Source organism: Micromonospora sp. NBC_01796 (assembly GCF_035917455.1).
GTDB lineage: Bacteria > Actinomycetota > Actinomycetes > Mycobacteriales > Micromonosporaceae > Micromonospora_G.
Window position 1 is genome coordinate 1,893,114 of the sequence record NZ_CP109078.1, and the last position, 230,686, is coordinate 2,123,799.

The 230,686-nt window shown below is 70.2% G+C and carries 217 protein-coding genes, 4 tRNA genes, 1 pseudogene and 1 riboswitch (2 of these 223 only partly in view); of the genes and pseudogenes, 62 read left to right on the forward strand and 160 right to left on the reverse strand.

Features of this window, described 5'->3' with window-relative positions; translation table 11 throughout:
• On the reverse strand, positions 1–1,379 hold the 5' portion of the coding sequence (gene pcrA, locus OIE47_RS08690) for a DNA helicase PcrA (RefSeq protein WP_326560992.1). The gene continues 1,054 nt to the left of window position 1, outside the view; 1,379 of the gene's 2,433 nt are visible here — the first part of the coding sequence; it begins with the start codon at positions 1,377–1,379; its stop codon lies off the left edge, out of view.
• Positions 1,380–1,540: 161 nt separating this feature from the next.
• On the opposite strand from pcrA, the gene OIE47_RS08695 reads away from it, so the two are divergent.
• Positions 1,541–3,376: a bifunctional metallophosphatase/5'-nucleotidase gene (locus OIE47_RS08695; protein WP_326560993.1), complete on the forward strand. Its 1,836-nt coding sequence runs from the start codon at positions 1,541–1,543 to the stop codon at positions 3,374–3,376.
• 269 nt (positions 3,377–3,645) lie between these two features.
• Complete coding sequence (locus OIE47_RS08700; RefSeq protein ID WP_442792065.1) at positions 3,646–3,960, forward strand: chorismate mutase; 315 nt, start codon at positions 3,646–3,648, stop codon at positions 3,958–3,960.
• Positions 3,961–4,131: 171 nt separating this feature from the next.
• Here the strand turns inward: OIE47_RS08700 and OIE47_RS08705 are convergent, their stop codons facing one another.
• From OIE47_RS08705 to OIE47_RS08735, 7 genes are all read right to left on the reverse strand, one after another.
• A complete protein-coding gene (locus OIE47_RS08705; RefSeq protein WP_326560994.1) occupies positions 4,132–5,142 on the reverse strand; it encodes an ABC transporter ATP-binding protein in 1,011 nt (336 codons plus the stop codon).
• Positions 5,135–6,169 carry an ABC transporter ATP-binding protein gene (locus OIE47_RS08710; RefSeq protein ID WP_326560995.1) on the reverse strand — a complete coding sequence of 345 codons (1,035 nt, stop codon included), beginning with the start codon at positions 6,167–6,169 and terminating at the stop codon, positions 5,135–5,137. The genes OIE47_RS08705 and OIE47_RS08710 overlap by 8 nt, the downstream gene beginning before the upstream one ends.
• 9 nt (positions 6,170–6,178) lie before the next feature.
• On the reverse strand, positions 6,179–7,123 hold the full coding sequence (locus tag OIE47_RS08715) for an ABC transporter permease (RefSeq protein WP_326560996.1): 945 nt from the start codon (positions 7,121–7,123) through the stop codon (positions 6,179–6,181).
• Positions 7,116–8,051 (reverse strand): ABC transporter permease, encoded by a 936-nt coding sequence (locus OIE47_RS08720; RefSeq protein ID WP_326560997.1) that lies wholly within the window; start codon positions 8,049–8,051, stop codon positions 7,116–7,118. The genes OIE47_RS08715 and OIE47_RS08720 overlap by 8 nt, the downstream gene beginning before the upstream one ends.
• Positions 8,052–8,266: 215 nt before the next feature.
• Positions 8,267–9,904, reverse strand: coding sequence for a peptide ABC transporter substrate-binding protein (locus OIE47_RS08725; protein WP_326560998.1), 1,638 nt, complete (start codon positions 9,902–9,904; stop codon positions 8,267–8,269).
• Between the two features lie 330 nt (positions 9,905–10,234).
• Complete coding sequence (locus OIE47_RS08730; protein ID WP_326560999.1) at positions 10,235–10,930, reverse strand: response regulator transcription factor; 696 nt, start codon at positions 10,928–10,930, stop codon at positions 10,235–10,237.
• A gap of 30 nt (positions 10,931–10,960) precedes the next feature.
• A complete protein-coding gene (locus OIE47_RS08735; RefSeq protein WP_326563031.1) occupies positions 10,961–12,205 on the reverse strand; it encodes a PspC domain-containing protein in 1,245 nt (414 codons plus the stop codon).
• A 199-nt stretch (positions 12,206–12,404) separates the two neighbouring features.
• On the opposite strand from OIE47_RS08735, the gene OIE47_RS08740 reads away from it, so the two are divergent.
• From OIE47_RS08740 to OIE47_RS08750, 3 genes and pseudogenes are all read left to right on the forward strand, one after another.
• Positions 12,405–14,102 carry a PspC domain-containing protein gene (locus OIE47_RS08740; protein WP_326561000.1) on the forward strand — a complete coding sequence of 566 codons (1,698 nt, stop codon included), beginning with the start codon at positions 12,405–12,407 and terminating at the stop codon, positions 14,100–14,102.
• Positions 14,099–14,338, forward strand: a pseudogene (locus OIE47_RS08745) (hypothetical protein); the annotation flags it as partial. The gene OIE47_RS08740 and the pseudogene OIE47_RS08745, both read left to right, overlap by 4 nt.
• Before the next feature lie 442 nt (positions 14,339–14,780).
• Positions 14,781–16,034: a phosphatidylserine decarboxylase gene (locus OIE47_RS08750; protein ID WP_326561001.1), complete on the forward strand. Its 1,254-nt coding sequence runs from the start codon at positions 14,781–14,783 to the stop codon at positions 16,032–16,034.
• Between the two features lie 136 nt (positions 16,035–16,170).
• On the opposite strand, the gene OIE47_RS08755 is transcribed toward OIE47_RS08750, so the two are convergent.
• The 3 genes from OIE47_RS08755 to OIE47_RS08765 form a co-directional block, all read right to left on the reverse strand.
• Positions 16,171–17,109: a CDP-alcohol phosphatidyltransferase family protein gene (locus OIE47_RS08755; RefSeq protein ID WP_326563032.1), complete on the reverse strand. Its 939-nt coding sequence runs from the start codon at positions 17,107–17,109 to the stop codon at positions 16,171–16,173.
• Between the two features lie 345 nt (positions 17,110–17,454).
• Positions 17,455–18,363, reverse strand: a complete 909-nt coding sequence (locus tag OIE47_RS08760; protein WP_326561002.1) for an NUDIX hydrolase — start codon at positions 18,361–18,363, stop codon at positions 17,455–17,457.
• A gap of 182 nt (positions 18,364–18,545) precedes the next feature.
• On the reverse strand, positions 18,546–19,493 hold the full coding sequence (locus tag OIE47_RS08765) for an NUDIX hydrolase (RefSeq protein ID WP_326561003.1): 948 nt from the start codon (positions 19,491–19,493) through the stop codon (positions 18,546–18,548).
• Between the two features lie 370 nt (positions 19,494–19,863).
• Here OIE47_RS08765 and OIE47_RS08770 point away from each other — a divergent pair, with 370 nt between their 5' ends.
• Complete coding sequence (locus OIE47_RS08770) at positions 19,864–20,139, forward strand: PspC domain-containing protein (protein ID WP_326563033.1); 276 nt, start codon at positions 19,864–19,866, stop codon at positions 20,137–20,139.
• A gap of 16 nt (positions 20,140–20,155) precedes the next feature.
• Here the strand turns inward: OIE47_RS08770 and guaA are convergent, their stop codons facing one another.
• Positions 20,156–21,709, reverse strand: a complete 1,554-nt coding sequence (guaA, locus tag OIE47_RS08775) for a glutamine-hydrolyzing GMP synthase (RefSeq protein WP_326561004.1) — start codon at positions 21,707–21,709, stop codon at positions 20,156–20,158.
• Positions 21,710–21,929: 220 nt separating this feature from the next.
• Here guaA and OIE47_RS08780 point away from each other — a divergent pair, with 220 nt between their 5' ends.
• Positions 21,930–23,117 carry an LCP family protein gene (locus OIE47_RS08780; protein WP_326561005.1) on the forward strand — a complete coding sequence of 396 codons (1,188 nt, stop codon included), beginning with the start codon at positions 21,930–21,932 and terminating at the stop codon, positions 23,115–23,117.
• A 90-nt stretch (positions 23,118–23,207) separates the two neighbouring features.
• Here OIE47_RS08780 and OIE47_RS08785 read toward each other — a convergent pair whose 3' ends face one another.
• The 3 genes from OIE47_RS08785 to guaB form a co-directional block, all read right to left on the reverse strand.
• Entirely contained in the window at positions 23,208–24,683 is a 1,476-nt protein-coding gene (locus tag OIE47_RS08785; RefSeq protein WP_442792066.1) for a M1 family metallopeptidase, read from the reverse strand.
• Between the two features lie 98 nt (positions 24,684–24,781).
• The gene (locus OIE47_RS08790) at positions 24,782–25,906 is read right to left on the reverse strand and encodes a GuaB3 family IMP dehydrogenase-related protein (protein WP_326561006.1); all 1,125 of its coding nucleotides are present in this window, start codon (positions 25,904–25,906) and stop codon (positions 24,782–24,784) included.
• A gap of 48 nt (positions 25,907–25,954) precedes the next feature.
• Positions 25,955–27,520, reverse strand: coding sequence for an IMP dehydrogenase (gene guaB, locus OIE47_RS08795; protein ID WP_326561007.1), 1,566 nt, complete (start codon positions 27,518–27,520; stop codon positions 25,955–25,957).
• Positions 27,521–27,791: 271 nt separating this feature from the next.
• Between guaB and OIE47_RS08800 the strand changes: the two genes are divergently transcribed.
• Complete coding sequence (locus tag OIE47_RS08800) at positions 27,792–28,205, forward strand: DUF5319 domain-containing protein (protein ID WP_326561008.1); 414 nt, start codon at positions 27,792–27,794, stop codon at positions 28,203–28,205.
• A 53-nt stretch (positions 28,206–28,258) separates the two neighbouring features.
• On the opposite strand, the gene OIE47_RS08805 is transcribed toward OIE47_RS08800, so the two are convergent.
• Positions 28,259–29,296, reverse strand: a complete 1,038-nt coding sequence (locus OIE47_RS08805) for a response regulator transcription factor (protein WP_326561009.1) — start codon at positions 29,294–29,296, stop codon at positions 28,259–28,261.
• A gap of 339 nt (positions 29,297–29,635) precedes the next feature.
• On the opposite strand from OIE47_RS08805, the gene OIE47_RS08810 reads away from it, so the two are divergent.
• Complete coding sequence (locus OIE47_RS08810) at positions 29,636–30,019, forward strand: WhiB family transcriptional regulator (protein ID WP_326561010.1); 384 nt, start codon at positions 29,636–29,638, stop codon at positions 30,017–30,019.
• Between the two features lie 127 nt (positions 30,020–30,146).
• Here OIE47_RS08810 and OIE47_RS08815 read toward each other — a convergent pair whose 3' ends face one another.
• The 3 genes from OIE47_RS08815 to groES form a co-directional block, all read right to left on the reverse strand.
• Positions 30,147–31,838 (reverse strand): molybdopterin-dependent oxidoreductase, encoded by a 1,692-nt coding sequence (locus OIE47_RS08815; protein ID WP_326561011.1) that lies wholly within the window; start codon positions 31,836–31,838, stop codon positions 30,147–30,149.
• Positions 31,839–31,997: 159 nt separating this feature from the next.
• Positions 31,998–33,632 carry a chaperonin GroEL gene (groL, locus tag OIE47_RS08820; protein ID WP_326561012.1) on the reverse strand — a complete coding sequence of 545 codons (1,635 nt, stop codon included), beginning with the start codon at positions 33,630–33,632 and terminating at the stop codon, positions 31,998–32,000.
• An 81-nt stretch (positions 33,633–33,713) separates the two neighbouring features.
• The gene (gene groES, locus OIE47_RS08825; RefSeq protein WP_121158486.1) at positions 33,714–34,028 is read right to left on the reverse strand and encodes a co-chaperone GroES; all 315 of its coding nucleotides are present in this window, start codon (positions 34,026–34,028) and stop codon (positions 33,714–33,716) included.
• A gap of 351 nt (positions 34,029–34,379) precedes the next feature.
• Here groES and OIE47_RS08830 point away from each other — a divergent pair, with 351 nt between their 5' ends.
• From OIE47_RS08830 to OIE47_RS08860, 7 genes are all read left to right on the forward strand, one after another.
• A complete protein-coding gene (locus tag OIE47_RS08830) occupies positions 34,380–35,636 on the forward strand; it encodes a THUMP-like domain-containing protein (protein ID WP_326561013.1) in 1,257 nt (418 codons plus the stop codon).
• Between the two features lie 10 nt (positions 35,637–35,646).
• Positions 35,647–36,129, forward strand: coding sequence for a Cys-tRNA(Pro) deacylase (gene ybaK, locus OIE47_RS08835; protein WP_326561014.1), 483 nt, complete (start codon positions 35,647–35,649; stop codon positions 36,127–36,129).
• 453 nt (positions 36,130–36,582) lie between these two features.
• Positions 36,583–37,677 (forward strand): sugar ABC transporter substrate-binding protein, encoded by a 1,095-nt coding sequence (locus OIE47_RS08840; RefSeq protein ID WP_326561015.1) that lies wholly within the window; start codon positions 36,583–36,585, stop codon positions 37,675–37,677.
• A gap of 179 nt (positions 37,678–37,856) precedes the next feature.
• Complete coding sequence (locus OIE47_RS08845) at positions 37,857–38,675, forward strand: ATP-binding cassette domain-containing protein (RefSeq protein ID WP_326561016.1); 819 nt, start codon at positions 37,857–37,859, stop codon at positions 38,673–38,675.
• A complete protein-coding gene (locus tag OIE47_RS08850) occupies positions 38,672–39,934 on the forward strand; it encodes a sugar ABC transporter permease (protein WP_326561017.1) in 1,263 nt (420 codons plus the stop codon). Before OIE47_RS08845 ends, OIE47_RS08850 begins: the two co-directional genes overlap by 4 nt.
• A gap of 31 nt (positions 39,935–39,965) precedes the next feature.
• Positions 39,966–41,150: an ROK family transcriptional regulator gene (locus tag OIE47_RS08855; RefSeq protein WP_326561018.1), complete on the forward strand. Its 1,185-nt coding sequence runs from the start codon at positions 39,966–39,968 to the stop codon at positions 41,148–41,150.
• 23 nt (positions 41,151–41,173) lie between these two features.
• Positions 41,174–41,461: a DUF1707 SHOCT-like domain-containing protein gene (locus tag OIE47_RS08860; protein ID WP_326561019.1), complete on the forward strand. Its 288-nt coding sequence runs from the start codon at positions 41,174–41,176 to the stop codon at positions 41,459–41,461.
• Here the strand turns inward: OIE47_RS08860 and OIE47_RS08865 are convergent.
• The 4 genes from OIE47_RS08865 to OIE47_RS08880 all read right to left on the reverse strand — a co-directional run bounded on the left by OIE47_RS08865 (position 41,451) and on the right by OIE47_RS08880 (position 43,117).
• A complete protein-coding gene (locus tag OIE47_RS08865) occupies positions 41,451–41,993 on the reverse strand; it encodes a GNAT family N-acetyltransferase (RefSeq protein ID WP_326561020.1) in 543 nt (180 codons plus the stop codon). The genes OIE47_RS08860 and OIE47_RS08865 overlap by 11 nt on opposite strands.
• Positions 41,990–42,565, reverse strand: coding sequence for a helix-turn-helix domain-containing protein (locus OIE47_RS08870; RefSeq protein WP_326561021.1), 576 nt, complete (start codon positions 42,563–42,565; stop codon positions 41,990–41,992). The genes OIE47_RS08865 and OIE47_RS08870 overlap by 4 nt, the downstream gene beginning before the upstream one ends.
• A gap of 112 nt (positions 42,566–42,677) precedes the next feature.
• Positions 42,678–42,869, reverse strand: a complete 192-nt coding sequence (locus tag OIE47_RS08875; protein ID WP_326561022.1) for a DUF397 domain-containing protein — start codon at positions 42,867–42,869, stop codon at positions 42,678–42,680.
• Entirely contained in the window at positions 42,866–43,117 is a 252-nt protein-coding gene (locus tag OIE47_RS08880; RefSeq protein WP_326561023.1) for a Scr1 family TA system antitoxin-like transcriptional regulator, read from the reverse strand. Before OIE47_RS08880 ends, OIE47_RS08875 begins: the two co-directional genes overlap by 4 nt.
• Here OIE47_RS08880 and OIE47_RS08885 point away from each other — a divergent pair.
• On the forward strand, positions 43,080–43,370 hold the full coding sequence (locus tag OIE47_RS08885) for a flavin reductase (protein WP_326563353.1): 291 nt from the start codon (positions 43,080–43,082) through the stop codon (positions 43,368–43,370). The genes OIE47_RS08880 and OIE47_RS08885 overlap by 38 nt on opposite strands.
• A gap of 51 nt (positions 43,371–43,421) precedes the next feature.
• Here the strand turns inward: OIE47_RS08885 and OIE47_RS08890 are convergent, their stop codons facing one another.
• The 17 genes from OIE47_RS08890 to OIE47_RS08970 all read right to left on the reverse strand — a co-directional run bounded on the left by OIE47_RS08890 (position 43,422) and on the right by OIE47_RS08970 (position 60,217).
• Positions 43,422–44,693: an ISL3 family transposase gene (locus OIE47_RS08890; RefSeq protein WP_326562955.1), complete on the reverse strand. Its 1,272-nt coding sequence runs from the start codon at positions 44,691–44,693 to the stop codon at positions 43,422–43,424.
• Positions 44,694–44,957: 264 nt separating this feature from the next.
• On the reverse strand, positions 44,958–46,241 hold the full coding sequence (locus OIE47_RS08895) for an MFS transporter (protein WP_326561024.1): 1,284 nt from the start codon (positions 46,239–46,241) through the stop codon (positions 44,958–44,960).
• The gene (locus tag OIE47_RS08900) at positions 46,241–46,915 is read right to left on the reverse strand and encodes an ArsR/SmtB family transcription factor (protein ID WP_326561025.1); all 675 of its coding nucleotides are present in this window, start codon (positions 46,913–46,915) and stop codon (positions 46,241–46,243) included. Before OIE47_RS08900 ends, OIE47_RS08895 begins: the two co-directional genes overlap by 1 nt.
• Positions 46,916–47,011: 96 nt before the next feature.
• The gene (locus OIE47_RS08905) at positions 47,012–48,430 is read right to left on the reverse strand and encodes a hypothetical protein (RefSeq protein WP_326561026.1); all 1,419 of its coding nucleotides are present in this window, start codon (positions 48,428–48,430) and stop codon (positions 47,012–47,014) included.
• Entirely contained in the window at positions 48,417–48,962 is a 546-nt protein-coding gene (locus OIE47_RS08910; protein ID WP_326561027.1) for a SigE family RNA polymerase sigma factor, read from the reverse strand. The genes OIE47_RS08905 and OIE47_RS08910 overlap by 14 nt, the downstream gene beginning before the upstream one ends.
• Before the next feature lie 186 nt (positions 48,963–49,148).
• Positions 49,149–50,348 (reverse strand): cytochrome P450 family protein, encoded by a 1,200-nt coding sequence (locus OIE47_RS08915; RefSeq protein ID WP_326561028.1) that lies wholly within the window; start codon positions 50,346–50,348, stop codon positions 49,149–49,151.
• Positions 50,349–50,575: 227 nt separating this feature from the next.
• A complete protein-coding gene (locus OIE47_RS08920) occupies positions 50,576–51,580 on the reverse strand; it encodes a TerC family protein (RefSeq protein ID WP_326561029.1) in 1,005 nt (334 codons plus the stop codon).
• A gap of 385 nt (positions 51,581–51,965) precedes the next feature.
• The gene (locus tag OIE47_RS08925; RefSeq protein ID WP_326563035.1) at positions 51,966–52,220 is read right to left on the reverse strand and encodes a hypothetical protein; all 255 of its coding nucleotides are present in this window, start codon (positions 52,218–52,220) and stop codon (positions 51,966–51,968) included.
• A 31-nt stretch (positions 52,221–52,251) separates the two neighbouring features.
• The gene (gene tsaD / locus OIE47_RS08930) at positions 52,252–53,298 is read right to left on the reverse strand and encodes a tRNA (adenosine(37)-N6)-threonylcarbamoyltransferase complex transferase subunit TsaD (RefSeq protein WP_326561030.1); all 1,047 of its coding nucleotides are present in this window, start codon (positions 53,296–53,298) and stop codon (positions 52,252–52,254) included.
• Positions 53,291–53,728, reverse strand: a complete 438-nt coding sequence (gene rimI / locus OIE47_RS08935; RefSeq protein ID WP_326561031.1) for a ribosomal protein S18-alanine N-acetyltransferase — start codon at positions 53,726–53,728, stop codon at positions 53,291–53,293. Before rimI ends, tsaD begins: the two co-directional genes overlap by 8 nt.
• Complete coding sequence (tsaB, locus tag OIE47_RS08940; RefSeq protein WP_326561032.1) at positions 53,725–54,402, reverse strand: tRNA (adenosine(37)-N6)-threonylcarbamoyltransferase complex dimerization subunit type 1 TsaB; 678 nt, start codon at positions 54,400–54,402, stop codon at positions 53,725–53,727. The genes rimI and tsaB overlap by 4 nt, the downstream gene beginning before the upstream one ends.
• Positions 54,403–54,521: 119 nt before the next feature.
• Entirely contained in the window at positions 54,522–55,208 is a 687-nt protein-coding gene (ung, locus tag OIE47_RS08945; protein WP_326561033.1) for a uracil-DNA glycosylase, read from the reverse strand.
• Positions 55,209–55,308: 100 nt separating this feature from the next.
• Positions 55,309–55,905, reverse strand: a complete 597-nt coding sequence (gene tsaE / locus OIE47_RS08950; RefSeq protein WP_326561034.1) for a tRNA (adenosine(37)-N6)-threonylcarbamoyltransferase complex ATPase subunit type 1 TsaE — start codon at positions 55,903–55,905, stop codon at positions 55,309–55,311.
• Positions 55,902–57,017, reverse strand: a complete 1,116-nt coding sequence (locus OIE47_RS08955) for an alpha/beta fold hydrolase (protein WP_326561035.1) — start codon at positions 57,015–57,017, stop codon at positions 55,902–55,904. The genes tsaE and OIE47_RS08955 overlap by 4 nt, the downstream gene beginning before the upstream one ends.
• On the reverse strand, positions 57,014–58,171 hold the full coding sequence (alr, locus tag OIE47_RS08960; RefSeq protein WP_326561036.1) for an alanine racemase: 1,158 nt from the start codon (positions 58,169–58,171) through the stop codon (positions 57,014–57,016). Before alr ends, OIE47_RS08955 begins: the two co-directional genes overlap by 4 nt.
• A 77-nt stretch (positions 58,172–58,248) precedes the next feature.
• Positions 58,249–59,709: an NAD(P)H-hydrate dehydratase gene (locus OIE47_RS08965; RefSeq protein ID WP_326561037.1), complete on the reverse strand. Its 1,461-nt coding sequence runs from the start codon at positions 59,707–59,709 to the stop codon at positions 58,249–58,251.
• Positions 59,710–59,848: 139 nt separating this feature from the next.
• A complete protein-coding gene (locus OIE47_RS08970) occupies positions 59,849–60,217 on the reverse strand; it encodes a holo-ACP synthase (RefSeq protein ID WP_326561038.1) in 369 nt (122 codons plus the stop codon).
• A gap of 169 nt (positions 60,218–60,386) precedes the next feature.
• On the opposite strand from OIE47_RS08970, the gene OIE47_RS08975 reads away from it, so the two are divergent.
• Both OIE47_RS08975 and OIE47_RS08980 read left to right on the forward strand, forming a co-directional pair.
• Positions 60,387–60,695, forward strand: a complete 309-nt coding sequence (locus OIE47_RS08975) for a type VII secretion target (protein WP_326561039.1) — start codon at positions 60,387–60,389, stop codon at positions 60,693–60,695.
• Positions 60,692–62,314, forward strand: a complete 1,623-nt coding sequence (locus OIE47_RS08980; RefSeq protein ID WP_326561040.1) for an alpha/beta hydrolase — start codon at positions 60,692–60,694, stop codon at positions 62,312–62,314. The genes OIE47_RS08975 and OIE47_RS08980 overlap by 4 nt, the downstream gene beginning before the upstream one ends.
• A gap of 179 nt (positions 62,315–62,493) precedes the next feature.
• On the opposite strand, the gene glmS is transcribed toward OIE47_RS08980, so the two are convergent.
• On the reverse strand, positions 62,494–64,407 hold the full coding sequence (gene glmS / locus OIE47_RS08985; protein WP_326561041.1) for a glutamine--fructose-6-phosphate transaminase (isomerizing): 1,914 nt from the start codon (positions 64,405–64,407) through the stop codon (positions 62,494–62,496).
• Positions 64,408–64,881: 474 nt separating this feature from the next.
• Here glmS and OIE47_RS08990 point away from each other — a divergent pair, with 474 nt between their 5' ends.
• Both OIE47_RS08990 and OIE47_RS08995 read left to right on the forward strand, forming a co-directional pair.
• Positions 64,882–65,610 (forward strand): MmpS family transport accessory protein, encoded by a 729-nt coding sequence (locus tag OIE47_RS08990; protein WP_326561042.1) that lies wholly within the window; start codon positions 64,882–64,884, stop codon positions 65,608–65,610.
• Between the two features lie 71 nt (positions 65,611–65,681).
• The gene (locus tag OIE47_RS08995; protein ID WP_326561043.1) at positions 65,682–66,869 is read left to right on the forward strand and encodes a pyridoxal phosphate-dependent aminotransferase; all 1,188 of its coding nucleotides are present in this window, start codon (positions 65,682–65,684) and stop codon (positions 66,867–66,869) included.
• A 12-nt stretch (positions 66,870–66,881) separates the two neighbouring features.
• Here OIE47_RS08995 and glmM read toward each other — a convergent pair whose 3' ends face one another.
• The 5 genes from glmM to OIE47_RS09020 form a co-directional block, all read right to left on the reverse strand.
• Positions 66,882–68,237: a phosphoglucosamine mutase gene (glmM, locus tag OIE47_RS09000; RefSeq protein ID WP_326561044.1), complete on the reverse strand. Its 1,356-nt coding sequence runs from the start codon at positions 68,235–68,237 to the stop codon at positions 66,882–66,884.
• 121 nt (positions 68,238–68,358) lie between these two features.
• Positions 68,359–68,853 carry a 30S ribosomal protein S9 gene (gene rpsI, locus OIE47_RS09005; RefSeq protein WP_326561045.1) on the reverse strand — a complete coding sequence of 165 codons (495 nt, stop codon included), beginning with the start codon at positions 68,851–68,853 and terminating at the stop codon, positions 68,359–68,361.
• Between the two features lie 20 nt (positions 68,854–68,873).
• A complete protein-coding gene (gene rplM, locus OIE47_RS09010) occupies positions 68,874–69,317 on the reverse strand; it encodes a 50S ribosomal protein L13 (protein WP_326561046.1) in 444 nt (147 codons plus the stop codon).
• Between the two features lie 366 nt (positions 69,318–69,683).
• Complete coding sequence (locus OIE47_RS09015) at positions 69,684–71,030, reverse strand: nitrate/nitrite transporter (protein WP_326563036.1); 1,347 nt, start codon at positions 71,028–71,030, stop codon at positions 69,684–69,686.
• A gap of 361 nt (positions 71,031–71,391) precedes the next feature.
• Positions 71,392–72,093: a class I SAM-dependent methyltransferase gene (locus OIE47_RS09020; protein ID WP_326561047.1), complete on the reverse strand. Its 702-nt coding sequence runs from the start codon at positions 72,091–72,093 to the stop codon at positions 71,392–71,394.
• 145 nt (positions 72,094–72,238) lie between these two features.
• Here OIE47_RS09020 and OIE47_RS09025 point away from each other — a divergent pair, with 145 nt between their 5' ends.
• From OIE47_RS09025 to OIE47_RS09045, 5 genes are read left to right on the forward strand one after another with little or no spacing between them, the layout of a single operon-like run.
• Positions 72,239–74,452 carry a molybdopterin oxidoreductase family protein gene (locus tag OIE47_RS09025; RefSeq protein WP_326561048.1) on the forward strand — a complete coding sequence of 738 codons (2,214 nt, stop codon included), beginning with the start codon at positions 72,239–72,241 and terminating at the stop codon, positions 74,450–74,452.
• On the forward strand, positions 74,449–75,906 hold the full coding sequence (locus OIE47_RS09030) for an FAD-dependent oxidoreductase (RefSeq protein ID WP_326561049.1): 1,458 nt from the start codon (positions 74,449–74,451) through the stop codon (positions 75,904–75,906). The genes OIE47_RS09025 and OIE47_RS09030 overlap by 4 nt, the downstream gene beginning before the upstream one ends.
• Positions 75,903–78,476, forward strand: a complete 2,574-nt coding sequence (nirB, locus tag OIE47_RS09035; RefSeq protein ID WP_326561050.1) for a nitrite reductase large subunit NirB — start codon at positions 75,903–75,905, stop codon at positions 78,474–78,476. Before OIE47_RS09030 ends, nirB begins: the two co-directional genes overlap by 4 nt.
• Entirely contained in the window at positions 78,473–78,829 is a 357-nt protein-coding gene (gene nirD, locus OIE47_RS09040) for a nitrite reductase small subunit NirD (RefSeq protein ID WP_326561051.1), read from the forward strand. The genes nirB and nirD overlap by 4 nt, the downstream gene beginning before the upstream one ends.
• Positions 78,829–79,917: a uroporphyrinogen-III synthase gene (locus OIE47_RS09045; protein ID WP_326561052.1), complete on the forward strand. Its 1,089-nt coding sequence runs from the start codon at positions 78,829–78,831 to the stop codon at positions 79,915–79,917. The genes nirD and OIE47_RS09045 overlap by 1 nt, the downstream gene beginning before the upstream one ends.
• 250 nt (positions 79,918–80,167) lie before the next feature.
• On the opposite strand, the gene OIE47_RS09050 is transcribed toward OIE47_RS09045, so the two are convergent.
• The 4 genes from OIE47_RS09050 to OIE47_RS09065 all read right to left on the reverse strand — a co-directional run bounded on the left by OIE47_RS09050 (position 80,168) and on the right by OIE47_RS09065 (position 84,780).
• Positions 80,168–80,791 (reverse strand): GTP-binding protein, encoded by a 624-nt coding sequence (locus tag OIE47_RS09050; protein ID WP_326561053.1) that lies wholly within the window; start codon positions 80,789–80,791, stop codon positions 80,168–80,170.
• Positions 80,772–81,143: a DUF742 domain-containing protein gene (locus OIE47_RS09055; protein ID WP_326561054.1), complete on the reverse strand. Its 372-nt coding sequence runs from the start codon at positions 81,141–81,143 to the stop codon at positions 80,772–80,774. The genes OIE47_RS09050 and OIE47_RS09055 overlap by 20 nt, the downstream gene beginning before the upstream one ends.
• 65 nt (positions 81,144–81,208) lie before the next feature.
• Positions 81,209–81,619, reverse strand: a complete 411-nt coding sequence (locus OIE47_RS09060; protein WP_326561055.1) for a roadblock/LC7 domain-containing protein — start codon at positions 81,617–81,619, stop codon at positions 81,209–81,211.
• Positions 81,616–84,780: a sensor histidine kinase gene (locus OIE47_RS09065; RefSeq protein WP_326561056.1), complete on the reverse strand. Its 3,165-nt coding sequence runs from the start codon at positions 84,778–84,780 to the stop codon at positions 81,616–81,618. Before OIE47_RS09065 ends, OIE47_RS09060 begins: the two co-directional genes overlap by 4 nt.
• A 479-nt stretch (positions 84,781–85,259) precedes the next feature.
• Between OIE47_RS09065 and OIE47_RS09070 the strand changes: the two genes are divergently transcribed.
• Positions 85,260–86,447 carry an ABC transporter substrate-binding protein gene (locus OIE47_RS09070; protein ID WP_326561057.1) on the forward strand — a complete coding sequence of 396 codons (1,188 nt, stop codon included), beginning with the start codon at positions 85,260–85,262 and terminating at the stop codon, positions 86,445–86,447.
• A 158-nt stretch (positions 86,448–86,605) separates the two neighbouring features.
• Here the strand turns inward: OIE47_RS09070 and OIE47_RS09075 are convergent, their stop codons facing one another.
• Entirely contained in the window at positions 86,606–87,433 is an 828-nt protein-coding gene (locus tag OIE47_RS09075) for an ABC transporter permease (protein ID WP_442792137.1), read from the reverse strand.
• Positions 87,434–87,657: 224 nt separating this feature from the next.
• Positions 87,658–88,698: an ABC transporter substrate-binding protein gene (locus OIE47_RS09080; protein ID WP_326561059.1), complete on the reverse strand. Its 1,041-nt coding sequence runs from the start codon at positions 88,696–88,698 to the stop codon at positions 87,658–87,660.
• Between the two features lie 270 nt (positions 88,699–88,968).
• Between OIE47_RS09080 and OIE47_RS09085 the strand changes: the two genes are divergently transcribed.
• The 3 genes from OIE47_RS09085 to OIE47_RS09095 all read left to right on the forward strand — a co-directional run bounded on the left by OIE47_RS09085 (position 88,969) and on the right by OIE47_RS09095 (position 93,854).
• A complete protein-coding gene (locus OIE47_RS09085) occupies positions 88,969–89,754 on the forward strand; it encodes an ABC transporter ATP-binding protein (protein ID WP_326561060.1) in 786 nt (261 codons plus the stop codon).
• Position 89,755: 1 nt separating this feature from the next.
• Complete coding sequence (locus OIE47_RS09090) at positions 89,756–90,706, forward strand: LLM class F420-dependent oxidoreductase (RefSeq protein WP_326561061.1); 951 nt, start codon at positions 89,756–89,758, stop codon at positions 90,704–90,706.
• 76 nt (positions 90,707–90,782) lie between these two features.
• Positions 90,783–93,854: a hypothetical protein gene (locus tag OIE47_RS09095; RefSeq protein WP_326561062.1), complete on the forward strand. Its 3,072-nt coding sequence runs from the start codon at positions 90,783–90,785 to the stop codon at positions 93,852–93,854.
• A gap of 344 nt (positions 93,855–94,198) precedes the next feature.
• Here the strand turns inward: OIE47_RS09095 and thiC are convergent, their stop codons facing one another.
• From thiC to thiE, 7 genes are all read right to left on the reverse strand, one after another.
• Entirely contained in the window at positions 94,199–95,791 is a 1,593-nt protein-coding gene (gene thiC, locus OIE47_RS09100) for a phosphomethylpyrimidine synthase ThiC (RefSeq protein WP_326561063.1), read from the reverse strand.
• 17 nt (positions 95,792–95,808) lie between these two features.
• Positions 95,809–96,600: a bifunctional hydroxymethylpyrimidine kinase/phosphomethylpyrimidine kinase gene (gene thiD / locus OIE47_RS09105; protein ID WP_326561064.1), complete on the reverse strand. Its 792-nt coding sequence runs from the start codon at positions 96,598–96,600 to the stop codon at positions 95,809–95,811.
• Entirely contained in the window at positions 96,597–97,184 is a 588-nt protein-coding gene (locus OIE47_RS09110; protein ID WP_326563037.1) for a thiamine phosphate synthase, read from the reverse strand. Before OIE47_RS09110 ends, thiD begins: the two co-directional genes overlap by 4 nt.
• A 233-nt stretch (positions 97,185–97,417) precedes the next feature.
• Complete coding sequence (locus tag OIE47_RS09115; RefSeq protein WP_326561065.1) at positions 97,418–98,230, reverse strand: thiazole synthase; 813 nt, start codon at positions 98,228–98,230, stop codon at positions 97,418–97,420.
• Between the two features lie 5 nt (positions 98,231–98,235).
• Positions 98,236–98,436: a sulfur carrier protein ThiS gene (gene thiS / locus OIE47_RS09120; RefSeq protein WP_326563038.1), complete on the reverse strand. Its 201-nt coding sequence runs from the start codon at positions 98,434–98,436 to the stop codon at positions 98,236–98,238.
• 20 nt (positions 98,437–98,456) lie between these two features.
• Positions 98,457–99,620 carry a glycine oxidase ThiO gene (thiO, locus tag OIE47_RS09125; protein WP_326561066.1) on the reverse strand — a complete coding sequence of 388 codons (1,164 nt, stop codon included), beginning with the start codon at positions 99,618–99,620 and terminating at the stop codon, positions 98,457–98,459.
• Positions 99,614–100,249: a thiamine phosphate synthase gene (gene thiE / locus OIE47_RS09130; RefSeq protein ID WP_442792138.1), complete on the reverse strand. Its 636-nt coding sequence runs from the start codon at positions 100,247–100,249 to the stop codon at positions 99,614–99,616. The genes thiO and thiE overlap by 7 nt, the downstream gene beginning before the upstream one ends.
• A 2-nt stretch (positions 100,250–100,251) precedes the next feature.
• A riboswitch (TPP riboswitch) is annotated at positions 100,252–100,363 on the reverse strand.
• Positions 100,364–100,690: 327 nt separating this feature from the next.
• On the opposite strand from thiE, the gene OIE47_RS09135 reads away from it, so the two are divergent.
• From OIE47_RS09135 to OIE47_RS09150, 4 genes are all read left to right on the forward strand, one after another.
• Positions 100,691–106,507, forward strand: a complete 5,817-nt coding sequence (locus tag OIE47_RS09135; protein ID WP_326561068.1) for a ThuA domain-containing protein — start codon at positions 100,691–100,693, stop codon at positions 106,505–106,507.
• A gap of 218 nt (positions 106,508–106,725) precedes the next feature.
• A complete protein-coding gene (locus OIE47_RS09140; RefSeq protein WP_326561069.1) occupies positions 106,726–107,241 on the forward strand; it encodes a hypothetical protein in 516 nt (171 codons plus the stop codon).
• A gap of 5 nt (positions 107,242–107,246) precedes the next feature.
• Entirely contained in the window at positions 107,247–108,095 is an 849-nt protein-coding gene (locus OIE47_RS09145) for a helix-turn-helix domain-containing protein (protein ID WP_326561070.1), read from the forward strand.
• A 7-nt stretch (positions 108,096–108,102) separates the two neighbouring features.
• Entirely contained in the window at positions 108,103–108,345 is a 243-nt protein-coding gene (locus OIE47_RS09150; protein WP_326561071.1) for a DUF397 domain-containing protein, read from the forward strand.
• Between the two features lie 71 nt (positions 108,346–108,416).
• On the opposite strand, the gene OIE47_RS09155 is transcribed toward OIE47_RS09150, so the two are convergent.
• The 3 genes from OIE47_RS09155 to OIE47_RS09165 all read right to left on the reverse strand — a co-directional run bounded on the left by OIE47_RS09155 (position 108,417) and on the right by OIE47_RS09165 (position 111,788).
• Positions 108,417–109,361 (reverse strand): aldo/keto reductase, encoded by a 945-nt coding sequence (locus OIE47_RS09155; RefSeq protein ID WP_326563039.1) that lies wholly within the window; start codon positions 109,359–109,361, stop codon positions 108,417–108,419.
• A gap of 98 nt (positions 109,362–109,459) precedes the next feature.
• Entirely contained in the window at positions 109,460–111,139 is a 1,680-nt protein-coding gene (locus OIE47_RS09160) for an ABC-F family ATP-binding cassette domain-containing protein (RefSeq protein ID WP_326561072.1), read from the reverse strand.
• A gap of 43 nt (positions 111,140–111,182) precedes the next feature.
• A complete protein-coding gene (locus tag OIE47_RS09165) occupies positions 111,183–111,788 on the reverse strand; it encodes a class I SAM-dependent methyltransferase (protein WP_326561073.1) in 606 nt (201 codons plus the stop codon).
• 1,735 nt (positions 111,789–113,523) lie between these two features.
• Between OIE47_RS09165 and OIE47_RS09170 the strand changes: the two genes are divergently transcribed.
• Positions 113,524–114,531: a hypothetical protein gene (locus tag OIE47_RS09170; protein WP_326561074.1), complete on the forward strand. Its 1,008-nt coding sequence runs from the start codon at positions 113,524–113,526 to the stop codon at positions 114,529–114,531.
• 27 nt (positions 114,532–114,558) lie between these two features.
• On the opposite strand, the gene truA is transcribed toward OIE47_RS09170, so the two are convergent.
• From truA to OIE47_RS09450, 56 genes are all read right to left on the reverse strand, one after another.
• Positions 114,559–115,389, reverse strand: coding sequence for a tRNA pseudouridine(38-40) synthase TruA (gene truA, locus OIE47_RS09175; protein WP_326561075.1), 831 nt, complete (start codon positions 115,387–115,389; stop codon positions 114,559–114,561).
• A gap of 85 nt (positions 115,390–115,474) precedes the next feature.
• Positions 115,475–116,047: a 50S ribosomal protein L17 gene (rplQ, locus tag OIE47_RS09180; protein WP_326561076.1), complete on the reverse strand. Its 573-nt coding sequence runs from the start codon at positions 116,045–116,047 to the stop codon at positions 115,475–115,477.
• A 48-nt stretch (positions 116,048–116,095) separates the two neighbouring features.
• A complete protein-coding gene (locus OIE47_RS09185; protein WP_121158425.1) occupies positions 116,096–117,118 on the reverse strand; it encodes a DNA-directed RNA polymerase subunit alpha in 1,023 nt (340 codons plus the stop codon).
• A gap of 153 nt (positions 117,119–117,271) precedes the next feature.
• A complete protein-coding gene (rpsD, locus tag OIE47_RS09190; protein WP_326561077.1) occupies positions 117,272–117,898 on the reverse strand; it encodes a 30S ribosomal protein S4 in 627 nt (208 codons plus the stop codon).
• Positions 117,899–117,911: 13 nt separating this feature from the next.
• Positions 117,912–118,319, reverse strand: a complete 408-nt coding sequence (gene rpsK / locus OIE47_RS09195; RefSeq protein ID WP_007073011.1) for a 30S ribosomal protein S11 — start codon at positions 118,317–118,319, stop codon at positions 117,912–117,914.
• A 114-nt stretch (positions 118,320–118,433) separates the two neighbouring features.
• A complete protein-coding gene (rpsM, locus tag OIE47_RS09200; RefSeq protein WP_326561078.1) occupies positions 118,434–118,814 on the reverse strand; it encodes a 30S ribosomal protein S13 in 381 nt (126 codons plus the stop codon).
• A 219-nt stretch (positions 118,815–119,033) separates the two neighbouring features.
• Complete coding sequence (gene rpmJ, locus OIE47_RS09205) at positions 119,034–119,147, reverse strand: 50S ribosomal protein L36 (protein WP_043965539.1); 114 nt, start codon at positions 119,145–119,147, stop codon at positions 119,034–119,036.
• A 109-nt stretch (positions 119,148–119,256) separates the two neighbouring features.
• Positions 119,257–119,478: a translation initiation factor IF-1 gene (gene infA, locus OIE47_RS09210; protein WP_007073013.1), complete on the reverse strand. Its 222-nt coding sequence runs from the start codon at positions 119,476–119,478 to the stop codon at positions 119,257–119,259.
• A 231-nt stretch (positions 119,479–119,709) separates the two neighbouring features.
• Positions 119,710–120,324: a DUF1707 SHOCT-like domain-containing protein gene (locus OIE47_RS09215; protein ID WP_326561079.1), complete on the reverse strand. Its 615-nt coding sequence runs from the start codon at positions 120,322–120,324 to the stop codon at positions 119,710–119,712.
• A 50-nt stretch (positions 120,325–120,374) separates the two neighbouring features.
• Entirely contained in the window at positions 120,375–121,226 is an 852-nt protein-coding gene (gene map / locus OIE47_RS09220; RefSeq protein WP_326561080.1) for a type I methionyl aminopeptidase, read from the reverse strand.
• A 219-nt stretch (positions 121,227–121,445) separates the two neighbouring features.
• Positions 121,446–122,099: an adenylate kinase gene (locus OIE47_RS09225; protein ID WP_326561081.1), complete on the reverse strand. Its 654-nt coding sequence runs from the start codon at positions 122,097–122,099 to the stop codon at positions 121,446–121,448.
• Complete coding sequence (gene secY, locus OIE47_RS09230) at positions 122,100–123,422, reverse strand: preprotein translocase subunit SecY (protein WP_326563040.1); 1,323 nt, start codon at positions 123,420–123,422, stop codon at positions 122,100–122,102. It abuts the gene before it with no gap.
• 234 nt (positions 123,423–123,656) lie between these two features.
• Complete coding sequence (rplO, locus tag OIE47_RS09235) at positions 123,657–124,100, reverse strand: 50S ribosomal protein L15 (RefSeq protein WP_326561082.1); 444 nt, start codon at positions 124,098–124,100, stop codon at positions 123,657–123,659.
• Entirely contained in the window at positions 124,100–124,282 is a 183-nt protein-coding gene (gene rpmD / locus OIE47_RS09240) for a 50S ribosomal protein L30 (RefSeq protein ID WP_326561083.1), read from the reverse strand. Before rpmD ends, rplO begins: the two co-directional genes overlap by 1 nt.
• Positions 124,282–124,896 carry a 30S ribosomal protein S5 gene (gene rpsE, locus OIE47_RS09245; protein WP_121158417.1) on the reverse strand — a complete coding sequence of 205 codons (615 nt, stop codon included), beginning with the start codon at positions 124,894–124,896 and terminating at the stop codon, positions 124,282–124,284. The genes rpmD and rpsE overlap by 1 nt, the downstream gene beginning before the upstream one ends.
• Before the next feature lie 72 nt (positions 124,897–124,968).
• Positions 124,969–125,358, reverse strand: a complete 390-nt coding sequence (gene rplR / locus OIE47_RS09250; RefSeq protein ID WP_326561084.1) for a 50S ribosomal protein L18 — start codon at positions 125,356–125,358, stop codon at positions 124,969–124,971.
• Complete coding sequence (rplF, locus tag OIE47_RS09255) at positions 125,355–125,897, reverse strand: 50S ribosomal protein L6 (protein WP_326561085.1); 543 nt, start codon at positions 125,895–125,897, stop codon at positions 125,355–125,357. The genes rplR and rplF overlap by 4 nt, the downstream gene beginning before the upstream one ends.
• Positions 125,898–125,913: 16 nt before the next feature.
• A complete protein-coding gene (rpsH, locus tag OIE47_RS09260) occupies positions 125,914–126,321 on the reverse strand; it encodes a 30S ribosomal protein S8 (protein WP_326561086.1) in 408 nt (135 codons plus the stop codon).
• A 104-nt stretch (positions 126,322–126,425) separates the two neighbouring features.
• Positions 126,426–126,611 (reverse strand): type Z 30S ribosomal protein S14, encoded by a 186-nt coding sequence (locus OIE47_RS09265; protein ID WP_007465272.1) that lies wholly within the window; start codon positions 126,609–126,611, stop codon positions 126,426–126,428.
• Between the two features lies 1 nt (position 126,612).
• Positions 126,613–127,197: a 50S ribosomal protein L5 gene (gene rplE, locus OIE47_RS09270; RefSeq protein ID WP_326561087.1), complete on the reverse strand. Its 585-nt coding sequence runs from the start codon at positions 127,195–127,197 to the stop codon at positions 126,613–126,615.
• Entirely contained in the window at positions 127,197–127,517 is a 321-nt protein-coding gene (gene rplX / locus OIE47_RS09275) for a 50S ribosomal protein L24 (protein ID WP_326561088.1), read from the reverse strand. Before rplX ends, rplE begins: the two co-directional genes overlap by 1 nt.
• Positions 127,514–127,882, reverse strand: a complete 369-nt coding sequence (rplN, locus tag OIE47_RS09280) for a 50S ribosomal protein L14 (RefSeq protein ID WP_023358185.1) — start codon at positions 127,880–127,882, stop codon at positions 127,514–127,516. The genes rplX and rplN overlap by 4 nt, the downstream gene beginning before the upstream one ends.
• Before the next feature lie 135 nt (positions 127,883–128,017).
• A complete protein-coding gene (gene rpsQ / locus OIE47_RS09285) occupies positions 128,018–128,308 on the reverse strand; it encodes a 30S ribosomal protein S17 (protein ID WP_326561089.1) in 291 nt (96 codons plus the stop codon).
• Positions 128,305–128,541 carry a 50S ribosomal protein L29 gene (rpmC, locus tag OIE47_RS09290; RefSeq protein ID WP_326561090.1) on the reverse strand — a complete coding sequence of 79 codons (237 nt, stop codon included), beginning with the start codon at positions 128,539–128,541 and terminating at the stop codon, positions 128,305–128,307. Before rpmC ends, rpsQ begins: the two co-directional genes overlap by 4 nt.
• Positions 128,541–128,966 carry a 50S ribosomal protein L16 gene (gene rplP, locus OIE47_RS09295; RefSeq protein ID WP_121158410.1) on the reverse strand — a complete coding sequence of 142 codons (426 nt, stop codon included), beginning with the start codon at positions 128,964–128,966 and terminating at the stop codon, positions 128,541–128,543. Before rplP ends, rpmC begins: the two co-directional genes overlap by 1 nt.
• A 3-nt stretch (positions 128,967–128,969) precedes the next feature.
• Positions 128,970–129,848, reverse strand: a complete 879-nt coding sequence (gene rpsC / locus OIE47_RS09300; protein WP_326561091.1) for a 30S ribosomal protein S3 — start codon at positions 129,846–129,848, stop codon at positions 128,970–128,972.
• Positions 129,848–130,321, reverse strand: coding sequence for a 50S ribosomal protein L22 (gene rplV / locus OIE47_RS09305; RefSeq protein ID WP_326561092.1), 474 nt, complete (start codon positions 130,319–130,321; stop codon positions 129,848–129,850). The genes rpsC and rplV overlap by 1 nt, the downstream gene beginning before the upstream one ends.
• 36 nt (positions 130,322–130,357) lie before the next feature.
• The gene (gene rpsS, locus OIE47_RS09310) at positions 130,358–130,639 is read right to left on the reverse strand and encodes a 30S ribosomal protein S19 (RefSeq protein ID WP_326561093.1); all 282 of its coding nucleotides are present in this window, start codon (positions 130,637–130,639) and stop codon (positions 130,358–130,360) included.
• 15 nt (positions 130,640–130,654) lie between these two features.
• A complete protein-coding gene (gene rplB, locus OIE47_RS09315; protein WP_326561094.1) occupies positions 130,655–131,494 on the reverse strand; it encodes a 50S ribosomal protein L2 in 840 nt (279 codons plus the stop codon).
• Positions 131,495–131,506: 12 nt separating this feature from the next.
• The gene (gene rplW / locus OIE47_RS09320) at positions 131,507–131,809 is read right to left on the reverse strand and encodes a 50S ribosomal protein L23 (RefSeq protein ID WP_121158405.1); all 303 of its coding nucleotides are present in this window, start codon (positions 131,807–131,809) and stop codon (positions 131,507–131,509) included.
• Positions 131,806–132,477 (reverse strand): 50S ribosomal protein L4, encoded by a 672-nt coding sequence (gene rplD, locus OIE47_RS09325; RefSeq protein ID WP_326561095.1) that lies wholly within the window; start codon positions 132,475–132,477, stop codon positions 131,806–131,808. Before rplD ends, rplW begins: the two co-directional genes overlap by 4 nt.
• Positions 132,474–133,139: a 50S ribosomal protein L3 gene (gene rplC / locus OIE47_RS09330; protein WP_326561096.1), complete on the reverse strand. Its 666-nt coding sequence runs from the start codon at positions 133,137–133,139 to the stop codon at positions 132,474–132,476. Before rplC ends, rplD begins: the two co-directional genes overlap by 4 nt.
• 11 nt (positions 133,140–133,150) lie before the next feature.
• Positions 133,151–133,459 carry a 30S ribosomal protein S10 gene (rpsJ, locus tag OIE47_RS09335; protein WP_007073037.1) on the reverse strand — a complete coding sequence of 103 codons (309 nt, stop codon included), beginning with the start codon at positions 133,457–133,459 and terminating at the stop codon, positions 133,151–133,153.
• A 349-nt stretch (positions 133,460–133,808) separates the two neighbouring features.
• Complete coding sequence (tuf, locus tag OIE47_RS09340; RefSeq protein ID WP_326561097.1) at positions 133,809–135,002, reverse strand: elongation factor Tu; 1,194 nt, start codon at positions 135,000–135,002, stop codon at positions 133,809–133,811.
• A gap of 235 nt (positions 135,003–135,237) precedes the next feature.
• Positions 135,238–137,334: an elongation factor G gene (fusA, locus tag OIE47_RS09345; protein ID WP_326561098.1), complete on the reverse strand. Its 2,097-nt coding sequence runs from the start codon at positions 137,332–137,334 to the stop codon at positions 135,238–135,240.
• Between the two features lie 71 nt (positions 137,335–137,405).
• Positions 137,406–137,876 (reverse strand): 30S ribosomal protein S7, encoded by a 471-nt coding sequence (gene rpsG, locus OIE47_RS09350; protein WP_326561099.1) that lies wholly within the window; start codon positions 137,874–137,876, stop codon positions 137,406–137,408.
• Position 137,877: 1 nt separating this feature from the next.
• The gene (rpsL, locus tag OIE47_RS09355; protein ID WP_007465318.1) at positions 137,878–138,252 is read right to left on the reverse strand and encodes a 30S ribosomal protein S12; all 375 of its coding nucleotides are present in this window, start codon (positions 138,250–138,252) and stop codon (positions 137,878–137,880) included.
• 463 nt (positions 138,253–138,715) lie between these two features.
• Positions 138,716–139,255, reverse strand: a complete 540-nt coding sequence (locus OIE47_RS09360) for a hypothetical protein (RefSeq protein ID WP_326561100.1) — start codon at positions 139,253–139,255, stop codon at positions 138,716–138,718.
• Between the two features lie 100 nt (positions 139,256–139,355).
• Complete coding sequence (locus tag OIE47_RS09365) at positions 139,356–139,712, reverse strand: hypothetical protein (RefSeq protein WP_326563041.1); 357 nt, start codon at positions 139,710–139,712, stop codon at positions 139,356–139,358.
• Positions 139,713–139,792: 80 nt separating this feature from the next.
• The gene (locus tag OIE47_RS09370) at positions 139,793–143,680 is read right to left on the reverse strand and encodes a DNA-directed RNA polymerase subunit beta' (protein ID WP_326561101.1); all 3,888 of its coding nucleotides are present in this window, start codon (positions 143,678–143,680) and stop codon (positions 139,793–139,795) included.
• A gap of 87 nt (positions 143,681–143,767) precedes the next feature.
• On the reverse strand, positions 143,768–147,199 hold the full coding sequence (gene rpoB / locus OIE47_RS09375) for a DNA-directed RNA polymerase subunit beta (protein ID WP_326561102.1): 3,432 nt from the start codon (positions 147,197–147,199) through the stop codon (positions 143,768–143,770).
• Between the two features lie 585 nt (positions 147,200–147,784).
• Complete coding sequence (gene rplL, locus OIE47_RS09380) at positions 147,785–148,171, reverse strand: 50S ribosomal protein L7/L12 (RefSeq protein WP_326561103.1); 387 nt, start codon at positions 148,169–148,171, stop codon at positions 147,785–147,787.
• A 57-nt stretch (positions 148,172–148,228) separates the two neighbouring features.
• Positions 148,229–148,774 (reverse strand): 50S ribosomal protein L10, encoded by a 546-nt coding sequence (gene rplJ / locus OIE47_RS09385; RefSeq protein ID WP_326561104.1) that lies wholly within the window; start codon positions 148,772–148,774, stop codon positions 148,229–148,231.
• Positions 148,775–149,083: 309 nt separating this feature from the next.
• Positions 149,084–149,776 (reverse strand): hypothetical protein, encoded by a 693-nt coding sequence (locus tag OIE47_RS09390; protein ID WP_326561105.1) that lies wholly within the window; start codon positions 149,774–149,776, stop codon positions 149,084–149,086.
• Entirely contained in the window at positions 149,773–150,609 is an 837-nt protein-coding gene (locus OIE47_RS09395) for an ATP-binding cassette domain-containing protein (protein WP_326561106.1), read from the reverse strand. The genes OIE47_RS09390 and OIE47_RS09395 overlap by 4 nt, the downstream gene beginning before the upstream one ends.
• 115 nt (positions 150,610–150,724) lie before the next feature.
• Complete coding sequence (gene rplA / locus OIE47_RS09400) at positions 150,725–151,438, reverse strand: 50S ribosomal protein L1 (protein ID WP_326561107.1); 714 nt, start codon at positions 151,436–151,438, stop codon at positions 150,725–150,727.
• Between the two features lie 89 nt (positions 151,439–151,527).
• Positions 151,528–151,956 carry a 50S ribosomal protein L11 gene (gene rplK, locus OIE47_RS09405; RefSeq protein ID WP_326561108.1) on the reverse strand — a complete coding sequence of 143 codons (429 nt, stop codon included), beginning with the start codon at positions 151,954–151,956 and terminating at the stop codon, positions 151,528–151,530.
• A 200-nt stretch (positions 151,957–152,156) separates the two neighbouring features.
• Entirely contained in the window at positions 152,157–152,888 is a 732-nt protein-coding gene (nusG, locus tag OIE47_RS09410; protein WP_326561109.1) for a transcription termination/antitermination protein NusG, read from the reverse strand.
• A gap of 39 nt (positions 152,889–152,927) precedes the next feature.
• Positions 152,928–153,323 carry a preprotein translocase subunit SecE gene (gene secE / locus OIE47_RS09415; RefSeq protein WP_326561110.1) on the reverse strand — a complete coding sequence of 132 codons (396 nt, stop codon included), beginning with the start codon at positions 153,321–153,323 and terminating at the stop codon, positions 152,928–152,930.
• Positions 153,324–153,583: 260 nt separating this feature from the next.
• Positions 153,584–153,656, reverse strand: a tRNA-Trp gene (locus OIE47_RS09420).
• 196 nt (positions 153,657–153,852) lie between these two features.
• Positions 153,853–154,254 (reverse strand): MaoC family dehydratase, encoded by a 402-nt coding sequence (locus OIE47_RS09425; protein ID WP_326561111.1) that lies wholly within the window; start codon positions 154,252–154,254, stop codon positions 153,853–153,855.
• Position 154,255: 1 nt separating this feature from the next.
• Positions 154,256–154,702: a MaoC family dehydratase N-terminal domain-containing protein gene (locus tag OIE47_RS09430; protein ID WP_326561112.1), complete on the reverse strand. Its 447-nt coding sequence runs from the start codon at positions 154,700–154,702 to the stop codon at positions 154,256–154,258.
• Between the two features lie 147 nt (positions 154,703–154,849).
• Positions 154,850–155,017, reverse strand: a complete 168-nt coding sequence (rpmG, locus tag OIE47_RS09435; protein WP_013288652.1) for a 50S ribosomal protein L33 — start codon at positions 155,015–155,017, stop codon at positions 154,850–154,852.
• Positions 155,018–155,147: 130 nt separating this feature from the next.
• Positions 155,148–155,220, reverse strand: a tRNA-Met gene (locus tag OIE47_RS09440).
• 26 nt (positions 155,221–155,246) lie between these two features.
• Positions 155,247–155,319, reverse strand: a tRNA-Thr gene (locus OIE47_RS09445).
• 112 nt (positions 155,320–155,431) lie between these two features.
• Positions 155,432–157,996, reverse strand: coding sequence for a putative bifunctional diguanylate cyclase/phosphodiesterase (locus tag OIE47_RS09450; RefSeq protein ID WP_326561113.1), 2,565 nt, complete (start codon positions 157,994–157,996; stop codon positions 155,432–155,434).
• A gap of 1,722 nt (positions 157,997–159,718) precedes the next feature.
• Here OIE47_RS09450 and OIE47_RS09455 point away from each other — a divergent pair.
• The gene (locus tag OIE47_RS09455; protein ID WP_326561114.1) at positions 159,719–161,347 is read left to right on the forward strand and encodes a glucuronyl esterase domain-containing protein; all 1,629 of its coding nucleotides are present in this window, start codon (positions 159,719–159,721) and stop codon (positions 161,345–161,347) included.
• Positions 161,348–161,622: 275 nt separating this feature from the next.
• Here the strand turns inward: OIE47_RS09455 and OIE47_RS09460 are convergent, their stop codons facing one another.
• Both OIE47_RS09460 and OIE47_RS09465 read right to left on the reverse strand, forming a co-directional pair.
• The gene (locus tag OIE47_RS09460; RefSeq protein WP_326561115.1) at positions 161,623–162,981 is read right to left on the reverse strand and encodes a pentapeptide repeat-containing protein; all 1,359 of its coding nucleotides are present in this window, start codon (positions 162,979–162,981) and stop codon (positions 161,623–161,625) included.
• A gap of 103 nt (positions 162,982–163,084) precedes the next feature.
• Positions 163,085–164,953, reverse strand: coding sequence for a DUF2075 domain-containing protein (locus OIE47_RS09465; RefSeq protein ID WP_326561116.1), 1,869 nt, complete (start codon positions 164,951–164,953; stop codon positions 163,085–163,087).
• Between the two features lie 174 nt (positions 164,954–165,127).
• Between OIE47_RS09465 and OIE47_RS09470 the strand changes: the two genes are divergently transcribed.
• Together OIE47_RS09470 and OIE47_RS09475 are read left to right on the forward strand one after the other, a co-directional pair.
• On the forward strand, positions 165,128–165,493 hold the full coding sequence (locus OIE47_RS09470) for a nucleotide pyrophosphohydrolase (RefSeq protein WP_326561117.1): 366 nt from the start codon (positions 165,128–165,130) through the stop codon (positions 165,491–165,493).
• 76 nt (positions 165,494–165,569) lie between these two features.
• Positions 165,570–167,147, forward strand: a complete 1,578-nt coding sequence (locus OIE47_RS09475) for an HNH endonuclease (protein WP_326561118.1) — start codon at positions 165,570–165,572, stop codon at positions 167,145–167,147.
• A gap of 496 nt (positions 167,148–167,643) precedes the next feature.
• On the opposite strand, the gene OIE47_RS09480 is transcribed toward OIE47_RS09475, so the two are convergent.
• Positions 167,644–167,727: transfer RNA gene (locus OIE47_RS09480), tRNA-Tyr, on the reverse strand.
• A gap of 146 nt (positions 167,728–167,873) precedes the next feature.
• Between OIE47_RS09480 and OIE47_RS09485 the strand changes: the two genes are divergently transcribed.
• Positions 167,874–168,368, forward strand: a complete 495-nt coding sequence (locus OIE47_RS09485) for a YajQ family cyclic di-GMP-binding protein (RefSeq protein ID WP_326561119.1) — start codon at positions 167,874–167,876, stop codon at positions 168,366–168,368.
• A 90-nt stretch (positions 168,369–168,458) separates the two neighbouring features.
• Here OIE47_RS09485 and OIE47_RS09490 read toward each other — a convergent pair whose 3' ends face one another.
• From OIE47_RS09490 to OIE47_RS09525, 8 genes are all read right to left on the reverse strand, one after another.
• Positions 168,459–169,727 carry an MFS transporter gene (locus tag OIE47_RS09490; RefSeq protein WP_326561120.1) on the reverse strand — a complete coding sequence of 423 codons (1,269 nt, stop codon included), beginning with the start codon at positions 169,725–169,727 and terminating at the stop codon, positions 168,459–168,461.
• A gap of 270 nt (positions 169,728–169,997) precedes the next feature.
• A complete protein-coding gene (gene htpX, locus OIE47_RS09495; protein WP_326561121.1) occupies positions 169,998–170,879 on the reverse strand; it encodes a zinc metalloprotease HtpX in 882 nt (293 codons plus the stop codon).
• Between the two features lie 172 nt (positions 170,880–171,051).
• On the reverse strand, positions 171,052–172,599 hold the full coding sequence (locus OIE47_RS09500) for an NADH-quinone oxidoreductase subunit N (protein WP_326561122.1): 1,548 nt from the start codon (positions 172,597–172,599) through the stop codon (positions 171,052–171,054).
• A complete protein-coding gene (locus OIE47_RS09505) occupies positions 172,596–174,119 on the reverse strand; it encodes a complex I subunit 4 family protein (RefSeq protein WP_326561123.1) in 1,524 nt (507 codons plus the stop codon). Before OIE47_RS09505 ends, OIE47_RS09500 begins: the two co-directional genes overlap by 4 nt.
• On the reverse strand, positions 174,116–176,011 hold the full coding sequence (locus tag OIE47_RS09510; RefSeq protein WP_326561124.1) for an NADH-quinone oxidoreductase subunit 5 family protein: 1,896 nt from the start codon (positions 176,009–176,011) through the stop codon (positions 174,116–174,118). The genes OIE47_RS09505 and OIE47_RS09510 overlap by 4 nt, the downstream gene beginning before the upstream one ends.
• Positions 176,008–176,400, reverse strand: coding sequence for an NADH-quinone oxidoreductase subunit NuoK (nuoK, locus tag OIE47_RS09515; protein ID WP_442792067.1), 393 nt, complete (start codon positions 176,398–176,400; stop codon positions 176,008–176,010). The genes OIE47_RS09510 and nuoK overlap by 4 nt, the downstream gene beginning before the upstream one ends.
• Positions 176,397–176,900, reverse strand: a complete 504-nt coding sequence (locus OIE47_RS09520) for an NADH-quinone oxidoreductase subunit J family protein (RefSeq protein WP_326561125.1) — start codon at positions 176,898–176,900, stop codon at positions 176,397–176,399. Before OIE47_RS09520 ends, nuoK begins: the two co-directional genes overlap by 4 nt.
• Positions 176,897–177,487: a NuoI/complex I 23 kDa subunit family protein gene (locus OIE47_RS09525; protein WP_326561126.1), complete on the reverse strand. Its 591-nt coding sequence runs from the start codon at positions 177,485–177,487 to the stop codon at positions 176,897–176,899. Before OIE47_RS09525 ends, OIE47_RS09520 begins: the two co-directional genes overlap by 4 nt.
• A gap of 151 nt (positions 177,488–177,638) precedes the next feature.
• Between OIE47_RS09525 and OIE47_RS09530 the strand changes: the two genes are divergently transcribed.
• Complete coding sequence (locus OIE47_RS09530) at positions 177,639–178,211, forward strand: Uma2 family endonuclease (RefSeq protein WP_326561127.1); 573 nt, start codon at positions 177,639–177,641, stop codon at positions 178,209–178,211.
• Here OIE47_RS09530 and OIE47_RS09535 read toward each other — a convergent pair.
• From OIE47_RS09535 to OIE47_RS09545, 3 genes are read right to left on the reverse strand one after another with little or no spacing between them, the layout of a single operon-like run.
• The gene (locus OIE47_RS09535; RefSeq protein WP_326561128.1) at positions 178,183–178,614 is read right to left on the reverse strand and encodes an ester cyclase; all 432 of its coding nucleotides are present in this window, start codon (positions 178,612–178,614) and stop codon (positions 178,183–178,185) included. The genes OIE47_RS09530 and OIE47_RS09535 overlap by 29 nt on opposite strands.
• 33 nt (positions 178,615–178,647) lie before the next feature.
• The gene (locus OIE47_RS09540; protein ID WP_326561129.1) at positions 178,648–179,610 is read right to left on the reverse strand and encodes a complex I subunit 1/NuoH family protein; all 963 of its coding nucleotides are present in this window, start codon (positions 179,608–179,610) and stop codon (positions 178,648–178,650) included.
• Positions 179,610–180,188: an NADH-quinone oxidoreductase subunit C gene (locus OIE47_RS09545; RefSeq protein WP_326561130.1), complete on the reverse strand. Its 579-nt coding sequence runs from the start codon at positions 180,186–180,188 to the stop codon at positions 179,610–179,612. The genes OIE47_RS09540 and OIE47_RS09545 overlap by 1 nt, the downstream gene beginning before the upstream one ends.
• A 168-nt stretch (positions 180,189–180,356) precedes the next feature.
• On the opposite strand from OIE47_RS09545, the gene OIE47_RS09550 reads away from it, so the two are divergent.
• Complete coding sequence (locus OIE47_RS09550; RefSeq protein WP_326561131.1) at positions 180,357–181,400, forward strand: glucose 1-dehydrogenase; 1,044 nt, start codon at positions 180,357–180,359, stop codon at positions 181,398–181,400.
• A gap of 18 nt (positions 181,401–181,418) precedes the next feature.
• On the opposite strand, the gene OIE47_RS09555 is transcribed toward OIE47_RS09550, so the two are convergent.
• Both OIE47_RS09555 and OIE47_RS09560 read right to left on the reverse strand, forming a co-directional pair.
• Positions 181,419–182,729, reverse strand: a complete 1,311-nt coding sequence (locus OIE47_RS09555; RefSeq protein ID WP_326561132.1) for a DUF2252 domain-containing protein — start codon at positions 182,727–182,729, stop codon at positions 181,419–181,421.
• 118 nt (positions 182,730–182,847) lie between these two features.
• Positions 182,848–183,411 carry an NADH-quinone oxidoreductase subunit B gene (locus OIE47_RS09560; protein ID WP_326563042.1) on the reverse strand — a complete coding sequence of 188 codons (564 nt, stop codon included), beginning with the start codon at positions 183,409–183,411 and terminating at the stop codon, positions 182,848–182,850.
• A gap of 129 nt (positions 183,412–183,540) precedes the next feature.
• Here OIE47_RS09560 and OIE47_RS09565 point away from each other — a divergent pair, with 129 nt between their 5' ends.
• The 3 genes from OIE47_RS09565 (at position 183,541) to OIE47_RS09575 (ending at position 186,489) form a co-directional block, all read left to right on the forward strand.
• Complete coding sequence (locus OIE47_RS09565; protein WP_442792068.1) at positions 183,541–184,104, forward strand: sigma-70 family RNA polymerase sigma factor; 564 nt, start codon at positions 183,541–183,543, stop codon at positions 184,102–184,104.
• On the forward strand, positions 184,097–185,344 hold the full coding sequence (locus OIE47_RS09570) for a hypothetical protein (RefSeq protein WP_326561134.1): 1,248 nt from the start codon (positions 184,097–184,099) through the stop codon (positions 185,342–185,344). The genes OIE47_RS09565 and OIE47_RS09570 overlap by 8 nt, the downstream gene beginning before the upstream one ends.
• A gap of 224 nt (positions 185,345–185,568) precedes the next feature.
• Positions 185,569–186,489, forward strand: a complete 921-nt coding sequence (locus OIE47_RS09575; RefSeq protein ID WP_326561135.1) for a hypothetical protein — start codon at positions 185,569–185,571, stop codon at positions 186,487–186,489.
• 94 nt (positions 186,490–186,583) lie between these two features.
• On the opposite strand, the gene OIE47_RS09580 is transcribed toward OIE47_RS09575, so the two are convergent.
• The 6 genes from OIE47_RS09580 to OIE47_RS09605 form a co-directional block, all read right to left on the reverse strand.
• The gene (locus OIE47_RS09580) at positions 186,584–187,198 is read right to left on the reverse strand and encodes a DUF305 domain-containing protein (protein ID WP_326561136.1); all 615 of its coding nucleotides are present in this window, start codon (positions 187,196–187,198) and stop codon (positions 186,584–186,586) included.
• Positions 187,199–187,290: 92 nt separating this feature from the next.
• Positions 187,291–188,046: a lytic polysaccharide monooxygenase gene (locus OIE47_RS09585; protein ID WP_326561137.1), complete on the reverse strand. Its 756-nt coding sequence runs from the start codon at positions 188,044–188,046 to the stop codon at positions 187,291–187,293.
• A 180-nt stretch (positions 188,047–188,226) separates the two neighbouring features.
• A complete protein-coding gene (locus tag OIE47_RS09590) occupies positions 188,227–189,063 on the reverse strand; it encodes an undecaprenyl-diphosphate phosphatase (RefSeq protein ID WP_326561138.1) in 837 nt (278 codons plus the stop codon).
• Between the two features lie 146 nt (positions 189,064–189,209).
• Positions 189,210–190,691, reverse strand: a complete 1,482-nt coding sequence (locus tag OIE47_RS09595) for a pyridoxal phosphate-dependent decarboxylase family protein (RefSeq protein WP_326561139.1) — start codon at positions 190,689–190,691, stop codon at positions 189,210–189,212.
• A gap of 26 nt (positions 190,692–190,717) precedes the next feature.
• Positions 190,718–192,115, reverse strand: a complete 1,398-nt coding sequence (locus OIE47_RS09600; protein WP_326561140.1) for an MFS transporter — start codon at positions 192,113–192,115, stop codon at positions 190,718–190,720.
• Positions 192,116–192,256: 141 nt separating this feature from the next.
• Positions 192,257–192,565 carry an MGMT family protein gene (locus OIE47_RS09605; protein WP_326561141.1) on the reverse strand — a complete coding sequence of 103 codons (309 nt, stop codon included), beginning with the start codon at positions 192,563–192,565 and terminating at the stop codon, positions 192,257–192,259.
• Positions 192,566–192,626: 61 nt separating this feature from the next.
• Between OIE47_RS09605 and proB the strand changes: the two genes are divergently transcribed.
• Positions 192,627–193,736 carry a glutamate 5-kinase gene (gene proB / locus OIE47_RS09610; protein ID WP_326561142.1) on the forward strand — a complete coding sequence of 370 codons (1,110 nt, stop codon included), beginning with the start codon at positions 192,627–192,629 and terminating at the stop codon, positions 193,734–193,736.
• 17 nt (positions 193,737–193,753) lie between these two features.
• Positions 193,754–194,998: a glutamate-5-semialdehyde dehydrogenase gene (locus tag OIE47_RS09615; RefSeq protein WP_326561143.1), complete on the forward strand. Its 1,245-nt coding sequence runs from the start codon at positions 193,754–193,756 to the stop codon at positions 194,996–194,998.
• Between the two features lie 47 nt (positions 194,999–195,045).
• Here the strand turns inward: OIE47_RS09615 and OIE47_RS09620 are convergent, their stop codons facing one another.
• From OIE47_RS09620 to OIE47_RS09640, 5 genes are all read right to left on the reverse strand, one after another.
• Positions 195,046–195,858, reverse strand: coding sequence for a prenyltransferase/squalene oxidase repeat-containing protein (locus OIE47_RS09620; RefSeq protein WP_326563043.1), 813 nt, complete (start codon positions 195,856–195,858; stop codon positions 195,046–195,048).
• 220 nt (positions 195,859–196,078) lie between these two features.
• Complete coding sequence (gene moeZ / locus OIE47_RS09625) at positions 196,079–197,299, reverse strand: adenylyltransferase/sulfurtransferase MoeZ (protein WP_326563044.1); 1,221 nt, start codon at positions 197,297–197,299, stop codon at positions 196,079–196,081.
• 126 nt (positions 197,300–197,425) lie between these two features.
• Positions 197,426–198,211 (reverse strand): DUF3152 domain-containing protein, encoded by a 786-nt coding sequence (locus tag OIE47_RS09630; RefSeq protein WP_326561144.1) that lies wholly within the window; start codon positions 198,209–198,211, stop codon positions 197,426–197,428.
• A gap of 157 nt (positions 198,212–198,368) precedes the next feature.
• On the reverse strand, positions 198,369–199,325 hold the full coding sequence (locus OIE47_RS09635) for an alpha/beta fold hydrolase (RefSeq protein ID WP_326561145.1): 957 nt from the start codon (positions 199,323–199,325) through the stop codon (positions 198,369–198,371).
• 75 nt (positions 199,326–199,400) lie between these two features.
• The gene (locus OIE47_RS09640) at positions 199,401–202,415 is read right to left on the reverse strand and encodes a hypothetical protein (RefSeq protein ID WP_326561146.1); all 3,015 of its coding nucleotides are present in this window, start codon (positions 202,413–202,415) and stop codon (positions 199,401–199,403) included.
• 152 nt (positions 202,416–202,567) lie between these two features.
• On the opposite strand from OIE47_RS09640, the gene OIE47_RS09645 reads away from it, so the two are divergent.
• From OIE47_RS09645 to OIE47_RS09660, 4 genes are all read left to right on the forward strand, one after another.
• Positions 202,568–203,209 carry a TetR/AcrR family transcriptional regulator gene (locus OIE47_RS09645; protein ID WP_326561147.1) on the forward strand — a complete coding sequence of 214 codons (642 nt, stop codon included), beginning with the start codon at positions 202,568–202,570 and terminating at the stop codon, positions 203,207–203,209.
• Positions 203,210–203,274: 65 nt separating this feature from the next.
• Positions 203,275–203,499, forward strand: coding sequence for a DUF3107 domain-containing protein (locus tag OIE47_RS09650; protein ID WP_121158362.1), 225 nt, complete (start codon positions 203,275–203,277; stop codon positions 203,497–203,499).
• 571 nt (positions 203,500–204,070) lie between these two features.
• Complete coding sequence (locus OIE47_RS09655; protein ID WP_326561148.1) at positions 204,071–205,858, forward strand: DEAD/DEAH box helicase; 1,788 nt, start codon at positions 204,071–204,073, stop codon at positions 205,856–205,858.
• Positions 205,859–205,963: 105 nt separating this feature from the next.
• Entirely contained in the window at positions 205,964–207,103 is a 1,140-nt protein-coding gene (locus tag OIE47_RS09660) for a class I SAM-dependent methyltransferase (RefSeq protein WP_326561149.1), read from the forward strand.
• Between the two features lie 10 nt (positions 207,104–207,113).
• Here the strand turns inward: OIE47_RS09660 and OIE47_RS09665 are convergent, their stop codons facing one another.
• Positions 207,114–207,521, reverse strand: a complete 408-nt coding sequence (locus OIE47_RS09665; RefSeq protein ID WP_326561150.1) for a hypothetical protein — start codon at positions 207,519–207,521, stop codon at positions 207,114–207,116.
• Positions 207,522–207,913: 392 nt separating this feature from the next.
• Here OIE47_RS09665 and OIE47_RS09670 point away from each other — a divergent pair, with 392 nt between their 5' ends.
• Positions 207,914–208,378, forward strand: a complete 465-nt coding sequence (locus OIE47_RS09670; protein WP_326561151.1) for a helix-turn-helix domain-containing protein — start codon at positions 207,914–207,916, stop codon at positions 208,376–208,378.
• A 14-nt stretch (positions 208,379–208,392) separates the two neighbouring features.
• On the opposite strand, the gene OIE47_RS09675 is transcribed toward OIE47_RS09670, so the two are convergent.
• Positions 208,393–209,376, reverse strand: a complete 984-nt coding sequence (locus tag OIE47_RS09675) for a hypothetical protein (protein ID WP_326561152.1) — start codon at positions 209,374–209,376, stop codon at positions 208,393–208,395.
• A 13-nt stretch (positions 209,377–209,389) separates the two neighbouring features.
• Positions 209,390–209,758 (reverse strand): metal-sensitive transcriptional regulator, encoded by a 369-nt coding sequence (locus OIE47_RS09680; protein WP_442792069.1) that lies wholly within the window; start codon positions 209,756–209,758, stop codon positions 209,390–209,392.
• A 133-nt stretch (positions 209,759–209,891) separates the two neighbouring features.
• Between OIE47_RS09680 and OIE47_RS09685 the strand changes: the two genes are divergently transcribed.
• On the forward strand, positions 209,892–210,827 hold the full coding sequence (locus OIE47_RS09685) for a C40 family peptidase (RefSeq protein WP_326561153.1): 936 nt from the start codon (positions 209,892–209,894) through the stop codon (positions 210,825–210,827).
• Between the two features lie 132 nt (positions 210,828–210,959).
• Here the strand turns inward: OIE47_RS09685 and OIE47_RS09690 are convergent, their stop codons facing one another.
• Together OIE47_RS09690 and OIE47_RS09695 are read right to left on the reverse strand one after the other, a co-directional pair.
• Positions 210,960–213,125, reverse strand: coding sequence for a RecQ family ATP-dependent DNA helicase (locus OIE47_RS09690; RefSeq protein ID WP_326561154.1), 2,166 nt, complete (start codon positions 213,123–213,125; stop codon positions 210,960–210,962).
• Positions 213,126–213,234: 109 nt separating this feature from the next.
• Positions 213,235–214,965: a BTAD domain-containing putative transcriptional regulator gene (locus OIE47_RS09695; RefSeq protein ID WP_326563046.1), complete on the reverse strand. Its 1,731-nt coding sequence runs from the start codon at positions 214,963–214,965 to the stop codon at positions 213,235–213,237.
• Between the two features lie 177 nt (positions 214,966–215,142).
• Here OIE47_RS09695 and OIE47_RS09700 point away from each other — a divergent pair, with 177 nt between their 5' ends.
• Both OIE47_RS09700 and OIE47_RS09705 read left to right on the forward strand, forming a co-directional pair.
• A complete protein-coding gene (locus OIE47_RS09700; RefSeq protein ID WP_326561155.1) occupies positions 215,143–215,949 on the forward strand; it encodes a hypothetical protein in 807 nt (268 codons plus the stop codon).
• Positions 215,950–216,131: 182 nt separating this feature from the next.
• Positions 216,132–216,962: a hypothetical protein gene (locus OIE47_RS09705; RefSeq protein ID WP_326561156.1), complete on the forward strand. Its 831-nt coding sequence runs from the start codon at positions 216,132–216,134 to the stop codon at positions 216,960–216,962.
• A 61-nt stretch (positions 216,963–217,023) separates the two neighbouring features.
• Here the strand turns inward: OIE47_RS09705 and OIE47_RS09710 are convergent, their stop codons facing one another.
• The 6 genes from OIE47_RS09710 to OIE47_RS09735 all read right to left on the reverse strand — a co-directional run bounded on the left by OIE47_RS09710 (position 217,024) and on the right by OIE47_RS09735 (position 222,533).
• Positions 217,024–218,145, reverse strand: a complete 1,122-nt coding sequence (locus tag OIE47_RS09710) for a branched-chain amino acid ABC transporter permease (protein WP_326561157.1) — start codon at positions 218,143–218,145, stop codon at positions 217,024–217,026.
• Positions 218,142–219,032, reverse strand: coding sequence for a branched-chain amino acid ABC transporter permease (locus tag OIE47_RS09715; RefSeq protein WP_326561158.1), 891 nt, complete (start codon positions 219,030–219,032; stop codon positions 218,142–218,144). Before OIE47_RS09715 ends, OIE47_RS09710 begins: the two co-directional genes overlap by 4 nt.
• Positions 219,032–219,763 carry an ABC transporter ATP-binding protein gene (locus tag OIE47_RS09720; RefSeq protein WP_326561159.1) on the reverse strand — a complete coding sequence of 244 codons (732 nt, stop codon included), beginning with the start codon at positions 219,761–219,763 and terminating at the stop codon, positions 219,032–219,034. Before OIE47_RS09720 ends, OIE47_RS09715 begins: the two co-directional genes overlap by 1 nt.
• Positions 219,760–220,503, reverse strand: coding sequence for an ABC transporter ATP-binding protein (locus OIE47_RS09725; protein WP_326561160.1), 744 nt, complete (start codon positions 220,501–220,503; stop codon positions 219,760–219,762). The genes OIE47_RS09720 and OIE47_RS09725 overlap by 4 nt, the downstream gene beginning before the upstream one ends.
• Before the next feature lie 8 nt (positions 220,504–220,511).
• Positions 220,512–221,720, reverse strand: a complete 1,209-nt coding sequence (locus tag OIE47_RS09730) for a substrate-binding domain-containing protein (RefSeq protein ID WP_326561161.1) — start codon at positions 221,718–221,720, stop codon at positions 220,512–220,514.
• A gap of 213 nt (positions 221,721–221,933) precedes the next feature.
• Positions 221,934–222,533: a TetR/AcrR family transcriptional regulator gene (locus OIE47_RS09735; RefSeq protein WP_326561162.1), complete on the reverse strand. Its 600-nt coding sequence runs from the start codon at positions 222,531–222,533 to the stop codon at positions 221,934–221,936.
• 90 nt (positions 222,534–222,623) lie between these two features.
• Between OIE47_RS09735 and OIE47_RS09740 the strand changes: the two genes are divergently transcribed.
• A complete protein-coding gene (locus OIE47_RS09740) occupies positions 222,624–223,592 on the forward strand; it encodes an NADP-dependent oxidoreductase (RefSeq protein ID WP_326561163.1) in 969 nt (322 codons plus the stop codon).
• Between the two features lie 114 nt (positions 223,593–223,706).
• Here OIE47_RS09740 and OIE47_RS09745 read toward each other — a convergent pair whose 3' ends face one another.
• From OIE47_RS09745 to OIE47_RS09755, 3 genes are read right to left on the reverse strand one after another with little or no spacing between them, the layout of a single operon-like run.
• Positions 223,707–225,503, reverse strand: a complete 1,797-nt coding sequence (locus tag OIE47_RS09745) for a zinc finger-like domain-containing protein (RefSeq protein WP_326561164.1) — start codon at positions 225,501–225,503, stop codon at positions 223,707–223,709.
• Positions 225,500–225,757, reverse strand: a complete 258-nt coding sequence (locus tag OIE47_RS09750; RefSeq protein WP_326561165.1) for a hypothetical protein — start codon at positions 225,755–225,757, stop codon at positions 225,500–225,502. The genes OIE47_RS09745 and OIE47_RS09750 overlap by 4 nt, the downstream gene beginning before the upstream one ends.
• Positions 225,754–226,104, reverse strand: a complete 351-nt coding sequence (locus OIE47_RS09755) for a DivIVA domain-containing protein (RefSeq protein ID WP_442792070.1) — start codon at positions 226,102–226,104, stop codon at positions 225,754–225,756. Before OIE47_RS09755 ends, OIE47_RS09750 begins: the two co-directional genes overlap by 4 nt.
• A 232-nt stretch (positions 226,105–226,336) precedes the next feature.
• Between OIE47_RS09755 and OIE47_RS09760 the strand changes: the two genes are divergently transcribed.
• From OIE47_RS09760 to OIE47_RS09790, 7 genes are all read left to right on the forward strand, one after another.
• Complete coding sequence (locus tag OIE47_RS09760; RefSeq protein WP_326561167.1) at positions 226,337–226,567, forward strand: winged helix-turn-helix domain-containing protein; 231 nt, start codon at positions 226,337–226,339, stop codon at positions 226,565–226,567.
• Positions 226,568–226,804: 237 nt separating this feature from the next.
• On the forward strand, positions 226,805–227,065 hold the full coding sequence (locus OIE47_RS09765) for a hypothetical protein (protein ID WP_326561168.1): 261 nt from the start codon (positions 226,805–226,807) through the stop codon (positions 227,063–227,065).
• On the forward strand, positions 227,062–227,721 hold the full coding sequence (locus OIE47_RS09770) for a hypothetical protein (RefSeq protein WP_326561169.1): 660 nt from the start codon (positions 227,062–227,064) through the stop codon (positions 227,719–227,721). Before OIE47_RS09765 ends, OIE47_RS09770 begins: the two co-directional genes overlap by 4 nt.
• Positions 227,669–228,109: a hypothetical protein gene (locus OIE47_RS09775; RefSeq protein ID WP_326561170.1), complete on the forward strand. Its 441-nt coding sequence runs from the start codon at positions 227,669–227,671 to the stop codon at positions 228,107–228,109. The genes OIE47_RS09770 and OIE47_RS09775 overlap by 53 nt, the downstream gene beginning before the upstream one ends.
• Positions 228,110–228,165: 56 nt before the next feature.
• Positions 228,166–228,765 (forward strand): hypothetical protein, encoded by a 600-nt coding sequence (locus OIE47_RS09780; protein ID WP_326561171.1) that lies wholly within the window; start codon positions 228,166–228,168, stop codon positions 228,763–228,765.
• 115 nt (positions 228,766–228,880) lie between these two features.
• Positions 228,881–229,399, forward strand: coding sequence for a SigE family RNA polymerase sigma factor (locus tag OIE47_RS09785; RefSeq protein WP_326561172.1), 519 nt, complete (start codon positions 228,881–228,883; stop codon positions 229,397–229,399).
• Positions 229,396–230,361: a hypothetical protein gene (locus tag OIE47_RS09790; RefSeq protein WP_326561173.1), complete on the forward strand. Its 966-nt coding sequence runs from the start codon at positions 229,396–229,398 to the stop codon at positions 230,359–230,361. The genes OIE47_RS09785 and OIE47_RS09790 overlap by 4 nt, the downstream gene beginning before the upstream one ends.
• 58 nt (positions 230,362–230,419) lie before the next feature.
• Here OIE47_RS09790 and OIE47_RS09795 read toward each other — a convergent pair whose 3' ends face one another.
• A protein-coding gene (locus OIE47_RS09795) for a S8 family peptidase (RefSeq protein WP_326561174.1) crosses the window boundary here: on the reverse strand, positions 230,420–230,686 show its 3' end. It continues 3,246 nt past the right edge of the window; the window shows 267 of its 3,513 coding nt (coding positions 3,247–3,513); the start codon falls outside the window, past its right edge; it ends in the stop codon at positions 230,420–230,422.

Below are 230,686 nucleotides of genomic sequence, written 5' to 3' on the forward strand. Positions count from 1 at the left end.
TCGACGCACGCCTCGGCCCGGTCACCGATCCCCCGGCGAGGGGTGTTGAGCACCCGGCGCAGGCTCACCGTGTCGTCGTCGTTGACCACCGCACGCAGGTACGCCAACGCGTCGCGTACCTCCTTGCGCTCGTAGAAGCGCACCCCGCCGACCACCTTGTACGGCAGCCCGACCCGGATGAACACCTCCTCGAACACCCGCGACTGGGCATTGGTGCGGTAGAAGACCGCCACCTCGCCCGGCCGGGTCAGCCCCTCGTCGGTGAGCCGGTCGATCTCCCGGGCCACCCAGTCGGCCTCGGCGTGCTCGGTGTCGGCGACGTAACCGACGATCTGCTCACCGGCACCGGCCTCGCTCCACAGCCGCTTCGGCTTGCGCGAGGTGTTCCGGTCGATCACCGCGTTGGCCGCGTTCAGGATGGTCTGGGTGGAGCGGTAGTTCTGCTCCAGCAGGATGGTCCGGGCGTCGGTGAAGTCCCGCTCGAACTCCAGGATGTTCCGGATCGTCGCGCCCCGGAAGGCGTAGATCGACTGGTCCGCGTCGCCGACCACGCAGAGCTCGCCCGGCGGCAGCCCGTCGTCGCCGATCGGCTCGCTGCCGACCAGCTCCTTGATCAGGGTGTACTGCGCGTGGTTGGTGTCCTGGTACTCGTCGACCAGCACGTGCCGGAACCGGCGCCGGTAGCTCTCCGCCACGTGCGGATGGGACTGCAACAGGTGCACGGTGGTCATGATCAGGTCGTCGAAGTCGAGCGCGTGCGCCTCCTTGAGGCGCTGCTGGTAGCGGGTGTACGCCTCGGCCAGGGCGCGCTCGTTGGGACCCTTCGCCCGACCCGCGAACTCCTCCGGGTCGACCAGCTCGTTCTTCAGGTTGGACACCTGGGCCGCCAGGCCGCGCGCCGGATAGCGCTTCGGGTCCAGGTCCAGCTCCCGGGCCACCATCTGCATCAACCGGCGCGAGTCGTCGGCGTCGTAGATGGAGAAGGTCGACTTCATCCCGGCGTGCTGGTGCTCGGCCCGCAGGATCCGTACGCAGGCGGAGTGGAACGTGGAGACCCACATCATCCGGGCCCGGGGACCGACCAGGGCGGCCACCCGTTCCTTCATCTCACCGGCGGCCTTGTTGGTGAAGGTGATCGCGATGATCTCACCGGGATGCACCTGCCTGGCCGCGAGCAGATAGGCGATCCGGTGGGTCAGCACCCGGGTCTTGCCCGATCCGGCGCCGGCCACGATCAGCAGCGGTGAGCCGGCGTGCGTCACGGCGTCGCGCTGCGGGCCGTTCAGCCCGGTGAGCAGGGCCTGTGGATCGAGAGCCGGGCCGGACGGCGGACGCGGCGTCGAGGACTGGATCGGCGGGGTTTCGAAGAGGGCATGCATCGCAGCGCAAGTCTAGGCCGCCGGTCCGACAACACCCTCCTGCCCTGCCGTCCGGCAACCAACTCGTCACCCGGCTGGACTGGTGGGTTCCGGCCCGATCGAGAACGATGACCGGGTACCGACCCCGGACAGCGTTACCGCACTCGATGGGAAGAATTCTGATGAGTCGACCACGTCCGCGCGGCTGGGCGCTGGTGCGGCACCTGATGGTGCCCGCCCTCGCCCTCGCCGTCGTCACCACCCTGCCCTTCGCCCCCGCCGCGCACCCGACCCCGACGACCGACGAGTGGACCGCCCTGAAGCCGGTCTCGGTCTCGTACGGCACACCGACCGGTCGCCCGGCCAAGGGCAACTTCCTCAGCTACAACGACTTCCACGGCGCCATCGACCCGCCGACCGGCAGCGGCGCCGCGGTCAACGGCACCCCGGCCGGCGGTGTCGAATACCTGGCGACCTGGCTGAAGAAGCTCCGCGCCGAGGCATCCGCCGAGGGTCGCAAGAGCACCACCGTCGGCGCCGGTGACCTGATCGGCGCCACCCCGCTGGTCAGCGCCGCCTTCCACGACGAGCCGACGATCGAGCTGATGGACCTGATCGGGCTGGACATCAGCTCGGTCGGCAACCACGAGTTCGACGAGGGCGTCGAGGAACTGATCCGGATCAACCGGGGCGGCTGCCACCCGGTCGACGGCTGCCAGGACGGCGACGGCTTCGCCGGTGCCCGGTTCACCTACCTGGCCGCGAACACGGTGAGCCGGCGTACCGGGCTGCCGATCCTGCCGCCGGTGGACATCCGCCTGGTCGACGGCGTACCGGTCGGGTTCGTCGGGCTGACCCTGGAGGGCACCCCGGGCATCGTCAACCCGGCCGGGATCAGCTCGGTCCGGTTCACCGACGAGATCGAGACCGCCAACCTGTGGGGCACCCTGCTCAAGCTCGCCGGGGTCAAGGCACAGGTCCTGCTCCTGCACGAGGGCGGCTCCCAGTCCGGCGGGCCCTCCGACTGCACCAACTTCTCCGGCCCGCTCAAGTCGATCGTGGCCGGGCTGCGTCCCGAGTTCGGGCTGGTCGTCAGCGGGCACACCCACCGCGCCTACTCCTGCTCGCTGCCGAACTCCTCCGGTGCGAACAGCGTCGTCACCAGCGCCGGCACCAACGGCCAACTGATCAGCGACATCGACTACTCGCTGGACCGGCGGACCGGCCGGTTCACCGAGATCACCGCGCGCAACGTCATCGTCGAGAACGGCGTACGCAACGCCGACGGCACCTGGCAGCAGACCACCCCCGGCAACTTCGTCCGCAACCCGGCCCTGGTGGAGCCCCGGGCGAAGGAACTCGCCGACAAGTACCGGGCGGCGGTCGCCCCGATCGCGGACCGGGTGGTCGGACGGATCACCGCAGACATCGTCCGGGACAACCTGCCCAACCAGGAGAGCCCGCTCGGTGACGTGATCGCCGACGCCCAGCTCGCCTGGACCGCCGCCAACGGGGCCCAGCTCGCGCTGATGAACCCGGGCGGCATCCGCGCCCCGCTGACGTACGGCACCTCGGCCGGGGGCGAGGCGCCCGGCGAGATCACGTACGGCGAGGCGTTCACCGTCCAGCCGTTCAACAACCTGGTGGTCACCCAGACCTTCACCGGGGCACAGCTCAAGGACGTGCTGGAACAGCAGTTCGTCGGCTTCAGCGGGCAGACCTCGCAGCGGGTGCTCCAGGTCTCGGCGGGGCTCACGTACAGCTATGACACCACCCTGCCGGCCGGCGGCCGGGTCACCGGCCTGGCCCTCGGCGGCGTGCCGGTGGATCCGGCGGCCAGCTACCGGGTCACCACGAACGACTTCCTGGCCAACGGCGGTGACGGCTTCACCCTGCTCACCGGCGGCACCGACCGGACCACGGCGCCCGGTTTCGACGTCGACGCCCTGGTCGGCTACCTCGGCACGGGCGCTCCCGTGGCCCCCGGCCCGGCCAACCGCATCACCCGCCTCGGCTGAACACCAGGTGAGCGAGGGCCCCCGACCGGTGCGAAAAAAGTGGGAAGGGGCCCTTGTTCACCGAGATGCTTGCGCGGGGGGCCGTTCGGTGGGCATACTCGGTTCGTGATCCAGCAGGCGCACTTCTACTTTTACTATGGCTCCGGGAGTCCGGCAGCCGTAGGTAGCGCCTGATCTAAAACCTACGAACGCCCCGGGCTCCTGGAGCCCGGGGCGTTTCGCTTCGGGGTCTGGAATTGCCAGGGGCCAACCCTCTCGGGAGCCCGGAAATGACCGCACACATGCTTGAGCAGCCCGCCAACTCGCCCGCGAACGCGCAGACCGGCACCGACTCGCCGGAGGCCGCGGCGCGGATCCTCGCCATGCGCGACCGGATCAACGAGATCGACAGCGCCCTGATCGCCCTCTGGCAGGAACGGGCGAGCCTGTCCCAACAGGTCGGGGCGACCCGGGTCGCCTCCGGTGGCACCCGCCTGGTCCTCTCCCGCGAGCGGGAGATCCTGGACAAGTTCCGTACCGCCCTGGGTGCGGACGGCACCCAGCTCGCACTCCTGGTGCTCCGCGCCGGCCGCGGGCCGCTCTGAACTCTCGCCCGCGCATCCGCAGGGCACGGGCCACCGTCGTACGTCATGGGCCGGACGAGGCCCGGGGCGCCGGTCGCATGGATGACGACCGACGCCCCGGACACTGAGGAGGCACTACCTTCACCGGTGACTCGAGCCGGGTGGGGCCCGGCCGCCGGCGTCTGAGCCGGCCTACTCGACCGCGTGCACCACGTCCCGCTCCTCGGCGAAGTGGCAAGCGCTCGGGTGGCCGGAATGCTCCCGTTGCACCAGCGGTGGATCCTCCTGGGCGCAGATCTCCTGGGCCTTCCAGCACCGGGTACGGAACCGGCAGCCGGACGGCGGGTTGGCCGGCGACGGCACGTCGCCCTCCAGCACGATCTGGTCCCGGTGACCGCGCAGCGTCGGATCCGGCACCGGCACCGCGGAGAGCAGTGCCTGGGTGTACGGGTGGGTCGGCCGCTCGTAGATCTCCTCGTTGTTGCCGATCTCGACGATCTTCCCGAGGTACATCACGGCGACCCGGTCGGCGATGTGCCGGACCACGGACAGGTCGTGCGCGATGAACACGTACGACAGGCCCAACTCGTCCTGGAGCTTCTCCAGCAGGTTGATCACCTGAGCCTGGATCGACACGTCCAGCGCCGACACCGGCTCGTCACAGATGATGATCTCCGGGTTGAGCGCCAGCGCCCGGGCGATCCCGATCCGCTGCCGCTGCCCACCGGAGAACTGGTGCGGGTACCGGTTGATGTGGTCCGGGTTGAGCCCGACCAGATCGATGAGCTGGCGCACCCGCTCCTGTCGGTCACCCCGCGGCAGGACATCGGTGTGGATGTCGAACGGCTCGCCGATGATGTCGCCGACCGTCATCCGAGGGTTCAGCGACGTGTACGGATCCTGCAACACCATCTGGATGTTGCGTCGGGCCTTCCGCATCGCCGGCCCCTTGAGCCGGGTCATCTCCTCACCCCGGACGTCGATCGTGCCCGAGGTGGGTTTCTCGAGCCCGACCAGCAGTCTCGCCAGGGTCGACTTGCCGCAGCCGGACTCGCCGACGACGCCGAGGGTCTCCCCACGGCGCAGTTCCAGGTCGACCCCGTCCACCGCGCGAACCGCGCCGACCTGGCTCTGGAACACGATGCCCCGGGTGATCGGGAAGTGCTTGACCAGCTGCTGGGTACGCAGCACGACCTCACTCATCGCCCAACACGTCCTTCCAGAAGTGGCAACGCGAAGTCCGGTCCCCGGCCACCTGGTACGCGGGCGGCGGCGGATCGGCCCGGCAGACGTCCTGGGCGTACCCGCACCTCGGGTTGAAGGCGCAGCCCGGCGGGATGTTCATCAGGTTCGGCGGCAGGCCCTTGATCACGTTGAGCTGCTGGCCCCGGAGGTCCAGCCGCGGGATCGATTCGAGCAGAGCCTTCGTGTACGGGTGCGCCGGGCGGGCGTAGACGTCGAACACGCCCGCCTCCTCGACCACCTTGCCGGCGTACATGATCGAGATCCGATCGGCGACGTCGGCGACCACCCCCATGTCGTGGGTGATCAGGATCAGGCCCATGTTGCGTTCCCGCCGGAGTTCGGCCAACAGGGTCATGATCTGGGCCTGGACCGTGACGTCCAGGGCGGTGGTCGGCTCGTCCGCGATCAACACCTCGGGGTCGAGTGCGAGTGCCATCGCGATCATCACGCGCTGGCGCATACCGCCGGAGAACTGGTGCGGGTAGTCGTTCACCCGCTGCTTCGCGGCCGGGATCTTCACCAGGTCGAGCAGTTCGACCGACCGCTGGCGAGCGTCCTTCTTGGACATCCCCCGGTGCACCCGGGACAACTCGTCGAGCTGGAAGCCCACCGAGAAGACCGGGTTCAGCGCGGAGAGCGCATCCTGAAAGATCATCGCGATCCGGTTCGCGCGTACCTTCCGCCGCTGCTCCTCCGGCAGCTTCAGCAGGTCGAGCCCCCGGTAGCGGACCTCGCCCTTGGTCACGTACCCGGGCGGGGTGTCCAGGATGCCCATGATCGCCTGAGCGGTCACCGACTTGCCGCAGCCGGACTCACCGAGGATGGCCAGGGTCTCCCCCGCCTGCAGGGTGAAGTTGGCGCCGTTCACCGCACGCGCCACTCCGTTGGCCGTACGGAACTCCACGTGCAGATCGTCGACCCGGAGCAGCGGGGCGGTCTTGTCCAGGCCGGGCAGGACATCGATCTGTGCCTTGATATCGGTCACCGGAATCTCCTACCGCAGCTTCGGGTCGAAAGCGTCGCGGATCGCGTCGCCGAGCATGATGAACGCGAGCACGGTCATCGCCAGGAACGCCGACGGCGCGATCAGTGGGGTCGCGTTCTCCCGTACCCGCACGGTCGAACTGGAGATGTCGATGCCCCAGGAGATGGCCGGTGCCTTCAGCCCGATGCCGAGGAACGACAGGGTCGCCTCGACCGAGATGAAACCGCCGAGCGCGATGGTCAGCACCACCACGAACGGCGCGAGCGCGTTGGGCAGGATGTGCCGGAACATGATCCGGCCGTGCCCGGCACCGAGCATCCGGGCGGCGGCCACGTAGTCCTGGTTCTTGGCACTGATCACCGAGGAGCGCATGACCCGGGACGCGGTGGTCCAGCCGAGCACGCCCAGCACGATCACCACGGTCCAGATGCCGGTGCCCTGACGGTCGCCGGCGAGGCGCTTGCCGAGCACGATCGCGGCCAGCAGCAGCGGGATGCCCAGCACGATGTCGGTCACCCGGGACAGGATGGTGTCCACCCAGCCGCCGAAGTAACCCGACGAGAGGCCGACGACCAGCGCGATCGTGCCGGTCAGCAGCATGGCGAAGACGCCGACCTGGATCGACGCACGAGCACCGTAGATGGTCCGGGCGAACAGGTCGCAACCCTGGAAGTCGTAACCGAACCAGGCCCGCCCGCTGGGCGGGGCGTACTGCCGGGACAGCGCGCAACTCGCGGGATCCGCCGGGGTGAACAGTTGCGGCACGATCGCCATCACCACGAAGAGCACCACCAGCGTGGCGGCGACCCAGAAGATGGGGTTACGGCGCAGGTCGCGCCAGGCGTCGCCGGCCAGGCTGCGCGGCTTGTCCGTCTTGGCACCACCGGCCGGTCCGACCGGGGCTGGATTCGCGGCGGGGGTCTCGGCCGCGGCGATCGATTCGAGATTACTCATAGCGGATCCTCGGGTCGAGCACGGCGTACATGATGTCGACGATCAGGTTCGCGACCAGGAAGACGATGACCAGCAGGCTGACGAAGCCGACAACCAGAGGTCCGTCCTCGGTACGGATACCGCGGAAGAGGTTGAACCCCACGCCGGGGATGTTGAACACGCCTTCGGTGATGATCGCGCCGCTCATCAGGCCACCGATGTCGATGCCGATGTAGGTGACGACCGGGATCAGCGAGTTGCGGAGCACGTGCACCCCGATCACCCGACGCGGCGGCAGGCCCTTGGCCCGGGCCGTACGGACGTAGTCGGCGCGCAGGTTCTCCGCCACCGAGGTACGGGTCAGCCGGGAGTAGGTGGCGAGCGAGAGTGATCCCAACACCAGGCCCGGCAGGATCAGCGCCCACCAGGTCGGGTCACCACCGGCGGTCGGGGGGAACCAGCCGAGCTTGATGCCGAAGAAGTACTGGGCCAGCGGGGCCAGCACGATCACCGGCACGGAAATGAGTAGCAGGGTGAGGATCAGCGTGGCATTGTCGAACAGACCGGCGCGGCGGATGCCGGCGACCACGCCCGCGGTCACGCCGAACAGGATGGCGAACAGCACGCCGATCAGGGCGAGCCGGATCGTCACCGGCCAGGCCTGGGCGATCATGTCGCCGATCGGACGGCCGGTCAGCGAGGTGCCGAAGTCGAGTTGCAGCAGGCCTTTCATGTAGTAGCCGTACTGGACCCAGAAGCCCTCGTTCAGGTGGTAACGCTCGGTGAGGACCTGGACCTGGGCGGCAGTGACCGGGCGTTCGCCGACCAGGGACTGGATGACCCGCGCCGGGCTGCCCTGGTTGCTGAACATGAGCGCGTATACGAGCAGGGTGGCCCCGATGAACGTCAGGACCATCTGCAGCAGGCGCCGGACAATGAAACGGAACATGTCTTCGTCCTTCATGGGACAGGCGTCGATGGCTGCCTTGTGGACAGCGGACCGCAGTGGTGTGGACGCGGCGATGGCGTCACCGCACGGTCATCGGTGACGCCACGGAGGTGGTCCGCAGCGGGCACCACCCAGCCGCCGGACCACTCGCCGGATGGTCCGAGCCACCGAACTTCCCGCAGGTGACTCGGACCATCCGCCGCTCAGCGGTCAGTTCAGCTGACGGCTTCGATCTTCAGCAGGTCGACCCGGTTGAAGAGGTCGATCTCCACGTTCTTGACCTTGTTCGAGTGACCGAACGTGTTCTGCCCGAACCGCAGCGGGATCACCGGCATGTCCTTGACGAGGATGTCCTCGGCCTGCTGGTACTTCTTGATCGCCTCTTCGAGGCTCGGCGCCGCGGCGCCTTCCTTGACGAGAGCGTCGAAGGCCGGGTTGCTGTACCCGTAGTAGTTCGACGAACCGTTGGTGCTGTAGAGCGGGCCGAGGTAGTTCTCCATGGACGGGTAGTCCATGACCCAGCCCATGCGGAACATGCCGACCGGAGTCTTCGACTCCACCTTGGTCAGCAGGTCGGCGAACTTCGGCTCGGCGGTGCCGACGCACTCGACACCCAGGTTGGTCTTGAGCTGGTTGCAGGTGGCGTCCACCCACTCCTTGTGCCCACCGTCACCGTTGTACGAGATCTGGAGCTTGGCCGGGCCGCCGGCCGCGGTGTACTCGGCCTTCGCCTTGGCGGCGTCGAACACGCAGGCCTCGCCACAGGTGTTGTCCCGGTACCCGGCGACAACCGGCGAGACGAACGAGTGGGCCGACTTCTGCGAGTTCTTGAAGACCGCCTTGATGATCTCGTCCCGGTCGATCGCCTTCGAGATGGCCTTGCGGACCTCGGGCTTGGCGAACTCGGGCTGGAACGTCGGGAACGCGACGAACTGGAAGGTCGACGCCGGGGACTGCTTGAACCGGTCGCCGAGGTCCGTCTGGGCGCTCGACAGGTTCTCGGTCGGGATCGTCTTGATCACGTCGAGGTTATCCGCCTGCAGGTCCGCGTAGGCCGAGGTGAGCTGCTGGTAGATCTTGAAGTTGACGCCGCCGACCTTCGGCTTGGTGCCGGGGAAGGCGTCGTACCGCTCGACCTCGATGCCCTGGTCGTGCTGCCACGAACCCTTGAGCTTGAACGGGCCGTTACCGACGATCGCGTCCTCGAAGCCCTCCTTGAGCACGCCCTCGGACTGCCATGCCGACGCCGGCAGCGGGTAGAACGAGGTGTAGCCCAGGACGGCCTTGAACTCGCTGAACGGGGCGGACAGCTTCACCGTGAAGGTGAGGTCGTCGACCTTCGCCAGGCCGCTCAGCTTCTTCGCCTTGGGCTCGGGGGCCTTCTGCGGGCCCTCCTCGCCGTCCGGGTCGGTCGACTGGAGGTCGGCGAAGCCTTCCACCTTGTCCCAGAAGTAGGAGCCGCCGTTGCCGTTCGGGCCGTAGGCGCCGTGGTTCCAGGCGTTGATGTAGCTGTCGGCGTTGACCTTCTCACCGTTGTGGAAGGTGTAGCCGTCCTTCAGCTTGATCGTCCACAGGGTGTTGTCCGTCGACGAGATCGACTCGGCGGCGACCTCGAACGGCTTGTTGTCCTTGTCGAAGTCCACCAGCGGCGAGAAGAGCGCGGACAGGACCTGCGCCCCGCTCGTCTCCGTGGTGTTGGATGGGATCAGGTGCTGCGGCTCAGCGATCTCGATCGAGACGACCGCGTTGCTGTTCGACGACCCGGACTCTTCCGGGTCGCTGCTGCTGCAACCTGTAGCAATCAGCGCGATGGCGGTCGTAGCGACCGCCACCTTCAGGGTTTTCCCGCGCATGGGAGTGCCTCCTCAGGGCGCTCACGAGGGGGTGTGAGGTGCTTGACACTGTGACACCGAACGCCCGTTCCGTGAAGGTGCCGTTATCAAGCCGTTAGACCGAGAGCGTTCGGTGAATACTCACCAAGATCACCATTTGCCCTGCTAGATCTACCTCAACCGCCGCCGCGCGAGCACAAACAGCGCCGGCCGGAGGTGCACGCATCCACGAGCTTCGGCCACTCGCTCAGCTCCGGCGCGACCACTGTCGGATGTCAGACGCGTACCGAGGGTGTGGGTCCTATCCCGACAGAAGCCCCTGTGGCGGGAGTACCGGTCGGGGCGCGGTCTTCAGACCAACCGGCGGTCGGCGGCCCAGCGGGAAAGTTCGTAACGGTTGGACATCTGGAGCTTGCGCAGGACGTTGGAGACGTGCGTCTCGACCGTCTTGATCGAGATGAACAACTCCTTGGCGATCTCCTTGTAGGCGTACCCGCGGGCGAGCAACCGGAGCACCTCACGCTCCCGGTTGGTGAGCTGGTCCAGCTCCGGGTCCGCCACCGGCGCGTCCGGCCGGGCGGCGAAGGCGTCCAGCACGAAGCCGGCCAGCCGGGGACTGAACACCGCGTCCCCGTCGGCCACCCGGCGGATCGCCGAGGTCAACTCGTCCGGCGAGATCGTCTTGGTGACGTACCCCCGGGCACCGGCCCGGATCAGGCCGATCACGTCCTCGGCCGCGTCGGACACGCTCAGGGCGAGGAACCGGATCCCGGGATGGGTACGGCGCATCGCGTCCAGCACCGCCCGGCCCCCACCGTCGGGCATGTGTACGTCGAGCAGCACCACGTCCGGCACGGTCAGCGCGATCCGGTTGACCGCCTCGGCCACCGTGCTCGCCTCACCGACCACCTCGACGTGCACACCCAGTTCGGCCCGGACCCCGGCCCGGAACATCGCGTGGTCGTCGACCAGGAAGACCCGCAACCGCCGCTCGGCGGCACCCTCGGCCGTCCCGCTGCTCCCGGCCGTTCCGCTGTCCTCAGTCATGACCTCTCCTCGCTCTGCCCGGCCATGGTGCTACCAGGTGCTTCCCGAGCCGGCGCCGTCCCGGGTGGTCGGCATGATCAGCCGTACCTCGGTGCCGTCGCCCGGCTCGCTGCGGATCTCCGCCTTGCCACCGTGCCGGTCCATCCGCCCGATGATCGAGCCCCGTACGCCGTGCCGGTGATCTCCCACGGTAGTCGGGTCGAAGCCGGCACCGCGATCGCGGACGAAGACGCTCACCTGCTCCGGCTCCACCTCGGCGTAGAGCGAGACCGTCTCGACCTTCGCGTGCCGGGCCGCGTTGACCAGGGCCTCCCGGGCCGCGGCGACCAGCGCGGCGATCCGCTCGTCGGTCTCCCGGTCGCCGACGACAACGGTTTCCACGGTGATCGCGAAGGTGTCCTCGACCTCGGCGGCCACCTGCTCCAGCGCGGCGGCGAACCGCTCCGTCGGCGACCCGGTGGGCTTGTACAGCCAGTTGCGCAGCGACCGTTCCTGACCCCTGGCCAGGCGCTGGACGGTCTTGACGTCGGCGGCGTTGCGCTGGATCAGGGCGAGGGTGTGCAGCACCTGGTCGTGCACCATCGCCGCCAGTTCGGCCCGCTCCCGCTCCCGGATCCGCCCCTCACGCTCCGTACGCAACTGGTTGAACATCCGCCAGAGCACCGGGGCGGCGACCACCCCGACACCGGCCAGCCCGACCAACGCGAAGATCACGCCGTTCGCGACCGCGTCGAAGTTGGCCTGCGGCGTGTAGACCGCCACCACGCCGACCACCCCGACCGCGACCAGCAGTCCGCCGCCGATGAAGCGCAGTACGAAGGCCCGTCGGTCGCTCTCCTCCAGCACCGCACCCAGCCAGGGCACGGGCATGGTCTCGCTCCACTGCCGGCGCCGTTCGGGGGTGGACTGGTGCCAGATCACGCCGGCACCCACCGCGATGATCGCGACCAGCCATCCCGCCGTGCCTGCGACGCCGGTGGAGCCGAACACCATGATCTGGATCACCAGTACGCCGAGCCCGATGGCCACGAACGGCAGCAGTTCCAGGATGTCCCGGCGCGGCGACACATTGGTCTCGCTGGCGCGTACCGGCACCACCGCCCAGAACGCCGCGTAGAGCAGCAGCCCCAGGCCGCTGAGCCCGAGCAGGACGACGAAGGCCACCCGTACCCGGACCACCGAGATGCCCAGGTGTTCGGCAACGCCGGTGGCCACGCCGGCCACCATGCGGTGGTCGCGGGCGCGGTAGAGGCGGGGCTCGGTGGCGGCGCTGATCGGTGACTCCCTGGTCGTGCCGGTCGGACCATCCCGGCGGTCGGGGCGATCCGGTCGTCGGCCGTGGACTCGATCGTCACACGTTTTCGGGCACCCTGACCACGGGGACGCCCCGGAACATTGCCGCCGGAGATCTCAGGGTGGCTTCAGGGTTCGCGCCTGAGGCCACTCGGACCGCCGGAAGACGAAACTCGTAACCATGACCGAAGAAGCTGCCGCGTCACGACGACCGGCCCCGACGGAGAGCGCCGACCCGCCGCAGCCTCCGCTGCCCGGTCCGGCATCTTCGCCCACCACGGCCGCCGGGGCCGACGCCCCGGCCGGCCCGGACGAACCGACCGGACCCGGTGCGGCGCCGCCGCCCGGCGGACCACCGCCGGGCGCCAACCCACCACCCCCCTGGGGGTACGGACCACCCCCCGGCCCGCCGCCACCCGGCCCGGCGGGCTTCACCTCCCGGTACGGCCTGGTCCGGCCCCGCGAGGGGCGCTACCTGGCCGGGGTGTGCGCGGCGATCGGCCGGGCCACCAACACCGACCCGATCCTGTGGCGGGTGCTCCTCGCCGTGCTGGGTTTCTTCGGCGGGATCGGGGTGCTGGTCTACGTCGCCGCCTGGCTGATCATCCCGGCCGAGGGGGACAGCGCCTCGCCGGTGGAGTCGATGCTGGGCCGGGGCCGGTCGAGCATGTCACCGGTGACCGTGATCGTCCTCGGGCTGCTGGTGGCGGTCATGTTCGGGCTGATCGTGACCGACTCCTTCCGGGCCATCATGCTGGGCGCGGCGATCCTGATCGGTGGCGCGCTGCTGCTCAACCGAAACGCCCGGGGCACCGGTGGTCCGGCGGGCGCGCCGCCCGGGGTGCCGCCGCCCCCCGGCCCCGCTTACGGCCCGGCGTACGGGGCGACGCCCTACGCGCCCTCCAGCGGGGCTCCGACGGCCACGCACGCCGAGGCGTACCCGGACTGGTACCGCCCGGCCGCACCGGCCCAGCCGGCCGGTCCCGCACCGGCGGCACCGGCGTACGCGGGCGGCTCCGGTCCGGCGTACGCCGGTGGTCCCGGCCCGGTGATCACGCCGCCGCCGTCCGGACCGGCGAACTGGCCGAGTGCCCCGTATGCGGCTCCCGGAGCCCCGTTGGGCGCACCGGCCGGTGGTTCGGTTCCGGGTGGCTACCGACCGCCCTTCGCACCGCACGGCCCGTACGCCGGCGGCGCCGGCCAACCACCGGGCTACCGGCCCGGGGCGGCCCCGGCCACCAAGCGCACCAAGCCGCCGAAGCCGCCCCGGGAGCGATCCCCGCTCGGCGCCGCCACCTTCTCCCTGATCTTCGTGGCGCTGGGGGTGGTGGTCATCCTCGACGTCAGCAACCGGGTTGAGGTCTCACCCGCCACCTACTTCGCCGCGGCGCTCGTCACCATCGCGCTCGGGCTCCTGGTCGGTGCCTGGTTCGGCCGCGCCCGTTGGCTGATCGCCCTCGGCCTGGTGGCGAGCGCGGCGCTCGGCATCTCCACCGTCGCCCAGTCGATCGACCCGCCGAACGGTCCGAACGGCACCGCGATCTGGACGCCGGCCAGCATCGACGATCTCGCCACCCGGTACGAGACGACCTTCGGCGACGGCACCCTCGACCTCACCCACGTCGACTTCACCGACCGGGACGTCCAGGTGACCGTCCAGGTCAACTTCGGCAAGCTCCGGGTGATGGTGCCGGCGAACGTGGACGTGACCACGAACGCGGACGTGAACGCCGGCGACGCGCGCATCTTCGGTGACCGGTGGAGCGGTGTGAACAATCCGTCCCGGCAGGTCACCGACCTTGGTGCGGACGGCCCCGGAGGCGGAAAGCTGCGCCTGTTCCTGCACGTCAACGCTGGTGATGCGGAGGTGTACCGATGAAGGCGCACCGGACCGACGGGGTCTCCCTGGTGTTCGCGCTGATCTTCCTGGGGGTCGCCGGTTGGTGGCTGGTCGCCCAGGTCCTCGACCTGAACCTGCCCGAGGTCGGCTGGATACTGGCCGGCGGGCTGATCCTGGTCGGCGTACTGGGTCTGCTCGGGGCGCTGCGCTCGGGGCGGTCCACGGCGGCGGCGACCCCGCCGGCCGCTCCGGTGACGGACGGTGGCCCGCTGCCGACGGCACCGGCGTCTGCCGCCCCCGGCACCGACCCGACCCCGGTCGGATTCACCACCTCCGACTACGGCACGGCCGATTTCACCACCCCGGAGTACGGCACGGCCGACTCCACCACCCCGGAGTACCGCACGGCCGATTTCACCACCTCCGAGTACCGCACGGCCGAATCCACCACCCGCGAGTACGGCACCGCCGAATTCCCCCGGGTCGACCCGGACGCGACCGACCCCGTGCCGGGTCGACCGACCGGCGGCGTCGACCAGCCCCGGCCCGACGATCACCGGGACTGATACCGATCGCTGTGGTCCGGCGTGGGTCGTGCATAAACTGGCCGGCGGAGGTTTCCACCTCCGCCGGCCGGTCCGCGTCAGGCGACCGGTTAGGGCCCCACCGGGACGAGTCCCACTCGCCCGCCCTCACCCACCGAGGAGTTCGCTCCAGATGACCCAGTCCCCCGCCGTGCCCACCCCCGCTCCGCAGGGTCCGGTCCGCCTCGGCGAGCGGGCCGCCCGTACGCTCACCGCCGAGCTGGCCCGGCACCACGGTTCGAAGACCGCACTGCTGGTCGGGGCACAGGCGGACACCGCGGTGCTCGACGCCGCGATCAGTGCCCTGCTCCCCGGCGACGTGCTCACCCTCGTACCGGCCGAACCGGGCGACGCGGCACAGCTACGCACCCACGTCGCCGCCCACGGTCCCTGGGTGGCCGACCGGATCCAGATCGTCGACGAACTCGCCGAGGCCCAGCCGGCGGAAATCGTGCTGGCGGCCGTCCCGCTGACCGGCACCGTCGACGAGACCCGTGCCACCCTGTCCGAACTGGGTGCACAACTCGCCAAGGGCGGGGTGCTGACGGTCGCGGTGCCGGCGATGCCCGGCCGGACCGAGGGCGCCGGCGCGGAACTGGACCGGCAGTCGGCCCTGTTCGGTGTCGGCACCGACCTGGTCCTGCTGAACCAACCACCGCTGCGGATCCACCGGCTCCGGTTCACCCCGGCGGAGGTCGCGACGGCCGCGCGGCTGGCGCCCGTGTACCGGCCGTCGAGCGTCCCGATCACCCGCACGATGCACATCGACTCGAACGGGATCGCCGCCGCCGGAATCGCGCTCGGCCTGGCCGCACTCGCCAAGATCACCCGACCGAAGTCCCGGCTGTGGCTGGTGCCCGCGCTCGCCGCCGCCCCGGTGGCCGCGTTCTTCCGCGACCCGGAGCGTGACCTGCCCGACGACGAATCCGCCGTGGTCGCCGCCGCCGACGGCCGGGTGCTGTCGGTCGAGCGGCTCATCGACGAACGCTTCGGCGACGGCGAGTTCCTCCGCGTCGCGGTGTTCCTCTCCGTACTCGACGTGCACGTCAACCGGTCACCGGTGGCGGGCAAGGTGGTCGACTACTTCGTCGCCGACGGTGGTTTCGCCGCCGCGATGAAACCGGCCGCGGAGCACAACGTGGCCGCGTACACGGTGTTGGACACCGAGCGGGGCACGGTCGTGGTGGCGCAGCGTACGGGCCTGATCGCCCGCCGGATCGTGCAGCGCGCCCCCGTGGGGGCACTGCTGGCCAAGGGTGAGCGGATCGGACTGATCCGGTTCGGCTCGCGTACCGACGTCTACCTGCCCGCCGAGGCGGCCGACCCGCTGGTGGGACCGGGCGACAAGGTGATCGGCGGGTCGTCGGTGATCGCACGCTGGCGCTGAGCCTGATGTGGGTCGGGGCGCCCCGGAGAGATCTCGGAGCGCCCCGACCACAGCGGTCGAGGCGCGTCGAGCATCGATCAAGCTGGTGCCGGGCGCAGGGCCGTGGGTCAGCCGGTGCCGGGGCGGGGCGGGTGGGTCAGATGGTGCCGCGCTGGCGCCACCAGAGCAGCGGGCCGCTGGCCAGGTACGCGACCACCAGGAGCGCGAAGGTGAGCCGGACGTCGACGAGCGCGCCGATCACCGGTGCCAGCCACACCCACGGCGGCAGCTTCACCAGCCGGGCGAGCTTGGCGTAGGGGAAGCTGGAGACCATCGCGAAGGCCAGCAGCCCGACCCCGGCGACCTGGACCGTGCCGGGGACCGGCAGCCCGATCAGCACCACCAGCGCGAGCACCGCGGCGGCCATCGTGGTCGGCACCCCGCAGAAGAACCGCCCGTCCTTGGGCGAGACGTTGAACCGGGCCAGCCGGATCGCGGCGCATGCCGCGACCAGGGCGCAGGCGACGGCGGCAGCCGGGGTCGAGACCGAACCGGACAGCGAGGCGTAGACCACCACGGGGGCCGCCAGGCCGAACGAGCACATGTCGGCCAGCGAGTCCATCTGGGCGCCGAACGGACTGGCCACCCCGAGCTTGCGGGCCAGTGCCCCGTCGAGGCCGTCGAAGACCACGCAGGCGATCAGGCAGATCGCCGCCGTGCGCTCGTCGCCCCGCATGGCCAGGAAGATGGCCAGCATCCCGAGCGTCAGGCTGGCCAGGGTGCAGCCGTTGACCAGGGCGAACTTGACCCGGCGGCCGAGCGTACGCTCGCCGGGCAGCAGCGGGATGGCCATCCCGGGCGACACGTCGTCGACCGGGCTCATCGGCCCGATCGCGGGACTGACCGGTGCGACCGACTCGATCTCGGCCTCGGTCAGCCGGTCGAAACCGTACCGGCTGCGGAACGGGGCTCGGGGATCACCTGGATAATGGTGTTCCGGCCGGAGGACGGTGGCGGTCATGCCACCCCGCTCGTCGTCCCGACGTGCGACCCGAACCAGCAGCACCTGCCTGGCGAACGCGCCACCCCGGCGCAACTGCCCGGTCCAGCGGCGCCCGGCGGGGCGCGGGTTCTCTGTCGTACGCCGACGCCAAGGGGCTCTCGGCACGTTTCCTCCATTACCCGATCGACTCGTCCGCCACCCCCGGTGGCGACCCGGCTGACTCATGCCGGGGTCCTGGGGTTGTTGGCCGGCAAGCTTTTGCGGCCTACACCATCGCACAGACGGAAGCGCCTTGGCGATAGCTGCCGGCGGAGCATTTCCCGCAAACCGCTCGATCCGCTCAGAGACCCTGTCCGGGGCACAATCCCGGCGGATGGCCACCGGAACACACGCTGTCAGTGTATCGGAATCATCCACAACGGTCATTTCGGCGACGTTTTACCTGCCCAACCGCTCCAGTCCCAGCGCCGCGACGTCGGTGAGCGGGAGCCTCGCGGCCTCGGCCACCGGGAACCAGGCAGCCTCGGCCGTCGATCCCCCGGGGGCCTCGGTCACCCGCGCCTCGGTCGGCACGTCCACCTCGACCCGATAGATCACCCGTACGCTGTGCCAGTTCATCGGCCGGCCCTCCGGCCCGCTGGCGGCGGGACTGTGCAGGTGCGTGACATCGATCAGGTCGGTGACCCGGCCCAGCTGCCCCGCCTCCTCCATCAACTCGCGCAGCAGCCCGGTGGCCGGCTGCTCGCCGTGATCGGTCCCGCCACCGGGCAGGTGCCACCGCCCGGCGCCCGGATACCTCGGGGCGATCAGCGACAGCAGCACCCTCCCGGCCGGGTCGGTCACCAACCCGTACGCGGCGAAGCGCTGGCCGGCGTTGGGCGGCAACGGTGGCAGCGGCCGGCGTACGGCACCCGGGGGCGCCTCCGGCAGCGGTGTGACCGGCTGGCCGAGCAGTTCGGCGGTGAACGGCATCAGCGGCAACCGGGGCAACTCCTCGGGTGGGACCCAGGCCACCAGGTCGGTGGTGCCGTCCGGGTCGGAGCGCAGGGTGCCGCCGGTCGGGCGTACCCGGTAGATGACCCGGTCGGTGTGCACGTCCTCGTCCGGCTTGCCCAGCCGGCTCAGGTCGGACAGCACCGCGCTCACCTCGACGACCTCGACCCGCAGCCCGGTCTCCTCGGCGAACTCCCGGACCAGGGCCGTCGCCGGGTGTTCCCCGTGCCCCACACCACCACCGGGGACCTGCCAGATTCCGGCGATGTCGGCGGTCTTCGACGACCGGGTCAGCAGCACCCGCCCCTCGTCGTCCCGGCACAGCCCGTACGCCCCGATCCGCCGCCGCCGCATTGCACCCGTCCCCCGTGTCGACATCCGTTGATCACGAGGTTAGCTCCGCCGCCCGGCAGTCCGTCACGCCCGAGCGGTGACGAAGGGTCCCCGGGTACCGCTCCTGGCAGCGGAAGGGACCCTTCCTACCCGGTTGTCGGAGCAAGCGGGGGTCGGGGGCAGGGCGGGCGGCGGGTGGGGTGTCAGGGGCGGCGGGCGGCCTCGACGGCCTCGGCGGTCACCTCGGTGAGCCGCTCGGCGGGCAGGGCGGCCAGTTCGTCCGGGCCGAACCAGCGCGCCTCGGAGGTGGATCCGCCGACGTCGCCCACGGTCGGCGGCGCGGGCGCGTCCACCGCGACCCGGTAGAAGGCCCGTACGCCGTGCCAGTCGATCGGGTAGCCCTCCGGCCCCAGCGAGGCGGCGTCCCGGTGACTCGCCACACCGAGCAGCTCGATCAGGCGCCCGCGCTGGCCGGTCTCCTCGACCAGCTCCCGGATCAGCGCCGCACCCGGCTGCTCGCCGTAGTCGGTCCCGCCACCGGGCAGGTGCCAGCAACCGGCACCCGGGTAGCCGTCCGCGACCCGGGTCAGCAACACCCGCCCGGCCGGGTCGGTGGCCACCGCGTACGCGGCGAAGCGCTGCGCGCGGTGCAGCCCGTCCGGGCCCGGCACCGCATTGAACGACGGGAAGTCGGGTGCTTCCTCCGGGCAGAGGTCGATCGGACCCGGCGGCAGCTCCAGCGCCTGGGCGGTGAACGGGCGCAGCGGCAGTGACTTCGCCTCGTCCAGGCTGTACCAGCGGGCCAGGTCGGTCGGCTGGCCGATCCGGTCGCAGAGGGTGCCGCCCCGGATCGAGACCCGGTAGAGCAGGCGGTCGGTGTGGATGGTGACACCCCGCTGGGGCAGGGAGCGCATGTCGGCCAGCACGTCGATCAGCCCGGACACCGAGACCGACAGCCCGGTCTCGGCGGCTGTCTCCCGTACGACCGTGTGGTTGGGATCTTCACCGTGGTCGACCGCACCGCCCGGCAACGACCACACTCCGGGCGTGCCGGACCGGGACGAGGCGCGTACCAGCAGCACCTGGTCCTCGGAATCTGTACAAACGGCGTAAGCCGCAATCCTACGAATCGGCTCCAGCGCAGGGGTCACAGGGCCAAATTCTCCCCGGATCATGTTCCGGGTCGATGAACAGAGTCAGATTCCTGACAGATGGCCACACTTTCGGGGGACAGTCAGGGTATGGATCGGGGCGGTCACCGAGGTCGGCTGCCCGCCCGGCGCGGACCGTGGAGACATGACCGAGATGCCCTCGCACCAGACCCCGCCACCGCAGGACCCCACCCGGCAGACCCCGCCGTTCCAGCCCTCACCGTCCCAGGGGCCGCCGCAAGCCCCGCCGTTCCAGGGGCCGCAGTTCCAGGCCCCGCCGTCCCAAGGACCGCCGCAGGGACCACGGTTCCAAGGGCCGTTCCGGGCGACGCAGGGCCAGGGGCCGCAGTTCCAGGCGCCGTACCGGCAGTTGCGACGGCCGGTGACCGATCGGATGCTCGCCGGTGTGGCGAGCGGTCTGGGGCGCTACTTCGCCGTCGACCCGACCCTGGTCCGGGTCGTCTTCGCCGTCGCCGTGGTGCTCACCGGCGGGGTCGCGCTGCTGGCGTACCCGGTCATGTGGTTCCTGATGCCGGCCGAGCCGGCCGGCGCGCCCGCGTGGCCGCACCCGGCCCCCGGCTGGACGCCGCCGGCAGGCTGGACCCAGCCGGCTCCCGGCACGGGCCCGGTCACCCCGTCGGCGTGACCGGGTCCGCCCGGGGCTACTCCCACTCGATGGTGCCCGGCGGCTTGCTGGTGACGTCGAGCACCACCCGGTTCACCTCGGGCACCTCGTTGGTGATCCGGGTGGAGATCCGGCCGATCAGGTCGTAGGGCAGGCGGGACCAGTCCGCGGTCATCGCATCCTCGCTGGAGACCGGGCGCAGCACCACGGGATGACCGTAGCTGCGCCCGTCGCCCTGCACCCCGACGCTGCGTACGTCGGCGAGCAGCACCACCGGGAACTGCCAGACGTCGCGGTCCAGGCCGGACGCGGTCAGCTCCTCGCGGGCGATCAGGTCGGCGGCGCGGAGCAGGTCGAGCCGCTCCCGGTCGACCGAGCCGATGATCCGGATGGCCAGCCCCGGACCGGGGAACGGGTGCCGCCAGACCATCTCCTCGGGCAGCCCGAGGGCCACCCCGAGTGCCCGTACCTCGTCCTTGAAGAGCGTCCGCAGCGGCTCCACCAGCGCGAACTTCAGGTCGTCGGGCAGACCGCCCACGTTGTGGTGAGACTTGATGTTGGCCGTACCGGTGCCGCCGCCGGACTCGACCACGTCCGGGTAGAGCGTCCCCTGGACCAGGAACTCCACGTCCCCGGCGGCGGCCACCTCACGGGCGGCGGCCTCGAAGACCCGGATGAACTCCCGGCCGATGATCTTGCGCTTCTCCTCCGGGTCGACCACACCGGCCAGCGCACCGAGGAAACGGTCGGCCGCGTCGACCACCTTGAGCTTGATCCCGGTCGCGGCGACGTAGTCCTGTTCCACCTGCTCGGCCTCACCGGCGCGCAGCAGCCCGTGGTCGACGAAGACGCAGGTGAGCTGGTCACCGACGGCCCGGTGGACCAGCGCCGCGGCGACCGCCGAGTCGACCCCGCCGGAGAGGCCGCAGATGACCTCCCGGTCGCCCACCCGGGCCCGGATCGCGGCCACCTGCTCGTCGATGATGTTGGCCGGCGTCCAGGTCGGCTCGATCCCGGCGACGTCGTAGAGGAAGCGGGTCAGCATGGTCTGGCCGTGGGCGGTGTGCCCGACCTCCGGGTGGAACTGCACCCCGGCCCGACGACCCACCAGGTCCTCGAACGCGGCCACCGGCGCACCGGCGGACGCGGCGGTCACCGCGAAACCGACCGGCGCCTCGGTCACGCAGTCACCGTGGCTCATCCAGACCGACAGGTCACCCGGCAACTCGCGGAGCAGCACACCGGCCTCGGCCGCCGGGCTCAACGCGGTGCCACCGAACTCCCGACCACCGGTACGTGCCACCGTGCCGCCGAGCGCCTGGGCCATCGCCTGGAAGCCGTAACAGATGCCGAAGATCGGCACCCCGGCGTCGAACAGCTTGGCGTCGACCTGCGGCGCACCGGGCGCGTAGACACTCGAAGGTCCGCCGGAGAGGATGATCGCCGCGGGATCCCGGGCCAGCATCTCGGCCACCGGCATGGAGTGCGGAACGATCTCGGAGTAGACCTTCGCCTCCCGTACCCGACGGGCGATGAGCTGGGCGTACTGGGCTCCGAAGTCAACCACCAGGACGGGGCGCGGCGTGCTCATGTGCAGGAAGCCTACCTACTGACCCGGGGTAGGAGCGAATCGCGCCGGACCGGACGCCCACCCGGACCGCCGGCGGCGCGCGATCATGTTCGGCAGGTCCGGACACGCAACCTGAACTGCCATCTTGGCGTTTTGTCAATAGGGTGTCGGGCAGAAAAGCGGCCAGCCATCCACAGATCAACAATCGGCTGGTCACGGCCGGCCGGAAGGAGCCGACACGATGGCGGACGGCGGGCAGCACCGGGCGGCCGAGGACGAACCCGACACCGGTTCCGGGGGTACGTCGAGCCGCTGGTGGCACAGCCGGCGCCGGATCAGCTGGGCGGCCGGGATCGTGGTCGCCGTACTCCTGGTGGCCGGTGCCGCGATCATGACCGGCGCGCTGCGGGACTCCGGGCGGGCCGACCCGGCCGCCGAGCAGTCCACCCCGAGCGCCCCCGCCGTGCCGGCGACCCCGACGCCCAGCCCCACCCCGGAACCGGGCGCCGCCATCACCGGACCACTCAACCTGCTGCTCGTCGGCGTCGACACCCGGGTCAGCGAACCGGACTGGGAGCCGCACGCGGACGCCGTACTGATCATGCACGTGACGAAGGAGCTGGACCGGGCGTACCTCTTCTCGCTCCCCCGGGACCTGGTGGTCGACATCCCGCCGTTCGCCAAGGCGAAGTTCGGCGGCCAGCGGACCAAACTCACCCACGCGATGAGCTACGGCAGCCACGTCGCCGACGGCAAGTCCAAGCCGAACACGGCGCAGGGACTCGAACTGGTCGAGACGACGGTCAGCCGGTACACCGGAATCGCCGAATGGGACGCGAGTGCCGTACTCACCTTCGGCGGCTTCGACAACCTGGTCGACGCGCTCGGCGGGATCGACCTCTACATCGACCAGCGGGTCGCCTCCCAGCACCGGCAGCCGAATGGCGAGCACCGGCCGGGCAACGCCGCCAACGACGGGTACGCCGGACCGCAGATGATCTACGAGGAGGGTGTGCGGCACCTCAACGGCTGGCAGGCGCTGGACTACGCCCGGCAGCGCTACACCACCGGCGGTGACTACGCCCGCCAGCGCCACCAGCAGCAGCTCATCAAGGCGATCATCGGCCGGGTGGTCAGCGAGCAGATGGCCCGCGACCCGGACCGGCTCCAGCAGGTGCTCCGGGCGCTCGGCGAGACGCTCATCTTCAGCGGACGCGAGCAGCGGGTGATCGACTTCGCCTTCGCGCTCAGCGGACTGCGGCCGGAGGCGCTCACCCTGGTCGGGCTGCCCGGCGCGTCGGTCGGCACCGGCGGGTCGTACCGGGGCGAACAGCTCACCCAGGCCGGCACCCGGTTCCTCACCGAACTGCTCGCCGGCCGCGCCGAGGAGTACCTGGCAGCCAACCCCAAACTCGTCGTCGCCCGGTAACAGTCGTCACCCCGGCGACGGCGGGTCCGGAGACCGGAGTCGGCGGGTCCGGAGACCGGAGTCGGCGGGTCGGGAAATCGGCGACGGCGGTCAGGAGGCCGGGGGCGGCGGTGGCGGGGCGGTGGTGCCGGAGAGCCAGGCGTCGAAGAGCGGGCGCAACGTACGACCGGAGACCCGCTCGGCGACCGTGAGCAGGTCGGCGGTGACCACGGTGCCGTTGCGCTTCTCCGCCGTCCAGGTCTTCAGGACCCGGAAGAACGCCTCGTCGCCGACGGTCAGCCGCAACGCGTGTACGGCCAGCGCCCCGCGCTGGTACACCGGCCGACCGAACAGGGCCGACCGACCGGGATCCAGAGCCGGCTTCGACCAGTCCGTGGCCTGGTACGCCCGGTCGAACGACTGCTGCGCGGTCATGCCGCCGTCATGCTCCGTCCACAGCCACTCCGCGTAGGTGGCGAAGCCCTCGTTCAGCCAGAGGTCGCTCCATCGGCGTACCGAGACACTGTCACCGAACCACTGGTGGGCCAGCTCGTGGGCGACCACCGTGTCGTTCGGGCCGGAGGTGAAGAAGGCGGGGCCGTAGACCGGCCGGGACTGGGTCTCCAACGCGTACCCGATCCGGCGGTCGCTGAGCGCGATCCCGCCGTACGACTCGAACGGGTACGGGCCGAACTGGGTGGCCAGGAAGTCGCTGATCTCCCCGGTCCGGTCCAGTGACCGTTCGGCCGGTCCGCCCTCGGGCAGGCTCGCCGCCACCGCCGTCACCAGCGGCTTCCCCTCGTGCGTGCCGGTCTCCACCCGGTAGTTCCCGATCACCAGGGTGGTCAGGTAGCTCGCCATGGGGGTCCGCTCCGACCAACGCCAGGTGGTCCACCCGCCATCGGTCGACCGCTCACCCGGTACGCCGTTGCTCAACGCGCTCAGCTCCTGCGGGACGGTGACCGCGATGTCGTAGCTGGCCTTGTCCTCGGGATGGTCGTTGACCGGGAACCAGGTGCTCGCCGACTCGGGCTGGCCCAGCGCGATCGCACCGTCCTCGGTGGCCATGAACCCACCCTCACCGAGGTCCGGGCTGTTGATCGGTCCCGGCACGCCGTTGTACTCCACCTCGACCGTGAACCGGTCGTCCCTGGCCAGCCCCCGCTTCGGGGTGATCACCAACTCGCCGTCGTCGTGGCGGTAGTCGGACCGGGCGCCGTCCACCACCACCTTGTCGACCTTCAACCCGACCAGGTCCAGATTGAACCGGGACAGGTCCTGCGTGGCGGTCGCGGTGATGGTCGCGGTGCCGGAGAGCTTGTCGTCTGCCGGGTCGTACCGCACCTTCAGCCCGTAGTTGGCCACGTCGTAGCCGCCGTTGCCGTAGGTCGGGAAGTACGGGTCACCGACCCCGTCGGCGCCCGGCCGGAAGTTCCGCCCATCGCGCGACGACCCGGAGCCGTCGGGACCCGTACAGCCGGCGGTCAACACCAGCACCCCGGCCACCGCCGCCGCGAGCACGGCGGCCGGGCGCGCGCCGACCGCCGTACGTCCAGAGCTTTTTCCGAACCGCAGACCGTGAGTCACCGGACGAGCCTAGGGTGCGACGGCGCCGGGCGGACCGGCAACCGCTCCGCTTCACCGGTTCGGTTAATGGCGGAACGGTCGCCGGCAGAAGTCCGTCGCTACCGTTCGAGGTCAAGCACGAGGCCGACCTTCTGGAACTCCTTCAGGTCGCGGTAACCGCACTTGGCCATCGCCCGGCGCAGGCCGCCGAAGAGGTTCTGCTGGCCGTCCGGCTCGTCGGCCGGACCGTAGAGCAGCCGCTCCATCGACCCGAGCGACTCCTCGGCCACCCCGAACGCGCCTCGCGGCAGCTCCGGGTGGCTGGCGGCCGGGTGCCACCAGGCACCGGCGGCGGGCGCCTCGTCGCAGAGCGACAGCGGCTCGCCGAGCATCACCGCGTCCGCACCGCAGCCGAGCGCCTTCGCGATGTCGCCGGAGGTGCGCAGGTCACCGTCGGCGATCAGGTGGACGTACCGGCCACCGGTCTCGTCGAGGTAGTCCCGGCGGGCGGCGGCGGCGTCCGCGATCGCGGTCGCCATCGGCACCCGGATGCCGAGGACCGACTCGGTGGTCGACCACTCGTCGCCGCCGAGACCGACGATCACCCCGGCGGCACCGGTCCGCATCAGGTGCAGCGCGGTCTTGTAGTCGGTGCAGCCACCGACCACGACCGGGAGGTCGAGATCGGCGATGAACTCCTTGAGGTTCAGCGGCTCGTCGGTGGTGGAGACGTGCTCCGCCGAGACGAGCGTGCCCTGGATCACCAGGATGTCCACGCCCGCGTCGAGGATCACCGGGGCGAGGGCCAGGGTGTGCTGCGGGGAGACCCGTACGGCCACCGTGCCGCCGGCCTCGCGCATCTGGCGTACCCGCTCGGTGATCAGCTCCGGCCGGATCGGCTCGGCGTAGACCTCCTGGAGGCGGCGGGTCGCGTTGGAGTCCTCACCGAGCCCGCTCAGCTCCTCCAGGATCTTGGTGGGGTCCTCGTACCGGGTCCACAGACCCTCGACGTTGAGCACGCCGAGACCGCCGAGCCGGCCGAGGGCGGCCGCCGAGGTCGGGCTCATGGTGGCGTCCGAGGGGTGCCCGACGCAGGGGATCCGGAACGGGTAGGCGTCGAGCTGCCAGGCCGTGGACACGTCGTCCACGTCCCGGGTACGACGGCTCGGCACGATCGCGATGTCGTCCAGGTGGTAACCGCGTTGAGCGGTTTTACCCAGCCCGATTTCGACCACGTCACGCATGGGGCACTCCAGCGGATGAGAAGGTTGGCGGCGAGTCGGTGGCGCGGGTCAGCGGGTGTGGTAGTTCGGTGCCTCGACCGTCATCTGGATGTCGTGCGGGTGGCTCTCCTTCAGCCCCGCCGCGGTGATCCGGATGAGCTGGCCACGGCGGTGCAGCTCGGGGATGCTCTCCGCGCCGACGTACCCCATCGCGAGCCGGAGCCCGCCGATGAGCTGGTGGGCGACCGAGGACAGCGGGCCCCGGTACGGCACCTGCCCCTCGACACCCTCCGGAACCAGCTTCTCCTCGCTGGTCACGTCCTGCTGGAAGTAGCGGTCCTTGGAGTACGACCGGGCCTGACCACGGGACTGCATCGCGCCGAGCGACCCCATCCCCCGGTACGCCTTGTACTGCTTGCCGTTGATGATGAGCAGGTCGCCGGGGCTCTCCTCGCAGCCGGCGAGCAGGCTGCCGAGCATCACCGTGTCGGCGCCGGCCACCATCGCCTTGGCGATGTCGCCGGAGTATTGGATGCCGCCGTCGGCGATGACCGGAACCCCGGCCGGGCGGCAGGCCCGGACGGCTTCCATGATCGCGGTGATCTGCGGCACGCCGACCCCGGCCACCACCCGGGTGGTGCAGATGGCGCCCGGCCCGACCCCGACCTTGACCGCGTCGGCGCCGGCCTCGACCAGGGCCTTCGCCCCGGTGTACGTGGCCACGTTGCCGCCGATCACGTCGACCGTGGTGTCCTTCTTCAACCGGGTGACCATGTCCAGTACGGCCCGCTGGTGGCCGTGGGCGGTGTCCACGATCAGCACGTCGACACCCGCCTCGACCAGGGTCCGGGCCCGCTTGTACGAGTCCTCGCCCACCCCGACCGCCGCGGCGACCCGCAGCCGGCCGGCGTCGTCCTTGCTCGCGTTCGGGAACTGCTCGCTCTTGGCGAAGTCCTTGACGGTGATCAGCCCGCGCAGCCGGCCGCTGGCGTCGACGATCGGGAGCTTCTCCACCTTGTGCTGGCGCAGCAGCTCCAGCGCCTCGTCCTTGGAGACTCCGACGGTCGCGGTGACCAGCGGCATCCGGGTCATGATGTCGCGGACCGGGGTGTCTCCGTCGGTGACGAAGCGCATGTCCCGGTTGGTGACGATGCCGACCAGGAGGCCGTCGGCGTCGGTGACCGGGACGCCGGAGATCCGGTACCGGCCGCAGAGCGCGTCCACGTCCCGCAGGGTGTGTTCCGGGCTACAGGTGATCGGGTTGGTCACCATGCCCGCCTCGGACCGCTTGACCAGGTCGACCTGGAGCGCCTGGTCCTCGATCGAGAGGTTGCGGTGCAGTACGCCGATGCCGCCCTGCCGGGCCATGGCGATCGCCATCCGGCCCTCGGTGACGGTGTCCATCGGGCTGGACAGCAGCGGGATGGCGATGGAGACGTTGCGGGTCACCCGGGTGAGCGTGTTCACCTTGCTGGGCACGATGTCCGACTCGGCGGGCTGCAACAGCACGTCGTCGAAGGTGAGTCCGAGCGGGACCGCACGGGCGGAACCGGAGGGCAGCTCGGGCATCAGCCCGCCGAACTGGTCGGCGTCGCCGCTGCCCGACGGAAGATCGTTGGTGGGTGAATTGTCCACGAGTTCTCCCCTGAGCTGGTTGGTCGGGCTTCGCCGGGCGACCAGGGCGCACGCATCGGCGTGCCCGTACGTGCGGCGCGATGGTTCATCGTACCCAGTGAGCTGCGGCGGCCCGGCAGGAGCGGGCGGTACGGCGGCAGCGGCCGGACGGTATGGCGGTGCCGGGCGGGCGGGTGGGCGTACGGGTTCGGGGCGGCCGCACTCGGGGGCGCTCGGCGGGCCGGGCGACGAGGGTGGGCGCGACGGGCGCGGTTACGACTACGGTGGAGGGGTGCACGACGAGCCGATCGACCCGTTCAACGGCGACCCCGCCGATCCGTCAGCGGGCCTCGACGACCCCGTCGAGGACGCCGACCTTGATCCGCTTTCCGAGGTCGAGCGGCAGGATGTCCTGGAGGACCTGGCCGACCTGGAGATCTACCAGGCGTTGCTGGGGCCGACCGGCGTCCGTGGCCTGGTGATCGAGTGCGAGGACTGCCACGAGCCGCACTACTTCGACTGGGACCTGCTCCGGGGCAACCTGCGGCACCTGCTCAGCTCCGGCCGGCCGAGGGTGCACGAGCCGGCTTTCGATCCCGACCCCGACCACTACGTGACCTGGGAATACGCCCGGGGCTACGCCGATGGGGTGCACGACACCCTGGCCGAGGGAACCGACGACGACGAGGAAGACCCGTCGACCTGACCCGGTGACCGACCGGCCCGCACCCCGGCGGGGAGCCGGTGTTGGCGTACGGCTCAGGCGACCAGACCGGCTCGGAAGCCGGCGGCTACCGCGTGGGCCCGGTCCCGGGCGCCGAGCTTGCGGAACAGCCGGCGGGCGTGGGTCTTGACGGTGTCCTCCGAGACGAACAGCTCCCGGCCGATCTCCGCGTTGCTCTTTCCGTCCGCCATGCCGAGCAGCACCTGCAACTCCCGCTCGGTCAACGCCGCGCGCCGCAGCGGGCCGGTCGCACCGGGTCCGGCGGCGGCCGCCGCAGGTCGACCGTAACCACCGGTGTTCGCCGGGTCGCCCCGCCGGGGGCCGGTGAACCGGTTGTCCGGGGGCGTGTTCGTCCGGGCGTCGGAGCCGTCGGCCGGCGGGCCGTCGCCGTCGGCGGGAGCCCGATGCTCGCCGGGAACGTCGTCGCCGCGCTGTACCGGAACCACGGTCGGCCCGGTCTGCGGATTGGCCCCACCGGTGTCGTCCGCCGCGTCGGCCCGTCCGCCGTGGTCCGAGCCGAGCGCCGGGCCGGTCACCACCGGACCGCTCCCGCCGGGAACCGCACCGGGGCGCGCCGGCAGTCGTGAGGCCGCACCGGACAACCGTTCGGCGGTGGCCCGTCCGGCGGCACCGGCGACCTCAGCGGGCAGGGGTGCGCCGGTCGACCCGCCGGCACCGGTGAGCCCGGTGCCCCGGCCGCCCCGACCGGGCGTACTGAGCAGGAGCATCGCCTTCGCCACCACACTGACCAGGTCGTGGTCGCCGCCGGGCAGCAGTCCCCGACCGCCGGCCGCGATGACCGCCGCCGCGACGCCGGGTTCCTCCGCCCCGAGCAGCAGGATCGCCGCCCCGGGGGCGCGGGCCAGCACCCGTCGGGTGAAACCCACGCTGTCCGGCCGGGTGAGCGCGGTGTCGACCAGCAGCACGTCGGCCGGGCGTTCGGCCAGGCGCAGCATCACCTCGGGATCGGAGATCGCCGTACGCACCACGGCCGCCAGCCCGAGCCGGGCCGCGGCGGACGCGACGCTCTGCGCCGCGAGCGGTGTCCGGACACAGACGAGGACAGTACGCACGGTGGTCTCCTTTCCCCCTGACGAGCAGACCACGACCGCCACTGATCATGACGAGTTTCCGGCTGATGGAAAGCAAACTTTTTGCCCGTTCCGGCTGGTTCCACGGACTTACCGCCCTGCTGGCGCCACCTGAGGCGGTCTGACCGGTGGCTCGCCGCGTCCGGACCGACGCCGGCGGGGACGGAAATGATCAGGTTCGGACGATCAGACACGTGTGATGGAACGGCGGGCTGGGTATGGCGGAACCGAGGCCGGAATCGGGCGTGTCAACGCGGCCCGCCGCCCGGACACCGGCCTTGGTCGAGTGTCCATCGCGGTGCCGCGGGAGGAGGGTTGCAGATGTCGAACGTACGCAGACTGCCCGGACCCATCGTCGATCTGTGGGAATGGCAACGGTTCGGGGCCTGCCGAGGGCGCGACACCGCGCAGTTCTTCCATCCCGATGGTGAGCGTGGGGCGTCCCGCAACCGCCGGGAGACGGGGGCGAAGAAGGTCTGCGGGACCTGCCCGGTACGTGCCGAGTGCGCCGCGCACGCGCTGGCCGTACGCGAGCCATATGGCGTCTGGGGCGGGTTCAGCGAGTCGGAGCGGCTCCGGCTGCTCGCCGTCGGCTGGGAGGACCTCGCCGACCGGCGCCGTACCCGCGTCGACATCTCCCGCCTCGAGGCGCGCCTGGGCCGCCCCTTCCACTCCACCCTCCCCGCCCAACGCGCCGCCAGCTAACCCCACCCCGGATCACCTCGTTGATCATGAAGTTAGCGACAGGAAATCGGCCAAAACCGTCGCTAACTTCATGATCAACGAGGTGATCGACCGGTGCGCGGGGTGTGGGGGGTTAGGGGGTGCGGGGTTAGCGGACGGTCAGCTGGAGGGTGTGCCAGCCGGTGGCGCCGTCAGGGGCTACCGGGCGGGGTTGGCTGGGTTGGGTTTCGCCGGTGGCGTCGGTGGCGCGTACGCGGAGGGTGTGGTCGCCCTCCGTCGCCTGCCACTGCCAGGACCACTGCACCCAGGTGTCCACGGAGGCGGACGGGGCGAGCGTGGCCTGCTCCCACGGGCCGCCGTCGACCTGCACCTCGACCTGCTTGATCCCCCGGTGCTGCGCCCAGGCCACCCCGGCGACCGTGACCGGGCCGGGGGTGAGCCGGTTGCGCGACCGGGGCGTGTCGATCCGGGACTGGGTCTTGATCGGCCCCTCCGGCGACCAGCCGCGCGGCACCCAGTAGGCGTCGAAGTCGGAGAACCGGGTCAGTTCCAGCTCCACCACCCACTTGCAGGCCGAGACGTAGCCGTACAGGCCGGGCACCACGACCCGGACCGGGAAACCGTGCTGGACCGGAAGCGGTTCGCCGTTCATGCCGACCGCCAGCATGGCGTCGCGCCCGTCGCGCATCAGCGCGGTCGGAGTGCCGCAGGTCCAGCCGTCGGCGGACCGGCCCACCACCTGGTCGGCGTCGTCGAGCGGCCCAGCCTCGTCGAGCAGGTCCTTCAGCGGTACGCCGAGCCAGCGCGCGTTGCCGATCAGGTCCCCACCGACCTCGTTGGACACGCAGGCGAGCGTGATGTCGCGCTCGATCAGCGGACGGGCGAGCAGGTCGGCGTAGTTCAGGGTGATCGGGTTGCGGACCCGGCCGTGGATGCGCAGTTGCCAGGTTCCCGGGTCGACCTGCGGCACCACCAGCGCGGTGTCGATCCGGTAGAACTGGGAGTTCGGCGTGGTGTACGGGGCCAGTTGCGCCAGCGACAGGTCGGCACCGGCCGGCACCGGTGGCGCCGGGCTGGCCGGGGCGGGCAGCGTCACCGCCGCCCGTGCGTCGGACACCCCGCGCCGGGTGGCGATCCAGCGCCCGCCGAAGCCGCTCAACGCCGCGGCCCCCAACGTCACCCCCACCCCGGTCAGGAACCGTCGCCGCCCCTCCGCGAAATCCTCCCGGTCGGCCAACTCCCGCCGCTCGGCCGCACCCCGATCCTCGACCGACTCCCGCCGCTCGGCGGCACCCTCACGTTCGGCGGCACCCTCGCGCCCGGCGGCACCCTCGCGCTCGGCCACCTCCCGAGCGCCGGTCAGGGATGGCACGGTGGATTCGACCAGGGGTGCGTCCGGCCAGGGAGCGGGGACCAGGACGGCGCGCAGCCGGCGGAGCACTCCGGCCGCGAGGGCGGCGCCGACCAGCGAGGGCAGTACGGCACCGGCGCCCGCACCCGGACGGGTCAGTGCCGCGATCGCCCCGACGAGGCCGAACAGGGCGATGCCGGCGTACCCGACCAGTGGGACGCGCAGGGTGCGTACGCCGATCAGCGCGGCGAAGCCGGCCAGCAGTACGCCGGTGCCGACCAGCAGCGCGGTCTTGTCGTGTACGCCGAACACGTCGATCGCGAACTGCTTCAGCGGCTCGGGTACGAGGTCGACCACGACCCCGCCGACCGCGACGAGCGGAGCGGATCGCGCCCCGGTCAGTACGGCGACCAGCTCGGCCGAGCCGATCGCGACCGCGGCGGCGGCGATCCCGGCCAGTGCGCCGTACCTGCGCTGTTGGGTGCTCACCCGCCCAGTGTTGACGATCACGGGGCGGACCGGTAGTGACGTGAACCTCGGGTGGACGCAAACCAGGGTAGATTCGCGCGGATTGGCGCTTGGTACGCCATTGACGCGGATCTACCCTGGTTCGACGGTTACTACGGGTGTTGCGGTGTTACCGGGTGATCAGAAGCCCGGGCCGTGCTGGTGGCCGTGGCCGTGGCCACCGCCGGCGGAAGCCTCCGACTTGGCCGGCTTCTCCACGATCAGGCTCTCCGTGGTCAGCAGCAGACCGGCGATCGACGCGGCGTTGATGACCGCGTTGCGGGTCACCTTCACCGGGTCGACGATGCCGGCCTTGGCCAGGTCGACGTACTCGTCGGTGGCGGCGTTGAGGCCGAAGCCCCAGTCGCTGCCGGCGACCTTCTGCACGACCACGTAACCGTCGTGACCGGCGTTCTGGGCGATCCAGCGCAGCGGCTCGACCAGCGCCTTGCGGACGATCGAGACACCGACCTTCTCGTCACCGGTGAAGCCCAGGTCGTCGTCGAGCACCGAGGCGATCTGCACCAGTGCGGCGCCGCCGCCCGGGATGATGCCCTCCTCGACAGCGGCCTTGGTGGCGGCGATGGCGTCTTCGATGCGGTGCTTGCGCTCCTTCATCTCGACCTCGGTCGCCGCGCCGGCCTTGATCACCGCGATGCCACCGGAGAGCTTCGCCAGCCGCTCGGCCAGCTTCTCCCGGTCCCACTCGGAGTCCGAGGCCTCGATCTCCTTGCGGATCTGGGCGACCCGGTCGGCCACCTCGGTGTCGCGGCCCTTGCCGTCGATCACCGTGGTGTTGTCCTTGTCGACCACGACCCGACGGGCGCTACCGAGCACCTCGAGGCCGACCGCGTCGAGCTTGTAGCCAAGCTCGGGGGCGACCAGCTCGGCGCCGGTGATGACCGCCATGTCCTGCAGCAGCGCCTTGCGGCGGTCGCCGAACCCGGGGGCCTTGACCGCGCAGACCTTGACGGTCTTGCGGATCGAGTTGACCACGAGCGTGGACAGGGCCTGGCCCTCGACGTCCTCGGCCACGATCAGCAGCGGCTTGCTGGTCTGGAGGACCTTCTCCAGCAGCGGCAGCAGCTCTTCGATGGCCGAGATCTTCTGAGTCGTGATCAGGATGTACGGGTCGTCGAGGACCGCTTCCTGCGACTCGGCGTCGGTCACGAAGTTGGGCGAGATGAAGCCCTTGTCGAACTGCAGGCCCTCGGTGACCTCCAGCTCGGTGGCGAGGGTGGAGCCTTCCTCGACGGTGATGACACCGTCGCGGCCGACCCGCTCCATCGCCTCGGCGATCAGGTCGCCGATGGTCGCGTCCTGCGCGGAGATGGTCGCCACGTGCGCGACCGACTCCCGGCTGCCGACCTCGACGGCCTTGGCGAGCAGCGCCTCGGACACCTTGGTGGCGGCCGCGTCGATGCCCCGCTTGAGACCGGTCGGGTTCGCCCCGGCGGTCACGTTGCGCAGGCCCTCGCGGACGAGTGCCTGGGCCAGCACGGTCGCGGTGGTGGTCCCGTCGCCGGCGACGTCGTTGGTCTTGGTCGCCACCTCCTTGACCAGCTGCGCGCCGAGGTTCTCGTAGGGGTTGGTGAGTTCGATCTCCTTGGCGATGGTCACGCCATCGTTGGTGATCGTCGGTGCACCGAACTTCTTGTCCAGAACGACGTTGCGCCCGCGCGGGCCGAGGGTGACCTTGACCGTGTCGGCGAGCGTGTTGACACCGTGCTCCAGCAGGTGCCGGGCGTCATCCGAGAAGCTCAGAATCTTCGCCATGTTTTACTCGGGTCCCTTCACACAGCACTGCCCCGGCCCGGCATGCCGGTCCGGGGCAGTGATCACTGATCGGTCAGATCACTACTTCTCGATGACCGCGAGGACGTCGCGGGCGGAGAGTACGAGGTACTCCTCGCCGGCGTACTTAACCTCGGTGCCGCCGTACTTCGAGTAGAGGACCGTGTCGCCGACCTTGACGTCAACCGGGATCCGGTTGCCCTTGTCGTCGATGCGGCCCGGGCCGACGGAGAGGACAGTGCCCTCCTGCGGCTTTTCCTTGGCGGTGTCGGGGATCACGATGCCCGACGCCGTGGTCGTCTCAGCCTCGTTCGCCTGGACCAGGATCCGGTCCTCGAGCGGCTTGATCGCAACCTTGGTCGCGGTAGTCACGGGCATACCCTCCTGGGGTACTGGTTTCTGTGCTGACCAGCAAGCCGGCCAGCGTCAATCTGCCACATGCCACCGGGCGGGTCCGTCGTCGCGGGAGCCGGTCCGCCTGGCGTTTCAGCCACCGGACCGGAGCCCGGAAGCTGGCACCCTCAGACTGAGAGTGCTAACGGCAGGTTATGCCGGTGGCTAGCACTCCGTCAAGGAGAGTGCCAACATGGCGGCCGGCGTGTTCGGCGAAACCCCTTACCAGGACACCGGCGGACCGGCTCCGCCGCACCTTCCGGACGCCCCGCCGGTCCCACCAGCGATCGACGTGTACTGCCTCACATCCGGCGTGTGCTGCCTCACAATGACTCGATGGACCTCGACCAGCTGGCCGCGCTGCGTACCCCGGTCGGGTTGACCGCGCTCGCCGCGGCGGCCGAGTTGGCCGGCGGTGACCCGCTGGCCGCCGCCACCGCGCTCCGGTCGGCGGGCCTGCCCGGCCCGCTCGCCGCCACCGCCCTCACCCAGGCCGAGCTGCGCCGCCGCGCGGTCGGCAAGTTCGGCCCGGCCGCCGCCGGGATGTTCTTCACCCGCGCCGGCCTGGAGCAGGCCACCAGGGCGGTGGTCGCGGACCGGCGGGCGCGCCGGTTGCGGGCCGCCGGGGTGCGCACCCTGGCCGACCTCGGTTGCGGCCTCGGCGCGGACGCGCTCGCCGCCGCCCGCGCCGGGATCAGGGTGTACGGGGTGGAGGCCGACCCGGCCACCGCCGCGCTGGCCGCCGCGAACGCGGAGGCGGCCGGGCTGGCCGGCTGTTTCACCGTCGAGTGCGCCGACGCCACGAGTTTCGACCTGACCGGGATGGACGCGGTCTTCTGCGATCCGGCCCGGCGCTCGACCGGCGGCCGGCGGATCTTCGACCCGGCCGCCTACTCCCCGCCGTGGGACTTCGTCCTCGGCCTGGCCCGGCGGGTCCCGTGCACGGTGGTGAAGGTCGCTCCCGGCCTGGACCACGCGCTGATCCCGCCCGGCGCCGAGGCGGAGTGGGTCAGCGTCGACCGGGAACTCGTCGAGGCCGCCCTCTGGTGCGGCCCACTCGCCGGAACCCCCCGCCGCGCCACCCTGCTGCGAAACCCTGTGGCCGGGTCCGGCGGCCGAAGCGCCCCTGCCCAACGCTCGGGCGAGACCGAGGACGGCAGGGTCGGGGTGGCCGAGCTGACCGGGACCGGTGCCGTCGAGGCGCCGGTCGGCCCGATCCGGCGGTACGTCTACGACCCGGACGGCGCAGTGGTCCGGGCCCATCTCGTCGCCGAGTTCGCCCGCACCGTGGACGGCACACTCGCCGACCCGGACATCGCCTACGTGTACGCGGACACGCCGCTGCCGACCCCGTACGCCCGCTGTCTGGAGATCACCGACGTGCTGCCGTTCTCGCTGAAGCGGCTGCGCGGCCTGCTCCGGGTGCGCGGGGTCGGTCGGGTGGAGATCCTGAAGCGGGGTTCGGCGGTGGATCCGGAGCGGCTCCGGCGCGATCTGCGGCTCGCCGGCACCGAGCCGGCCAGCCTGGTCCTGACCCGGGTGGCCGGCGCGCCCACCGTGCTGGTCTGTCAGCCGGTGGCGCCGAACCGGTAGGGTCCCGGCCGTGGCAGGTCAGGGGACCCCGGCAACGGCACTGCTGGTGAAGCAGAAGGTCGCGCACACCACCCACCCGTACGACGTGCCGGTGGAGTCGCCGCGTTACGGCGCGGAGGTGGCCGCGGCTCTCGGCGTGGACCCGGAGCGGGTGTTCAAGTCACTGGTCACCGAGGTCGACGGGGCGTTGACCGTGGCGGTCGTACCGGTCACCGGGGAGCTGGACCTCAAGGCGTTGGCGGCGGCGGTGGGCGGCAAACGGGCGGCGCTGGCCGACCGGACCCTGGCCGAGCGGACCACCGGTTACGTCCGGGGCGGGATCAGCCCGCTCGGCCAACGGAAACGACTACCGACCGTAATTGATTCGTCGGCGGAGAGTTTCTCTACTGTGTACGTCTCCGCCGGTCGCCGGGGCCTTCAGCTCCAGCTCGCACCGGCCGACCTGATCCGGCTGACCAGCGCGATCAGCGCCTCGATCGCCGCCGGGGCCTGATCCGCGTACTGCCCACTATCGACCGACTTGCGGCTGCTTGCCGGTACTTGGTCAGCCAATGACCGTCGTTGCGCTCTGTGCTTTTTCTTACACAAAATTGATAGCACTCGGCCGTACGGCGTGAGCCGACACCGACCCCCTTCGCGCCACGGTTCGGTCATTTGGCCCGCCGCATCCCGAACCGGGCGGCAAATCGGCACGATCCGCCCAGGCGATTCAGGCCCATGACGGGCGGGTGTCAGTCGCGTTGCTGAATTGTTATCGCAGGCAACAAAACTCGTGGCCTCGGCACTCTTGTGCCTCACCCCGCGAGCGCAATACGTTGCCGGACACAACAAAAGTACGTACGGCCCAATCTGAACACCCCTGCAGTGGCGGCGACCGCACCGAACTGACGCCGCACCACGCAACGACTCAGCGGACCGAACCCCACCCCCCGAAAGGACCCGAGCAATGCGCAAAGGGATCCTCACCATCGCCGCCGTGGGCCTGCTGGCCACCGGTGCCCTGACGGCCTGCGGCGACAGCTCCGACGACGCCGGCAGCGGCAGCGCCAAGACCCCGAAGATCGGCGTGATCCTGCCGGACAGCGCCTCCTCCGACCGCTGGGAGACCGCGGACCGGAAGTACCTCGAAGAGGCGTTCAAGACCGCAGGCGTCGACTACGTCATCCAGAACGCCCAGGGTGACAAGTCGCAGTTCCAGACCATCGCGGACCAGATGATCACCGGTGGCGCGACCGCCCTGATGATCGTGAACCTGGACTCCGGCACCGGTAAGGCCGTGCTCGACAAGGCGAAGTCGCAGGGCGTCGCCACCATCGACTACGACCGCCTCACCCTCGGCGGCTCGGCCCAGTACTACGTCAGCTTCGACAACGTCGCGGTTGGCAAGTTGCAGGGCGAGGGCCTGGTCAAGTGCCTGACCGACAAGGGCGTCAAGAACCCGGTCGTGGCCGAGCTGAACGGCTCCCCGACCGACAACAACGCCACGCTGTTCAAGAGCGGGTACGACTCGGTGCTCCAGCCCAAGTACGACTCCAAGGAGTACGTCAAGGGCCCCGACACCTCCGTCCCCGGCTGGGACAACGCCCAGGCGGGCACCATCTTCGAGCAGAACCTGACCTCGCAGGGTGGCAAGATCGACGGCGTCCTGGCCGCGAACGACGGCCTCGGCAACGCGGTCATCTCCGTGCTGAAGAAGAACAGCCTCAACGGCAAGGTCCCGGTGACCGGCCAGGACGCGACCGTCCAGGGCCTGCAGAACATCCTCGCCGGTGACCAGTGCATGACCGTCTACAAGGCGATCAAGCAGGAGGCGCAGGCCGGTGCCGAGCTGGCCATCGCGCTGGCGAAGGGCGAGAAGAAGGACACCGGCCAGACGGTCAAGGACCCCGAGGGCGGCCGTGACGTGCCGTCGGTCCTGCTGACCCCGAAGGCCATCGACAAGTCGAACGTCAAGGCGGTCATCGACGACGGCTTCGTCACCAAGGAAGAGCTGTGCACCGCGGCGTACGCCGCCGCCTGCACCGCAGCCGGAATCAGCTGACCTCTGCTCTGACCCCGACCGGAGTCACCGTGCCCGTCCGCCGACCGTAGTCGGTGGACGGGCACACCGGTTGACCCGACCGGGATGCCTGATCGGACCTTCGCGACCGGAGCCCCGCGAACGGACACCCCGCGACCGGAACACCCCGCGATCGGACACCTGTGAAAAGGAGACCCACCGTGTCCGCGACACCCTTGCTGGAGCTGCGCGGGATCGACAAGAACTTCGGTCCCGTGCAGGTCCTGCGCGACGTCGCCTTCGCCGCATACCCGGGCGAGGTGACCGCACTCGTCGGCGACAATGGCGCCGGCAAGTCCACGCTGGTCAAGTGCATCAGCGGCATCTACCCCGCCGACGGTGGTGAGTTCATCTTCGACGGCAAGCCGGTGACCGTGAACAACCCGCGGGACGCCGCCGCGCTCGGCATCGAGGTCGTCTACCAGGACCTCGCGCTCTGCGACAACCTCGACATCGTGCAGAACATGTTCCTCGGCCGGGAGAAGACCAGCGGTCTGGTCCTGGACGAGGTGACCATGGAGCGGATGGCCGCGGAGACCCTCGCCGGCCTGTCCGTCCGTACGGTGAAGTCGCTGCGCCAGCTCGTGGCCAGCCTCTCCGGCGGGCAACGGCAGACGGTCGCGATCGCCAAGGCCGTGCTCTGGAACAGCAAACTGGTCATCCTCGACGAGCCGACCGCCGCACTCGGCGTCGCCCAGACCGCCCAGGTGCTCGAACTGGTCCGCCGGCTGGCCGACAACGGGCTCTCGGTCGTCCTCATCTCGCACAACATGAACGACGTCTTCGCCGTCTCGGACCGGATCGCCGCGCTCTACCTCGGGCGGTCGGTTGCCCAGGTCAAGACCACCGACATCACCCACTCGCAGATCGTCGAACTGATCACCGCAGGACGCAGCGGTGATCTCGGCCTGCGGTCCGAGAACGGCGACAGCAGCGGCGCCGGTCACGCGGAACTCATCACCCCTGGAGCCGAGCAATGAGCACCTCCACCCCTACCGCGGTGCGCGAGGAGCCGGTGCCCGTACCGACGCGCACGGTCAACGACCACGTACGCGACTACATCGGCCGGGTACGTGGCGGCGACATCGGCGCGCTGCCGGCCGTACTCGGCCTGGTGGTGCTCTGCATCGGCTTCTCGATCGCCCGACCGGAGTTCTTCTCCGCCATCAACTTCGCCAACCTCTTCACCCAGGGCGCCGCGGTCATCCTGATCGCCATGGGGCTGGTCTTCGTCCTGCTGCTCGGCGAGATCGACCTCTCCGCCGGTTTTGCCAGCGGCGTCTGTGCCTCCGTGCTCGCGGTGCTGCTCACCCTGCACGGCTGGCCCTGGTACGGGGCACTGGCGGCGGCCCTGGTCACCGGTGTGGTGATCGGTCTGGTGCTCGGCGTACTGGTGGCGAAGGTCGGCATCCCGTCCTTCGTGGTCACCCTCGCCGCGTTCCTCGCCTTCCAGGGCGTGGTGCTGCTGCTCATCAAGGGTGGCACCAACATCTCGGTCCAGGACAAGGTCATCGTCTCGATCGAGAACAGCAACGTGAAGCCGCTGATCGGCTGGTTGCTCGCCGCCGTGGCGGTGCTCGGTTACGCCGCCGTACAGCTCATCCGTTATCGCACGCGGGTGGCGCGCGGGCTGATCGTCGACCCGTTCCTGGTGGTCCTGGCCCGGATCGCCGCCGTCGCCCTGCTCGTCGGCGTCGCGACGTACATCCTGAACCAGGAACGCAGCATCAACACCCTGATCACGTCGAACAAGGGCATGCCGATCGTCGTACCGGTGATCGCGATCCTGCTGGTCGTGCTCACCTTCGTACTCCAGCGCACGGTCTACGGCCGGCACGTCTACGCGGTCGGCGGCAACGCCGAGGCCGCCCGCCGGGCCGGCATCAACGTGGACCGGATCCGGATCTCGGTCTTCGTGATCTGTTCGCTGCTGGCCGCGATCGGCGGCATCGTGGCGGCCAGCCGTGGCCGGTCGGTCGACCCGAACACGGGTGGCAGTAACGTGCTGCTCTACGCGGTCGGCGCGGCGGTGATCGGCGGCACCAGCCTCTTCGGCGGCAAGGGCCGGGTGTTCGACGCGGTCCTCGGTGGCGCGGTGGTCGCGGTGATCGACAACGGGATGGGCCTGCTGGGCTACAGCTCCGGCGTCAAGTTCGTGGTCACCGGCCTGGTGCTGTTGGCCGCGGCCGGGGTGGACGCACTCTCCAGAAGACGTGCCGCCGCCACCGGACACAGATGACGCTGTCTCTCGAAAGTGATGTGAACGACCGATGCGCGCCGGGCCTAGCCAGGAGGAAGTCCGCCGCCAGAACCTGGGCGCGCTGCTCCGCTACGTGCACGTGCACGGCGCGACGTCGCGGGCGGAACTCACCACCGCGCTGGGGCTCAACCGCAGCACGATCGGCGCGCTGACCGCCGAGCTGACCGCCGCCGGCCTGGTCAGCGAACGAGCACCACGGGAAACCGGCCGGGCCGGACGACCGTCACTGGTCGTCCGGCCCGAGTCCGCCCGGGTCTACGCGTACGCGTTCAGCATCGAGGTGGACCGGCTGCGGGTTGCCCGGGTCGGGCTCGGGGGTGTGGTCCTCGACCGCCGGGAGGCGCCCCGACCGCCCGATGTGCCGGCCGAGGAGGCGGTGCCGGTGCTGGCCGGTTTCCTCAAGGAGATGCTCCAGGCGGTGCCGAAGGGCTCCGTCTACGTCGGTGGCGGCGTCGCGGTCTGCGGCATGATGCGGAGCCGGGACGGCGCGGTGCACGTACACCCGCCGACCGACTGGGTCGACGGGTCGCTGGGCCCGGTGCTCACCGCCGACCTGGACTCGAACCGGCCGATCCTGGTGAACCGGGCGGCCGACGTCAGCGCCCTGGCCGAACACACCCGGGGCGCGGCGGCCGGTCTGGACAACGTGATCTACCTGCACCAGGACGTCGGCGTCGACGCCGGCATCATCGTCGGCGGCCGGCGGTTGACCGGGCACGGCGGGTTCGGCGGTGAGGTGGGCCACATGGTGGTCCATCCGGGCGGCCAGCCGTGCGGCTGCGGCTCACGCGGCTGCTGGGAGACCGAGATCGGCGAGTACGCCCTGCTCCAGGCCGCCGGCCGGGGCGACGCGATGGGGCACGACGCCGCCCGCTCGGTGGTGGAGGCCGCGGCGTACGGGGACGCGAGCGCGAAGACCGCGGTACGGCAGGTCGGCGACTGGCTCGGTTTCGGTGTGGCGAACCTGATCAACATCTTCAACCCGGACGTGGTGATCTTCGGCGGGCCACTGCGGGACATCTACCTCGCCGCCGCCACCCAGGTACGCAGCCGCCTCAACGCGATGGCGCTGCCGGTCCCCCGCGACCACGTGCGGCTGCGGACCCCGCAGCTCAGTGACGAGGCGGTGCTGATCGGTGCGGCCGAGCTGGCCTTCGAACAGTTGCTGGCCGATCCGCTGGACGCCACCGCCTGACTTCGGTGCGTACGCTGTCCTTCGTGGACGTGCAGATGCGGGCTTCCGACGACGACCGGCAACGGGTGGTCGACGACCTGCAACGGCACACCACCGAGGGCCGGTTGACCCTGGACGAGTTCACCGAACGCCTACGGGTCGTCTACTCCGCCCGTACGCTGGACGACCTGGCCGAGATCACCCGTGACCTGCCCACGGCCCCGTCATCGGCGGGCGCCGGTGACCACACCCGGCGGGACCTGCTGGTCATCTTCGCGGTCGCCGTCGCAACCCTGATCCTGCTCGGCGTCTTCATGGCGGTCACCCGCTGACCGGCGGCAGCACCTTGAACATCACCCTGGTGGCCTCCAGCACGCCCCGTGTCGAGAGCGCGTATCCGGGGATGGCACCGGCGGGCTCGTAGCCGATCGCCCGGTAGAGCAGTTCACCGGCGGAGTCGGTCACCGTGTCGAGCACCAGCAGGCTGCGACCGTACTCCCGGGCCACCTCTTCGACCTCGGCCATCAGCGCCCGCCCGAGCCCGGAGCGGCGCGCGCCCGGATGGACCAGCACCTTCCCGACCTCGGCGCGATGGCGGCCGTTCGCCGGCATCGCGAGCATGACCTGCGCCGTCGCGACGATCCGCCGGTCCTGTCTGGCCACCAGCAGCACCCGCTCCCCCGGCACCAACGAGCCGCGTACGTCCTCCCAGTAGCGGCGCGCGTCGGCGGGGCTGAACGGCGGGACGAACCCGACGCTCGCGCCCGCCTCGACGCAGGCGTGCAGGACCTCACCGAGCTGGTCGAGGCTGCCGTCGTCCAGCCCGTCCGCGTCGACCCGCTCCACCGGCGTCGCCCCGGTCACGGCAACACCAGGGCGAGTACGTAGCGCGCAGGCGTCGGACCGGGGCAGTCGAACCGGGACGTGCCCCAGAGCCGGAACCGCAGGCTGTCCCCGGATTCGAGGTCGTGCGTCTCGCCCTGCACGGTGAGCCGCAACCGGCCCTCCAGCAGCCAGAGGTGCTGTTCCAGGCCGGGTACCGGCGGATCGTCGTAGTCGATGGTGGCGCCGGCCGGCAGTGTCCCCTCGATCACCTCGGCCCGCAGTCCCGCATGCGGCGGTGACACCGACCGGCGCCGGAAGCCGGTGGTCGCGTCGACCCAGACCGGTTGCTCGGCCGCACGCACCAGCCGCGTCGGTTCCGACTCCACCTCGCTGAGCAGCCGCGACAGCGTACGCCGGTAGACCGTGCAGAGCTTGCCCAGCAGCGACGCGGTCGGGCTGATCTCACCGCGCTCGATCCGGGACAACGTCGACCGGCTCACCCCGGACCGTTTGGCCAGCTCGTCCAGCGACCATCCGTGCTCGCCGCGCAGTTCGGCCAGCCGGGCCGCGAGCCGCGCATCGGCAGCGCCTAGCTGATCCACCTCTCCCATATCTGGGAAGATATCCCGACAACGAGACGGAGGCCAGTCTTCTTCCGGGACAGCAACAGCGCCCGCTCCCGGAAGCCGGGACGGGCGCTGTCCGTTGTTTTGCCGGGATCGGTTACGACCGGCGGGTTGTCAGCTCGGTGACGAACGCCCGCCATGCGTCGGGAGCGAAGGTCAGGGTGCCACCGTCGCGGTCCTTGGTGTCCCGGACGAAGACCCGACCGGGGAGGTTGTCCGCGACCTCGACACAGTTACCGGCACCATCGCCGGATCGGGTCGACTTCCGCCAATGTGGAGTATTGGTCATTGGGTCACCTTCAGCTTCGTGATGAGTTCCAACGAGGCTTGCTCGGAGAGAGCCGCTCCGAGCAGGCTATCCCACTTACGCTTGATGAGACGGGTGAGATCCGGGTCGTCCACGACCTGACCACGAGCCACGTTTTCCAGGTAGGTGACTCTCGTCCAGGACGAAGACGCTGTTTGATCTGACGGCCGCGAGAGGAACGGACAGGGCCGAGTGGACGAAGACGACGACCTGATCGCCGCACACCGCAACGACGACGCATGGCAGTGCGCGGACTGTCGGGAGGAATGGCCGTGCCCGACATTCCGGCGTCGACTGCGAATTCTGTATCAGCGCGAGCCGGACAAACTTCGTACCCTCATGGGCCACTTCCGCGATCGTGCCGCAGAGGAACTTCGTGAACTCGATCCGACGCAACTCGACGCCCGGTTCCTCAACTGGATCTCCGGCCCGCCTCCCCGTCGTCGCCTGCGTCAATCTGACTTGCTCGCCGCAACTAACTAACGCGGTTTTTTTCTTACATCAAAGATGAGGCTCTTGTGACTGGTCCGTGGGTTATCTGGCGGGGAGATTGGGTCGGTGGCCGCCGAGGGTGAGCATGGCCAGGGCGATGACGGCGTCGGCGGAGTGGAATCCGTAGGCCCTGCGGATGATGAGTCGGATCTTGGTGTTGGTGGACTCCACGATGGCGTTGGACAGGCGGTGTTCGATCGAGGCGATGATCGCGTGACGGTGACGGACGATCCGTTGCTGGAGTTTCACGAAGCCCGGGATTCGGCATCGGCGGGCCCAGCTGATCCACCTGTCCAGGGCCTCGACGGCTTCGGCCGGGCTGCGTCTGGCGATCGCGAACACGGTCCGTAGGCCCTCTTTCAGGGCCCAGGCCCGGTGCAACACGGGGTCGGTCCTGGCGATCCAGGCCAGTTGCTCGCGTTGACGTTCGCTGAGGTTCTCGGGGTTCTTCCACAACGCCCACCGGGCGTTGTTCAGCAGCTTCGCCGTCCCGCGTGATCTCCGGTTGTGGCTGATACCCCGCGCCGCCCCACGGGCCGCGTTCCACGACTGACGCCGCTGGACGTCAAGGGCCTCGGTCGCCCACGCCACCACATGGTAGGGATCAGCACAACGCACCGCCTGCGGGCAGTAAGCGGTGATGACGTCACTCATCCAACGAGCCCCGTCGCAGGACACGTGACTGATCTCCGCGCACCGCCGTTCGCCGAGAAGGTCGAAGAACCGGCCCAGGGTGGTCTGGTTCGCCCCGTTGGCCACCCAAACCAGCCGACCCGAGTCATGATCCACCACCACGAGCAGATACTTACGGCCCTTCCGGTAGGAAATCTCATCGATCCCCACCCGACGCAACCCCGCCAGCAAATCGTTCCCGGCCTCAACATCCGCCCAGACCCTGGCCACCACGGCACCAACCGTCCGCCACGCGACCCGCATCAACTCCGTCACCGCACTCTTCGCACACACCGTGGCAAGCCACGCCACCGTCTGATCGAAACCACGGGTATGTCCGGCACCATGCCGCGCCCACGGCACCGCGGCCACCACCACCCCATGAGTGACACAACGGACCCGAGGCGCGTCAGCCTCGACGAACATCCGGACCGTTCCCCAATCCAACGCCCGCCACCGACGACGCCCCTCACCCCGGTCATAACCAGGACACCGCCGCCCGCAGACCCCACACCGACGCCGCTGACCACGCCCCGGCCGCACCGACGCCACCACCACACCCGCATCCTCATCGAACTCGACACCCTCGACCACCGTCTTCTCGACGCCGAGCAATCGAGCCCATAACCTGGCATTACGCACGCCGTTCTCCCGCCACTGAAAGTTCTGACCTTCGACAAGCCAGAACCTAGGCAGGACAACGGCGTGCCCCACAACGACGCGCCCAACCACCCACGGAAGCGTCACAAGAGCCAAAGATGATGTACGCACACCATCTTTGATGTACGTCCTTTTTTGCATTACTGCCGCGATTCGCGGCGCAGGCGCAGACCCCAGGGCAGGACGGGCGCAGGCCACGATTACGGACAGGCAGGCGCGGGCACGGACAGGCAGGCGCGGGCGGGGTCAGGCGCCGGATGGGACCTGGCCGGTGGGCTGGACCGGAACCAGCGGGCGCTCCGGTGCGGGGCGGTCGTCCATGGTCCGCCAGACCGGGCTGAAGAACGGAAGCAACGTCACCACCAGGTACGCGAGCCCGAAGAGCAGGCAGGCTGCCGGCAGCGACAGCCCGGTCACCGCCGCACCGCCGAGAAGTCCTCCGAGGGGGATGCCGGCGAACGAGACTGCGCGGGTCAGCCCGAGCACCCGGGCCCGGAGCCGTTCCGGAATCCGTTCGTAGGAGAGGGCGCCGAAGATCGGGTTCACCGCGGCGATCGACACTCCGGCCACGAACGAGACGACGTAGACGACCCAGAGCCGGTCGGTCACGGCAAACGCGACGAAGCGCGGTGCACCCGCGATCAGGAACCCGATCGCGAACACCCAGAACCGGGGGATCCTCGGCGCGACCACGGTGAAGACCACGTTGCCGAGCACCGCGCCGACCGCGAACGCGGCGGAGACGAAGCCGAGGGCGATCGGGGAACCGATCACGTCGCGCGCCCAGACCGGGGCGAGCACGGTGCCGTACGCCGCGTCGGCCAGATTGGTCACGAAAACCATGAGCAGCATTCCGCGCAGCAACGCGTTCTGCCGGATGAACCGCAGCCCGGTTCGCAGGGCGGCAAGGTACGACTCCCCCTCCCCGTCGCGCTCCTGCTCGGACCCCACCGTCGACCCGGCACGGGGTACGGCGAACGCGATGATCAGCGCACCGGCGCCGAAGGTCGCGGCGTCGATCAGCAGCACCGTCGGCGCGTCCAGGGCAGCGATGAGCAGCCCGGCGAGCGGGGCGCCGAGCAGGGTCGCGAGCCGACCGAGTCCGTCGTGGAGGCTGGTGGCGCGGGTCAGCTCCACCCCTGCGGCGGCCACCGTCTCCGGGAAGATGACCTGCTTGGACGAGTCACCGAACCCGCGCAGCAAACCGGCGACCGCGACCAGCGCGGTCAACACACCAAAGCCGAGCAGGTCGGCCCGGTACAGCAGCGGTACGGCAACCACCGCCGCCGCGCTGCCCAGGTCTGCCACGATGCTCGTACGGCGGGCGCCGAGCCGGTCGATCAGCGGCCCACCCAACGCACAGGCCAGCACGTACGGCAGCATCTCGGCGAACGCCACCACGCCCGTCTTCGCCGCGCTGCCGGTGGAGACCAGGGTGAACCAGGGCAGCGCGACCATGCTCATCCGGCTGCCGACCAGTGAGATCGCCTCGGCGGTCAGCAGCCCGGCGAGCGGCGTCCGCCGACCCATCAGGCACCGCCCCCGGTCGAACCACCGCCATCGTCGGTCGAGCCTCCGGACCCGGTCGAGCCGCCGGACCCGGTCGGGTCGCGGTCAACGTCGGTCGAGTCGCCGTCGTCGGGTCGGCGGGTGAACGGCAGGATCTGTACCTGGAGGATCACCGACTCGGCATCGTCCGGCGCCGGGACGTCCGGGTGGTTGCGGCGGTAGCGCTCGGCCAGCGCGAAGACCTCGGCGTGCAGTTCGGCCGCTTCCTCCGGGGTCAGCCGGAGCCGCCAGTCGCTGAGCGTGCTCACCCCGATCCATTCCGGTGGGATCGCCACTGCCTCACCCAGCCACCGTTCGACCTGGTCGGCGTAGGCCGCCGCGACCGCACGCACATACGTTTCCGCGTCGGCGGGGGCGCGGGTGATGGTCTCGGAGTCGAGCGTGGTCGTCCGGTGCGCCGCCCGCCACCACCGTTCCCGCCCCACCCCGCGCTCCGGGTCCTCGACCACGAAGCCGTACGTGGCGAGTTGGCGCAGGTGGTAGCTGGTGGCGCCGGTCGACTGGCCGAGACGCTCGGCGAGCCCGGTCGCGGTGGCCGGACCGTGCTCGCGCAACGCTCCGAGCATCCGTACCCGCAGTGGATGGGCGATGCCGCGGAGCGAGCGCGGGTCGAGGCGGATCCGATCCTCAGACATGTTTGCAAAGCTAGCCTTGCAAAGACTCCTTTGCAAGGGCGCCGTCAACTCCCGGACTCAGACCGAGGCAGGGCTCAGACCGAGGGCGGCTCGGGGTCAGACACAACTCCAGCGGAACGCCACCCGCGTATCCCTGCCGACGTCGTGCAGGACGCTGCCGATCTGCTGGCCGTTGTCGCTGATCACGACGGTGATCGGGTCGTTCGTGTTCCGGTCGAAGCCCTTCGCGAGCGGCAGCACCAACAGGCGGCCATCGGTGGCGAGCGCCGGTGCGAGCTTGCCTGCACCGTCGACGACGTAGCCGCCGACCCAGCCGTACCGGTTCACCGAGGTCACGAACTTCAGCGACAACGGCCGCACCTCACCGGTACGCAAATTCCACCGTCCCGCCACCATCGCCCCCTCGGCCGGGTTCAGGTAGGAACCGATCACCCAACCGTTCCGGATCGACTGGATCGAGACATCCGGCCCGTACCCGGGCGGCGCGGCAAGTTCGCGGACCGACCCGTCCGGCGCCCAGACCAGACCACGAGCCCCTCTGAGTATCGGGTCCTTGGCGTTGCCGCCGACCCGTGCCAGGGCCTTCGTCACGCTCCTGCCGACCACCGTGCCGTCGTCGTCGATCCCCGCGACGGTCACGAGATCAACGTTCGGCGGCGCGGCCAGTACGCGTACCGCGTCCGGGTTCTCCCCCGGCCAGACCACCTGCCGCAGGTCGTAGTTGCTGGCCAGCACCTGCCCCCGCTTGATCGCCAGGGGGTCGCCCGGGACAGGGTTCGAATCCGTCACGCCACCGGGAGCGGCACCCGCCGGAGCGCTCGGCTCCACGAACGAGCCGGAAGCCGGCGCCTCGGGCGCGACCAGCTTGCCCCCCTGGACCGTGCCGAGGATGTCGCCGCGCTCGTTGATCCCCGCCACGGCAAAAACCTGCCCGCCGCCCGTGGGCAGGTTCACGAAAGCGTCGTTCCGGTAAACCCAGGCAATGGATCTGCCCTTCTCCGCCGGACCGACGTAGCCGTCACCGGCGACATCGCCCCGGGAGTTGACCACCAGTTGGGTCGGCTGCTCGACCGGCACCTTGAGCGTCGTGAGCTGACCCCGGTCCCACCGGACCACGACGGACTGCCCACGCTTGTCCGAGGCCGTGCCGACCAGGAAACGGCCGGACGGGTCACCGCCGAACACCTCGCTGCGGATCGTCATGTCCGGCAGCGGCAACTGGTGTGCCGTGCAGGCCGCCGGCTCCAGCGGAACGTCCTCCGGCTGGGCCGCCCCGCCCGTCGCCACCGGACGCTGCTGCTCGGGCTGGTTGACCACGTCGACCGCCACCGGTACGACGGCAACCGCCCCGATCGTCACCAGCGCGGTTGCCGTCACCGCGACCAGCCGTCGGCGCCGGGCCCGCCGCCGGCCGTTGCGCACCAGGGCGCCGATGTCGACCCGGGAGGGTGGCGGAGTGTCGTCGGCCAGCATGCCCAGCAGCGACCGGGCCGACTCGTCGTCAGACTGGCGCAACTACTCGACCTCCTTTCACACCGCGCGGGTCCCAGGCCGCGAGCGTCTCCGCGCCGAGCAGTCGCCGCAGTGCCGCCAGTCCGTGCGAGGTCTGGCTCTTCACCGTGCCGGGCGAGCAGCCGAGCAACTCCGCCACCTCGTCCACCGGCAGATCGCACAGGAACCGGAGTACGAGCACCGCCCGCTGACGTTTCGGCACCCGACTCAGCGCGTCCCGGAGCACCGCCCGGTCCTCGATCCCCGGCCCCTCCGGCGTGATCCGCTCCGGCACCGAATCGGTCAGGTCGACACGCGAGGACCAGGCCAACCGTTTCTCGCTCAGGAACGCCCGCACCAGCATGGTCCGCACGTACGCGTCCGGGTACTCCACCGCGCGGACCCGCCGCCACTGCACGTAGAGGGTGGTGAAAGTCTGCTGGACGAGGTCGTCGGCCCGGTGGGCGTCACCACAGAGCAGGTACGCGATCCGCTGCATCCGGGCGAGCCGGGCGGTGACGAATTCGACGTACTCCTGCTCCAGCTCCGCCTGCACGCGTGATCCCTCCTGTGGACTCCGGTGGGTCAAGGCGACCGGGCACCTCGTTGGTTGTACGCATCGCCAACTGCGACCCAGGTCACACCGGACGTTCCAGCCTCCTGACCCAGCAGCCGGCCCGAAGACGATAACCCCAGGTCGGAGCTGGTCAGGAGGGGGCCTTGTCGACGCCCCGGGAATCGCTCAGCCGAGGGTGACCGGAAGGGCCGAGAGGCCGCGCAGCAGCAGACCGGGCCGCCAGCCGATCTCCTCGACCGGCACCGCCAGCCGCATCCCGGGGAACCGGCGGGACAGGGCGTGGAAGGCGATCTGCCCCTCCAGCCGGGCCAGGGGCGCACCGAGGCAGTAGTGGATGCCGTGCCCGAAGGCCAGGTTCGGGATCGCGGGGCGGTCCAGGTCGAGCTGGTCCGGCTCGGGGAACCGGTCGCTGTCCCGGTTCGCGGACAGGAGCGAGACCAGCACGAACGCGCCCTCCGGAATGGCCACCCCACCGATCTCGGTCGGCTCGAGGGCGGTACGGAAGGTGGCGCTCTGCACCGGGCCCTCGTACCGCAGCAGTTCCTCGACGGCGTTCGGGATCAGCTCCGGCTCGGCCACGATCCGGGCCCACCGGTCCGGGTCGGACAGGAGCAGCACACTTCCGTTGCCGATCAGGTTGACCGTGGTCTCGTGCCCGGCGATCAGGAAGAGGTAGACCATCGAGATCAGCTCGTCGTCGTCGAGCCGGTCGTTGTTGTCGTCCCGGACCGCGATCAGCGCGGAGAGCAGGTCGTCGGCCGGGTGCCGGCGCTTCGCCACCAGCAGCTCCCGGATGTACGCGACGATCGCCACCAGTGCGGGCGGCAACCCGGCCGGATTCATCGGCCCGGTGACGATGGCGTCACTCCACCGGCGGAAGTCCTCCTGGTCCTCCGCCGGTACGCCGAGCAGCTCGCAGAGCACCTGGATCGGCAACGGGAAGGCGAAGTGGTCGATCAGGTCCAACTGTTCCGTGCCGGTCATCCGGTCCAGCAGCCCCTCGGCCAGTTCCTCGATCCGGGGCCGCAGGGCGGCCATCCGCCGAGCGGTGAAGGCCCCGGAAACCAGCCGCCGGATCCGGGTGTGGTCGGGCGGGTTGATGGCGAGCATGTGCCGGCTCACCGCCCGCGCCACGTCCGGCGGCACCATCTCGCGGTAGGAGAAGCCGCCAGCCGAGGTGGTCTTGCCGAGCTTGGGGTCGCTGAGCGCCCGCTGGGCGTCGGCGTATCTGGTCACCAGCCAGGCGGTGGCACCGGTGGGCAGGGCCAGCTCGACCACCGGGCTGTCCCGGCGCAGCGTGGCCAGCACCTCGTGCAGATCGGCCTTGGCGGACTCGAACGGATTGATCGCGGCGCTTGTTGTCATCTTTCGCTCCCCGTTTCCCGATCGCGGTTCCGCGACCGGAAATTCATCCTCGCCGGAGCCGTCCGCCTTGTCGAGACACCGCCGACCCGTCCGAGTCCCGCAGGGTCCACCGGCCGAGGCGGCCGGCGACCCATAGACGGCCGTCGGGCCCGTCCCGGTGGTGACACCCGGACGGGCCCGACAGTTCCGTTGCTATTCGACCGGGGCGGTCAGCCCCGGCCGCGCCGTCACGGCGTGCCGACGTCGGCCAGCTCCCGCTTTCGGTCCTTGGACGCCTTGAGCAGGCTGGCGATGGTGGCGATGATCAGCGAGCCGAGGATGACGGTGAGCGAGAGCCAGATCGGGATGTGCGGCGCCCATCCGACGTGGTCGCCACCGTTGATGAACGGCAGGCTGTTGTCGGCCAGTGCCTCCAGCACCAGCTTGACCCCGATGAAGCCGAGCACCACCGCGAGGCCGACGTTGAGGTAGACCAGCCGGTCGAGCAGCCCGCCGAGCAGGAAGTAGAGCTGGCGCAACCCCATCAGGGCGAACACGTTCGCGGTGAAGACCAGGTACGGCTCCTTGGTCACGCCGAAGATCGCCGGAATGGAGTCCAGGGCGAAGATCAGGTCGGTGGTGCCGATCGCGATCAGGACCAGCAGCATCGGGGTGAACAGGCGCTTGCCGGTCTCGCTCATCACGGTGAGCTTGGTGCCGTTGAAGGAGTTCGACAGGGGCAGGTGCCGCTGGCTCCAGCGGACCAGCGCGTTCTCCTTCACGTCCGCCGCGTCCATCTCGCCCTGCCGGAGGAAGCTGATCGCGGTGTACACGAGGAAGGCGCCGAAGATGTAGAAGACCCAGGAGAACTCCGACACCAGCGCGGAACCGGCGGCGATGAAACCGCCGCGCATCACCAGCGCGAGGATGATCCCGATCAGCAGTACGGTCTGCTGGTACTGCCGCGGTACGGCGAACCGTCCCATGATCACGACGAACACGAAGAGGTTGTCGATCGAGAGGCTGTACTCGGTCAGCCAGCCGATGTAGAACTCACCGGCGAACCTGCCGCCGGAGGTGGCCCACACCCCCAGCCCGAACAGCAGAGCGAGTACGACATAGAAGCCGACCCAGAGGCTCGACTCCTTGATGCTCGGCTCGTGCGGTCGCCGACCGATGATCAGCAGGTCGAGCAGGAGTACACCGACCAACACGACCAGCGTGATGATCCAGGTGAGGGCGGAAACGTCCATCAAAACCTCCGGCAGGCACGGGACATCGCCGACCGACCTGGACCCTGAGCGGGCCAGACTGGATGGCGATGTGGCATCTGGTGACTGTCGGAGGTCTTTTCCGCCACCGAGCCGCGGGAGCTTAGCCCCTTGGGGTGACCGATGGCGCCGGGTTTCTCCCCGGCTGGGCCGGATGTCCACCGTGCTGACGACACCACCGTCGGGGAATACTCCCCTCCTTGCATCTATTGTTGCCCATCAGCCGCCCCTCGCGTCAAGATTCCACCCGTCGAGCGCCCGTGCAGGCTCGCCGTCCGGGCCACCCAGTACGCGCGATGGCAGCCGCTTACAGCGTACCTGACCAGGCAAAACGCGTACGGGGAGCGGGTTGGGGTGGGGGTGTGGGTCAGCGGTCGACCTGAGCGAAATCCCACACATGCGGCGGGCGGGCCATCAGCCGAGCGGGCGGCTCGGGAAGGTCGAGGGGGCTCCCCCGCCACTTCGAGATGACCACCAGCCGGTTGTCCGTGGAGGAGAAGACCTCACTGGACATGTGCAGCGGGTGGTGGTCGAACTCCGGCAGCGCGGTCTCGGTGACCCACACGATCAGGTCGGCGAATCCGGCCGGCTCCGCGCGTGCCTCCCACATCCGCACGATCACGTCCGCCATCTCCGTTCCCTCTTCCCTCGCACTACACGCTCACCACGGTCAGCGGCATTGCCGAATCGGCGGGCAGGTCCAGTCGGCTCGGCGCGACCCCGGCGGCGACCAGGTGCGAACCGAGTGCCGCCACCATCGCGCCGTTGTCCGTACAGAGTTTGGGTCGGGGGACCCGGACGGTGATGCCGTACCTGGCGGCGCGTTGCTCGGCCAGCACCCGCAGTCGCGAGTTCGCCGCCACCCCACCACCGATCACCAGTGTCTCGATGCCCCGGCTGCGGCAGGCGTCGATCGCCTTGGCGGTCAGTACGTCACACACCGCCTCCTGGAACGAGGCGGCCACGTCGGCGACCGGAACCGGCTCGCCGGCCCGCTGCTTCGCCTCGACCCAGCGGGCCACCGCCGTCTTCAGCCCGGAGAAGGAGAAGTCGAACCGGTGTGCGGCGAGATCCTTCGGTGCGGTCAGCCCGCGCGGGAACCCGATCGCGGCGGCGTCGCCGGCCCGCGCCTCCCGGTCGATCGGCGGACCACCCGGAAACGGCAGGCCGAGCAACCGGGCGACCTTGTCGAACGCCTCACCGGCGGCGTCGTCGATGGTGGCGCCGAGCGGCGTCACCCCGGTCGCCAGGTTGTCCACCACCAGCAACGACGAGTGCCCACCGGAGACCAGCAGGGCGATCGCCGGCTCCGGCAGCGGGCCGTGCTCCAGGGTGTCGACCGCGACGTGGGCGGCGAGGTGGTTCACCCCGTACACCGGTTTCTCGGCGGCGACCGCGTAGCCCTTGGCCGCAGCGACCCCGACCAGCAGGGCACCGGCCAGGCCCGGACCGGCGGTGACCGCGATGGCGTCGATGTCGGCCAGGGTCACCCCCGCGTCGTCCAACGCCCGCTGCATCGTCGGCACCATCGCCTCGAGGTGCGCCCGGCTGGCCACCTCCGGCACCACCCCACCGAACCGGGCGTGCTCCTCGACACTGGACGCCAGCGCGTCCGCGAGCAGGGTGTGCCCGCGTACGATCCCGACCCCGGTCTCGTCGCAGGAGGTTTCGATCCCCAGGATCAGCGGCTCGTCAGCCATCTCGCATCATCACCAGCGCGTCGGTGTTGCTCGGTTGGTAGTAGCCCCGGCGGATCCCCACCGGCTCGAAGTCGTACGCCGCATAGAGCTTCTGGGCGCCGGGGTTGTCCACCGCGACCTCCAGCATCGTCTTGCGTACGCCGCGCCGGGCCGCCTCGGCCAGCAGCGCCTCCAGCAGAGTCCGGCCGATCCCGCCCCGCTGGGCGTCCCGCCGGACCGCGATGTTCTGCACCCACGCCTCGTCCGGCGTCACCGCCAACCCGGCGTACCCGACCAGCGACCCGGTGTCGTCCAGCGCCACCGCGTAGTAGTGGCCGCTGGCCAGCTCGTTCCAGAACATCCCCGGCGACCACTGCTCCTCACCGAAGAGGTCGGCCTCGATCGCCAGCACGTCCTCGATGTGCCACCAGCGGAACCGGGCCAGTCTCACGGCAGCACCGACTTGTGGCCGGTCGCCGCGACCGCGTCCGGCCGGCGCAGGTAGAGCGGGACCAGGCGTTCCCCGGGGGCACCGGCGCGGACCCGCTCGGCGGCCAGTTCCGCCAGGGCGTACGCGGACGGGTAGGTCGGTTCGGGCGGCACCGGCAGGCCGAGGATGTCGGCGTACCGCTGGGCGCCCTCGCCGACCGCGACCGTGACCCCCAGTTCGGGCACCCGCCCCGCGACCACGGCGGGGGCGTCGACGGCCGGTCCGGCCACCCGCTCCCCGGCCTCGTCGAACGCCGCCCAGTAGATCTCCCGGCGCCGCGCGTCGCTGGCGACCAGCACCCGCCGGCCGGTACCGGCATCGCGGCCGAGGGCGTCCAGGGAACCGACCCCGTAGGTCGGGATCGACAGCACCTGCCCCATGGTGGCCGCGGTGACCAGACCGACCCGCAGACCGGTGAACGGCCCCGGCCCGAGGCCGGCGACGAGTGCGGTCAGGTCGGCCGGACGGGCGCCGGCCTCGGCCAGCACCGCTTCGATCGCCGGGGCGAGCAGCTCACCATGCGCACGCGCGTCCACCGTGCGGCGTTCGGCGCGCAGCACGACCCGGTCGGCCGTCACCTCCGCGAGCGCCGCGGTCACCGCCGGGGTCGATGAATCCACCACGAGTACGAGCACCCCAGAACCCTAGCCGGAAGGCGATTACCGCCCGTCACGACCCGGCCGGGTGGGACCTCGACGCATCCGCCGGCCGGCGGGCGACCCGGCCGGCGGCCACCCGCACCGCGCCGAGGTGTTCAGCCGGCGGTCCGCTCCCACTCGATGGTGGGCTGCCCGGCGTCCGCGAGAGCCTTGTTGGCGGCGCTGAACGGCCGGCTGCCGAGGAAACCGCGCGGGTTCATCGGGCTGGGGTGACCCGCCTCCAGCACCACGTGCTGCGGATTGGTGATCAGCTCCCGCTTCTTGCGCGCGTAGCCGCCCCAGAGCAGAAAGACCACCCGTTCCGAGCGGGCGTTCAGGGCCGCGATGGTGGCGTCGGTGAACGCCTCCCAGCCCTTGTTGGCGTGCGAACCCGGGGTGGCCTGCCGGACGGTGAGCACCGCGTTGAGCAGCAGGACCCCCTGGGCGGCCCAGCCGGAGAGGTTGCCGCCGCGCGGAGCCGGGACGTTCAGGTCCTCGGCCAGTTCCTTGAAGACGTTGCGCAGCGACGGCGGCACCGCCACCCCGTCACGCACGCTGAAGCTCAGCCCGTGTGCCTGACCCGCCTTGTGGTACGGATCCTGGCCCAGGATCAGCACCCGGCAGTCCTGCGGCCCACACAGCCGGTACGCCGAAAACAGGTCCTCGACCGGCGGGAAGACCGTCTGGGTGGCGTACTCGGCGGCGACGAATTCGGCCAGCTCGGCGGTGCGGGCCGGATCGAGGTGCGGCTCCAGCACCGTGCGCCACTCCGTGGGCAGCAGGGCAGGCAGGTCGAGGGTCATCGGTCACCTTTCGGGGGCTGAAACACCGTTCGGCACGGCTGATCGGCATGGCTGAACACTCGCCCGCGACTCTAGGAGCCCGGTACGACACGGGATCGCGCTAGAGGGTGGTGAGGCGTTCGGCCCAGTCGCCGCCGACCGGTACCAGCTCGATCCGGCGGGAGTCGTCGTCGCGCCGGTCGATCCGTACCCGCAGGTGGGCGTCGACGAGTTGCTCGACCAGGCCCTCGCCCCACTCGACCACGGTGACCGCGTCGTCCACCGACGCGTCCAGGTCCAGGTCGTCGATCTCGGCCCGCGGGTCCACCGCCGCACCGAGCCGGTACGCGTCCGCGTGCACCAGCGCCGGCCGGTTCGCCCGCCTCCGGCCCACACTGTCCGGGTCCGGCCGGTGCACCCGGGCGATCACGAACGTGGGCGAGGTGACGTCGCCGAGTACGCCGAGACCGGCCCCGATCCCCTGGGTCAGCGCGGTCTTGCCGGCGCCCAGCGGGCCGGTCAGCACCAGCAGGTCACCGGCGCGCAGCAGCGCGGCCAGCCGGCGCCCGAAGGCCTGCGTGTCCTCCACAGTGGACAGCTCGACCACCGGATTGGTCGGGTCACCCGCCGGGCCGTTGGGATCAGCCGCGCCCGCCGGACCGTTCGGAACAGCCGCACTCACCGGATCAGCCGCGTTCATCGCATCAGCCGCGTTCATCGGGCCAGTCTGTCAAGGAAGCCGAGCAGGGCCGCGTTCACCTGGTCGGCGTGTTCGAGCATCACCACGTGGCCGCCGTCGGGGACCTTGACGTACTCGGCCTCGGGCAGGCGGCGCAGGATCTCCTCCGAGTGGGTCACCGGAGTGATCATGTCCTGGTCACCGACGATGACCAGGACGGGGGTGTTCTTCAACGCCGACAGCGCCGGGTAGCGGGCGTGGGTGTAGAGGGTACGCAGATACCGGGCGACCGTCTCGGCGGTGGTGCCGGCGTTCATCCGCTCCACGTACGAGACCAGGGCGGGGCTCGGGTTCGAGGAGCCGAAGCCGTACCTGCGGGTGAGCAGCCAGGCCATGTTGGCCGACGCCTTCCGGGCCCGGTCGATCATGCCCCCGGTGAGCTTGGTGGCGTTGTTGACCAGCGGCAGCAGCGGGGTGCCGATCCGCCCGATGATCGCCGGCAGACCGATCTTGGTCTCCTCCAGCAGCCCGCCCGAGGTGGCCATCAGGACCGTGCCGACCACCCGGCTGTCGAACATCTCCGGATACCGCTCGGCGAACGCCATGATGGTCATACCGCCCATCGAGTGCCCGACCAGCACGAGCGGGCCCTCCGGCACCAGGTGGTCGATAACCGACCGGAGCGTCTCACCGAGCGCGGGCAGCTCGTACTCGCCGGACTCCAGCTTGCCGGAGCGGCCGTGGCCGGGCTGGTCGTAGAAGAGCATCCGGTGCTGGCCGTGCGCGGCGACCGCCTTGCGCTGGAAGTGGAAGGTGCCCATGTCGAGGCAGAAGCCGTGCACGAAGACCACGGTGGGGCGGGACGGGGCGGTCGGGTCGCTGACCTCGACCACCTCGACGTGGATGTCGGTGCCGTCGGCCGTCTCGACGGTGCACGCGCTGTCGTACGGCAACTCGCCGAAATCCTCCTCCGCGTACGGGTCGTCCGGTACGGACTTCGCCCGCCGGACCACCGCCCGCTCGGCGGCCAGCCCGGCGGCCACACCGGCCGCGGCCACACCGACCGCCGCACCCAGGATCCCGGCCGCCCGTGCCAGCCCGGAGCGCGGTACGCCCCGACCGAGCCTGCTCCGGGTACCCGTTCGGCTCACCGGGACACCTCCGGCGTGACGGTCACCGGCCCGGTCGGCACGGGCGCCCCGTCGTAGATCCGGGGCACCCGGACGCCACCGAACCGGGTGACGATCTCGTAGTTGATCGTGCCGGCCGCCTCGGCCCAGTCGTCGGCGGTCGGGCCGCCGTCCGTACCGTCGCCGAACAGGGTCGCCACGTCCCCGGCGGCCACCGGGTCGTCCCCGCAGTCCAGCACGAACTGGTCCATGCAGACCCGGCCGGCGATCCGGCGTACGCGCCCGCCGAGCTGCACCGGGCCGGTGTTGGAGGCGTGCCGGGGCACCCCGTCGGCGTAACCGAGCGGGACCACGGCCAGCGTCGTCTCCCGCTCGGTGAAGTACGTGTGCCCGTACGACACTCCGCTGCCGGCCGGCACCCGTTTGGTCAGCATCACCCGGGCACGGGCGGTCATCGCCGGGCGCAGACCGTACGTCTCGCCGGCCACCGGTGACAGGCCGTAGACGGAGACGCCGGGGCGGACCAGGTCGAAGTGGGTGTCCGGGCGGGTCAGGGTGGCGGCGGAGTTCGCCAGGTGCCGGTAGCGCGGCCGGATCCCGACCCGTTCGGCCAGGGCGAGCGCCTCGTGGAAGACGGCGAGCTGCCGGTCGATGGTCGGGTGGCCGGGGGCGTCGGCGTAGACGAAGTGGCTCCACACCCCGACGACCTCGATCAGTCCGTCGGCCTGGGACTTGGCCGCCGCCTCGACCAGGGCCGGCCAGTCGTCGATGACCGCGCCGCCCCGGGAGAGCCCCGTGTCGATCTTGAGGTGGACCCGGGTCGGCCGACCGGCGAGCTGACCGGCGTTGATCATCTCCCCGAGCTGGTCCAGGCTGGCCGCACTCAGGTCGACGTCGGCCGCCACCCCCTCGTGCAGCGGCAGCCCCGGCGCGAGCAGCCAGGCCAGGACGGGCGCGGTGATCCCGGCCCGACGCAGGGTCAGCGCCTCGTCCAGGGTGCAGACACCGAGCCAGTCGGCACCGGCGTCGAGGGACGCGTACGCCGCCGGCAGCATGCCGTGGCCGTACCCGTCGCCCTTCACCACCGCCATCAGCTCGGCGGTCGTTCCGGCTCGCAGCCGGGCCACGTTTTCCCGGATCGCGTCGAGATCAACGCGCAACTCAGCCTGCCACATGAGGCCAGACTACTAACCGAGATCAGGATCGGGACCGGACAACCGCCCCGACCTCCACCGGAGCCCACACGGACGGGTCAGCGCGGCACCACGTCCCGCAGCGCGGCGACCACGTCGGGGGCGGTCACCGGGCCACGCCGGGCCGCCTCCCGCCCGGCCAACCCGTGCAGGTACGCGGCCACGATCGCCGCCCGGTCCGCCGGCAGACCTGCGGCGAGCAGCGACCCGAGCAGTCCCGCCAGCACATCGCCGGTGCCACCGGTGGCCAGCGCCGACGTACCGGTCGGGTTGACCACCGCCCGGCCGTCCGGGGTGGCGATCACCGTACGGTCGCCCTTGAGCAGCACCACCGCGTCCATCCAGGCGGACAGCCGCAACGCGGCACCGACCCGGTCCTCGCCCGGCGCCTCCCCGCAGAGCCGGGCGAACTCCCGGTCGTGCGGAGTGATCACGATCGGCGCGTCCCGCTGCCGCAACCGGTCCGCCATCGACCCGTCGACCAGCATGGTCAGCGCGTCCGCGTCCAGGATCGCCGGCACCGGCGCGGCCAGTACGCACCGCAACTCGGTGGCGGCGGCCTCGTCGGTGCCCAACCCGGAGCCGCAGACCCAGGCCTGCACCCGGCCCGCGTCGGTCACCCGCTCGGTGGCGATCACCGACGGATGCTGGCGGAGCACCTCCTCGCGGGCGCTGCCGGCGTAGCGGACCAGACCGGTCGGCCCGGCCAGCGCACCGCCGACGGAGAGCACCGCCGCGCCCGGATAGATGGCCGAACCGGTCGCCACCCCGACCACACCCCGGCTGTACTTCTCCGACTCGGGGCCGGACCACGGCCACCAGTCGAGCACGTCGGCCCACTCGGTCACGTGCAGCGCCGGGGTGGCCCGCAGCCACGGCCGCACCCCGATGTCGACCAGGTCCACCTGACCCGCGCGGGCCGCCGCCGGACCGACCACCAGCGCCGGCTTCAGCACCCCGAAGGCAACCGTCACGTCGGCGCTCACCGCGCTGGTGCCGTCGAACGTCGGCGGGACGTGCCCGGTGTCGACGTCGACCCCGCTCGGTACGTCCACCGCGACCAGGACCGCCCGCTGCCCGCCCCGCCCGCGCAACCCGGCCAGCCGGCCGACCAACCGGGCGGCCGGCTCCCGCAGGCCGCCCGTGGACCCGATCCCGACGATCCCGTCCAACACCAGGTCCGCCCAGGTCGGCAACCCGTCGACGGTACGTCCACCGGCCACCCGCAACGCTTCCAGCCCGCCCCGGTGCGCCCGCTCCGGATCGAGCAGCAGAGCCTGCACCGCCGCGCCGCGCTCGGCCAGCCGGGCACCGGCGTACAGCGCGTCCCCACCGTTGTCACCGGAGCCCACCAGCAGCAGTACGGACGCGCCGTAGACCCCGCCGCGCTCTTCCAGCAGCAGCGCGCAGCGGCGGGCCAGGCCGGCGGCGGCGCGCTGCATCAGCGTCCCCGGCGGCAGGGTCGCCATCAGCGCCGCCTCCGCCGCCCGGACATCCGCCACCCGCCAGGCCGGCTTCACACCGCCACCCGCACAACCGGCTCCGGCCGCGCCACCCGCACTCGTCCGTCCATCGCCGCGCCCCCTCGGGTCCCGTCCATCAGCCCACCACCGCCGGTGCCGCCCTCGCTGCGATCCTGCGGCGCGGGACTCCGGCGGCTCACTGCTCCGCTACCACCATGGCGGACGCGATGCCGCCGTCGTGCGACAACGAGAGGTGCCACCGGTTGACGCCGCGCTCGGCGGCGACGGCGGCGACCGTACCGGAGACGGTCAACCAGGGCCGGCCGTCCGGATCGGCGACCACCTCGCAGTCGTGCCAGCGCAGGCCGGCGGGGGCACCGAGGGCCTTCGCCACCGCCTCCTTCGCCGCGAACCGGGCGGCGAGGGACTCGGGCGAACGGGGGTTGCCGGAGCCGGTGAACCGCTCGGACTCGGTGAACAACCGGTCGGCCAGCAGCGGAGTGCGCGCCAGGGCACGGGTGAACCGGTCGACGAGCACCACGTCGATCCCGACTGCGACGATCACGCCCCCACCCTAACCGGCTCGACGGGCGCGCAGATTAGCTCCCAGCCTGTTGCCGTACAACCCCTGTGGACAACCGGGGGGCCGTGCACCGCCCCGGTTATCCACAGGGCTTCCGACCAGCCGGCACGGGGTCCTAGCGTCGAAGGCATCGACGTCGGTTGGAGGCGCCATGCAGGACGATTCGATCCGGGTACGGACCGGGACGCTGCGCGGGGCGGCGGACCAGCTCACCGCCACCGCGTACCGGCTCGGCCACGGGCTGGCCGGGGTCACCGGCCCGTCCGGTCGGACGATGCCGGCGGCTCCCGGCTGGGCCGCAACCACCGCGCTGGCCGCGCTCGAGTCGGCGGTGCACGAATGGCTCACCGACCTCGGGGGCCGGGCGGCGGCAACCGCCGACGGACTGCGCACCGCCTCCGACGGTTACGACACCGCCGACGACCGGGCCGCGATCCGGCTCACCGGCGGCCCACGATGATCGGGTACGCCCAACTCTGGTCGGCCGACCCGGCGGCCTGGCGCACGGCCGGTTCCGCCTGGCGGGGCATGGTCGGCCCGACCGACCGGCGCACCGCCGAACTGACCGGCACCGCCGCCACGCTGCGCACCGACTGGTCCGGCCCGGCCGGGCGGGCCGCCGACCGGCGACTGCACGGGCTCACCGCCGAGCTGACCGCCGGCAGACCGGTGTTCATCGAGGTCGAGCAGATCCTCACCACCTACGCGGCCCAGCTCACCCGGGCCAGGGCGATGCTCGACGCCGCCGTCAGGATGGCCGCCGCCAGGGGCGTACTGGTGGACCGGCGCGGAGCGGTCTCGCCCGACCCGGAGGCGCTGCGACCGGACCCGCTCGGCACGGGAAACCAGCCGGACGCCCGTACGACGGCGGCCGTGGCGGACGTCGCCGACGGGATCCGGGCGGCGCTGGAACTGGCCTCGATCGCAGACCGGGACGCCGCCCGGCAGCTCGCCGACCTGGCCGCCTGTGCGGGCAGCGGCTGGGCCGACCCACCGCCGACCGGGCCACCCCCGCCCGGCACCGACCCTGTGGTGGTACGCCGCTGGTGGGCCGACCTCAGCCCGGTGCAACGGCGCTGGCTGGTCACACACGAGTCGGCCACGATCGGTGGGCTGGACGGTGTGCCGGTACGGGACCGGGACCAGGCCAACCGGCTGCTGCTCGACCGGCAGCGGGCCGCCCTGCTGGCCGAACGGGATGCCCTGGCGGCCGGGCCGCCCGACCCGGTGGTGCCGGCCCGGCTGGCCCGGATCGACCGCACCCTCGCCGGCCTGGACGTGATCGGCGACCGGCTGGCCAACGACGGCGGCACCCGGGCGTACCTGCTCGGCCTGGATCCGGCCGGCGACGGGCGGGCGATCGTCTCGATCGGCGACCCGGATCGGGCGGAGAACGTCGTGACCTACGTGCCGGGCATGACCTCCGACCTGCCCGGCGTCGGCGGCGAACTGGGTCGGGCCGAGTTGATGGCGGGGCGCGGCGCCGCCCTGGACCCGACCGAACGGACCGCGGTGGTGCTCTGGCTCGACTACGACGCCCCGGACTTCGTCGACGAGGCGTTGCGCGCCGGGCAGGCCCACGACGCCGGGCCCGCGCTGCACAGCTTCCAGGAGGGGCTGCGGGCCACGCACGAGGACCAGCCGGCCCGGCAGACCGTCGTCGGTCACAGTTACGGATCGCTGGTGGTCGGCACGACCGCCCGCGACCACGGGCTCGCCGCCGACCAGGTGGTCTTCCTCGGCTCACCGGGGGTCGGCGTCGACCGGGCCGCCGACCTCGGCCTGCCGCCCGGACGGGTCTGGTCGAGCACCGCCGACAACGACGTGATCCAGTACGCGCCGAGGCCGGCCGAGTTGGTCGGGCGGGTGGTGGTCGGTGCGGCGCTGCCGGGTCTCGGACTGCTGGCGTTCGGGCAGCCCGCCGACGACCTGTGGTTCGGCGCGGACCCGAGCGGGTCTGCCTTCGGCGCCCAGGTGTTCGAGGGGCGACCGAGCGGCCACACGGGCTACTGGGACGCCGGCAACCCGACCCTGGACGCGGTGGCCCGGATCGCCGTCGACGGCAGGGCGCGTGCCTGAACCGCCATGCTCACAAGCCCTGACCCGCCGCGCCCGTCCGGGGCCGTCGACGAGCGCCCGGATGCCACGGCAACCGGGTCAGCACCACGGCGAGCGACACCAGCCCGGTAACCGGCCCGGTTTCCGCGCGACCAGGAACGCTCGCCGCGCGGATGACCACCGGGCCGGTCCGGTTCGGCTCACTCGACGGTGACCGACTTGGCCAGGTTGCGCGGCTGGTCGACGTCGTGCCCACGGGCGGCGGCGATCTCGCAGGCGAGCACCTGCAACGGAACAGTGGTGACCAGCGGTGCCAGCAGGGTCGGCGTACGCGGCACCGTGATCAGGTGGTCGGCGTACGGCAGGACCGCCGTGTCGCCCTCCTCGGCGATCACGATGGTCCGGGCGCCACGGGCCCGTACCTCCTGGATGTTCGACACGATCTTGTCGTGGAGCATGCCCCGGCCGGCCGGGGACGGCACCACGCAGACGACCGGGGTGCCCTGGTCGATCAGGGCGATCGGGCCGTGCTTGAGCTCACCGGCGGCGAACCCCTCGGCGTGCATGTACGCCAGCTCCTTGAGCTTCAGCGCGCCCTCCAGGGCCACCGGGTATCCGACGTGCCGGCCGATGAACAGTACGGTCGGCGCCGACTTCAGGTCCCGGGCCAGCTCGCGTACGGGCTCGATGTCGGCGAGCAGGTCCCGCAGTTTGCCCGGCATCTCCTGGAGCTGGGCCACCACGGCACCGACCTCGTCGGCGTACTTCACCCCGCGCACCTGGGCCAGGTGCAGGCCGATCAGGTAGCAGGCCACCAACTGGGTCAGGAACGCCTTGGTCGAGGCGACCGCGATCTCCGGCCCGCTGTGGGTGTAGAGGACCGCGTCGGACTCGCGCGGGATGGTGGACCCGTTGGTGTTGCAGATCGCCAGCACCCGGGCCTTCTGCTCCTTGGCGTGCCGGAGCGCCATCAGGGTGTCCATCGTCTCGCCCGACTGCGAGATCGCGACCACCAGCGTCGACCGGTCGAGCACCGGGTCGCGGTAGCGGAACTCGCTGGCCAGCTCGACCTCGCAGGGGATCCGGGTCCAGTGCTCGATCGCGTACTTCGCCACCAGCCCGGAGTGGTACGCCGTACCGCACGCCACGATGAAGATCTTGTCGACGTCGCGCAGGTCCTGGTCGGTCAGCCGGACCTCGTCCAGCATGATCTCGCCGTTCTCGGTCAGCCGGCCGAGCAGGGTGTCGGCGACCGCCTGGGGCTGCTCGGCGATCTCCTTGAGCATGAAGTAGTCGTAGCCGCCCTTCTCGGCGGCGGAGGCGTCCCAGTCGATGTGGAAGTCCTTGCCGACGGCCGGCGTACCGTCGAAGTTGGTGATCTCGATGCCCTCGGCCGTGATCAGCACGACCTGGTCCTGGCCCAGCTCGACCGCCTCGCGGGTGTGTTCGATGAACGCGGAGACGTCGCTGGCCAGGTAGTTCTCCCCCTCGCCCCGGCCGACCACCAGCGGCGAGTTGCGGCGGGCCCCGACCACCGCGCCGGGCACCGCGGCGTCGACCGCGAGCAGCGTGAACGCACCCTCCAGGCGCTGGCTGACGCTGCGCATGGCCGCCGCGAGCAACTGCGGGCCGTCCGGCTCGCCGGCCGCGCGCAGGTCCGCGAGGGCGGCGGCGAGCAGGTGGGCGGCACACTCGGTGTCGGTGTCGCTCTCGAACTCCACCCCGTCGGCTTCGAGTTCGGCGCGGAGCTTGGCGAAGTTCTCGATGATGCCGTTGTGGATGACGGCGACCCGGCCGTCCCGGGACTGGTGCGGGTGGGCGTTGCGGTCGGTCGGCCCGCCGTGGGTCGCCCAACGGGTGTGCCCGATGCCGGTGGTGCCGTCGCCGATGCCGAGCTTCGGGGTGGGGCAGCCGTCCGGATCCGCGCTGACCCGCTCGGCCAGGGTCTTCTCCAGGTTGGCCAGCTTGCCGGCCTTCTTCTCGGTCAGCAGCTCGTCATCGCAGACGATCGCCACTCCCGCCGAGTCGTAGCCTCGGTACTCCAGGCGTCGCAGCCCGTCCAACACGATGCTCAGCGCCGGCCGGGCGCCGGCGTAGCCCACGATTCCACACATAGCCCCGAGCCTAGTCGAACTTCGCTCAGCGCGGGTGCTCGAAAGGCCGCTTATCAAGCATCCGTCATGAGTGATAGGTGAATTTCGGGAAGCAACGGGACGGAGTTGCCAATTCACCACCGACCCGCCGGCCCACCCCTCACCCAACGCCAAGAAAGCACAACAGTCTGTCGTCAACCGGCTTGCCCGTCGATGCCCCGTGCGGGACCGTTGGTGTTGGCGCCCACGGCCGCCCCGCACCGCCCCCCGGCGCCACCCGACGCCCCTGGAGCGCAGCCGATGACCGATCCGGCACCACCGCAGCCGCCCCGCGAGCCCACCCCCGCTGCCGAACCCACCCCGTCGCCCTGGGCCCCACCGCCACCCCCCGGACCCTGGGCCCCCACGTCCGGCTCCGCCGATGCCGATCCCCCGGTGTCCGCTTACCCGACCGTCGATCCCCCTGCGTCCGCTTACCCGACCGTCGATCCCCCGGTGTCCGGTTACCCGCATGTCGACCGCACGCCGTCCGGTTACCCGGCAACCGACCCGACCGTGCCCGGTTACCCCGGTGCTGATCCCGGCGGGGCCGGTTATCCGCCCGCGTACGGTTACGCACCGCCCGCCGGTTATCCACCGCCGCCCGGCTACCCGCCGGTCCACGGGCCGCTGCCCGGTTACCCGGCCGACCCCTCGGTGTCCGGGTATCCGCCACCTGCCTGGGCCGGCACACCCGCGCCCGTACGCGGTCGGGCCAACGCCGGTCTGGTGGCGGTGGTGGTCGTACTGGCGGTGCTGCTCTGCGGCGGTGCCGGCGTGGCCGTCGCCGGGCTGGTGAGCTGGCGCGGCTCGGCCGAACCACAGGCGGCTTCCACACCGCCGCCGAGCGGACAGGCGGGCGGGCCGGCGGTGCCGGAGTCGTCCCCCGAGCCGACCACCCAACCCGGCCGCCAGGTGGTCTACCAGGTGATCGGGGACGGTCCGGCCGAGGTCAGCTACCTCGAGTATCCGAACATGCCCCGGCAGATCGGCGCCACGAACCTGCCCTGGCGGGTGGAGTTCGCCATGCCCGATCCGGGCGTGGTGACCGTGCTGGCAATCCGGACCGGGACCGGCCAGGGAGAGATCACCTGCAAGATCCTGGTGGACGGCGAAGAGGTGATCACGAACTCGGCCACCGGGCCGTACGCGACCGCCACCTGCGCCGGCCTCACCATGAACTGAACCCGACCGACAACGTCAGCGGCCGAACCTCGCCATCGACTGGACCGACCCGCCGCGCCTAGGCTGGCGCGGTGACCACAACCACCGCCCGCGACCCGCTGGTGCACCGGATGCGACCGTTCGGCACGACCATCTTCACCGAGATGTCGGCGCTGGCGGCGCGCACCGGTGCGGTCAACCTCGGGCAGGGTTTCCCGGACACCGACGGCCCGGCCGAGATGCTCGCCGCCGCCGCCGAGGCGCTGCGCGGCGGGCAGAACCAGTACCCGCCGATGCCCGGCATCCCGTCCCTGCGAGCGGCGGTAGCCGAACACCAGCGCCGGTTCTGGGACCTGTCGTACGACCCGGATGGGGAGGTGGTGATCACCGCCGGCGCCACCGAGGCGATCGCGGCCGCCATCCTCGGGCTCTGCGAGACCGGTGACGAGGTGGTCTGCTTCGAGCCCTACTACGACTCGTACGCGGCCTCGATCGCGCTCGCCGGTGCGGTACGGCGGCCGGTCACGCTGCGCCCGGCGGCCGACGGGCGGTACAACTTCGACCCGGCCGAACTGCGCGCCGCGTTCGGGCCCCGGACCCGCCTGGTCCTGCTCAACTCCCCGCACAACCCGACCGGCAAGGTCTTCACCGCCGACGAACTGGCCCTGGTCGCCGAACTCTGCCAGGAGTACGGCGCCTACGCGGTCACCGACGAGGTGTACGAGCACCTCGTCTACACCGACGCCTCCACCCCGCACATCCCACTGGCCAGCCTGCCCGGCATGGCGGAACGGACGTTGCGGGTCTCCTCGGCCGGGAAGACGTTCTCCTGCACCGGTTGGAAGGTGGGCTGGGCGAGCGGCCCGGCACCGCTGGTCTCCGCGGTGCTACGGGTCAAGCAGTTCCTCACCTTCGTCAACGGCGCCCCGCTGCAACCGGCGGTCGCGGTGGCCCTCGCCCTGGGCGACGACTACTACGACAACTTCCGTACCACCCACCAGGTCCGGCGGGACCAGCTCACCGCCGGTCTCACCGACGCCGGATTCGACGTGCTGTCGGCGGAGGGGACCTACTTCGTCACCGCCGACATCACCTCGCTCGGCGGGCGGGACGGAGTGGAGTTCTGCCGTACGTTGCCCGAGCGGTGCGGTGTGGTGGCCATTCCGAGCCAGGTTTTCTACGACAACGTGGAGGCCGGGCGTCGACTGGTCAGGTTCGCCTTCTGCAAGCGTCCCGAGGTGCTGGCCGAGGCGGTCGAGCGGCTCCGTACGCTGCGCTGAGCGTCGGCCCGGTCAGGCGATCGGGCTGGCGAGGCGTACCTCGGCCGCGATCCGCTCGGCCACCGTCTGGGCGATCTCCTGGGTGGCGGCCTCGACCATCACCCGGACCAGCGGTTCGGTGCCCGACGGCCGGAGCAGCACCCGCCCGGTCTCGCCCAACTCGGCCTCGGCCCGCTCGGCCGCGCCCAGTACGGCGGGCGCACCGGCGCCGACGGTCCGGTCCCCGACCGGCACGTTGATCAGCACCTGCGGCAGCTTCACCACCACCGACGCGAGGTCGGCCAGCGAGCGTCCGGTGGCCGCCATCCGGGACATCACCTGGAGTGCGGTGAGCAGGCCGTCGCCCGTGGTGGCGTACTCGGGAAGCACGACGTGCCCGCTCTGTTCGCCGCCGAGGGCCAGCCCGGAGGCGCGCAACTCCTCCAGCACGTACCGGTCGCCGACCTTGGTCTCGATCAGCCGGATGCCCTCGCGGGACATGGCGATGCGCAGGCCGAGGTTGCTCATCACGGTCGCGACCACGGTGTCCGCGGTCAGCGTGCCGGCGTCGCGCATGGCCAGGGCGAGGATGCCCAGGATCTGGTCGCCGTCGACCTCCTCGCCGTCGGCGGTCACCGCCACGCAGCGGTCGGCGTCGCCGTCGTGCGCGATGCCGAGGTGCGCACCGTGCTCGACCACCGCGGCCTGGAGCCGGGCCAGGTGGTTCGAGCCGCAGTCGTCGTTGATGTTGATGCCGTCCGGCTCGGCGTGGATCGCGACGACCTCGGCACCGGCCTCCCGGTACGCCACCGGCGCCAGGTCGGAGGCGGCCCCGTTCGCGCAGTCCACCACGACCTTGATCCCCTCCAGCCGGTGCGAGACGCTCCCGACGAGGTGCTGGATGTAGTGGTCGGCGCCGTCCAGCAGGTCGTGCACCCGGCCGACGTCGGCGCCGGTGGGCCGGTGCCAGTCGGACGAGTCGTTCGCCTCGATGGCCGCTTCGATCTTCAGCTCGACCTCGTCGGGGAGCTTGTTACCGCCGGCCGCGAAGAGCTTGATCCCGTTGTCGGGCATCGGGTTGTGCGACGCGGAGAGCATCACGCCCAGGTCCGCCTTGGTCTCGGCGACCAGGTACGCCACCGCCGGGGTGGGCAGCACGCCGACCCGTACGACATTCGCGCCGGCACTGGCCAGGCCGGCCACCACGGCCGCCTCCAGCATCTCGCCGCTGGCCCGGGTGTCCCGCCCCACCACGGCCAGCGGCCGGTGGCTGAGGTCGGACTCGGCCAGGGTGTGCGCGGCCGCGACGGCGACCGCGAGCGCCAACTCGGGGGTCAGGTCGGCGTTCGCACGTCCACGTACGCCATCCGTGCCGAACAACCGGCCCATGCGCGAGTACCTCCGGGGGAGCAGACCAGTGGAAAAAGCGAGCGGCCGGGCCCGCCACCGCGCGAGGGGGAGGCGGACCCGGCCGTCCGTCAGACGTGCAAGGGGGTGAAGAAAGAGCTGATCAGCGCTTCGAGTACTGAGGCGCCTTACGGGCCTTCTTGAGGCCGTACTTCTTGCTTTCCTTGACCCGGGCGTCCCGGGTGAGGAAGCCGGCCTTCTTGAGCGCCGGGCGGTCGTCGGGCTCGTTGACGATCAGCGCGCGGGCGATGCCGAGGCGCAGCGCGCCGGCCTGCCCGGTGGTGCCGCCGCCACGGAGGTTCGCGATCACGTCGAACTGCTCGGTCTTCTCGGCGGTCACCAGCGGCTCCTTGATGAGCTGCTGGTGCACCTTGCTCGGGAAGTACGCCTCGAGCTCGCGCCCGTTGCAGGTGATCTTGCCGCTGCCGGGGACGATGCGAACCCGGACGATGGCCTCCTTGCGGCGGCCAACGGTCTGGATCGGCCGGTCACCGCGAGGGGCCCGGGCAACCGGGGCGGCCGGAGCGGCGGTCTCGGTCTCGGCCGGGGTCTCGGTCTCGACGACCGGCGTGGGCTCGGCCTCAATGGTGTCGGTCATGCTGATTCCTTCGTCCGCGCTCACTGCGCGATCTGCTTGATCTCGAACGGCACCGGCGCCTGCGCGATGTGCGGGTGCTCGGCACCGGGGTAGACCTTCAGCTTCTTGATCAGCTGCCGGCCGAGCTTGTTGTGCGGGAGCATCCCCTTGACGGCGAGCTCGATGGCCTGCTCGGGGCGCTTCTCCAGCAGCTCCTCGTAGCGGACCTGCTTGAGGCCGCCCGGGTAGCCGGAGTGGCGGTAAGCGATCTTGGTCTGACGCTTGTTACCGGTCAGCGCGACCTTGCCCGCGTTCACAACGACGACGAAGTCACCGGTGTCGACGTGCGGCGCGAAAGTGGGCTTGTGCTTGCCACGCAGCAACGTGGCAGCGTGGGTGGCCAGACGGCCCAGCACGACATCAGCGGCGTCGATAACGTGCCACTGACGCTCGATCTCACCCGGCTTCGGGCTGTACGTACGCACAGGTCTACCTTGTCTCGTCGTCGGTCTGGGGTCACGCACCGGTCACCAGGCGCGCACGAACGACCAAGCGTACCTGATGGGGCACGCCCTCGGCTGTCACACAACAGCAGGCGATGTTACTCTTCCGGCCCGCACGCGGTCAAAACGGGGGCCACGGATCGCCACCGGCCACCCGCCGCGCCCGCCGGTCCTGAACCGGTGGGTCAGACCGGGCCACCCAGTCACCAGCCGCAGCTGATCGTACCCGTACACCCAATCACACCCGTGTCGCCGGGCTGCACCCGGCCGCCCTGTTGGGCCGGTACGCGGCCGGGCGCGGCGGGCCCCGATCTCCCCGGACGGCCCGTCCCGCGCCGGACCTCCTGGTCACACCCCGGACAGCCGCCGGGGCGACGGCCGGAGGTAGACCGCCCAGGTGACGACAACGCAGAGCGCGTAGCAGACGATGAAACTGACATAGGCGGCATCGGCCGTCCGGTAGGTCAGGAACGACTGCCGGAAGGCGATGTTGACCAGCACTCCCCCGAAGGCGCCGACCGCACCGGCGATCCCGATCAGGGCACCGGCCAGCCGTACCGCCCGCCGGGCCGCGTCCGCCGACACCTCCGCCAGGACACCGGCATCGATCCGGGCCCGGGCCCGGAAGATCGCCGGGATCATCTTGTACGTGGAGCCGTTGCCGATGCCGGAGAAGACGAACAGGGCAATGAAGCCGACCAGGTACAGCGGCAGTGAACCCCGCCCGGAGGCGTAGAGCACCCCACCGGCGCCGAGCGCCATCAACACAAAGTTCCAGCAGGTCACCCGCGCCCCACCCCACCGGTCGGCGAGATACCCGCCCAGCGGCCGGATCAGCGAACCGACCAGCGGCCCCAGGAAGGTGAGGTACGCCGCGTCCAGCGGGGTGGCGAACCGGTCACCGAACTGCACCTGGAGCACCTGCCCGAAGGCGAACCCGAACCCGATGAACGAGCCGAATGTCCCGATATAGAGGAAGGACATGATCCAGGTGTGCGGATCACGGGCCACCTCCCGCATCGCGCCCCGCTCGCTCGGCGTACCGGCCGACCCGTCGCGTCCGGTGGCCGCCGGCGAGATGTTGTCCATGTACCGCGCGGCGAGCAGCGCGGCCAGCACGATCAGCGGCAAGTAGACCGCCGGGACCAACCGGGGGTACGCCGCACCCGCTGTCGCCAGGACCAGCAGGCCGACCAACTGCACCGCCGGTACGCCGAGATTGCCGCCACCCGCGTTCAGGCCGAGCGCCCACCCCTTGTGCCGGTCGGGGTAGAACAGGTTGATGTTCGCCATCGACGAGGCGAAGTTGCCGCCGCCGACCCCGGCCAGACAGGCGAGGATCATGAGTGTGCCGTAGGAGACCCCCGGCTCGATCAGGATCGTCATCGGGATGGTCGGCAGGAGCAGCAGGGCGGCGCTGATCACGGTCCAGTTCCTGCCCCCGAAGACCCCGACCGCGAAGGTGTACGGCAGCCGCAGCACCGCCCCGAGCGCCGTCGGTACGGCGGTGAGCAGGAACTTGCCGGCCGGGTCGATGCCGTACTCGGGGCCGAGGAAGAGCACCAGCACCGACCAGAGACTCCAGACGGAGAAGCCGATGTGCTCGGAGAAGACGGAGAAGGCGAGGTTGCGCCGGGCGACGGCCGCGCCGGTGACCCGCCAGAACGTCGGGTCCTCCGGCCGCCAGTCGTCGATCCGGTGCCGCCGGCCGGGTGCGGTCCGGCGAGGGGTCGCCGGTGCCGGCCCACCTGCGGGAGCGGGTGCGATCGGGGGAACCTCTGCGGGGTCCGCCGTGGTGGGGGCTGTGCTCACGGGCCGGCTCCTTCTCGTCGGGGACGAGCCGAAAGCTAGGCGCGATCAGTTTCCGTACGGTGCACGTCCCGCGTCCACCCCGCAACCAACCCCGCACCACCCCCACCCCCCACCCGTGAGAACCCCCGAAACCCCTCGCCACAGGGGTGCCGCCTCTTGTAGGGAAAGAGTGGCCTTCCCTCCCCCGATAACAACTCTTTCTCTACAAGAGGCGGGTACGGCGGGTACGGCGGGGCGGCGGGGGTTAGTGGGGCGGGCGGTGGCCGGCGAAGACGGCGAAGCGCCAGGATTTGAAGTAGCAGTCGACGTCGGTGAAGCCGGCTTCGGTGAGCCAGGCGCACTGGGCGGCCACGGGGGCGGGGCGGTCGTAGGCCATCCGAAGGTGTGCGGCGTCGATCTCGGCCCGGTCCGATCCGAGGGCGGTGATCTGGGCCAGCCAGACCTCGGCGTACCGCCGGTCGAGTTCGGGGGTGGGTCCGGCCACCTGTTCGGCGTTGACGAACACTCCACCGGACCGGAGGACGTCGTATATCCGCTGGTACAGCGCGCGTTTGCCGGCGTCGTCGAGGTGGTGGACGGCGAGCGCGGTGACCACCGCGTCGTACCGTGCGGTGGGCAGCGGGTCGGCCAGGTCGGCCACCTCGACCGCGTGCGGGACCCCCTGGGCGGTCAGGTGCCGGGCGGCGATCTCCAGCATCGCCGGTGCGGCGTCGAGCAGGGTGATCCGGGCACCGGGCACGGCCGCGCCGACCAGTGACGAGAGCAGTCCGGTGCCGGCTCCGAGGTCGAGAACCTCCGGTGTACGCCCCTCCGCGAGGGCGGTACGCAGCACCGGCGCCGACACCTCGACGGCGGTGCCGTAGAAGTCGTCGAAGCACGGCACGAGCCGGCGTCTGGCCTGGTCATAGGTGCCGGCGGCGGCTTCGAACAGGTGCACCACGCTCATCCGCGTCTCCCAAGATGTAGGACAGTTTTCCCATATTATAGACCCAATCGATTAACCCGCTGCCTACACGGACTGTGAGCGCCTCTTAGCAGGCACGAAACAAAAGGGACCCGGCCGCGAAACCACCCCCGTCCACGCTTCGGACATGACGGACCTTGCGCGGGACGGGACGCACCCCGGTGCGCCACCACCGGGCGTCACCATGTCGGCACCGGACGTCGACACGCACTGCCCGTACTGCGCCCTGCAATGCGGGATGACACTTCGCGCCACACCGCAACGGGTCGAGGTCCGGTCCCGGCAGTTCCCGACCAACCGTGGCGGCCTTTGCCAGAAGGGCTGGACCGCGGCCGAACTGCTCGACCACCCCGACCGGCTGACCACCCCACTCGTACGCGACCCGCACACCGCGCAACTGCGCCCGGCCACCTGGGACGAGGCGCTGGACCGGGTCGCCCGCACCATCACCGGTCTGCAGACCGCGTACGGCCCCGACTCGATCGCCGTGTTCGGCGGCGGCGGGCTGACCAACGAGAAGGCGTACGCGCTGGGCAAGTTCGCCCGGGTGACCCTGCGTACCCGGAACATCGACTACAACGGCCGGTTCTGCATGTCCTCGGCCGCGGCGGCCGGCAACCGTGCCTTCGGCATCGACCGGGGGCTGCCGTTCCCGCTGGCCGACCTGGCCGGGGCGGACACCCTGCTGCTGGTCGGTGCGAACGTGGCCGAGACCATGCCACCGCTGGTGCGGTACCTGGTCGAGCAGAAGGCCCGCGGCGGCAACCTGATCGTGATCGACCCCCGGGTGACCGCCACCGCCCGCCAGGCCACCCTGCACCTGCAACCGATGCCGGGTACGGATCTCGCGGTGGCCAACGCCCTGCTGCACATCGCCGTCACCGAGGGGTGGGTCGACAAGGACTACGTCGAGACCCGTACCGCCGGCTTCGACGCCGTACGCCGCAGCGTCGCCGGTTACTGGCCGGCGCAGGTCGAGCGGCTCTCCGGCGTACCGGTGGCGGACCTGGAGACGGCGGCCCGCGCGCTCGGCACCGCCGGCACCGCGATCATCCTGACCGCCCGGGGCGCCGAGCAGCACGCCAAGGGCGTCGACACGGTCACCGCCTTCATCAACCTCGCCCTCGCCCTCGGGCTGCCCGGCCGGCCCGGTTCCGGGTACGGATGCCTCACCGGGCAGGGCAACGGCCAGGGCGGTCGCGAGCACGGGCAGAAGGCCGACCAGTTGCCGGGCTACCGGCGGATCGACGATCCGGCCGCCCGCGCCCACGTGGCCGGCGTCTGGGGCGTGCATCCGGACGACCTGCCCGGTCCCGGTCTGTCCGCCTACGAGCTGCTCGACTCGATCGGCTCACCGACCGGTCCCCGGGCCCTGCTGGTCTTCGGCTCCAATCCGGTCGTCTCCGCACCCCGGGCCGGGCGGATCCAGCGCCGGCTGGGCGACCTCGACCTGCTGGTGGTCGCCGACTTCGTCCTCTCCGAGACCGCGGCCATGGCCGATGTGGTCCTGCCGACCGCGCAGTGGGCGGAGGAGGACGGGACGATGACCAATCTGGAGGGTCGGGTGCTCCGGCGCCGGGCCCTGCGCCCACCACCCGCCGGAGTCCGCACCGACCTGTCCGTCATCGCCGAACTGGCCCGCCGCCTGGTGGGCGACGGGATGGCCGGCAACGGGACGACCGGCGGCCGGACGACCGGCAGCGCGACGGACGGCAGCGGGACGACCGGCGGCGGTGCCGGGTCGAGCTTTCCGGAGGATCCGCGCCTGGTCTTCGACGAGCTGCGACGGGCCTCGGCCGGCGGGATCGCCGACTACGCGGGCGTCACCTGGGACCGGATCGACGCCGAGGACGGCGTCTTCTGGCCCTGCCCGGCGGAGGACCGGCCGGGCACCCCCCGACTGTTCGCGGAAACCTTTCCCACCCCGGACGGCCGGGCCCGGTTCCTGCCGGTCGAGCACCGGCCGGCGGCCGAGGAGGTCTGCCCGGAATATCCGCTCTACCTGACCACCGGGCGGGTGCTCGCCCAGTACCAGTCCGGTGCCCAGACCCGCCGGATCGGACCGCTTCGTACGGCGGCGCCGAACGCGTTCCTCGAACTCCATCCGGACCTGGCCAGCCGGCTCGGGGTGGCCGACGGGGACGAGGTGACGGTCCACAGCAGACGCGGTGAGATGCGGGCACCGGCCCGGCTCAGCGACACCATCCGCGCCGACACCGTCTTCGCCCCCTTCCACTGGGGCGGGGCCGCGCGGGCCAACTCGCTCACCAACGACGCCCTCGACCCGACCTCGAAGATGCCCGAGTTCAAGGTCTGCGCGGTCCGGGTGGAGCGGGCATGACCGGCCGGGTGGTCATCGTCGGCTACGGCATGGCCGGATCCCGGCTGGCGAGCGAACTGCGGGCCCGCGACGGGGACCGGAAGATCGTGGTGCTGGGTGCCGAACCGCACCGGGCGTACAACCGGATCATGCTGTCGAACCTGCTCGCGGGCAAGATCGACGAGACGCAGGTGGAGCTGACCGAGGCCGCCGGACACGGCGTCGACATCCGCCCCGGAGTCACCGTCACCGCCGTCGACCCGGTCGCCGCGACGGTCACCACCGACCGGAACGACACGATCTCCTACGACCACCTCGTGCTCGCCACCGGCAGCCGGGCAATGGTGCCGCCGCTGCCCGGACTCGTACCCGATCCGGATCGGCTGCCGGAGCGGGTGGTCGCCTTCCGTACCCTGGACGACTGCCGGCGGATCCTCGCCGCCGCCACCGGCGCGCGGACCGCCCTGGTCCTCGGCGGCGGCCTGCTCGGCCTGGAAGCAGCCCGTGGGCTGGCGTCGCGCGGGCTCGACGTACGCGTGGTCCACCCGGTCGGGCACCTGATGAACCGCCAACTCGACCCGGCCGCCGGAGCGGTGCTGGCCCGGACCCTGGCCGGGCTCGGCGTCATCAGCCACCTCGACGCCGCCGCCACCGCCGTGCACGTCGACGCGGACCGGGTCACCCTCGAACTCGCCGCCGGCCAGATCCTGACCGCCGACCTGCTGGTCCTGGCCTGTGGCGTACGGCCGGAGACCGGGCTGGCCCGATCCGCCGGTCTGACCGTCGAGCGGGGAATCGTGGTCGACGACCGGCTGGCCACCAGCGACCCGCGGATCTTCGCGATCGGCGACTGCGCGCAGCACGAGGGGCAGCTCACCGGGCTGGTCGCGCCCGCCTGGGCACAGGCCCGGGTGCTGGCCGGAGTGCTGAGCGGCGACCGGGCCGGCGACCGTTACCGGCCGCAGGCACCGGTGACCCGGCTCAAGGCCGCCGGGATCGACCTCGCGGCCATGGGTGACCTGGGCCCGGTCGACGGGTCCGAGCCGGCGGTCGAGGAGCTGAGCTTCACCGACCCGGCCCGGGGCACGTACGCCCGGCTCCGGATCGTGCGCGAACGGCTCACCGGAGCGATCATGCTCGGGGACAATCCCGCCGTCGGGACGGTCATCCAGCTCTTCGACCGGGGCACCCCGGTACCGAGCGACCGCCGCGCGCTGCTGCTCGGCCGCGCCGTCGGCGACCGGTCCGGCACTCCGGTCGAGTCCCCCGCGCTGATGCCGGACGCCGCCACCGTCTGCCAGTGCAACACCGTCCCCAAGGGCGCCCTGGTGCGCTGCTGGCGCGCGGGCGCCCGGTCGGTCGCCGAGGTGGTCACCGCGACCCGGGCCACCACCGGCTGCGGTAGCTGCCGCGACGCCGTCGAGGGAATCGTCCACTGGTTGTCCACAGCCGACTCCGCGGAGGTGTCCGGATGAACCGCAACAAGCTCGTCGTGGTCGGCAACGGCATGGTCGGCCAACGCTTCGTCGAAGCACTGCGCACCCGTGACACCGGCGCCCGCTGGCAGGTCACCGTACTCGGCGAGGAGAGCCGACCGGCGTACGACCGGGTCCGGCTCTCGGCGTACCTGGACGGGGTGAGCGCCGAGGACCTGAGCCTGCACACCCCGGACGACGGCGTCGAGCACCGGCTGGACGAACCCGTGTTGGACATCGACCGGGACCGGCGGCTGGTACGCACCACCACCGGCGAGTACCCGTACGACGCCCTGGTGCTGGCGACCGGCTCGTACCCGTTCGTGCCGCCGATCGACGGCGCCGCCGGTCCGGACGGCACCGCCGGGCTGCGGGCCGGGGTCTTCGTCTACCGCACCCTGGACGACCTGGACGCGATCCGGGACTACTCGCGGGGCCGACGGACCGGGACCGTTATCGGTGGCGGCCTGCTCGGTCTGGAGGCGGCCAACGCGCTGCGCCTGCTCGGACTCGACACCCACCTGGTGGAGTTCGCTCCCCGGCTGATGCCGGTCCAGGTCGACGAGGCCGGTGGCGCGATGCTCCGCCGCTACGTCGAGGACCTCGGCGTCGTCCTGCACCTCGGGACGGCCACCACCGCGATGCGACCGGGACCGGACGGCGCGGTGACCGGACTCGTCCTCGGCAACGGCAACACCGTCGCCACCGATCTGGTGGTGGTCGCCGCCGGCATCCGCCCCCGCGACGAGCTGGCCCGGATCGCCGGACTGGCCCTCGGGCCCAGGGGCGGTGTCGAGGTCGACGAGACCTGCCGGACCGGCGACGAACGGATCTGGGCGATCGGCGAGTGCGCGGCGATCGACGGCACCTGCTACGGCCTGGTCGCGCCCGGTTACGCGATGGCCGAGGTGGTCGCCGACCGGCTGCTCGGCGGTACCGCGACCTTCCCCGGCGCCGACACCGCCACCAAGCTCAAACTGCTCGGGGTGGACGTCGCCTCGTTCGGTGACGCCCACGGCACCACCGCCGGCAGCCTGGACGTGACCTGGACCGACCCGGCCACCCGGAGCTACGCCAAGCTGGTCCTCTCCGACGACGCGAAAACACTGCTCGGCGGGGTGCTGGTCGGCGACGCGTCGGCGTACCCGACCCTGCGGGCCAGCGTCGGCGGCCCACTGCCCGGTCCCCCGCTGACCCTGCTCGCCCCGGCGGGTGAGGGCGGCGGTGCGGGTGCCGGGATCGCCGCGCTGCCCGGCGGGGCGCAGGTCTGCTCCTGCAACGCGGTGACCAAGGACCAGATCGTCGCCGCGATCGCGGATGGCTGCACCGACGTACCGGACCTGAAGGCGTGCACCCGGGCCGGCACGAGCTGCGGTTCCTGCGTACCGATGCTCAAGCAACTGCTCGCCGTCTCCGGGGTACGGCTGTCCAAGGCGATCTGCGAGCACTTCGACCAGAGCCGGCAGGAACTGTTCGACCTGGTCCGGGTACGCGGGATCCGCACGTTCTCCCAGCTCGTCGCCGAGTACGGGCGCGGCCGGGGCTGCGACATCTGCAAACCGGTGGTCGCCTCGATCCTCGCCTCGCTCGGCAACGGGTACGTGCTCGACGGTGAGCAGGCCGCGCTCCAGGACACCAACGACCACTTCCTGGCCAACATCCAGCGGGACGGGACGTACTCGGTCGTGCCCCGGATCCCCGGCGGCGAGATCACCCCGGAGAAGCTGATCGTCATCGGCGAGGTGGCCCGCGACTTCAACCTCTACACGAAGATCACCGGTGGTCAGCGGATCGACCTCTTCGGGGCGAGGGTCGAGCAGTTGCCCCGGATCTGGCGGCGGCTGGTCGACGCCGGGTTCGAGTCCGGTCACGCGTACGGCAAGGCTCTGCGCACGGTCAAGTCCTGCGTCGGCTCCACCTGGTGCCGGTACGGCGTACAGGACTCCGTCGGCCTGGCGATCGCCCTGGAACTGCGCTACCGGGGGCTGCGCGCACCGCACAAGCTCAAGTCGGCGGTCTCCGGGTGCGCCCGCGAGTGCGCCGAGGCGCGGAGCAAGGACTTCGGCATCATCGCCACCGACCAGGGCTGGAACCTCTACCTCGGCGGGAACGGCGGCTTCCGGCCCCGGCACGCCGAACTGTTCGCCACCGACCTGTCCACCGAGGAACTGGTCCGCTACCTCGACCGCTACCTGATGTTCTACATCCGTACGGCCGACCGGTTGCAGCGCACCGCGGGCTGGCTGGAGGCGATGGACGGCGGCCTCGACCACCTCCGGGCGGTCATCGTCGACGACAGTCTCGGGCTCTGCGCGGAACTCGACGCGGCGATGTCCCGGCACGTCGCCGACTACGCCGACGAGTGGCGGGAAACCCTCGACGACCCGGAACGGCTGCGCCGGTTCACCTCGTTCGTCAACGCGCCGGACACCCCCGACCCGTCGATCAGTTTCACGGTCGAGCGGGGCCAACGGGTCCCGGCGACGACCGAACGCCGGCCGGTCGCCCTCGGCCTGCCGACCACGAACGGCGCCGGCCGACCTACCACGAACGAGGGAGTACGCCGATGAGCCTGGACGGTGCCGCTGGACAGCGGTGGACACCGGTCTGCCCGTACCCACGGGTGGAGCCGGAGCGGGGTGTCGCGGCGCTGGTCGACGACGAGCAGGTGGCCGTCTTCCGGACCCACGACGGGCAGCTCTTCGCGATCGGCAACCGGGACCCGATCGGCGGCGCGTACGTGATGTCGCGCGGCATCGTCGGCAGCCGGGGCGCCACCCCGACCGTCGCCTCCCCCCTGCACAAGCAGGTGTACGACCTTCGCACCGGCCGGTGCCTCGACGACCCCGGGGTGGCGGTGCCCACCTACCGCATCCGCTGCCGGGACAACGTCATCGAGGTCGGCACCCGGCAGGAGCCCTGATGTCCGACGAACTGGCCGGATTCACCATCGGCGTCACCGCCGACCGGCGCCGCGACGAACTCGCCGCACTACTCGAACGCCGGGGCGCCCGGGTGGTGCTCGCACCGGCGCTACGGATCGTTCCGCTGGCCGACGACTCCGAGTTGCGCGCCGCCACCCGCGCCTGCCTGGACAATCCGCCCGACGTGGTGATGGCGAACACCGGCATCGGCATGCGCGGCTGGTTGGAGGCCGCCGAGGGCTGGGGGCTGGCCGAACCGCTGCGCTCGGTCCTCTCCGAGGCGTACATCGTCGCCCGTGGGCCGAAGGCGCGGGGCGCGATCCGGGCCGCCGGCCTGCACGACGAGTGGTCGCCGCACTCGGAGAGCTGCGACGAGGTGGTCGACCACCTGCGGGAGCGGGGCGTCGCCGGCCGGGTGGTCGCGATGCAACTGCACGGCGAGCGGCAGCCGGAATGCACCAGCGCCCTGGAGGACGCCGGAGCCACCGTGATCGAGGTACCGGTCTACCGCTGGGCTCCGCCGACCGATCCGGCCCCGCTGCACCGGCTGGTCGACCTGATCACCGGGCGGCTGGTCGACGCGGTCACCTTCACCTCCGCCCCGGCCGTCGGGGCGCTGCTGCGCGCGGCCGGCACCGGTGGCGACGCCGTACTGGAGGCGTTCCGTGCGGACGTACTGGCCGCCTGCGTCGGGCCGGTCACCGCCGCACCGCTGCGCCGGCACGGCGTACCGGTGCTCGCCCCGGCCAGGGCCCGCCTCGGCGCCCTGGTCCGCAGCATCGTCGACGAACTTCCCCGACGGGCGGTCAACGTCAAGGTCGCCGGGCACCTGCTCACCCTGCGTGGCCACGCGGCGGTGGTCGACGGTGAACTGCGCCCGCTGGCGCCGGCACCGATGGCGGTGCTCCGGGCACTCGCCGCCACTCCGGGCCGGGTGCTCTCCCGCGCCGACCTGCTGCGTACGCTCCCGCGCGGGGCCGACGAACACGCGGTGGAGATGGCCGTGGCCCGGCTCCGGGCCGCCCTGCGTACGCCGGGCGTGGTGCAGACCGTCGTCAAGCGCGGCTACCGGCTACCGGTCGACTGATCAACTCTTCCGTTCGGCGGAATCGACCCCGAACGCGCTTTCCCCATGGTCGTAGGACCATGGGGAATCGTCGCATGCGAATACGGCGACCGGAATTGCCGACGGGCGCGCTGACGGAAGCCCCGTCGACGCGACGTTGGTTCCTCCGAGCCCGGAGGATCCCCGCCCGGGAGCCGGAGCAGCCGCGGCCGACCGGGGTTCCGTCCGGTCGACCGACCGCACGGCCCCCGGCCGGCTGGTGAACCGAGGGTCAGCCGACCGGGGTGGGAAAACCCCGGCCGTGCTGCGCCTGCAGGGTCGCCATCGCGTGCTCCACGACGGTCACCAGCACCTGCTTGACCGAATCCCGGTGCCGGGCGTCGGTCATCACCAGCGGTACGTGCGGGGCGATGGCCAGGGCCTCCCGCACCTCCTCCGGCGCGTACTGCGGTGCTCCGTCGAAACGGTTCAACGCAACCACGTATGGCAGTTGCCGGTTTTCGAAATAGTCGAGCGGGGCGAACGCGTCCGTGATCCGCCGGGTGTCGACCAGCACGGCCGCGCCCACCGCACCCCGGATGATCTCGTCCCACATGAACCAGAACCGGGTCTGCCCCGGCGTCCCGAACAGATAGAGAATCAGGTCCTGGGCCATGGTGATACGACCGAAGTCCATGGCGACCGTGGTGGTCTCCTTGCCCGGCACCTTCGACGGATCGTCGATGCCGACACCGGCCGCTGTCATCACCGCCTCGGTGGTCAGCGGAGTGATCTCCGAGACCGCGCCGACAAGCGTCGTCTTGCCCACCCCGAAGCCGCCCGCAACCACAATCTTCGCGGAGGTGATCCCCCGGTTGCGGCGTGCCCCGACGGGGTCATAGCCTGCGAAGTCCACTTAGCACCCTCTCAAGCAGTTCCATCCGCTCCTCGTACGCTTCCGGGGGAGCGGCAGTGTGCAGCGTCAGCAAGCTGTCCGCCACCATGTCGGCGACCAGCACTCGGGCGACACCCAACGGAAGCCGGGTGTACGCGGCGATCTCCGCCAGCGACTGCGCCCGGCCCTCGCAGACAGTGGCGATGCGGTGCTTGTCGTGCCCGGCGAACCGGGACTCCGCAACCGCCGCCGGAGTCGCCGTGAGTACCGCCTCAAGGGCGATGTCCTGGCGAGGTTCGGTACGGCCGCGGGTGACCGCGTACGGCCGAACCAACGCACCACGCGGGTCCTCACGGCGCGGGGGGTAGTCCATCCTGCGGTCACCTCCTTTCGATCAGGTTGCGGCACCACCGACATCCGTCCTTGGGCAAAACCGTGCTAGGGGCGGGCGACCGCCTCACGCGGCAACGGCACCAGCGCGGCACCCACCCGTTCGACCAGGAGCGCCATCTCGTAACCCACCTGGCCGACATCGCAACTCCGGGCAGCCAGTACGGCCATCGACGACCCGTCACTGATCGACATGAGGAACAGGTAACCGCTGTCCATCTCGATGACGGTCTGCAGCACTCCGCCGGCACTGAACATCCGGGAAGCACCGTCGGTCAGACTGACCACACCGGAGGTGATCGCGGCGAGCTGGTCGGCGCGGTCCTGCGGCAGGTCGCGTGAGGAGGCGAGGAGCAGCCCGTCGGCCGAGACGGCCACCACGTGCGCGATCCCCGCCACGCTGTCGGCGAAGTTGCTGAGCAGCCAACCCATGTCCTGCATCGCTGCTGGCCTGTTCATCGGCTCGTCTCCTTGGTTGATGTCGTGCCGTTCTGCTCACTGCCGGCCGTACGGCCGCGTTGCACACCGCGGTGATAGGCGGACAGCAGTCCCCGTACCTCGTCCGGGGTTCGACGGCTCGGTGCCTGACCGGGCTTGGTCTCGACGCCGCCGGGCACGAGTTGTGCCTGCGGCACCCGCTTGGGCAGACCCGAGCGGGTGGTACCCGACGCGGCCGGCTCGGCCGCCCGGGTGGCCCGGGCCCAGCCCTCGTCCGCCGCCGTCCGCCAGGCCTCCGTGCCGGTGCCTGCCGGCGGGGAAACCGGTGCGGCGACCGGCGCCGCCACCGGTTCCGGTGCCCGGACCGGCGCGGCCGGTACGGCCGGCGCCTGCGGCGGGGTGTAACCGGTCGACGTGGTCTGGCCGGGGGTACGGGCCGGCAGGGTGGCCCGGCCCCGGGCGGCGACGCTCTCCGCCAGGCTGGCCCGTTGCGCGGCCGGCTCGGCCGCTCGTGGTGCCGGGACGGTCCGGGGAGCGGGAGGTGTCTGGTAACCCCCCGGCGGGACGTTGAAGATGGCCGTCGAATCCTGTCCGTGGGAACGGAACCAGACCGCTTCCATCTCCCGGAAGATCGGCGCCTCGCCCGGCTGTTCCGGTGCCCGGGGTGCGGGTGCCGCAGCGACCGGCGGTGCCGGCGGTGGGGTGGGGGTCATGCCGGCCACCGGTCCGGACGGCAGTCCGGCCGACGGTGCCGCCACCGGAGCTGCCGGCGCGGGGGTGGGAGCCACCCCGGCACCGACGGTGCGCTGCGGCAACGAACGAACCGTGGGATAGGCCATCGTCGGCGTACCCGCGTAGCTGTCGACCGGCGCGGTCAGGGTGGGGTGCGTGGCGGGCGGGGGCGGGGTGACCAGTGGATGCGCGGCCGTCGGCTGCGCGGCCAACTGGTGGGTCACCGGCGCGGCGGTGGCGCCGACCGGGGTCGTGGTGTCCCGTACGTCGGCGGTCTGCCACTGCATCGGCTGCGGCTGTGCCGGCGGGGTGGTACGCCACTGGTCGGTCAGGGTGGCGGCGGAGGTACGGCCGGCACCGACCGGCGTCATCGGTTCCGACCAGCTCGGACCGGCCGGCAGCGCGGCCGCCGGACCCGGCTCGACCGCGAGCGGCTGCCGGGGCCGGGTGGCCAGTGGCTCGCGACCGCGCAACTGCGGCAGCACCACGGTCTCGCTGGGCAGGGTGACCTGGGCCACCGTGCCGCCCTCGACGTTGCGGCGCAGCTCCACCCGGATGCCGTACCGGGAAGCGAGCCGGCTCACCACGGCCAGACCCATCAGTCGGAACGCGGCCACGTCCACGGTCGGCGGAGCCGCCAACCGACGGTTGAGCGCGTCGAGCTGTTCCTCGCTCAGGCCCAGGCCACGGTCCTCGACCTGGATCAGTACGTAGTCACGGATCCGCCGGGCGTCGGCGACCACGACCGTGTTCGGCGAGGAGAACCGGGTCGCGTTGTCGAGCAGTTCGGCGACCAGGCGGACGACGTCGTTGACGGCGTGCGCGGCCACCGAGATGTCGGTGTCGACCGTGCCGAACTCGATCCGGTTGTAGGCCTCGACCTCGGACTGGGCGGCCCGCAGCGCGTCGACCAGCAGAGCGTCGTCGCGGCGCGGGGCGGTGGAGTCCGCACCGGCGAGGACCAGCAGGTTCTCGTCGTTGCGGCGCATTCGGGTGGCCAGGTGGTCCAGCTCGAAGAGCTGGGCCAACCGCTTCGGGTCCTCCTCGCCGCGCTCGATCATGTCGAGCTCGCCGATCATGCGGTCGACCAGCGCCTGGCTTCGACGGGCCAGGTTGAGGAACATCGCGGAGACGCTGGTCCGCAGGGCGGCCTGCTCGGCCGCGACCCGGACCGCTTCCCGGTGTACGACGTTGAAGGCGAGCGCGACCTGGCCGATCTCGTCCTTGTTGTTCAGTCGGATCGGGTCCCGGACCTGGCGGACGATCTCCTCCACGCCGCCGTCGCCGATGCTGCCGACGTTCTGCAGCCGGGCGACCGCGTCCGGGAGGTCGTGGTTGGCCACCGACAGGGCGCCCTCACGCAACCGGCGCAGCGAGGCGTTCAGTGACCGGGCCAGGATGACGGCGAGCGCGATGGCGACGATCAGCGTGATCAACACCACGATCGACTCGATCACGGCCTGCTGGATCACGTCCGACTGGGCCTGGTCGGCCTGGGCGAGCAACTCGACCTCGAGCTGGACTTCCGCCCACCGCATCAGGTCGATGACCGCGCCGATCGCCTCCGAGGTGCTCCTGGCGAAGGCGGCGTTGGTCGGCTGCCCGACCGCGCGGGCGACGTCGGAGGCGGCCCGTTCGGCCAGCGTCACGGCGTCACCGCTGTAGGTCTTGTCCACCAGTTCGTTCTGGCTCGCCGAGGCGGCCAGTTCGAACGAGGCCAGGGCCTCCTGCTGGCTGGTCTGGGTGGCCACGAACGAGGAGTACTGCTCCTCGTCGAGCCGGGCCGACCGCAGCGCGGTGAAGCCCACCGCCTGTTCCTCGGCGGCGCCCGCCTTGGCTCGGGCGAACGCGGCGACGGCACGGAGGCTGTCCGCCACCCGGCCCTCACCGGAGAGCTCACCGAGGGTTTCGCCGTAGTCGCCGAGGTCGGTGAGGATCACGCCGTAGCGCAGCACCGCCTCGACAACCAGCATCTGCTTGCGGTCGAGAACCTCCTGGCGGGTGTTGTTCAGGGTCGCCAGGTGGTCGTCGATCTTCTCGATCCGGCTCTGCATCGATTCGGGCACGTTGCCGATCGAGTTGCGCTCGTCGCCGTACGCGGTGATCCGCTCGTCCGTACGCCGGACGGCCAGGTTGTACGTGTCCGCGGTCGCGGCCGGATCGGCGAGGTAGGTGGCCGCGGCCATCCGTTCCTTGTGCAGATCCTGGGTGAGCGCCGACACGTCGATCGAGAGCGCGGTCAAGGACCGGATCATGTTCGCGTCGTAGGCGGTCTGCCCGACGTCGACCAACCGGACCGTGGCCAGCGCGAGAACCGCTGCCACCGGCACCACCAGGATGAGCGCCAGTTTGGACCGAATCCTGGTGTCCCGAAGTCGGGGCAGCCAGCGGCGCCGTGCCCCGTGCTCCGGCGGGCCGTTTTCGGGCAGGGTCGTAGGTCCGGTGCTCACGACATCGCCTCCGTCGTTTCTCCCACGCGTGGCCACCCCTCCGGTGCCTGCTGCCACGGATGGGGCCGCACGCGGCACGGCCGCGATTTCATCAGAAGCAGGCCGATTTGGGAAGCGGCGGTGCGGCAGGAATCGGTCGGACGGGACTGAACCACTACTCTGCTCACCGAAACCCTTCTATTCACGTGCCCCTGAACTGGGCAAATATCGTCAGAGTGGTCGTACGCTTCTGGAAAGTTAACGCCTGCAAACACCGGTCGCCGCCAGCATGTGGGATCGGCGTCCCGAATGTAGGATCGCCGTCCTGAAACATGCTCGACTACGCCCGCTTGACCCGGGCGCTCGCCATTGGCAAGGTTTTCCAGGTTTGAAGGCTTCGCGCACACCGTACGACAGACCACCCCCGTCTCTCTACTGAGGACGGAATTCGTCGCCGGTGACCGGGCACCCCGCCCTAGCCGCGCACATGGAGGACTGAGTTGACGCCCATCCGCTCCGCGACACTCACGGTGCTCGCCTCGGCCATTCTGGCCACGTCGCTCACCGGCTGCCAGTTCAGCAGCGAACAGCAGGACACCGGCGAGATCGTCGTCCGCGCCGACCTGGAACTTTCCGGTGCGTCGGCGCCGGTCGGCGAGGCGTACAAGCGCGCCCTGGAACTCAAGGTCGAGCAGATCAACGAGTCTGGTGTACTCGGTGGCCGGACGCTCTCCCTGACGGTCAAGGACAACCGCTCCGACCCGAACGAATCGCTGCGCAACATCGGTGAGTTCGCCGCCGATCCCAAGGTCAGCGCCATCATCATGGGCAGCTGCGACGCGTGTGCGGTCGCCGCGGCAAAGCCCATCAACGAGAAGAAGATCCCGACCATCGCCCTGGCCGCGGCGAACAACGTGGCCACCCCGGTCGCCGACCGACGCTATGTGTTCAAACTGGCACCGAACGCGGCCGACAGCGCTTCCGCCCTGGTCTCCGAACTGAAGCTCCGGCCGGCAATCAAAAAGGTCGGTGTGCTCTACACCGATGACGCGTACGGCCGTGACGGGCAGAGCGCGCTGGCGTACGAACTGGGCAAGACAAAGCTGAAGACCGCCCCACCCCAGCCGATCAAACCGACCGACACCGACTTCACCGGCCCGGTCACCGCGATGATCGAAGCCGAGGCAGACGCGATCATCGTATGGACCAACGCCGAACAATCGGTCCTGGCCGCCACCCAGGCACGGGCGGACAATTACCAGGGCCAGCTCTTCTTCGACGCCGGTGCGGCCGGTGACCTGTTCCTGGAAGGCGCGGGCGGGCAGGCCGCGGAGAACACCACAATGGTGTTCAGCCAGACCATGGTGATCGACGACGTCATCGCGACGACGCCCGCAAAGGCGGCCCGCAAGCAGTGGTTCCGGGACTACACCGCCCGGTTCGGCGGCTACTACGGCAGCTCCTCGTTCGCCGCCGACGCGCTGCAACTCATCACCGACGCGGCCGTCCGTGCCGGGAGCACCAGCGAGAGCGTCAACCGCGACGGGCTGCGCGACGTGCTGGAGACCTCCCAGATCGACGGTCTGAGCGGCCCGATCCGGATGACTCCGGACAACCACTCCGGCCTCATGCCGCAGGCCCTGAGCATGCTCGTGGCGCGCGGCGGTCGCTGGCGTCTGGCGAGCTGACCCGCGACACCACCGTACGGCGCTACGGCGGCCACGTACCGGCCCGGAAGGGTTGGTACGTGGCCGCCGTCGTCGGCACCGACGGCGGAACCCGGTCGAGCCGGGATCCGCCGTGCCGTCGGTGACACCGCGAGGCAGGCCTGCCGGCGGCACGAAGCTCACCGGGCCGAGGTGGTCTCCCGTACCCACGGCAACGTCAGGTACTCGATCAGGACCAGGGCGTAGTAGAGCACGATGCTCATGATGCCGATCAGCAGGATCGCCACCCACGCGGTGGCACTGTCACCCTGGCCGCCGAACTGGATGATCTGCGTACCCAGGCCCTTGCCCGCACCGGCCTGGAACTCGCCGATCACCGCGCCGATCGCGGCCAGCGGCATGGCGACCTTCAGCCCGACGAAGATCTGCGGCAGCGCGGCCGGCATCCGTACCTTGCGGAACGCCTGCAGCCGCGAGGCGTTCAGGGAACGGGCCAGCTCGACCAGGTCGGACGGGGTTGCCGTCAGCCCGGCCGTGGTGGCGAGGACGATCGGGAAGAAGCAGAGCAGGAACACCATGATCAGAATCGGCTGCTGTCCCCAGCCGAAGGCGAAGACCAGCAGCGGCGCGATCGTCACCTTCGGGATCGCGTTGATACCGACCAGCAGCGGGGAGAACATCCGCTCCAGGGTCTGCGAGGCGGCCAGCGCGAGCCCGATCAGGATCCCGGCCACGGTCGAGATCAGGAAGCCGATCAGGGTCTCCAGGGTGGTCTCCAGCAGCCCCTCGAACAGCAGGCTCGGCTTGGCGGTGAACGCGTCCAGCACCTCGACCGGCGGCGGCAGCACCGCCGGGTGAACCAGCGAGAACACGTCCGTGGAGAGCCACCACACGGCGACCGTGACCACGATCCCGACCACCGGCCAGATGGCCACCCGCGCCACCGACCCACCGACCCGACGCTCCCGGCTCACGGCCGTGGGCACCCTGGGTCGAACCTCGGTCAACTCGGCCATTTCTTGGTCTCACACTCCTCATTCGGTCCGGCGGTCGGCCGGCTCCTCATTCGGTCCGGCCACCGGCCGGCGCTACGTAGGGTCCGGCCATCACCGGCGCTACGTCCGGTCCGGCTGTCGCCGGCCCTACCTCCGGTCCGGCTGTCGCCGGAACGAAAGCGGGGGGTACACCCGCCGGTATGACCGGCGGGTGTACCCCCGTGACGCTGGAACGATCAGGCCTTCGGCGTCAGGTTGACGTCGATGAGCTGCTCGGGGGTCAGACCCGGCGGGATCGCGCCGGCACCCTGCAGGATCGCGATGCTCCGGGCGACCCGGTCGATGTCGATCGTGCCAACCGCGGCACCCGTACCGGCGGAACGGACGAACGCGGCCATCAGCTCGCACTCGGCGGCAGCCGGCGCGGCGAGGGCGGTCGGCACGTTCTTGTTCAGGATCTCGCCGGCCTCCTTGGGGTTGTCGATGCTCGCGACGAGCCCCTTGATCAGCGCGGCGGTGAAGCGCTTGACCTTGTCCGGGTCCTCCTTGGCGATCTTGGTCGAGGTGACCAGGACGTTGCCGTAGAGGTCGGTCATCACGTCGCTGTACGGCAGCACGACGGCCTTCTTGCCCTTCGCCGCCGCCTCGACGGTGGGCTTGCCCACCACGAACTGACCGATGCCCTGCGCGGCGCCACCGGCCAGCAGACCGATCAGGCCCGCCGGGTCACCGTCGCGCCAAGTGACCTTGGTCGCGTCGACGCCGGCCAGCTTGGCGTACGTCGGGAAAAGGTTGCGCACGACGGAGCTGGGGCTGTCGACGAGCGTCTTGCCCTCAAGGTCCTTCGGGGTGGTGATGTTGTTGCCGTCGAGCGTGATGATCGCGGCCATGGTCCGCTGCTGGATGCCCGCGACCACGGTGACGTCCTTGGCCTCGGCGCTACCGGTGCCCCGCGCCTGCAGGATGCCGGTGAGGTCGAGCGGGGTGAACATCGCGGTGCCGGTGGCGACCGCCTTGAGGTTGTTCAGGGTGCCGCTGCCCGGCTTGATGTCGACGTCGAACCCGGCCTCCTTGAAGTAGCCCTTGTCCTTGGCAACGTACGCGTACGCGTCCCGACCGAAGTTGGCGAACGAGGTCAGGTACGTGACCTTCTCCAGCGTCTTGGTGTCACCGCCACCGCTGGCTGCGTCGGAACCGTCCGAACCGCTGCAGCCGGTCGCGATGGCCAATGTGCTGGCCAGGGCAGCGATGGCGAGCGTACGGGTGAGCCTGTTCATGAACACCATTTCCTTTCGACCGGCGGCTTTCGACCGTCCGGAGGGGGCCGTTTGGGGCGGAGCGGCTCGGGGCCGGGGGGTGGGCGCCGTGCCGTGGTTAAGGAAACTTCGCGGGCACAGCGTACGAGAACCCCACCTTTGCCCCGCCAGGCGTGTCATGTTGCGGAACGGAAACAAACTGGTATCGCACCCCGGGGTGTCCGTACGCCGACAATCCGGATAACCTGTCCGGGCTGTTGACCTGCCTACGTTGGATGGGGAGCCTGCCGGATGATCCGACTCGCGGGGGTGTCCCGTACCTTCACCGGGCGATCGGGCACCGTGGAAGCGTTGCGCGGCATCGACTTGGACGTCGCCGAGGGCGAATTTGTCGCAATTCTCGGACGCTCCGGGTGCGGAAAGTCCACTTTGCTCCGACTTATCGCCGGCTTGCTGCCGACAACCGAGGGCGAAATCACCGTCGCGGGCGAACGGGTCACCAAAACCCGGCGCGACATCGCCATGCTCTTCCAGCGCCCCGCCCTACTGCCGTGGCGGACGGTGCTCGACAACGTACTTCTGCCGGTCGAGATCTTCGGTTGGCGCCGCGCGAGCCACCGGGCCCGCGCCATGGAACTGCTGGAAATGGCCGGTCTGGGCGGCTTCGAGAAGCGGCTGCCACACGAACTCTCCGGCGGGATGCAGCAACGGGTATCGCTCTGCCGATCACTGGTCGGCAATCCGCGGGTGATGCTGATGGACGAGCCGTTCTCCGCCCTCGACGCCCTCACCCGCGAGGAGCTGTCGGTGGAGCTGCAGCGGGTGCACATGGAGAACGCCGCCACCATCGTCTTCGTCACCCACTCGATCGACGAGGCCGTACTGCTGGCCGACCGGGTGGTCGTGCTGAGTCCCCGCCCCGGCCGTATCCGCAAGGTGGTCGACATCAACATTCCCCGGCCGCGCACCCTGGGCCGCAACGCCCACCTCGAAGAGGTGGCCCGTTGCAGTGCCGATCTGCACGAACTACTGATGGAGCGCGATTCCCCGGCTGGCGCCGGGGCGAGAGGTCGATAACGTGCGAGTTTCCATCTTCACCGAGCCGCATCGCGGCGCCACCTACGACGACCAACTCCGGATGGTCCGACTCGCCGAGGACGGCGGGTTCGAGGGCTGGCTGCGCGCCGACCACTACCAGTCGATGGGCGCCGACCCCGGACTGCCCGGCCCCACCGACGCCTGGATCACCCTGGCCGGTCTCGCCCGGGAAACCTCCCGGATCAGGCTCGGCACCCTCGTCACCTCGTCCACGTTCCGGCTGCCCGGCCCGCTCGCGGTGATCGTCGCCCAGGTCGACCAGATGAGCGGCGGCCGGGTCGACCTCGGCATCGGCGCCGGCTGGTACGAGCGGGAACACCTCTCGTACGGCATCCCGTTCCCGCCGGTCGGCGAACGGTTCAGCCGCCTGGCCGAACAGCTCGCCGTGGTGACCGGCCTGTGGCGTACGCCGCTCGACGAGCGGTTCAACCACCAGGGCGAGTACTACCAGCTCGTCGACGCACCCGCCCTGCCCAAGCCGATCCAGGTCCCCGGCCCGCCGATCATCGTCGGCGGCAAGGGCCTGAAGCGCACCCCGGCACTGGCCGCCCGGTACGCGCACGAGTTCAACATGCCGTTCAAGTCGGTCAAGGAGACCGCCGAGGCGTACGAGCGGGTGCTCAACGCCTGCGACAAGGTGGACCGGGCAGCGAACGGGCTGGACCCGCTGGTGCTCTCCACCGGCATCGTCGTGGCGATCGGCCGGAACGAGGCCGAGGCCCAGCGCCGGGCGGCACCGCTGCACGAGAAGAGCGCACTCCCGCCGGAGGACCCGGTAATCGGCTCGCCGGCCCAGCTGGTCGAGCGGATCGGGGAGTTCGCCGAGATCGGTGCCGGCCGGGTGCACCTGCGGCTGACCGACCTCACCGACCTCGACCACCTGGAACTCATCGCCGCCGAGGTGCTGCCGCAGGTGGGCGGCACCCGATGACGAGGCACCCGAAGTAAGACCCGACGCGCTGGCGTCAGGGTGGCGATCCAACCCGACGGGCCGTAACCTGCCCCGCATGGCCTTTCGGACCTGGGGCAGGGTGCTGCTCGTCGCCCTCGGCGTCGGCGTACTAGCCGGAGCGGGCCAGCTCGGCTTCGCGTACGGCTTCGGGATCGTGCGCTTCGCCCGTACCTTCGACACGACCGCGGCCAGTCAGTGGACCGCCCAGCTCGCCTGGGTGAGTTGGTTCACAATGGTGGCCGCGGTCGTCGGTGCGGTGATCGCGGATCGACTGGCCCGGCGGTACGACTACCACCCCACCCTCGGCACCCGGCTCGCACTCGCCGGCGCCGCCGCGCTCGGTGCCGGCGCCGTGGCGCCGCTGTCCATGCAACCGGCGCGAGCCGCGCAGGTCGCGGCGGTGGACCCGGTACTCGCCGCCGGCCTGGTCGCCGGCCTCGGCGCACTGGTCGGGTTCGCGGCGGCGGTGGCGGCACTGCACCAGTCGCCGGTGAGCTGGAACGTCGCCGTCATCACCGCCGGAATCTGGGTGTTGGCACTGATCTCGGTGATGCCGTCGCTCGGCCCGACCGACCCGCTACCCGCCGTACGACTCGGAGTGCCCGACCCGGCCTGGCTGAGTGCCGGCAGCACCCAGCGGTTGGCGGTCGTGACGATGCCGGCGCTGGCGCTGGTGGCCGGGGCGCTCACCGGCGTCCTGGCCCGGCTCCGGGGCCACTCGACGGTGGTGGTCGCCAGTACCGGGGCGGTCGGTCCGGCGATGCTCGCCCTGTCCTACCTCGCTGCCGGACCGGGTGACTCGGCCGACAAGTACCAGGCCGCGCCGTACTGGGGTGCGCTGATCGCGGTCGCGGCCGGTGCGCTCGGTTCGGTGCTCGCCGCCGTGATGCGCTGGCCGCTGACCTCGGAGACGGCAACACCGACCCCGCTGCAACCGACCGAGATCCTCCAGCGGGTACGCACCCCGGAGCCCGTGGCGGAGAGCCCGACCGAGACCTGGACCAGCCGCTCGACGGACCAGTGGACCGACCGGCCCACCGAGCCCCGCTCGGACCACCTGTCCACCGACTCCGCGACGGGCGACCCGACGCGGCCGTGGAACAGCGACCTCTCCACCGCCTCGGCGGCGGGCGGCTCGACGCAGACGTGGAAGGACGACCTCTCCACCGACTCGTCCGCAGGCGGCTCGACCCAGACGTGGAAGGACCACCCGACCGAGCTGTGGTCCAGCGCCCGGTCCGGCGACACGTCCTCCGACCAGGCGTCCGAGCCCACCATCCCGAGTCCGCGCCGGTCACGCGAGACCGATTACCCGCGACACAGCAGCCCCGCCACCGCCTTCCTCGCCCCCGCCTCGGCCGACTACGCCGCGAGCAAGGCGGAGCCGTTGTACAAGCCGGAGCCGGTGAACGAGCCCGAACCAGCCAGCAAACCGGCATCACCAACCAGGTTCGAAACGACCATCCGGTCGGAATCCACGGACCCTGGCGATTCCGACCTTTTGCCATCTCCTGCCGCCTCGGCGATCCCCGTGCCGCCGATCCCGGCAGCACCGACAGCCGCGACGCAGTTCCCGTCGTCGGTAACCCCCGCACCGTCGTTCCGACCCTCGGCTGCGGCCTCCCCCTTGCTGCCACCGCCGCTCACGCCCGCCCCACCGGCGGCAGCACCGCCGGCAGCGACAACGACCCCGGCAGCTCCGACGTCCGGCGCCGGAAGCCGGCCGACCGCAGATCCGGTCCGCCCGGCGGCAGTCACGCCTCTCCCGGCCCCGGCACCCGTGCCGGCCCCGCGCTCGCCGGCATCGGATGCGTTGCTGTCACCCACCCCGGACTCGCTACTGTCGCCCACCTCGGACCCGCTCAGGACGCCGAAGCCCGACCCACTCGGGACGCCGAACTCCGACCCGCTCGGAACACCGAAGTCCGACCCGCTCGGGTCGCCGAAATCGGGCCCTCTCGGGACGACACCCGAGCCGCCGAGCCGCCGACCTGAGCCCGAATGGGCCGATCCGACGCTCGCCACCATGTCCACCGCCGACTTCTGGCCGTCCTCGGCTGATCGGCACAAGCCGTTCGAGGAACGTACCGACAGCGGCTGGGACGCCTTCGCCGCCGCAGGCCGGACGGACACCCCCGCTCCCGCTCCGGAACCCACCGGTCGTTCCAGCCGCGACACCGCTCACGACCAGGACCTTCCGCGTACGGAGAGCCGTCAGCCCGTAGCCCCGCCCGAACCGCTCTTCAAGGCTCCCGAACCGGTGGCCACCAGCAAGCCGTACCCCACCCCCGAACCGCTCACGACCAGCAAGCCGTACACGGCTCCCGAACCGGCGGCCACCAGCAAGCCGTACGTGGCCCCCGAGCCGATAGCCACCAGCAAGCCGTACGCCGCTCCCGAGCCGGTCACGGCCAACGACCCGTCGACGCCCCCCGAACCGGTACGGAAGACCCCCTTCCGACTCGGCGGATCGACATCGCAACCGACACCACCGGCCACCACCTCCCCCAGCGTCTCCCCCGCCGCCAGCTTTCCCAGCACTTCCCCCGCCACCAGCTTCCCCAGCACTTCCCCCGCCACCAGCTTCCCCAGCACTTCCCCCGCCACCAGCTTCCCCAGCGCCTCCTCCTCCACCACCCGCCCCGAACCCACCGAGCCGTCACCGGATCGCACCCCACCGGGCACCGGCACCGACCTGGGCGCGACCAAGTCGCCACTCCCCTGGGACGACAACCCAACCGAGCGACAGTCCGAGAAGAAGGCCGAGCAGGAGGCCGAAGAGAAGGCCGTGGAGGCCGAGCAACCGGCCGAGGAGAAGGCCGGGCAGACGGCCGGAGGAAAAACCGAGCAGAAGGCGGCCCGCCCCCGTCGCGGCCTGTTCCGCCGCAACCGGTCATCCGACTCCAAGCCCGACTCCGAGTCGACCACCGGCACCGACACCGGTGGCACCGCGCCGGAACCGCCGGCACAACGCGGCCGTGGCCGCGCCGAACGCCCGGTGTCCGCCACCGACGAGGAGTACGTCGACTGGGTCAGCGGCCTGGGTGCCCCCTCCCCCGCCGAACCGCCCTCCCCCGACGCCCCCCGCCGTACCCTCCGCTCCTCCGGCCGCCACCACGCCGACTAACCCCCACAACCCCCGTTGATCCCTCACAAACCCTGTTGATCATGAAGTTAGCGACGCGATCCGGCTCGGATTACGTCGCTAACTTCATGGTCAACCACAGCATCCCCGCCCGACCGTGCCCGGCCGGTGAGGGGAGGGGAGGGCGGAACGGAACGGGGTTGGGCCCGCCGTGACCGGCGAGGGGATCAAGCGTGACGGCCCTCGCCGGGCACGGCGGGCCCAACCCCACCCTGAAGGCGCCGGGCGCGGCGGGCCCAACCCCACCCTGAAGGCGCCGGGCGCGGCGGGCCCAACCCCACCCTGGCGGGCCCAACCCCGTCCCCGGAAACACGGAACAGAAGACCTCACGCCAGCGGCAGATAAACCTTTCCACCCGACTCCACGAACTCAGTCGACTTGTCCTGCATCCCGCGAGCCGCGTACTCCTTCAGCTCCTGGGTGATTTTCATCGAGCAGAACTTCGGCCCGCACATCGAGCAGAAGTGGGCCGTCTTCGCCGGCTCCGCCGGCAGGGTCGCGTCGTGGTACGCCCGAGCCGTCTCCGGGTCGAGCGACAGGTTGAACTGGTCCTCCCAGCGGAACTCGAACCGGGCCTTGGACAGCGCGTCGTCCCAGTCCTGTGCACCGACATGCCCCTTGGCCAGGTCAGCCGCGTGCGCCGCGATCTTGTACGCGATCACGCCCGCCTTGACGTCGTCCCGGTCCGGCAGCCCCAGGTGCTCCTTCGGGGTGACGTAGCAGAGCATGGCGGTGCCGAACATGCCGATCATCGCGGCGCCGATGGCCGAGGTGATGTGGTCGTACGCGGGCGCGATGTCCGTCGTCAGTGGACCGAGGGTGTAGAACGGCGCCTCCTGGCACAGCTCCTGCTGGAGGTCGACGTTCTCCTTGATCTTGTGCATCGGCACGTGACCCGGTCCTTCGATCATCACCTGGACGTCGTACTCCCAGGCGATCTTCGTCAGCTCACCGAGCGTACGCAGCTCGGCGAACTGGGCCTCGTCGTTGGCGTCCGCGATCGACCCCGGCCGGAGCCCGTCACCGAGGGAGAAGGTCACGTCGTAGCGGGCCAGGATCTCGCACAGTTCGCGGAAGTTGGTGTAGAGGAAGTTCTCCTCGTGGTGCGCCAGACACCAGGCTGCCATGATCGATCCGCCCCGGGAGACGATGCCGGTGACCCGCTCCACGGCCAGCGGGACGTAGCGCATCAGCACCCCGGCGTGCACGGTCATGTAGTCGACGCCCTGTTCGGCCTGCTCGATCACGGTCTCCCGGAACACCTCCCAGGAGAGTTTGACCGGGTCGCCGCCGACCTTCTCCAGTGCCTGGTAGATCGGCACCGTACCGATCGGCACCGGGGAGTTGCGGACGATCGCCTCGCGGGTCTCGTGGATCCGCTTGCCGGTGGAGAGGTCCATCACCGTGTCCGCACCCCACCGGGTCGCCCAGGTGAGCTTCTCCACCTCCTCGGCGACCGACGAGGTCACCGCGGAGGTGCCGATGTTGGCGTTCACCTTGACCAGGAACCGCTTGCCGATGATCGCCGGCTCCACCTCGGGGTGGTTGACGTTGAGCGGCAGCACCGCCCGCCCGGCGGCGATCTCGTCCCGGACGACCTCGCCCGGCACCCCTTCCCGTACCGCCACGAACTCCATCTCCGGCGTGACGACCCCGGCCCGCGCGTACGCGAGCTGGGTCGGCCGCCGGCCGTCCGTCCCGACGAGCGGGGTACCGGCACCGCGTACCGGCGCCACGTCACCGCGCTCCGCGATCCACGGGCCGCGCAGCGCCGGCAGGCCGACCTCCGGGTCACTGCCCGGCCCGGAGGTGTCGTACAACCGGACCGGTGGGTTGTCCCCGGCCAGTTCCACCTCTGCGAACGGGACCCGGATGTCCGGCCGCGATCCCTCCACGTACACCTTGCGACGAGCCTGCATAACCAACCTCCTGCTTGTCAGCGGGACCAACCGAAGTGGTCCAGCGGTCCATGGCCGGTGCCCAACTCCCAGTCGCGCGCACCGGCGAGCGCGCGGGCGACGTACTCCTTGGCGAAGACGACCGCGTCCGGGACCGCGTCGCCGAGCGCGATCCGCGCGGCGATCGCGGCCGAGAACGAACAGCCGGTGCCGTGGGTGTTCCGGGTGGGTACCCGTGGGCCGGCGAGCAGCCGTGTCCCGGTGCCGGTCCAGAACACGTCGACCGCCTCGGTCCGGTCGTCGTCGTCACCGCCACCGGTGACCACCACGTAGCGGGGTCCGCCGGCGGCGATCTGCGCGGCGGCGGCGACCATCTCGTCGGTGGTCGTCACCGGGCGTCCGACGATCGCCGCGGCCTCCTCCCGGTTCGGCGTCGCGACCAGCGCGTACGGCAGCAGCCGGGTCACCGCGGCGACCACGCCGAGCCGGTGTCCGCTGGTCGAGACGAGCACCGGGTCGACCACCAGGTGCGGCAGGAGCCCGGCGCGGGCCTGTGCCGCCACCGCGTCCGCCACCTCCTCGGTGCCGAGCATCCCGGTCTTGGCCGCGAGCACCGGCAGGTCCGACAGGACCGCGTCGAGTTGTGCGGTGACGATGTCGGCGGGGGTCGGCAGGACGGCGCGTACCTGGTGGGTGTTCTGCGCGGTGAGGGCGGTGATCACGGAGGTGCCGTAGACGCCGAGGGCCGCGAACACCTTCAGGTCGGCCTGGATGCCGGCACCCGCGCCGGAGTCCGAACCGGCGATGGTCAGCGCCACCGGTGGTGTCATCGCCCGCTCCTCCGCCCGACTGTCGCCGGGGCGGTCAGCCGGGCGACCAGTTCGGCCGGGTCGTCGGCGCGCATCACCGCGCCCATCACCGCCACCCCGGCCGCACCGGCGGCCAGGCAGGCGGCGACCTGGTCGGGTCCGGTGACGCCGCCGAGGGCGAGCACCGGAACCGGGGTACGCCGTACCAGCCTGGCCAGGCCGACCGGATGCAGCGGTGGCCCGTAACCGGGCTTGGACGGGCTCGGGAAGATCGGGGAGAGGGTCACGTAGTCCTCCGTGGACAGCCGTCCCAGTTCGGTCAGGTCATGGCAGGATCTGCCGACCAGCGGCAGCTCCGGCGGCGGGTACGGTCCGGCGGCGGGCAGGTGCACTGCGGTCCCGCCGAGCGGGTCGGGGCCGGCCACCACCAGCGTTCCGCCGGCCGGTACGAGGACCTCCCGCAGCCGCTCGGCGAGGGCCAGGCGTTCGCCCCGGGGCAGGTCCTTCTCCCGGAGCAGCACCCACCGGGCGCCACCGTCCACCGCCGCCCGGATCACCTCGTGCAGTGGCCGATTCGTCTGCCGCCGGTCGGTGACCACCACCAGACCACTCGGCGTGCCCGGCGTCGCTGCTCTGTCGTCGTCGGGGCCGGGACGCTGCGCCCGGGGACGCGGCGTCGCCGTACCGTGGTCGTCCAGGCCGGGACGCAGCGCGCGGGGAGGTGGCGTCGCCGTACCGTCGTCGTCCAGGACGGGGCGCGGCGTCTGCGGACGCGCGGAGGCCGACCGGCCACGGTCCGGGTGACGCGGCTCCGGGGGAAGCTCGGGCCGCCGGGCGGTCACAGGTCCGGCCGTCCCTCGTCGGGACTGGACGCCAGCGCGTGGAACCGTCGGGGGATCCGGCCGGACCGGGCGGCGAGCCAGCCCGCCTCCACGGCGTACCGCATAGCGGTCGCCATCCGGGCCGGTTCGGCGGCCCGGGTCACCGCGCTGGCCAGCAGCACCCCGTCGCAGCCGAGTTCCATGGCGAGTGCGGCGTCGGAGGCGGTGCCGATCCCCGCGTCGAGGATGACCGGCACGTCCACGCTCTGCCGGATCAGCCGGATGTGGTGCGGGTTGCCGATGCCGAGCCCGGAGCCGATCGGTGCGCCGGCCGGCATCACCGCCGCGCAGCCCGCCTCGGCGAGCCGGCGGGCGAGCACCGGGTCGTCGCTGGTGTACGGCAGCACGGTGAACCCGTCGGCCACGAGCTGGTCGGCGGCGTGCAGCAGCTCGACCCCGTCCGGCAGCAGGGTCCGGTCGTCCCCGATCACCTCCAGCTTCACCCACGAGGTGTCGAACGCCTCGCGGGCCAGCCGGGCGACCTTGACCGCCTCGGCGGCGGTGTAGCAGCCGGCGGTGTTCGGCAGCAGCCGTACGCCGCACCGTTCGAGTACGTCCAGCAGCCCGCCGTGCATCGTCGCGGCGGTGTCGACCCGGCGCAGCGCGACGGTGACCAACTCGGTGCCGCTGGCCCGGATCGCCTGTTCGAGTACGTGCAGGTTCGCCGCGCCGCCGGTGCCGAGGATCAGCCGCGAGGCGAACGACACCCCGCCCAGCTCGAACCGGCCGGTGACCGGCTCGGCGGCCGGCTCGGTCTCCACTTCGGACATCCGGCTCACCCGCCCTGGGCCGCGGTCAGGACCTCGACCCGGTCGCCGGAGCTCAGGACCGCCGCCGGCCAGCCGGCCCGGGGGACCACCTCGCCGTTGACCGCGACGGCCACGCCGCGGGTCTGGCCGGTGACGGTGGCGACCAGTTCCGCCACGGTCATCCCGCCGGGCAGACTGTGGTCCGTCCCGTTCACGGTCAGTTCCACCGAAACCCCACCCTCTCCGGTCACCGGATCTCCTCCCTCACCGAGGTCTGCCCGGTCCGGGTGAACCGGTCCGGGGTGAAAGGTGCCAGCGCCGGATCCGCCACCCCGCTGGTGAGCAGGTCGACGACGAGTTGTGCGGTCACCGGGGTCAGCAGGATGCCGTGCCGGTAGTGCCCGGTCGCCACGATCACGTCGGGGCGGTCGGCGAGCCGGCCGATCACCGGGGCGTTGTCCGGCGTACCGGGGCGGTGGCCGGCGGTGGTCTCGGCGAGTTCGTACTCGGCGAGTTCCGGGACCAGGTCGATCGCGGCCCGGAGCAGTTCCAGTACGCCGCCGGCGGTGACCGTGGTGTCGCCGCGTTCCTCGACGGTGGCGCCGACCACCACCTCGCCGTCGAGCCGGGGCACCAGGTAGACCGAGCGGCCGTCGTTGTAGCCCCGGATCACGTGCCGGAAGCCGGGCGGCTCGCCGCCGGGTGCGCGGAGGCGGAGGATCTGCCCCTTCACCGGTCGGATCGGTAGCCCGGTCAGTCCGGCGGCTCCGCAGCCGGCGGCGACCACGACGGTGTCCGCGTCGAGGTCGGCGAGGTCGTGGACGGCGGCCGGCACGAACACCACCCCGGCCCGTACCGCCGCGATCCGCAGGGCGGTGACGAGTCGGCGGGGATCCACCTGGTGGTCGTCGGGGGCGTGCGCACCACCGCGTACCCGGGGTGCGAGCAACGGTTCGCGGTCGTGCAGCCCGGTCGCGTCCAGTGCGGTGATCGGGAGTCCGAGTCCCTGCTGGTACGCCCAGAGCCGGCGCGCCTCGGCCAGGTCGTCGGCGGTACGCCCGATCACCAGCGTGCCCTCGGTGCGGTAGCCGAGTTCGGCGATCCCGGTAAGGCCGGCCGCGTTGGCGACCTCGGCGGCGAAGTCGGGCCAGCGGGCGGCCGAGTCCAGCAGCAGCCGGGTCAGCGCCTCCTCGCCGAAGGATGCCTCGGCGACCGGGGAGAGCATGCCGGCGGCGACGCCGGACGCCCCGCTGCCGGGTGCGGGGTCGTGCACCCGCACCCGCATCCCCCGAACCGAGGCCAGCCAGGCGATGGCGAGCCCGATCGGCCCCCCGCCCACCACGGCCACGTCCGCCCGCCCGGTGGCGGGGACGTGGTCGGATTCGGTCGGGTGGGCGTCCCCGCCTACCACGTCGAAGCCCCGGTACGGGTCAGCGCGTCCAGCAGTTCCGTGGTGGCTCGGGCGGGATCGGCGGCGGCACTGACGGCGCCGACCACGGCCACCCCGTACGCGCCGGCGGCGAGCAGTTCCGGCACCCGGGCGGCGGTCACCCCGCCGATCGCGATGACCGGTACGCCCACCGCCTCGGCCACCCGCGCGATGCCGGCCGGGCCGATCGGTTCCGGCAGCCCGTCCTTGGTGGTGGTGGCGTAACAGGGTCCGACGCCGAGGTAGGTGGCGCCGGCCGCCACCGCGTCCCGGGCCGGGTCGGGTGCGCGGGCGGTGGCGCCGAGCACCGCGGTCGGCCCGAGCACCCGTCGGGCGGCCTCGACGGGCAGGTCGAGCGCACCGACGTGGCCACCGGCGGCGTTCGCCGCGAGGGCGATGTGCAGCCGGTCGTTGACCAGGCAGGTGGCGCCGACCGGTGTGCAGAGGTCGACGATCCGCCGGGCGAGGTCGTACGCGTCGCGGTCGGTGGTGTCGTCCTCGACGCGTACCTGGACCACGAGTTGTGGCCCGGCCACGGCGATCGCCGCACGTACCGTGGCGAGAGGATCACGCCCAGTACGGGTGTCGGTGATGAGATGCAGACGTCCCAGTACGGGCACGGCAAACTCCTCCCTGCGCCGGCATTACCCGGATCAGGTTCGACGGTCGGGGGCTGTGTCAGCCCCCCTCTCAGCCCGGTACACCGGACTCCCGTGGGTTACTTGTCGACCACACTACGACGGCGGACCGGATCCGCCAAGGGGTCGCACGTCACAGCGGGGCGCCGCGAGCGGCGGAGGTGACTCCGAACACCCAATGGTTTTGTCTGTCCTATCCGGAAGATCCGCCTCGGTTACCCAACCGTTACCCGATTTGGCTTGTTGCTGTATTGCCCGCCTCACGCTGACCGGCATTAATTTGTTCAGCGACAAGACAAATTTCGACTGCACAGCCACGGCGGGCCACGCAGCCGAAACCCACCACCCCCGAACCGGTCTTCGGCGAGCCGGCCGGGGATCCCCCGTGTCCCCAGCGGACGAAGGAGATCCTTCGTGTCAAGACCTCGCCCGCGCCACGCGCTGCGCGGCACCCTCAGCCATGCGCTGCTGAGTCTCGCGGTCGCCGTCACCTCGACGGCGGCCGCACTCGTAGCAGCCCCGAGCGCCGCACAGGCGGCCCCGGCCGCCGCCGCGGCGGACCCGTACTCCGTGCTCGTCTTCTCGAAGACCGCCGGATTCCGGCACGGCTCCATCCCCTCCGGCATCGCGGCCATCCAGCAGCTCGGCACGGCGAACGGGTTCTCCGTCACCGCGACCGAGGACGGTGCCGCGTTCACCGACGCCAATCTCGCCCAGTACAAGGCCGTGATCTGGCTCTCCACCACCGGTGACGTGCTCGACGACACCCAGCAGGCGGCGTTCGAGCGCTACATCGAGGCCGGTGGTGGATACGTCGGTGTCCACGCCGCCTCCGACACCGAGTACAACTGGCCGTGGTACGGCGGGCTGGTCGGCGCGTACTTCAACGCGCACCCGGCCAACCAGCAGGCCACGGTCAAGGTCGAGGACCCGGCGCACCCGTCCACCGCCGGCCTGCCGGCCCAGTGGTCCCGCTTCGACGAGTGGTACAACTTCCGGACCAACCCGCGCGCGAACGTACACGTGCTGGCCAGCCTGGACGAGCGGAGCTACACCCCGGGTAGCGGCGCGATGGGCGCCGACCACCCGACCGCGTGGTGTCAGGACTACGAGGGTGGCCGTTCCTGGTACACCGGCGGTGGTCACACCAACGAGTCGTTCGCGGAGCCGGAGTTCCTCACCCACCTGCTCGGCGGCATCGAGACCGCCGCGGGGGTGGTCGAGGCCGACTGCAGTGCGACGAAGACCAGCAGCTTCGAGAAGGTGTCGCTGGACAGCAACACCAACAACCCGATGGAGCTGGACATCGCTCCGGACGGTCGGGTCTTCTACGTCGAGCGCGACGGCCGGATCCAGATCATCAAGCCGGACACCGGCACCACGGTGACCGCGGTCACGCTGCCGGTCTTCACCGGTAACGAGGACGGTCTGCTCGGCATCCACCTCGACCCGGACTTCGCCACCAACAACTGGGTGTACGTGTACTACGCACCCGCCGGTGGCGCGGCCCGTAACTACCTCTCCCGGTTCACGGTCGAGGGCGACACCGTCAACGCCGCCACCGAGAAGGTCGTGCTCCAGGTCCCGACGCAGCGCAACACCTGCTGCCACGCGGGCGGAAGCATCGCCTTCGACAGCCAGGGAAACCTGTACCTGGCGCTCGGTGACAACACCAACCCGTTCGAGTCGGACTCCTTCACCCCGATCGACGAGCGGCCGGGTCGGCAGGACTACGACGCGCAGCGTTCGTCGGGTAACACCAACGACCTGCGCGGCAAGGTGCTCCGGATCCACCCGGAGGACGACGGCACCTACACCGTGCCGGCCGGCAACCTGTTCGCCCCGGGCACGGCGCTGACCAAGCCCGAGATCTACGCGATGGGCTTCCGGAACCCGTTCCGGATCGGCATCGACCCGCAGACCGACACCCTGTACGTCGGCGACTACGGCCCGGACGCCGGTGCGGCGAACCCGAACCGTGGCCCCGAGGGCACGGTCGAGTGGAACATCGTCGGACCGGGCAACTACGGCTGGCCGTACTGCCACGGCGCGAACTACGCGTACAACGACTACCCGTTCCCGTCGGGACCGAGTGGTGCGAAGTTCGACTGTGCCGCGCCGGTCAACAACTCGCCGAACAACACCGGCCTGACCAACCTGCCGCCGGCCATCTCGGCCACGGTCGACTTCGACTACAGCGGCAACCCGCTGTTCCCGGAGATCGGCGGCGGCGGCGCCCCGATGGGTGGCCCGGTCTACCGGTACGACGAGAACCTCAACTCGGAGCGCAAGTGGCCGGCCTACTACGACGGCAAGGCGCTGCTCGGCGAGTGGAACCAGAACAAGATGTACACCATGCAGGTCAGTGCCGACGGCAAGTCGCTGGTCGACATCAACCAGCTGCTGACCGGCATGACGATGCTGCGGCCGATGGACTTCGAGTTCGGTCCGGACGGGGCGCTGTACCTGATCGAGTGGGGTACCGGCTTCGGCGGCAACAACGACAACTCGGGCATCTACCGGATCGACTACACCGCCGGTGAGCGGGCCCCGATCGCGGTCGCGACCGCCGAGCCCACCTCGGGTCCGGCTCCGCTGGCGGTGCAGTTCTCCAGCGCCGGGTCGCGTGACCCGGACGGTGGCACGCTGACGTACGCCTGGAACTTCGGCGACAACGCCACCTCCACCGACCCGAACCCGGCGCACACGTACGCCGCGGCGGGCAACTACAACGCGCAGCTCACGGTCACCAACCCCAAGGGGCGTACCGCGGTTGCGAACGTACCGGTCACGGTGGGCAACACCGCGCCGACCGTCTCCATCGAGTTCCCGCCGGACGGCGGCTTCTTCGAGTGGGGCGACCTGGTCAAGTACAAGGTCAACGTGACCGACCCGGAGGACGGGACGATCGACTGCGACCGGGTCGTGCTCCAGTACTACCTGGGCCACGACCAGCACGCGCACCCGCTGCAGTCGTACACCGGCTGTGAGGGTTCGGTCCAGACGCTGCTCGCCTCCGGGCACGGCGCCGAGGCGAACGTGTTCGGTGTCTTCGAGGCCGTCTACACCGACGGTGGCGGCGCGGGTGGGTCGAACGCCCTGACCGGGCGGGCGATCGAGCAGCTCCAGCCGAAGCGCACGCAGGCCGAGTACTACACCTCGACCGGCCGGGTGGCCGGATCGACCAGCGGTGGTGACCCGGGCGTGCAGCGCCAGGCGACCACCGACCCGGCCGGTGGATTCGAGAACATCGGGTTCATCGAGGACGGCGACTGGTGGGCGATCGAGCCGGCGAACCTGACCGGCATCGACTCGCTCCGCTTCCGGGCCTCGTCGGCCGGTGGCGGCGCTCGGATCGAGGTCCGTACCGGAGCGGTCGACGGCCCGCTGGTCGCCACCGCCGAGGTGCCGAACACCGGTGACTGGCAGGGATTCGTCGACGTACCGGCGGCGATCACCACCCCGAGCACCAGCAGCGGCACGTTGTACTTCGTGGCGCGCAACCCCACCGGTTCCACCGGAACCGGCGCGATCCTCAACGTGAACTGGACCGACTTCCTCGGTCGGGGTGTGACCGACAACGCCCCGCCGGTGGTCACCGCCTCCGCGAACCCCACCGCCGGCGTCGCGCCGGTGACGGTCGCCTTCAGCGGTACGGCCACCGACCCGGAGAACGACGCCCCGTTCACGTACGCCTGGGACTTCGGTGACGGGGGCACGGCGAACACCGCCAACGCCTCCCACACCTACACCGTGCCGGGCAACTTCACCGCCACCCTGACGGTTACCGACGCGCGTGGTGCCTCCACGTTCGTCAACGTTCCGGTGCAGGTGACCGCGCCGAACACGTCCTGCTTCGGGGCGCGCTCGGACGACTTCACCGGCACCTCGCTGGACAAGTCGCGCTGGTCGACCGTGATCCGGGAGAACCAGCTCTACTCGGTCGCCGACGGCAGCCTGGTTCTGCCGACCGCGGTCGGTGACCTGTACGGCGGCACGAACAACGCCACCAACGTGGTGCTCCAGCCGGCCCCGAACGGTGCCTGGCAGGCGACCACCAAGGTGACGCTGAGCGCGACCGCCAACTACCACCAGGCTGGTCTGATCGTCTACGGCGACGACGCGAACTACGCCAAGCTCGACCTGCTCTACTCGGACAACCGCAAGTTCGAGTTCATCCGGGAGACCGCCGGCACGCCGCGCAACGAGGCCGCCGACGGGATCGCCGTACCGGCCGGGATGGGCGACACGTTCTACGTCCGGCTGAGCAGTGACGGCACCAACCTGACCGGGGCCTTCTCGGTCGACGGCCAGACGTTCACCCCGGTGGGTCGGTCCGCCGCCCTGGCCGGGATCGAGAACCCGAAGGTGGGTCTGTTCGCGCTGAACGGGAACACCACGGCCTCGGTGAACGACGCCAAGTTCGACTGGTTCCAGCTCAGCCCGGACGAGCCGGCCGGCCCGGTCGTGCCGTCCGACGAGTTCACCGGAACCAGCCTGGACAAGTGCAAGTGGAACGCGATCGTCCGGGAAGACCCGGCCGGTTACCGGGTGACCGGTGGCGGCCTGCAGATCGACGTACCGAACGGCGACATCTACCAGGGTGGCGGCACCCCGCCGTCGAACTTCATCCTGCAGAACGCGCCGGCCGGTGACTGGACGATCGAGACCAAGGTCGACGGCAGCCAGTTCAACGAGCAGTACCAGCAGGGCGGTCTCCTCGTCTACGGCAACGACGACAACTACCTGAAGCTGGACTACATCGCGGACAACGCGGCCGGTCAGCCGGTGACCCGGCGGATCGAGTTCCGCAGCGAGATCGGCGCCGTGGTGCAGGACCCGCAGCCGAACGCGTCGAACCTGACGCAGGGCATCTGGCACCTGCGGTTGGCCAAGGCCGGCGACACGTACACCGCGTCGTACTCGGCCGACGGGACCGAATGGACGTCGTTGGGGAGCCTGACCAACGCGGCCGTGGGCGCCACGCCCAAGTTCGGCCTGTTCACCCTGGGTGCGGCACAGCAGGCGTCGAAGCCGGCGACGTTCGACTACTTCCGGGTGAGCACCGCGGTCGACGACCCGACCGCACCGGTGACCACCGCGGCAGTGGCCGGTACGCCGACCGGCGGCTGGTACAACGCCGCCACCACGGTCACCCTGACCGCCACCGACAACACCGGTGGCAGCGGAGTGGCGAGCACCGAGTACCAGCTCGACGCGGGCACCACCTGGACCGCCTACACCGAGCCGATCCTGGTCTCCGGTGACGGCGCCCACCAGGTCCGGTTCCGCTCCACGGACGAGGCCGGCAACGTCGAGGAGACGAAGACGGTCGACGTGAAGATCGACGCGACCGCGCCGGTCACCTCGGCGACCTTCGCGCCGCCGAGCGACAGCGGTTGGCACGCCGGGACCATCCCGGTGACGCTCGCCGCCACCGACGCGGGTGCCGGGGTCAGCAAGCTGGAGTACTCGCTGGACGGCGGCGCCTGGACGCCGTACACCACGACGGTCAACGTCAGCGGCGACGGGCAGCACGAGTTGCTGTACCGGGCCACCGACGCGGCCGGCAACGAGGAGACGCTGAAGTCGGCGCTGCTCAAGATCGACGGCACCAAGCCCACCGTGCTGGTCTCCGGTCTCGCCGACGGCCAGCTCTACGGCGACAGCGCCGACGTCCGGGTCTCCTGGCAGGCGGTCGACCCGACCTCCGGTCTGGAAGCCACCATCGGCACCCTCGACGGCCAGCCGTACGCCAACAACACGCTGCAGGCGCTCTACGACCTGTCGCTGGGGCTGCACGAGCTGACCGTGACCGCGACCGACAAGGCCGGCAACACCACGACCTCGTCGGTACGGTTCTTCGTCACCACCTCGTTCCGGGACATGCAGAACCTGCAGGACCGGTTCAAGGCCACCAACCGGCTCTCCACCAAGGCCCACAAGCAGCTGACCAACAAGCTGACTGCGGTCCGCGACTCGGAGGCCGCCGGCAACGACAAGCGTGCGGTGCAGCAGTTGACCGCGTACAAGGCGCTTGTCGCCGACACCGCCCTGGTCACCGACGCGGATGTCCGCGACGTTCTGACCAGGGACGCGGACGCCATGATCGTCCGGCTCGGTGGCGAGGCCACCAAGGCGGGCGTGAAGGCCAACGCCGACAAGTCCGTCCAAGGAACGGGACGCCTCGCCGAGGACCCGACCCGGATCAAGCAGGGCGGCAAGCTCTAACCACCCGCACCGAAACGCAGTAACCGCACCAAACCCGGGGCGGCCGGCCAACCAGGCCGGCCGCCCCGGCGTACCCCGGCACCACCGCACCCGGGCACCACCCAGTCCCTCCAGCAATTGCGACCGCACAGCCCTGCCGCCGGACCGCTCCCAGCCGACACACTGGAACCCATCCCGCGGCACCGTACGGGTGTCCGGCGCGCCGAAAGGAACCTCTGATGCGACCCCTGCGAGTACTGCTCGCCGCGCTGGCCCTCGTACCGGTGCTCCTGCTCCCGGCGACGCCGGCGGCGGCCCGGGACGGCAAGCTCGACCTCCAGGTGGCCGGCGACGGCGCCACCGGGGTGACCATCCGGGCCAGCTACGCCGACGGGCACCAGCTCGAAACGGTTGTCCGGCTGGTGCTCACCGCCACCGACGGAGACGGCGACACCGTCGGGCCGATCCAGCTCGAACCGTCCGGTGAGGGCCAGGGTTTCTACACCACCGGACCGATCCTCTCCCCCGGCCGCTGGCAGGTCACGGTCACCGCGCCCGCGCCGAATCCCGCCGAGGCGGTCGCCACGGTCGAGGCCAAGGCCGAACAGACCGCACCCAGGCCGGTGCCCAGCAACCCGATCGCACTGCCGAAGGGGTCCGGTCTGAGCACCGGCGTGTGGTGGCTGATCGGCGGGGCGCTGCTGCTCGCCGCCGCCGGCTCGGCCGTACTGCTCGCCCGCAACCGCAACAGTTGAGCGCCGTGTCCCGCCGCATCCAGCCCGCCGTCGCCGGCCGCAACGTCGGGGCCCAGCTCCGCGAACTACGCGTACGCCGGAAGCTGAGCCTGCGCGAGGTCGCTGCCGAACTCGACTGGCCGCAGTCCCGCCTGTCCCGCCTCGAACACGGCCGCCAGCAGGTACGCACCGAGGAGGCCGCCGCCCTGCTGGTCGTCTACCGGGTCACCGGTGACGAACGGGCCGCCTTGCTCCGCCAGGTCGAACGGGCCGCCGAGCCGGGCTGGTGGGAGGCGGCGGTCGGTCTCTCCGCCGAGTCGCGCACGCTGATCCACCTCGAAGCCGAGGCGACCACCATCATCGGGTGCGAGCCGCTGCTCGTACCGGGTCTGTTGCAGACCCCGGACTACACCCGGGCGGTGATGGAGTCCTGCGGTGTCCGGAAGGTGGACACCCAGCCCCGGATAGCCGCCCGGCTGGCCCGGCAGGCGATCCTCACCCGCGACACCCCACCGGCGCTGCACGCCCTGATCGACGAGGCCGCCCTGCGGCGGCCGGTCGGCGGCCCGCAGGTGATGGCCCGGCAACTGCGGCACCTGGTGTCGGCCAGCGAACGGCCGAACATCACCCTCCGGGTGGTGCCGCTGGCCGCCGGCGCGCACACCGGTCTCGACGGTGCCTTCGCGCTGCTCGACTTCCCGCGCAACCGGTCCGTCGTCTACCTCGACCACAAGCTCACCGGGCTGTTCCTGGAGGAGCGGCACCAGGTCGAGTTCTTCCGGCGGGAGGCGGTCCGGCTCGCGGAAGCCGCGTTGAGCCCGATCGCATCGGTAAACTTCATCGCTCGGGTCGCTGGCGAGTACGAGCGGAAGTGAGACCGCGATGACCGGTACGCAGCTTTCCGGGGTCGTCTGGCGCAGGTCGAGCCGCAGCGGCTCGAACGCGAACTGTGTCGAGGTGGCCGACCTCGGCCCGGCGGACGGCGTGACCGCCGGCCTCGGCGGGGCGGGCACCACGGTCATCGGCGTACGCGACTCGAAGGACCTCGACGGACCGGTGCTGACCTTCCCCGCCACCGCCTGGACATCGTTTGTCGGGGCGGCCCGCCACAACCGGCTCGGCTGACCCCCACAGACGCCGTACGGGGTCCGGAGCGGCCGGCTCCGGACCCCGTACGGGGAAACCGCGTTATCAGGTCAGAGGATGGCGCGCAGCGCCGCCAGGTCGTCGGCGGAGGGCTGCCACAGACCGGCTGCGGCGTTCGCCCGTACCTGGTCGGGGGTGGTGGCTCCGGCGATCACCGAGGTGACCGCGGGCTGGGCGGCCAGCCCGCCGATCGCCACCTGCAACGGGGTCAGGTCGCGTTCGGCGGCGTACTTCTCGATCGCCTCGATCCTGTCCCAGGGTGCGGCGGCCAGGCGGTCGGCGTACCGTCCGCCGCCGGAGAGCCGGCTGCCGGCCGGCGGCGCCTCGCCCCGCTTGTACTTGCCGGTGAGCAGGCCGTTGGCGAGCGGGAAGAACGGCAGCAGGCCGAGGCCGAAACGGTTGGCGGCCGGCGCGATCTCGGTCTCGACGTGCCGCTCCACCAGGCTGTACTGGTTCTGCGCGCTGATGAACGGCGCATAGCCACGGGTACGCGCCACCCACGCCGCGTCCGCGATCTGCCAGCCGCCGAAGTTGGAGTTGCCCAGGTAGCGCACCTTGCCCGACCGGACCAGGTCGTCCAGCGCGCTCAGCGTCTCCTCGATCGGGGTGCCGGGATCGACCTCGTGCATCTGGTAGAGGTCGATGTGGTCGGTGCCGAGCCGGCGCAGCGACGCCTCGACGGCACGGTTGATGTAGCGGCGGGAGCCCCGCGCCCCGTGGTCCGGGCCGTTGGCCCCGAGCATGTCCATGCCGAACTTGGTGGCCAGTACGACGTCGTCGCGCCGGCCCTTCAGTGCGGCACCGAGCTGCTCCTCGGATGCGCCCTTCGGCTCGCCGTAGATGTCGGCGGTGTCGAAGAAGTTGATCCCGGCGTCCAGGGCCGCGTCCACCACGGCACGGGTGCCCTGCGCGTCCAGTTTCCGGCCGAAGTTGTTGCAGCCGACACCGACGACGGACACCACGAGCCCGGAGTCGCCCAGCCGGCGGAAGGTCATCTCAGTCACGTGATCAACCCTATGCCCGCGCCCGTCCGGGACGGCACCAACCACGTGTGAGAAAGCCCTTCCTCGCTGGGAAGGGCCTTCCGCTCACGTCAGCCGACGTCCCAGACGGGTTCGGGGGTCTCGGTGACCTCGTTGTCGGCGCCGAAGAGCACGAACCGCTCGAACGACCGGGTGAACCAGCGGTCGTGGGTCACCGCGATCACCGTGCCGTCGAACGCCTTCAGCCCCTCTTCGAGCGCCTCGGCCGAAGCCAGGTCGAGGTTGTCGGTCGGTTCGTCGAGCAGCAGCAGGGTGGCACCGGAGAGTTCGAGCAGCAGAACCAGGAACCGGGCCTGCTGTCCGCCGGAGAGGGTGCCGAACCGCTGGTCACCCTGGGCGGCCAGCTCGTACCGGCTCAGCGACGCCATGGCCGCGTGCCGGTCCATCCCGGTCCGGTGGTCGTCGCCCCGCCAGAGGATCTCGACCAGGGTCTTGCCCATCAGTTCCGGGCGGTCGTGGGTCTGCGAGAAGTGACCCGGCCGGACCCGGGCACCGAGCCGGGCCACCCCGGCGTGGTTGACCGGCGTCAGCAGGTGCCCCCCGTCGACCGGACCGTTGGCCGGCTCCGGGTCGGTGCCGCCCCGCGCGAGCAGCCGCAGGAAGTGCGACTTCCCGGTGCCGTTGGCGCCGAGGACGGCGACCCGGTCGCCGTACCAGAGTTCCAGGTCGAACGGGTACGTCAGGCCGTCCAGCTCCAGTTGCTCACACATCACGGCGCGCTTGGCGGTACGGCCACCGGACAGCCGCATCCGGATGTCCTGATCCTTCGGCGGTACGGGCGGCGGACCGGCCTCCTCGAACTTGCGCAGGCGGGTCTGCGCGGCCTGGTAACGCGAGGCCAACCCGTCGTTGTACGCCGCCTTCTGCTTGTACATCAGCATCAGCTCGCGCAGCTTCTGGTGCTCCTCGTCCCAGCGGCGGCGCAGTTCGTCGAGGCGGGCGTGCCGGTTCACCCGGGCCTCGTGCCAGCTACCGAAGCCGCCCGGATGCACCCAGGCGCTGCCGCCCTCGACGGCGACCACCCGGTCCGAGGTCTGTGCCAGCAGTTCCCGGTCGTGCGACACGTACAGCACCGACTTGGTCGACTCCCGCAGCCGCCCCTCCAACCACCGCTTGCCCGGTACGTCGAGGAAGTTGTCCGGCTCGTCGAGGAGCAGCACCTCGTCGCCGCCCCGGAGCAGGATCTCCAGCGCGAACCGCTTCTGCTGCCCACCGGAGAGGGTCCGTACCGGACGGGTCCGGCTCGCCTCCCACGACAGGCCGAGCACGATCGTGGAGACGGTGTCGAAGAGGACCTCGGCGTCGTACCCGCCGGCCTCGCCCCAGGCGCCCAGCGCGTCCGCGTACGCGAGTTGGGCCTTGCCCGCGGCGGTGCTGAACTTGCCGCGGACCTCGGCGGCGTGCAGCGCCACCTCGGCGGCGGCAAGCCGGTCCCCGGCCGCGCGCAGCGGGGGCGCCGAGATGGACAGGGCGAGGTCGTGCAGCGTCGACTCGTCGCCGATCATGCCGATGAACTGGCGCATCACGCCCAGGCCGCCGGCCCGCGCGATCCCGCCGGTCGGGGTGGGCAGGTCACCGGCGACCATCCGCAACAGGGTGGTCTTGCCGGCGCCGTTGGGGCCGACCAGGGCCACCTTGGCGCCCTCCCCGACCCGGAACGACACGTCGGCGAAGAGTTCCCGGCCGTCCGGCAGGGTGTAGCCGACTCCGGCCACGTCTATGTAACCCACGCGGGCATCCTGCCTTGTCGTTCGGCTCGGGCGGTACCGGATTTCACCGCGTGATCCGGAGCACCCGGTAGCCCTTCTGGCTGGCCGGGCGGTCCACCTGCCAGCCCTGCTCGGTCAGCCAGCGGTGCAGCGAGTCGCCGCCGAGGTGCCGACCCACCACCAGCCAGCCGACACCGTCCGGGGCGAGCCGGGGCAGCCACCGGGCGAGCATGGTGTGTAGTTCAGCCTTGCCGATCCGGATCGGCGGGTTCGACCACACCTGCGCGAACGTGACGTCGTCGGGCACCTCGTCGGGGGCGGCGACCCGGATCCGGTCGGCGGCACCGATCCGTACGGCGTTCTCGCCGGTCAGTTCGCGGGCCCGTGCGTTGACGTCGACCGCCCAGACGGTGGCCGCGGGTGCCTCGGTCGCCAGCACGCAGGCGATCGGCCCGTACCCGCAGCCCAGGTCGAGCAGCGGGCCGGTGGCGCCGGGCTCCGGCAGGTCGGCCTTGCGCAGGAGTACGGCCGTGCCGGGGTCCAGCCGCGCGGCGGAGAAGACGCCGCCGGACGAGACCAACGAGTAGTCCCGCCCAGCGGCCGAGAACTCGATCTCCCGACGGTCGGAGGCGGTACCGGGTTGGGCGGTGAAGTAGTGGTCGCCGGTCACGCATCGCATTCTCGCCTACCGCTGTTTTCACGTCGCAGGCATGGTCGTCCCTCCGTACGAGTGGAGGTTCCTGCCCTAATGTCTCGTCTTTCACCTGGCGTGATTCATGGGGAGAGGCGCCAAATGGGTGCTTCCCACTACCCTGAGCGACATGACGGACGGTCGTGGATCGGGCTCCGGCGGGTGGCCCCCGCCGTCCGACCGTGACCCGGGCAGGGTCGTACCGGCCACCCGTCGGACCCGACCGCCGGCACCTCGCGACCCGGGTGGCGGACACCGTCACACCGGGGACGACCGGGAGCCCTCGCCACCACTCGACCCCCCGGCATCGGCCCCGCCCTCGGGTGATCCGGCCGACCGACTCGGCCGGCCGGCGGCGAACACGACTCGGCCAGCGGATCACGCGCCTCGGCCTGCGGATCGTCCACCCTGGGCCGCAGATCGTCCACCTCGCCCGGTGGACCGTGCGCCCTGGGCCGCAGATCCTCCACCTCGCCCTGCGGACCGTGCGCCCTGGGCCGCAGATCCTCCACCTCGCCCGGCGGACCGTGCGCCCTGGGCCGCGGGGCGTACGCCCCGCCCGGTGGACCGTGCACCTCGGCCCGGGGACGGTGTCCCTCCCCCCGGGGACCGCACATCGCGGCCGGTAGTCCGTCCCCCGTGGGCCGCAGAACGGGCACCCGGCCCCGCAGAGCGTGCACCCGGCCCCGCGGAGCGTCCGTCGTGGCCGGCGGACCGTGCACCCCGAGGCGCAGATCCCGTACTCCGGCCTGCGGATCGTCCGCCCCGACCGAGGGCGCCGGAGCGGGAGACTCCGCCGGGCCCCGGCACCGACCGTGCGAACGGCTATCCCGCAGGGTCCGCCGATCTGGCTGGCCCCCACCCCCGGGCCATCCCCGGGCCGGGTCGGCACTCGTCGCCCGGAGGCCGTACAGAGCCGCCCCGCCTGGCCGCCCCGCCGCCTTCCCGCCCCGCACCGGCACCGGGGCGTCCGGTCCCGCCTGTTCCGAATCCGGAACTGCGCCCGGCGCGGGCGGACCGTCGCCGGCCGGCAGAGGGCGATCCCCGGCGACCGACCGACGAGCCGTACGGCGCGGCCCGCGCCGGGTCCGGGACGGAGGGTTGGGGTGCCCGACCGGTCGGCCCACCACTTCCCCGGCCGGGCCAGCGCCCGCTCGCGGCCCAACCCTCGGCACCGCCGAGCCGCCGGCCGTCGGACGCCCCGCCGGTGGCACCGGCCGCCCAACGTCCGCTCACCGCCCCGTGGGTCGGGTCGCGCGATCAGGACCGGGTGACACCCGGGCAGGTGGCACCACCCACCGAACGCCCACCCGGTCCCCCTGCGCCGGCCGCGGCCGACCGGAGCCGGGAGGCAGCCGGGTCGGCACCGCCGCAGCGTCCGGTTACCGCATCGGCGCCCGCGCCGATCCTGCGGACGGAGGCGTCCGGGCCCGCACCCGTACCGGCCCAACGGCCGGCCGTGGCCCGATCGCGGGTGCCGGCGGGTCCGGCCCGAGCGCCGGAGCCCTTCGGCCAGCCCTCGCTCCGACCGGCCCGCGATCGGCTGCCGGCGCCGGAACAGGCCACGTACGGGTCACCTCCGGAGCCAATCGCCACCCGTCCGCCGGCACAACGGGCACCCCTGCGCCCGGCGCCGGACCGGGCACCGCCGGCCCGACCGGGCGCGGAAGGCGGCGATCCACCACGGCCGTCCTCCCGCTTCCCCGCCCCGCCGGTGCCGAGGTTCCCGCAGGCACCGAACATCCCCGGTGCCCCGACACCGGCCGGCTCCGGCTCCGGCTCCGGCTCCGGCTCCGGCTCCGGCTCCGGCTCCGGGGCGAACGGAAGTCCGTCGCCTTCCGGTGCGCGCCCACCGCTGGGCAAACCACCGGCGGCACCGGACGCCGGACGCCCGCCGACCGGGACCTCGCTGGTCGTCCGGCCCGGCTCGGCCATGGTCCTGGTACGGACGGGGAACAGCGGCGCACTTCCGGTGGTGGCGACCCACGACCAGAAGCGAACCTGGCAGTGGGTGATCGGCGGCCTCGGCACCCTGGTCCTGCTCGCCGTCTGCGGACTCGGCTCCTACTTCATCATCGCGGACGAACGGCAGGGGCGGGCAGGCCGCGATTCGGCCGACTCGACGCAGCCGACCGTCCTACCCCGGGACATCAGCTCGCGCGTCGTCGACCCGGCACCGCTGACCGAGCCGGAGGTGTTCCCGTCCCCGCAGATCGTCATCAACCCGGCGGAGCCCGCGTACCAGGTACTCAGGACCCAGGCGGGCACCGACTGCGCCACGGCCGCCACCGGTGAGATCAACACCCTGCTCGCCGACCTGGGCTGCGACCAGGTCGTACGCGGCACACTGCGCTCTCCGACCGGCGACCACCTCGTCACGGCGGGCGTGTTCAACCTGGCTGACGCCACCGGCGCCGAGTGGGCGCACCAGCAGATCAAGGTGATCGTGGACGGTGGCAAGGGACGGTTCCAGGGCCTCGGCGCGGGCGCGGGAACCGAGGCGGTCACCCTCGACTCCGCGCAGGTCGGCTGGCACGTACGCGGCCACTTCCTGGTCTACTGCGTGATCGCCAGAACCGACCGTACGGCGATCGGCGACGACGACCCGTACGCCCGGCAGATCCTCTTCGACATGATCGAACTTCACCTGCGCGGCGGGGTCCTCGAACGCCGGGCCACCGTACCGGTCGACGCGTCCGTGCCGGCCACCCCGGCGGCCTGACCCGCACCGGCGGGCAACCGGCAGTACTCAGGCCTCCGCAGGCAGCCGCAGCCGGCGAGTACGCAGTGCGCGGTCGGCGTACCCGGCCGGATCGGCGGGGTAACCGACCTCGACCAGGGTCAGCCCGTGGGCCGGCGCAACGGTCACCTCACTCGACCGTTCCCTCCGGCTGAGCAGACCCGCGGGCCACTCGACCGGTCGCCGACCGTCGCCCGCCACCAGCATCGCCCCGACCAGACTCCGCACCATCGACTGGCAGAACGCGTCCGCCTGGACGGTCGCCACCAGGATCCCGTCCGGATCCCGACGCCAGTCCAGCCGGGTCACCTCGCGCAGGGTGGTCGCGTGCTCCTTGCGCCGGCAGTACGCGGCGAAGTCGTGCTCGCCGACCAGTCCGGCCGCCGCCCCGGCCAACGCGTCCAACTCCAGCGGACGCGGCCACGCCAGGATCTCGTGCCGACGCAGCGGCTCCACCCCGTACGGGGCGTCGGTCACCCGGTACTCGTAACGCCGGAAGGTCGCCGAGAAGCGGGCGTCGAACTCGTCCGGCATCTCGGTGATGGCGCGTACCCGGACATCACCGGGCAGGAGTCCGGCCAGCCGGCGCAGCAGCGAGTCGGTGACCGGCGCCCAGGCGGGGTCGGCCAGGTCGACGTGGCAGACCTGACCGGTGGCGTGCACCCCGGCATCGGTCCGACCGGCCACGGTCAACCCGGTCACCGACTCGGCGCCGAGCACCCTCGCCAGCACCTCGGTCAGCACACCGGCGACCGTACGCCGCCCCGGCTGGGCCGCCCATCCGGAGAAGTCGGTGCCGTCGTACGCGACATCGAGCCGTACCCGGGTGTAACCGTCCACTCCCGTACCCCCTGAACCCGCCGTACCCGGAAAATGAACGGGCCCGGCACCCCCGCGAGGGTGCCGGGCCCGACGTTGCCCGAGGTCAGGACTTGCTGTTGTCAGCCTCGTCGGTGTCCTCGCGGGCAGCCGCCGTGTCGCCCGACACCGACTCCGGCGCCTCGGCGTCCTGGTCCGCGTCGGCGTCCGCCGAACGGGTCTCGGTCTCGTCCGCGGGGGCGAGCGCCTCGACCTTGTCCTGCTGAGCCGCCTTGCGGGCGGCCGTCTTCTGCGCGGTCCCGGTCGGCGCGGGCGCGACGACCAGTTCCTCGACCAGCTCGATGATCGCCATCGGGGCGTTGTCGCCCTTGCGCGGTCCGGTCTTCACGATCCGGGTGTAGCCACCCGGACGGTTGGCGTACCGGGGCGCGATCTGGTCGAACAGGGTGTAGACGACGTCCTTGTCCTTAACCGTGCCCAGCACCTTGCGGCGGCTGGCCAGGTCGCCGCGCTTGGCCTTGGTGATGAGCTGCTCCGCCAGGGGCCGCAGCCGCTTGGCCTTGGTCTCGGTCGTCTTGATCTTGCCGTGCTGGAACAGCGCGGTGGCCAGGTTGGCCAGCATCAGCCGCTCGTGCGCGGGGCTGCCGCCGAGGCGGGGACCCTTGGTGGGCGTGGGCATGCTTGGTGCTCCTCAATAGTGGGCAGCTGATCTCCAGCTAGCCGAAAATCAAAGCTGCTCGGTCTCGCGGTAGTCGTCGGTGTCGTAGTCGCCCTCGCCAAAGGTGTCCACGACGTGCGCCGGGTCGAAGTTGGGAGCCGAGTCCTTCAGCCCCAGGCCCATCCCGGCGAGCTTCATCTTGACCTCGTCGATCGACTTCTGACCGAAATTCCGGATGTCGAGGAGGTCTGCCTCGGTACGCCCGATGAGCTCACCAACGGAGTTGATGCCCTCGCGCTTGAGGCAGTTGTAGGAGCGGACGGTGAGGTCGAGCTCCTCGATCGGCAGCGCCAGGTCCGCCGCGAGCTGCGCGTCCTGCGGCGACGGGCCGATGTCGATGCCCTCCGCCGTCTCGTCCAGCTCCCGCGCCAGGCCGAAGAGCTCGACCAGGGTGGAACCGGCAGAGGCCAGTGCGGTACGCGGGCCGATCGACGCCTTGGTCTCGACGTCGATGATCAGACGGTCGAAGTCCGTACGCTGCTCGACCCGGGTCGCCTCGACCCGGTAGGTCACCTTCAGCACCGGCGAGTAGATCGAGTCGACCGGGATCCGGCCGATCTCGGCGCCGGACTGCTTGTTCTGCGCGGCGGTGACGTACCCGCGACCCCGCTCGACGGTCAGCTCCATGTCGAGCCGGCCCTTGCCGTTCAGGGTGGCGAGCTTGAGGTCACCGGTGTGCACCGACACCCCGGCCGGCGGCTGGATGTCCGCGGCGGTGACGTCGCCGGGGCCCTGCTTGCGCAGGTACATGCTGACCGGCTCGTCGTGGTCGGAGCTGACGCAGAGCTCCTTGACGTTCATGACCAGCTCGACCACGTCCTCCTTGACACCGGGGATCGTGGTGAACTCGTGCAGCACGCCGTCAATCTTGATCGACGTCACGGCCGCGCCCGGGATGGACGACAGCAGCGTACGCCGGAGCGAGTTGCCCAGGGTGTAACCGAAGCCCGGCTCGAGCGGCTCGATGGTGAACCGGGACCGGGTCTCGCTGATCGACTCCTCCGAGAGGGTCGGCCGCTGGGTAATGAGCACTTCTGTTCTCCTTGGTTCGGGGCGCCCACCATTTGACGCCCGTCTGTGTTGCCATGCCAGCGAGCTGGCGACCGTTCGGGGGCGAGTCCGGGGTTGACCACGACAACGCTGTGCCGTACGGCCAACCCCGGATCGTTCCGAGCGGTTTTCGGCCTACTTGGAGTAGAGCTCGACGATCAACTGCTCCTGGACCTGCGTGTCGATGACCTGCCGGGCCGGGAGCGTGTGCACCAGGATCTTCATCTGGCTGGGGATCGCCTCCAGCCACGCCGGCACGGTCCGGGAACCGGCCTGCGCCTGGGCGACGACGAACGGGGTCATCTCCTTGGACTTCCCCCGCACCTCGACGATGTCGTGTTCCTTGATGCGGTACGACGGGATGTCGACCTTCTTGCCGTTCACGATGAAGTGACCGTGCTTGACCAGCTGGCGGGCCATGTCCCGGGACTGGGCGTAGCCAGCCCGGTAGACCACGTTGTCCAGCCGCGACTCGAGGATCTGCAGGAGGACCTCACCGGTCTTCGCCTGCTTGGCCACGGCCTCCTCGTAGTACCCGCGGAACTGCTTCTCCAGCACGCCGTAGACACGACGGGCCTTCTGCTTCTCACGAAGCTGGAGCAGGTACTCGGTCTCCTTGGTCCGACCCCGGCCGTGCTGTCCGGGCGGGAACGGCCGGGACTCGAACGGGCACTTCGGTCCATCGCACTTGCTGCCCTTGAGGAACAGCTTCATCTTCTCCCGCCGGCAACGGCGGCAGTCAGCACCGGTGTAACGAGCCATCTCTCTCTACCTCTCAGACCCGACGACGCTTCGGCGGACGGCACCCGTTGTGCGGCTGCGGGGTGACGTCGGAAATCTGCCCGACCTCCAGCCCGACGGCCTGCAGCGAACGGATAGCGGTCTCCCGGCCGGAGCCGGGGCCCTTGACGAACACGTCGACCTTGCGCATGCCGTGCTCCATCGCCCGACGCGCGGCGGCCTCGGCGGCCAGCTGAGCGGCGAACGGAGTCGACTTGCGGGAGCCCTTGAAGCCAACCTGGCCGGCCGAGGCCCAGGAGATGACCGCACCGGTCGGGTCCGTGATGGACACGATGGTGTTGTTGAAGGTGCTCTTGATATGCGCCTGCCCGTGGGCGACGTTCTTGCGTTCCTTGCGCCGGACCTTCTTGACGGCGGCCCCGGCGCGAGCCTTCGGTGGCATAAGTCTGTGCGCTCCTAGTGTGGGAAGTCCGGCCAGGCTCTATCGAGCTGTACCAGGATTCCGGTATCGGGAAATCAGGTCCGCGCCCTGTCGAGCGGGACCGGAATCCGGTTACTACTTCCGGCCGGCCTTCTTCTTGCCTGCCACGGTCCGCTTCGGGCCCTTGCGGGTCCGTGCGTTGGTACGGGTCCGCTGACCACGGACGGGCAGACCCCGGCGGTGCCGGATGCCCTCGTAGCAGCCGATCTCGACCTTGCGGCGGATATCAGCGGCGACCTCGCGGCGCAGGTCACCCTCAACCTTGAAGTTGGCCTCGATGTGGTCGCGGAGCTGGACCAGCTCCTCGTCCGTGAGGTCCTTGGCGCGCTTGTCCGGGGAGATCCCCGTGGCAGCGAGCGTCTGAACGGCCCGGGTCCGACCGACCCCGAAAATGTAAGTGAGCGCGATCTCCATCCGCTTGTCGCGGGGGAGGTCGACGCCGGCTAGACGTGCCATGCGCGGGCGTGCTCCTCGTGGTGTTTCGCGGAGGTCTCTGGCCCGACCCATCCCACCTGCCCCGGTGGGCCCCGGCCTCCGACCGGGGGTCAGCCACGAGTGCATCGCTTGATGTGCACGCGCGCTCGTGGCTGGGACGAGCTTCTGTTGTGGTGCTTGCGCTACGGATCGGCGACGAGGCTGCCCGACACCGGCCGGTCTAGTGCCGGCCGAGACGGATCAGCCCTGGCGCTGCTTGTGGCGCGGGTCGCTGCAGATGACCATGACCCGGCCGTGCCGGCGGATAACCCGGCACTTGTTGCAGATCCGCTTGACGCTCGGCTTGACCTTCACGGGTTTGCCTTACTTCCCATAAGGCCCAGCGACGTGGACACGGCGCCGGACTTCGAGGACGGACACGGACATTCCGGCCGCCGTCAGATGACTGAACCCGAACCCGGATTCACTTGTAGCGGTAGACGATCCGCCCGCGGGTCAGGTCGTACGGCGAAAGCTCGACGACAACCCGGTCCTCGGGCAGGATGCGGATGTAGTGCTGCCGCATCTTGCCGCTGATGTGAGCCAGCACCTTGTGGCCGTTGGCAAGCTCGACCCGGAACATTGCGTTCGGGAGCGGCTCAATGACCCGGCCCTCAATCTCGATGGCTCCGTCTTTTTTCGGCATGTCCTCCGCTGTCCTGACGTCGGTAATTCCGGACGGCTCACAACGCCTTACCCGGATGTCTGTTCGTCAAGATCAGCCAACCGGACCAGCCGCGGCTCCGACTCCCACCGAAGCGCAGGATGGGCATGCCGGAGTGGACGCTGTGCGCCGATCAGCCAGTGTACGCTCGCCCACGGATCGACGCCAAACCGAGGTACCCCCGGTGTGGCGGATGGGACGAACCAGCCGATTCTAGTCGGCCTTCCCGCCGAGTTGCCAGCCCTCTCGCTCCCCCAGCGGGGGGAGGCTCGCCCGGCCCGGCTCCTGGTCCGAGCCCTCGGCCCGCTGCTCCCGGCGCGCCTTCTTCGCCGCCTTCTTCCGTGCCCGCTGGGCGGCCACCCGCTGCGGTTTACCCTGCGCCAGGCCGCTGACCGTGCTCGCCAGCAGCACCGCCCCCCAGGGCCCCGCGACCCAGATCGGCCAGAAGTAGAGGACCTCCCAGGCCATCATCGAGATGATCGCCCAGCCCGCGACGCTGATCGTCACCACGGAGAAGTAGGGCGCCCAGTTCTCCACCAGCCACTGTCGGGTCGCTCCGGGGTAACGGCCGTCCGGAGCGGGCACCGACGGGTCGTGCGCCACCGCACCGCCCTGCCGTGCCACCTCGGCCTGCTGCGCGGGCACCGGCTCGGGCAGGTCGTCCAGCAGGTGGTCCAACTCGGCGTACGTCTTCGCGGCGTAGGCCGCCCGCAACCGGTCGTCGTACTCGTACAGGTCGAGCCGGCCCTCATCGACCGCGAGCCGGAGCCGCTCGGCGACCAGCTGCCGATCGGCGTCCGCCGCCCGCATCTCGCCCCGGCGCTCCATGAGTACGAGGATGCCACCGCCCCGCCACCTTGGCGAGCGCCAACCAGCGTCTAGACCGAATCCGAGGTGGCCGGCTGTCGCGCGGTGACCAGGTCACCGAGGCGGGCCCGCCCACCGTCGGCGGCGGTCAGCACCCACACCCCGTCCGGCAGCAGGGCCATCGAGTGTTCGACGTGGGCCGCCACCGAGCCGTCACGGGTCACCACGGTCCAGCCGTCGTCGAGTTCCGCCGTACGGGGCGAACCGATCGTGATCATCGGTTCGATCGCCAGGGCCATGCCCGGCACCAGCCGGGGTCCACGGCCGGGGCGCCCGTGGTTGAGCACGTGCGGGTCCTGGTGCATCTCGGTACCGATGCCGTGCCCGCCGTACCCGTCGACGATGCCGTACTTCCCGCCCTTGCGTACCGCGATCTCCACCGCCGCCGAGATGTCGGTGAGCCGGCCCCGGCCGTTGGCCGAGCCCCGTGCGGCGGCGGCGATCCCGGCCCACATCGCGTCCTCGGCGACCTCGGCCATCCGGAGCAACTCCGGCCGGACCTCGCCGACCCCGACGGTGATCGCCGAGTCGCCGTGCCAGCCGTCGAGCACCGCCCCGCAATCGATGGAGATCAAGTCGCCGTCCCTCAGCACCTGGTCGGCGGCGGGGATGGCGTGCACCACCTGCTCGTTGACCGACGAGCAGATCGACGCCGGGAAGCCGTGGTAGCCCTTGAACGACGGGATGGCGCCGGCGTCCCGGATGACCGACTCGGCGATGGCGTCGAGATCGGCGGTGGAGACCCCGGGTGCGACCGCCTCCCGCATGCGGGCCAACGCCGCCGCGACGACCAGTCCGGCCGACCGCATCTTGTCGATCTGCTCCGGGGTCTTCAGCTGGATATCCAGCTGGTGACGGCGCATGCCGGCTCTACCTTTCGCTCACAGGCCAGGGGAACGCCCTAGACGCCCGCACTGTTCACCGATTGGGTGCCGTGCCGCAGACTCCCCGAAGCCGCTCCACGGGCACCGGGTTTGGCCCCACCGTGCCCTGCGGCGGGATCAAGCCTGACCGCCCAGAGCGGGGCACGGTGGGGCCCAACCCACACGCCGCGGGGCCCAACCCCACACCGTTACCCGACCCTATCCCCCGTACGACCGGAGCGCATCGATAGCGCGGACGGTGACGTCCTCCACCGGTCCGGTGGCGTCGATGCCCACCAGCTTGCCCTGGGCACCGTAGTAGTCGACCAGCGGCGCGGTCTTCTCCGCGTACTCGCGGAGCCGCTCGGCGATCGTCTCGGCCTTGTCGTCGTCCCGCTGGAACAGCTCGGCCCCGCACCGGTCGCAGATGCCCTCGTGGGTGGGCGCGTCGAACTCGATGTGCCAGATCTTGCCGCAGCCCCGACAGGTCCGCCGGCCGGAGAGCCGGCGGATCACCTCGTCGTCGTCCACGACCAGTTCCATCACCAGGTCGAGCGCGGTGCCCAGGTCCGCCAGGAGCTTGTCCAGGGCGGCCGCCTGCGGGGTGGTACGCGGGAAGCCGTCGAGCAGGAAGCCTTCGGCGGCATCCGGCTCGGCCAGCCGGCCGCGCACCATGTTGATGGTCACCTCGTCGGGCACCAGCTTGCCGGCGTCCATGTAGCGCTTGGCCTCGACCCCCAGCGGCGTGCCCTGGGTGACGTTGGCGCGGAAGATGTCACCCGTCGAGATCTTGGGCACGGCCAGCTGGGCGGCGATGAACTCGGCCTGGGTCCCCTTGCCCGCCCCAGGGGGACCAACCAGAACGAGTCGCATCTAGCGCAGGAACCCTTCGTAGTTCCGCTGCATCAGTTGGCTCTCGATCTGCTTCACGGTCTCCAGACCGACGCCGACCATGATGAGCACCGCAGTACCACCGAACGGGAAGTTCTGGTACTGCTGGTTGTCCAGCCAGATGAAGAAGAAGTTCGGCAGGATCGAGATCGCGCCCAGGTAGAAGGCGCCGGGAAGGGTGATCCGGCTGAGGATGAAGTCCAGGTAGTCGGCGGTCGGCTTACCCGGGCGGATACCCGGTACGAACCCGCCGTACTTCTTCATGTTGTCCGCGACCTCGGTCGGGTTGAACGTGATCGAGACGTAGAAGTACGTGAAGAAGATGATCAGCAGGAAGTACGCGATGATGTGCGTCGGGCTGCTCGGGCTGACCAGGTTGTTCTGGATCCAGGCCTGTACGTCGCCGGGGTTGTTCTGGTCGAAGAACTGCAACGCCAGCTGCGGCAGGTAGAGCAGCGACGAGGCGAAGATGACCGGGATCACACCCGCCTGGTTGACCTTCAGCGGGATGTAGGTCGAGGTTCCGCCGTACATCCGCCGGCCGATCATCCGCTTGGCGTACTGGACCGGGATCCGGCGCTGCGCCTGCTCGATGAAGACCACCAGCGTGATGACCACCAGGACCAGCAGGATGACCAGGAGGAACATGTCCCAGCCCTTGGAGGTCTTGATGGACCAGCCCTCACCCGGCAGCCGGGCCGCGATCGAGGTGAAGATCAGCACGGACATGCCGTTGCCGACGCCCCGGTCGGTGATCAGCTCGCCGAGCCACATGACCACACCCGTACCGGCGGTCATCGTGATGACCAGCACGCTCAGGGTGAGCCACATCGGCAGCCCGGTGTTCTCCGGGACGATCGGGAACTGGTCGCACTGGTTGTTGAACAGCTGCCCGGAGCGGGCGAGCGCCACGAACGCCGACGCCTGGAGGACGCCAAGGCCGAGCGTCAGGTAGCGGGTGTACTGGGTGATCTTCGCCTGACCGGACTGACCCTCCTTGCGGAGCTGCTCCAACCGCGGAATGACCACGGTGAGCAGCTGCAGGATGATCGAGGCGGTGATGTAGGGCATGATGCCCAGCGCGAAGACCGACAGCGACAGCAGCGCGCCGCCGGAGAAGAGGTTCAGCAGCGACAGAACGCCGTCGGTCTGGATCGTGTCCAGGCACTTCTGCACGTTGCCGAAGGACACACCCGGGCTGGGCAGCGTCGCACCGAGTCGGTAAACACCGATGATAGCTACTGTAAACAGCAGCTTTTTGCGCAGGTCAGGCGTACGAAACGCACTGAAAAAGGCGGAGAGCAACTTCATCCTCCTGCGCGAGGCGGGCCGCCGGTGGTCCGGCGCGGCTTAGGGTGGTCGTCGAGCGGTAGCCCGATACCAGTGCTGGGATCGGACTCTAACAGCCCAGCGGTGATCCGGGCAGGTGTGCCCATGAACATACACCGGGTCCGATGTTAACGAGGGGCACGGCCCCTTAGTAGACCGTGGCGCCCGTCAGTTGAAAACAACTGACGGGCGTCACGACCGCGTTACGTCCTACAGCTCGGTGGTCGAGCCGCCAGCAGCCGCGATCTTCTCCTTGGCCGACGCACTGAACGCGTGCGCCGACACCTGGATCGTCACGCCACCGAGATCCCCGGCACCGAGCACCTTGACCGGCTGGCCCTTGCGGACCGCACCTGCCTCGACGAGCTCGGCCGGACCGATCTGGCCGCCCTTGGGGAACAACTCCGCGATCCGGTCCAGGTTCACGACCTGGAACTCGACCCGGAAGTGGTTCTTGAAGCCCTTCAGCTTCGGCAGGCGCATGTGGATGGGCATCTGCCCACCCTCGAACGCCGCCGAGATGTTCTTGCGGGCCTTGGAGCCCTTGGTGCCCCGACCGGCGGTCTTGCCCTTGGAGCCTTCACCACGACCCACGCGGGTCTTGGCGGTCTTGGCACCGGGCGCCGGGCGCAGGTGATGGACCTTGATCGTCATTACTCGACCTCCTCGACCTTCACCAGGTGGCTCACGGTGAAGATCATGCCCCGAATCTCGGGGCGGTCCTCCTTGACCACCACGTCATTGATCCGCTTGAGACCGAGCGACCGCAGGGACTCCCGCTGGTTGTGCTTGGTCCCGATATGGGATCGGAGCTGGGTGACCTTGAGCCGTGCCATCAGCGAGTCACCCCCGCCCGCGCCGCCAGCATGGCGGCCGGCGCGACATCCTCCACCGGCAGGCCGCGACGCTTCGCGACCGCCTCCGGCGACTCCAGCCCCTTCAGGGCCGCGACGGTGGCGTGCACGATGTTGATCGGGTTCGACGATCCGAGGCTCTTGGAGAGCACGTCGTGGATCCCGGCGCACTCCAGCACGGCACGCACCGGTCCACCGGCGATGACACCCGTACCGGCGCTGGCCGGCTTGAGCAGGACAACGCCAGCGGCGTCCTCGCCCTGCACCGGGTGCGGGATCGACGCGGCGATCCGCGGCACCTTGAAGAAGTGCTTCTTGGCCTCCTCGACACCCTTGGCGATGGCCGCGGGCACCTCCTTGGCCTTTCCGTAGCCCACACCGACGGTGCCGTCGCCGTCGCCCACGATCACCAGGGCGGTGAAGCTGAAGCGACGACCACCCTTGACAACCTTGGCGACACGGTTGATCGCGACGACCCGCTCGATGTGCGGCGTCTTCTCGACGGGCGCGTTTCCGCGGCCGCCCTCACGGCGGTTGTCGCGGCGACCACCCTCGTTGCCACCCGACCCGCCGCCACGGCGCTGTTGACCTGGCATCAGCGGCCTTCCTTATCTCTCGTGACGGGGTTACTAACTTGCGATCCTCGTCCGACGCGCATCAGACGCCCGTCAGAACTCGAGCCCGGCTTCGCGGGCGGCGTCGGCAAGCGCGGCGATCCGCCCCGCGTACCGGTTGCCACCGCGGTCGAAGACGACCTTGGAGATGCCGGCGGCCTTGGCCCGCTCGGCCAGCAGAGCGCCGACCTTGCCGGCCAGGGCGCTCTTGTCGCCCTCGCCGCCGCGGAGCGACGTGTCCAGGCTCGACGCCGACGCCAGGGTGTGCCCCTTGGTGTCGTCGACCACCTGGGCCGTGATGTTCCGCAGCGAGCGGGTGACGACCAACCGGGGACGGTCGGAGGTACCGCTGACGTTCTTGCGGACCCGGAAGTGTCGCCGCGCCCGCCCAACGGCGCGCTTGGCGGCAACGCCGCGACGGCGCTTGAGCAGCGTGGCGCTCACTTCTTACCTGCCTTTCCAGCCTTGCGGCGGATGACCTCGCCCTGGTACTTCACGCCCTTGCCCTTGTAGGGCTCCGGCGGCCGGATCTTCCGGATCTTGGCGGCAACCTCACCGACCTGCTGCTTGTCGATGCCGGCCACGTGGAACAGGGTCGGCCGTTCGACGGTGAAGGTGATCCCGTCCGGAGCCGGAACCAGCACCGGGTGCGAGAACCCGAGTGCGAACTCGAGGTCCTTGCCCTTGGCGGTGACCCGGTAACCGGTGCCGGCGATCTCCAGCGTCTTGCGGTAACCCTCGGTGACCCCGACGATCATGTTGGCCACGAGGGTACGGCTCAGGCCGTGCAGCTCCTTGGCGCGACGCTCGTCGTTGGGACGGGTCACCTCCAGCTGGCCATCCTCGGCCCGCTCCGCGGCGATCGGCTCGGCGAGGGTGTGCGAGAGCTCGCCCTTGGGGCCCTTGACCTTGACGGTGGGCCCGGTGATCGTGACGTCGACGCCGGCGGGAACCGGGATCAACTTACGTCCAATACGCGACATTTCTACCTGTCTCCCGTTACCAGACGAAGGCGAGGACTTCCCCGCCAACGCTCCGCTTGCGAGCCTGCCGGTCGGTGAGCAGGCCCTGGGACGTCGAAATGATCGCCACGCCCAGCCCGCCGAGCACCCGCGGGAGCCCGTCCGACTTGGCGTACACCCGGAGACCGGGCTTGGAGACGCGCTTGATGCCCGCCAGGCTCCGCTCGCGGCTCTGGCCGTACTTCAGTTCGACGACCAGTCGCTTGCCGACGACGCCCTCTTCGGGCTCCTCGACCGACCAGGTGGCGATGTAACCCTCGGTCTTGAGGACCTCGGCGATGTTCGCCTTGATCTTCGAGTAGGGCATCGTCACCTTGTCGTGGTACGCCTGGTTGGCGTTACGCAGACGCGTGAGCATGTCTGCGATCGGGTCAGTCATAGTCATTGGTGTTTGTCAGCCTTTCTCACCGCGGTTCCCGGGGCACACGGCCCGGGGCCTACGGCGTTGCGATCCTCGCCCCGACCAACGGTCAGGACGCTGCTGGGCCTTTACCAGGATGCCTTGGAGACACCGGGCAGCTCACCGCGGTGGGCCATCTCCCGGATGCACACGCGGCAGAGCCCGAACTTGCGGTAGACCGCCTTCGGACGACCACACCGCTGGCAGCGGGTGTAGGCGCGAACCGAGAACTTCGGCTTCGCGGCCGCTTTGATGATAAGCGCCTTCTTCGCCATCTCAGTTCTCCTTGCTCGGGTCTTCACGGAACGGGAAGCCCAGGTGCTTCAGCAGCGCCCGGCCCTCGTCGTCCTTCGTGGCCGTGGTGACCACCGTGATGTCCATGCCCCGCTGCCGGTCGATCCGGTCCTGGTCGATCTCGTGGAACACCGACTGCTCGGTCAGACCGAAGGTGTAGTTACCGTGGCCGTCGAGCTTGCGCCCGTCGAGACCCCGGAAGTCACGGATACGCGGCAGCGCGATCGAGAGCAGCCGGTCCAGGAACTCCCACATCCGGTCACCCCGGAGGGTCACCTTCGCGCCGATCGGCATGCCCTCACGCAGCTTGAACTGCGCGATGGACTTGGTCGCCCGCCGCACCTGCGGCTTCTGGCCGGTGATGGTGGCCAGGTCGCGAACCGCGCCGTCGATCAGCTTGGCGTCGCGAGCAGCCTCGCCGACACCCATGTTGACGACGATCTTGACCAGACCCGGCACCTGCATCGGGTTCTGGAAACCGAACTGCTCGCGCAGGGCGGCCGCGATCTCGTTGCGGTACCGCTCCTTGAGGCGCGGCATGGTCTTGGTTTCGGTAGCCGTGCTCATCACAGGTCCTTACCGGTGCTACGCGCGACGCGGACCTTCTGGCCACTGTCGTCGATCCGGAACCCGACCCGGGTCGGGTTGCCGTCGGAGTCCAGGAGCTGCACATTCGAGATGTGAATCGGAGCCTCCTGGGTGACGATGCCACCGGTCTTGGCGCCACGCTGGGTGGTGCTGATGCGGGTGTGCTTCTTGACCCGGTTCACGCCCTCGACCAGGACCTTGTCCTGCCGCGGGTAGGCCGCGATGACCTTACCCTTGGCACCCTTGTCCTTGCCGGCGATGACGACGACCGTGTCGCCCTTCTTGACCTTCACGGTCACAACACCTCCGGCGCGAGAGAGATGATCTTCATGAACCGCTTGTCCCGCAGCTCCCGGCCCACCGGGCCGAAGATGCGGGTACCGCGCGGGTCGCCACCGTCCTTGATGATGACGGCGGCATTCTCGTCGAAGCGGATGTACGAGCCGTCCGGCCGCCGACGCTCCTTGGCGGTGCGGACGATGACCGCCTTGACGACGTCGCCCTTCTTCACACCAGCACCGGGAATGGCGTCCTTGACCGTGGCCACGATGACGTCGCCGATACTCGCGTAGCGCCGACCGGAGCCACCGAGAACCCGGATACACAGGATCTCCCGAGCACCCGTGTTGTCGGCGACGCGCAGTCGCGACTCCTGCTGAATCACGTCTATCTCCTATGTCTGCCGGTTCTCAGACGGCTGGTGTCTCCGGCTTGTGCCTTCCAGCCGGAAACTCATGCCGTCTGAGCCTGGCGGAACCCTGAGCTTGCTGGTCCGGTCTGCTCCGCAGCCCGTCCGGCTCTACTTGGCCTTTTCGAGGATTTCCACGATCCGCCACCGCTTGGTGGCGGAGAGCGGACGGGTCTCCATGAGCAGTACGCGGTCGCCAACGCCACACGCGTTCTGCTCGTCGTGTACGTACAGCTTGCGCGTACGGCGCAGGACCTTGCCGTACAGCGCGTGCTTGACCCGGTCCTCAACCTCGACCACGACGGTCTTGTCCATCTTGTCGCCTACCACGAGCCCCTCGCGCACCTTGCGCTGGGCCCGCGGGGCGGTGGTGGTCCCCTCCGGGGCGGTCGTCTCGCTCATGATGCAGTCACCTCAGTCGGCGCGGCCGAGAGACCCAGCTCGCGCTCACGCATGATCGTGTAGATCCGGGCGATCTCCCGACGGATGACCTGCAGCCGGCGATTGTTGTCCAGCTGGCCGGTCGCGGCCTGCACGCGGAGGTTGAACAGCTCCGCCTTGGCCTCGCGCAGCTTCGCGACCAGCTCCTCCTCGGAGAGCTCGCGCAGCTCGCCGGCCTTTACGCCCGCGGCCATCAGCTTTCACCCACTTCGCGTGTCACAATTCGGCACTTCATCGGGAGCTTGTGGATCGCGCGACGCATAGCCTCTCGCGCGGTCTGCTCATTGGGGAAGGACATCTCGAAGAGCACCCGTCCCGGCTTTACGTTGGCGACCCACCACTCGGGCGAGCCCTTACCGGAACCCATCCGGGTCTCAGCGGGCTTCTTGGTCAGGGCCTGGTCCGGGAAGACCGTGATCCAGACCTTGCCACCACGCTTGATGTGTCGGGTCATCGCGATACGCGCTGACTCGATCTGCCGGTTGGTGACGTAAGCGGGCTCCAGCGCCTGGATTCCGAACTCGCCGAACACCACCCGGTTGCCGCCCTTCGACGCGCCATGGCGGTCGGGGTGGTGCGGCTTGCGGAAGCCCTTCGGGGGCTTGCGCGGCATCAGCATCTGTCAGCCCTCCTGCGCTGAGCTGTCCGATCCGGCCGGAGCCGGATTGGCCGGCGCGGCGCTAGCCGGCGCGGCCTGGTCGTTCGTGGCCTCGGCCGGGGTGCCGGCGAACTCCGCCGCCGCCGCGCGCCCAGCCTCGGTGCCGCCGGCGGTGGTGCCGGACGAGCCGGACCGCCCACGACGCGGCCGCTCGGGCCGGTCACTACGGTCGCGACGCGGACGGGCCGGACCGGTCTCGGCCGGGGCTTCCCGACCGGGTACGGCGTCACCCTTGTAGATCCACACCTTCACGCCGATCCGGCCGAAGGTGGTCCGCGCCTCGAAGAAGCCGTACTCGATGTTGGCCCGCAGCGTGTGCAGCGGCACCCGACCCTCACGGTAGAACTCGGTACGGCTCATCTCCGCGCCGCCGAGGCGGCCGGAAACCTGTACCCGGATTCCCTTGACGATCGGGTTCTTCATCGCCGACTGCATCGACTTACGCATCGCCCGACGGAAGCTGACCCGGCTGGAGAGCTGCTCGGCGACAGCCTGTGCGACAAGCTGTGCGTCCGACTCGGGGTTCTTCACCTCGAGGATGTTCAGCTGCACCTGCTTGCCGGTCAGCTTCTCCAGCTCGCCACGGATCCGGTCGGCCTCCGCACCCTTACGGCCGATGACGATGCCCGGCCGTGCGGTGTGGATGTCGACCCGGACCCGGTCCCGGGTGCGCTCGATGTCGACCTTGGAAATACCGGCCCGCTCCAAGCCCTTGGACATCATCCGGCGGATCTTGACATCCTCGCCGATGTAGTCCTTGTAGAGCTTGTCCGCGAACCAGCGCGACTTCCAGTCGGTCGAGATGCCAAGCCGGAACCCAATCGGGTGAACCTTCTGACCCATTACTCGGCACCTTCCGTCTTGCTCTGCGTGTCGGCAGCCTCGGCCTCGGTGGCCGGCGCGACCTTGGCCGGTGCGGCCTTCTTCGCCCCGCCCCGCTTCGGCGTGGCAGGCGCGACCGCCTCGACCACGATCGTGATGTGGCTGGTCCGCTTGCGGATCCGGTACGCCCGGCCCTGCGCCCGCGGCCGGAACCGCTTCATCGTCGGGCCCTCGTCGACGTACGCCTCGCTCACGAGCAGCGCGTCGGGGTCCAGCCGCTCGTTGTTCTCGGCGTTGGCGATCGCACTCGCGAGCACCTTGTAGACCTGCTCGCTCGCAGCCTGCGGCGCGAACTGGAGCACCGTGAGCGCCTCCTTCGCGGGCAGGCCGCGGACGAGGTTGACCACCCGGCGAGCCTTCGTCGCCGAGATGCCCACGTGCCGCGCAACCGCCCGCGCGCCCGGAAGCACCGGAGCGTCGCCCTTAACTGGCATCGCTGAAACCCCTTGATCCTTTATCCGTGGCCCGGCTCAGCGCCGGCGACTCTTCCGGTCGTCCTTCTCGTGACCCTTGAACGTACGGGTCAGCGCAAACTCGCCGAGCTTGTGCCCGACCATCGCCTCGGTGACGAACACCGGAACGTGCTTGCGCCCGTCGTGCACGGCGATCGTGTGTCCGAGCATGTCCGGAATGATCATCGAACGCCGGGACCACGTCTTGATGACGTTCTTCGAGCCCTTGTCGTTCTGTACTTCCACCTTCTTGAGCAGGTGGTCGTCGACGAACGGGCCCTTCTTCAAGCTGCGAGGCATGTCTACCTAACTCCCTTAGCCGCGCTTGCGGGTCGCGTAGCGGCGGCGGACGATCAGCCGGTCGCTCGGCTGGCCCTTACGACGGGTGCGGCCCTCGGGCTTACCCTGCGGGTTCACCGGGTGACGACCACCGGACGTCTTGCCCTCACCACCACCGTGCGGGTGGTCGACCGGGTTCATCGCGACACCACGGACGGTCGGGCGCTTGCCCTTCCACCGCATGCGGCCGGCCTTGCCCCAGTTGATGTTTGACTGGTCGGCGTTGCCGATCTCGCCCACGGTCGCCCGGCAGCGCACGTCGACCCGCCGGATTTCACCGGAGGGCATACGCAGCGTGGCGTAGGCACCCTCACGACCCAGCAGCTGGATACCGACGCCGGCCGAACGGGCCATCTTGGCCCCGCCGCCCGGACGCAGCTCCACGCAGTTGACGGTGGTACCCACCGGGATGTTGCGCAGCGGCAGGTTGTTGCCCGGCTTGATGTCGGCGGTCGGGCCCGACTCCACCGGGTCGCCCTGCTTCAGGTCCTTCGGCGCCACGATGTAGCGCTTCTCGCCGTCGGCGTAGTGCAGCAGCGCGATGCGCGCGGTCCGGTTCGGGTCGTACTCGATGTGCGCGACCTTGGCCGGCACGCCGTCCTTGTCGACCCGCTTGAAGTCGATCAGCCGGTACTGCCGCTTGTGGCCGCCACCGTGGTGCCGGGTGGTGATCCGGCCGTGGGCGTTACGCCCACCCTTCTTCGGCAGCGGAGCCAGCAGCGACTTCTCGGGAGTCGACCTGGTGATCTCGGCGAAGTCGGCGACGCTGGAGCCACGTCGGCCAGGCGTCGTCGGCTTGTATTTACGGATTGCCATTGTCTACACCCCTCAGCTGACCGGGCCGCCGAAGGCCTCGATGCGGTCGCCGTCAGCCAGCTTCACCATCGCGCGCTTCGTGGCCTTGCGCTGGCCGAACCCATTCCGGGTCCGCTTGCGCTTGCCCTCGCGGTTGAGCGTGTTGACCGTCAGGACGCGCACGTCGAAGATCTGCTGGATAGCGATCTTGATCGCGGTCTTGTTCGCGTCCGGGTGCACCAGGAAGGTGTACCAGTTACGGTTCAGCTCGCTGTAGCTCTTCTCGGAGACGACCGGCGCGACGATGATGTCCCGCGGGTCGGCGATCGTGCTCACTTCTCGTCGCCCTCACTTCCGGACTCGTCTGCGGCCTGCGCCGCCGCCGGAACCCGCAGGAACTCGTCCAGCGCGTCCCGGGTGAAGATCACGTCATCGGCCACCAGCACGTCGTACGTGTTGAGCTGGCCGGCCTCGAGCAGGTGCACCCGCGGCTCGTTACGCAGCGAGATCCAGTTGATCTCGTCGGTCCGGCTCAGCACGACCAGGACCCGCTTGGCCTCGGTCAGCTTGGTCAGCGTGGCCAGGGCCGCCTTGGTCGACGGCTTCTCGCCACCGACGAACGCCTCCACCACGTGAACCTGACCCGCGCGCGCCCGGTCCGACAGGGCACCGCGCAGTGCGGCGGCCTTCATCTTCTTCGGGGTCCGCTGGCTGTAGTCACGCGGCACCGGGCCGTGGACGACGCCACCGCCGGCGAACTGCGGCGCGCGGATCGAGCCCTGACGGGCGCGACCGGTGCCCTTCTGCTTGTACGGCTTCTTGCCGCCACCGGCGACCTCACCGCGGGTCTTCACCTTGTGCGTGCCCTGGCGCGCGGCGGCCAGCTGGGCCACCACGACCTGGTGCATCAGCGACAGGTTCGCCTGCACGTCGAAGATGCTGTCGGGCAGCTCGACCGAGCCGCTCTTGCCACCCTCGACGGTGCGCACGTCAACGGAGGTCACTTCGCCACACCGCCCTTCTTCGCCTGCGCCTTGGCCGCGGAGCGCACCAGCACCAGGGCGCCCTTGGGGCCCGGGATGGCGCCACGGACGAGCAGCAGGTTCTGCTCGGCGTCGACCGCCTGGATGACCAGGTTCTGCACGGTGAAGCGACGCGCGCCCATCCGACCCGCCATCTTCACGCCCTTGAAGACGCGACCGGGGGTCGCGCAGGCGCCGATGGAGCCGGGCGAGCGGTGCTTGCGCTCGACACCGTGGCTCGCGCGCAGGCCGTGGAAGCCGTGACGCTTCATGACACCGGCGAAGCCCTTGCCCTTGGTCCGGCCGGTCACGTCGATCGACCCGCCCGGGGCGAAGGAGTCGACGGTGACCTCCTGGCCCAGCTCGTACTCCGAGGCGTCGGCGGTGCGCAGCTCGACGATGTGCCGCCGAGGGGCAACGCCGGACTTCGCGAAGTGCCCGGCCCGCGGCTTCTTGACCTTGCGCGGGTCAACTACGCCGTACGCCAACTGGATCGCGGAGTACCCGTCCTTGTCGGTGGTACGGACCTGGCTCACGACGCACGGGCCGGCCTGCACCACGGTCACCGGGACAACGCGGTTGTTGTCCCAGACCTGGGTCATGCCGAGCTTGGCGCCCAGGATGCCCTTAACTTCCCTGTCCATTAGTCCGGTCCCTACAGCTTGATCTCGATGTCGACGCCAGCCGGCAAGTCGAGACGCATGAGCGAGTCGACCGTCTTCGGGGTCGGGTCGATGATGTCGATCAGACGCTTGTGCGTGCGCATTTCAAAGTGCTCGCGCGAGTCCTTGTACTTGTGCGGCGAACGGATCACGCAGAAACGGTTGATCTCCGTGGGCAGCGGCACCGGGCCCGCGACCTGCGCCCCGGTGCGCGTCACCGTCTCCACGATCTTCCGCGCCGAGGAGTCGACGACCTCGTGGTCATAGGCCTTGAGCCGGATGCGGATCTTCTGTCCCGCCATGGTGGCTTCTGTTCCTTCTCTCGATGCCGCTGTCTTGCGGGTGCTCACCACCTGGTAGAGCCCCACTTCGCCGACCCCCGCGGTCGGGCGTGTCGCGCTCCGGGATCAGACTCCGCCCGGAGTTACCCGAGGCGATCTGACCTTCGCGGGTCGGTCGAGGCGTCCGTCATGCAGAACATGGTGCGGACGCCGTGCGAGGGTGGTTGACCACTGTGGCGGTCAACCACCCTGCGCGCGACTCTTCGTGGACGCTCACCCGGGAGACCCGGGCGCGCGCCAACAAACGGTCGGTACGCAACCTGACTAGTATGCCGTACTACCGCACGGCACACCTAATCGGGGTTACCTTTTACTTAATGATCTTCGTGACGAACCCGGCGCCGACCGTCCGGCCACCCTCACGAATCGCGAACTTGAGGTTGTCCTCCATCGCGATGGGCTGGATGAGCTTGACGGACATCGTCGTGTTGTCGCCCGGCATGACCATCTCGGTGCCCTCGGGCAGCGTGACAACGCCGGTGACGTCCGTGGTCCGGAAGTAGAACTGCGGACGGTAGTTCTGGAAGAACGGGGTGTGCCGTCCACCCTCCTCCTTGGAGAGGATGTAGACGGTCGCCTCGAACTCGGTGTGCGGGGTGTTCGACCCCGGCTTCACCACGACCATGCCACGCTCGACCTCGTCGCGCTTGGTACCGCGCAGCAGGAGGCCGACGTTCTCGCCTGCGCGAGCGTCCTCCAGGGTCTTGCGGAACATCTCGATCGCGGTGACCTTGGTCTTGAAGCTCTTCTCCTTGATACCGACGAGCTCGACATCCTCGTTCGGCAGGAGAACGCCACGCTCGACCCGGCCGGTGACGACCGTGCCACGACCGGTGATCGTGAACACGTCCTCGACCGGCATCAGGAACGGCTTGTCGGTCTCGCGAGCAGGCTGCGGGATCGAGGTGTCGACCGCGCTCATCAGGTCCATGAGCTTGTCGGTCCACTCCGGGTCGCCCTCGAGCGCCTTCAGCGCCGAGACGCGTACGACCGGCAGGTCGTCACCCGGGTACTCCTGGTTCGAGAGCAGCTCCCGAACCTCGAGCTCGACGAGCTCGAGGAGCTCCTCGTCATCGACCATGTCGCTCTTGTTCAGCGCCACGACGATGTACGGCACGCCAACCTGGCGGGCCAGCAGCACGTGCTCGCGGGTCTGCGGCATCGGGCCGTCGGTCGCCGCGACCACCAGGATCGCGCCGTCCATCTGCGCGGCACCGGTGATCATGTTCTTGATGTAGTCGGCGTGACCGGGGCAGTCAACGTGCGCGTAGTGCCGCGCCTCGGTCTGGTACTCGACGTGTGCGATCGAGATCGTGATGCCGCGGGCCTTCTCCTCCGGCGCCTTGTCGATCTCGTCGAACGGCGTGTACGGGTTGAGGTCGGGCATCTTGTCGTGCAGGACCTTGGTGATGGCCGCCGTCAGCGTCGTCTTACCGTGGTCGATGTGACCAATGGTGCCGATGTTGACGTGCGGCTTAGTCCGCTCGAACTTCGCCTTCGCCACTGGTGTCCTCCTGTGGACTTCTTGGTTAGTACGCCCGGCACGCCATTCGGCGTTCAGGACTCTGTCGACAGCCTTACCGGCCGATTTCCGGCCGGGAAGTACTTGGGTCTTGCGGCGGTGAAACCTTCAGGCCTGGTCTCTTGCAGCCCGGCCCGGGCAGACCGCGGGCGAGATTACCCGCCCGTGGTCCTAGCGGTATCACCGGCCCGGCATCGGGCGAGTTACGCGTCTCCGCTCACTCACCCGTCGCCTTCGCGATGATCTCCTTCGCGACGCTCTGGGGAACCTCGGCGTAGGAGTCGAACTGCATGCTGTAGCTAGCCCGGCCCTGGGTCTTCGACCGCAGGTCGCCGACATAGCCGAACATCTCCGACAGCGGCACCAGGGCGCGGACGATGCGAGCACCGCTCCGCTCCTCCATGGCCTGGATGATGCCGCGGCGGGAGTTGATGTCGCCGATGACGTCACCCATGTTTTCCTCAGGGGTGGTGACCTCGACTGCCATCATCGGCTCGAGCAGTGCGGGATCGGCCTTGCGGGCCGCTTCCTTGAGCACCATCGAGCCGGCGATCTTGAACGCCATTTCGGACGAGTCGACCTCGTGGTACTGCCCGTCCAGCAGCGTCAGCTTCAAGCCGACCAGCGGGTAACCGGCCAGGGTGCCGTACTGCATGGCGTCCTGGGCTCCGGCGTCGACCGACGGGATGAACTCCCGCGGGATACGACCACCGCTGACCGCGTTCACGAACTCGTACGTCGGCTGGTCGTTGCCGAGCGGCAGCGGCTCGAGGCTGACGATGACCCGGGCGTACTGACCCGAACCACCGGTCTGCTTCTTGTGCGTGTGCTCGACCTTGTCCACCTTGCGGCGGATGGTCTCGCGGTACGCCACCTGCGGCTTGCCGATGTTGGCCTCGACGTTGAACTCGCGGCGCATCCGGTCGACCAGGATGTCCAGGTGCAGCTCGCCCATGCCGGAGATGACCGTCTGGCCGGTCTCCTCGTCGAGCCGGACCCGGAAGGTCGGGTCCTCCTCGGCCAGCCGCTGGATCGCGGTGCCGAGCTTCTCCTGGTCGGACTTGGTCTTCGGCTCGATCGCCACGTTGATGACCGGCTCCGGGAACGTCATCGATTCCAGGATGACCGGGTTCGCCGGGTCGGAGAGGGTGTCACCGGTGGTGGTCTGCTTCAGACCCTGGACCGCGATGATGTCGCCAGCCTGCGCCGTGGGGCGCTCTTCCCGCTTGTTGGCGTGCATCTGGTAGATCTTGCCGATCCGCTCCTTGCGGTCCTTGGTGGAGTTGACCACCTGGGAACCGGACTCGAGCGTGCCGGAGTAGACCCGTACGTAGGTGAGCTTGCCGAGGTGCTTGTCAGTCTGGATCTTGAAGGCCAGACCGGCGAACGGCTCGCTGTTCGAGGGCTTGCGCAACAGGACGGTCTCGCCGTCGAGCGCGGTGCCCTCGACCGCCGGGATGTCCAGCGGCGACGGCAGGAAGTCGACCACGGCGTCGAGCATCGGCTGGACGCCCTTGTTCTTGAACGCCGAGCCGCAGAGCACCGGGTTCGCCTTGCCCGCGATCGTGGCCCGCCGGATGGCGGCCTTGATCTCGTCGGCGGCGATGTCCTCGCCCTCGAGGTACTTCTCCATCACCGAGTCGTCGACGTCTGCCAGCGTCTCGAGCAGCTTGTCGCGCCACTCGGCGGCGGAGTCGGCGAGGTCGGCCGGGATCTCCTCGATCGCGTAGTCCTCGCCCTTCTGGGTCTCGCCACGCCAGGTCAGCGCGCGCATACCGATCAGGTCGACAACACCGATGTGGTCACCCTCGAGCCCGATCGGGATCTGGAGCACCAGCGGGGTGGCGTTCAGCCGGTCGATCATCATCTGCACGCAGCGGAAGAAGTCGGCGCCGGTCCGGTCGAGCTTGTTGACGAAGCACATCCGGGGGACGTTGTACTTGTCCGCCTGGCGCCAGACGTTCTCGGTCTGCGGCTCCACACCGGCGACCCCGTCGTACACCGCGACCGCACCGTCCAGCACCCGCAGTGACCGCTCGACCTCGACCGTGAAGTCGACGTGGCCGGGCGTGTCGATGATCTGGATCGTGTGGCCCTTCCACTCACACTTGGTGGCGGCGGAGGTGATGGTGATTCCCCGCTCCTGCTCCTGCTCCATCCAGTCCATGACGGCGGCGCCCTCGTGGACCTCACCGATCTTGTACGTGATGCCGGTGTAGAACAGGATCCGCTCGGTGGTCGTGGTCTTACCAGCATCGATGTGCGCCATGATGCCGATGTTGCGTACCTTGGCGAGCGCGTCTGCGGCGGCCACTTCAATCCCTACTTATCGTCGTCTCGACAACCTGGTCGTGCCGCCGCCCTGCGGCGGCGGCACGAGGCGTGTTACCAGCGGTAGTGCGCGAAGGCCTTGTTCGACTCGGCCATCTTGTGCGTGTCCTCGCGCCGCTTGACGGCGGCACCGAGGCCGTTGCTCGCGTCGAGCAGCTCGTTCATCAGGCGCTCGATCATCGTCTTTTCCCGACGCGCCTTGGAGTACGTGACCAGCCAGCGCAGGCCGAGCGTGGTCGCCCGGGCCGGGCGAACCTCGACCGGCACCTGGTAGGTGGCGCCACCGACCCGGCGGCTGCGCACCTCCAGCGTCGGCTTCACGTTGTCCATCGCCCGCTTGAGGGTGACTACCGGGTCGGTGCCCGACTTCTCCCGGCAGCCCTCGAGGGCGCCGTAGACGATGCGCTCGGCGAGTGCGCGCTTGCCGCGAAGCAGGATCTTGTTCACCAGCTGGGTGACCAGCGGGGAGTTGTATACCGGGTCGGCGACCAACGGCCGGCGCGGAGCGGGTCCCTTACGCGGCATGTCAGCTCTTCTCCTTCTTCGCGCCGTAACGGCTGCGGGCCTGCTTGCGGTTACGAACGCCCTGGGTGTCCAGCGAGCCGCGGACAATCTTGTAGCGCACGCCGGGGAGGTCCTTCACCCGGCCGCCGCGAACGAGCACGATCGAGTGCTCCTGCAGGTTGTGCCCGACGCCCGGGATGTACGCGGTCACCTCGATCTGGCTGCTCAGCTTCACACGGGCGACCTTGCGCAGCGCCGAGTTCGGCTTCTTCGGGGTGGTGGTGTAAACACGCGTGCACACGCCGCGCCGCTGCGGGCTGCCCTTCAGCGCGGGCGTCTTGGTCTTCGTCGTCTTAGCTTGGCGGCCCTTTCGGACCAACTGCTGAATGGTGGGCACCGGGTTTTCCGCTCCCTCCGACCGCCTGCCCGGCGGTCGCGCCTTGGTCGTAGTCGCCCGGGTGGGTGACTCTCCTACATTCCAACCGAACCCGTCCGTCGGACGACTCCGGCACCCGCGGTCGGGCGTGTCGCCCGTCCACGGTCCCGCTGCGTGCTCTCGCCCGCATCGGTTTTATCCGGTCGGCGTACGTTCACCGCCGACCTCTTTGACTGGGTCGTGATGCCGCTCGATGGCCGGATACCGGCTCGCGAGCACACACGAGTTGCCCGGGCGAGCCCGGGCACGAGGGGAAGGGTACCTACCAGAAGCACCCAGGTCAAAACGGGGGTTCCCCGAAAAGCCACGCCGTGGCTTCCCGGCCCGTCCCGCCCGCGCACCCACAGCAGGCACCACTACAGCAAGTGTACCGGCCCCGCAGGAATTCGGCCCGGCCGGCCCCCGGACAGCGCCCCGCGTCGGCTCAGCTGAGCTGCAGGAGCACCGCCAGCCCGAACCCGATCACGGTCAGCCCGAGGCCCGCCGCGCCGCACCAGATACCGGACACCGCCACCCCCGCGCCAACGAACCGGACACCGGAGGACGACATCGCGGATCGGGTCTGCCTCCGCCCGAGCACCCCGAGCCCGATCGCCGCAGCGCCCAGCAGCGCGCCCAGGACCCCGAACGCGCCGGCCACCCAGGCTCCCCATCCACCGCTGAGACCGACCAGCCCGAAGCAGAAGACCACCAGCGAGACGACGATGGCGGCGATGCCGGCGGCCAGCGACCCGACCGCCAGCCCGGAGGTGATCGGCGGCACATCCAGGTAGGCGAGGCCGAACGGCGTACCGGGAACGGGGTCGACCCGGCGGGGTGGGCGCCACGTCTCGCGCGGTGGCTGGGGCACCGGGGCCGGTCGCCCCGGGCCGGCCGGCGCCGGCGCGGTCGCGGGAAAACCCGCCTGCGGGTACGCGGGTGGCTGGCCGCCCGGTCCCGAGGGTGGCCGCGCCTCTTCCGTCACCGACGTCCCCCTCCGACAGCCGAGCCCCGGTCGAGCCGGACCGGGCTGGTCCTCCCACGGGGTCCCCACACTCTAGGCGGTCCCCCTGCGGGGCGGTGCGCTAGTTGATGGTGGGGGCGAAGTCCTGACCGCCGGGCGTGCCGGCGAGGTGCAGCAGGCCGATCACGGCCACCACCACAGCCGTGACGGTGGCCAGCGTGATGCCGGCCCAGGCCAGCCGCTCCCCCCGGCGCAGCAGCGCCGAGCCGGTGAGGTAACCGGCCGAGGCGTACGCCTCCCGGCGCGCCTGCCGCGCCAGCAGCAGCGCGACCGTGGCCGGCACTATCCCACCGAGGAACACCCCGGTGAGCGCGGCCACCAGGCCCAGCGCGAAGACCGCCCGCGCCTTTGTCGAGCGCACCGGATCCGGGTCGAGCGGGTGCCGCAGCAGCGGTCCGGGCAGGGTCACCGGCGTCATCTCCACCAGGCCAGCCTACAAACAGGCGAGCGCCCCACGCGCCGTCAGTACGGCACGTGGGGCGCTCGGACCCGTTCTGGTTACCGGTACGACCCGAAGTCGAAGTCGTCCAGCGGAACCGCCTGCCCGCTGGCCGGCCCGAAACCGTAGTCGGTCTCGGGGTACCCGGTCATCGAGTAGACCTTGGCCTTCGCCTCCTCGGTCGGCTCCACCCGGACGTTGCGGTACTTGCTGATGCCGGTACCCGCCGGGATGAGCTTTCCGATGATGACGTTCTCCTTGAGACCGATGAGCGAGTCACTACGGGCGTTGATCGCCGCGTCGGTGAGCACCCGGGTGGTCTCCTGGAAGGAGGCCGCCGACAGCCACGAGTCGGTCGCCAGCGACGCCTTGGTGATACCCATCAGCACCGGCCGACCGGCCGCGGGCTCGCCGCCCTCGGAGACGAGCCGGCGGTTCTCCGACTCGAACAGCGCGCGGTCGACCAGCACGCCCGGCAGGAACTCGGTGGCACCGGAGTCGATCACCGTGACCCGCTTGAGCATCTGGCGGATGATGATCTCGATGTGCTTGTCGTGGATCAGCACACCCTGCGAGCGGTAGACCTCCTGGACCTCCTGGGTCAGGTGGACCTGGACCGCACGCGGGCCGAGGATCCGCAGCAGCTCGTGCGGGTCGATGGTGCCCTCGGTGAGCTTCTGCCCGACCTCGACGTGGTCGCCGTCGTGGGCCCGGAGCTTGACCCGCTTGGAGATCTTGTCGTACACGATCTCCTCGCTGCCGTCGTCCGGCACCACGATGATCTTCCGAGAGCGCTCGCCGTCCTCGATCCGGATCCGGCCGGGGGTGTCGGCGATGGGCGCCTTACCCTTCGGCACCCGGGCCTCGAAGATCTCCTGCACACGCGGCAGACCCTGGGTGATGTCCTCACCCGCGACACCACCGGTGTGGAAGGTACGCATCGTCAGCTGGGTACCCGGCTCACCGATCGACTGGGCCGCGATGATGCCGACCGCCTCGCCGATGTCGACCGACTTGCCGGTCGGCAGCGAACGGCCGTAGCAGGCCGCGCAGACCCCGAGCTTGGACTCGCAGGTGAGCACGGAGCGCACCCGGACCGTCTCGACACCAGCCTCGACGATCTTGTCCACCAGGATGGAGTTGAGGTCCATCCCCCGCTCGGCGACCACGGTGCCGTCGGTGCCCTTGATGTCGTCGGCCAGGGTACGGGCGTGCACACCGGTCTCGGCGTGCGTGTGCACCACCAGCTTGTCGCCGAGGAACTCGCCGACCTGCATGGGGATGGCACGGTCCGTACCGCAGTCCTCCTCGCGGATGATCACGTCCTGCGAGACGTCCACCAGACGACGGGTCAGGTAACCCGAGTCGGCGGTACGCAGCGCGGTGTCGGCCAGACCCTTACGGGCACCGTGCGTGGAGATGAAGTACTCCAGTACGGACAGACCCTCCCGGTAGCTGGCCTTGATCGGCCGCGGGATGATCTCACCCTTGGGGTTGGCCACCAGGCCACGGATCGCGGCGATCTGGCGGAGCTGGAGCAGGTTACCGCGGGCACCCGAGTTGATCATGACCCAGAGCGGGTTCTCCTGCGGTAGCGCGGTCTCCATCTCCTTGGCAACCTCGTTGGTCGCCTTGGTCCAGATCTCGATGAGCTCGCCGCGACGTTCCTCGGCGGTCATCAGACCCCGCTGGTACTGCTTGTCGATCCGGTCGGCTTCCTTCTCGTACCGCTCCAGGATCTCCGGCTTGCGCGGAGGCGCGATGACGTCCTGCATACCGATCGTCACGCCGGACCAGGTGGCCCAGTGGAAACCGGCCTCCTTGAGCCCGTCGAGGGTCGCGGCCAGCGCCACCTTCGGGAACCGCTCGGCGAGATCGTTGACGATCGCGGAGAGCTGACCCTTGCGGATCTCGTAGTTCACGAAGCGGTAGCCCTGCGGCAGGGTCTCGTTGAACAGCACCCGACCCAGCGTGGTGTCGACGGTCAGCGCCGAACCCGGAACCCAGCCCTCGGGCTCGGTCCACTTCTCCGCGCCGGCACCGTTGTCGACACCGATCACGCCGTGCAGACGGATCTTGATCGGGGTCTGGAGGTGCAGCTCACCGTTGTCGAAGGCCATCCGAGCCTCGGCGTCCGAGCTGAACGCACGACCCTCGCCGACCTCACCGGGGGTGAGGTGAGTCAGGTAGTACAGCCCGATCACCATGTCCTGGGTGGGCATGGTCACCGGCTTGCCGTCGGCCGGCTTGAGGATGTTGTTCGACGACAGCATCAGGATCCGCGCCTCAGCCTGGGCCTCGGCCGACAGCGGTACGTGCACCGCCATCTGGTCACCGTCGAAGTCCGCGTTGAACGCGGTGCAGACGAGCGGGTGGATCTGGATCGCCTTGCCCTCGACCAACTGGGGCTCGAAGGCCTGGATGCCGAGACGGTGCAGGGTCGGCGCCCGGTTGAGCAGCACCGGGTGCTCGCCGATGACCTCTTCCAGCACATCCCAGACGACCGGCCGCTGCCGCTCGACCATCCGCTTCGCGGACTTGATGTTCTGCGCGTGGTTGAGGTCGACCAGCCGCTTCATCACGAACGGCTTGAACAGCTCCAGCGCCATCTGCTTGGGCAGACCGCACTGGTGCAGCTTGAGCTGCGGGCCGACCACGATGACCGAACGGCCGGAGTAGTCGACGCGCTTGCCGAGCAGGTTCTGACGGAACCGACCCTGCTTGCCCTTGAGCATGTCGGAGAGCGACTTCAGCGGGCGGTTACCCGGACCGGTGACCGGCCGGCCGCGGCGGCCGTTGTCGAACAGCGCGTCGACGGCCTCCTGCAGCATCCGCTTCTCGTTGTTCACGATGATCTCCGGCGCGCCCAGGTCGATCAGGCGCTTGAGCCGGTTGTTCCGGTTGATCACCCGGCGGTAGAGATCGTTCAGGTCCGAGGTCGCGAACCGGCCACCGTCGAGCTGCACCATCGGGCGCAGGTCCGGCGGGATGACCGGGACGCAGTCGAGCACCATGCCGAGCGGCGAGTTGCGGGTGTTCAGGAACGCCGCGACCACCTTCAGCCGCTTGAGCGCCCGGATCTTCCGCTGGCCCTTGCCGGACCGGATGATCTCGCGGAGGTTCTCCGCCTCGGCGTCGAGGTCCATGTTCTGGACCAGCGCCTTGATCGCCTCGGCACCCATGCCGCCGGTGAAGTACTCACCGAACCGGTCCCGCAGCTCCCGGTAGAGCAGCTCGTCCGTGACCAGCTGCTTCGCGTCCAGCTTGCGGAAGGTGTCGAGCACCTCGTCCAGCCGGTCGATCTCGCGCTGCGCCCGGTCGCGGATCTGGCGCATCTCGCGCTCGCCGCCCTCTTTGACCTTGCGGCGCACGTCGGCCTTGGCACCCTCGGCCTCGAGGTCGGCCAGGTCGGCCTCCAGCTTGGCGGCCCGCTTCTCGATCTCCGAGTCGCGGCTGTTCTCCGCCTGACGCTTCTCGGCCAGGATCTCGTTCTCGACCGTGGACAGGTCGCGGTGACGCGCTTCCGCGTCGACGCTCGTGATCACGTACGATGCGAAGTAGATGATCTTCTCGAGGTCCTTGGGAGCCAGGTCGAGCAGGTAGCCCAGCCGGCTCGGGACGCCCTTGAAGTACCAGATGTGGGTGACGGAAGCGGCCAGCTCGATGTGGCCCATCCGCTCACGACGCACCTTGGAGCGAGTCACCTCGACGCCGCAGCGCTCACAGATGATGCCCTTGAACCGGACCCGCTTGTACTTACCGCAGTAGCACTCCCAGTCCCGCTGCGGACCGAAGATCTTCTCGCAGAAGAGCCCGTCCTTTTCCGGCTTCAGGGTGCGGTAGTTGATCGTCTCGGGCTTCTTAACCTCGCCGTGCGACCACTGGCGGATGTCGTCCGCGGTAGCCAGGCCAATGCGCAACTCGTCGAAGAAGTTGACGTCGAGCACGTTATGTATCCCTCGTGTCGTGTCGTACTTACTGCTTGGCTTCCGGAGGGGTTGGGGGCCGGATGACCCGGCCCCCAACCCTCAACCTCAAACTTCCTCGACCGAGCTCGGCTCGCGCCGGGACAGGTCGATGCCAAGTTCCTCCGCCGCCCGGAACACCTCGTCGTCGGTCTCGCGCATTTCCAGGGCCACGCCGTCGCTGGAGAGCACCTCAACATTCAGGCACAGCGACTGCAGTTCCTTGAGCAGCACCTTGAACGACTCCGGGATACCCGGCTCGGGAATGTTCTCGCCCTTGACGATCGCCTCGTAGACCTTGACCCGGCCCAGGACGTCGTCGGACTTGATCGTCAGCAACTCCTGCAGGGCGTACGCGGCTCCGTACGCCTGCATCGCCCAGCACTCCATCTCGCCGAACCGCTGGCCACCGAACTGCGCCTTACCACCCAGCGGCTGCTGCGTGATCATCGAGTACGGTCCGGTCGACCGAGCGTGGATCTTGTCGTCGACCAGGTGGTTCAGCTTCAGGATGTAGATGTAGCCGACCGCGATCGGGTCCGGCAGCGGTTCACCGGAGCGACCGTCGAACAGCTGCGCCTTACCGCTCGCACCGATGAGCTGCTTGCCGTCCCGGTTGGGCAGGGTCGACGAGAGCAGACCGGCGATCTCCTCCTCGCGGGCACCGTCGAAGACCGGCGTCGCGACGTTGGTGTCCGGCACCGAGGTGTCGGCGTCGATGGCGCGCAGGTTCCGCTTCCACTCGGCGTCGTCACCCTCGACCTGCCACCCGGTCTTGGCCACCCAGCCAAGGTGGGTCTCCAGCACCTGACCGATGTTCATCCGGCTCGGCACACCGAGCGGGTTGAGCACGATGTCGACCGGGGTGCCGTCCTCAAGGAACGGCATGTCCTCGACCGGCAGGATCTTGGAGATGACACCCTTGTTGCCGTGCCGGCCGGCGAGCTTGTCGCCGTCCTGGATCTTCCGCTTCTGGGCCACGTAGACGCGGACCAGCTCGTTGACCCCCGGCGGCAGCTCGTCGCCGTCCTCGCGGGAGAAGGTACGCACACCGATGACCGTGCCGGTCTCGCCGTGCGGCACCTTCAGCGAGGTGTCCCGGACCTCACGCGCCTTCTCACCGAAGATCGCGCGGAGCAGACGCTCCTCCGGGGTCAGCTCGGTCTCGCCCTTCGGCGTGACCTTGCCGACCAGGATGTCACCGGGCACGACCTCCGCACCGATCCGGATGATGCCGCGCTCGTCGAGGTCGGCGAGCATTTCCTCGCTGACGTTCGGGATGTCGCGGGTGATCTCTTCCGGGCCCAGCTTGGTGTCGCGGGCGTCGACCTCGTGCTCCTCGATGTGGATCGAGGTGAGGGCGTCCTGCTGCACGAGGCGCTGCGACAGGATGATCGCGTCCTCGTAGTTGTGACCCTCCCAGGGCATGAACGCCACGAGCAGGTTGCGCCCGAGCGCCATCTCGCCCTCGTCGGTGCACGGACCGTCGGCGATGACCTGACCGGCCTCGATACGGTCGCCCTCGAAGACGACCGGCTTCTGGTTGACGCAGGAGCCGGCGTTGGAGCGGCGGAACTTGTGCAGCAGGTAGGTACGGCGGTGGCCGTCGTCCTGGTGCACCGTCACGTAGTCGGCGCACAGGTCCTCGACCACGCCACCGACCTCGGCGACGACCACGTCACCGGCGTCGACCGCGGCCCGGTACTCCATGCCCGTACCGACGAGCGGCGCCTCGGCCTTGACCAGCGGCACCGCCTGGCGCTGCATGTTCGCGCCCATCAGTGCCCGGTTGGCGTCGTCGTGCTCGAGGAACGGGATCATGGCGGTCGCGACCGACACCATCTGGCGCGGCGAGACGTCCATGTAGTCGACCGCGGTGGGGGCGACGTAGTCGACCTCACCACCCTTCCGACGAACCAGGACCCGGTCCTCGGCGAAGTGACCGTCGGCCCGCAACGGGGCGTTGGCCTGCGCCTTGACGTACCGGTCTTCCTCGTCCGCCGTCAGGTAGTCGATCTGGTCGGTGACCTGACCCTCGACGACCTTGCGGTACGGCGTCTCGATGAACCCGAAGGGGTTGACCCGCCCGAAGGTGGACAACGCGCCGATCAGGCCGATGTTCGGGCCTTCCGGCGTCTCGATCGGGCACATCCGGCCGTAGTGCGACGGGTGCACGTCCCGGACCTCGAAGCCGGCCCGCTCACGGGACAGACCACCCGGGCCGAGCGCGCTCAGCCGGCGCCGGTGGGTAAGACCCGCCAGCGGGTTGGTCTGGTCCATGAACTGGGACAGCTGCGACGTACCGAAGAACTCCTTGATCGCCGCCACCACCGGGCGGATGTTGATCAGGGTCTGCGGCGTGATCGCCTCGACGTCCTGGGTGGTCATCCGCTCGCGGACAACCCGCTCCATCCGGGAAAGACCGACCCGGACCTGGTTCTGGATCAGCTCGCCCACGGTACGCAGCCGCCGGTTGCCGAAGTGGTCGATGTCGTCGGCCTCGTAGCCCTCCTCACCGGCGTGCAGCCGGCAGAGGTACTCCACGGTGGCGACAACGTCGTCCTCGGTCAGCGTGCCGGTGGTGATCGGCACCTGCAGTTCGAGCTTCTTGTTGAACTTGTAACGGCCGACCTTGGCTACGTCATACCGCTTCGGGTTGAAGAAGAGGTTGTCGAGCAGGGTCTGGGCGTTCTCGCGCGTCGGCGGCTCACCCGGCCGCAGCTTGCGGTAGATGTCGAGCAGCGCCTCGTCCACCCCGGCGATGTGGTCCTTCTCCAGGGTGGTCATCATCAGCTCGGACCAGCCGAACCGCTCGCGGATCTGCTCGCCGGTCCAACCGATCGCCTTGAGCAGGACGGTGACGGCCTGCCGGCGCTTACGGTCGATGCGGACACCGACCGTATCTCTCTTGTCGATGTCGAACTCCAGCCAGGCACCCCGGCTAGGGATGACCTTGACGCTGGAGAGGTCGCGGTCGGAGGTCTTGTCCGGCTGCTTGTCGAAGTACACGCCCGGAGACCGGACGAGCTGGCTGACCACAACGCGCTCGGTGCCGTTGATGATGAAGGTGCCCTTCGGCGTCATCATCGGGAAGTCACCCATGAACACGGTCTGGCTCTTGATCTCGCCAGTGGTGTTGTTGGTGAACTCCGCGGTCACGAACAGCGGCGCGCAGTAGGTCAGGTCCTTCTCCTTGCACTCCTCGATCGAGGCCTTGACCTCGTCGAAGCGCGGAGCGGAGAAGGACAACGACATGGTGCCGGAGAAGTCCTCAATGGGGCTGATCTCGTCGAGGATCTCCGCGAGACCCGAGCGTGCGTGCGGGTCGTCGGCCGACCGGCCCTGCCAAGCCTCGTTGCCAACCAGCCAGTCAAATGACTCGTTCTGGATGGCGAGGAGGTTGGGGACCTCGAGGTGTTCGGTAATCCTGCCGAATGAGATTCGGCGGGGCGCGAATGCGCTCGACGTACGACTGGTCTTCGCAGGGCGGGAAGCTGCCAAGATGCGTCCTTCCGAGGACCGGTGCTGCAGAACGGCTGTTTCGCGTGCACTCCAATGACCCCACTAGAAATATCCACAATCGGACATTCCGAGCAGGGGTCAAGTCGGAAGGCAGCGCAAACTAGCAGTGTAGCCGAGCGGCTAACCGCTGTCCAGCCCGGCGCGGCAGAACGTTGCGAAACGTGCCGAGGCCCGAGGCCGCCACGCGTTCAGATACGCGCTCGCACGTCTTTCGCACGCTCCCCGCGGGCCACCGGGAGCGTCGACAGCGGGTGCTGCCGGCACGACCCAGGTGATGGCCGTCGCAAGCGCGGAAGGTCTTGCTGTGTCAGCGTGCCTGCCCGTGCCCTGCCCCGTCAAGGGCTGGAACCCCGGTCAACCAACGTCTTTCCCCCGACAGTCCCGGTCCACACCCCGTCCGGCACCCGGGCCCGTACGCCAAAGCCCTGATCACCTGCTGTCAGCAGACAGCAGCGGGCGGCGATCCGATCCCGGACCGCCGCCCACGACGACGCGATGTGCGTCAGCTCACGTGTACGGGTGTCGCTGGCGCCAGCGCCACCCGTGATCGTGCGCTGGATGGAACTACTTGAGGGTGACCTTCGCGCCCTCGGCCTCGAGCTTGGCCTTGGCCTTGTCCGCGGTCTCCTTGTTGACCTTCTCGACGACGGCCTTGGGGGCGGCCTCGACGAGGTCCTTGGCCTCCTTCAGGCCCAGGCCGGTCAGCTCACGCACGACCTTGATGACCTGGATCTTCTTGCCGCCGTCAGCCTCGAGGATGACGTCGAACTCGTCCTGCTCCGGCTCCGCCTCGGCGGTCGCGGCGGCAGCGCCACCGGCAACGCCCATGGCGACCGGCGCGGCCGCGGTGACCTCGAAGGTCGTCTCGAACTGCTTCACGAACTCCGACAGCTCGATCAGCGTCATTTCCTTGAACGCGTCGAGCAGCTCGTCGGTGCTGAGCTTCGCCATAACTGGCGTCCTTTCCTCGTACTTTCGAAAGTTGATCGGGTGCGCTCGAGCCGGCCGTCAGGCCTGCTCGGCGCCCTCCTTCTCGAGCTTGTCCTGCAACGCCGCAGCCAGGCGGGCGGTCTTGGACAGCGGCGCCTGGAACAGCGCCGCGGCCTTGCTCAGGTTGCCCTTCATCGCGCCGGCCAGCTTGGCCAGCAGCACCTCACGGGACTCGAGGTCGGCGAGCTTGGTGACCTCGTCCGCGGTGATGGCCCGACCCTCGAAGACGCCACCCTTGATGACGAGCTTCGGGTTGGCCTTCGCGAAGTCCCGGAGACCCTTCGCCGCCTCGACGACGTCGCCGCCGACGAAGGTCAACGCGGTAGGACCGGTGAACAGCTCATCGAGACCCTGGATACCAGCGTCCGTCGCAGCGCGCTTGGCCAGCGTGTTCTTGGTGATCGAGTAGGTCGTCTCCCGACCCAGCGAGCGCCGCAGCTGAGTCAGCTGGGCGACCGTCAGGCCGCGGTACTCGGTCAGCACGGTGGCACCCGAGCTACGGAAGCTCTCGGTGAGTTCGGCAACGGCCGTGGCCTTGTCGGCCCGAACCGGCTTGTCCGCCATGTCCCTCCTCTCTCATTGCTAAAGGCTGGTTACCTTCGTGAAAGGTAGGAAGGAACCGCCGCAACGAGAAACGCCCCGGCGCAGGGCGCACGGGGCGACAGGGTCACATGATCTTGACCGGCACGCTACCATCTCCGCCTGCGCGGGCCGCCCGTCGAACGGGACCTTCAACCGTGCCTGAGCACGGTGGCCAGCGGTCTTTGGTGGTTACGTCCGCCCGAACCGAAGCCCAGACGACTTGTCAAGAGTACGGGACGAGCCGGCCACCACCAAATCAGTGACCGGGCGGGCCGGACCGGGTGAGCCAGGTCACGCCCGGTTCCGGCGCAGCCAGGCGTACAGGGCCAGGGCGGCGGCGCTCCAGAGCAGGGCGTGCCCGGTCAGCTCCACCACCCGCAGGCCGCTCGGACCCGACGTGATCGCCCGTGCGGTGGCCATCATCGGCGGCGCCACCCACGGGAGCACCGAGTCCCGCAGCCCGAACACGATCGCCCCGACCGCGCCGCCGACCAGGACCAGGACCCCGTACCGGGGGCTGTCGGTCGCGGCCCGGCTGGCCAGTGCGCCGAGGGCCACCGCCGCCGGCAGGACCAGCAGGTGCGCCCAGACCCCGAGCGTGATCCCCTGGGCCAGCGGCAGGTGCTCCGGCTTCTCCGGACCGGTGATGGCACCGAGTGCCCAGGGCAGGACGAGCGCGATCAGCACGGTGCCGAGCCCGGCGACCGTGGCGGCGACCAGACCGGCGGCCAACTCCCGGCTCCGGCTGCCGACGGCGACCAGGGCCAGCCGGCGGGCCACGTCCGGCTCGACGTCGAGCAGGAGCTTGGTCTGCCAGGCCAGTACGGGGAACAGGACCACCGCGGAGACCCCGTACGCCTCCCCCGCCTGCGCCTGCCCACCGCCGTGGAGCACGCCCAGCACGACCAGCCCGGCGATCATCGGCGCGATCGCCCGACCGGTCCGGACGAATCCGGCCAGCCGCATCCGTACCAACGCGATCATGAGGCCAGCTCGCTCTCGGTCAGCCCGCTACCGGTCGAACCGCCGCCGGTCGACTCCTCGCTGCCGGTCGACCCGCTGCGGGTCGACGGGGCCGGTGACGGTTCGGCGGCCCGTACCCGGATCACCTGGTGGCCGGCGGCGCGCAACGCGGCGACGGTGCCGGCGGCGTCGGCGGTCGGGACCGCGATCTCCACCACGGTGGTGCCGCCGCCGGGGGCCGGGCCAGCGACGGTGACCGTGCCGTCGGCGACCACCCAGTGCGCCGCCTGCGGCAGCCGCACCGTCTCGCCCCGGTGGTCACTCACCAGCACCGAGCCGCCCGCGTGCAGCACCTCGGCGATCAGATCCGGCACGATCTCCCGGGCGGTCGCGTCGAGCCCCTCCCAGGGCTCGTCCAAAACCAGAAGATCCGGTGGTACGAGCAGCGCCTGGGCAAGCCCGACCTTCTGTGCGGTGCCCTTGGACAGCTCCGGCAGCCGCACGTTCCGGTACCGGGCCACCCCGAGCCGTTCGGTCCACGCCGTGACCAGTCGCCCGGACTCGGCTGCGGACAGTCCACGTACCCGAGCCATCGCGGTCAGGTACTGGTCGACGGTGAACGGCTGGTCGGCCGGGAAGCGCTCGGGCACCCAACCGACCACCCGGGCCCGGTCGCGTACGGCGCCACGGGTCGGGCGGAGCACCCCGGCGGCTATCTGCAGCAGGGTGGACTTGCCTACCCCGTTGGGCCCCAGCACCACCGCCGCCTCGCCCGGCGCCAGGTCGAGCTCCACCGCCCGCAGCACCCAGGGAGCGCGCCGGCGGTACCGCAGCCAGACACCGTCGAGACGCATGGAGCCGAGCTTGCCAGATCCGGGTACGCGTCGGGGCCCCACCCGTTGCTGGGTGGAGCCCCGACGCGGTTCGCGTTCGTCGACCTCGGGCCCTGACCGGGGCCCGCAGGGGTGACTAGGCCTCGGTCTCGCCCCGCAGGTTCTTCACCACGTTCGGGTCGACCGGCACGCCGGGGCCCATGGTGGTGGCGACGGTGACCTTCTTCAGGTACTTGCCCTTGGCCGCCGACGGCTTGGCACGCAGCACCTCGTCGAGGACCGCGGCGTAGTTGTCGATCAGCTGGGTCTCGGTGAAGGAGGCCTTGCCGATGATCAGGTGCAGGTTGGAGTGCTTGTCCACCCGGAAGGTGATCTTTCCACCCTTGATGTCCGAGACGGCCTTGGTGACGTCCATGGTCACGGTGCCGGTCTTCGGGTTCGGCATGAGGCCGCGCGGGCCCAGGATCCGCGCGATCCGGCCGATCTTGGCCATCTGGTCCGGCGTGGCGATCGCCGCGTCGAAGTCGAGCCAGCCTTCCTGAATCCGGGCGACCAGCTCGTCCGTGCCGACCTCGTCCGCGCCGGCGGCAACGGCCTCGTCGGCCTTCGCGCCAGCGGCGAACACGATCACGCGGGCGGTCTTACCGGTGCCGTGCGGCAGGTTGACCACGCCACGGACCATCTGGTCGGCCTTACGGGGGTCGACGCCGAGGCGCATCGCGACCTCAACCGTGGCGTCGAACTTCACCCTGCTGGTGTCCTTGGCGAGCTTGACCGCCTCGGCCGGGGTGTAGAGCTTGTCCCGGTCGATGACCTCGGTGGCCTTGCGGTAGTTCTTGCTGTGCTGCATCTCTGCCTACTCCTGTGGTGTCTGGCGGGTCGTGCCGTCGGCACGCCCTCCCACGAATTCCGAACTCGCCACGCTGAGGTGGAGAGTTGTCACTTGATGGTGATGCCCATCGACCGGGCGGTGCCGGCGATGATCTTCGCGGCCTGCTCCACGTCGTTCGCGTTGAGGTCGACCATCTTCTTCTCGGCGATCTCGCGGAGCTGCGCCTGGGTGATCGAGCCGACCTTCTCGCTCTGCGGCACGCCGGAGCCCTTGGTCACACCGGCGGCCTTGATCAGCAGTCGCGCGGCGGGCGGGGTCTTCAGCACGAAGCTGAAGCTCCGGTCCTCGAACACGCTGATCTCGGCGGGGACGATGTCACCACGCTGCGACTCGGTCTGCGAGTTGTACTGCTTGCAGAACTCCATGATGTTGACGCCGTGCTGACCCAGCGCCGGGCCGACCGGCGGAGCCGGAGTGGCCTGGCCTGCCGGCAGCTGAAGCGTGAACGTCTTGACGAGCTTCTTCTTCGGAGGCATGTCTCTTCCTGGGGCTTGATATCTGGTGAATGTGCACCGGACGTTGTCGGCACGGGGGCGCGCACGGTCAGCGCGACCAACGGGGCGACGTTCTAGGATAGCGCAGGCCGGAGCCCGGCCATCCGCCCAGGTCGCCGTCGAGGCCGAACAGACGGCGATGGGCGCCGAGCCCGACCGGACCCGACGCCCATCAACGAACGTCAGATCTTGGCGACCTGGTTGAAGTTGAGCTCGACCGGGGTCTCCCGACCGAAGATCGACACCAGCACCTTGAGCTTCTGCTGGTCCGGGTTGATCTCACTGATCGTCGCCGGCAACGAGGCGAAGGCACCGTCGGTCACGGTGACCGAGTCACCCACCTCGAAGTCGAGCACCCGAACCTCCGGCTTCGCCTTGCCGCCCTTGGTCTCGGCCTCGACCGCCGGAGCGAGCCACTTGAGCACCTCGTCCAGCGACAGCGGCGCCGGCCGGTCGACCCGGTCGGTCGCGCCCACGAAGCCGGTCACCCCCGGGGTGTTCCGGACGCAGGAGTAGGACTCCGCGGTCAGCTCCATCCGAACCAGGATGTAACCGGGGAAGACCTTCGCCTGGACCTGGTTCCGCTTGCCGTTCTTGACCTCGACCTCTTCCCGGGTCGGAACCTCGACCTGGAAGATGAACTCCTCCATGTCGAGGCTGGTGATCCGGGTCTCCAGGTTGGTCTTGACCTTGTTCTCGTAACCGGCGTAGGAGTGCACGACGTACCAGTCACCCGGCGCGTAGCGCAGCTTCTGCCGCAACTCAGCGACGGGGTCGTAGTCCTCGTCCGGCTCCGACTCGGTGATCTCATCGAAATCCGGCTCGCTGGCGGCCTCGACCGACTCGTCACCGGCCGCCGTCGCCACCGCGGACTGCTCGTCCGCGGGTCCGGCGGTCTCGTCGTACTCAGGCACGCTTGCTCACTTCCGTCACTATCAGCTGCGGCAGCTGGGTCAGCTGGGGTTACCGAAGACCCACAACACGCCCTGGGCGAACCCGTAGTCCAGCCCGGCCACGACCGTCAACATCACCGCGACGAAGACGACCACCACGGCGGTGTAGGTCAGCAGTTCCTTCCGGGTTGGCCAGATGACCTTACGCAGTTCGGCCACGACCTCGCGGAAGAACCGGGCGATCCGGCCGAAAAATCCCACCCGCTGGGTTTCCGACTTGGCCTTCGGCCGGCTGTCCGCCGACTCTGCCTTGGTCCGGGAACGGGTGGCGGTGCCACCGCGCGAGACCGGCTCCTCGCCCTCGTCGGCGTCATCGTCGATAGCGTCGTCGATCGTCTCGTCGTCAAGACGGTCGTCGTCCGCGGCGTCCTCGCCGCGCCGGTTGCTCTCGGCCACTTCGCCCTCCGTCGGGGGGTGCTGGGTTCGTACGTCGGGTGGACGCACGACACACTGGTCACGCCGACCGAGTACGAGTAACGCGCTCGGCCGAAACCCGGACCCTACCGTCCCCCGGGACGGGCCGCGGCCGGCGGAGCCGACGAAAGCTGCCTTCGGCGGGGCGACCCGCTCCAGAACAGCCCCGCCGATGCCACCACCACGGGACGATCGTCGCGCATCGGCGACTCCGACCCCCGGGAACGGTCAGGCCTAAGGCGCAGGGGTGACAGGACTTGAACCTGCAGCCTGCGGTTTTGGAGACCGCTGCTCTGCCAATTGAGCTACACCCCTGTGCGGGAAAGCCGTCCCTACTCGGGCGCGCACGCCTAAGTAGGGCCTACTTGCCCCACGGCGGACCAGTGTACGGGTAGACGACCGACTTTCCCAACCGGCCACCACCACCTGCCGAACACCCGCCACGCCGTGTGCCGAACACCCGCCACGCCGACCCGGCCGGGGCCGCGCGAGGGTGGCCGGAGATCGACCGTCAGGCGCCGGAGATCGGGCCCCGGATGGTCGCCCGCGCCTGCGCCAGCACCTTCTCACCGTGACAGGTCGCGGTCAGGTCCAGCCTGGTCAGGCCCGGCTCGGCGCCGTCGCGTACCACCGCGCGTACCTCGATCTCGGTGCCCTCGTCGTCGTCGGGCACCACCACCGGCCGGGTGAACCGGACGCCGTACTCGACCACGGCGGCGGGGTCACCGGCCCACTCGGTCACCGCGCGGCCGACCAGCGCCATGGTGAACATGCCGTGGGCGATCACGCCCGGCAGCCCCACCTTGGTCGCGAACCGGTCGCTCCAGTGGATCGGGTTGAAGTCACCCGAGGCACCCGCGTAGCGGACCAGGTCCGCCCGGGTGACCCGGAAGGTCTTGACCGGCAGCTCCACGTCAGCCCTCTCCGCGTACGACAAGCTTTGACCAGACGGTGACCACCGGCTCGCCGGCCACCGTCGAAACGTCGGTCCGGGTGGTCAGGAAATCGTGCCCACCGCGAGAGGTGATCTCCTCGACGGTGTTGACGCAGACCAGCTCGTCCCCGGCGATCACCGGGCGGGCGTACGCGAACCGCTGGTCGCCGTGGACCACCCGGCTGTAGTCGATGCCCAGCGCGGGGTCCTCGATGAGCTGCTGGCTCGCCGCCATGGTGATGATGACCGGAAAGGTCGGCGGGGCGACCACGTCGCCGTGTCCGAGCGCTCGCGCGGCCTCAGGATCGTGGTACGCCGGATCGGTCGCGCCGATCGCGGTCGCGAACTCACGGATCTTCTCCCGTCCCACCTGGTAGGGGACGGTCGGCGGATAACTGCGGCCAACAAAAGACGGGTCCAACGACATGCCGCGAACCTACACTCCCGGATCCTCGATCACCGTTTGGCGAAATGCCGGTCGGAAAAACACGATCGCCGCACCGAAGGCGAAAGCGCCCGATCGGTACGGCGATGTGGAAAGACTGCGTGGCCGGCGCTGGACCGGCCAGCGGTTCTAGCGGGTCTCGCGGTGAACGGTGTGCTTGCCGTCCCGGGGGCAGAACTTCTTCAGCTCGATACGGTCCGGGTCGTTACGACGGTTCTTACGCGTGATGTAGTTGCGCTCCTTGCACTCCACACACGCCAAAGTGATCTTCGGACGGACATCGGTCGCCTTCGCCACGGCGGAGTGCCTTCCTCGCTAAGGATCAACTACGACACAGCAGCGTACCTGCCTGCTGTGCGGACATGCAAAGTGGGCGCCACTTGGCGCCCTTCACTTCGGTTTCCGGACCGGGCCCGGGTGCCGAGAGTAGCGGTGGCCGGACTTGAACCGGCGACACAGCGATTATGAGCCGCTTGCTCTACCATCTGAGCTACACCGCCGCAGGCGGGTCCAGCTGAACCCTCTGAGCCCCCTTACGGAATCGAACCGTAGACCTTCTCCTTACCATGGAGACGCTCTGCCGACTGAGCTAAGGGGGCAACGCGATCTTGCTTTTGGCGCGCAGGGGTAAGAGTACACGGCGATCCAGCGGTGGGGAAATCGGATCCCCGGGGGTCGCATAGTGCCTGCCCACGGGCCATCCGACGGCCCTCACGGCACCGCGCGCAGGCGCCGTACGTCGCTGGCGGCGGCCGTTTCCGGCTCCACCTGGGCACCGATCCATGCCTCCAGCCGCTCGTACGGCAGCGGCCTGCTGAACAGGAACCCCTGGCCGATCTGACAGCCGATGTCCTGCAGCAACTCCAGCGTCAACTCGCTCTCCACACCCTCGGCGACCACCGTGAGGCCGAACTGCTGGGAGAGCGTCACCACCGCGTTGACGATGGCCAGGTCCACCGGGTCGGTCGCCATGCCCTGCACGAACGAACGGTCGACCTTCACCTCGTCGACCGGCAACCGCCGTAGGTAGGACAGGGACGAGTAGCCGGTACCGAAGTCGTCCACCGACAGGCGTACGCCGACCTCGCGCAGCCGGCGCAGGGTCGGCATTGGACGGTTGGTCCCGTCCAGCACACCGGCTTCCTTGATCTCGAAGGTCAGCAGTTCCGGGGCGACGCCGTACTCGGCCAGCAGCTCCTGGACCCGGTCGGGGAAGTGCTGGTCGATCAGCGTACGGGCGGAGAGGTTGACCGACACGGCGAGCGAGCCGCCGTCGGCGGCCCAGTCCCGGCTGCGCCGCAGCCCCTCCCGGAGCACCGCCTCGGTCAGCCGCTCCAACTGGCCGGTGTGCTCCGCGACCGCCACGAAGTCCTCCGGCGAGACCGGGCCGTGTGCCGGGTGCTCCCAGCGGGCCAGGCACTCGACCCCGACCAGCCGCCGGTCGTCGAGGGTCACCTTCGGCTGGAAATAGACCTCCAGCTCACCGTTGTCCAGGGCCCGACGCAGGTCGCCCGCGAGGCCCAGGCGGTGCATGGAGCGGGACTCCAGCGCCGGGTTGAACAGCTGGATGCTCCCCGGGGTCGACTTCGCCGCGGTGGCTGCCAGGTCGACCCGGCGCAGCAGCGTCTCCGGGTCGTTGCCGTGATCCGGATGGACCGCCACCCCGACCGCGGTGTCGACGTCGAGGACCAATGTGCCGAAGACCATCTGGTCCTGGATCTGCTCGCGCAGCTCGGCGGCCAGTTCGGTGGCCGCCTCGGCGTTCTCCGCCCGCAGGGTGACCAGGAACTCGTCCCCGCCGATCCGGCCGACCAGGGCGGCCGCCGGCGCGCAGGAACGCAGCCGGGAGGCGACCTCGGTGAGCACCTCGTCACCGGCCGCGTGCCCGAGTGACTCGTTGACCTGGCGCAGCCCGTCGACGTCGAAGAGGAGGACCGCGACCACCTCACCCGGCGCCCGGACCCGTACCGCCTCTTCGAGCGCCTCGGTCATCCGGCGCCGGTTCGGCAGGTTGACCAGCCCGTCGTGGTACGCGTCGTGGCGCAACCGGTCGACCAGCCGGGAGTTCTCCAGGGCGACCGCGACGTGTGCCGCGATCGTCTCGAAGACGGGTACGTCACCGGGGAGGAAGTGGGTGCTGTCGCTGAGGCGGTTGACCACCTCCAGGGTGCCGATCACCGCCTGACCGGAGCGGAGCGGAGCCACGATGACGTCCTTCGCGCCGTCCGCGCGCAGGGCCGCCCGTACCTCCTCGTCGCCGTCCAGCCGTCCGCCCACCGCGACGGTCCGCTTCTCCTGTACGGCCAGCCGCCGGGCGATCAGGGGCGTCCGGCCCAGGTCCAGCAGACCGGGGTCGTCGACCCGCGCGGTGAGCAGCACCTCAGGATGCCGACCCTGGGCCGGTAGCCAGAGGGTGGCGTACTCGGCCTGCATCAGTGACCGGACCCGGCCCAGCATGACGTCCGTGAGGGTGCCGTCCTGCCCACTCTGGGTCATCGCCCGGGTGAGGTCGTACATGTCCGCGAGCGTGCGATGCTGCCGGAAGAACTGCGCGTAGGACTTGCCCACCAGGGCGAGCCCGCTGGCGAGCAGTGCCAGCAGAAGCAGTGACCACCACGTGCTGACCAGCGCGATCAGGACGATCAGGCCCACCGAGACGTTGGCCCCCGCGACGACCAGGTTGGGCGCCGCGGTCCGGGTCATCTCCCATCCCGCCTGGGCGCCCTGGATCAGGGTCACCACGACGATCACCGCGGCGAAGGTGACCAGGGTGATCGTGCTGACCGCGATGAAGAGGTTGGCCAGGGTCCTCGGTCCGGCGTCCGTCATCGGCGGCAGCGCCTGGAGCACCAGGCCGGCCAGCGAGGTGGCGGCCGCGGTCTTGGCCACGTTGAAGGACGCCTTCGCCATCCCGACCCGGCGCCGGAGCTGGCTGATCAGGGTCGCCAAGGTGAAGATCAGCACCACGGTCAGTGGCTGGAGGTAGAACAGCGCCAGTACCAGCGGGATCTCGGTGAGCGTCGCGATGATCGCCTGGCGCCGGATGACGAAGTGGAGGGTCGACCCCTCGGTCACCACCATGAAGACCAGCAGGGCGGCAGCGACCACCCACGCGCCGACCGGATGCTCGATCCGCCCGACGAGCCGTTCGGTGCCACCGTCGCCGGCGAGGATCCCGAGCCCTGTCGACCAGATCACTGCGAGGATCGCCAGTGGTCCGGTGATGAACCAGGCGCGCTCAGCGGATCGTCGTGGCGCTGATTGCCGCCCGGCCATACCGCTCCCTAGGGGTCGCGTTCCTTGCGGTCCCCGTCAACCGGGCCCGCGAGGTCTATCTAGAGGTGGCCCCCGACGGCCTGCAGCACGACCGCGCCCGCGCCGAGACCCCAGTCGTAGGTGTCCTGGGTGAAGAACAGGGTCTCGCCGGTGCCGTGCACTGCCATGAAGAGAGCCGTCAGCGCAAGGGCCGAGCCAAGCAGCCGACCAAGCCATCGTGCGGGCATCATTCGCTCCTGTCGAAAACATGACGGAGAAGAGGTGGAGGTTCCATGATGGTGCCACAGCTACGGGAGGCAGCAAAGCGGTACGGGCCTGCCGCGCCGCCGATCCGGCAAATTCCAACCGAACGGTAGGGACAACTCCACCGGCCGGCCGCAACCCCATGTGCCACAGAACGCCGACTTGGTGCGGGTAGCGCACGAAGTGAACTACTCCTCGAATCAGAAAACACGGACTAAATCGCGCCGCTCCTCATAATCGACCTAACGAACTTATACCCTCAACACTCCCCATATCGGACGGTCCCGACCCCGGTCGGGCCCGCGTCGCCGACCCCCGCACCGACCCTCCGACCCGTAGCCCCGCACGTCAACGCAACGCTCACCGACCAACACGGCGCGTGGCAGTCGGGGCGCCCGGATGGACACAGCCCGCCTCCGGGTTGCCGATCGGTGACCGATTCATGTCAACCACGCGCCGCGTACGCGAAGGCCGGCGCATCGGAGATGACAACAGTCCGTGCCGGTTCCGGGAACCAGTGGGTATTCGTCGCCTTTGGGATCGGTGATTGAGTCGGTCGCGTCAACCGATAAGGACAAGGCCGCCGGGATGGCATCACGATGAGTGGTCAAATCAGCACGATGGTTAGTAGGGACATCGTCCGTACGACCCGCCGCCGATCTTGTTTGTCACCACACACTCGCGTACCGGTCTGGTCACTAGGGCGCAGACCGGATCCGCCACCCGTGACTGCCCACCGGTTTCGACCGGCGGCGCACGTTCACGTGCCGACGGCGGGCCGTACGTGACGTAGCTCACGTAGCAGCGTCAGGGTCGCGGTCGACGCGAAGCGGACGGATCGCCCGGCCACCGCTGCGGACGGGTCGCGCCATCCAACGCGTACGCCCGGGGTCACCCGGCGCCGCCGGCGGTCCGACACGGCCGCCGGACGTGCCTCACCTTATTTACTTCTATCGGCACAGCCCGTCGCCGACCAAGACCGCCCAACCACCGGTCCACCCGGGCACCCGGCATCTCCACCGTTCGCCGACACCCGCGGGGATGGTCTCCGGCCACCTCGTCGCGCGCCCCGGAGCGTCACCTACCAGCACCCTCCACGGAGTCGAAGTTCCCGAATGCCGGAAAGTTTCCGGTAGGTGAGGCCGGACGGTCGCGCGACCACGGCAGTCTCCCCTCGGGATCAGCGGCGGATGTCCGGACAGCCCGGACCGAACGACGACAGGTCCGAGGCCACCACCATGCCTCAGTCATCATCCGACGCGTCGCGATCCCTGCACCGAGCGACCACCCCCGGCTCCCCGCGCGAAGGACCGAAACTTTCGGCAAAATATTGACACTCTCCGATAACTTGCTCGACACTTGACGCGCACTCGACATTCGTGATCATCGATCGCCACGTCGCTTCCACCACCCCCACCCGGAAGGAGAGCCCTAGTGATCATCAGCTCAGGGCATCCAAAAATCCGTTCAACGGTCGTCGTGCTGGCGGTAGCGGCACTCGCGGCGACCGGCGCGCTATCGGCAGTAGCGAGAACCACCACCGCCGAGGCCGCCACCGGCGACGTCGTGGCCGCCGCGACGGTCGAGGACGAGGGTGCGGACTGCCCGGTGTCCCTGCCCGGCTCGCTGACCGCCAACTCCAGGCTTCCCGACCCCTTCAAGAAGCTGGACGGCACGCGGATCTCCGCCAAGTCCGACTGGCGGTGCCGACGGACGGAGATCAAGAAGCTGGCGGAGAGGTACGTCTACGGCGAGAAGCCCGTCAAGCCGGCAAGCGTCACGGGAACGGTCTCGAACAGCAGCATCACCGTGAACGTCACGCACAACGGCAGGAGCTCCAGCTTCTCCGCGAGTGTCCAACTACCCAGTGGTTCCGGCCCCCACCCGGCCGTTGTCGTCCTGGGCGGGTTCGGTGCGGACACGGCCGCGATCAGAGCCGCAGGTGCTGCCGTCATCAACTACGACCCGTACGCGGTTGGCCGGGAGGGCACGCCCCGGAACAACAAACAGGGCGCGTTCTACAGCATCTACGGCTCCTCCAGCAGCACCGGACTGCTGATGGCCTGGGCCTGGGGGGTGAGCCGGATCATCGACGTCATCGAACAGTCGGGCGGCAGCATCCTCAGGGCCGATGCGACCGGCGTCACCGGATGTTCCCGGTTCGGAAAGGGCGCCTTCGTGGTCGGTGTCTACGACCAGCGCATCGCCCTGACCATGCCGATCGAGTCGGGTAGCGCCGGCGTACCCATCTTCCGGGGCATTCCCGGGGAGGGCGCCCAGAGTCTGAGCAGCGCGTACGGGGAACAACCGTGGCTGGGCGACGCGTTCGGCTCCTTCACGAGCAGCCCGAACACGCTCCCGGTGGACACGCACGAGATGGTGGCCATGGTCGCGCCGCGAGGGCTGTTCATCATGGACAACCCGCACATCGCCAACCTGGGTCCCCGGTCCGCGAGCGTGGCGGCCCTGGGCGGCGCGGAGGTCTACAAGGCCCTCGGCGCGGGAGACAACATCACCTACTGGTCCGACGTCCAGGACGGCACCCACTGCGCCAACCGGTCGGAATGGCGTACGCCCCTGCAGCAGAACATCCAGAAGTTCCTGCTGAGGACGGGCAACGCCCCCGGCGCGATCAGGATCTCCAGCAGGGCGGCCGGCAACCTGGCCGAGTGGAGGGACTGGCAGACCCCGGTCCTCTCCGACGGCCCGACCCCTCCACCCACGACGCCGCCGACCACCACACCCCCGACCACGCCGCCCACCACCGGCCCGCCGACCACACCCCCGACCACGCCGCCCACCACACCCCCGACCGGTGGTGGCTGCTCGGCGACGGTGTCGGTCAACCAGTGGACGGGTGGTTTCGTCGCCACCGTACGGGTGACCGCCGGCTCCTCGCCGATCAGCGGCTGGACGGCCGCCATGACCCTGCCGTCGGGCGCCAGCGTCACCAACGCCTGGAACGCCAACCGCAGCGGGAACACCGGTGCGGTCCAGTTCACCAACGTCGCCTACAACGGCTCTCTCACGGCCGGCCAGTCGACCGAGTTCGGCTTCCAGGGCACCGGCACGGGTACGGGACTGACCCCCACCTGTTCCGCCAGGTAGTTCTCCACCTCGGCTAGGACAAAGGCAAGATCCGACTGCCCACCGTCTGCCACCGGGCGCCCCGGAAGGCCGGATCCGCCTCGGCTGGGTCGGACGAGACGAGAATCGCCCCTGACCGGCATCTCTGCTGGTCAGGGGCGATACCGCACCTGAGGGTGGGTAGGAGATTCGAACCTCTGAACCTTCCGCGACGGGTTTACAGCCCGCCAACGTCGAGGCACCGACCCGGTCCTTGGCACTGCAGGACGTAGCGGCGACACAAGTTCGACACCGCGTCACTGATCCGGCAGACGAAGACCAGCCGGAGGTTCCCCGCTCTGCCAAAGATCGAAGGTGGGCGGAACGTCGAAGATCGCCTGTTGGAAGGACACTTCTGTCCCGCTGAACGTGGCCCCGTGGAACGACACGTGACCTCTGCTGAACGTAGCGCCGAAAAAGGACACGCTCCCGCCGCTGAACGTCACCCCGTCGAAAAACACGTTCGCTCCGCTGAAAGCCGCTCCGTGGAGGGTCACTCGTCCGCCGATGAACGCCGCCGCGTAAAAGGACACCTCCCCACCGCCGAACGTCGCCCTGTCGAAGGACATCTCCCCACCACTGAACGTCCCTGCGTGGAAGGACACCCGTCCGCCGCCGAACGTCGCCCCGTAGAAGGACACCTTCCCGCCTCTGAACGCCGCCCCGTGGAAGGTCACCCGTGCGCCGGTGAACGCCGCCCCTTGGAACGTGACCTCCCCACCCCCAAATGTCGCCCTGTCGAAGGACACCTCCCCGCCACTGAACGTCGCGCCCGAGAAGTCGCCACCATCAAAGAAGGCTCCAGTGAAGTCGAAGTCATACCCACGCCACGAGTTGGCATCCTCCGCCTCAGACCGAAGGTGTCTACCGATGAGCCGGATCAACGTGTGGCGTACCTCCCGCTCCTCGCGAGCAGTCCGCGCCTTCTGCTCCATCTCCTCCGACACCTCATCGTCAACCGGAGTCAATCCATCGCCTGATGACTCCTGAGGAGAGGCGTAGGGCATGCGTAGGTAGGCGCAGAGCACGTCGATACAGGTCTGCCGGCCATCCTTCCAGTCGTCCGCGAGACCAGCGATGGCGTAAACCCCTGCGAGGCGCACCGCCGCCTTGTCCGAGCCGAGCTGCTCGGATGCCTTTGCGAACCGCTCATTGAGCAGCCGTACGCCGTTCCGGTCGGTCTCGATCTTCGCGCGCTCATCGGCGGCCTCGGCGAGGGCCTTGGACACCTCTGCCCGTAGGTCAGCCGCGTGAGCCAGCTCGTGGGCGAACTCGGCAAGCTTGTTAGTGTGCTCAGCCACCCGTTGACGTCGGTACGCGACGACAAGGGCTGCCACTCCCCCGATGCCCGCGACTACCGCGAAGACCAGCTTCAGCAGGTCGAAGAGCGTCCGGGCACTGACCGTGCCATCCCTCGTGACGCTGGGAAAGCCCGCGTACCAGAGCGCGACCACGATCAACGCGATCACGACAAGCAACGCCGCCAGGATCGCGAAGGTCAGTGATCGCTGGATTCCCCAGAGCTTCAGTGCGGGTACTCGGCCATCCGAGGCGGCTGCCGCGACGACGCTAGCAGCGGGGGTTTGTGGGGTCGGTGATTCGGGCAGCAGCTCCACAGCTTGCCTTCGTACCGCACCCGGTCAATGAGCCGACTGCTTTGGTCAGATTTCCGGCTCGACCGGCTTCCGGACGCTGACGGCGCCCGGAAGCCGGTCCGGTTCAGATCTTGGGGATGCCGAGGCCGGCGAGCATGGCCCGGGTTTCGGGGTCGACCGAGTACAGGACGGCCCCACGACTGCCGCGCGTGGCGAGCACCTTGTAGGTGTTACGGACCAGCTGGTCGAAGTTGACAGCGCCCTTGACCTTGCTGTCGTAGCTCGCCTTGGAATCGGCGACCCAGGCGCCGTCGCGCCAGACGAGGTCGGGGCCGAGGATGACCCCGGCGTGGTCGTACTCCAGGCCCTGGGCGGTGTAGACGCAGCCGACCTGGTGGAACCCGCCCTCGTGGGTGGCCCAGAGGTCGGCCGCCGGGATGCCGTTGATCATCCGGTCGGCCCGGGAATTCCAGGGCCGCTTCCAGTCGCCGATCACGACATCGTCCACCAGGCTGCCGTCCGGGCGGGCATCACTCCAGGACCAGCAGTACCCAGCGGCGATCCGTGACTGAAGTCCCTGGTCGAGCTTCTGCCGCAGGTAGCGCTCCATCGCCTCGGGGGTGTCGGCGAGCCGAAGATCGAAGGTGTCCAGCGGTTCCCAGACACGGGGGCCGTTGCCGGTCAGGCCGAGGAGTTCCTCGACCCAGTCGACGTACTCCTGGCAGCCGCCGCAGCGGAACTGGTCGCGCAGGTGCACCTCGGTGACCTGGATGCCGAGGTTCGCCGCCGCCTGCCTGATCGACTCGACCGAGCCCATTTCGCCCTTGCGTACGATCTGGTTCTCGTCGAGCAGGAAGACCGGTACCCGGGCCGCGTTGATCAGCTCTTCGACCTGGGCGATCGTGGAGCGGCGGTCGCGTGGGGTGAACCGGTGGTTGGAACTCAGCCGGATCCGGTGCGCCTCGTCGGCGATGAGGACGTCGATGCCGTTCTGCTTCACGTGGGCGTAGTTGTTGAAGTAGGTGAAGACCTGCTTCGCCCGGCGGTTGCTCGTGCCGAGCTGGTCGCGCAGGGTGTTGGTGAACGACTTGCTGCCGGTCGCGTGGACCGTGCTGGTGTTCAGCCGGCTGAGTGCCCCGAGCAGTTCGATGGCGATGACGCTCTTGCCCGTACCCGGTCCGCCAACCACCAGGATGATCTCCTTGTGGTTGTTCGCGTGGCTCTCGTGCACCGCGCGCAGCACGTGGTCGTACGCCAGGCGCTGGTCATCGAGCAACGTGAAGACGCTGCGGCGCAGTACCGCGTCGCTGACCGCGGTCATCAAAGCCCTGGTGGGCCGCACCGGGGACTTGATCAGGTAGTCGGCGTGGCTTGCCGCATCGGTGGCGGAGAGCACCGCGCGAAAGAACCGTCCCAGATCATCGCGCTGATCGTCGCCGAAGATCCGAACATTGCGACACACCTCCGGATCGAGGCCCATAGCGGCCGGCTGGATCCGGTACAGGTCACCGCTGGAGGCGTTGTGCATGTTGACCATGCCGTAGACGTGCGCGTTCTCCAACGCCGGCAGGTAGTTGGTGAGCGTGTTGCAGTACGCCCAAACCTGGTTCGCCGGGTGCACCTGGTCCGGTAACCCGGGGACCCTCACCAGTTCCGAGGCGGGCACCGCATCCGTTTTCGACCACTGCTTGTTCTCGACCACCACAACACTCGACCTGCCGTCGCTCGGATGGGAGCCGACCAGGACGAGGTCCATCCGGGTGTTGGTCAACGGACCCCGTAGCTCGATCAGGACCGCCACCTGGTGGAGTCCCTCGGCCGCGAGAGCCTGCGTGATGGTGGGGATGCTCCGCCGCCACGAGTTGACCTCACTCGAAGTCGGACTCTTGCCGATCTGCAGGCGGAACGCCTGCTCCAGTTCGGCGATGAAGACATTGCTGTCGGTCGCGAGGATCTCGGCGACGGTACGGCGTAGCAGACAACGAGAGCCCATGTGGGTCCGCTCCTTCTCGGTGGGTGGCGTGAAGCCAGACGGGTACCAAGGAGTTACGGCAGAGACCGTAGACGAACCCACCGACACTTTGCTGCTGATTCCCGCAGACGCGTGTCGCGCGGGGCGGCCCAGGGTTTCGCGTACCCGTGCCGCGCGGGGTGGTATCCATAGCGGATGACCCTGCACGAGCTGCAAGAACAGGTACGGCACTTCGCCCGGGAGCGCGACTGGGAGCAGTTTCACGACCCCAAGAACCTGTCCATGGCACTGGCCGGTGAGGCAGGGGAGCTGCTCGAAATCTTCCAGTGGCTCACACCGGAACAGTCCGCCGGGATTATGGAAGATCCGGCCCGCGCCGAAGCCGTACGCCATGAACTCGCCGACGTCCTCGCCTACCTGCTGCGTCTCGCGGACGTCCTCCAGGTCGACCTGGCGACGGCCCTGCGGGCGAAGATGCTGCTCAACGCCGAGCGTTACCCGGCGGATCAGGCACGTGGCCGGAGCGACAAGTACAACCGGTACGAGCGCCAGGTTGAGTGACTTGCCGACGGACGCCCATCAGGCCGTCGGCGGGCCAGTGACGGTCAGCGTCGCACGGCCGTGTCAAGCTGTCGGGATGCGAGTCGCCAACCACAATGGATCCGCACTCTCTGACCAGGCACGTGTGGCAGCGGCCCAGCGTGGCCCGGTCGAGCCACCGCAATCGGCGGCCTTGCCGGAACGGCGCCAACTCGTGCTTCAGCCCAGGGGCGGCCCGCAGGTACGTGGCGCCGAGAACTATCAGAAATCTATGGAGCAAGGCATTCCGCTGGCCGACCTGGCTCCGCTGCTCGGTCCGGACGCCGCAGTGCTTGCCCGTCTCTACCCGGACGGAGTCGCCCGCCTGTGGGGCACCACCCCGGCGGCGAAGAGCAGTGGCACAGGCAACGAGAAATTCCGGGCGATACGGGATCGCCGGGTCGGAGACGATGTCCTCTTCTACAACAAGAGACGCTTCTTTGCCCGCGCCCGCATCGTGCACCGGTTCCACAACCCCGACGTGGCCCGGTTCGTCTGGGGGGCGGATCCTGCCGGTGCCACCTGGGAGCACATAGTCGCGCTCGACGACATCACGACGTTCCCGGAGCCCGTTGTCGCCGCACCGATCCTTCGGTCGCTCAACATTCGGAACCCGATCTTGAGAAGCCTGACTCTGATCGATGCCGACACGTGGCACAAGGTACAAGCGCTGCTGCCTGTGCCAACCGGCAACGTCGCCAACGACCAGCAGAAGCCCGTCTCAATGCGGAGTCAGTTGACCCGGGGAGAACTGATCACCGCGATCGAGATGCTTGCGATGAAGACCCCCATCGAGGTACCGGTCCGACACAACCCGCTGACGCTGCTCTGGGCAATCGGCCTTCGTCCAGACGAACAGACCCGACTCACCTCGTGGCGCGAATTTCGGGCGGGTCTCACCCCGATCCTCGAGCGTTACGGCCTGCCGGACATGGAGAGCCGCCCCGCCTACCCGTTCTGGCACCTACAGAAATGCGGACTGTGGGAGGTGGTGGGCATGGCGGATCCGGATTCCACCTCGCGGCTGGAAGTGCTGGAGCAGGACAACCCGTCCGCCGGCTTCACGGCAGAGGCCGCGATCCTTCTCAAGGACCATGCTGTCCGGGCCAGGGCCGTGCGGACGATCCTGACCCGACACCTGGCGAACGTGGACCATTCGGCCTTGCTCGCGGATGTCGGCCTGGCCGGATACGAGTCGGCCTCCGGCACGTTCGAGAGCCTGCCATCCACGGTCGTGCACGAGGGCGACGCAGGTTCGACCTCCCGGCGGCAGGTCGCGGTGCAACGGATCATCCGAAGCACGAGGCTCGCGGAGACCGTGAAGCGGATGTACGACCACCGGTGCCAGGTGTGCGGCAATCGTCTGGAGACCCCGAACGGCGGTTACAGCCAGGCTGCCCACACGCGTGGCCTGGGCTCACCCCATGACGGTCCGGACCACACCTCGAACATCCTGTGCCTCTGCCCCAATCACCACGTTCTGTTCGACACGTTCACGATCTACGTCGACAAGTCGTGGATGGTACGTCTGTCGAAGGACGGCAGCCTGGTCGGCCCGCTGCGCCGACACGCGGGCCACCTCATCGATCCGGCTCACCTCGCGTATCACCGAGTGCTCTGCGGTCGGGACGACTGAGGATCCGGTGCGACCGGCCCAGACGCTCTTGAGGCCCTGGCGGGCACCGTACGCCGCACGACCAGCGACTGACAGCAGGGTTCAACAGATCGCCGCCAAGTAACGCTGGACACCCGCGAATGAGACGACGTCCGAGACGGCCAGTTGTGCGTTCAGGCGGTGACCCGCACGGCACCCACCGTTGGACGGCAAGCTGGATTGGATCTGGCTGCGGCCGCGGACCGAGACCCGGCTCGTCTACCTAGCTACACCGCCCTCCCAGCAGGTCCCCTGACGCCATCCAGCCCAGGACCCCAGCAAGATCCACCGGAGGGACCAGAGCCGTACGGACACGCGCACGAGGCGCCTGAGGGCCCAGCCCCAGAAGAGCCAAGATCCGCCTGCCCACTATCTGCCCACTGGGAGCCGTAGACGGCTGGATCTGGCTGGCCTCGGCTGGACCAACGAGAATCGCCCCTGACCGGCATCTCTGCTGGTCAGGGGCGATAACCGCACCTGGTGGCGGGTAGAGGATTCGAACCTCTGAAGCTTTCGCGACGGATTTACAGTCCGCTCCCATTGGCCGCTCGGGCAACCCGCCAGGGCGTGCCGCCACGTTGAACGCGGCAGCGGAAGCAAGGATAGCGGTTGCACCGGGCATCTACGCAACCGGGTACGGTCGGCATGTCGGACCGCCCAGCAGCCGTCCGGGACATCTTCATACCGCGACCCAGCAGGAGCATGATCATGGCAGCCAACCCGTCGTTCGACATCGTCAGCAAGGTCGACCGGCAGGAGATCGACAACGCCCTCCGGCAGACGGAGAAGGAGCTCGGCACGCGCTTCGACTTCCGGGGCACCGGCGCGGAGATCTCCTGGTCCGGCGAGGAGGCGATCAGCCTGCAGGCCGAGACGGAGGAGCGGGTCAAGGCGGCGCTGGACGTCTTCAGGGAGAAGTTGGTCAAGCGGAACATCTCGATGAAGGCTCTGGACGCCGGTGACGCCCGCGCCTCGGGCAAGATTTACAAGATCGACTGCAAGGTCATCCAGGGGATCGACTCGGAGAAGGCCAAGTCGATCGGCAAGAAGATCCGCGACGAGGGCCCGAAGGGCGTACAGGCGCAGATCCAGGGCGACCAGCTCCGGGTCACCGCCAAGAAGAAGGACGACCTGCAGGCCGTCATCGCACTGCTCAAGACCGAGGACTTCGGCGTCGCTCTCCAATTTACGAACTACCGCTGACACCACCGCTGCGGCCCGCCGAACCAGCGCGGGCCGCGGCCGCACCCCGGGGCCGACCCCGTGGACCACCGGGGCGGCGTACCGGGGTGGTCAGACCAGTTCGGCGGCGAGGGCCTGTTCCACCCGTACGGCCTCGCGGGCTTCGGCCCTTGCGATCGGACCCCGGCGGGGCGCCGCGACCAGGGCCGCGACGGCGACGGCCGCCCCGGCGAAGAGGAAAGCCCACGGTACGCCGACCTGGTCGACGATCAACCCGGCGACCGCGCCACCGGCGGCACTCGCCGCCACCGACATCGTCACCAGCCAGGTGTACGCCTCATTGAGCATGCTGCCGGGCGAGATCCGCCCGACCATGGTGTTCTCCAGGGTCAGCGCCGGCGCGATGGTCGCCCCGCCGATCACCAGCGCGATGCCGAGCGCCACCGGGTGCGGCATCAGGGCGAACACGGCGAAGCTGGCCGCGACGGCGGCGAGCAGTAGCGCGAACTGTCGGGTCAGGTTCCGGGCCGGTCGCCGGGTGCCGAACCAGATCCCGCCGACGGCACTGCCGACCCCCCAGACGGCGAGCAGCACCCCGGCCAGGCTCTCCGCGTCTCCGGAGACGTGTGCGGAGGCGTACGCGGGCACGGCCACCCCGGCGGCGCCGAACGCGAGCCCCAGGCCGGCGGCGCAGAGCAGCAGGGCGGTGAACCCGCCCGAACGCAGCGGGCCGAGGCCGGTGGCGTGTGCGTGGTTCGGGTGTGGGCGCCAGCCGCGCATGACCCGGCCGAGCGCTACGGCGAGGGTTCCGACGAGGGTCACCACGGCCGCACCGATCAGGGCGGCGGTGGCGTCGGCGAGCAGTACGAAGAAGGCGACCAGCAGGGGGCCGAGCACGAAGACGATCTCGAACAGTGAGGTCTCGGCGGCGAGTGCGGTGTTGCGGAGCCCGTACCGGCCGGAGCCGGGTTCGGTGAGGTCGTTCCAGGCGCCCCGGATGGCCGCGGTGAGCGGCGGGAAGGTCGCCCCGGCGACACCGGACATGAGGTAGATCGTGCTGAGCGCGTCCGCACCGGCGCGGCTGGCGAGCAGCAGTCCCACCAGGGCGAGCGGGTGGGCGACGGCGGTCACGACGAGGACCGGGGTGGGGCCGATCCGGTCGGCGATCCGGCCGGCGATCGGGCTGAGCGCGGCGCCGGCGAGGGCGTAGACGCCGCCGGCCGCGGCGGCGAGGGCGTACCTGCCGGTGACCTGCTCGACGACCAGGAGCAGCGCCAGTGGGGTCATGCCGATGCCAAGCCGGCCGATGATGCCGGTGATCAACAGCATGGGCGCGCCGGGGATCCGCCAAACCAACAGATACTGGCGCAGCGCAGCCACGGGTGCGACCTCCTGGTCGGGATCAGCGTTCTGGGACGGAACGACGTCGTACGGATGTAACAGCCCGGCATGCTGGGCCGAAACAAAAGTGTGTAACGAGCGGAAGACCTCCTGACCCTAACGCCCCGGTCGGGTCGCGGTGAAACGACTTGTCCCGACCGGAAGGCCCCGACGGGTCTAGGAGGACGCAGAACGGGCCGGCAGACACGGAACCGCCGACCGGGGATCCCGGTCGGCGGTTCGTGTCGCTGGGCGTGTGTCAGTGCCTGATCAACGCTGGAACTGCACCGGCCCCGAGTTCTGGGCCATCTGCTCCAGCCGGCGTACCCGCTCCTGCATCGGCGGGTGGGTGGAGAAGAGACCCGCCAGGCCGCCACCCTTGAACGGGTTGTCGATCATCAGGTGGGCGGTCGAGGTGAGCCGGTTGTCGGCGGGCAACGGGAGCCGCTGCGTACCCTCGTGGATCTTCCGCAGGGCGCTGGCCAGGGCCAGCGGGTCGCGGGTGATCGTGGCGCCGGAGGCGTCCGCGGCGTACTCGCGGTTCCGGCTGATGGCGAGCTGGATCACACTCGCGGCGATCGGGCCGAGGATCAGCATGAGCAGCAGCGCGGCCGGGTTCGGGCCGTCGTCGTCATCCCCGCCACCGATCGGCAGGAACCAGGCGAAGTACGACAGCATCGTGATGATGCCGGCGAGACCCGCCGCGACGCTGGAGATGAGGATGTCACGGTTGTACACGTGTGACAGCTCATGTCCGATCACGCCCCGCAGTTCGCGGTAGTCGAGAATCTGGGTGATGCCCGTGGTCACGGCAACCGCCGCGTGCTGCGGGTTACGCCCGGTCGCGAACGCGTTCGGTTGCATGGTCGGGCTGACGTAGAGCCGGGGCATCGGCTGCCCGGCGGAGGTGGAAAGCTCCCGGACCATCTGGTACAGCGCCGGGAACTCCGCCTCGGTGACGGGCTTCGCCCGCATCGAGCGGAGCGCGAGCTTGTCCGACCAGAAGTAGCTGGCGGCGTTCATCGCCAGCGAGACCAGGACGGCGACGACCAGACCGCCGCTGCCGCCCAACGCGTAACCGACGCCGAGAATCAGCGCGGTGAGCAGGCCCAGCAGTGCGGCCGTCTTGAGACCGTTGCGGTGGCTGTGCACTATCACTCCTTCGGTGCGCGGTTCTCGTGAAACCGCTGACCGTTCCAACAACTCGATACCCATCAACAATCCCCATATAGCTGAGAGTTGCCTGTAAGACGCCGATGGGCGGCGGAGGTTGGAGCACCGAAGTCCGGTTAGGGGCCGTTGTCACCAGCCGGTGGGGCGGACGTCACCAACCGGCGGCGGCGTCCAGGACGAGTTGCGGGGCGAAGCCGATCACCACCGTGACCACGGTGGCGGCGGCGAGCGCCGTGGCGACCGGCCAGGGGACCCGTACCCCGGTGGGGAGTTGACCCGGGACGGCGGCTTCCGGGGCCGGGGAGAAGATCGTCGCGGCGACGCGTACGTAGTAGGCCAGTCCGATCACCGCGTTGACCGCCACCACCAGGGCGAGCCAGTCGGAGTCCCCGAACAGCAGCGACCGGACCACGGTGACCTTGGCGAACAGACCGGCCAGTCCGGGCGGCAGCCCGGCGAGCCCGACCAGCGCCAGCGCCAGTACGGCACCGACCGCCGGACGGCGGCGGGCTGCCCCCCGGTAGTCCCCGATCTCCCCGCCGTCACCGTGCCCGGCCCGCAGGGCGATCACCGCCCCGAACGCGGACAGCTCCAGCAGGACGAAGAAGACGGTGTACGCGAGCGCGGCGGCGAGCGCCGTCTCGAACGCCTCGGGGGTGCGCCCGCCAGCGAGCGCGAGTGCGCCGAGCGGGGCGATGACATATCCCGCCTGGGCCACCGAGGACCAGGCCAACAGGCGGATCATGCGGGTCTGCCGGAGCGCGACCAGGTTCCCCACGGTCATCGTCAGCACCGCCAGTGCGGCCAGCACCGGCCCGGTCACCGACGCGGGCAGGACGGCGTTCGTCAACGGGACCGACCCGTCCGAGACCACCGACCCGGCCACCGGTGCGGCGATCCCGGTGACCGCGAGCAGGGCGACCACACCGCCGAGCTTCGACGCGGTGGAGAGGTACGCGGCGACCGGCAGCGGTGCGCCGTCGTACGTGGCCGGGGCCCAGGCGTGGAACGGCACCGCCGCGATCTTGAAGGCCAGCCCGAGCACCACCAGCGCCACCGCGGCCGAGGTGAGCGGGATGTCCAGCAGGTCCGGGTCGGCGGCGAACGCGGTCGCCAGGAGGCGGAAGTGCAGCGCCCCGGTGACCGCGTACAGCAGGGCCGCGCCGAGCAGGGTGACCGCGGTCGCCACCACGCTGACCACGAAGAAGGTGACCGCCGCCTCGGCGCCGGCCACGCTGCGCCGGCGCAGCCCGACCAGCACGTACAGCGGCAGGGTCAGGGTCTCCAGCGCCACGATCAGGGTGATCAGGTCGCCGGCACCGGCGAGCACCACACCGCCGGTCATCGAGCAGGCGAGCAGGAAGCAGTACTCCCCCGCCGGCACCTCGCCGGCCCGCAGCAGCGGCACCGAGAACGCCAGCACCCCGAGGGTGAGCAGGGCGAACAGGGCTGCGATCAGGCCGGTCCGGCCGGTGAACAGGTAGGAGCAGGCGTCGCCGGCGCAGAACGTCTGCCGGTCGCCGCCGCCGCCCACCACCAGCGCCCCGGCGGCGGTGGCGAGCGCACCGACCGCGAACACGGCCGTCGTCGCGCCCCGCCGGGCCACCACCAGGTCCGCCAGGAGCACCAGTACGGCGGTCCCGGCGGCCAGGTACGCCGGCAGCAGCGCGATGTTGTCCACACTCTGGGTCAGGTTCATGAGATCGCCTCGATCAGGGCCTTCACCGGCTCGTCGGCGACGTCCAGCGCGATCGGCGGCAGCAGGCCGACGGCGAGGATGAGCACCACCAGGGGCGCCCAGATGGCCTGCTCGACGGCGTACCCCCGGGGTGTCAGGTTGGCCACGGCGGGCGTCGCGGGGCCGTGGCTGATCCGGCGCAGCAGCCGCAGGAAGTACGCGGCGGTGAGCGCCCCGCCGAACGCCGCCAGTACGCCGAGCGTGGTCCAGAGCGGTCCGCCGAGGCGCAGCGCGGCGACCACGCCGAACGCCTCGCCCCAGAACCCGGCGAGTCCGGGCAGTCCGAGGGAGGCGATGGCGGCGAACCCGAGCAGCCCGGCCAGCCGGGGCGCGGTCTCCCGCAGCCCGCCCAGGTCGGCGAGTTCACCGGTGTGTGCCCGGTCCTTGATCGCCCCGGCGATGAAGAACAGCAGCCCGGTGATGACCCCGTGGGCGATGTTGCCGATCAGCGCGGCCTGGATCCCGGTGGTGGTCACGGTGGCGATGCCGAGCACGACAAAACCCATGTGGCCGACGCTGGAGTACGCGATGAGCCGCTTCAGTTCGGTCTGGGCCAGGCACACCAGGGCACCGACGATGATCGCCGCGACGGCGAGCACACCGAGCACCGGGGCGGCCCAGCGGGCACCCTCCGGGGTGACCCCGACACCGATCCGGATCAGGCCGTACGTGCCCATCTTCAGCAGCACCCCGGCGAGGATGACACTGCCGACGGTCGGCGCCTGGCTGTGCGCGTCCGGCAGCCACGAGTGCAGCGGCCAGAGTGGACTCTTCACCGCGAAGGCGAGCGCGAACAGGGTGAACGCCACCAGTTGGGTGGTCCGGGACAGCCCGTTCCCACCGGTCAGGGCGACGATGTCGGCGGTGCCGGCCGCGCTGACCACGACGAAGACCCCGACCAGCAGGAGCACCGAGCCGAAGAGGGTGTAGAGGGCGAACTTCCGGGCCGCGTGCACCCGGCGCTCCCCGCCCCAGATCGCGATGACCGCGTACATCGGGAGGAGGACGACCTCGAAGAAGACGAAGAACAACACCAGGTCGAGGGCGAGGAAGGTGCCCAGGATGCCGACCTCGATGACCAGCAGCAGGGCGGCCAGCGTACGGCCCCGGCCCGGTGCCGGCGCCCGCCACCAGGTGTAGAGGCAGCAGAGCAGGGTCAGCAGCGTGGTCAGCACGACCAGTGGGTACGAGATCCCGTCCACCCCGAGGTGGAACCGGAGGTCCAGTCCGGGCACCCAGGTCAGGTCCAGTTCGTGCCAGGGGTGGATCCCCGGCGGCCCCTGCTCCGGCACCTGGTGGGCGAAGCCGCCGCCACCGACACCGAAGAAGAGCAGGACGCTCACCACCAGCGTGGCGGCGGCGAAACCGGTGGCGACCACCCGTCCGGCCCGGTCGAAGCGCTCGGGCAGCGCGCCGGTCACCGCCGCACCGACCGCCGGCAGGGCCAGGATGGCGACGAGTCCGACCTGTCCGGCGCTCATCCGCCGACTCCGATCAACACGGCGGCGAGCCCGATCAGCAACGCCCCGGCCAGTACGGCGGTCGCGGCCCTCGGCAGCCCCGACCGGTGCAGGGTGCCGAGGGAGTCACCGAGGGCGCCACTGCCCCGGCCGACCCCTTCGACGGCCCCGTCGACCAGGACCTCGTCGCCGCGCCGGCCGAGCCGGGCCAGCGCCGTCACCGGGCGTACGACCAGGGTGTGCTGGAGTTCGTCAAGCCAGAAGGCGCGGTCGAAGGCCGGGCGCAGCGGGCCCAGCGCGGTCGCCGGGTCGGCGGCCGGATCGCGCCGCCACCGCCACCAGGCCAGTCCCGCACCGAGCAGGAGGAGGGCGACCGGGTACACCAGTTGCGGGCCGAAGTGGATCAGCTCCTCGTCCAGTGGCAGCAGGTTCGGCGGGTGCTCGGTGATCCCCGGCGGGCGGAGCCACCCGGCGAACGGCCCGGCGAACGCGACCGCCCCGAACAGGGCACTCGGTACGGCCAGCACCAGCACCGGCCAGCGGAGCAACGCGGGCGGGTCGTGCGGCGTCGCGTTGCCCCGGTAGGCGCCGGCGAAGGCGCGCAGCAGCAGGCGGGTGGCGTACCAGGCGGTGACCGCGACCCCGACCAGGCCGGAGATCCAGACCAGCCAGCCCACCGGTGCGCCGGCCGGGCCGACCCCGTCGAGCGCGGCCCGTTCGGCGACGGCGAGGATGCCGTCCTTGCTCCAGAACCCGGCCAGCGGCGGCACCCCGGCGAGCGCGCCGAGCCCGATCACCGTGCACCAGAAGGTGACCGGCATCCGGCGGCGCAGCCCGCCCATCGCCGACATCGAGTTGGTCCCGGTGGCGTGGATGACACACCCGGCGGCGAGGAACAGCAGCGCCTTGAAGGCGGCGTGGCTGAGCAGGTGGAACAGCGCGGCGGCGGGCGAGCCGACGGCGAGCGCCCCGGCCATGTAACCGATCTGGGAGACCGTGGACCAGGCCAGCACCCGCTTGATGTCGTCCTGCGCGGTCGCGGCCAGCGCCCCGAGCAGCAGGGTGACCGCGCCCATCACCCCGAGCACGGTCAGCGCCGCCGGGGACTGGACGAAGAGCGGGTACAGCCGGGTCACCGCGTAGATGCCGGCGGCGACCATGGTGGCCGCGTGGATCAGCGCCGAGATCGGGGTCGGACCGGCCATCGCGTCCGGCAGCCAGGTGTGCAGCGGGAACTGGGCGCTCTTGCCGGCCACCCCGGCCAGCAGCAGCAGGCAGGCGACGGTGAGCGTGGTGCCGTGGAAGTCGTGCGCGAGCACCTCGGAGATCCGGAAGCTGCCGGCGGTGAAACCGAGCACCGCGATGCCGAGCAGGAAGCCGACGTCACCGACCCGGGTGACCAGGAACGCCTTCACCGCCGCCGCCGGAGCCTCCGGCAGCCGCCGGTCGTGCGCGATCAGCAGGTACGAGCAGATGCCCATGACCTCCCAGCCGACCAGCAGCAGGAGCAGGTCACCGGCGACCACCACCAGCAACATGGCGGCGGTGAAGAGGCTGATCTGCGCGGCGTACGGGGCGTACCGGTCGTCGTCGTCGAGGTAACCGACGGAGTAGACCTGTACCGCGAGCGCGACCACCGCCACGGCGATCGCGACCAGGGCGGCGGTCGGGTCGAGGCGTACCCCGGCGGTCACCTCCAGGCCACCGAACTCGACCCAGAGCGCCGAACCCTCGGCCGCGGCACCGTCCAGGGTGGCGAGCAGGATCACCGCGACGACCAGGCTCGCGGCGGCACCGGCGATGCCGAGGCCGGCGGCGACCGCCCGGGACCGCTGCGGCAGCAACAGGCCGGCCAGGGCCACCCCGAAGGGTACGGCCGGAAGCAGCCAGCCGAGCACGATCGCGGCGGTCACCTGGCCCCCACCCCACTGGCGGCGGAACCCGTGGGGCCGGTGCCGGTGGTGTCGACCGCTGGTTCGGGACCCTCGTCCGGCGGATGCTCGTGCAGCGTCACCTCGTCCAGCGCGACGCTGCCCCGCAACCGGTAGAGCTGCAGCACGATGGCCAGTCCGACGCCCACCTCGGCGGCGGCGATCACGATGACGAACAGCGCGAACACCTGCCCGCCGTGCGGCAGCGCCGCCCGGGTGGTGCTGTCGGCGGTGACCAGCAGCAGGTTGACCGCGTTGAGCATCAGCTCGACCGCCATCAGCACCAGCACCGCGTTGCGCCGGCGGAGTACGCCGTAGACGCCCAGGCCGAACAGGATCGCCGCGGTGACGTACGGGATCACGGGTCTCATCGGCGCCGCCCCGGAATCCGTACGCTGATCGCGATCGCACCGACCAGTGCCGAGAGCAGGAGTACGGAGAGCACCTCGAACGGGAGCACCCAGCGGCCGAAGATCTCCGCGCCGAGCCGTTCGGCCGTACCCGGCTCCGGCAGCTCCACCCTGGACCAGCGGAACGCGTCGATCAGCAGCAGCGTCAGCCCGGCCCCGGTGCCACCACCGATCAGGGCGGCCGGCCAACCGGGCCGGTCCAGGTCGGTGGAGGCGCCGATCGGGGCGCGGGTGAGCATCACCGCGAAGAGCAGGAGCACCACGACCGCGCCGACGTAGACGAGCACCTGCACCCAGGCCAGCAGTTCGGCGGTGAGCACCAGGTAGAGACCGGCGATCGCACCGAGGCAGACCACCAGGTAGAGACCGGCCCGGACCAGGTGCCGGGTGGTCACCACCAGTGCGCCGGAGCCGACCGCGACCGCACCGAGGGCCAGCAGCAGCACATCCGCCCCGGTCACGGTGCCGCCGAGGGTGGTGGGGGCGCGGCGGGACGCTGTGGGCGTACCGGTGGGGTGGTCGGGGCGGCGGCGCCCGGCGGCGGGGTCGCGGCCTTGCGTGCGGCGGCGGTCTCCTCCTTCGCCGGCTCACCGTTCGGGTCGTGCGCGGGGGGCGGCGGCACGGTCGCCATCCACTGCCCCAGGTGGTCCTTGTCGTGCAGCAGGTCCTTGATGTCGTACTCGGCGTACTCGAACTCGGGTGACCAGTAGAGCGCGTCGAACGGGCAGACCTCGATGCAGATCCCGCAGTACATGCAGAGGGAGAAGTCGATGTCGAACTTGTCCAGGACGTTGCGCTGCCGGGGGCGCGCCGCGCCGGGGACCTGGACCTCTTCCTTGTGCGAGTCGATGTAGATGCACCAGTCCGGGCACTCCCGGGCGCAGAGCATGCAGACCGTGCAGTTCTCCTCGGCCAGGGCGATCACGCCACGCGAGCGCGGCGGCAGCTCGGGCTCGACGTCCGGGTACTGCTGGGTGTGCGAGTGGCCGACCATCGTCTTGAGGGTGACCGCCAGCCCCTTCGCGAGACCCTCTCCGGGCACCTTCATGCCACCGGCCCACTTCGCTCGCTCATGCCGCCCATCCTGCACTGTCGGTCGCCCCCGCGCGACCACCACCCGCCACTTCCCGCCCTACCGGCCGTCAGGGGTGCCGTACCCTGGGCACGGGGATCCCGGCCCCGCGTGAGAGGAACTTCGCATGACCTCCGCACTCAGCGACGCCTACCCGCCGACGGACGGGTGGACCACTGACGATCTGGATGCCCTGCCCGACGACGGCCACCGCCGCGAGCTGCTCGACGGAGTTCTGATCATGTCGCCCTCCCCCACGGCCGCCCACCAGACGATCGCCTGGCGCCTGGCCGCCGCGCTGGACGCCGACTGTCCGGACGAGTACGACGTCACCCAGGGTGTCGAGGTGCGGATCAACCGCCGCCGCTCGTTCATCCCGGACGTGCTGGTCACGACCGCTGCCGCCGCCGCCCGGCGGACCGCGAAGTACGAGCCGCACGAGGTGGTGCTCGCGGTCGAGATCGTCTCCCAGGGGTCGCAGTCGATGGACCGGATCCTGAAGCCGGCGCTCTACGCCCAGGCCGGGATCCCGTTCTACTGGCGGATCGAGTTCGAGGACGGGCTGACGGTCTACACGTACAAGATCGATCCGGTGCACGAGGTGTACACGGAAACGGGCCGGTGGAACAAGTTCGTCGACACCGGGGAGCCGTGGGCGATGAACCTGCCGGTCAGTCGGCTGATCCCCCGGCACCTGTGAGCGGTGGCAGGACCTCGACGCCGAGCTGTTGCAGGAGCTGAAACAGCTCGTTGACGCTCCACACGTCGATGATCTTGCCGACCGGGTCGAAGCGCAGGAACGTGGCACCGGAGTAACTGACCACCTGCCCGGTCGGTGGCACCGGCCCGAAGGCACCACGCTGCGTGCCGGCGGCCCGCCAGTGCAGGGCAGCCCGCTCACCGGAGACGATCAGGTCGACGATCTTGTAGCGCAGGTCCGGAAAGGCCGTACGCCGCTCCCGGTGCCAGGCCAGGACCGCCGCCGGCCCCGAACCGCCGAGGCCGGGGCACTCTTCGGCGACCAACTCGTACGCCGTCTCCTCACGGGAGTCGTGCCAGACGTCGCTCACGAACCGTCGTACCGCGCTGTCGATGTCGACCACGGTGCGTCAGCCTAGCCCCCGTACGGGCCCCGGTCAGAATGCGACGCGGACCGCCGTGGTGAGGACCAGTTGGCCCAGCGACACCGGGACCAGGACCAGCCAGCAGAGCCGCTGCAACTGGTCCTCGCGCAGCCGGGGGTAGGACACCCGGAACCAGATCACCACGAAGGACACCGCGAAGATCTTGAGCAGGGTCCAGAGCCAGCCGAGGTACTCGTCCCCGAACGGGCCCTGCCAACCGCCCAGGAACAGGACCGTGGTCAGGGCCGCGATCACCACGATGCCGACGTACTCGGCGAGCAGGAAGAACGCGAACCGCAGGCCGGTGTACTCGGTCATGTAGCCGAAGACCAGCTCGGAGTCGGCGATCGGCATGTCGAACGGCGGGCGGCGGATCTCGGCCAGCCCGGCGACGAAGAACACGAACATGGCCGGCGCCTGCCAGATCAGCCACCACGGCTGCCAGGCCTCGACGATGCCGGGCAGGCTCAGCGTGCCGGCGGCGATCGCCACGCTCGCCGCCGACAGCACCAGCGGCAGCTCGTAACCGAGCAGCTGGGCCGCCCCTCGCAGGCCGCCGAGCAGGCTGTACTTGTTCGCCGAGGCCCACGCCGACATCAGCACCGCGACCACGCCCACGCCGATCACGGCAAGGACGAAGAACAGGCCGATGTCCAGCGGCTGCCCGACCAGATCCCCCGGTCCGAGCGGGATGACCAGCAAGGCCAACAGGTACGGCACCAGCGCCACCACCGGCGCCAGCCGGAACACCGCCCGGTCGGCGGCCCGGGGCGTGATGTCCTCCTTCTGTACGAACTTGACCCCGTCGGCGATCAACTGGGCCCAGCCGTGGAAGCCGCCCGCGTACATCGGGCCGAGCCGGCCCTGCATGTGCGCCATCACCTTGTGTTCGAGCTGCCCGACGACCAGCGGCAGGGTGAGGAACGCGACCACGACGGCCACCACCCGGATCAGCAGTTCCAGCCAGAGCGGCATCAGCGGTCGCCCCATTCACCCGGCGCCGGTACGCCCGGCGGTCGCATCGGCGCCCGGCGGGCCGTCCCCGCCTCCGACTCACCCGGTTCCTTCGCCCCCGGCCACGGCTTTGCCACCCGTGAGGCGAGCACGAACTCCTTGCGCAGCGGGTGCCCCTCGAACTCCGGCGGCAGCAGCAGCGGCCGGAGGTCGGCGTGCCCGGCGAAACCGATCCCGAACATCTCGTACGTCTCCCGCTCGTGCCAGGCGGCACCGGGGTAGAGGTCCACCACGGACGGCACCTCGGGCTCGGGCCGGGGCACCCGGGTACGCACCAGCACCCCGTGCCGGTGCCGGGTCGACCAGAGGTGGGCGACGATGTCGAACCCGTCCGCCAGTTCGTCCACGGCGGAGAGCCAGTCGAAGAAGTCGCAGTCCAGGTCGGCGTCGTCGCGGGCGGTCCGGAGCGCGTCGCGCCACCGGTCCGGCGGTACGTCGACCGTCGCCCGCGCGTACGCCTGCCCGCCGGACACCCCGACCGTGAGCTGCTCACCACCGAGGAGCGTGCCCAGTCGCGTACCGATCTCGTCCGGCGTCATGCCCGCGATCCTATGACCCCCCACCCCTCCCCCACCCCCTCCCCGCCCCCTCCCCCCACCCGCCCACCACCCGCCCACCTCCGCGATCTAGGGCATATGGTGGTGATTGAAGATCAACAAACACGTATATGCCCTAGATCGCGGGGAGGGTGCGGGAGAATGACGGGCGTGCGCGCCGTGACTGTCATCCCCGGGACCCCGAACTCGCTGCGCCTCGTCGACGGGTATCCCGAGCCGCCGATCGACGAGGGGGCGGTGCTGGTCCAGGCGCTGTCGGTGGGCATCTGCGGGACCGACCACGAGATCATCGACGGGCACTACGGCGAGGCACCGCCGGGGATCGCCGAACTGGTCATCGGTCACGAGTCACTCGGACGGGTGATCGAGGACCCGACCGGTTCGCTGCGCCCCGGTGACCTGGTGGCCGGTGTCGTCCGCCACCCCGACCCGGTCCCCTGTCCGAACTGCGCGGTCGGCGAGTGGGACATGTGCAGCAACGGTCAGTACACCGAGCACGGGATCAAGGGCCTGCCCGGCTTCGCCCGGGAGCGCTGGCGGGTCGACCCCCAGTACGCGATCCTGCTCGAACCGGCGCTCGCGCAGGTCGGGGTGCTGCTCGAACCCGCCAGCATCGTGGCGAAGGCGTGGGAGCACATCGAACGGATCGGCACGCGGGCCGTCTGGCGACCGGAGACCGTACTGGTCACCGGGGCAGGGCCGATCGGGCTGCTCGCCGCCCTCCTGGCCTGCCAGCGCGGCTTCACCGTGCACGTCCTGGACCGGAGTTCCACCGGCCCCAAGCCGGACCTGGTACGGGCGCTCGGCGCGCAGTACCACTCCGAGGGGATGGCGGCGCTCGGTTTCGAGCCCGACGTGGTGCTGGAGTGCACCGGTGCCCCGTCGGTTGTCCTGGACGTGATGTGCCAGGCCGCGCCGAACGGGATCGTCTGCCTGACCGGCGTCTCGACCGGCGGGCGCATGATCGACTTCGATGCGGGTGCGCTCAACCGGAACCTGGTGCTAGAGAACAACGTGGTGTTCGGTTCGGTGAACGCCAACCGTCGGCACTGGGACCTCGCCGCCACCGCCCTGGCCAAGGCCGACCGGCAGTGGCTCGAAGCACTGATCAGCCGCCGGGTCCCGGTGGAGGCGTACGCCGAGGCGTACACCCCCGTACCCGGTGAGATCAAGGTCGTACTCGACTTCGCCTGAGGCTCCCCGTCGGCTCGGCTACAGACCGGGGAGCCGGCCGTTGCGGAACAGGTCGACGAAGATCTGGTGGTCCCGGCGCGCACGCAGCCCGTAGGTGTGCGCGAAGTCGACCAGGTGGGCCACGAAGCCGGACTCGTCCTTGTCGACCACCGCGACGATCTCCTCCTCGGTGGAGTAGTCGACCAGGTCGTGGCTGGACTCGTCGTCGGCCACCGAGTGCATCCGGGCCACCGCCCGACCCAGGTCGCCGATCACCCCGGCCAGCTCCGCCGGTTCGTTGACGTCGGACCAGTCCAGGTCGGCGGCGTACGGCGACACCTCGGCGACGAGCTGGCCGACCCCGCCCAGCTCGGTGAAGCCCAGCCACGGGTCGGCGTGCGCCTGGAGCGCCCGCTGCGACTCGGCGGTCCGGTGCCCCTGGTGCCGGAAGTAGCCCCGCACACCCGGATCGTCGACGTACCGGGCCACCGCCGGCACCTGGGCCTGCTTCATGTAGATCACCACGTCGTTCTCCAGCGCCTGGGTGTGCCCCTCCAGCAGCAGGTTGTACGACGGTAGCCCGGCCGAACCGATCCCCACCCCCTTGCGCAGCACCACGTCCTTGATCTGGGCGGCGACCGGGCGCAGGCCGGTGGTGGAGGCCGGCAGGGTGCCGAGGTAGCGCTCGTACGCGGTGACCACCTCCGCGCGGGCCGCCTCGTCGATCTCGAACACCCCGTCGCCGAGGGCGAACCGGCGCTCGTAGTTGTCGATGGTGGTCTGGGCGGAGAGCAGGTCGACCCGGGTGCTCAGCCTGGCCCGTTGCAGCACCGTACGCAGGACCCCGTCGGCGTTCTCCAGGGTGATGGAGCCGATCGCCTCCTCCCCGCCGGCCGCGATCGCCCGCAGTTCGGTCAGGTACGTCTGGGCGAACCGGCTCACCAGGTCGCTGATGACGTCGTCGGAGAGCGCCTTGGCGTACCCGATCAACGCCACGCTGGCCACGAACCGCTTCAGGTCCCAGGAGAACGGCCCGACGTACGCCTCGTCGAAGTCGTTGACGTTGAAAACGAGCTGGCCGGAGCCGTTCATGTACGTGCCGAAGTTCTCGGCGTGCAGGTCGCCGTGGATCCAGACCCGGCTGGTACGCGGGGTGAGGAACCGGTCGTCGGCGAAGTCGCCGGTCAGGTCCGCGTAGAAGACCGAGGCGCTGCCCCGGTAGAAGGCGAACGGTGAGGCGGCCATCTTGCGGAACTTGCGCCGGAACGCGGCCGGGTCCAGGGCCATCGACTCGCCGAACTCGGCGATCAGGACGTCGACCAGTTGGTCCGCCCGTTGATCAGTGCTCATGCTCCGCAGGCTAGTCCGCCCTGACCAGGCCCGGTGCCGTGGTCGGCTGACCGGTGACGCAGTCACCCCTGCCGTGGCCGGGTGACGGCTGACCGGTGACGGGTGACGGGTAACGCGGTCAGCTCGACGGGCGCCGTACGGGTGGTGCGGTCAGCGAGGCGACGCTGCGGCCGGTACCGGCGTCGACGGGTGCGCTGAGCGGATCCGGGCGGGACACGCCACCGATGCCGGACTGCTCGGCGGCGATCTTCTCCTGGAGGCGGAGGATGCCGTGCAGGAGTGCCTCCGGGCGGGGCGGGCAGCCGGGTACGTAGACGTCGACCGGGATGAGCTGGTCGACCCCCTTGGTCACCGAGTACGAGTCCCAGTACGGCCCCCCGCAGTTGGAGCAGGCACCGAACGAGATGACGTACTTCGGCTCGGGCATCTGGTCGTAGAGCCGTTTGATCGCCGGGGCCATCTTGTCGGTGACCGTGCCGGAAACCACCATCAGGTCCGCCTGGCGCGGGCCGTGGGCGAACGGGATGACCCCGAGCCGGATGAAGTCGTGTCTGCCCATGCTGGTGGCGATGAACTCGATCGCGCAGCAGGCCAGCCCGAAATTGAAGACCCACAATGAATAGCGGCGTCCCCAGTTGAGCACGAACCTGATCGGTTCGCCGAGCACTCCGGGCAGTTGCACGGTCTCCCCCTCTCGGTCCGGCACCCGACAGTGAACCACAGCATCGTCCGGTCGCTCGCCCGCAACCGGTGCCGTCGCCGGCACGTGTTACCGACGTCCTCGGGCAGGGGCCCGGACGGGGAGGAACGAGTGACGGTGACGACAGGTCCGGGCGTCGATGCTTCACCACCGGTTGTACCTGCCGGTGAGGGCGACCCGGACAGAGCCGAGAGAGTCGAGTTCGATGCGTTCTACCACGCGCATTTCCGGTCGATGACCGTGCATCTGTGCGCGTACACGGGGGATCTGGGGCAGGCGCAGGACCTGGTCCAGGAGGCGTTCTGCCGGGCCTTCGCCCGCTGGGACAAGGTCGTCCGGTACGACGACCCGGTCGCCTGGGTCCGCCGGGTCGCCTGGAACCTCGCCACCAGCCGGTGGCGACGACTCCGCACCGCGCAGGCGTACCTGCGCCGGCAACGCGAGGAGTACGTCGCCGGCCCGACCCCGGACCGGGTCGCGTTGACCGCCGCCCTGGCCCTGTTACCACCGAACCACCGACGTGCGGTGGTCCTGCACCACCTCGGTGACATGTCGATCGCCGAGATCGCCCGGCAGGAAGGGGTGGCGGAAGGGACCGTGAAGTCCTGGCTGCACCGCGCCCGCGCCGCTCTCGCCGCCGAGCTGACCGACCGCAAGGAGCAGAACAATGGCTGACACCGACGACCTCGCGTACGACGACTTCGCGCTGGACGCCGAGTTCGCCGCCTTCCGTACCGGACTGCTCGACCAGATCACCCCACCCGGCCCGGACGCCGTACGCACCACCGTCCGGCACCGCCGACGGGTCGCGACCACCACCGGCCTCGCCCTCGCCCTGGTCCTCGTCATCGGCCCGGTCGCCGGGTACGCGGCGCTGAACCGCAACTCCGCACCGCCCCCCGGACCCGCCGCGACCGGCGAACCGACCACCAGCCCCACCCCGTCAGCCAGCCCGACCCCGTCGGCGACCCCGTCGGCGTCGGCCACCCCACCGCCACCGGACGGTGAGATCAGCCGGGCAGACCTGCTGAAGGCCCGGGTGACCCTGCCGGCGTGGCAGTCGACCGCCCCCGAGTGGTGCGTCACCAGGAACGTCCGGCTGGAGGACGACCCGAAGATGAAGCACCCGGCGCTGGCCACGCTCGTCCACGGCGACGTGGACCAGGACGGGGCCGCCGAGTCGATCGCCCTGCTGACCTGCCCCCTCACCGAGGGCGGGACGACACAGCAGGTGGTGGTGTTCGACCGGGACGCCACCGGAAAGGTGGTCACCCTCGGCCAGGTTGTCCGGGTGGGTGCCGGAATAGAATGGCTGGCCGACGTCAAATACGACCCCACCGGAACTGTACGGGTCCAGGTGGGTGATATTCCGACGTGCTGCGAGATCCCGAACGCGTGGTCGCAGAAACAGTGGCGGAGCTACGCCTGGAATGGCAAGGAGTTCGAGCAGAAGGCCGGACCGGAAGCATTCGGACCCAATCCGACATTCATCGACCTGCGGCCGGTCAGCGCCACGGACGTGGTCTTCGTCGAACATCCCGAGGACGTCATCTCGGGATGGCGGTACGGCTCGGTGACCGTCAAGATCCGTAACGACGGTCCCTCCACCTCGAAGACCGTACGGCTGGAGCTTTGGTTCAGTCAGGGCGTGATGCGGCACGAAGGCGCCGGCTGGTCTGCCTGCACCAAGGTGAGCAACACCTCGTCGGTGCCGGCCGCGGCGCTGTTCTGCGAACTCAAGCCACTGAAGGCCGGTGAGGAACGGACGCTGGTGCTCGGGCTGATGAGCAGCGCGCAGGGCGACAGCGGCACCGCCACGGTCCACCTGAGCAATGTGGACCGGGTCGACGGCAGGGAGTGGGTCGTACCGGATTCCAGCGGCAACAACGACCGGATCGAGTTCCAGTACCGCTGACCCGAGGCACATGGCCCGTGCCCGGATTTCCGGGTGCGGGCCATTGTCGTTGCCGGGTCCGATCGGCGTCGACCCCTGACGCGTTCCGGTCGGGATCGGTTGTCGGTCATCCTTGTCGTTTCGCGGACAGAAAAGCACCGCAACCCGAATACGGAATGGGACGTGTCTTGTTCGATGCCGGGACAGAAAGCGCCACGGCACACGGGGAACAATCTGGAGGAACAATGTCCGTCTCAATGCGTCGTCGTCTGCTCGTCGGTGCGCTCGGCACCGCCGCGTTGCTGGTGGCCCTCGCCCCGGCCGGCGCCGCCTCGGCCGGAAACAGAAATCACGGCTCGTCCGTCTCCGTCGGCAACCTGGTCCTCCAGCCGACCGAGCGTGGTTACCGTGGCACGCTGCCGATCACGATCACCCTCCGCGGCACCGCGGACGTCCTGCCCGTCGTCACCGTCACCGAGCCGGTCGGCGGCTCCTTCACCGGCCTGCTGCCCGAGGGGCCGTGCTTCCCGCTGAACGACGGACCCCGCCGCACGGTCAACTGCACGATCGACAGGTTCGAGCCCGGCGAGCGGCGGACCGTCTACGCCGAGTTCGAGGTCCTGACCGACGCCCGCCGTTACCCGATGGTGGCCACCGGCGGTCGGGTGGACGTCTCGGTCGACTCGGTCCCGGTACGCGGTGGCGAGGCGTTCTCCGCCCTGTTCCGTTCCACCACCGGTTCGGTGCGCCACCCGCTCCCGTACGTGCAGGACACGGTGGCCGACGGCTCGGTCCGGGTCGGTCCGGCCGTGCTGAACCAGCAGGCCGACGGCGGCTACGCCGGTCAGGTGTCGATCACGGTCGGCTACCGCAGCGACGCGCCGCACGACGAACTCCAGGTTCAGCTCGGCCTGCCGGAGGGTGTCCGGACCGGCGAGGGCGTCTTCTGCCCCTTCGCGCGCTGCGTGGTGCCGGGCGGCGAGTTCATGCCCGGTGAGGTACGGACCTTCGACGTCCCGCTGACCGCCGAGGCCGACACCGTGGCCGGGCCGCTCGGCGACGCAACCGCCCAACTGCACCTCCCGTACGGGAACACCGAGACCCCGGACTCGAACCCGGCCGACAACGCGGCGACCTTCACCGTCACCGCCGTCCCGGCCGCCTGAGCCCGAAGTCACAGCGGCGGTGCCCGACCGGGATCTTCCGGTCGGGCACCGCCGCGTTCGGTACCCACACTCCACAGTGGTTGAACCGGTGGAACTAGCCGAGCATCGTCAGCATCTGGTTGATCTGGGCGGTCCGGGACTGGTCGATCCGGCCGGCCAGTTCCCTGGCGGCCGGGTCCTGCCCGAACTTCGCCTCGTTGCGGGCCATCTCGACGGCGTTGTGCTGGTGGGCGATGAACAGGTTGAGGAACGCGGTCTCGAACTCGGCCCCGGTGATCCGGCCCAGGGCGGCGATCTGTTCGGGTCCGGTGGCCGGCAGACCGCCGTGGTCGGCGTGGGCGTGGTCGGCCGGGTCCGCCTCGGTCGGCTGTCCCCAGTTCCGCAGCCAGCCGCGCATCGTCTCCTGCTCCTCGGTCTGGGTGACGTCGACGGCCGCGGCGAGGGTGCGTACCTCGGCGCGCTGGGCCCGGCTCTCGGCCAACCGGACCAGCTCCAGGCCCTGACCGTGGTGGGTCACCATCATCTGGAGGAACATCACGTCCGCCGGGTTGAACGGTCCCGGCGACCCGGTGGCGGTCGCGGAGACCACCGGCTGCGGCGCGGGGGTCGGCCCGGCCGGTGAACCGCCGGGAGCGGTGCTCGCGCCGCCGCAGCCGGCGAGCAGCAACAGCACCACCGGGGCGAGCAGGGTACGACGGTAACGGGCCATGTCCCGCCTCTTTCGGCTCGGGCAACGGGCAGGGATGGGACGAGCGCGGGCCCGTACCGGATCCGGTACGGGCCCGCCGGTGCAGGTGCGGGTCAGAGCCGCTGCCAGAGCGCCGGTACGTTCGGCGGCTCCCAACCGGGGATGGCCGTGTGTGCCTGACGGCAGCGGTAGCTGGCACCGCCGTAGGTGACCGTGGCGCCGACCTGGTACGCGGTGCCCGAGGCCCAGGTGCCACCGGCCGGCGGCGGGGTGGTCGGGTTCGGCGGCGGGGTTGCCGTACGGGTCGGCGTCGGGGTGGGGTTCGGCGGCGGGGTCGTCGGGTTGCCGCCCCCTCCGCCACCGATCTGGAGGTCGACGCAGGAGTAGAACGCGTTGGCGGTGTCGGCGATGTTCCAGATGGCGAGCAGCTTCTGCCGGCCGGAGAAACCGCTGAGGTTCACCTGGTGCGAGACGGTGGCACCGGGCTGGCGGCCGTTGTCGTTGAACAGCGCCACCCGCTGGTTGCCGATGTAGTACTCCCAGGTGCTGGTGGAGTGCCGGGCGGTGAGCACCCAGTTGAAGGTGAGCGAGGTGCCGACCGAGGTCGCCGGCCAGTTCCGGCTCTCGTCACTGAGTACGGAGAAGTGCGCGATGTTGGCGTGGCAGTTGCGCAGCCCCTTCGGACCCTCGACGCTCTGCGGTTCCCACTGGATCTGTCCACAGTTGGCGACCCGACCCTGCGCGCAGTTGGCCTGCCGGCTGGGTGGTGACGAGATGTAGCCGTGTGCCTGCGCGGGCGCGGCGACGACCAGGGTGGAGGTGATGAGGGCTGCGACCGTCAGCAGAGACAGTGCGGCAGATCTTCGCATCGAAGGGCTCCTTACTCGTACTCGGCAGGGCGCCCTTAACAATTTATAGTAAACACTATTTACAGTAAAGACCTGGAAATAAGTTTGTCGATGTGTTCGTACCCGCACACAGCGCAGCGACCCGGTATCCGCCCCACCGAGGGGCGAACACCGGGCCGCCGTGACGAACCAGCCGATCGGTCAGGTGGCCGAGATGGTGCCCGTACCGACCAGGACCAGGACCACCGTGCCGAGGATCACCCGATAGACGATGAACATCGTGTACGTGTGCCGGGCGATGAACTTCAGCAGCCAGGCCACCGCGAGGTAACCCACGATCCCGCTGACCAGGGTGGCGGTGATGGTCGCCGGCCAGCCGACCCCGTTGCTGATGTTCTCGTACTCGTCCACCACCTGGAGCGCGCCCGCCGCCATCAGCGCCGGGATGGAGAGGAAGAACGACAGCCGGGTCACGGTGACCCGGTCCAGGTCGCGCAGCAGCCCGGCGGACATCGTCGCGCCCGACCGAGAGATGCCGGGAATCAGCGCCAGGGACTGCACCGTACCGATGATCAGGGTGTCCTTCCAGGTCACGTCCGACTCGTGGCGAACCTGGGTGGCCGCCCGGTCGGCGAACCACATCACCCCGGACCACAGGATCAACGCGAACCCGACGAACCAGAGACTGCGCAGCGTGGTCTCGATCTGGTCCTTGAACAGCAGCCCGATCACCCCGATCGGGATCGAGCCCAGGATGACCGCCCAGCCGAACCGGTAGTCCGGACTCTCCCGACCCGCCGGGCTGAACACCCCGCGCACCCAGGCGGTGAAGATCCGGATCAGGTCCTTGCGGAGATAGAGCAGGGTCGCGAACACCGCGCCGACCTGGATGATCGCGGTGAACGCGGTGATGTCGGGGTCGTCGATGGAGTAGCCGAGCAGCTTTTCCAGGATGGTGAGGTGACCGGTGCTGGATACCGGCAGGAACTCGGTGAGCCCCTCCACCGCGCCCAGCAGCACCGCTTCCAGGATGTTCACATGCGCCTCTCGGAGCCGGGATGGAGGCCGGAGGACGACCGTACGGTCCGATGGATCATCCTTCGACGGGCGTTGACGCTAACGCAGTCCCGACCGTGGAAATCTGCGAGGGGAGGCGTCGGCGAAGACCGGCGGACGTACGACGGTCAGTAGGTGGGACGTTGCAGCAGGCTGAGGAACTCCACCAGGAGCCGCTCACGCAGGCGTACCGGTGCGACGTTGAGCAGGGTGTTGACCACGGCCACCCGTTCCGGCAGCGGCCCACCCGAGGCACCCTCGGCACCGCCGCCCAGCCCCAGCCCGGCGGCGAGGCCGGCGACCAGTTCCGGGGTGAGCTGCTCCGGGGTCAGCGCACCGGCCAACGCCAGCAGTTCGGCCGGTAGCTCGACCGGACCGGCGGCCCGCGCGGCAGCCGCGGCGGCACGCAGGTCCACCCCGAAATCGGCCACCCTCGGCGCCACCGACGCGGTGACGGTCAGATGGATGCTGGCCGGGAGGTCCCCGTACGCCATCTGGGGTTGGGTGTGCCAGCCACGGACGGTGAGTTCGTCCGCGAGGACGAACAGGTCGAGACCGGGATCCTCGGTGCCGAAACAGACCACGGTCGCCTCCGGCTCGGCCAGCAGCCGCAACCCGTCCACGGCGGTCACCTCGGCGGCCAGCCCGCGAACAGCGTCCACAGTGGTCCGAGCCAGGGCCAGGTAACCCGCGTCACCGACGTGCCGCAGGGTGGCGAACGCCGCCGCGATCGGCCCACCGGAACGGGTGGACGAGATCACCGGGTTGAGCATCGTGTAGCCGGGCCAGTCGGCGAAGGCGAAGTACTGCGGCTTGCGCAGCTCCGCGTCGCGGTGCAGCAGCACCGAGACGCCCTTCGGCACGTAGGCGTACTTGTGCAGGTCGACCGAGATCGAGGTGACCCCGGGTACGGCGAAGTCGAACGGGGGCACGTCCACCCCGAGCCGGCGCAGGTACGGCAACGTCCAGCCGCCGAAGCAGGCGTCCACGTGGCACCGCACCCCGGCCGCCGCCGCGATCTCCGCGATCGCGGAGATCGGATCCACCACCCCGTGCGCGTACGACGGAGCGGAACACGCCAGCAGGACCGTCTCCGGCCCGATCGCGGCGGCCACGTCGGCCGGATCCGGACGCAGCGTCTTCGGCGACACCGGCACCAGATCGAGCGCCACCCCGAGGTAGTGCGCCGCCTTCGCGAACGCCGCGTGCGCGGTCACCGGCACCACCAGGCGCGGCGCCCCGATCTCCGGGTGCGCGTCCCGTGCGGTCTTCACCGCCAGGATCAGCGACTCCGTGCCACCGCTGGTGACACTGCCGACCACCTCCGGCGCGCTGCTGCCCGGACCACCGCCGAGCGTACGGGCCGCCGCGCCGACCAGCGCGTTCTCCATCGCCAGCAGGGACGGGAACGCGGTCGGATCGAGCCCGTTCACGTGCGCCGACAGCGCGTACGCCGAGTGCGCCAACTCGTCCAGACCGGGTACCGCCGGGTCGTAGACGTACGCGAACAACCGCCCGCCGTGGGTCGGGCGGTCGGCGGCCCGCAGGCCACGGATCTCGTCCAACACCTGGGCAGCGGGTACGCCGTGCGGGGGCAGCGCGTCGAACATGGCGGACACCGTAACAGCCGACTCGCTCACCGGACCGGTCCGCTCTCGCTGACCGCCACCGATGGATCCGCCACCGGTCCAGCCTGCGCCTGCGCGAGCCGGGCCGGGGTCAGGTCGTAGCGCCGCAGCAGCAGCACCGGCAGCCCGACCAGCAGCGCCGGCAGCACGGTGAAACCGAGCAGCACCCCGAGCCGGGCGGTGTCCGACTGCGCCGCCGCCACCCCCGTGTCCGACGAGACGTAACCGAAGAGCTGCAACACCAGCCCGTAGATGCCCGGCCCGAAGGCCAGCCCGAACGTCTCCCCCGCCGTCCACACCCCGGTGAACACCCCCGCCTGGCGACGGCCGGTCCGCGCGGTGTCGTACGCGATGCAGTCCGGGAGCATCGCCAGCGCGAACACCTGGAGTCCGGCGTACCCGCACCCGATCACCACGATCACCAGGTACGGCAGGACGGCCGGCAGGAGCGGCGCGGCGACCAGCGCCAACGCCCCCGCAGCGAAGATCAGTGACGCCCGGACGAAGGCCCGCAGCTTGCCGATCCGGGCCCCGATCCTGGACCACAGCGGCATCACCAGCAGAGCCGGTCCGACAAACGACACGAACGCGATCGTCGTGCCGCTCTCGCCCGCCTCCAGGACCTGCTCGACGAAGTAGTTGACCCCGGCGAGCACGGTCGCGATCCCGGCCGCCTGGATGACAAAACAGGCCAGCAGCAACCGGAAGGGCCGGTTACCCGAGACGACCCGGAGCTGGGCCCGCAGGCTCGGCTCACTCTCGCCGACCGTACCGGCGGAGGTGCCCCGGGTGCCGAGGAAGGCGCCCACCGCACCGACGACGATCAGCACCGCCACGAACAGCCCCATCCACCGGTGTCCGGGGATGCCCGAGCCACCGGCGTTGACCACCATCGGCGCGACCGCACCGGAGACCAGGATGGCCACCGCCAGCACCGCGATCCGCCAGGTCATCAGGCGGGTACGTTCCTCGTAGTCGGCGGTCAGCTCGGCCGGCATCGCCACGTACGGCACCTGGAAAAAGGCGAACGCGGTCGCGGTGGCCAGGAAGGCGAACGCGACGTACCAGCCGGCGTCGGTGCCGGTGCCGACCGGTCCGACGAACATCGCCGCGAACAGCACCGCCAGCGCCACCCCGCCCACCAGCAGGAACGGCCGGCGCGGCCCCCAGGGCGAGCGGGTCCGGTCGGAGATCCGCCCGACCACCGGGTTCACCACGACGTCCCACGCCTTCGGCAGCAGGACCAGCAGTGCCGCGATGCCGGCCGCGATGCCCAACGTGTCCGTCAGGTACGGCAACAGCACCAATCCGGGTACGGTGCCGAACGCCCCGGTGGCCAGCGATCCGAGCGCATAGCCGGCATGCACCCGGCGGGGCAGGCCGGTCCCGGCCGGCGAGGCAGTCATGGGGCCGAATGCTAACGGCGGTACGCGGTCCGCCCCACCCCCCGAAGATCCGATTCCGACCGCCCGGAAGGTGTCCGGCCGCGCCACTTGCCCGGTCCCGCGGGAGCGCCACTTGCCCGGTCCTGCGGGAGCGCCGCCTGCTCAGTGGTGCGGGAACCAGGCGGCGTTGCGCAGGTCGACCTTGTCGCCGCGCATCGGGGTGCCCTCGGCGACCAGACTGGCCCGCGCCCGCGACTCGTGCCCCGGCGGCAGCCGGCCGGCCGAGTTCACCACCCGGTACCAGGGCACACCGCCACCGTGCCGCTTCATGATCGACCCGACCTGGCGGGCGGAGTTGCGCCCGGACCGGTCGGCCAACGCGTCCGCTATCGCCCCGTACGACATCACCCGTCCCGACGGGATCCGCTCGACCAGCGCCAGTACGGCCTCGACGTACTCTTCCGTCGTCACGGATCGCCAGCATATGGGAGCCGACCGCCGGCCAGCGGCGATAACCGCGCAGAATGGGCGGGTGCGTGAAGCAGTCACGGCAGCGCGGCGGATCGTGGTCAAGGTCGGCTCGTCCTCGCTGACCACCGCCAGCGGCGGACTCGACACCGATCGGGTCGACGCCCTCACCGACGTACTCGCCGCGCTGGCGGCGGACGGGCGGGAGATCGTGCTGGTCTCCTCCGGTGCGATCGCCGCCGGTCTCGCCCCGCTGGGGCTGCCCCGCCGACCGCGTGACCTGGCCACCCAGCAGGCCGCCGCGAGCGTCGGGCAGGGCCTGCTGATCGGCCGGTACGCGGCCAGCTTCGCCCGGCACGGACGCACCGTCGGGCAGGTCCTGCTCACCGTCGACGACGTCACCCGACGGGTGCACTACCGCAACGCGTACCGGACCCTGCGCAAGCTGCTCGACCTGCGGGCCGTACCGATCGTCAACGAGAACGACACGGTCGCCACCGAGGAGATCCGGTTCGGCGACAACGACCGGCTCGCCGCCCTGGTCGCCGCCCTGGTCCAGGCCGACCTGCTGGTGCTCCTCTCCGACGTCGACGCCCTGTACACCGGCGACCCCGCCAAGCCCGGCACCACCAGGATCGAACAGGTGCACAGCACCGACGACCTGGCCACGGTGACGATCGGCCGGGCCGGGCGGGCCGGTGTCGGCACCGGCGGCATGGTCACCAAGGTCGAGGCGGCCAGGATCGCCACCGGCTTCGGCATCCCGGTCGTGCTCACCGCCGCCCCGCTCGCCGCCGAGGCGCTGGCGGGGGCGTCGGTCGGCACCCTCTTCCATCCGGCCGTACACCGGCCCGGTGCCCGGCTGTTCTGGTTGGCCCACGCCACCTCGCCCCGGGGTCGGCTGCACCTCGACCCGGGCGCGGTGCAGGCCGTGGTGACCCGCCGCAAGTCGCTGCTGCCAGCCGGCATCACCGCCGTCGACGGCACCTTCACCGCCGGTGACCCGGTCGACCTGGTCGACATCCTCGGCATCCCGGTCGCCCGTGGGCTGGTCAACTACGACGCGGTGGAACTGCCCGGACTGCTGGGGCGCTCCACCGGCGAACTCGCCGCCGCCCTCGGCCCGGCGTACGAGCGCGAGGTCGTCCACCGTGACGACCTGGTCCTGCTGTGAAGAACGAGGAGTTCGAGATGACTGTCAGCGAGCAGGCACGTCGGGCCCGTACGGCGGCGAATGCGCTCGCCACCGCGACCCGTACCGCCAAGGACGCCGGCCTGCACGCGATGGCCGACGCGCTGGTCGCCCGTACGCCGGAGATCCTGACCGCGAACGAGGCGGACCTGGCGGCCGGACGCGCGGCCGGGCTGTCCGCGGCGATCCTGGACCGGTTGGCCCTCACCTCGGACCGGGTGGCCGCCATCGCCGCCGCGTTGCGGGAGATGGCCGGGCTCGCCGACCCGGTCGGTGAGGTGGTACGCGGTTCGACCCTCCCCAACGGCCTGGAACTGCGCCAGATCCGGGTCCCGTTCGGGGTGGTCGGCATCATCTACGAGGCGCGCCCGAACGTGACCGTGGACGCCGCCGGCATCTGCCTCAAGTCCGGCAACGCGGCCCTGCTGCGGGGTTCCTCGTCGGCGGCGCACTCGAACGCCGCCCTGGTCGAGGTGCTGCGGGACGCGGTCACCGGTGCCGGGCTGCCGGCCGACGCGATCCAGCTCCTCGACGCCTCGTCCCGCGACTCGGTCAAGGAGTTGATGCGGGCCCGTGGGCTGGTCGACGTGCTGATCCCGCGCGGCGGGGCGTCGCTGATCCGGACCGTGGTCGAGGAGTCGACCGTGCCGGTGATCGAGACCGGGGTGGGTAACTGCCACGTCTACGTCGACGCCGCCGCCGACGTGGCGAAGGCCGTCGACATCGTGCTCAACTCCAAGACCCAGCGCCTGTCGACCTGCAACACCGCCGAGTCGCTGCTGGTGCACGCCGACATCGCGGACGCGTTCCTGCCGGCCATGCTGGCCGCGTTCGACACCGCCGGGGTGACCGTGCACGGCGACGACCGGGTCCGGGCCTACTCGGCCGAGGTGGTGCCGGCGACCGAGGAGGACTACGGCACGGAGTACCTGGCCGCGGAGATCTCGGCCGCCGTGGTCGACTCGCTCGACGTCGCGGTCGAGCACATCCGGCGGTACGGCACCCAGCACACCGAGGCGATCGTCACCGACTCGGTCGGCGCGGCCCGGGAGTTCGTGGCCCGGGTCGACTCGGCCGCGGTGATGGTCAACGCCTCGACCCGGTTCACCGACGGCGGCGAGTTCGGCTTCGGCGCGGAGATCGGCATCTCCACCCAGAAGCTGCACGCCCGTGGCCCGATGGGGCTGCCCGAGCTGACCTCCACCAAGTACGTCGTCACCGGCGACGGCCACCTGCGCGGCTGACCGCCGGGCCCGGTTCACCCGCAGGTCGGGTCCGCCGGCCGACCGGTTCAGCGGGCGGCGCGGATGACCAGCAGCGTGGTGTGCACGTCGAAGGTGTCGCCGTCCTCGCTCGGCCAGCCACCGTCGCTGCGCTGGGTCTCGGCCAGCCGGCGGCGGGCGGCGACCAGCAGCCAGTCGTCCGGGTTGACCCCGACCCGGACCAGCGCCGACGCCATCCAGGCCACGTCGGCCGGGGACATCTGCGGCAGCCGGTCACCCAGCACGCCCTGGATCCGCGCCGACTCGTAGAACAGCTCCTGCCGGTAGAGCACGGCGGCCGACAGCCAACCGGCGGCCAGGAACGACGGCCAGGTGCCGTCGGGCTTCAACCGGTCGGCGATCGCCCTCGCGGCGGCCTGCACCGACCCGGCGTACGCGCCGCCGACCCGGTGGTCCAGCGGTCCGGCGGCACGGGCGTCGAGCCCGGCCACGGTGAGCCAGAACCCGGCGTTGGCGGTGAGGAAGAGTTCCGCCTCGGCGTCGCCGGGCTTCGCCCAGTCCGGCGCCTCCCGGGCCAGTGACTCGTCCTCCTCCCAGGTGCCGTCCGGTCGCTGCCGGCTCGCGAGCCAGTCCAGCGCCTTCCGGGCGGCGGGCCGGTCGAGGGCGCCGAGGTCGTCGAGTTCGGCCAGCCGGAAGCAGGTGGCGTCGACCGAGGCGATCCCACCGCCCCAGACCGCGGGCCAGCCACCGTCCGGGGCCGACCCCATCTCGACGTCGCCGATCACCTCCGGCAGGGGTGGTGCGCCGGTACGCAACCAGGAGAGTCGAGCCCGGTCCACCGCGTCGCCGTGCGCCACGACAAAGCCGATCGCACCGTCCATGTCCACCACGGGAGAGAAGGCTACCGGCGGGAAACTTTCTCTGCCTCGGTAAGTCAGCCGAGGTCAACCAGCCACTCGGCAGGTCCGGTCATAGGCCCCGGTCAATCCGAAACCCGACCACGGATGACCAAAAGGGCTCCTTCCGTACCGAACCTTCGGCACGGAAGGAGCCCTCGTCGAACACTGCGCACCCGGAGGGTGACGGTACGTGGTGTGATCCTCAGTACGCCGGCAGCGCCGGGTCGACCTGCTTGATCCAGGCCAGCACCCCGCCCTGTACGTGCACCGCGTCCCGGAACCCGGCCGCCTTCAGCGCCGCCAGGGCCTCCGCCGAACGGACCCCCGACTTGCAGTGCAGCACGATCTGCCGGTCCTGCGGCAGCTTGGCCAGCGCCTCACCGGAGAGGATGTCGCCCTTGGGGATCAGGGTCGAACCGGGGATGCGGACGATCTCGTACTCGGCCGGCTCCCGGACGTCGATCAGGAAGTGGTCCTTGCCGGTGTCCTGCCACTCCTTGAGCTCCGAGGCGGTGATGGTCGAGCCGACCACCGCGTCCTGCGCCTCGGTGGAAACCGCGCCGCAGAAGTCCTCGTAGTCCTCCAGCAGGTCGGTCACCGTGGGGTTCTCACCGCAGAGCACGCAGCCCGGATCCTTGCGGACCTTGATCTTGCGGTACTCCATCTCCAGGGCGTCGTACACGGTCAGCCGGCCGACCAGCGGCTCACCGATGCCGGTCAGCAGCTTGATCGCCTCGGTCACCTGGATCGAGCCGATCGACGCGCAGAGCACACCGAGCACGCCACCCTCGGCGCACGACGGCACCATGCCGGGCGGCGGCGGCTCCGGGTAGAGGCAGCGGTAGCACGGGCCGTGCTCGGCCCAGAAGACCGACGCCTGGCCGTCGAACCGGTAGATCGAACCCCAGACGTACGGCTTGCCGAGCAGCACCGCGGCGTCGTTGACCATGTACCGGGTGGCGAAGTTGTCGGTGCCGTCGACGATCAGGTCGTACTGGCCGAACAGCTCGCGTACGTTGTCCCGGTCCAGCGCGGTGTTGTGGATCACGACGTTGACCAGCGGGTTGATCTCCCGAACGGTCGCCGCGGCGGACTCCGCCTTCGGGCGGCCGATGTCCGACTGGCCGTGGATGATCTGGCGCTGGAGGTTCGACTCGTCGACGGTGTCGAAGTCGACGATGCCCAGCGTGCCGACACCGGCCGCGGCCAGGTACATCAGCGCCGGAGAGCCCAGGCCCCCGGCGCCCACACAGAGCACCCGGGCGTTCTTGAGCCGCTTCTGCCCCTCGACCCCGACGTCGGGAATGATCAGGTGGCGGGAATAGCGGCGGATCTCGTCAACGGTCAGCTCGGCGGCGGGTTCGACGAGCGGGGGCAACGACACGGTGAACTCCCCGGAATCGATAGTGGTGTGCCGCGCCATTGTCGCTCGGGACACCGGGCATTGACCATGAGGTGGAACACCTGTCCCGTAAACCGGGGCGGGAATAGCCGGCGGTCGGGCCGCCGTACCCCGGGCGGGGAGCCCGGCGGACCACGGAACGGCAGGTCAGACCGGCGGTCCCTCGTACCGGCGCCCGTCCAGGTACGGCCACGAGTTGGCCACGCAGCCGTTGAGGAACAGCGTCTGCTGCTGCATCACCGGTGCCGGCCTGCCCTTGCCCGGACACTGCTCGTGCCCGTGTCCCAACTGGTGGCCGGTCTCATGGTTGATCACGTACAGCCGGTAGTCGGCCAGCGGCAACTTCGCCGCGACCAGGTAGTCGACCGAGAGCATCCACCGGTTCAGGTTGATGATCACCTTACCCGGCGTCCGGCACGACGTGTACGGCTCACCGTCGATCCGGATGTCGGTCCCACCGGCGGCGCACATCCGGGCCGCGGTGTCGGCCGTGGCGAGGTAGACGGTGAAGTCGTAGTTCGAACCCTCCGGCACCCGCTGCAACCGGAGCTGTCCGCTGCCGGTCCAGCTACGCGGGTCGCTCAGGGTCTCGTCCACCGCCGCCGAGAACTCCTTCACGTCCTCACCGGAGCCGTCCTCGGTGGCGACCCGGTAGCGCCGCAGCACCCCCGCCTGCCCGGCCACCTTGCCCACACCGGTGCCGTACCGGAAGGTGTTCTTCCCGGACTGTGGCACCGGGCCGGGCATCCGCAGCAACGGCGGCTTCGGCGACGCCGACGGTGACGTGCCGGGCTTCGCCGGGGGCGTCACGGCCGCCTGGGCGGCGTTGACGCCCGCCGGTGGTCCGGTCACCGACAACGGCCGCTCGGCCGCGGTCAACCGGTTGACCAACGGCGGGCCGACCAACCCGATCAGCACACCCACGACCGCCACGAGAACCGCCGTGACGATAGCGAGCCGTCGTCCGCGCGGAGCTTCCCGCCGCCGGACCCCGCGGTACCGATCCGAGTCGTTCGCCCTGGTGGCACGGGCTCGGGACCGGGATCGTGAACTGGAAGTGGACATCGTTGACCAGCGTGCCACGTCACGGTCAGTAGCGCAGCATTGCCGTCTCATCCAGTAGGGCAACCACCGCACGGGCGACCGTACGGGGTACCTCGAGCTGGGCCACGTGCCCCACTCCGTCCAGCATCAACAGCCGGCTGTCCGGGATCACCCGGGCCGCCTGGGGTGCCACCCGGATGTCCACCAGCCGGTCCTGCCGGCCGCCGATGACCAGCGTCGGCGCCTTCACCAGCCGGGCGATCCGCCACATTGAACCGGCACCCGGCAGGTACGCCCGTACGAAGCTGCTGACCAGACCGCGCAGCGTACGCAGGTAGGCGGCGGCGTAGTGCTCGGCGGTGTACCGGATCCGGATCTCCTCGATCGCCTCCCGCCGCCGCTGGTCGTTGATCCGGGTGATGTCCGCCACGCACGCCGTGAGCACCTGCAGGGCCATGTCCTCGGGCGCGATCTGGGTCAACCGCCGGTACGCGAGCCGCTCCGCCATCGGCACCGCCAGCAGCGGCAGCATCCGGCCCTGCAGTGACCGCCGGGGGTCGAGGAAGGGCATCGCCGGGGAGATCAGGGTGAGGGTGCGTACGAGGTCGGGACGGAGTCCGGCGACGCGTACCGAGACCGCGCCGCCGAGGGAGTTGCCGAACAGGTGCACCGGCCCCCGGTCGGCGTACTCGAGATAGCGGATCACCCGGTCGGCGAAGGCGGGCACGGTGTAACTGCGTCCCGGTTCGCTGAAGCCGAAGCCGGGCAGGTCGATCGCCTGACCGTCGAGCCGGTCGGCGAGCAGGCCGGCCAGGTCGGTCCAGTTCTGCCCGGAGCCGCCCAGCCCGTGGACGTAGAGCGCCGGCTCGGCGTCCGGGGACGTCGCGGGGGTGTCCCGTACGTAGGTCACCAGACCGTCGAGGAGCACCGGTCGACCGGGCCAGGGTGGTGGACATCCGTCCCGGCGGAAGAGTTCGTCCGCCCCGAGGGCCGCACGCTTCATCTATCCAGTGTGCCGCGAACCGGGCCCGGTCCGCCCGTACGCCCCTTATCCACTGATGCGCTCTCTGACGGGCGCTCAGACGAGCAGTGCCTCCAACCGCCGGTTGACCGCGGCCAGGGTGGCCCGGACCACCGCCTGCCGGGGATCGCCCGCGACCAGCGCGGAACCGGCGAGCTGTTCCACCCACCCGTCGCAGACCAGCAGCACCACCACGGTCGCCACCTCGCAGCTCCCGAACGGGACCACCGCCGCGTGCTCCACGAAGCACCGCCCCATCTCGGTCACCCGGGCCGAGGCGCTGAGCAGTTCGTCGATCGCGACCGCGGCCGAGACCGCGCAGAGCCGGAGCACGTAACCGTCCACCGCCGGCCCGGACGCCAGCCCGGTCGCCCGCTGCTCACCGGCGGCGAGCCGTACCTCGACGGTCGCCTCCAGGCCGAAGGTGCTCACCTGGACGTGGTCCAGGACCACCCGGGGGCCGGGGACGCCGCCGGGATTGAGCGGCCTCGACGGTGCGGTCTCGGTGGTCGTGGGCTGACCCCCGGAGTACGAGGACCCCGCGGTCACCGGGCTGCCGGTGGCCATTCCCCCGGACACACCGGTTCCACCGCCGTACGGGCCGACCGGGCGCTCCTCCACGGCCGCCCGGCCCTGGTGCGCGGTGGCCGTCCGGCGTCGGCGGGGCGGTTCGGCGGGCTCCTCGACCGGCCGGTCGTCGGCAACCGCCGAACGAGGGTCGGGCTGGGCGACGGCGGGTGGGGCGGACGCCGGGGCCACGGATCCCGGAGCGGCGGGCATCATCGCGCCCTGCATCGGGGTGCCGGGGAGCATCGCGCCGGGCACCGGGGTGCCGGGCAGCTTCGGCGCCGCCGCCAGGCCCATCCGGTCCTGGAGCAACCGGGCGACCTGACGGCTCACCTCGGCCGGATCCGCCCCGTCGGCGAGGTCCAGTCGCAGGCTGTGCGCACCGGCCGGGGTCGTACGCAGGGACGCGTCCCGTACCCCGGGCACACCCCGTACGGCGGCCAGGATCGCCTTGACGTCGAAGCCCTCGGGTCGGTCCCGGAGTTGGCTGGGTGCGTCCTCGCGCCGCAGGTGGGTGGCGATCCGGGCGAGTTCGGGGGTTTCCGCCGAGGGCTCCGGCGGGATCGGTTCGGCCATCGTCGGTACGTCCGGCTCGGCCGGCACCCGTTGCGGGAGCGCCTCCGGCGCGGGTTCCGCCGCCCGGATCGCCGGGCCCTGGTCGACCGGACCCGCCTGTTGCGGCCCGGCCGGATAACCGGGGTACGGCGCTCCCCACGGACGTTCGGGTCCGTTCGGGTACCCACCGCCCCGTCCCGCCGGCTCACCGGGGGCGGGATAACCCGCAGGTTCGCCGGGCCCGGGGTAACCCGCAGGTTCACCGGGCCCGGGGTAACCCACCTGCTCGCCGGGCGCGGGGTAGCCTGCCTGCTCACCGGGCGCCGGGTAACCCGCTGGGTCACCGGGTGCCGGGTAGCCGGACGGCTCGCCCCCGGCCGGGTATCTCCCCGGTCCGGCGGCCGACGGGTAGCCCTGCGTCGGCTCCGGACCCGGTAGCTGGCCGGGTGCCGGCACGGGGCTCGAATCAGGCCATCCGGGCGAGTCGTCGTGACGGGCGCGACGCGCTTCGGGGTCCTGGGTGTCCTTCGCCCACGGCGGTGCCCAACCGGACGCCCAACCCGGCCGGGACTGCTCGGCCGGCTGCTGGGGTTCGGGCGCGGAACGGGGCCACTCGCTGCCGCCGTCCCCGCTGGACTGCGGGGTCTCCGACCGGGACCAACCGGGGCCGGAGGCGCCTGCCGTCGCTTCGGACGCCGCCTCGTTGCGGGCCCAGGACGCGGCGGCGGCCTGCAGACCGCTGCCGGACCGGGCCCAGGCCGGACGGTCGGAATCGGCGGCCGGTGACCCGGCGCCGGATCGCGCCCAGGCCGGACGGGCCGGTTCACCGGCGTCCTGTCCACCCTCGGACCGGGCCCAGGCCGGACGACCGTCGTCCTCCGGGGCGGCAGCGGCGCGGTTGCGCTCGGGTCCGGATGTCTCGGCCTCGGCGGCGGAGCGCACCCAACCGGCTTCGGCACCACCACCGGACCGGGCCCAGGCGGGCCGGGCGGCTCCGGCGCGGTCCGACTCGTGCTCCGGCTCCGGTACGGCCGTTCGTTCGTGGGATTCCGGGGCGTCCCGGTGCGGTGGCGGCTGCTCCCGCTCGGCCGGGCGGTCGGCGGTCCGCGCTCCCCGATCGGCCGGGTTCGCCGGAATGGGCACTGATTCCAACCGCTTCGGCGGGGTCAGGTCGTAGTTCGGCACCGCACGGAAGACGGGTGCGGGTTCGAATCCGGGCGGCGTAGGGCCGGGTTGGGCCGGCTGACCGGCCGGCGGGGCCGAGGTCGGTACGGATTCGCCGTACGCGTGGCGGGCCGACTCGGCGTCCGGCGACTCGGCCGGACCCTGCGTCGCCGAGGCCCGGTCGGTCGCACCGCCGGGCCGGTCCTGACCGGTCGAAGCCCGGTCCGTCACCGCGCCGGGGCGGTCCCCGACCGCCGCCAGGGGCCGATCCCGACCACCGGCGGACCTGTCCGGTACGGACGACAGACGGTCCTGTTCCGGCTGGCCGGGACGCTCCGGTGCCGACGGTGGACGCGGCGCCGGTACGGCGATCCGCTCCGGTCCGAAATCCTCCGGGTACGCGTACTCGGGCTCGCCCTGGTACGGGTAGGGCGGCCCACTGGCCGGTGCCCGGTACGCCGCCGCCGGCGGTTCCGGGTAGTGCCGGTCACCGAAGGTCGCCCCGTTGGTCGGCTGCCCGGACTCGCGGCCCGCGCCGGTCGGAACCGTCGGGTCGGCGTACCTCGTCGCCGGGTCGGCCGCCCATGACGGCGGACCCCCCGGTTCCGGCGACTGGCGCCACCTCGGCCGTGAGTCGGAGCCGCCATCGGCCGGCTCGGCCCCGTTGGGCCAGCCGGAATCGGCCGCCGCCCACCCATTGGCCGGCCGGGCCAGGTCACCGTGCGGACCTGCCCCGTTGCCGTTCTCGCCCGGTGCGGCGGCCCCGGGTTGCCCTGTTTCGTCCACCGTGCGCTCCTTGGTCGCCCCCGCTGAGGCTACCGTGTGGTGACAGTGGCGATAAGTTACAGCGGTGGCCTAATTCGGCGGCGCGACGCGATACGTCGATCCGTTCTGATCGAGGTCGATGGTTGTGCGATGTGTGAGACACGGAGGTTCCCATGACCGCTGCTGCGGAGAACGGTGCGCAGACAGCAGGCCGACCTACCCGGCTGCCTCGCTCGGCCCGGCGTAAGCAGTTGCTGGCCGCCGCCCAGGAGGTTTTTGTCGCCCAGGGCTACCACTCGGCGGCGATGGACGACATCGCGGAGCGGGCCGGGGTCTCCAAGCCGGTGCTGTACCAGCACTTCCCGGGCAAGCTCGAGCTGTACCTGGCGCTGCTGGACACCCACGCCGACGCGATCGTGGCGATGGTCCGGGAAGCGATCGCGGCCACCCCGGACAACAAGGATCGGGTCAGTGGCGCGGTACGGGCGTACTTCGACTTCATCGACCACAAGAGCGAGGCGTTCCGGCTGGTCTTCGAGTCGGACCTGCGCAACGAGCCGGCCGTACGGGAGCGGGTGGAGCGGGTCGAGCAGGGCTGCATCGCGGCGATCGCCGACACGATCATCTCGAACACCGGCGTGCACCGGGCGCGGGCCGAGTTGCTCGCCTCCGGCCTGGTCGGGGCGGCCGAGACGGCGGCCCAGTTCTGGCTGGCCGGCGGGCGTCAGGTGCCGAAGTCCGAGGCGGAGGCGCTGCTCGCCGCCCTGTCCTGGCGTGGCATCGCCAGCTTCCCCCTCCAGGGCGAGTCGGCCTGACGGATACCTCCGCTCATCGGATAGCCTTCGCAACGGCGAAGTTTCGCCCTGGATGAGGAGGTCCCGTGGAGGTCAAGATCGGCGTGCAGTACGCGCCGCGCGAGTTGGTGCTGGAGAGCGCGCAGACGCCGGCCGAGATCGAGCAGATCGTGACCGACGCCATCGCCAACGACGGCACCCTGTCCCTGACCGACGAGAAGGGTCGCCGGATCATCGTCCCGGTGACCAAGGTCGCGTACGTCGAGATCGCCGAGGCGTCCCCTCGGGCCGTCGGTTTCGTCGCCCGCTGACCCGGTCCTTCCCGACGGGCTGACGACCCCGACACCGGCCGACCGGCCGGTCCGGGGCCCAGCCCGTCGCCCAACAGACCGGCCGCCCGTCCCACCGGGTCGCGCGGTCGGTCACGCGGCCCCCGCTGCCCCTGTCGGGGTCGGCCACCTCATGGGTGGAGCCCCCGAGCAGCCGTCCCGCCTGCGACACCCTCTCCCCGACCGACGGCCCTCGCCGTCGAACCGGCCGAATCGGACAACCAGCCCGACCCGTGCACACCGGTGACGAGTACCCCGGTGTGGCCGGAACCGCCGATTGGCGCCCGGCTCGGAAGCGCGCGATGGTAATCCGCACCACAGTGCGTACCCCCGGTTGGAGCCCCATCAGCGCGAGTAGAGGCGACATTTGCCCGGCTCAGGTAACATGGAGCAGTTGCCGTAGGTCTCGAGTACCTCGAAATGCTTCCTGCGGCGCGCGTGCGGCCCGGTTTGAGTCGGCATCTCTGCCGCAGACCGTGTGGCCCGCGCCAAACCGAAACCGCGCCCTACGGACTGACGGGGCGCACCCACGAGAGGGCACCCCCACAACCAGATGAGCGATCAAATCGAAGAAGTTATGGCTGGCCAGGACCTGGCCGCCGACGCTCCGGTGCGCCCGGAGGCACCGACCTTCGCGGACCTGGGCGCACGTCAGGAGACCGTGGACGCGCTCGCCGCCGTCGGTATCCTGCGCGCGTTCGCGATCCAGGAGTACGCCCTGCCGATCGCGCTGCGCGGCACCGACCTGATCGGCCAGGCGCCGACCGGCACCGGCAAGACCCTGGGCTTCGGCGTACCGCTGCTGGAGCGGGTCACCGCGCCCGCCGAGGGCAGCACCGGCGTACCGCAGGCGCTTGTCGTCGTACCGACCCGTGAGCTGGGCCTGCAGGTTGCCAAGGACATCGCCGCCGCCGGCAAGACCCGTGGCGTACGCGTACTGCCGATCTACGGCGGGGTGGCGTACGAGCCGCAGGTCGAGGCGCTGCGCAAGGGTGTCGAGATCCTGGTCGGTACGCCCGGCCGGTTGATGGACCTGGCGAAGCAGAAGCACCTGCGGCTCGACGGGGTGCACGCCCTGGTTCTCGACGAGGCCGACCGGATGCTCGACCTGGGCTTCCTCGACGACGTCGAGAAGATCCTGGCGATGTTGCCGGAGAAGCGGCAGACGATGCTCTTCTCGGCCACCATGCCGGACCCGATCGTCACGTTGGCCCGGCGCTTCCTGCACCAGCCGGTGACGATCCACGCCGGGCACACCGCCGAGACCGGGCCGTCGCCGCTGACCCAGCAGCTCGTCTACCGCACCCACTCGATGAACAAGGTCGAGATCGTCGCCCGGATCATGCAGGCAGAGGGCCGTGGCCTGACGATGATCTTCACGCGGACCAAGCGGGCCGCCGACCGGGTCGCCGAGGACCTCGACTTCCGGGGCTTCGCGGTCGCGGCGGTCCACGGTGACCTGGGACAGGGTGCCCGGGAGCGGGCGCTGCGGGCGTTCCGTACCGGCAAGATCGACGTCCTGGTCGCCACCGACGTCGCGGCCCGTGGGCTCGACGTCACCGGTGTCACCCACGTGATCAACTACGACTGTCCGGAAGACCAGGACACGTACACGCACCGGATCGGTCGTACCGGCCGGGCCGGCGCCACCGGTGTCGCGATCACCTTCGTCGACTGGGACGACATGCCCCGGTGGCGGATCATCGACAAGACGCTCGGGCTCGACATGCCGGAGCCGCCGGAGACGTACCACACGTCCCCGCACCTCTACACCGACCTGCACATCCCGACCGACGTCTCGGGCACGCTGCCGACCGCCGACCGGACCCGGGTCGGCCTCTCCGCCGAGGTCGAGGAAGACCTCGGCGGCCGGTCCCGCACCGCTCGCCGCCCCGAGGGCGGCCGGGGCGGCGACAGCGCCGGTCGCGGCGCGGGTCGTACCCGGGGCCGCCGGGACGGCGACGGTCGCTCCGGCGGTGGCCGACCGGCCGCCACCACCCCGGACGCGCCGGTCGACCAGGCCGACGAGGTGGTCCGGACCAGCACCCGGCAGCGCCGTCGGCGTCGCGCGGGCGAGGTTGTCGTCGGTGACGGCACCGACACCGGCACCGCCGCTGCCACCGTGGTCGTGACCGACGGCACCGGCCCGGTCGCCGAGACCACCGGCGACGGATCGGACGAGGCCGGCACCGGTCGCACCCGTACCCGGCGCCGCCGCCGTGGCGGTCGGGGTTCGCGGGCCGGTTCGGCATCCACCGACACCGGCGCCACCGATTCCGGTACGCCGAACGCGCGCTCCACGGGCGACGGTTCGGCCCCGGCGGACTCCGCCAGCGCCTGACCCCCGTCACCACAGCTCATCGGTTCCGGCCTCCCCGATCATCGGCGGAGGCCGGAACCGTGTCGGCCCTCGACCCGACCCCGCTCGAAAAGGCCAGGTAGACACATGCCCGAACAACTCGAACTCGCACTCGCCGAGGTACGGGCGCTGCTGCTCGATCCCGGGCTGACCCGTGCGGTCGCCGCCGGCCGTCGCCGGGGACAGGCACCGACCCTGGTCCGCGCCGAACTGCGACCGGTGGCCCTCAAGGCCGGTCCCCGGCTACAGATCGCGACCTTCGACGGCTCCCGGCCGTACACCCGGAACGTGGCACCAGGTCCGGAGTCGGACGAGGCGGTGGACGCCCTGCTGGCCGAGCCGTTCGGCAACTGGCACGTGGAGACGGCGACCGCCACCGTCCAGGTACGGGTGACCAAGAAGGGCGACGCCCAGGTGCACCGGGCGGCTGCCGACCGTACGTCGGTCGCACCGGCCGGACACGACCGGGCCAAGGAGTACCTGCTCGATCCGGGCGACCCGCTGTTCGCCGCGGTCGGCGGCAGCGCGGCCAAGCGCCGCCAGGTCGACGCGTTCCTCCGGGCGCTGGCGGCAACCCTCCCGGCCGAGCTGACCGGGCCGTTGCGGGTGGTCGACCTCGGCTGCGGCAACGCGTACCTGACCTTCGCGGCGTACCGCTATCTGACCGGGCGCGGGGTGGAGGTCGAACTGGTCGGTGTGGACGTACGGGAGGACCAGCGGCAGCGCAACACCGAGCTGGCCGAGGAACTGGGGTGCGCCGACCGGGTACGGTTCGTCGCCGGCACCATCCTGGACGCGGTGGTCGAACCGGCACCCGACCTGGTGCTGGCCCTGCACGCCTGCGACACCGCCACCGACGAGGCACTCGCCCGCGCGGTCGGGTGGGGCGCCCGGTGGGTGCTCGCCGCCCCGTGCTGCCACCACGACCTGGCCCGGCAGTTGCGTGCCCGGCCGGCTCCGGAGCCGTACGACCTGCTGACCCGGGAGGGCATCCTGCGGGAGCGGTTCGCCGACGTACTCACCGACTCGCTGCGGGCCGGGTTGCTGCGGCTGCACGGGTACCGGGTCGAGGTGGTCGAGTTCGTCGACAGCCAGCACACGCCACGCAACCTGCTGCTGCGCGCCCGTCGTACCGGTGCCGAGCCGACACCGGAGCAGCGGACGGAGTACCGGGGACTGGTGTCGCAGTGGCAGGTCGTACCCCGGTTGGAAACCCTGCTGGGCTGACCCGCGCGGGTCAGCGGCGGCGGTCCCCGTTGCTGTCGCCCGGCGTACGCCCGGACGGGGTGGGAACGTCGTACGCCGTGGTCGGGAACGGTACGACGTTGCCGTTGCTCTCGGCCTCGGCGTTGCCGGCGGCGGCGAAGGCGTTCCAGGAGATGTCGACCAGCAGCCGCTTGAGTTCGGCGTGCCGGTCGGCGGCGTTGCGCTGCAACGCCATCCGGACCCCGAGCACTACCGACACCAGGGTGGTGATGATCGTCCCGGTGGCGGCCAGTACGTGCAGTCCGCTCACCTCCGTACGCGTGAAGACCAGCACCAGCAGCCAGATCCAGAAGCCGGCCGCGAAGACCGCGGCCTTGGCCACGAAGAACAGGCTGATCGATCCGGGTCGGTGTGGGAGCGGTGGGGCTGGATTGGCCACGTTGATCCTCTTCACTCGCCTCGGTGGGGACGTGCCAGCAGGCGATGGACGCCAGACGACGGTCAGCGGTCGACCGGCCTGACTCGATTCGGTCGACCCGCGCGATGGTCGAGCATAGTGGATTCAACCGATCACCGGGAGTGGTGGGCGCCCCGGTCGACAGGTCTCCCGCTACCCCCCCGGTCAGCGGGAGACCGTCGCCGTGGCGCCCCGCGCCGGGCGCTCCCACTCCGGACAGGCCAGGGCGGGTCGTCGATCCGGCGCCGAGGCACCACCGGGGCAGTCCCGGCCACGAGACTAGTCGATGGCTGCTTGAGTGGCGAAGCGCCGAGATGGCACTACGCTCAAGGGGCAAAGGTCGTGCTCCAGCAGGAGAGGGCTGTCCACTGACAATGGGTGCCGCATCGGACTCACCCCAGGCGGCATTCGCCCGCTTCGTCCGCAGAGCCATCGACGACGCCAAGGACGACCGAGGTTGGAGCGTCACCGACCTGGCCGCACACACCGGCGTCGGACGGTCCACCGTGTTCCGCTGGTTGGCCGGCGACTGGCACGACTATCCCGAGTTGGCGAAGGTGCGCGGCTTCTGCGCCGCGCTCGACGTACCGGTCACGGCGGCGTTCCGGGCGCTCGGCCTGCCCGACGGCGAACCGGTCCGCGACGACCGTCGCCGTACCCCGTCCGGCACGACAGTCCGCGCGGGTCGCGCCACGAAACGCGGTGATACGCAGATCGACGCGGACGTACGGGTGATCCTCACCCGGCTCGCCGACCCGACCGTGCCGGCGGACGAGAAACAACTGATCCGCGACCTGCTGCGTTACCTCGCCCAACGCCCGGTACGCAAAGCCGGCTGAGCCCGAGCCGGGGATCAGGGCACGATCAGGGTGAACTCGGCGGTGTGCACCACCCCGGCGACCTGGAAGTCGAAGAACATCCGGTAGCTACCCGGACTCGGCGCGGCCAGCCAGAACTTCACCGCACCGCCGACCAGTTGCTCCTCCGGGTGCACGTGCACATAGCCCAGGTCACCGGCACGCAACGTGACCAGGTGCCCGTACGCGCCCAGGTAGCGCTCCAGCCCGGCCACCGGGCTGCCGTTGGCGAAGACCCGGAACAGCAGCGGTTGGGTGGCACCCACCTGCGGGGTCCCCTCGTACGTGACCGTGAACTCCCCGACCGTCGCCTCCCGTGCCGCCGCCGGCAGGGCCGTCGGGGTGTAGTCGCCGTTGACGACCAGGTCGACGCCGAGCGTGGCGGCGGTCTCCTTGCCGGTGGCGTCGAGCGCGGTGAAGTCGGCGTACGCCCGCCAGATGCCGGGCGTGGCCAGGGTCAGCGGCACGGTCCAGGTGCCGTCCGGTGCCATCGTCGGGTGCAGGTGCTGGTAGCCGGAGAGATCACGGCGGGCCACGATCAGGTGCAACTGCTTGTCGTGGACAACCGTGAACTTCGTGACCGGTCGACGGTCGGTGCCGAGCACCTGGAACTGGAACGGCTGTTCCCGGCCGGGCTGGAACGCGCTGGTCGTCGGCACCAGGGTGAACCCGGAGGCGCTGAGCGAGAGCCCGCCGACCTCCGTACCGGCCGTGGCGGTGCCACCGGTGGTGGTCGTTCCCGGCCCGTGCTCGTGCGCCCCGGTGCCCGGCGCGTGGGTGTGGTCGCCCACCGCGGACGGCGTACCGGCGGAGGAACCGGCGCTGTCGGTGTTCATCCGGCCGAGCCCGAAGCCGCCGACCAGGGCGAGGACCACCCCGCCGACGAAGAGGGCCATCCGCGCCGAACCCCGCTCCGGCGCCGGGGGCGGCTCCAACGTGGCATCCGTCGCCACCGACTCCGATCCGACCACCGACGACATGAGCTGGTCTCCTCTACGAACGGACGAGGCGGGCGATGGCGTCGGACGCTTCCTTGACCTTGGCGGACGGGTCACTGCCGTCCCGGGCCGCCTCCATCACGCAGTGCGCGATGTGTCCCTCCAGCAGGCCGACCGCAACAGCCTGGAGTGCCTTGGTCGCGGCCGAGATCTGGGTGAGCACGTCGATGCAGTACGTGTCCTCCTCGACCATTCGGTGCAGGCCGCGTACCTGGCCCTCGACCCGGCGCAGTCGACCGAGGATGGCCTGCTTGTCCGAGGCGTACCAGTAGGGGCCGTGCCCGGCTGCGGCCGGAGCGGCGTCGGCGGAGGGGGCCGGAGCGGGGTCGGCGGGAGGGGTCTGCGCCGGCGGCTCTTCGGTCATGCCGAGCAGAATACCCCCCGGTCGTATCCACGCCCATCTCGGTGGATCCCGTCGCCAACGTCGATGGTCAGTCGTTGAGCAGGTCGTGCCGACAACCGTCGTACCGCGCCGCACTGCGGCGTTCGCAGCCGGGATGTCCGTCGTGTTGGCGCTCGCCGCCGCGCCCGAGCCGGCTGATGCCGAGCCACCCGGCAAGACCACCGAACAGCAGCTCGCCGCCGCTGCCGAGCAGCTCGAGATCGTCATCGAGCAGTACAACGGCCTGCACGAGGAGCTGCGCGGGTCCCGGGTTCGGGCGGCCGAGCTGGACCGCGACCTGGCCGTACTGGCGGACGCCATGACCGCTCACCGCGCGGAGGCGGCCCGGCTGGCGGCCCAGGTCTACCGGGGGCACGGGGCGCAGCCGCTCGCGGCCGTCTCGGCGCTGCTCACCGCGTCCACCGACGACCTGCTCGGTTCCCTGTTGATGTTGAACCGGCTGAGTCGGGACCAGCGTCGGATCGTCGCGCAGCTCGCGGTCACCCACGATCAGCTCTCCGTCGCCCGAGCCGAGGCGCGGGCGCTGGACGAGCAGCAGCGGGTCCAGGAACGCCAACTGGCGTTGCGCAAGCAGCACATCGAGGGCGAGATCAGCCGGCTGAGCCGACTGCGGGACGCGACCGGCGAGCGCGAGCCCGCCCCACCCCGGTCCGCGCCCCGCCCACCCGGCGACCTGGGCAGCGGTGCCGCCGCGTCGGCGGTCCGGTTCGCGTACGCCCAGCTCGGCAAGCGTTACCAGTGGGGCGGCGAGGGCCCGGACGGGTACGACTGCTCCGGCCTCACCTCGGCCGCCTGGCGCGCGGGCGGTGTGCAGTTGCCGCACAACGCCGCCCGGCAGTGGCGCGTGGTGAAGCGGATCAGCCGTGCCGAGCGCCAGCCCGGCGACCTGGTCTTCTACTACGCCGACATCCACCACGTGGGGATCTACGTCGGCGACGGCAACATCATCCACGCCCCCCGTTCCGGCAAACCGGTCCAACTAGAACGCGTCGACTACCAACCCATCCACGGCTACGGCCGCCCCACCTGACCGCGCCCCCCTCCCCCTCCTCCCCTGGCGCCTAATACAGAGAAAGAGTGGTTATCCAGCGTCGGATAGCCACTCTTTCTCTGTATTAGTGGCCGACCGGCGGGCGGGCGGGCACGGGGCGGGTGGGGTGGGTTAGGCGGCGAGGGCTAGGGACAGGGGGAGGACGGCGGGGGCGCCGGAGCGGCGGAGCAGGCGGGCGACCATGGTCATGGTCCAGCCGGAGTCGACCAGGTCGTCGATCAGCAGGACCGGACCGTCGAGGTCGGCGAGGGCGTCGGCCAGTGCCGGCGGTACGGCAAAAGCGTCGTGCAGTACGCGTACGCGTTGGGCGCTGTTGCCGCGCGGACCGTCACCGCCGGACGCGCCTTCGCGGGCCGGCACCTCCCCCAGCAGCGGTAACCGGCCGACGGTGGCGATCCGCTCGGCGAGGCTGTGCACGAGTCGGGGGCGGCGCCGGGAGCCGATCGCGACCACCGCCACCGGGCGGGCCGGCCAGGGGTCGGAGCCGCGCGACCAGTCCCGGAGCACCTCGACCATCGCCGCCGCCACGTCGTCGGGGATGGTCGCGTCGGTGGCCTCCGGCGCCACGAGATTACGCAGCCGCCCTCCCCAGCCCAGGTCGGAGAGGCGCCCGAGGGCCCGGCCGGGCAGTGCCTGCTCGCTCGGGCCGATCTTGCCGCGCAGCGGTACGCCGACCGCCTCCAGACCGGTCGGCCAGAGCTTCTTCGGCGCGATGTCCACGCCGGGGCGGCCGAGCCAGGCCTGCGCGGCGGCGAGCGCGGGCGCGGAAACGTCGGTGTTGTACTGTCCGCCCGCGCACCGGTCACACCGTCCACAGGGGACGGCCTCGGGGTCGTCCAGGCAGCGGCGGAGAAACTCCATCCGGCAGTCGGTGGTGCTCACGTACTCGCGCATCGACTGCTGCTCGGCGGTGCGTGCCTGGGCCACCCGGCGCAGCCGGGCCTCGTCGTACTGCCACGGTTGCCCGGTGGCCAGCCAGCCACCGCGTACGCGACGCACCGCGCCGTCGACGTCGAGCACCTTCAGCATCAGTTCGAGCCGGGTACGCCGAAGGTCGACGATCGGCTCCAGCGCGGGTGTGGACAGTGGACGGTCGGGGTCCAGTGCGCCGAGCACGGCGCGTACCTGCTCCTCGGGCGGGAAGGCGAGCGAGGCGAAGTAACGCCAGATCGCCTGGTCCTCGGCACCGGGCAGGAGCAGCACCTCGGCGTGCTCGACCGCGCGCCCGGCCCGGCCGACCTGCTGGTAGTAGGCGATCGGCGAGGGCGGTGCGCCAAGATGGGCGACAAATCCGAGGTCCGGCTTGTCGAACCCCATGCCCAGCGCCGACGTCGCCACCAACGCCTTGATCTTGTTGTCGAGCAGGTCCTGCTCGGCGGCCCGGCGTTCGGCGTCGTCGGACTGCCCGGTGTACGCGGCCACGGCGTACCCACGGGAACGGAGGAACTCGGCCGTCTCACCGGCCGCCGCGACGGTGAGGGTGTAGATGATCCCCGAGCCGGGCAGCTCGTCGAGGTGGTCGGCGAGCCAGCCGAGCCGGTGCGCCGGACTCGGCAGGTCGAGTACGGCCAACCGCAGCGAGGCCCGGTCCAGGGCCCCGCGCAGGACCAGCGCCCCACCGGTCTGACCGGGTGCGGTGCCGGTGTTGAGCTGTTCGGCCACGTCGTCGGTGACCCGCTGGTTGGCGGTGGCGGTGGTGGCCAGCACCGGGGTCCGGTCCGGCAACCCGGCGAGGAACGTACGCAGCCGGCGGTAGTCGGGGCGGAAGTCGTGTCCCCAGTCGGAGACGCAGTGCGCCTCGTCGACCACGAGCAGTCCGGTGGTGGCCGCGAGCCGGGGCAGCACGCTGTCCCGGAAGTCGGGGTTGTTCAGCCGCTCCGGGCTGATCAGCAGGACGTCGACCGTACCGGCGTGGATCTCTCTGGCGATCTCATCCCATTCGTCCAGGTTCGCGGAGTTGATCGTACGAGCCCGGATGCCCGCCCGAGCCGCCGCCTCCACCTGGTTGCGCATCAGCGCCAGCAGCGGCGACACGATCACGGTCGGCCCGGCGGCTCCACTCCCGCTCCCGTCCCCGGCGCGCAGCAACGCCGTGGCCACGAAGTAGACCGCCGACTTGCCCCATCCGGTGCGCTGTACGCAGAGCACCCGTCGCTGGTCGACCACCAGCGCCTCGATCGCCCGCCACTGGTCCTCGCGGAGCCGGGCGTGATCACCGGCGAGCCGGCGCAACACCGCCTCGGCCCGTTCCCGTACCGCCACCCGGTCATCTGTCACCTGGCATTTCTACCAGCGCGGACGGACGTTTCCGTCGTACCCGCCCCCGGGATCGCCGATCCAGGCAGAGATCGGCACGAACCCGGCGGACGTGTCGCCATCTTCCCGATCAGGCGGGCGCCGCGGCGGTGATCGGGGGTTGGAACAGGAGGACTTCGCGAAGCTGGTTCAGTACGCCACGGGGAAGGCGGGAACGGGCGGCGAAGTCGTCCATCGAGGTGAACCCGCCCCGCTGGGACCGCTCGTGGGCGATGTGCCGCCCCTGCTCCGGCGTGATCCCGGGCAGACTCCAGAGCACCTGGTCGATGACCGCGTTGACGTCGATCAGGCCGCCGTCGTCGAAGGAGCGCAGCAGATCGGGCCGACCGATCTGGAGGTCGACCCGAGCCGCCGGGTAGTGGTAGAAGAGGTGTCGGGCCTGCTCCCGACGCGTACGTTGGGCCGCCATGAAGGCGGCCGGGATCCCGACGGATCGAGCCGATCGCCAGTGCATCACGAGGACGAAGGCCACTCCACCGAACGAGATCACTCCCCAGTAGAACACCGCGACGACGTCGAAAACGTGCAGGTCCTCCTCGAGCGGCCCCTGTCCCCAGGTCATGAACAGCCCGGTCAGGATCAGGATGACCAAGGCGGTCACCCCCAGCCAGACGCTGCGCCGTCGACCCGCGTAGTAGGCGATGATCCCCCAGGTCATGAAACCGAGGCTGCCGATCACGACCAGTAGCCCGAACCCGGTCTCGGCCCAACCGCCGAACAGTTTGCCGGGGTGTCCCGACGGTTGCGCGCCGGTCACCGGGGCGAACTGGAACGGCAGCGGCATGGGCGGCGCCGGGGGCAACTGGGCCGCCTGCGGGACCGGAGTCGCGACCGGGGCCGGGATCACGGTCGGCGGCACAGCGGTCAGCACGGATGCGGGTGCGGCAGTCACCACGGGCACGGCTCCCGGCATCGCGACGGGCACGGCTTCCGACGACGCGACGGGCACGGCTCCCGGCATCGCGACGGGTGCGGGCACGGCCGGGGCGACCAGGACCGGCGGTACGAGCCGATCCGGCTCGCCCGCTACGCCCAGTGCCGGATCGGACCGCAGGATCCGCCGGTGCAACTCCTGCAGGCTCTCGCCGGGCTCGACGCCGTACTCCTCGCTGAGCAGTGCCCGTACCTCGCGGAACGCCGCCAGGGCCTCGGCCTGCCGGCCGGAGCGGTAGAGCGCCAGCATCAGCAGCCCGTGCAACTGCTCCCGGACCGGGAACCGGCCGACCGCCTGGATCAGGTCGGTGACCATCTCCTTGTGGCGCCCGAGATTCAGCTCGGTCTCGGCCCACGATTCCAGGGCCGCCGCCCGACCCTCGATCAGCCGGGCCCGCGCCGAGTCGAAGAACGTACCGGTGAAGCCGACGAGTGGCTCGCCCCGCCAGAGCGCGAGTGCCTGCCGGAGTTCGTCGGCCGCCTCACCCAGCCGTCCCTGCGTACGCGCGGCGGTCGCCCGCCGTACCCGGCGCTCGAAGAGTTCCGTGTCGAGGTTCTCGGCGGAGACCCGCAACTGGTAACCGGTGTCGGTGAGGGTCAACAGTTGCCCCGGACTGCGCGGCGATCGTTCCGGTTCCAGGATCCGGCGCAGCCCGGCGACGTACTTCTGCACCACGTTGGGGCCGTTCATCGGCGGGTCGTCCTGCCACACCGCGTCGACGATCTGGGTGGGCGAGACCGGACGTCCGGCATAGAGCAGGAGCATGGCGAGCACCGCCCGTTGCTTGCCCGGCCCGAGGTCCAGTTCCCGGTCCCCGTGCCACGCCCGCAGCGGTCCGAGAAGTTCGAAGCGCAGGCCCGCCCCCATGTGCACCTCGCTCCTGACCTCGGATTCCGCCGACGGCAGTACACGTCAGCCGGACGGCAGCATAACGACAGTCGTCCGGCAGTATGTGCGAGCACTCTCATGATCGACACGAACGTCCCCGCCCGGATCAGCCGGGCGGACCTTAACGGAGAGATAGACATGCGGCGACGAAACACCATGATTCACACCCTTCGGCGGGCGACCGTCACCGTCGCGGCAGTCACGGCAGCGGCTGGCCTGCTGGCCGGATGTGGGCAGGACACGGCCGGGTCGGAGGCGGCACCGGCGGCGACGACCGCAGCGCCCAACCCCAAGGAGACCCTGCTCGCCGCCGTCCCGGACGAGACCCGTCCCGGCTTCAGCTACACCATCAAGGACTGGGAGACGACCCTCACCGGCGAGGTGGCGCCGACGACCAAGGCGACGCACCTGCGGATGGAGATCAAGGAAGAGTCGCTGGGCTTCACCATGCACATGGCGTACCTGACCGTGGACAAGCAGAGCTGGACCAAGATCACCTTCACCGAAACCAAGGGCCTCACCGGGCTGCCGAAATTGCCCGCGAAGTGGATGCTGCTGGATCCGGCCAAGCTGACCGACGCGGAAGGCGTGCCGACCGAGTACACGGGCGCTGACGTGGCCGACCTGAAGCCGCTGCTGGCGAACACGACCATCACCGAGAGCGCCGCAGGAAAGTACGCCGGCACCGTCGACCTGAGCGGCGCGGCCGGTACCAACATCTTCTCGGAGGAGACCGCCGCCGGGATCGGCGAGGCGGCGAAGACCCTGCCCTTCCAGGCGACCGTCGACGCCGAGGGCCGGCTCACCAGCTTCCTGGTGAACGTGCCCACGGTGGGCAAGACCAAGGCGTACGACTACAGCGTCACCTACGCCGACTACGGCACCGCCCCGGCTGTGGCCGTACCGGCTGCCGCTGACGCGGTCGCGGCACCGGCTGCGGCGTACGAGCTGATCAACTCCTGATCCTGAGCACGTGACGAGGGGGTGGCGGCCACACGGGGGGCCGCCACCCCCTCCGCGCGCCGAACGGGGCACCGGGTGGGCCCGGGCGGCCGGTGGCGGTCATCCGGCAGGATCGCCGACGGTCCACAATCGACAGATACCTGCCGCGGACCAACGTCGCGCGACCACCGACAGGGACGGACATGCAGCAATCGCACGTCACTCACAGCAAGGCGCTACGCAACTTCGGCCTCACGGTCGGGATCACGTTGATCGTCTGCCTGCTCGGCGCCCTGTGCCAGTGCGGAGGCGAACCGGTGGCCGAGGCGCCGCCGGGCGAGAAGTCGAGGCTCTTCGCCGCACTTCCGAGCGCTACCGGACCCGGCTTCGGTTACACCATCACCAACTGGGAGCGGACCTTCGTCGGCGAGGTGGGGCCGTCCGCCGGAGCTTTCCAACAGCGGACATCGCACCGCAACCAGGAGTTGGGCGCCACCGTGGAGGTGACCTATCTCTGTTCGCGTAACCAGATCTGGGCGAAGGTCGAGTTCACCGACGCGAAGGATCCCAGGAAGCTGCCGACCTTCCCGGACGAGTGGATGCTGTTGAACTACAGCCGGATGCACGTCGACACACCGATGCCACCGAGGTACACGGAGCCGGACGTGGGCGGCGTCTGGGGGTTGCTGTCACACGCCACCTCGGTGAACGAGAGCGAGCCCGGGATCTTCACCGGGCGGGTCGACCTGGCGGGCGGGGCGGCGGAGAAGTACCTGTCCGAGGAGGCGGTCCAGAAGCTCGGCGACACGGGTGTATGGCTGCCCTTCCGGGCCACGCTCGACCAGCAGGGCCGCCTCGCCACCATGGCGGTCAGCGTCCCCAAGGTCGGCGACACCGAAGCGTACGAACACACCATCACCTACCGCAATTACGGCACCACCCCCACAATCTCCCTCCCCGACCCCACCACCCCCTCCACCCACCCCTCCCCCTCTACAACCTCCTCGCCCCCTGACCCCGAACCCTCCGGTTGATCATGAAGTTAGCGCGGTCGACGTCGGCGTGTCGCCGCACTAACTTCATGATCAACGGCCTCTAGCGGCGGGGGCGGGAGGTTAGGTGGTGGAGGGGGGTTAGGCGGGTTTTTAGGCTGGCCAGGCCGCCGGGGAAGAAGTAGACGGCGAGGATGAAGACCGTGCCCAGGACGAACAGGGGTTGGGAGAGGGGGGCGCTGAGGACGGTGGGGAGGCTGTCTACTGCCGAGGAGGAGCCGAAGTCGGTGAGGCGGTGGTCCAGGTACATGTAGAGGAAACCGCCGATGACCGGGCCCCAACGCGTACCGGGTCCACCGAGGACCACCATGACCAGCAGCGACAGGGTCAGCTCGGACGACGTGATGTGCGGTGACGCGCCACCGACGAGCAGGCAGTAGATCACGCCCCCGGCGGTGGCGAGACTGCCGGAGAGGGTGAACGCGACCAGCTTGAACCGGTACGGATCAAGCCCGAGCACCCCGATCCGCCGCTCGTCGTCGCGGAGTCCGGCGAGCACCCGACCGGTCGGCGAGGCGGCGACCCGGGCCACCACGAAAACCACCAGGGCCAGGTACGCCAGCGCCAACCAGTACAGGTTGACCGTGTTCGCCACCCCGACCAGGCTGTCCGGCAACCCGGACACGTCCAGCGGCAGACCCTCCTCGCCACCGGTCAGGCCACCGGAGTCCAGGGCGACCAGGGTCGCACCGACCTGCGCGAAGGCGAGCGTGACCATGGCGAAGGCGATCCCGGCCGTACGCAACGCGATCGCGCCGAGCAGGGCGGCCAGGATCGCGCCACCGGCGAGGGTGAGCAGGGCCGCCTGCCACAGCGGGAGCCCGCCCTTGGTCACCAGGATGTCGGTGCCGTAGACCCCGGCGGCGAAGTAGAGCGCGTGCCCGAAGGAGAGCATGCCCGTACGCCCGAACAGCAGGTCGTACCCGGCGGCGAGACCACCGAAGACCAGGCAGATGGCGAGCAGTTGCAGGGTGCCGGGCGAGTTGAGCGGCCCGTCGAAGAGCCCCGGCAGCGACACCGTCGAGTACGGCAGTATCGCGAAGACCGCCAACGCCACCAGCGGCAACCAGGGCCGGACGATCCCGAACCAGCCCCGGCGACGCTCCGGTTCATCCGGTGGGGCAGCCGCAGGCGCTGCCACCACGGGAGTCTGAAGCTCGGTCATGCCGTTACCGCCTTTCCGGCGATGCCCTGCGGGCGGAGCAGCAGCACCGCCGCGAGCAGCGCGACGACGCAGAGGTCACCGGCGCCCGAGGTGCCGTAGTAGTTGACGAACTGCTGCAACAGCCCGACGACGACCGCCGCGTACGCGGAGCCGACCACCGAGCCCATCCCGCCGATGACCACCACGATGAAGGCGAAGATGAGCAGCGAACCGCCCTGACTCGGTGACACCGAGCCGTAGTAGACGCCGCCCAGCCCGCCAGCGAGTGCCGCCACGGCCCCGCCGATGACGAAGACCAGGGTGAACGCCTTGCGTACGTCGATGCCGAGCGCGGTGACCATCTCCCGGTTCTCCACCCCGGCCCGGATGATCAGGCCGTAGCGGGTGTAGCGGAGGAAGGCCAGCAGCGCGGCGAGCACCACGACGGCGGCGACGATCAGCAGCAGGATGGAGTTCGGCACCTTGGCGCCGAGCACCACGGTCACCTGCCGGCTCCACTCCGGACGGGGAAAGTCGCGCGGGTCGGCACCCCAGGATGCCTGGAGCAACGCCACCCCGGCCAGCGACAACCCGACGGTGACCAGCACCTGTTCGATGTTGCGCGAGTAGAGCGGCCGGATCATCACCAGTTCGACCAGTGCCCCGACCAGCGCACCGGCGGCGACACCGAACGCGACCGCGAGCACGAAACCGAAGCCGCCCGGTCCGGCACCGGGCAGGTGGTTCGCCGCCCACCAGGTGCCGTACGCGCCGACGGAGAGGAACAGCCCGTGGGCGAAGTTGAGTACGTCGGCGAGGCCGAACACCAGGGAGAGCCCGGCGGCGACGAGGAAGTACAGCGCGGCCAGGCCGAGCCCGGTGAGCGTCAACAGCACGATGGTGCCCATCAGGCGTGTACCCCCGACGATCCGACTCCGAGCAGGTTCTTGGTCAGGTCCGGCTCCTCCAGCAGTTGCCGGGCGCCGCCGGTCCAGGCGACCCGTCCGGCGTCGAGCACGATCGCGTCCTGGGCGAGCCGGCGTACGACCGCGAGGTTCTGTTCGACGAGCAGGACCGGCACGGTGACCGCGACCCGTTCCAGCACCTCGGCGACCTCGGTGACGACCTTCGGGGCGAGCCCCTTGGTCGGCTCGTCGACCAGCAGCAGTTTGTTGTTGTTGAGCAGGACCCGGCCGATGGCGAGCATCTGCTGCTGGCCACCGGAGAGCGAACCGGCCCGTTGCCGTCCGCGCCGGTCCAGCTCCGGGAAAAGCTCGTAGACCTTGTCGTACGCCGGTTTCGCGCCCCGCTGTTCGGCGAGCCGCAGATTTTCGGTGACGGTGAGCCCGGCGAACACGCACCGGTCCTCGGGTACGTAACCGAGCCCGCCCCGGACCAGCTTGTGCGTCGCCTGCCCGGTGAGGCTCTGCGACCCGGTACGGATGCTGCCGCTCACCTCGCCGTTGCGCGGGGTGAGCCCGATGATGGCGCGCAGGGTGGTGGTCTTGCCGACCCCGTTGCGTCCGAGCAGCACGGTCACCCCGGTCGGCGCCACCGTGAAGGAGACGCCCTGGAGGATGTGCAGCCCGGCGATCCGTACCGAAAGGTCCTCGACGGTCAGAATCGGTTCGTTGCTCATAGCGACTCCCCCAGGTACGCCTCTTGCACGGTGGCGTTGGCCATGACGGTGTCCGGGGTGTCGATGGCGAGCAGCGCGCCGTGGTGCATGACCGCGATCCGGTCGGCGAGTTCCAGGATCACGTCCATGTGGTGCTCGACCATCAGCACCGACCGGCCGCTGTCGCCGGTCAGCGACCGGATCACCGCGACGAGTTCCGGCACGTCCTCGGCGCTGACCCCGGCCATCGGCTCGTCCAGCAGCATCACCTTCGGTTCCCCGGCGAGCAGCAGCGCGATTTCGAGTTTGCGCTTCTCACCGTGGGCGAGGGTGCCGGCGAGTGCCGTACCCCGGTGGCTGAGGCCGACCCGGTCGAGCGCCTCGTCGGCGGCGGCGGCCACGTCCTTGTCGGCCGCCGCCCGCCGCCACAGCTTCATCGACCCGCCACGATGCGCCTGTACGGCGAGCCGCACGTTCTCCCGCACGTCGAGCGAGCCGAACACCGAGGATGCCTGGAAGGTGCGGCCGAGCCCGAGGCCGGCCCGCCGGTGCGGCGGGAGCCCGCTGATGTCCTGCCCGTGCAGCAGCACCTGCCCCTCGGTGGGGCGCCGCAGCCCGGAGATCAGGTTGAACAGGGACGTCTTGCCCGCTCCGTTCGGCCCGATCACGCCGAGGAACTCTCCCGGCGCCAGGTCGAAGGAGACGTCGTCGACGATGGCGACTTCGCCGATTCGCCAACTGAGGCCTCGGGTGGCCAGCACTACTTCACTCAGCCCTTCATGGCTACCGCAGGCGGCGCCGTCTCGTCGCTGGTCAGGGCCTTCTGGAGCTCTGCCTTGATCTGGTCGCCGGTGCCGGTCAGCTTGGCCTGGAACATCGGCTGGAGCAGGGCGTGGTCGGCGGGGCGGATGGTGTTCTTGCCCTTGACCCCGTCGAAGCTCCACCCTTCGAGGGCGGTGACCATCTTGTCGACGTCGTCGCCACCCTCGGTCGCGGCCCGGACCACCATCTGGGCGGCGGTGAAGCCGTCCGGGTGGAACAGGTCGAGCGTCCCGCCGGGTACGCCGGCCTTGAGCGCCTTGGTGGCGTCGTTGTCGACGGCGCCGTCGAAGAAGTGCGACAGGAACGAGATCTTCGTGCCGGCGGCTCCGAAGGTGGCCCACGAGGCCCGGATGTCGAGCCCGGTCACCACGGTGGTGGCGGCGAGTACGCCCTGCTGGTCGAGGGTCTGCCACATCGCCGGGGCGGTGGTGCCGGCCCAGGCGACAAAGAGCAGGTCGGGCTTGGCGGCGCTGATCTGGCTGGCGAACGGGGTGAACTCGGTGGCGCTGGCCGGCGCGAGCACGCTGCTCACGGTGGCCCCTGCCCCGCCGATGACCGCCTGTACGGCCGCCTCGTTGCTCTTGCCGAACGCGCTGTCCTGGGCGAAGACGACAACCTTCTTGCCCTTGGCGTCGCCGATGAACGACTTCGCGGTGACAACATCCTGGTACGACTGCCGTCCCGAGCGGAACGTGTACTTGTTGACCCCGGTGACCCCGTCGGTGGCGGCCGGGCCGGAGATGAACAGCGTCTTGTTCTGGGCGGCGATCGGGGCGACCTGGAGCGCGACACCGGAGGCGGTCGAGCCAGCGATGATCTTCGTGCCCTTGCCGATCAGGTCCTTGGCGGCGGAGACCGCCTTGGCCGGGTCACCGGCGTCGTCGACCTCGGTCACCTCGACCGGCCGGTCACCGATCTTGTTGGTGCCCTTGGTCGCGTACGACAGGCCGGCCTTGAAACCCTCGATGTACTGCTTGCCGTAGCTGGCCAGCGCTCCCGACTGGGAGTAGACCAGGCCGACCTTGACCGGGGTGGTGTTGGAGTCGCCGCCCCCGGTGGCGGTGTCCTGCGGGCTGCCACAGGCCGCGGCGGCGAGTGCCACGGCCATCAAGCTGGCGGCTGCGACGAGCGCTCGCCGGGTGGTCCGGACCGTCATGTATGGCTCCACGTGAGGGAGTAGTGGGTAACTTGTTTGTCGGCTCACGCTAGGAGTGACGTCACGCACGGGCTATGTGGGCGAAACCCATAAGTAACACTGGTTGGGTGGCCTGATCTCACAGCCAGCGCCCGATCGATCAACCCCACCGCCCATGAGTGCGCTCACGCAGGTGTTGGGTTTGCCCATCCGGAGCGACGAGGCGCTCGGAACTCACACTGTCGAGGGCGGCGGGTGGGGCAGCGGATGGGCGCCTTCCGGGCGCAGTCCGTCGAAGATGATGGCAAGGTACCGCCGCCACAGGTCCGGCGGGGCGTCCGGGACGTAGCTGGTGACGTAGTTCGGTGCGCACATCAGCAGGATGATGTCGGTCCCGGTGACGTCGTCGCGTACGGCGCGGTGCTCGCGCGCGCGGTCGACCAGCTTCTGGACGGTGTTGTACATCCGCGTCCGGACCCTGGTCACCTCCGCGCTCAGCTCGCCGGCCTCGTGCAGGAACGACAGGTCGCGTTGCTGTCGTTGGTGCGCGGCGACGGTGAGGAACTCCAGGAGCGCGGTGCCCGGATCCGCCGCTTCGAGCAGCCTGCCGCCGGCCGTGTTCAGCTCGTCGATCCGGTCGAGGACGATCGCGGCGATCAGGTCGTCCTTGGTGGCGAAGTGGCGGAACACGGTGCCCTTGCCGACCCCGGCCCGGCGGGCGATGTCGGCGACCGAGGCGTCCATCCCCCGCTCCGCGAACTCGTCCGCCGCCGCCGCCAGGAGCAACTGCCGGTTGCGTACGGCGTCGGCGCGGAGGGGACGGGTCGAGGTCACGCCGCCACCCTAACAAGTTGACCGCCCGGTCCGTTTATTGCTAGCTTCCCGACAGAACCTGACCGCCCGGTCCGTTTCCAGGAGGCATCCATGAAGGCTGTTGTCGTGACCCACTACGGACCGCCCGAGGAGTACACGATCGGCGACGTCCCGGTGCCCCGCCCCGGTCCGGGTCAGCTCCAGGTACGGATCGCCGCCGCCTCGATCAACCCCGCCGACATCCGGCTGCCCAGCGGCGCTTTCCACGACTTCGCGCCGCTGGAGTTCCCGCACGTACCCGGCAACGACTTCGCCGGCACGGTCAGCGAGGTCGGCGCCGGGGTTGTTTCCTACCGGGTGGGTGACGAGATCTTCGGCCAGGCCGTGCCCCGGGCCCTGCGGGCGATGGCCGGCGCGAACCGCCCGTCGCTGAGCACCGGCTCGCTCGCCGAGTACGCGGTCTTCGAAGCCGACACCCCGTTCCTGGCCCACCGCCCGGCCAGCCTCACCGTCGAACAGGCGGCGGCCCTGCCCACCACCGGCCTGACCGCGCGGGCCCTGATGGCCACCGCCAAAATCCAACCCGGCGAAACCGTCCTGGTCATCGGCGCCACCGGCGGCGTCGGCACCGCCGTGCTCCCACTGCTCGCCGCCGCAAAAGCGCAGGTCATCGCCACCTCCACCACCGCCGACGCCCCCACCCTGCGTGCCCTCGGCGCCACCGAAACCATCGGGTACGCCGAAGCCGAGTACCCGTCCAACGTCGACGTCGCTTTCAACCTGACCCTGCCGAGCGACCAGCTCACCGCAGTGGCAGCCGCCGTACGCCCGGGTGGACGGCTGCTCACCATCACGTACCCGGTGCCGGAGCAGGGGTGGATCGGTCGGGACGACGTGGAACTGCTGTTCGTGTTGGACATGGACGGCACGTTCGGCGGGATGCGCGAGGTCGGCGAACTGGCCGCCCGTGGTGAACTGCCTGCCACGATCGGCCGCCGCTACCCGCTCGACCAGGGCGTCCAAGCCTGCGTCGACTTCGCCCGCGCACACACCACCGGCAAACTCGTCGTCACCATCTGAGGCGCATCGCTGTCTGGCTGGCTGGCGATTCGCTGTCGCGGAGTTATAACGCCGAAAGTTCGTACATCAAAGATGGTGTTCTTACATCAAATTCGATGTAAGAAACTTTCGGCATCACTCGTCCGGACCGTGGCCGTCGCCCCGATCCGGGTCCAGCCGAACCGAAACCGGCTCACCGGGGCGACTCCGAGCAGCCAGCGGCAACGCCGACTCCAGTTCGAGCGACCCCGCCACCGATGCGAGCTGCTGCGGCACCCGGAGCGGCCGGACCGGATCAACCGGTACGGCGGCGTACAGGGGCGAGCCCAGGTGACGCAGGCAGTGGTCGATCGCCTCCGGCAGGCTGTTCCGCAGCGGCGCGAAGATCCGCTCGGTGGTCTCACCGGGTCTGACCGCCCGCACCTCCCAGCGCACACCCTGCACCTTCGCCAGGTTGTCGGCGTTTTTCGTCAGGTCCTGGACGGTGACCCGGAGCGCGAGCCCGAGGCCGTGGACCAGGTGGACGAGCTGCCCGAGCGACAGCTCCGACCAGTCCGTCACGTGGATCAGCAACCGCCCGCCGGGACGTAACCCGCCGGCGAGTGCCAGGTACCGGTCGAGCGGGTCGGCGTCCGGTTCCGGCAGCATGACCAGCCCGTGGCACAACCGATGGTCGATCGTCCCGATGTCGTCGAACTCGGCCATCGCCTCCGGTCCCCGGCCGAACAGCCCGATCCACGAGCCGAGCCGGTAACGCTCGCCGAGCTGCACAATCGGTTGACCGGCGACCTCCCTTGCCACGACCGCGCCGGACCCGCCAGTGCCGCTGCCCTCGTGGTCCGGTCGCCGCCAGTTGAGCCAGATGGTCTGGTCGCCCAGGTCGGTCAGGACAACGGCCGCGCCCTGGTGCAGCCGACGTTGTCCGGAGCAGGTGGGACAGCGGCGGGTGCCCTGCCAGGTGGTGCCGCTGCCGTGACAGTCCGGGCAGGTCACGCTCGGGATCGGGTCACCGAGATAGGCCGGGGACGGCGGCTCCCAACCGCGCCGCACCGCCCGCTCGCCAGTTCGCAGACTCGCGTGCCACCAGTTCCGGCTCCGCCAGATCGCCTGGGCACCCGGGTTGTCGTCCGCGCAGTCCCGCATGATCCGCCGTTCGAGCTGGTCGACGTCGGGTTCGCTCCACACCTGGTCAGGTTTGATCGAGGGTGTGAGGTAGTGCGCCGGGGCGGTCGCGCAACGCTCGGCGAGACCGTAGACCGCGTCGGCGACGGTGGTGCACTCGATCGCGGTCAGCAGGCTGTGGGCGTACCCGTGGGTGGTGATCGGGATGGGCGAGCCCGGCAGTTCGAAGCGGATGTCCCAGGTCAGACGGTCGCCGGGGGATTTTCGGGCCTCGATCACCAGGTCGAGACAGAGCAGGTCGGCGGCCCGGCAGAGTCGGGCGAGAAGGTTGTTGTGGTCGGGTGGGCCGGGGTCGGTCGAGCCGCCGAGGTAGACCCACCACGGGTGTCGGGAGAGGCCGCCGAGTGCGGTGACTTCGAGCGCGAGGCGTTCGGCGGCGGGCAGGTCGGGCTGCCATGCGCGGGGCAGGTGCAGGCTCAGCTCGCCGTCCGGATCGAGCGGCTGCTCCGGCCGGTCCACCTCACGCAGGCTGCGCAGCGCCGTCCCGGTCCGCTTCGCCAGCTCGCTCACCAGCGGAAACAAGGGCAAACGCCAACCGCCGTACGGTGAGGGCGTCGCCTGCACCAGACCCGGCACCACGTTCACCGAGGCGACCGCACCGGTGTCCCGGTTGCCAACGGTGATCACGAGTTGGGCGCGAAGCCTGCCGTGCTGGGCGCAGTCGACACACGGCTCCGCGCCTGTTCCGGTGAGTTTGAAGGTCAGGCCGTCACAGCCGACGCAGGTGACCACGATGGGTGCGTCGCTCATCTGCACTCACCGGAATGCGCCGCCGCCTTCCCGCACCGCCGCCGCTCCCCCTCGGTACGGCGATCACAGAACACCTGGTGGCGAGCATTCTGATCGTCCTCTTCGGACACCTCGGCACCGGTGGAGTCGATCTGCGGCAGGAAGCTCACCGAACGGGCGAGTACGCGAGCCAGGTTGAGCGCGCCGGGCAGGTCGGGTGCGGTGACGGGCAGGTGGATGACGTACCGGTTGGGGTGGGCGTCTGCGGTGGTCACACCCGTACTCCGGGGGTGAACCGGGACTGCCAGGTCCGCAGGTGGTTCTTGATCCGGATGTTCTCGTCGCGGGTGCGGTCCAACTCGCCTTGCAGGGCGTTCAGCTCGTTGGCGACCCGGTGCAGGAAGACGCGTACCTCCTCGGGGTCCAGCCCGTACCGCCGGACCGGAAACTGCCGCTCCCGCACCTGCCCATCGCTCAACGGCGGGTACGTCGCCGTCCGGTAGTACCCGCTCGCCTGGTTGCCCGCCCGTACCCAACTGATCGGCCTCGGCCGCACAACCGGAACCGGGGCTGGGGCGGGTTTCCGCCACCAAGAAAACAGAAGTCGAAGCAGTACGCGCACGTGCCAGCCACCTTCCGTCGGGAGTGGAAGGCGACCCGGCCGGAGCGCCGGAGAAGTCCAGACCGGGTCGCCACCCTCCTCCGACGATTTGCCGAACCGACCGGAGGAGATGACTAGAACCTACCCGACCATATCGAGTAGGTCTAGTCCATCAAGGAGGACGCCAACCTATTGCAGTAACTGGAGTAACTAGGGCAAGATCAGAGGTGCCGAACCGACCGGAGACACCTCTATGCCGACTGCCGAAGCACCGTTCAAGATCATCGCGAACGAGATCACCGCAAAGATCAAAAGCGGCGAACTCGCGCCGGGCGCCAAGCTGCCCTCTACCTCGCAACTCGCCGACCAGTACGGCGTCAGCCCAGGTACGGTCCACCGCGCCCTGTCGCTACTGCACGACCGCGACCTGATCATCGGCCAACCAGGTCGAGGCACGTACGTGGCCGATCACTCGTCCAAGTAGCTGCCCGCTTGGCTTTCCCGCCGACCCGGCGACCACCCCACTGACGATTCAAGGACAGCGGAGGCCGCATGCCTTCGATAGTCTTTTCTCGGCCGTGACGCTTGCAGATTGACGGCTGCCACCTGTCCTGTTTCGTGCGCGAATAGGAGGGCCGATGGTCGTTGGGTTTGAGGCAAGCACGGCTCATCAACAAGCCAGCCACGCTCTGCCCGTCCGCGTCTTGTGGACCATCGTCCCGTGAACGTCGAGGACGTCAAGGCGGTCATCCGGGATGGGCGCGAGGCCATCGGCCGAGCCCAGGAGATGATCGAACAGATCGCCTCCGATGCCGCCGAGACAGAAAGCGCAGCCCGCGCCACCAGTCACGACAGTGAACATTCTGAGGTGGTGAAGGGGCTCAACAGCCTGGGCCAGGCAATCTACGAAACCGAGCTGACGATTCGCCGCTTGGACGAAGCCAACGACGGTGCCAGCCAGTACCTCGCGGCACTGGGATGAGCAACATTGCCGATGTCGTGGCGCAACTGCTCGCAGTTGTCGAGCGCCTCGATCAAGCCGCAGTGACTGCAAGCCGCACCGAGGCTGAGATAGCGGTCGCTCATGCCGCCTTCACCCAGGCTGGGGCTGGCTCCGATCATGCAGAAATCCGTCGCGCCATCAGCGAGAGCGAGGCAGCCGCCGAGAAGGCGGCCAAGGTTGCGCGGAAGCTTTCCACGGCAGCCAGTCACCTGAGCGCCTACATCAACGTGATAGCGCCAGGAGCAGCGCCGGCACGGTCCTCCTCGCCGGAGAGCATGCCCAGCGGGGAGCAACTCCTAGGGCAAAGCGACCGGGCGGCGAGTAGCTTCCGCCGCCTCTCGAAGCGGGTCGTGCAGAATGCTGAGTCAGCAGGCGAGACGGCCAAGAAGCTGACCGACTTCCTGAATGCCGCCCGCCCGCAGGGAACCTCCGCGACTACGGCCCGACCGGAACCACCGCCCCAAGCGACCCCCGCTGTGGCGCCAGGGGACGCGGCACAGGCCCTGATCATCACGGGGGCCGCCGTCGTCGCCGCCGCACTGAATGCCGCGAACATGCGGAAAAAGCGAAAGGAACAAGAGCGTGACCGATCGAAGCAGCTACCTCGACCTGATCCGGGAACTGGTCAAGGGTGATCCGGAGGCGTATCGGCAGCGCTGCGAGCAACTGGACGAAGAGGGTTGGGACGAACTCGGTCTCGTGGTCGGCGCCGCCTTCTTCCTGGCCGTACGCCAGCATTTCGGTCCCGCCACGACCACTTCAGCCGTGATCACGCTGGTTGCCGAGACGCGTGCGGCGATGGCCGGCACAGGCTTCGACCTCAACCCGACGGTTGCGGAACAGTTGCTCACCTCGGCCACCACCGGTGACATCGAGGCGCTGGAGGCGGTCGAGCCGAACCTCATCATCGAGTCGGAGATGCTCCTGCTGTGGCAGCTCCTCAGGGCCAGGACGGACAGCGAACTGGCCGGATTTCTCGCCGAGGTCGAGGTTTTAGCGGAACAGTGGAGCCGGGAAGAGTAGCGACACGGACTCTTAATTTCCTCGCGGCAAACCGCGGCTCGGCCGAGAATGCAAACGTGACGAGCGAGGAGACGTACCGCCTGGCGGCTTTCGTGGCCGCGTACCCGTGGACGCCGCCGGCCGAGGAATGGGCCGGGCACCTCTCCTCGTCCGTCGCCACCGTCAGCGAGTGCCTGACCCAGTTCCTTCCGCCGAAGGGGAAGGACGGACTCACCAGGCCGTGGCTCCGTACGCTCTCGGAGGCGATCGCGGCAGCCCGCCAGGCTCCCGACGACCCGGAAACCATCAACGTGCTGGCCATGAGCGTGCCGATCTCCGGTGTTGCCGAGCTGATGTCGATGGTTGAGGTCGGCCCCGATCCGCACCCGATCCGATCGAACCTCAGCGAGCAGGTTCCCACCCCGGCCGGCACCATTCTGGGATTCGACGTACTCGGGTTCTCGGCGTGGCTGTTCCACTCCAGGCTCTGCTACGGCTTGGACGAGCAGGCACTCGAAAAGCTGGGCATACGGCCTAACGAGCACGGGCTACTCGCCAGCCTTGACGAGGCACGGCAGGTCGCGGAGCTGACCAACAACAAGCGCGGCGAACACGACGGCACGCCCTTCGATGTCGACTGGCTCCCGGCACTCATCACCCAGCACAACCCTGCGTAGCCGCACACCACGACGGCCGCAGGCCGCGTTCAAGGGATGTTCGGCGCCGACGAAGAACTCGTGAGGGCCGCTCGGACGTGGCAACCGCCCACCGGACGGTGGAGTTCTTAGCTGCGTGAGAGTTGATCCGAGCTTCGACACATTCGTCGAGGAGCGGTCGGCAGCGCTGTTGCGCCTCGCGTACCTGCTCACGGGAGACCGTGGGCATGCCGAGGACCTGTTGCAGACCGCTCTGCTGCGTACGATGCGCCGCTGGTCCAAGGCGCGCGACGCACCCGAGGCGTACGTCCGGCATGTCCTGGTCAACCTGTCCCGTGACCGGATCAGGGGACTGCTGCGTAGACCACGCGAAACTCCGCTGCCCGAGGACAGGGACGCGTTCCGTACCAATGATCCCGGCCTGGACGCGATCGGTAACCGGCGTCTGGTGGCCGACGCCGTCGCCACGCTGCCGATCCGTCAGCGGCAGGTGATCGTGCTCCGGTTCTTCGAGGACCTCTCGGTCGAGCAGACAGCGCTGCTGGTCGGCTGCTCGCCCGGAACCGTCAAGTCGTACACGTCCCGCGCCCTGAGCCGCCTCCGCGAACTGCTCGGGGATCAGCACGACACACAGGAGATGAGGGTTTTCCAATGACCGCGCTCAACGAGGACCAGTTGGGGCAGCAGCTCGGCACCCGGCTGCACGACGAGATGGCCGGGCTCGGGGCGCCTTCGGGGCTGACCGCGACCCTGCACCGCCGGCACAACCGGCGGACCTGGGGGCTGCGTGTCGCGGGCGGGGTGCCGGTGGTCGCGGCGATCGCCCTGGCTGCGTCGCTGACCCTCTCCCCGGCCGGCACCTCACCGAACACGAACGCGTCCGGCACCGGCAACACCGGCAGCATCGTCGACAACGCCCCGGACATGCTCACGGTCAGCTTCGTCAGCGAGCGCACCACCAGCGCGCTGGGCAACCTGACCGACTCCGTCCAGCACGCCCGCTCGGAGTTCAAGGACGGCAAGGGCAGGACGACCCTCACCAACGAGCGCTGGGTCGACGCGAAGACCGGGCGTGAGCGTACGGACGAACAGGACGTCCAGACCAAGGGCACGATCACCGTCGTCAAGTCCGGCAACGGCAACGACGCGATCGTCATCGACCACCAGCGGAAGAAGTGGTGGAACGACCAGATCGCGGCGATGCCGCAGGGGGTCGAGGTGACCGTCACGCAGGGGCCGAACGGGGAACGGATCGAGACGCCGACCGGTAAGAAGGCCGTTGGGCCGCTGATGGATCCCGCCGAGCTGAAGGACGCCCTCGCCACCGGGACGTTGAAGCTGGTCGGTGAGGAGACGCTGGACGGCAAGGCGACCGTGCACCTGCAATGGGTTCCGGTGCCGAGTTCGACCACCGATATCTGGGTCGACGCCGAGTCGTACCTGCCGGTCCGGAAGGTCTCCGCCGGGCCGAAGGCGATCGACACGGTCGACTTCGAGTGGCTGCCGCGTACGCCGGAAAACCTCGCCAAGCTGGAGGGCGCCGCGCCGGCCGACTACAAGAAGCTGCCCTGCGCCCCACTTCCCGTCGAGGGCAAGGACTGCGGCCTGGGCAACTGATCCTCACGCAGTAGGGGCCCCGGATCGCGGTTCGTGATCCGGGGCCCCGTCGTGTCGGTCAGCCGGCCCGGTAGGCGCGGATGATGGTCTGCTCGATCCCACTGCGCCCGTCGGCGGTCGCCTTGATCCGCAACGACACCGCCTGCCCGGCCGTCACGGTCGGCAGCGCGCCAGTGAAGGTGTCTTCACCGGCGGGCTGTGTGGTCGCGGCCTGCCAGGTGAGACCGTCGTCGACCGAGGTTTCCAGGGTGAACGAGGTGATGTTCTGCCTGGCCACTCCGTGCGACTGGTGCACGGTGAAGGTGGCCTCGCCGCCGATCGGCTT

Coding starts and splice junctions, on each gene's coding strand:
- OIE47_RS08695 (WP_326560993.1), top strand. CDS start 1,541: ATGAGTCGACCACGTCCGCGCGGCTGGGCGCTGGTGCGGCACCTGATG.
- OIE47_RS08700 (WP_442792065.1), top strand. CDS start 3,646: ATGACCGCACACATGCTTGAGCAGCCCGCCAACTCGCCCGCGAACGCG.
- OIE47_RS08705 (WP_326560994.1), bottom strand. CDS start 5,142: ATGAGTGAGGTCGTGCTGCGTACCCAGCAGCTGGTCAAGCACTTCCCG.
- OIE47_RS08715 (WP_326560996.1), bottom strand. CDS start 7,123: ATGAGTAATCTCGAATCGATCGCCGCGGCCGAGACCCCCGCCGCGAAT.
- OIE47_RS08720 (WP_326560997.1), bottom strand. CDS start 8,051: ATGTTCCGTTTCATTGTCCGGCGCCTGCTGCAGATGGTCCTGACGTTC.
- OIE47_RS08725 (WP_326560998.1), bottom strand. CDS start 9,904: ATGCGCGGGAAAACCCTGAAGGTGGCGGTCGCTACGACCGCCATCGCG.
- OIE47_RS08730 (WP_326560999.1), bottom strand. CDS start 10,930: ATGACTGAGGACAGCGGAACGGCCGGGAGCAGCGGGACGGCCGAGGGT.
- OIE47_RS08740 (WP_326561000.1), top strand. CDS start 12,405: ATGACCGAAGAAGCTGCCGCGTCACGACGACCGGCCCCGACGGAGAGC.
- OIE47_RS08750 (WP_326561001.1), top strand. CDS start 14,781: ATGACCCAGTCCCCCGCCGTGCCCACCCCCGCTCCGCAGGGTCCGGTC.
- OIE47_RS08760 (WP_326561002.1), bottom strand. CDS start 18,363: ATGCGGCGGCGGCGGATCGGGGCGTACGGGCTGTGCCGGGACGACGAG.
- guaA (WP_326561004.1), bottom strand. CDS start 21,709: ATGAGCACGCCGCGCCCCGTCCTGGTGGTTGACTTCGGAGCCCAGTAC.
- OIE47_RS08780 (WP_326561005.1), top strand. CDS start 21,930: ATGGCGGACGGCGGGCAGCACCGGGCGGCCGAGGACGAACCCGACACC.
- OIE47_RS08790 (WP_326561006.1), bottom strand. CDS start 25,906: ATGCGTGACGTGGTCGAAATCGGGCTGGGTAAAACCGCTCAACGCGGT.
- OIE47_RS08810 (WP_326561010.1), top strand. CDS start 29,636: ATGTCGAACGTACGCAGACTGCCCGGACCCATCGTCGATCTGTGGGAA.
- groL (WP_326561012.1), bottom strand. CDS start 33,632: ATGGCGAAGATTCTGAGCTTCTCGGATGACGCCCGGCACCTGCTGGAG.
- groES (WP_121158486.1), bottom strand. CDS start 34,028: ATGCCCGTGACTACCGCGACCAAGGTTGCGATCAAGCCGCTCGAGGAC.
- OIE47_RS08830 (WP_326561013.1), top strand. CDS start 34,380: ATGGACCTCGACCAGCTGGCCGCGCTGCGTACCCCGGTCGGGTTGACC.
- OIE47_RS08840 (WP_326561015.1), top strand. CDS start 36,583: ATGCGCAAAGGGATCCTCACCATCGCCGCCGTGGGCCTGCTGGCCACC.
- OIE47_RS08850 (WP_326561017.1), top strand. CDS start 38,672: ATGAGCACCTCCACCCCTACCGCGGTGCGCGAGGAGCCGGTGCCCGTA.
- OIE47_RS08855 (WP_326561018.1), top strand. CDS start 39,966: ATGCGCGCCGGGCCTAGCCAGGAGGAAGTCCGCCGCCAGAACCTGGGC.
- OIE47_RS08870 (WP_326561021.1), bottom strand. CDS start 42,565: ATGGGAGAGGTGGATCAGCTAGGCGCTGCCGATGCGCGGCTCGCGGCC.
- OIE47_RS08875 (WP_326561022.1), bottom strand. CDS start 42,869: ATGACCAATACTCCACATTGGCGGAAGTCGACCCGATCCGGCGATGGT.
- OIE47_RS08895 (WP_326561024.1), bottom strand. CDS start 46,241: ATGGGTCGGCGGACGCCGCTCGCCGGGCTGCTGACCGCCGAGGCGATC.
- OIE47_RS08900 (WP_326561025.1), bottom strand. CDS start 46,915: ATGTCTGAGGATCGGATCCGCCTCGACCCGCGCTCGCTCCGCGGCATC.
- OIE47_RS08915 (WP_326561028.1), bottom strand. CDS start 50,348: ATGACAACAAGCGCCGCGATCAATCCGTTCGAGTCCGCCAAGGCCGAT.
- OIE47_RS08920 (WP_326561029.1), bottom strand. CDS start 51,580: ATGGACGTTTCCGCCCTCACCTGGATCATCACGCTGGTCGTGTTGGTC.
- tsaD (WP_326561030.1), bottom strand. CDS start 53,298: ATGGCTGACGAGCCGCTGATCCTGGGGATCGAAACCTCCTGCGACGAG.
- ung (WP_326561033.1), bottom strand. CDS start 55,208: ATGACCCTCGACCTGCCTGCCCTGCTGCCCACGGAGTGGCGCACGGTG.
- tsaE (WP_326561034.1), bottom strand. CDS start 55,905: ATGAACGCGGCTGATGCGATGAACGCGGCTGATCCGGTGAGTGCGGCT.
- alr (WP_326561036.1), bottom strand. CDS start 58,171: ATGTGGCAGGCTGAGTTGCGCGTTGATCTCGACGCGATCCGGGAAAAC.
- OIE47_RS08975 (WP_326561039.1), top strand. CDS start 60,387: ATGCAGGACGATTCGATCCGGGTACGGACCGGGACGCTGCGCGGGGCG.
- OIE47_RS08980 (WP_326561040.1), top strand. CDS start 60,692: ATGATCGGGTACGCCCAACTCTGGTCGGCCGACCCGGCGGCCTGGCGC.
- glmS (WP_326561041.1), bottom strand. CDS start 64,407: ATGTGTGGAATCGTGGGCTACGCCGGCGCCCGGCCGGCGCTGAGCATC.
- glmM (WP_326561044.1), bottom strand. CDS start 68,237: ATGGGCCGGTTGTTCGGCACGGATGGCGTACGTGGACGTGCGAACGCC.
- rpsI (WP_326561045.1), bottom strand. CDS start 68,853: ATGACCGACACCATTGAGGCCGAGCCCACGCCGGTCGTCGAGACCGAG.
- OIE47_RS09020 (WP_326561047.1), bottom strand. CDS start 72,093: ATGAGCGTGGTGCACCTGTTCGAAGCCGCCGCCGGCACCTATGACCAG.
- OIE47_RS09025 (WP_326561048.1), top strand. CDS start 72,239: ATGACGGACCTTGCGCGGGACGGGACGCACCCCGGTGCGCCACCACCG.
- OIE47_RS09030 (WP_326561049.1), top strand. CDS start 74,449: ATGACCGGCCGGGTGGTCATCGTCGGCTACGGCATGGCCGGATCCCGG.
- nirB (WP_326561050.1), top strand. CDS start 75,903: ATGAACCGCAACAAGCTCGTCGTGGTCGGCAACGGCATGGTCGGCCAA.
- nirD (WP_326561051.1), top strand. CDS start 78,473: ATGAGCCTGGACGGTGCCGCTGGACAGCGGTGGACACCGGTCTGCCCG.
- OIE47_RS09045 (WP_326561052.1), top strand. CDS start 78,829: ATGTCCGACGAACTGGCCGGATTCACCATCGGCGTCACCGCCGACCGG.
- OIE47_RS09055 (WP_326561054.1), bottom strand. CDS start 81,143: ATGGACTACCCCCCGCGCCGTGAGGACCCGCGTGGTGCGTTGGTTCGG.
- OIE47_RS09060 (WP_326561055.1), bottom strand. CDS start 81,619: ATGAACAGGCCAGCAGCGATGCAGGACATGGGTTGGCTGCTCAGCAAC.
- OIE47_RS09080 (WP_326561059.1), bottom strand. CDS start 88,698: ATGAACAGGCTCACCCGTACGCTCGCCATCGCTGCCCTGGCCAGCACA.
- OIE47_RS09085 (WP_326561060.1), top strand. CDS start 88,969: ATGATCCGACTCGCGGGGGTGTCCCGTACCTTCACCGGGCGATCGGGC.
- OIE47_RS09095 (WP_326561062.1), top strand. CDS start 90,783: ATGGCCTTTCGGACCTGGGGCAGGGTGCTGCTCGTCGCCCTCGGCGTC.
- thiC (WP_326561063.1), bottom strand. CDS start 95,791: ATGCAGGCTCGTCGCAAGGTGTACGTGGAGGGATCGCGGCCGGACATC.
- thiD (WP_326561064.1), bottom strand. CDS start 96,600: ATGACACCACCGGTGGCGCTGACCATCGCCGGTTCGGACTCCGGCGCG.
- OIE47_RS09115 (WP_326561065.1), bottom strand. CDS start 98,230: ATGTCCGAAGTGGAGACCGAGCCGGCCGCCGAGCCGGTCACCGGCCGG.
- OIE47_RS09140 (WP_326561069.1), top strand. CDS start 106,726: ATGCGACCCCTGCGAGTACTGCTCGCCGCGCTGGCCCTCGTACCGGTG.
- OIE47_RS09150 (WP_326561071.1), top strand. CDS start 108,103: ATGACCGGTACGCAGCTTTCCGGGGTCGTCTGGCGCAGGTCGAGCCGC.
- OIE47_RS09155 (WP_326563039.1), bottom strand. CDS start 109,361: ATGACCTTCCGCCGGCTGGGCGACTCCGGGCTCGTGGTGTCCGTCGTC.
- rplQ (WP_326561076.1), bottom strand. CDS start 116,047: ATGCCCACGCCCACCAAGGGTCCCCGCCTCGGCGGCAGCCCCGCGCAC.
- rpsD (WP_326561077.1), bottom strand. CDS start 117,898: ATGGCTCGTTACACCGGTGCTGACTGCCGCCGTTGCCGGCGGGAGAAG.
- rpsK (WP_007073011.1), bottom strand. CDS start 118,319: ATGCCACCGAAGGCTCGCGCCGGGGCCGCCGTCAAGAAGGTCCGGCGC.
- rpsM (WP_326561078.1), bottom strand. CDS start 118,814: ATGGCACGTCTAGCCGGCGTCGACCTCCCCCGCGACAAGCGGATGGAG.
- infA (WP_007073013.1), bottom strand. CDS start 119,478: ATGCCGAAAAAAGACGGAGCCATCGAGATTGAGGGCCGGGTCATTGAG.
- OIE47_RS09215 (WP_326561079.1), bottom strand. CDS start 120,324: ATGGAGCGCCGGGGCGAGATGCGGGCGGCGGACGCCGATCGGCAGCTG.
- map (WP_326561080.1), bottom strand. CDS start 121,226: ATGCGCCGTCACCAGCTGGATATCCAGCTGAAGACCCCGGAGCAGATC.
- OIE47_RS09225 (WP_326561081.1), bottom strand. CDS start 122,099: ATGCGACTCGTTCTGGTTGGTCCCCCTGGGGCGGGCAAGGGGACCCAG.
- rplO (WP_326561082.1), bottom strand. CDS start 124,100: ATGACGATCAAGGTCCATCACCTGCGCCCGGCGCCCGGTGCCAAGACC.
- rpmD (WP_326561083.1), bottom strand. CDS start 124,282: ATGGCACGGCTCAAGGTCACCCAGCTCCGATCCCATATCGGGACCAAG.
- rpsE (WP_121158417.1), bottom strand. CDS start 124,896: ATGCCAGGTCAACAGCGCCGTGGCGGCGGGTCGGGTGGCAACGAGGGT.
- rplF (WP_326561085.1), bottom strand. CDS start 125,897: ATGTCGCGTATTGGACGTAAGTTGATCCCGGTTCCCGCCGGCGTCGAC.
- rpsH (WP_326561086.1), bottom strand. CDS start 126,321: ATGACTATGACTGACCCGATCGCAGACATGCTCACGCGTCTGCGTAAC.
- OIE47_RS09265 (WP_007465272.1), bottom strand. CDS start 126,611: ATGGCGAAGAAGGCGCTTATCATCAAAGCGGCCGCGAAGCCGAAGTTC.
- rplE (WP_326561087.1), bottom strand. CDS start 127,197: ATGAGCACGGCTACCGAAACCAAGACCATGCCGCGCCTCAAGGAGCGG.
- rpsQ (WP_326561089.1), bottom strand. CDS start 128,308: ATGAGCGAGACGACCGCCCCGGAGGGGACCACCACCGCCCCGCGGGCC.
- rpmC (WP_326561090.1), bottom strand. CDS start 128,541: ATGGCCGCGGGCGTAAAGGCCGGCGAGCTGCGCGAGCTCTCCGAGGAG.
- rplP (WP_121158410.1), bottom strand. CDS start 128,966: ATGCTGATGCCGCGCAAGCCCCCGAAGGGCTTCCGCAAGCCGCACCAC.
- rpsC (WP_326561091.1), bottom strand. CDS start 129,848: ATGGGTCAGAAGGTTCACCCGATTGGGTTCCGGCTTGGCATCTCGACC.
- rplV (WP_326561092.1), bottom strand. CDS start 130,321: ATGCCAGTTAAGGGCGACGCTCCGGTGCTTCCGGGCGCGCGGGCGGTT.
- rpsS (WP_326561093.1), bottom strand. CDS start 130,639: ATGCCTCGCAGCTTGAAGAAGGGCCCGTTCGTCGACGACCACCTGCTC.
- rplB (WP_326561094.1), bottom strand. CDS start 131,494: ATGGCAATCCGTAAATACAAGCCGACGACGCCTGGCCGACGTGGCTCC.
- rplC (WP_326561096.1), bottom strand. CDS start 133,139: ATGGACAGGGAAGTTAAGGGCATCCTGGGCGCCAAGCTCGGCATGACC.
- rpsJ (WP_007073037.1), bottom strand. CDS start 133,459: ATGGCGGGACAGAAGATCCGCATCCGGCTCAAGGCCTATGACCACGAG.
- rpsG (WP_326561099.1), bottom strand. CDS start 137,876: ATGCCGCGTAAGGGACCCGCTCCGCGCCGGCCGTTGGTCGCCGACCCG.
- OIE47_RS09365 (WP_326563041.1), bottom strand. CDS start 139,712: ATGACGCCGGTGACCCTGCCCGGACCGCTGCTGCGGCACCCGCTCGAC.
- rplL (WP_326561103.1), bottom strand. CDS start 148,171: ATGGCGAAGCTCAGCACCGACGAGCTGCTCGACGCGTTCAAGGAAATG.
- rplJ (WP_326561104.1), bottom strand. CDS start 148,774: ATGGCGGACAAGCCGGTTCGGGCCGACAAGGCCACGGCCGTTGCCGAA.
- OIE47_RS09390 (WP_326561105.1), bottom strand. CDS start 149,776: ATGATCGCGTTGGTACGGATGCGGCTGGCCGGATTCGTCCGGACCGGT.
- OIE47_RS09395 (WP_326561106.1), bottom strand. CDS start 150,609: ATGCGTCTCGACGGTGTCTGGCTGCGGTACCGCCGGCGCGCTCCCTGG.
- rplA (WP_326561107.1), bottom strand. CDS start 151,438: ATGCAGCACAGCAAGAACTACCGCAAGGCCACCGAGGTCATCGACCGG.
- rplK (WP_326561108.1), bottom strand. CDS start 151,956: ATGCCTCCGAAGAAGAAGCTCGTCAAGACGTTCACGCTTCAGCTGCCG.
- OIE47_RS09430 (WP_326561112.1), bottom strand. CDS start 154,702: ATGTCGTTGGACCCGTCTTTTGTTGGCCGCAGTTATCCGCCGACCGTC.
- OIE47_RS09450 (WP_326561113.1), bottom strand. CDS start 157,996: ATGGCCGGGCGGCAATCAGCGCCACGACGATCCGCTGAGCGCGCCTGG.
- OIE47_RS09465 (WP_326561116.1), bottom strand. CDS start 164,953: ATGGGCTCTCGTTGTCTGCTACGCCGTACCGTCGCCGAGATCCTCGCG.
- OIE47_RS09470 (WP_326561117.1), top strand. CDS start 165,128: ATGACCCTGCACGAGCTGCAAGAACAGGTACGGCACTTCGCCCGGGAG.
- OIE47_RS09475 (WP_326561118.1), top strand. CDS start 165,570: ATGCGAGTCGCCAACCACAATGGATCCGCACTCTCTGACCAGGCACGT.
- OIE47_RS09485 (WP_326561119.1), top strand. CDS start 167,874: ATGGCAGCCAACCCGTCGTTCGACATCGTCAGCAAGGTCGACCGGCAG.
- OIE47_RS09500 (WP_326561122.1), bottom strand. CDS start 172,599: ATGAACCTGACCCAGAGTGTGGACAACATCGCGCTGCTGCCGGCGTAC.
- OIE47_RS09505 (WP_326561123.1), bottom strand. CDS start 174,119: ATGAGCGCCGGACAGGTCGGACTCGTCGCCATCCTGGCCCTGCCGGCG.
- nuoK (WP_442792067.1), bottom strand. CDS start 176,400: ATGAGACCCGTGATCCCGTACGTCACCGCGGCGATCCTGTTCGGCCTG.
- OIE47_RS09525 (WP_326561126.1), bottom strand. CDS start 177,487: ATGAAGGTGCCCGGAGAGGGTCTCGCGAAGGGGCTGGCGGTCACCCTC.
- OIE47_RS09530 (WP_326561127.1), top strand. CDS start 177,639: ATGACCTCCGCACTCAGCGACGCCTACCCGCCGACGGACGGGTGGACC.
- OIE47_RS09540 (WP_326561129.1), bottom strand. CDS start 179,610: ATGCCGCTCTGGCTGGAACTGCTGATCCGGGTGGTGGCCGTCGTGGTC.
- OIE47_RS09545 (WP_326561130.1), bottom strand. CDS start 180,188: ATGACGCCGGACGAGATCGGTACGCGACTGGGCACGCTCCTCGGTGGT.
- OIE47_RS09555 (WP_326561132.1), bottom strand. CDS start 182,729: ATGAGCACTGATCAACGGGCGGACCAACTGGTCGACGTCCTGATCGCC.
- OIE47_RS09570 (WP_326561134.1), top strand. CDS start 184,097: ATGGCTGACACCGACGACCTCGCGTACGACGACTTCGCGCTGGACGCC.
- OIE47_RS09575 (WP_326561135.1), top strand. CDS start 185,569: ATGTCCGTCTCAATGCGTCGTCGTCTGCTCGTCGGTGCGCTCGGCACC.
- OIE47_RS09580 (WP_326561136.1), bottom strand. CDS start 187,198: ATGGCCCGTTACCGTCGTACCCTGCTCGCCCCGGTGGTGCTGTTGCTG.
- OIE47_RS09585 (WP_326561137.1), bottom strand. CDS start 188,046: ATGCGAAGATCTGCCGCACTGTCTCTGCTGACGGTCGCAGCCCTCATC.
- OIE47_RS09595 (WP_326561139.1), bottom strand. CDS start 190,691: ATGTTCGACGCGCTGCCCCCGCACGGCGTACCCGCTGCCCAGGTGTTG.
- OIE47_RS09600 (WP_326561140.1), bottom strand. CDS start 192,115: ATGACTGCCTCGCCGGCCGGGACCGGCCTGCCCCGCCGGGTGCATGCC.
- OIE47_RS09615 (WP_326561143.1), top strand. CDS start 193,754: ATGACTGTCAGCGAGCAGGCACGTCGGGCCCGTACGGCGGCGAATGCG.
- OIE47_RS09620 (WP_326563043.1), bottom strand. CDS start 195,858: ATGGACGGTGCGATCGGCTTTGTCGTGGCGCACGGCGACGCGGTGGAC.
- moeZ (WP_326563044.1), bottom strand. CDS start 197,299: ATGGCGCGGCACACCACTATCGATTCCGGGGAGTTCACCGTGTCGTTG.
- OIE47_RS09635 (WP_326561145.1), bottom strand. CDS start 199,325: ATGAAGCGTGCGGCCCTCGGGGCGGACGAACTCTTCCGCCGGGACGGA.
- OIE47_RS09645 (WP_326561147.1), top strand. CDS start 202,568: ATGACCGCTGCTGCGGAGAACGGTGCGCAGACAGCAGGCCGACCTACC.
- OIE47_RS09655 (WP_326561148.1), top strand. CDS start 204,071: ATGAGCGATCAAATCGAAGAAGTTATGGCTGGCCAGGACCTGGCCGCC.
- OIE47_RS09660 (WP_326561149.1), top strand. CDS start 205,964: ATGCCCGAACAACTCGAACTCGCACTCGCCGAGGTACGGGCGCTGCTG.
- OIE47_RS09670 (WP_326561151.1), top strand. CDS start 207,914: ATGGGTGCCGCATCGGACTCACCCCAGGCGGCATTCGCCCGCTTCGTC.
- OIE47_RS09675 (WP_326561152.1), bottom strand. CDS start 209,376: ATGTCGTCGGTGGTCGGATCGGAGTCGGTGGCGACGGATGCCACGTTG.
- OIE47_RS09680 (WP_442792069.1), bottom strand. CDS start 209,758: ATGACCGAAGAGCCGCCGGCGCAGACCCCTCCCGCCGACCCCGCTCCG.
- OIE47_RS09685 (WP_326561153.1), top strand. CDS start 209,892: ATGTCCGTCGTGTTGGCGCTCGCCGCCGCGCCCGAGCCGGCTGATGCC.
- OIE47_RS09695 (WP_326563046.1), bottom strand. CDS start 214,965: ATGGGGGCGGGCCTGCGCTTCGAACTTCTCGGACCGCTGCGGGCGTGG.
- OIE47_RS09700 (WP_326561155.1), top strand. CDS start 215,143: ATGATTCACACCCTTCGGCGGGCGACCGTCACCGTCGCGGCAGTCACG.
- OIE47_RS09705 (WP_326561156.1), top strand. CDS start 216,132: ATGCAGCAATCGCACGTCACTCACAGCAAGGCGCTACGCAACTTCGGC.
- OIE47_RS09710 (WP_326561157.1), bottom strand. CDS start 218,145: ATGACCGAGCTTCAGACTCCCGTGGTGGCAGCGCCTGCGGCTGCCCCA.
- OIE47_RS09715 (WP_326561158.1), bottom strand. CDS start 219,032: ATGGGCACCATCGTGCTGTTGACGCTCACCGGGCTCGGCCTGGCCGCG.
- OIE47_RS09720 (WP_326561159.1), bottom strand. CDS start 219,763: ATGAGCAACGAACCGATTCTGACCGTCGAGGACCTTTCGGTACGGATC.
- OIE47_RS09730 (WP_326561161.1), bottom strand. CDS start 221,720: ATGACGGTCCGGACCACCCGGCGAGCGCTCGTCGCAGCCGCCAGCTTG.
- OIE47_RS09740 (WP_326561163.1), top strand. CDS start 222,624: ATGAAGGCTGTTGTCGTGACCCACTACGGACCGCCCGAGGAGTACACG.
- OIE47_RS09745 (WP_326561164.1), bottom strand. CDS start 225,503: ATGAGCGACGCACCCATCGTGGTCACCTGCGTCGGCTGTGACGGCCTG.
- OIE47_RS09760 (WP_326561167.1), top strand. CDS start 226,337: ATGCCGACTGCCGAAGCACCGTTCAAGATCATCGCGAACGAGATCACC.
- OIE47_RS09770 (WP_326561169.1), top strand. CDS start 227,062: ATGAGCAACATTGCCGATGTCGTGGCGCAACTGCTCGCAGTTGTCGAG.
- OIE47_RS09790 (WP_326561173.1), top strand. CDS start 229,396: ATGACCGCGCTCAACGAGGACCAGTTGGGGCAGCAGCTCGGCACCCGG.